Annotated in this window: 218 protein-coding genes, 2 tRNA genes, 2 pseudogenes and 1 riboswitch (2 of these 223 running past the window's edge); of the genes and pseudogenes, 95 read left to right on the forward strand and 127 right to left on the reverse strand. The window is 61.5% G+C overall.

Annotated elements, in window-relative coordinates; all coding sequences use genetic code 11:
* The 19 genes and pseudogenes from ACQK2M_RS18920 to ACQK2M_RS19010 form a co-directional block, all read right to left on the reverse strand.
* Positions 1–4,970: the 5' end (the start) of a type I secretion C-terminal target domain-containing protein gene (locus tag ACQK2M_RS18920; RefSeq protein WP_425419064.1), read on the reverse strand. The gene continues 6,373 nt to the left of window position 1, outside the view; the window shows 4,970 of its 11,343 coding nt (coding positions 1–4,970); it begins with the start codon at positions 4,968–4,970; its stop codon lies beyond the left edge, outside the window.
* Positions 4,971–5,196: 226 nt separating this feature from the next.
* A pseudogene (locus ACQK2M_RS18925) lies at positions 5,197–5,397 on the reverse strand (hypothetical protein); the annotation flags it as partial.
* Positions 5,398–5,415: 18 nt separating this feature from the next.
* A pseudogene (locus tag ACQK2M_RS18930) lies at positions 5,416–6,602 on the reverse strand (IS3 family transposase).
* A 135-nt stretch (positions 6,603–6,737) separates the two neighbouring features.
* A complete protein-coding gene (locus ACQK2M_RS18935) occupies positions 6,738–8,030 on the reverse strand; it encodes a hypothetical protein (protein ID WP_425419065.1) in 1,293 nt (430 codons plus the stop codon).
* A 578-nt stretch (positions 8,031–8,608) separates the two neighbouring features.
* Positions 8,609–9,373: a WecB/TagA/CpsF family glycosyltransferase gene (locus ACQK2M_RS18940; protein ID WP_425419066.1), complete on the reverse strand. Its 765-nt coding sequence runs from the start codon at positions 9,371–9,373 to the stop codon at positions 8,609–8,611.
* Between the two features lie 495 nt (positions 9,374–9,868).
* Complete coding sequence (locus ACQK2M_RS18945; protein ID WP_425416307.1) at positions 9,869–10,681, reverse strand: IS5 family transposase; 813 nt, start codon at positions 10,679–10,681, stop codon at positions 9,869–9,871.
* A complete protein-coding gene (locus ACQK2M_RS18950) occupies positions 10,650–11,510 on the reverse strand; it encodes a hypothetical protein (RefSeq protein WP_425419067.1) in 861 nt (286 codons plus the stop codon). Before ACQK2M_RS18950 ends, ACQK2M_RS18945 begins: the two co-directional genes overlap by 32 nt.
* Before the next feature lie 70 nt (positions 11,511–11,580).
* A complete protein-coding gene (locus ACQK2M_RS18955) occupies positions 11,581–12,447 on the reverse strand; it encodes a sulfotransferase domain-containing protein (RefSeq protein ID WP_425419068.1) in 867 nt (288 codons plus the stop codon).
* A 147-nt stretch (positions 12,448–12,594) separates the two neighbouring features.
* The gene (locus ACQK2M_RS18960) at positions 12,595–13,602 is read right to left on the reverse strand and encodes a hypothetical protein (RefSeq protein ID WP_425419069.1); all 1,008 of its coding nucleotides are present in this window, start codon (positions 13,600–13,602) and stop codon (positions 12,595–12,597) included.
* Between the two features lie 82 nt (positions 13,603–13,684).
* Entirely contained in the window at positions 13,685–14,716 is a 1,032-nt protein-coding gene (locus ACQK2M_RS18965; protein WP_425419070.1) for an SDR family NAD(P)-dependent oxidoreductase, read from the reverse strand.
* Between the two features lie 3 nt (positions 14,717–14,719).
* Entirely contained in the window at positions 14,720–15,868 is a 1,149-nt protein-coding gene (locus ACQK2M_RS18970; protein WP_425419071.1) for an NAD-dependent epimerase/dehydratase family protein, read from the reverse strand.
* 303 nt (positions 15,869–16,171) lie between these two features.
* Positions 16,172–16,678, reverse strand: a complete 507-nt coding sequence (locus tag ACQK2M_RS18975; RefSeq protein WP_425419072.1) for an NUDIX domain-containing protein — start codon at positions 16,676–16,678, stop codon at positions 16,172–16,174.
* Positions 16,679–16,705: 27 nt separating this feature from the next.
* Positions 16,706–17,176, reverse strand: coding sequence for a hypothetical protein (locus tag ACQK2M_RS18980; RefSeq protein ID WP_425419073.1), 471 nt, complete (start codon positions 17,174–17,176; stop codon positions 16,706–16,708).
* A gap of 86 nt (positions 17,177–17,262) precedes the next feature.
* Complete coding sequence (locus ACQK2M_RS18985; RefSeq protein WP_425419074.1) at positions 17,263–17,631, reverse strand: MarR family EPS-associated transcriptional regulator; 369 nt, start codon at positions 17,629–17,631, stop codon at positions 17,263–17,265.
* Between the two features lie 214 nt (positions 17,632–17,845).
* Positions 17,846–18,943, reverse strand: coding sequence for a sugar transferase (locus ACQK2M_RS18990; RefSeq protein ID WP_425419075.1), 1,098 nt, complete (start codon positions 18,941–18,943; stop codon positions 17,846–17,848).
* Positions 18,944–19,240: 297 nt separating this feature from the next.
* Positions 19,241–19,756 (reverse strand): transcription termination/antitermination protein NusG, encoded by a 516-nt coding sequence (nusG, locus tag ACQK2M_RS18995; RefSeq protein ID WP_425419076.1) that lies wholly within the window; start codon positions 19,754–19,756, stop codon positions 19,241–19,243.
* Between the two features lie 180 nt (positions 19,757–19,936).
* Entirely contained in the window at positions 19,937–20,659 is a 723-nt protein-coding gene (locus ACQK2M_RS19000; protein ID WP_425419077.1) for a tyrosine-protein phosphatase, read from the reverse strand.
* 112 nt (positions 20,660–20,771) lie between these two features.
* A complete protein-coding gene (locus ACQK2M_RS19005) occupies positions 20,772–21,251 on the reverse strand; it encodes a hypothetical protein (protein ID WP_425419078.1) in 480 nt (159 codons plus the stop codon).
* Positions 21,252–21,550: 299 nt separating this feature from the next.
* The gene (locus ACQK2M_RS19010) at positions 21,551–22,045 is read right to left on the reverse strand and encodes a hypothetical protein (protein ID WP_425419079.1); all 495 of its coding nucleotides are present in this window, start codon (positions 22,043–22,045) and stop codon (positions 21,551–21,553) included.
* Positions 22,046–22,464: 419 nt separating this feature from the next.
* On the opposite strand from ACQK2M_RS19010, the gene ACQK2M_RS19015 reads away from it, so the two are divergent.
* Entirely contained in the window at positions 22,465–23,442 is a 978-nt protein-coding gene (locus ACQK2M_RS19015; protein WP_223477198.1) for a glycosyltransferase, read from the forward strand.
* Here the strand turns inward: ACQK2M_RS19015 and uraH are convergent.
* The 7 genes from uraH to ACQK2M_RS19050 all read right to left on the reverse strand — a co-directional run bounded on the left by uraH (position 23,439) and on the right by ACQK2M_RS19050 (position 30,186).
* Entirely contained in the window at positions 23,439–23,804 is a 366-nt protein-coding gene (gene uraH / locus ACQK2M_RS19020) for a hydroxyisourate hydrolase (protein WP_425419080.1), read from the reverse strand. The two genes, ACQK2M_RS19015 and uraH, sit on opposite strands and share 4 nt — an antisense overlap.
* 1 nt (position 23,805) lies before the next feature.
* Positions 23,806–24,318: a 2-oxo-4-hydroxy-4-carboxy-5-ureidoimidazoline decarboxylase gene (gene uraD, locus ACQK2M_RS19025; RefSeq protein WP_425419081.1), complete on the reverse strand. Its 513-nt coding sequence runs from the start codon at positions 24,316–24,318 to the stop codon at positions 23,806–23,808.
* Positions 24,315–26,645: a xanthine dehydrogenase molybdopterin binding subunit gene (gene xdhB / locus ACQK2M_RS19030; protein WP_425419082.1), complete on the reverse strand. Its 2,331-nt coding sequence runs from the start codon at positions 26,643–26,645 to the stop codon at positions 24,315–24,317. The genes uraD and xdhB overlap by 4 nt, the downstream gene beginning before the upstream one ends.
* Positions 26,642–28,018, reverse strand: a complete 1,377-nt coding sequence (gene xdhA, locus ACQK2M_RS19035) for a xanthine dehydrogenase small subunit (protein WP_425419083.1) — start codon at positions 28,016–28,018, stop codon at positions 26,642–26,644. Before xdhA ends, xdhB begins: the two co-directional genes overlap by 4 nt.
* Positions 28,019–28,075: 57 nt before the next feature.
* Positions 28,076–28,582, reverse strand: a complete 507-nt coding sequence (locus ACQK2M_RS19040; protein ID WP_425419084.1) for an ureidoglycolate lyase — start codon at positions 28,580–28,582, stop codon at positions 28,076–28,078.
* A complete protein-coding gene (puuE, locus tag ACQK2M_RS19045) occupies positions 28,579–29,508 on the reverse strand; it encodes an allantoinase PuuE (RefSeq protein WP_425419085.1) in 930 nt (309 codons plus the stop codon). Before puuE ends, ACQK2M_RS19040 begins: the two co-directional genes overlap by 4 nt.
* 93 nt (positions 29,509–29,601) lie before the next feature.
* Positions 29,602–30,186 carry a biotin transporter BioY gene (locus tag ACQK2M_RS19050; protein WP_223477205.1) on the reverse strand — a complete coding sequence of 195 codons (585 nt, stop codon included), beginning with the start codon at positions 30,184–30,186 and terminating at the stop codon, positions 29,602–29,604.
* A 120-nt stretch (positions 30,187–30,306) separates the two neighbouring features.
* On the opposite strand from ACQK2M_RS19050, the gene ACQK2M_RS19055 reads away from it, so the two are divergent.
* Complete coding sequence (locus tag ACQK2M_RS19055; protein WP_425419086.1) at positions 30,307–31,218, forward strand: MBL fold metallo-hydrolase; 912 nt, start codon at positions 30,307–30,309, stop codon at positions 31,216–31,218.
* On the opposite strand, the gene ACQK2M_RS19060 is transcribed toward ACQK2M_RS19055, so the two are convergent.
* Entirely contained in the window at positions 31,215–32,018 is an 804-nt protein-coding gene (locus ACQK2M_RS19060; RefSeq protein WP_425419087.1) for a hypothetical protein, read from the reverse strand. The genes ACQK2M_RS19055 and ACQK2M_RS19060 overlap by 4 nt on opposite strands.
* 152 nt (positions 32,019–32,170) lie before the next feature.
* Between ACQK2M_RS19060 and ACQK2M_RS19065 the strand changes: the two genes are divergently transcribed.
* A complete protein-coding gene (locus ACQK2M_RS19065) occupies positions 32,171–32,569 on the forward strand; it encodes a hypothetical protein (protein ID WP_425419088.1) in 399 nt (132 codons plus the stop codon).
* A 16-nt stretch (positions 32,570–32,585) separates the two neighbouring features.
* Here ACQK2M_RS19065 and ppdK read toward each other — a convergent pair whose 3' ends face one another.
* From ppdK to ACQK2M_RS19090, 5 genes are all read right to left on the reverse strand, one after another.
* Positions 32,586–35,258: a pyruvate, phosphate dikinase gene (gene ppdK / locus ACQK2M_RS19070; protein ID WP_425419089.1), complete on the reverse strand. Its 2,673-nt coding sequence runs from the start codon at positions 35,256–35,258 to the stop codon at positions 32,586–32,588.
* Between the two features lie 184 nt (positions 35,259–35,442).
* Positions 35,443–38,904, reverse strand: coding sequence for a chromosome segregation protein SMC (smc, locus tag ACQK2M_RS19075; protein WP_425419090.1), 3,462 nt, complete (start codon positions 38,902–38,904; stop codon positions 35,443–35,445).
* Positions 38,905–38,964: 60 nt separating this feature from the next.
* On the reverse strand, positions 38,965–39,624 hold the full coding sequence (locus tag ACQK2M_RS19080; RefSeq protein ID WP_425419091.1) for a DsbA family protein: 660 nt from the start codon (positions 39,622–39,624) through the stop codon (positions 38,965–38,967).
* A 128-nt stretch (positions 39,625–39,752) separates the two neighbouring features.
* Positions 39,753–40,172, reverse strand: a complete 420-nt coding sequence (locus ACQK2M_RS19085) for a secondary thiamine-phosphate synthase enzyme YjbQ (RefSeq protein WP_425419092.1) — start codon at positions 40,170–40,172, stop codon at positions 39,753–39,755.
* Positions 40,172–40,786, reverse strand: a complete 615-nt coding sequence (locus tag ACQK2M_RS19090) for a LysE family translocator (protein ID WP_223477212.1) — start codon at positions 40,784–40,786, stop codon at positions 40,172–40,174. Before ACQK2M_RS19090 ends, ACQK2M_RS19085 begins: the two co-directional genes overlap by 1 nt.
* Positions 40,787–40,976: 190 nt before the next feature.
* Between ACQK2M_RS19090 and ung the strand changes: the two genes are divergently transcribed.
* Together ung and ACQK2M_RS19100 are read left to right on the forward strand one after the other, a co-directional pair.
* The gene (gene ung, locus ACQK2M_RS19095; RefSeq protein ID WP_425419093.1) at positions 40,977–41,663 is read left to right on the forward strand and encodes a uracil-DNA glycosylase; all 687 of its coding nucleotides are present in this window, start codon (positions 40,977–40,979) and stop codon (positions 41,661–41,663) included.
* A gap of 12 nt (positions 41,664–41,675) precedes the next feature.
* Positions 41,676–42,305, forward strand: a complete 630-nt coding sequence (locus tag ACQK2M_RS19100; protein WP_425419094.1) for a LysE family translocator — start codon at positions 41,676–41,678, stop codon at positions 42,303–42,305.
* Positions 42,306–42,370: 65 nt separating this feature from the next.
* On the opposite strand, the gene ACQK2M_RS19105 is transcribed toward ACQK2M_RS19100, so the two are convergent.
* From ACQK2M_RS19105 to ACQK2M_RS19140, 8 genes are all read right to left on the reverse strand, one after another.
* A complete protein-coding gene (locus ACQK2M_RS19105; RefSeq protein ID WP_425419095.1) occupies positions 42,371–43,033 on the reverse strand; it encodes a hypothetical protein in 663 nt (220 codons plus the stop codon).
* A 92-nt stretch (positions 43,034–43,125) separates the two neighbouring features.
* On the reverse strand, positions 43,126–45,948 hold the full coding sequence (locus tag ACQK2M_RS19110; protein WP_425419096.1) for a P-loop NTPase fold protein: 2,823 nt from the start codon (positions 45,946–45,948) through the stop codon (positions 43,126–43,128).
* Positions 45,949–46,065: 117 nt separating this feature from the next.
* Complete coding sequence (locus tag ACQK2M_RS19115) at positions 46,066–46,299, reverse strand: hypothetical protein (RefSeq protein WP_425419097.1); 234 nt, start codon at positions 46,297–46,299, stop codon at positions 46,066–46,068.
* Positions 46,300–46,427: 128 nt separating this feature from the next.
* A complete protein-coding gene (locus ACQK2M_RS19120) occupies positions 46,428–47,252 on the reverse strand; it encodes a DUF930 domain-containing protein (protein WP_425419098.1) in 825 nt (274 codons plus the stop codon).
* A gap of 144 nt (positions 47,253–47,396) precedes the next feature.
* A complete protein-coding gene (locus tag ACQK2M_RS19125) occupies positions 47,397–47,765 on the reverse strand; it encodes a thiol-disulfide oxidoreductase DCC family protein (protein WP_425419099.1) in 369 nt (122 codons plus the stop codon).
* Between the two features lie 52 nt (positions 47,766–47,817).
* Positions 47,818–49,872, reverse strand: a complete 2,055-nt coding sequence (gene rpoD / locus ACQK2M_RS19130) for an RNA polymerase sigma factor RpoD (protein WP_425419100.1) — start codon at positions 49,870–49,872, stop codon at positions 47,818–47,820.
* A 313-nt stretch (positions 49,873–50,185) separates the two neighbouring features.
* Positions 50,186–52,114 carry a DNA primase gene (gene dnaG, locus ACQK2M_RS19135; RefSeq protein WP_425419101.1) on the reverse strand — a complete coding sequence of 643 codons (1,929 nt, stop codon included), beginning with the start codon at positions 52,112–52,114 and terminating at the stop codon, positions 50,186–50,188.
* A 106-nt stretch (positions 52,115–52,220) separates the two neighbouring features.
* Positions 52,221–52,532: a PilZ domain-containing protein gene (locus tag ACQK2M_RS19140; RefSeq protein ID WP_425419102.1), complete on the reverse strand. Its 312-nt coding sequence runs from the start codon at positions 52,530–52,532 to the stop codon at positions 52,221–52,223.
* Positions 52,533–52,694: 162 nt separating this feature from the next.
* Between ACQK2M_RS19140 and ACQK2M_RS19145 the strand changes: the two genes are divergently transcribed.
* Positions 52,695–53,054 (forward strand): CidA/LrgA family protein, encoded by a 360-nt coding sequence (locus tag ACQK2M_RS19145; RefSeq protein WP_223477223.1) that lies wholly within the window; start codon positions 52,695–52,697, stop codon positions 53,052–53,054.
* Entirely contained in the window at positions 53,044–53,778 is a 735-nt protein-coding gene (locus ACQK2M_RS19150) for an LrgB family protein (RefSeq protein WP_425419103.1), read from the forward strand. Before ACQK2M_RS19145 ends, ACQK2M_RS19150 begins: the two co-directional genes overlap by 11 nt.
* 15 nt (positions 53,779–53,793) lie before the next feature.
* Here ACQK2M_RS19150 and ACQK2M_RS19155 read toward each other — a convergent pair whose 3' ends face one another.
* On the reverse strand, positions 53,794–54,246 hold the full coding sequence (locus tag ACQK2M_RS19155) for a GatB/YqeY domain-containing protein (protein ID WP_223477224.1): 453 nt from the start codon (positions 54,244–54,246) through the stop codon (positions 53,794–53,796).
* Between the two features lie 276 nt (positions 54,247–54,522).
* On the opposite strand from ACQK2M_RS19155, the gene carA reads away from it, so the two are divergent.
* The 3 genes from carA to ACQK2M_RS19170 all read left to right on the forward strand — a co-directional run bounded on the left by carA (position 54,523) and on the right by ACQK2M_RS19170 (position 57,573).
* Positions 54,523–55,755, forward strand: coding sequence for a glutamine-hydrolyzing carbamoyl-phosphate synthase small subunit (carA, locus tag ACQK2M_RS19160; protein ID WP_425419104.1), 1,233 nt, complete (start codon positions 54,523–54,525; stop codon positions 55,753–55,755).
* 47 nt (positions 55,756–55,802) lie between these two features.
* Entirely contained in the window at positions 55,803–57,122 is a 1,320-nt protein-coding gene (locus ACQK2M_RS19165) for a mechanosensitive ion channel family protein (protein WP_425419105.1), read from the forward strand.
* A 79-nt stretch (positions 57,123–57,201) separates the two neighbouring features.
* Positions 57,202–57,573: a VOC family protein gene (locus ACQK2M_RS19170; protein WP_425419106.1), complete on the forward strand. Its 372-nt coding sequence runs from the start codon at positions 57,202–57,204 to the stop codon at positions 57,571–57,573.
* 29 nt (positions 57,574–57,602) lie between these two features.
* On the opposite strand, the gene ACQK2M_RS19175 is transcribed toward ACQK2M_RS19170, so the two are convergent.
* From ACQK2M_RS19175 to ACQK2M_RS19190, 4 genes are all read right to left on the reverse strand, one after another.
* Positions 57,603–58,229: a DUF2937 family protein gene (locus ACQK2M_RS19175; protein ID WP_425419107.1), complete on the reverse strand. Its 627-nt coding sequence runs from the start codon at positions 58,227–58,229 to the stop codon at positions 57,603–57,605.
* An 85-nt stretch (positions 58,230–58,314) separates the two neighbouring features.
* Positions 58,315–58,971: a DUF2161 domain-containing phosphodiesterase gene (locus ACQK2M_RS19180; protein ID WP_425419108.1), complete on the reverse strand. Its 657-nt coding sequence runs from the start codon at positions 58,969–58,971 to the stop codon at positions 58,315–58,317.
* A 9-nt stretch (positions 58,972–58,980) separates the two neighbouring features.
* Positions 58,981–59,913: a KPN_02809 family neutral zinc metallopeptidase gene (gene ypfJ / locus ACQK2M_RS19185; protein ID WP_223477230.1), complete on the reverse strand. Its 933-nt coding sequence runs from the start codon at positions 59,911–59,913 to the stop codon at positions 58,981–58,983.
* Between the two features lie 94 nt (positions 59,914–60,007).
* Entirely contained in the window at positions 60,008–60,514 is a 507-nt protein-coding gene (locus ACQK2M_RS19190; RefSeq protein WP_425419109.1) for a DUF2306 domain-containing protein, read from the reverse strand.
* Positions 60,515–60,571: 57 nt separating this feature from the next.
* Here ACQK2M_RS19190 and ACQK2M_RS19195 point away from each other — a divergent pair, with 57 nt between their 5' ends.
* The 3 genes from ACQK2M_RS19195 (at position 60,572) to carB (ending at position 65,566) form a co-directional block, all read left to right on the forward strand.
* Entirely contained in the window at positions 60,572–61,402 is an 831-nt protein-coding gene (locus ACQK2M_RS19195; RefSeq protein ID WP_425419110.1) for a LytTR family DNA-binding domain-containing protein, read from the forward strand.
* Between the two features lie 66 nt (positions 61,403–61,468).
* Complete coding sequence (locus tag ACQK2M_RS19200; protein WP_425419111.1) at positions 61,469–61,897, forward strand: PilZ domain-containing protein; 429 nt, start codon at positions 61,469–61,471, stop codon at positions 61,895–61,897.
* A gap of 165 nt (positions 61,898–62,062) precedes the next feature.
* Positions 62,063–65,566 (forward strand): carbamoyl-phosphate synthase large subunit, encoded by a 3,504-nt coding sequence (carB, locus tag ACQK2M_RS19205; protein WP_425419112.1) that lies wholly within the window; start codon positions 62,063–62,065, stop codon positions 65,564–65,566.
* Between the two features lie 15 nt (positions 65,567–65,581).
* Here the strand turns inward: carB and ACQK2M_RS19210 are convergent, their stop codons facing one another.
* The gene (locus ACQK2M_RS19210) at positions 65,582–66,988 is read right to left on the reverse strand and encodes an MFS transporter (RefSeq protein ID WP_425419113.1); all 1,407 of its coding nucleotides are present in this window, start codon (positions 66,986–66,988) and stop codon (positions 65,582–65,584) included.
* A gap of 247 nt (positions 66,989–67,235) precedes the next feature.
* On the opposite strand from ACQK2M_RS19210, the gene ACQK2M_RS19215 reads away from it, so the two are divergent.
* The 4 genes from ACQK2M_RS19215 to ACQK2M_RS19230 all read left to right on the forward strand — a co-directional run bounded on the left by ACQK2M_RS19215 (position 67,236) and on the right by ACQK2M_RS19230 (position 70,785).
* Positions 67,236–67,796, forward strand: coding sequence for a hypothetical protein (locus tag ACQK2M_RS19215; protein ID WP_425419114.1), 561 nt, complete (start codon positions 67,236–67,238; stop codon positions 67,794–67,796).
* A 79-nt stretch (positions 67,797–67,875) separates the two neighbouring features.
* Positions 67,876–69,081, forward strand: coding sequence for a DUF2235 domain-containing protein (locus ACQK2M_RS19220; RefSeq protein WP_425419115.1), 1,206 nt, complete (start codon positions 67,876–67,878; stop codon positions 69,079–69,081).
* A 169-nt stretch (positions 69,082–69,250) separates the two neighbouring features.
* Positions 69,251–69,724: a transcription elongation factor GreA gene (gene greA / locus ACQK2M_RS19225; protein ID WP_223477238.1), complete on the forward strand. Its 474-nt coding sequence runs from the start codon at positions 69,251–69,253 to the stop codon at positions 69,722–69,724.
* A gap of 224 nt (positions 69,725–69,948) precedes the next feature.
* Positions 69,949–70,785: a hypothetical protein gene (locus ACQK2M_RS19230; RefSeq protein WP_425419116.1), complete on the forward strand. Its 837-nt coding sequence runs from the start codon at positions 69,949–69,951 to the stop codon at positions 70,783–70,785.
* 21 nt (positions 70,786–70,806) lie between these two features.
* On the opposite strand, the gene ACQK2M_RS19235 is transcribed toward ACQK2M_RS19230, so the two are convergent.
* A complete protein-coding gene (locus ACQK2M_RS19235; protein WP_425419117.1) occupies positions 70,807–71,304 on the reverse strand; it encodes an Lrp/AsnC family transcriptional regulator in 498 nt (165 codons plus the stop codon).
* A gap of 174 nt (positions 71,305–71,478) precedes the next feature.
* Between ACQK2M_RS19235 and trxB the strand changes: the two genes are divergently transcribed.
* From trxB to ACQK2M_RS19255, 4 genes are all read left to right on the forward strand, one after another.
* Positions 71,479–72,456: a thioredoxin-disulfide reductase gene (gene trxB / locus ACQK2M_RS19240; protein WP_425419118.1), complete on the forward strand. Its 978-nt coding sequence runs from the start codon at positions 71,479–71,481 to the stop codon at positions 72,454–72,456.
* A gap of 30 nt (positions 72,457–72,486) precedes the next feature.
* Positions 72,487–73,383 carry a LysR family transcriptional regulator gene (locus ACQK2M_RS19245; RefSeq protein ID WP_425419119.1) on the forward strand — a complete coding sequence of 299 codons (897 nt, stop codon included), beginning with the start codon at positions 72,487–72,489 and terminating at the stop codon, positions 73,381–73,383.
* Positions 73,384–73,851: 468 nt separating this feature from the next.
* Positions 73,852–74,250, forward strand: a complete 399-nt coding sequence (locus tag ACQK2M_RS19250; RefSeq protein WP_425419120.1) for a hypothetical protein — start codon at positions 73,852–73,854, stop codon at positions 74,248–74,250.
* A 298-nt stretch (positions 74,251–74,548) separates the two neighbouring features.
* Positions 74,549–75,052, forward strand: coding sequence for a hypothetical protein (locus ACQK2M_RS19255; RefSeq protein ID WP_425419121.1), 504 nt, complete (start codon positions 74,549–74,551; stop codon positions 75,050–75,052).
* 36 nt (positions 75,053–75,088) lie between these two features.
* On the opposite strand, the gene ettA is transcribed toward ACQK2M_RS19255, so the two are convergent.
* Complete coding sequence (ettA, locus tag ACQK2M_RS19260) at positions 75,089–76,738, reverse strand: energy-dependent translational throttle protein EttA (RefSeq protein ID WP_425419122.1); 1,650 nt, start codon at positions 76,736–76,738, stop codon at positions 75,089–75,091.
* Between the two features lie 171 nt (positions 76,739–76,909).
* Here ettA and ACQK2M_RS19265 point away from each other — a divergent pair, with 171 nt between their 5' ends.
* Together ACQK2M_RS19265 and ACQK2M_RS19270 are read left to right on the forward strand one after the other, a co-directional pair.
* Entirely contained in the window at positions 76,910–78,253 is a 1,344-nt protein-coding gene (locus ACQK2M_RS19265) for a sulfatase-like hydrolase/transferase (protein ID WP_425419123.1), read from the forward strand.
* Positions 78,254–78,342: 89 nt separating this feature from the next.
* A complete protein-coding gene (locus ACQK2M_RS19270; RefSeq protein ID WP_425419124.1) occupies positions 78,343–79,290 on the forward strand; it encodes an alpha/beta hydrolase in 948 nt (315 codons plus the stop codon).
* Here the strand turns inward: ACQK2M_RS19270 and ACQK2M_RS19275 are convergent.
* The 3 genes from ACQK2M_RS19275 to hemA form a co-directional block, all read right to left on the reverse strand.
* Positions 79,275–80,261, reverse strand: coding sequence for a DUF808 domain-containing protein (locus tag ACQK2M_RS19275; protein ID WP_425419125.1), 987 nt, complete (start codon positions 80,259–80,261; stop codon positions 79,275–79,277). The two genes, ACQK2M_RS19270 and ACQK2M_RS19275, sit on opposite strands and share 16 nt — an antisense overlap.
* A gap of 173 nt (positions 80,262–80,434) precedes the next feature.
* A complete protein-coding gene (locus ACQK2M_RS19280) occupies positions 80,435–80,824 on the reverse strand; it encodes a c-type cytochrome (RefSeq protein WP_425419126.1) in 390 nt (129 codons plus the stop codon).
* 63 nt (positions 80,825–80,887) lie between these two features.
* Positions 80,888–82,162, reverse strand: a complete 1,275-nt coding sequence (gene hemA / locus ACQK2M_RS19285) for a 5-aminolevulinate synthase (protein WP_425419127.1) — start codon at positions 82,160–82,162, stop codon at positions 80,888–80,890.
* Positions 82,163–82,371: 209 nt separating this feature from the next.
* Here hemA and cysG point away from each other — a divergent pair, with 209 nt between their 5' ends.
* From cysG to ACQK2M_RS19315, 6 genes are read left to right on the forward strand one after another with little or no spacing between them, the layout of a single operon-like run.
* Positions 82,372–83,775 carry a siroheme synthase CysG gene (gene cysG / locus ACQK2M_RS19290; RefSeq protein ID WP_425419128.1) on the forward strand — a complete coding sequence of 468 codons (1,404 nt, stop codon included), beginning with the start codon at positions 82,372–82,374 and terminating at the stop codon, positions 83,773–83,775.
* A 1-nt stretch (position 83,776) separates the two neighbouring features.
* Positions 83,777–84,079, forward strand: a complete 303-nt coding sequence (locus tag ACQK2M_RS19295) for a DUF2849 domain-containing protein (RefSeq protein WP_425419129.1) — start codon at positions 83,777–83,779, stop codon at positions 84,077–84,079.
* A gap of 5 nt (positions 84,080–84,084) precedes the next feature.
* Positions 84,085–85,758 carry a nitrite/sulfite reductase gene (locus ACQK2M_RS19300; protein WP_425419130.1) on the forward strand — a complete coding sequence of 558 codons (1,674 nt, stop codon included), beginning with the start codon at positions 84,085–84,087 and terminating at the stop codon, positions 85,756–85,758.
* Positions 85,739–86,494: a phosphoadenylyl-sulfate reductase gene (locus ACQK2M_RS19305; protein WP_425419131.1), complete on the forward strand. Its 756-nt coding sequence runs from the start codon at positions 85,739–85,741 to the stop codon at positions 86,492–86,494. The genes ACQK2M_RS19300 and ACQK2M_RS19305 overlap by 20 nt, the downstream gene beginning before the upstream one ends.
* A complete protein-coding gene (locus ACQK2M_RS19310) occupies positions 86,491–86,925 on the forward strand; it encodes a DUF934 domain-containing protein (protein ID WP_425419132.1) in 435 nt (144 codons plus the stop codon). Before ACQK2M_RS19305 ends, ACQK2M_RS19310 begins: the two co-directional genes overlap by 4 nt.
* A 24-nt stretch (positions 86,926–86,949) precedes the next feature.
* Complete coding sequence (locus ACQK2M_RS19315) at positions 86,950–87,804, forward strand: ferredoxin--NADP reductase (RefSeq protein ID WP_425419133.1); 855 nt, start codon at positions 86,950–86,952, stop codon at positions 87,802–87,804.
* A 453-nt stretch (positions 87,805–88,257) separates the two neighbouring features.
* Here ACQK2M_RS19315 and ACQK2M_RS19320 read toward each other — a convergent pair whose 3' ends face one another.
* From ACQK2M_RS19320 to sthA, 4 genes are all read right to left on the reverse strand, one after another.
* Positions 88,258–88,449: a hypothetical protein gene (locus tag ACQK2M_RS19320; RefSeq protein ID WP_425419134.1), complete on the reverse strand. Its 192-nt coding sequence runs from the start codon at positions 88,447–88,449 to the stop codon at positions 88,258–88,260.
* A gap of 137 nt (positions 88,450–88,586) precedes the next feature.
* Positions 88,587–89,126 carry an RES family NAD+ phosphorylase gene (locus ACQK2M_RS19325; RefSeq protein ID WP_425419135.1) on the reverse strand — a complete coding sequence of 180 codons (540 nt, stop codon included), beginning with the start codon at positions 89,124–89,126 and terminating at the stop codon, positions 88,587–88,589.
* Positions 89,123–89,554, reverse strand: coding sequence for an antitoxin Xre/MbcA/ParS toxin-binding domain-containing protein (locus tag ACQK2M_RS19330; RefSeq protein WP_425419136.1), 432 nt, complete (start codon positions 89,552–89,554; stop codon positions 89,123–89,125). Before ACQK2M_RS19330 ends, ACQK2M_RS19325 begins: the two co-directional genes overlap by 4 nt.
* Positions 89,555–89,626: 72 nt before the next feature.
* Positions 89,627–91,033, reverse strand: a complete 1,407-nt coding sequence (gene sthA / locus ACQK2M_RS19335; RefSeq protein ID WP_425420092.1) for a Si-specific NAD(P)(+) transhydrogenase — start codon at positions 91,031–91,033, stop codon at positions 89,627–89,629.
* Positions 91,034–91,390: 357 nt separating this feature from the next.
* Here sthA and ACQK2M_RS19340 point away from each other — a divergent pair, with 357 nt between their 5' ends.
* The gene (locus tag ACQK2M_RS19340) at positions 91,391–92,617 is read left to right on the forward strand and encodes an NAD(P)/FAD-dependent oxidoreductase (protein ID WP_425419137.1); all 1,227 of its coding nucleotides are present in this window, start codon (positions 91,391–91,393) and stop codon (positions 92,615–92,617) included.
* 12 nt (positions 92,618–92,629) lie between these two features.
* Here ACQK2M_RS19340 and ACQK2M_RS19345 read toward each other — a convergent pair whose 3' ends face one another.
* From ACQK2M_RS19345 to ACQK2M_RS19365, 5 genes are all read right to left on the reverse strand, one after another.
* A complete protein-coding gene (locus tag ACQK2M_RS19345; protein ID WP_425419138.1) occupies positions 92,630–93,850 on the reverse strand; it encodes an efflux RND transporter periplasmic adaptor subunit in 1,221 nt (406 codons plus the stop codon).
* Positions 93,851–93,853: 3 nt separating this feature from the next.
* Positions 93,854–96,214: an ABC transporter permease gene (locus ACQK2M_RS19350; RefSeq protein WP_425419139.1), complete on the reverse strand. Its 2,361-nt coding sequence runs from the start codon at positions 96,212–96,214 to the stop codon at positions 93,854–93,856.
* A gap of 4 nt (positions 96,215–96,218) precedes the next feature.
* A complete protein-coding gene (locus ACQK2M_RS19355; protein ID WP_223478350.1) occupies positions 96,219–96,941 on the reverse strand; it encodes an ABC transporter ATP-binding protein in 723 nt (240 codons plus the stop codon).
* A gap of 163 nt (positions 96,942–97,104) precedes the next feature.
* Positions 97,105–100,284, reverse strand: coding sequence for an efflux RND transporter permease subunit (locus ACQK2M_RS19360; protein WP_425419140.1), 3,180 nt, complete (start codon positions 100,282–100,284; stop codon positions 97,105–97,107).
* Positions 100,281–101,477 carry an efflux RND transporter periplasmic adaptor subunit gene (locus tag ACQK2M_RS19365; protein ID WP_425419141.1) on the reverse strand — a complete coding sequence of 399 codons (1,197 nt, stop codon included), beginning with the start codon at positions 101,475–101,477 and terminating at the stop codon, positions 100,281–100,283. The genes ACQK2M_RS19360 and ACQK2M_RS19365 overlap by 4 nt, the downstream gene beginning before the upstream one ends.
* Before the next feature lie 314 nt (positions 101,478–101,791).
* A riboswitch (guanidine-I (ykkC/yxkD leader) is annotated at positions 101,792–101,895 on the forward strand.
* A gap of 95 nt (positions 101,896–101,990) precedes the next feature.
* Here ACQK2M_RS19365 and ACQK2M_RS19370 point away from each other — a divergent pair.
* From ACQK2M_RS19370 to ACQK2M_RS19390, 5 genes are read left to right on the forward strand one after another with little or no spacing between them, the layout of a single operon-like run.
* Complete coding sequence (locus ACQK2M_RS19370; protein ID WP_425419142.1) at positions 101,991–103,049, forward strand: putative urea ABC transporter substrate-binding protein; 1,059 nt, start codon at positions 101,991–101,993, stop codon at positions 103,047–103,049.
* A 52-nt stretch (positions 103,050–103,101) separates the two neighbouring features.
* Positions 103,102–103,923 carry an ABC transporter permease gene (locus tag ACQK2M_RS19375; protein WP_425419143.1) on the forward strand — a complete coding sequence of 274 codons (822 nt, stop codon included), beginning with the start codon at positions 103,102–103,104 and terminating at the stop codon, positions 103,921–103,923.
* Complete coding sequence (locus ACQK2M_RS19380) at positions 103,920–104,726, forward strand: ABC transporter ATP-binding protein (RefSeq protein ID WP_425419144.1); 807 nt, start codon at positions 103,920–103,922, stop codon at positions 104,724–104,726. Before ACQK2M_RS19375 ends, ACQK2M_RS19380 begins: the two co-directional genes overlap by 4 nt.
* Positions 104,719–105,984 carry an agmatinase family protein gene (locus tag ACQK2M_RS19385; RefSeq protein ID WP_425419145.1) on the forward strand — a complete coding sequence of 422 codons (1,266 nt, stop codon included), beginning with the start codon at positions 104,719–104,721 and terminating at the stop codon, positions 105,982–105,984. The genes ACQK2M_RS19380 and ACQK2M_RS19385 overlap by 8 nt, the downstream gene beginning before the upstream one ends.
* Positions 105,977–106,438 (forward strand): hypothetical protein, encoded by a 462-nt coding sequence (locus ACQK2M_RS19390; protein WP_425419146.1) that lies wholly within the window; start codon positions 105,977–105,979, stop codon positions 106,436–106,438. The genes ACQK2M_RS19385 and ACQK2M_RS19390 overlap by 8 nt, the downstream gene beginning before the upstream one ends.
* Before the next feature lie 10 nt (positions 106,439–106,448).
* Here the strand turns inward: ACQK2M_RS19390 and ACQK2M_RS19395 are convergent, their stop codons facing one another.
* The 3 genes from ACQK2M_RS19395 to ACQK2M_RS19405 are packed head-to-tail and all read right to left on the reverse strand — an operon-like array spanning position 106,449 to position 109,323.
* The gene (locus ACQK2M_RS19395; protein WP_425419147.1) at positions 106,449–107,726 is read right to left on the reverse strand and encodes a TRAP transporter large permease; all 1,278 of its coding nucleotides are present in this window, start codon (positions 107,724–107,726) and stop codon (positions 106,449–106,451) included.
* A gap of 14 nt (positions 107,727–107,740) precedes the next feature.
* Positions 107,741–108,325, reverse strand: coding sequence for a TRAP transporter small permease (locus tag ACQK2M_RS19400; protein ID WP_425419148.1), 585 nt, complete (start codon positions 108,323–108,325; stop codon positions 107,741–107,743).
* 26 nt (positions 108,326–108,351) lie between these two features.
* Positions 108,352–109,323, reverse strand: coding sequence for a sialic acid TRAP transporter substrate-binding protein SiaP (locus ACQK2M_RS19405; protein ID WP_425419149.1), 972 nt, complete (start codon positions 109,321–109,323; stop codon positions 108,352–108,354).
* Between the two features lie 209 nt (positions 109,324–109,532).
* Between ACQK2M_RS19405 and ACQK2M_RS19410 the strand changes: the two genes are divergently transcribed.
* From ACQK2M_RS19410 to kduD, 3 genes are read left to right on the forward strand one after another with little or no spacing between them, the layout of a single operon-like run.
* The gene (locus ACQK2M_RS19410; RefSeq protein WP_425419150.1) at positions 109,533–110,330 is read left to right on the forward strand and encodes a GntR family transcriptional regulator; all 798 of its coding nucleotides are present in this window, start codon (positions 109,533–109,535) and stop codon (positions 110,328–110,330) included.
* 40 nt (positions 110,331–110,370) lie between these two features.
* A complete protein-coding gene (gene kduI, locus ACQK2M_RS19415; protein WP_425419151.1) occupies positions 110,371–111,207 on the forward strand; it encodes a 5-dehydro-4-deoxy-D-glucuronate isomerase in 837 nt (278 codons plus the stop codon).
* A complete protein-coding gene (gene kduD / locus ACQK2M_RS19420) occupies positions 111,204–111,956 on the forward strand; it encodes a 2-dehydro-3-deoxy-D-gluconate 5-dehydrogenase KduD (RefSeq protein ID WP_425419152.1) in 753 nt (250 codons plus the stop codon). Before kduI ends, kduD begins: the two co-directional genes overlap by 4 nt.
* Positions 111,957–111,971: 15 nt before the next feature.
* On the opposite strand, the gene ACQK2M_RS19425 is transcribed toward kduD, so the two are convergent.
* From ACQK2M_RS19425 to ACQK2M_RS19465, 9 genes are all read right to left on the reverse strand, one after another.
* The gene (locus tag ACQK2M_RS19425) at positions 111,972–112,319 is read right to left on the reverse strand and encodes a RidA family protein (RefSeq protein ID WP_425419153.1); all 348 of its coding nucleotides are present in this window, start codon (positions 112,317–112,319) and stop codon (positions 111,972–111,974) included.
* Positions 112,320–112,347: 28 nt separating this feature from the next.
* The gene (locus ACQK2M_RS19430) at positions 112,348–113,370 is read right to left on the reverse strand and encodes a histone deacetylase family protein (protein WP_425420093.1); all 1,023 of its coding nucleotides are present in this window, start codon (positions 113,368–113,370) and stop codon (positions 112,348–112,350) included.
* Positions 113,370–113,849 (reverse strand): N-acetyltransferase family protein, encoded by a 480-nt coding sequence (locus tag ACQK2M_RS19435; protein ID WP_425419154.1) that lies wholly within the window; start codon positions 113,847–113,849, stop codon positions 113,370–113,372. Before ACQK2M_RS19435 ends, ACQK2M_RS19430 begins: the two co-directional genes overlap by 1 nt.
* 1 nt (position 113,850) lies before the next feature.
* The gene (locus ACQK2M_RS19440) at positions 113,851–114,777 is read right to left on the reverse strand and encodes a 3-keto-5-aminohexanoate cleavage protein (RefSeq protein ID WP_425419155.1); all 927 of its coding nucleotides are present in this window, start codon (positions 114,775–114,777) and stop codon (positions 113,851–113,853) included.
* 8 nt (positions 114,778–114,785) lie between these two features.
* The gene (locus tag ACQK2M_RS19445) at positions 114,786–116,141 is read right to left on the reverse strand and encodes an aspartate aminotransferase family protein (protein WP_425419156.1); all 1,356 of its coding nucleotides are present in this window, start codon (positions 116,139–116,141) and stop codon (positions 114,786–114,788) included.
* A 21-nt stretch (positions 116,142–116,162) separates the two neighbouring features.
* Positions 116,163–117,242, reverse strand: a complete 1,080-nt coding sequence (locus ACQK2M_RS19450) for an ABC transporter ATP-binding protein (RefSeq protein WP_425419157.1) — start codon at positions 117,240–117,242, stop codon at positions 116,163–116,165.
* 70 nt (positions 117,243–117,312) lie between these two features.
* Complete coding sequence (locus tag ACQK2M_RS19455; protein ID WP_425419158.1) at positions 117,313–118,455, reverse strand: extracellular solute-binding protein; 1,143 nt, start codon at positions 118,453–118,455, stop codon at positions 117,313–117,315.
* Between the two features lie 36 nt (positions 118,456–118,491).
* Positions 118,492–119,277: an ABC transporter permease gene (locus ACQK2M_RS19460; protein WP_425419159.1), complete on the reverse strand. Its 786-nt coding sequence runs from the start codon at positions 119,275–119,277 to the stop codon at positions 118,492–118,494.
* Entirely contained in the window at positions 119,277–120,143 is an 867-nt protein-coding gene (locus ACQK2M_RS19465) for an ABC transporter permease (RefSeq protein WP_425419160.1), read from the reverse strand. Before ACQK2M_RS19465 ends, ACQK2M_RS19460 begins: the two co-directional genes overlap by 1 nt.
* A gap of 94 nt (positions 120,144–120,237) precedes the next feature.
* Here ACQK2M_RS19465 and ACQK2M_RS19470 point away from each other — a divergent pair, with 94 nt between their 5' ends.
* Both ACQK2M_RS19470 and recQ read left to right on the forward strand, forming a co-directional pair.
* Positions 120,238–121,209 carry a LysR family transcriptional regulator gene (locus ACQK2M_RS19470; RefSeq protein WP_425419161.1) on the forward strand — a complete coding sequence of 324 codons (972 nt, stop codon included), beginning with the start codon at positions 120,238–120,240 and terminating at the stop codon, positions 121,207–121,209.
* 129 nt (positions 121,210–121,338) lie between these two features.
* Positions 121,339–123,141 carry a DNA helicase RecQ gene (gene recQ / locus ACQK2M_RS19475; RefSeq protein WP_425419162.1) on the forward strand — a complete coding sequence of 601 codons (1,803 nt, stop codon included), beginning with the start codon at positions 121,339–121,341 and terminating at the stop codon, positions 123,139–123,141.
* A gap of 9 nt (positions 123,142–123,150) precedes the next feature.
* Here recQ and ACQK2M_RS19480 read toward each other — a convergent pair whose 3' ends face one another.
* The 4 genes from ACQK2M_RS19480 to ACQK2M_RS19495 form a co-directional block, all read right to left on the reverse strand.
* Positions 123,151–124,029 (reverse strand): transglutaminase family protein, encoded by an 879-nt coding sequence (locus tag ACQK2M_RS19480; RefSeq protein ID WP_425419163.1) that lies wholly within the window; start codon positions 124,027–124,029, stop codon positions 123,151–123,153.
* A gap of 9 nt (positions 124,030–124,038) precedes the next feature.
* A complete protein-coding gene (locus ACQK2M_RS19485; protein WP_425419164.1) occupies positions 124,039–126,444 on the reverse strand; it encodes a circularly permuted type 2 ATP-grasp protein in 2,406 nt (801 codons plus the stop codon).
* 4 nt (positions 126,445–126,448) lie between these two features.
* Positions 126,449–129,793, reverse strand: a complete 3,345-nt coding sequence (locus tag ACQK2M_RS19490) for a DUF2126 domain-containing protein (RefSeq protein ID WP_425419165.1) — start codon at positions 129,791–129,793, stop codon at positions 126,449–126,451.
* Between the two features lie 171 nt (positions 129,794–129,964).
* Positions 129,965–130,041, reverse strand: a tRNA-Ile gene (locus ACQK2M_RS19495).
* Between the two features lie 131 nt (positions 130,042–130,172).
* On the opposite strand from ACQK2M_RS19495, the gene ACQK2M_RS19500 reads away from it, so the two are divergent.
* Entirely contained in the window at positions 130,173–130,907 is a 735-nt protein-coding gene (locus ACQK2M_RS19500) for an SIMPL domain-containing protein (protein ID WP_425419166.1), read from the forward strand.
* A 48-nt stretch (positions 130,908–130,955) separates the two neighbouring features.
* Here the strand turns inward: ACQK2M_RS19500 and ACQK2M_RS19505 are convergent, their stop codons facing one another.
* The 3 genes from ACQK2M_RS19505 to ACQK2M_RS19515 all read right to left on the reverse strand — a co-directional run bounded on the left by ACQK2M_RS19505 (position 130,956) and on the right by ACQK2M_RS19515 (position 132,470).
* The gene (locus tag ACQK2M_RS19505) at positions 130,956–131,546 is read right to left on the reverse strand and encodes a GNAT family N-acetyltransferase (protein WP_425419167.1); all 591 of its coding nucleotides are present in this window, start codon (positions 131,544–131,546) and stop codon (positions 130,956–130,958) included.
* On the reverse strand, positions 131,546–131,962 hold the full coding sequence (locus ACQK2M_RS19510) for a ketosteroid isomerase-related protein (protein ID WP_223478378.1): 417 nt from the start codon (positions 131,960–131,962) through the stop codon (positions 131,546–131,548). Before ACQK2M_RS19510 ends, ACQK2M_RS19505 begins: the two co-directional genes overlap by 1 nt.
* Positions 131,963–132,023: 61 nt before the next feature.
* Complete coding sequence (locus ACQK2M_RS19515) at positions 132,024–132,470, reverse strand: YcgN family cysteine cluster protein (RefSeq protein WP_425420094.1); 447 nt, start codon at positions 132,468–132,470, stop codon at positions 132,024–132,026.
* A 130-nt stretch (positions 132,471–132,600) separates the two neighbouring features.
* On the opposite strand from ACQK2M_RS19515, the gene ACQK2M_RS19520 reads away from it, so the two are divergent.
* Positions 132,601–133,305, forward strand: coding sequence for an SDR family oxidoreductase (locus tag ACQK2M_RS19520; RefSeq protein ID WP_425419168.1), 705 nt, complete (start codon positions 132,601–132,603; stop codon positions 133,303–133,305).
* On the opposite strand, the gene ACQK2M_RS19525 is transcribed toward ACQK2M_RS19520, so the two are convergent.
* Entirely contained in the window at positions 133,302–133,814 is a 513-nt protein-coding gene (locus ACQK2M_RS19525) for a DUF721 domain-containing protein (RefSeq protein ID WP_425419169.1), read from the reverse strand. The genes ACQK2M_RS19520 and ACQK2M_RS19525 overlap by 4 nt on opposite strands.
* Before the next feature lie 102 nt (positions 133,815–133,916).
* Between ACQK2M_RS19525 and mutY the strand changes: the two genes are divergently transcribed.
* Both mutY and ACQK2M_RS19535 read left to right on the forward strand, forming a co-directional pair.
* A complete protein-coding gene (gene mutY / locus ACQK2M_RS19530) occupies positions 133,917–135,005 on the forward strand; it encodes an A/G-specific adenine glycosylase (RefSeq protein ID WP_425419170.1) in 1,089 nt (362 codons plus the stop codon).
* A gap of 18 nt (positions 135,006–135,023) precedes the next feature.
* The gene (locus tag ACQK2M_RS19535) at positions 135,024–135,635 is read left to right on the forward strand and encodes an HAD family hydrolase (protein ID WP_425419171.1); all 612 of its coding nucleotides are present in this window, start codon (positions 135,024–135,026) and stop codon (positions 135,633–135,635) included.
* A gap of 126 nt (positions 135,636–135,761) precedes the next feature.
* Here ACQK2M_RS19535 and ACQK2M_RS19540 read toward each other — a convergent pair whose 3' ends face one another.
* Both ACQK2M_RS19540 and ACQK2M_RS19545 read right to left on the reverse strand, forming a co-directional pair.
* Entirely contained in the window at positions 135,762–136,919 is a 1,158-nt protein-coding gene (locus ACQK2M_RS19540) for a site-specific DNA-methyltransferase (RefSeq protein ID WP_223478382.1), read from the reverse strand.
* Between the two features lie 101 nt (positions 136,920–137,020).
* Positions 137,021–137,479 carry an Rrf2 family transcriptional regulator gene (locus tag ACQK2M_RS19545; protein WP_425419172.1) on the reverse strand — a complete coding sequence of 153 codons (459 nt, stop codon included), beginning with the start codon at positions 137,477–137,479 and terminating at the stop codon, positions 137,021–137,023.
* Positions 137,480–137,608: 129 nt separating this feature from the next.
* On the opposite strand from ACQK2M_RS19545, the gene ACQK2M_RS19550 reads away from it, so the two are divergent.
* On the forward strand, positions 137,609–138,499 hold the full coding sequence (locus tag ACQK2M_RS19550; protein ID WP_425419173.1) for an NAD(P)/FAD-dependent oxidoreductase: 891 nt from the start codon (positions 137,609–137,611) through the stop codon (positions 138,497–138,499).
* Between the two features lie 9 nt (positions 138,500–138,508).
* Here ACQK2M_RS19550 and ACQK2M_RS19555 read toward each other — a convergent pair whose 3' ends face one another.
* Positions 138,509–138,997 (reverse strand): hypothetical protein, encoded by a 489-nt coding sequence (locus ACQK2M_RS19555; RefSeq protein WP_425419174.1) that lies wholly within the window; start codon positions 138,995–138,997, stop codon positions 138,509–138,511.
* Between ACQK2M_RS19555 and ACQK2M_RS19560 the strand changes: the two genes are divergently transcribed.
* The 5 genes from ACQK2M_RS19560 (at position 138,990) to ACQK2M_RS19580 (ending at position 145,646) form a co-directional block, all read left to right on the forward strand.
* Positions 138,990–139,298 carry a hypothetical protein gene (locus ACQK2M_RS19560; RefSeq protein WP_425419175.1) on the forward strand — a complete coding sequence of 103 codons (309 nt, stop codon included), beginning with the start codon at positions 138,990–138,992 and terminating at the stop codon, positions 139,296–139,298. The genes ACQK2M_RS19555 and ACQK2M_RS19560 overlap by 8 nt on opposite strands.
* Positions 139,295–140,692, forward strand: a complete 1,398-nt coding sequence (thrC, locus tag ACQK2M_RS19565) for a threonine synthase (RefSeq protein ID WP_425419176.1) — start codon at positions 139,295–139,297, stop codon at positions 140,690–140,692. Before ACQK2M_RS19560 ends, thrC begins: the two co-directional genes overlap by 4 nt.
* A gap of 61 nt (positions 140,693–140,753) precedes the next feature.
* A complete protein-coding gene (locus ACQK2M_RS19570) occupies positions 140,754–142,064 on the forward strand; it encodes a M16 family metallopeptidase (RefSeq protein ID WP_425419177.1) in 1,311 nt (436 codons plus the stop codon).
* Between the two features lie 34 nt (positions 142,065–142,098).
* Positions 142,099–142,713, forward strand: a complete 615-nt coding sequence (locus ACQK2M_RS19575; protein WP_223478389.1) for a GNAT family N-acetyltransferase — start codon at positions 142,099–142,101, stop codon at positions 142,711–142,713.
* Positions 142,710–145,646 (forward strand): putative bifunctional diguanylate cyclase/phosphodiesterase, encoded by a 2,937-nt coding sequence (locus ACQK2M_RS19580; RefSeq protein WP_425419178.1) that lies wholly within the window; start codon positions 142,710–142,712, stop codon positions 145,644–145,646. The genes ACQK2M_RS19575 and ACQK2M_RS19580 overlap by 4 nt, the downstream gene beginning before the upstream one ends.
* 20 nt (positions 145,647–145,666) lie before the next feature.
* Here ACQK2M_RS19580 and ACQK2M_RS19585 read toward each other — a convergent pair whose 3' ends face one another.
* Positions 145,667–146,266: a YqgE/AlgH family protein gene (locus ACQK2M_RS19585; protein ID WP_425419179.1), complete on the reverse strand. Its 600-nt coding sequence runs from the start codon at positions 146,264–146,266 to the stop codon at positions 145,667–145,669.
* Positions 146,267–146,424: 158 nt separating this feature from the next.
* Here ACQK2M_RS19585 and ACQK2M_RS19590 point away from each other — a divergent pair, with 158 nt between their 5' ends.
* A complete protein-coding gene (locus tag ACQK2M_RS19590; RefSeq protein WP_425419180.1) occupies positions 146,425–147,249 on the forward strand; it encodes a protein-disulfide reductase DsbD domain-containing protein in 825 nt (274 codons plus the stop codon).
* 83 nt (positions 147,250–147,332) lie between these two features.
* Positions 147,333–147,821 carry a peroxiredoxin gene (locus ACQK2M_RS19595; protein ID WP_425419181.1) on the forward strand — a complete coding sequence of 163 codons (489 nt, stop codon included), beginning with the start codon at positions 147,333–147,335 and terminating at the stop codon, positions 147,819–147,821.
* Here ACQK2M_RS19595 and ACQK2M_RS19600 read toward each other — a convergent pair.
* The 11 genes from ACQK2M_RS19600 to coxB all read right to left on the reverse strand — a co-directional run bounded on the left by ACQK2M_RS19600 (position 147,818) and on the right by coxB (position 156,890).
* Positions 147,818–148,225 carry a hypothetical protein gene (locus ACQK2M_RS19600; protein ID WP_425419182.1) on the reverse strand — a complete coding sequence of 136 codons (408 nt, stop codon included), beginning with the start codon at positions 148,223–148,225 and terminating at the stop codon, positions 147,818–147,820. The genes ACQK2M_RS19595 and ACQK2M_RS19600 overlap by 4 nt on opposite strands.
* Before the next feature lie 72 nt (positions 148,226–148,297).
* On the reverse strand, positions 148,298–148,753 hold the full coding sequence (rnhA, locus tag ACQK2M_RS19605; protein ID WP_425419183.1) for a ribonuclease HI: 456 nt from the start codon (positions 148,751–148,753) through the stop codon (positions 148,298–148,300).
* Entirely contained in the window at positions 148,753–149,715 is a 963-nt protein-coding gene (locus tag ACQK2M_RS19610; protein ID WP_425419184.1) for a homoserine kinase, read from the reverse strand. Before ACQK2M_RS19610 ends, rnhA begins: the two co-directional genes overlap by 1 nt.
* A gap of 3 nt (positions 149,716–149,718) precedes the next feature.
* Positions 149,719–150,732 carry a 4-hydroxy-3-methylbut-2-enyl diphosphate reductase gene (gene ispH, locus ACQK2M_RS19615; protein WP_425419185.1) on the reverse strand — a complete coding sequence of 338 codons (1,014 nt, stop codon included), beginning with the start codon at positions 150,730–150,732 and terminating at the stop codon, positions 149,719–149,721.
* Positions 150,733–150,779: 47 nt separating this feature from the next.
* A complete protein-coding gene (locus ACQK2M_RS19620; RefSeq protein ID WP_425419186.1) occupies positions 150,780–151,529 on the reverse strand; it encodes an SURF1 family protein in 750 nt (249 codons plus the stop codon).
* A gap of 72 nt (positions 151,530–151,601) precedes the next feature.
* A complete protein-coding gene (locus ACQK2M_RS19625) occupies positions 151,602–152,477 on the reverse strand; it encodes a cytochrome c oxidase subunit 3 (RefSeq protein ID WP_223478400.1) in 876 nt (291 codons plus the stop codon).
* Between the two features lie 14 nt (positions 152,478–152,491).
* A complete protein-coding gene (locus ACQK2M_RS19630; RefSeq protein WP_425419187.1) occupies positions 152,492–153,094 on the reverse strand; it encodes a cytochrome c oxidase assembly protein in 603 nt (200 codons plus the stop codon).
* A 7-nt stretch (positions 153,095–153,101) separates the two neighbouring features.
* Positions 153,102–153,266 carry a hypothetical protein gene (locus ACQK2M_RS19635; protein ID WP_223478402.1) on the reverse strand — a complete coding sequence of 55 codons (165 nt, stop codon included), beginning with the start codon at positions 153,264–153,266 and terminating at the stop codon, positions 153,102–153,104.
* 5 nt (positions 153,267–153,271) lie between these two features.
* Positions 153,272–154,201, reverse strand: a complete 930-nt coding sequence (locus ACQK2M_RS19640; RefSeq protein ID WP_425419188.1) for a heme o synthase — start codon at positions 154,199–154,201, stop codon at positions 153,272–153,274.
* A 119-nt stretch (positions 154,202–154,320) separates the two neighbouring features.
* Positions 154,321–155,976 carry a cytochrome c oxidase subunit I gene (ctaD, locus tag ACQK2M_RS19645; RefSeq protein WP_223478404.1) on the reverse strand — a complete coding sequence of 552 codons (1,656 nt, stop codon included), beginning with the start codon at positions 155,974–155,976 and terminating at the stop codon, positions 154,321–154,323.
* 38 nt (positions 155,977–156,014) lie between these two features.
* Complete coding sequence (gene coxB, locus ACQK2M_RS19650; protein WP_223478542.1) at positions 156,015–156,890, reverse strand: cytochrome c oxidase subunit II; 876 nt, start codon at positions 156,888–156,890, stop codon at positions 156,015–156,017.
* Positions 156,891–157,531: 641 nt separating this feature from the next.
* Between coxB and ACQK2M_RS19655 the strand changes: the two genes are divergently transcribed.
* Entirely contained in the window at positions 157,532–158,098 is a 567-nt protein-coding gene (locus ACQK2M_RS19655) for an invasion associated locus B family protein (protein WP_425420095.1), read from the forward strand.
* Positions 158,099–158,140: 42 nt separating this feature from the next.
* Positions 158,141–159,595 (forward strand): metalloprotease TldD, encoded by a 1,455-nt coding sequence (gene tldD, locus ACQK2M_RS19660; protein ID WP_425419189.1) that lies wholly within the window; start codon positions 158,141–158,143, stop codon positions 159,593–159,595.
* Positions 159,596–159,604: 9 nt separating this feature from the next.
* On the opposite strand, the gene ACQK2M_RS19665 is transcribed toward tldD, so the two are convergent.
* Complete coding sequence (locus ACQK2M_RS19665) at positions 159,605–159,943, reverse strand: hypothetical protein (RefSeq protein ID WP_425419190.1); 339 nt, start codon at positions 159,941–159,943, stop codon at positions 159,605–159,607.
* A gap of 254 nt (positions 159,944–160,197) precedes the next feature.
* On the opposite strand from ACQK2M_RS19665, the gene ACQK2M_RS19670 reads away from it, so the two are divergent.
* Positions 160,198–160,272, forward strand: a tRNA-Glu gene (locus tag ACQK2M_RS19670).
* A gap of 260 nt (positions 160,273–160,532) precedes the next feature.
* On the opposite strand, the gene ACQK2M_RS19675 is transcribed toward ACQK2M_RS19670, so the two are convergent.
* Positions 160,533–160,985, reverse strand: coding sequence for a GNAT family N-acetyltransferase (locus ACQK2M_RS19675; protein ID WP_425419191.1), 453 nt, complete (start codon positions 160,983–160,985; stop codon positions 160,533–160,535).
* A gap of 483 nt (positions 160,986–161,468) precedes the next feature.
* Between ACQK2M_RS19675 and ACQK2M_RS19680 the strand changes: the two genes are divergently transcribed.
* Both ACQK2M_RS19680 and ACQK2M_RS19685 read left to right on the forward strand, forming a co-directional pair.
* Positions 161,469–161,888 (forward strand): universal stress protein, encoded by a 420-nt coding sequence (locus ACQK2M_RS19680; protein WP_223478408.1) that lies wholly within the window; start codon positions 161,469–161,471, stop codon positions 161,886–161,888.
* 47 nt (positions 161,889–161,935) lie between these two features.
* On the forward strand, positions 161,936–163,570 hold the full coding sequence (locus ACQK2M_RS19685) for a BCCT family transporter (RefSeq protein ID WP_223478409.1): 1,635 nt from the start codon (positions 161,936–161,938) through the stop codon (positions 163,568–163,570).
* 40 nt (positions 163,571–163,610) lie between these two features.
* Here ACQK2M_RS19685 and ACQK2M_RS19690 read toward each other — a convergent pair whose 3' ends face one another.
* The 4 genes from ACQK2M_RS19690 to ACQK2M_RS19705 all read right to left on the reverse strand — a co-directional run bounded on the left by ACQK2M_RS19690 (position 163,611) and on the right by ACQK2M_RS19705 (position 167,278).
* The gene (locus ACQK2M_RS19690) at positions 163,611–165,125 is read right to left on the reverse strand and encodes a peptide ligase PGM1-related protein (protein ID WP_425419192.1); all 1,515 of its coding nucleotides are present in this window, start codon (positions 165,123–165,125) and stop codon (positions 163,611–163,613) included.
* Between the two features lie 23 nt (positions 165,126–165,148).
* On the reverse strand, positions 165,149–165,367 hold the full coding sequence (locus ACQK2M_RS19695; protein ID WP_425419193.1) for a hypothetical protein: 219 nt from the start codon (positions 165,365–165,367) through the stop codon (positions 165,149–165,151).
* 71 nt (positions 165,368–165,438) lie between these two features.
* Positions 165,439–166,440 carry an LLM class flavin-dependent oxidoreductase gene (locus ACQK2M_RS19700; protein WP_425419194.1) on the reverse strand — a complete coding sequence of 334 codons (1,002 nt, stop codon included), beginning with the start codon at positions 166,438–166,440 and terminating at the stop codon, positions 165,439–165,441.
* Positions 166,441–166,456: 16 nt separating this feature from the next.
* Positions 166,457–167,278 (reverse strand): arylamine N-acetyltransferase family protein, encoded by an 822-nt coding sequence (locus ACQK2M_RS19705; RefSeq protein ID WP_425419195.1) that lies wholly within the window; start codon positions 167,276–167,278, stop codon positions 166,457–166,459.
* A gap of 155 nt (positions 167,279–167,433) precedes the next feature.
* Here ACQK2M_RS19705 and ACQK2M_RS19710 point away from each other — a divergent pair, with 155 nt between their 5' ends.
* The 3 genes from ACQK2M_RS19710 to ACQK2M_RS19720 are packed head-to-tail and all read left to right on the forward strand — an operon-like array spanning position 167,434 to position 169,841.
* Positions 167,434–168,360 carry an ABC transporter ATP-binding protein gene (locus ACQK2M_RS19710; protein ID WP_425419196.1) on the forward strand — a complete coding sequence of 309 codons (927 nt, stop codon included), beginning with the start codon at positions 167,434–167,436 and terminating at the stop codon, positions 168,358–168,360.
* Positions 168,357–169,118 carry an ABC transporter permease gene (locus ACQK2M_RS19715; protein WP_425419197.1) on the forward strand — a complete coding sequence of 254 codons (762 nt, stop codon included), beginning with the start codon at positions 168,357–168,359 and terminating at the stop codon, positions 169,116–169,118. The genes ACQK2M_RS19710 and ACQK2M_RS19715 overlap by 4 nt, the downstream gene beginning before the upstream one ends.
* 30 nt (positions 169,119–169,148) lie before the next feature.
* Positions 169,149–169,841 carry an NAD-dependent deacylase gene (locus ACQK2M_RS19720; RefSeq protein WP_425419198.1) on the forward strand — a complete coding sequence of 231 codons (693 nt, stop codon included), beginning with the start codon at positions 169,149–169,151 and terminating at the stop codon, positions 169,839–169,841.
* 60 nt (positions 169,842–169,901) lie between these two features.
* Here the strand turns inward: ACQK2M_RS19720 and pdxH are convergent, their stop codons facing one another.
* Positions 169,902–170,522 carry a pyridoxamine 5'-phosphate oxidase gene (pdxH, locus tag ACQK2M_RS19725; protein ID WP_425419199.1) on the reverse strand — a complete coding sequence of 207 codons (621 nt, stop codon included), beginning with the start codon at positions 170,520–170,522 and terminating at the stop codon, positions 169,902–169,904.
* 129 nt (positions 170,523–170,651) lie between these two features.
* Here pdxH and ACQK2M_RS19730 point away from each other — a divergent pair, with 129 nt between their 5' ends.
* The 10 genes from ACQK2M_RS19730 to ACQK2M_RS19775 all read left to right on the forward strand — a co-directional run bounded on the left by ACQK2M_RS19730 (position 170,652) and on the right by ACQK2M_RS19775 (position 179,234).
* Entirely contained in the window at positions 170,652–171,089 is a 438-nt protein-coding gene (locus ACQK2M_RS19730; protein WP_425419200.1) for an RT0821/Lpp0805 family surface protein, read from the forward strand.
* Positions 171,090–171,179: 90 nt separating this feature from the next.
* Complete coding sequence (locus tag ACQK2M_RS19735; protein WP_425419201.1) at positions 171,180–172,133, forward strand: DnaJ C-terminal domain-containing protein; 954 nt, start codon at positions 171,180–171,182, stop codon at positions 172,131–172,133.
* A gap of 105 nt (positions 172,134–172,238) precedes the next feature.
* On the forward strand, positions 172,239–173,051 hold the full coding sequence (gene fabI / locus ACQK2M_RS19740) for an enoyl-ACP reductase FabI (RefSeq protein WP_425419202.1): 813 nt from the start codon (positions 172,239–172,241) through the stop codon (positions 173,049–173,051).
* A 29-nt stretch (positions 173,052–173,080) separates the two neighbouring features.
* Positions 173,081–173,683 (forward strand): histidine phosphatase family protein, encoded by a 603-nt coding sequence (locus ACQK2M_RS19745; protein ID WP_425419203.1) that lies wholly within the window; start codon positions 173,081–173,083, stop codon positions 173,681–173,683.
* Positions 173,684–173,809: 126 nt separating this feature from the next.
* On the forward strand, positions 173,810–174,904 hold the full coding sequence (gene aroC / locus ACQK2M_RS19750; protein ID WP_223478422.1) for a chorismate synthase: 1,095 nt from the start codon (positions 173,810–173,812) through the stop codon (positions 174,902–174,904).
* 8 nt (positions 174,905–174,912) lie between these two features.
* Entirely contained in the window at positions 174,913–176,001 is a 1,089-nt protein-coding gene (gene ribB / locus ACQK2M_RS19755; RefSeq protein WP_223478423.1) for a 3,4-dihydroxy-2-butanone-4-phosphate synthase, read from the forward strand.
* Complete coding sequence (locus ACQK2M_RS19760) at positions 175,949–176,959, forward strand: hypothetical protein (protein ID WP_425419204.1); 1,011 nt, start codon at positions 175,949–175,951, stop codon at positions 176,957–176,959. The genes ribB and ACQK2M_RS19760 overlap by 53 nt, the downstream gene beginning before the upstream one ends.
* A gap of 81 nt (positions 176,960–177,040) precedes the next feature.
* Positions 177,041–177,994, forward strand: coding sequence for a hypothetical protein (locus ACQK2M_RS19765; RefSeq protein WP_425419205.1), 954 nt, complete (start codon positions 177,041–177,043; stop codon positions 177,992–177,994).
* A 55-nt stretch (positions 177,995–178,049) separates the two neighbouring features.
* Entirely contained in the window at positions 178,050–178,979 is a 930-nt protein-coding gene (locus tag ACQK2M_RS19770) for a histone deacetylase family protein (RefSeq protein WP_425419206.1), read from the forward strand.
* A 3-nt stretch (positions 178,980–178,982) separates the two neighbouring features.
* Entirely contained in the window at positions 178,983–179,234 is a 252-nt protein-coding gene (locus ACQK2M_RS19775; protein WP_425419207.1) for an exodeoxyribonuclease VII small subunit, read from the forward strand.
* 28 nt (positions 179,235–179,262) lie between these two features.
* Here ACQK2M_RS19775 and ACQK2M_RS19780 read toward each other — a convergent pair whose 3' ends face one another.
* Together ACQK2M_RS19780 and ACQK2M_RS19785 are read right to left on the reverse strand one after the other, a co-directional pair.
* Positions 179,263–179,589, reverse strand: a complete 327-nt coding sequence (locus ACQK2M_RS19780) for a DNA-binding protein (protein WP_425419208.1) — start codon at positions 179,587–179,589, stop codon at positions 179,263–179,265.
* A complete protein-coding gene (locus ACQK2M_RS19785; protein WP_425419209.1) occupies positions 179,589–179,915 on the reverse strand; it encodes a type II toxin-antitoxin system RelE/ParE family toxin in 327 nt (108 codons plus the stop codon). The genes ACQK2M_RS19780 and ACQK2M_RS19785 overlap by 1 nt, the downstream gene beginning before the upstream one ends.
* 119 nt (positions 179,916–180,034) lie before the next feature.
* Here ACQK2M_RS19785 and ACQK2M_RS19790 point away from each other — a divergent pair, with 119 nt between their 5' ends.
* The 4 genes from ACQK2M_RS19790 to ACQK2M_RS19805 all read left to right on the forward strand — a co-directional run bounded on the left by ACQK2M_RS19790 (position 180,035) and on the right by ACQK2M_RS19805 (position 183,549).
* Positions 180,035–180,955, forward strand: coding sequence for a pirin family protein (locus ACQK2M_RS19790; RefSeq protein WP_425419210.1), 921 nt, complete (start codon positions 180,035–180,037; stop codon positions 180,953–180,955).
* 144 nt (positions 180,956–181,099) lie between these two features.
* Positions 181,100–181,453 carry a hypothetical protein gene (locus ACQK2M_RS19795; RefSeq protein WP_425419211.1) on the forward strand — a complete coding sequence of 118 codons (354 nt, stop codon included), beginning with the start codon at positions 181,100–181,102 and terminating at the stop codon, positions 181,451–181,453.
* A gap of 69 nt (positions 181,454–181,522) precedes the next feature.
* Positions 181,523–182,278, forward strand: coding sequence for a TlyA family RNA methyltransferase (locus ACQK2M_RS19800; RefSeq protein ID WP_425419212.1), 756 nt, complete (start codon positions 181,523–181,525; stop codon positions 182,276–182,278).
* Entirely contained in the window at positions 182,275–183,549 is a 1,275-nt protein-coding gene (locus tag ACQK2M_RS19805; protein ID WP_425419213.1) for a class I SAM-dependent RNA methyltransferase, read from the forward strand. The genes ACQK2M_RS19800 and ACQK2M_RS19805 overlap by 4 nt, the downstream gene beginning before the upstream one ends.
* 6 nt (positions 183,550–183,555) lie before the next feature.
* Here the strand turns inward: ACQK2M_RS19805 and ACQK2M_RS19810 are convergent, their stop codons facing one another.
* A complete protein-coding gene (locus ACQK2M_RS19810; protein WP_425419214.1) occupies positions 183,556–184,305 on the reverse strand; it encodes a crotonase/enoyl-CoA hydratase family protein in 750 nt (249 codons plus the stop codon).
* A 10-nt stretch (positions 184,306–184,315) separates the two neighbouring features.
* Positions 184,316–186,091, reverse strand: a complete 1,776-nt coding sequence (locus ACQK2M_RS19815) for an acyl-CoA dehydrogenase (RefSeq protein ID WP_425419215.1) — start codon at positions 186,089–186,091, stop codon at positions 184,316–184,318.
* Between the two features lie 188 nt (positions 186,092–186,279).
* Between ACQK2M_RS19815 and ACQK2M_RS19820 the strand changes: the two genes are divergently transcribed.
* Together ACQK2M_RS19820 and ACQK2M_RS19825 are read left to right on the forward strand one after the other, a co-directional pair.
* Entirely contained in the window at positions 186,280–187,155 is an 876-nt protein-coding gene (locus tag ACQK2M_RS19820) for a S49 family peptidase (RefSeq protein ID WP_425419216.1), read from the forward strand.
* A gap of 26 nt (positions 187,156–187,181) precedes the next feature.
* Complete coding sequence (locus ACQK2M_RS19825) at positions 187,182–187,373, forward strand: hypothetical protein (RefSeq protein ID WP_223478435.1); 192 nt, start codon at positions 187,182–187,184, stop codon at positions 187,371–187,373.
* Between the two features lie 48 nt (positions 187,374–187,421).
* Here the strand turns inward: ACQK2M_RS19825 and ACQK2M_RS19830 are convergent, their stop codons facing one another.
* Entirely contained in the window at positions 187,422–187,820 is a 399-nt protein-coding gene (locus ACQK2M_RS19830; protein WP_425419217.1) for a hypothetical protein, read from the reverse strand.
* A 210-nt stretch (positions 187,821–188,030) separates the two neighbouring features.
* On the opposite strand from ACQK2M_RS19830, the gene ACQK2M_RS19835 reads away from it, so the two are divergent.
* Positions 188,031–188,984 carry a glycine--tRNA ligase subunit alpha gene (locus ACQK2M_RS19835; RefSeq protein ID WP_425419218.1) on the forward strand — a complete coding sequence of 318 codons (954 nt, stop codon included), beginning with the start codon at positions 188,031–188,033 and terminating at the stop codon, positions 188,982–188,984.
* 72 nt (positions 188,985–189,056) lie between these two features.
* Here ACQK2M_RS19835 and ACQK2M_RS19840 read toward each other — a convergent pair whose 3' ends face one another.
* Entirely contained in the window at positions 189,057–189,386 is a 330-nt protein-coding gene (locus ACQK2M_RS19840) for a GYD domain-containing protein (protein ID WP_425419219.1), read from the reverse strand.
* 434 nt (positions 189,387–189,820) lie between these two features.
* Here ACQK2M_RS19840 and ACQK2M_RS19845 point away from each other — a divergent pair, with 434 nt between their 5' ends.
* The 4 genes from ACQK2M_RS19845 (at position 189,821) to glyS (ending at position 195,212) form a co-directional block, all read left to right on the forward strand.
* Positions 189,821–190,195, forward strand: coding sequence for a VOC family protein (locus tag ACQK2M_RS19845; protein WP_223478440.1), 375 nt, complete (start codon positions 189,821–189,823; stop codon positions 190,193–190,195).
* 102 nt (positions 190,196–190,297) lie between these two features.
* Positions 190,298–190,849 carry a LemA family protein gene (locus ACQK2M_RS19850; RefSeq protein WP_425420096.1) on the forward strand — a complete coding sequence of 184 codons (552 nt, stop codon included), beginning with the start codon at positions 190,298–190,300 and terminating at the stop codon, positions 190,847–190,849.
* Complete coding sequence (locus ACQK2M_RS19855) at positions 190,846–192,798, forward strand: DUF2207 domain-containing protein (protein ID WP_425419220.1); 1,953 nt, start codon at positions 190,846–190,848, stop codon at positions 192,796–192,798. Before ACQK2M_RS19850 ends, ACQK2M_RS19855 begins: the two co-directional genes overlap by 4 nt.
* Before the next feature lie 101 nt (positions 192,799–192,899).
* The gene (gene glyS, locus ACQK2M_RS19860) at positions 192,900–195,212 is read left to right on the forward strand and encodes a glycine--tRNA ligase subunit beta (RefSeq protein WP_425419221.1); all 2,313 of its coding nucleotides are present in this window, start codon (positions 192,900–192,902) and stop codon (positions 195,210–195,212) included.
* Between the two features lie 175 nt (positions 195,213–195,387).
* Here glyS and ACQK2M_RS19865 read toward each other — a convergent pair whose 3' ends face one another.
* Positions 195,388–195,858 carry a hypothetical protein gene (locus tag ACQK2M_RS19865; RefSeq protein WP_425419222.1) on the reverse strand — a complete coding sequence of 157 codons (471 nt, stop codon included), beginning with the start codon at positions 195,856–195,858 and terminating at the stop codon, positions 195,388–195,390.
* 140 nt (positions 195,859–195,998) lie between these two features.
* On the opposite strand from ACQK2M_RS19865, the gene ACQK2M_RS19870 reads away from it, so the two are divergent.
* The 3 genes from ACQK2M_RS19870 to ACQK2M_RS19880 all read left to right on the forward strand — a co-directional run bounded on the left by ACQK2M_RS19870 (position 195,999) and on the right by ACQK2M_RS19880 (position 199,207).
* On the forward strand, positions 195,999–196,991 hold the full coding sequence (locus tag ACQK2M_RS19870; RefSeq protein WP_425419223.1) for an L-threonylcarbamoyladenylate synthase: 993 nt from the start codon (positions 195,999–196,001) through the stop codon (positions 196,989–196,991).
* Positions 196,988–198,397 carry an FAD-binding oxidoreductase gene (locus ACQK2M_RS19875; protein WP_425419224.1) on the forward strand — a complete coding sequence of 470 codons (1,410 nt, stop codon included), beginning with the start codon at positions 196,988–196,990 and terminating at the stop codon, positions 198,395–198,397. The genes ACQK2M_RS19870 and ACQK2M_RS19875 overlap by 4 nt, the downstream gene beginning before the upstream one ends.
* Positions 198,398–198,643: 246 nt before the next feature.
* Complete coding sequence (locus ACQK2M_RS19880; RefSeq protein ID WP_223478446.1) at positions 198,644–199,207, forward strand: DUF6101 family protein; 564 nt, start codon at positions 198,644–198,646, stop codon at positions 199,205–199,207.
* 3 nt (positions 199,208–199,210) lie between these two features.
* On the opposite strand, the gene ubiA is transcribed toward ACQK2M_RS19880, so the two are convergent.
* The gene (gene ubiA / locus ACQK2M_RS19885; protein ID WP_425420097.1) at positions 199,211–200,179 is read right to left on the reverse strand and encodes a 4-hydroxybenzoate octaprenyltransferase; all 969 of its coding nucleotides are present in this window, start codon (positions 200,177–200,179) and stop codon (positions 199,211–199,213) included.
* 107 nt (positions 200,180–200,286) lie between these two features.
* Here ubiA and purD point away from each other — a divergent pair, with 107 nt between their 5' ends.
* Positions 200,287–201,567: a phosphoribosylamine--glycine ligase gene (gene purD / locus ACQK2M_RS19890; RefSeq protein WP_425419225.1), complete on the forward strand. Its 1,281-nt coding sequence runs from the start codon at positions 200,287–200,289 to the stop codon at positions 201,565–201,567.
* A gap of 164 nt (positions 201,568–201,731) precedes the next feature.
* On the forward strand, positions 201,732–201,923 hold the full coding sequence (locus ACQK2M_RS19895; RefSeq protein WP_425420098.1) for a DUF6455 family protein: 192 nt from the start codon (positions 201,732–201,734) through the stop codon (positions 201,921–201,923).
* A gap of 1 nt (position 201,924) precedes the next feature.
* Here the strand turns inward: ACQK2M_RS19895 and ACQK2M_RS19900 are convergent, their stop codons facing one another.
* The gene (locus ACQK2M_RS19900; protein ID WP_425419226.1) at positions 201,925–202,719 is read right to left on the reverse strand and encodes a tRNA1(Val) (adenine(37)-N6)-methyltransferase; all 795 of its coding nucleotides are present in this window, start codon (positions 202,717–202,719) and stop codon (positions 201,925–201,927) included.
* Positions 202,720–202,726: 7 nt separating this feature from the next.
* Positions 202,727–202,948 carry a DUF2007 domain-containing protein gene (locus ACQK2M_RS19905; RefSeq protein WP_425419227.1) on the reverse strand — a complete coding sequence of 74 codons (222 nt, stop codon included), beginning with the start codon at positions 202,946–202,948 and terminating at the stop codon, positions 202,727–202,729.
* A 141-nt stretch (positions 202,949–203,089) separates the two neighbouring features.
* Between ACQK2M_RS19905 and ACQK2M_RS19910 the strand changes: the two genes are divergently transcribed.
* From ACQK2M_RS19910 to moaB, 4 genes are all read left to right on the forward strand, one after another.
* Positions 203,090–204,106, forward strand: coding sequence for a polyprenyl synthetase family protein (locus tag ACQK2M_RS19910; RefSeq protein WP_425419228.1), 1,017 nt, complete (start codon positions 203,090–203,092; stop codon positions 204,104–204,106).
* A gap of 113 nt (positions 204,107–204,219) precedes the next feature.
* Complete coding sequence (locus tag ACQK2M_RS19915) at positions 204,220–206,010, forward strand: tetratricopeptide repeat protein (RefSeq protein ID WP_425419229.1); 1,791 nt, start codon at positions 204,220–204,222, stop codon at positions 206,008–206,010.
* 29 nt (positions 206,011–206,039) lie between these two features.
* Entirely contained in the window at positions 206,040–206,939 is a 900-nt protein-coding gene (locus ACQK2M_RS19920; protein ID WP_425419230.1) for a 4-(cytidine 5'-diphospho)-2-C-methyl-D-erythritol kinase, read from the forward strand.
* Entirely contained in the window at positions 206,936–207,493 is a 558-nt protein-coding gene (gene moaB / locus ACQK2M_RS19925) for a molybdenum cofactor biosynthesis protein B (protein WP_425419231.1), read from the forward strand. Before ACQK2M_RS19920 ends, moaB begins: the two co-directional genes overlap by 4 nt.
* Here moaB and ACQK2M_RS19930 read toward each other — a convergent pair.
* A complete protein-coding gene (locus ACQK2M_RS19930) occupies positions 207,490–208,017 on the reverse strand; it encodes a glycosyl transferase family 2 (RefSeq protein ID WP_425419232.1) in 528 nt (175 codons plus the stop codon). The two genes, moaB and ACQK2M_RS19930, sit on opposite strands and share 4 nt — an antisense overlap.
* 142 nt (positions 208,018–208,159) lie before the next feature.
* Between ACQK2M_RS19930 and ACQK2M_RS19935 the strand changes: the two genes are divergently transcribed.
* Together ACQK2M_RS19935 and ACQK2M_RS19940 are read left to right on the forward strand one after the other, a co-directional pair.
* Positions 208,160–209,323: a PA0069 family radical SAM protein gene (locus ACQK2M_RS19935; protein ID WP_425419233.1), complete on the forward strand. Its 1,164-nt coding sequence runs from the start codon at positions 208,160–208,162 to the stop codon at positions 209,321–209,323.
* Positions 209,324–209,490: 167 nt separating this feature from the next.
* The gene (locus ACQK2M_RS19940; RefSeq protein WP_425420099.1) at positions 209,491–210,171 is read left to right on the forward strand and encodes a ribonuclease HII; all 681 of its coding nucleotides are present in this window, start codon (positions 209,491–209,493) and stop codon (positions 210,169–210,171) included.
* A gap of 56 nt (positions 210,172–210,227) precedes the next feature.
* Here ACQK2M_RS19940 and ACQK2M_RS19945 read toward each other — a convergent pair whose 3' ends face one another.
* From ACQK2M_RS19945 to ACQK2M_RS19985, 9 genes are all read right to left on the reverse strand, one after another.
* Entirely contained in the window at positions 210,228–210,710 is a 483-nt protein-coding gene (locus tag ACQK2M_RS19945) for a F0F1 ATP synthase subunit B (protein WP_425419234.1), read from the reverse strand.
* Positions 210,711–210,720: 10 nt separating this feature from the next.
* The gene (locus ACQK2M_RS19950) at positions 210,721–211,290 is read right to left on the reverse strand and encodes a F0F1 ATP synthase subunit B (protein WP_425419235.1); all 570 of its coding nucleotides are present in this window, start codon (positions 211,288–211,290) and stop codon (positions 210,721–210,723) included.
* Positions 211,291–211,384: 94 nt separating this feature from the next.
* On the reverse strand, positions 211,385–211,612 hold the full coding sequence (locus ACQK2M_RS19955; protein WP_133283461.1) for a F0F1 ATP synthase subunit C: 228 nt from the start codon (positions 211,610–211,612) through the stop codon (positions 211,385–211,387).
* Between the two features lie 61 nt (positions 211,613–211,673).
* Positions 211,674–212,426 (reverse strand): F0F1 ATP synthase subunit A, encoded by a 753-nt coding sequence (locus ACQK2M_RS19960; protein WP_425419236.1) that lies wholly within the window; start codon positions 212,424–212,426, stop codon positions 211,674–211,676.
* Positions 212,427–212,458: 32 nt separating this feature from the next.
* The gene (locus tag ACQK2M_RS19965) at positions 212,459–212,869 is read right to left on the reverse strand and encodes an AtpZ/AtpI family protein (RefSeq protein WP_223478460.1); all 411 of its coding nucleotides are present in this window, start codon (positions 212,867–212,869) and stop codon (positions 212,459–212,461) included.
* Between the two features lie 220 nt (positions 212,870–213,089).
* Positions 213,090–214,232, reverse strand: coding sequence for a cell wall hydrolase (locus ACQK2M_RS19970; RefSeq protein WP_425420100.1), 1,143 nt, complete (start codon positions 214,230–214,232; stop codon positions 213,090–213,092).
* A gap of 162 nt (positions 214,233–214,394) precedes the next feature.
* The gene (gene der, locus ACQK2M_RS19975; RefSeq protein ID WP_425419237.1) at positions 214,395–215,825 is read right to left on the reverse strand and encodes a ribosome biogenesis GTPase Der; all 1,431 of its coding nucleotides are present in this window, start codon (positions 215,823–215,825) and stop codon (positions 214,395–214,397) included.
* Positions 215,822–216,493 carry a tetratricopeptide repeat protein gene (locus tag ACQK2M_RS19980; protein WP_223478463.1) on the reverse strand — a complete coding sequence of 224 codons (672 nt, stop codon included), beginning with the start codon at positions 216,491–216,493 and terminating at the stop codon, positions 215,822–215,824. Before ACQK2M_RS19980 ends, der begins: the two co-directional genes overlap by 4 nt.
* Before the next feature lie 89 nt (positions 216,494–216,582).
* The gene (locus ACQK2M_RS19985; RefSeq protein WP_425419238.1) at positions 216,583–217,149 is read right to left on the reverse strand and encodes an NnrU family protein; all 567 of its coding nucleotides are present in this window, start codon (positions 217,147–217,149) and stop codon (positions 216,583–216,585) included.
* A 49-nt stretch (positions 217,150–217,198) separates the two neighbouring features.
* Between ACQK2M_RS19985 and ACQK2M_RS19990 the strand changes: the two genes are divergently transcribed.
* Together ACQK2M_RS19990 and ACQK2M_RS19995 are read left to right on the forward strand one after the other, a co-directional pair.
* The gene (locus ACQK2M_RS19990) at positions 217,199–217,531 is read left to right on the forward strand and encodes a TraR/DksA family transcriptional regulator (RefSeq protein ID WP_425419239.1); all 333 of its coding nucleotides are present in this window, start codon (positions 217,199–217,201) and stop codon (positions 217,529–217,531) included.
* Positions 217,532–217,645: 114 nt separating this feature from the next.
* On the forward strand, positions 217,646–218,494 hold the full coding sequence (locus tag ACQK2M_RS19995) for a YihY/virulence factor BrkB family protein (RefSeq protein ID WP_425419240.1): 849 nt from the start codon (positions 217,646–217,648) through the stop codon (positions 218,492–218,494).
* Here ACQK2M_RS19995 and sbmA read toward each other — a convergent pair.
* Together sbmA and ACQK2M_RS20005 are read right to left on the reverse strand one after the other, a co-directional pair.
* On the reverse strand, positions 218,483–219,778 hold the full coding sequence (sbmA, locus tag ACQK2M_RS20000) for a peptide antibiotic transporter SbmA (RefSeq protein ID WP_425419241.1): 1,296 nt from the start codon (positions 219,776–219,778) through the stop codon (positions 218,483–218,485). The two genes, ACQK2M_RS19995 and sbmA, sit on opposite strands and share 12 nt — an antisense overlap.
* Before the next feature lie 139 nt (positions 219,779–219,917).
* Positions 219,918–221,132 carry a polyhydroxyalkanoate depolymerase gene (locus tag ACQK2M_RS20005; RefSeq protein ID WP_425419242.1) on the reverse strand — a complete coding sequence of 405 codons (1,215 nt, stop codon included), beginning with the start codon at positions 221,130–221,132 and terminating at the stop codon, positions 219,918–219,920.
* A 116-nt stretch (positions 221,133–221,248) separates the two neighbouring features.
* Here ACQK2M_RS20005 and ACQK2M_RS20010 point away from each other — a divergent pair, with 116 nt between their 5' ends.
* Positions 221,249–221,905 (forward strand): glutathione S-transferase, encoded by a 657-nt coding sequence (locus ACQK2M_RS20010; RefSeq protein WP_425419243.1) that lies wholly within the window; start codon positions 221,249–221,251, stop codon positions 221,903–221,905.
* A gap of 17 nt (positions 221,906–221,922) precedes the next feature.
* Here the strand turns inward: ACQK2M_RS20010 and pcaF are convergent, their stop codons facing one another.
* The 3 genes from pcaF to ACQK2M_RS20025 all read right to left on the reverse strand — a co-directional run.
* Positions 221,923–223,125: a 3-oxoadipyl-CoA thiolase gene (gene pcaF, locus ACQK2M_RS20015; protein WP_425419244.1), complete on the reverse strand. Its 1,203-nt coding sequence runs from the start codon at positions 223,123–223,125 to the stop codon at positions 221,923–221,925.
* A gap of 215 nt (positions 223,126–223,340) precedes the next feature.
* Complete coding sequence (locus tag ACQK2M_RS20020) at positions 223,341–224,753, reverse strand: sensor domain-containing diguanylate cyclase (protein ID WP_238484375.1); 1,413 nt, start codon at positions 224,751–224,753, stop codon at positions 223,341–223,343.
* Positions 224,754–224,962: 209 nt separating this feature from the next.
* Positions 224,963–225,649 carry the 3' portion of an ABC transporter ATP-binding protein gene (locus tag ACQK2M_RS20025; protein ID WP_223478471.1) on the reverse strand. It continues 87 nt past the right edge of the window, so the window shows 687 of its 774 coding nt (coding positions 88–774); its start codon lies off the right edge, out of view; the stop codon is at positions 224,963–224,965.

Genomic DNA, 225,649 nt, shown 5'->3' on the forward strand with positions numbered 1-225,649 from the left:
GCTTGTACGACTAAGCCTGTGTTGTCGAGGAACTGGTATGATGTCACCGTACCACCGGTAACGACAGGCCCGGCACCGAATGTGAAATTGGTCCCGTGAAATTGGGTGATCAGTCCGTTGCCGGTGTTTGTAATTTCGATCAGCGTGGATGTGTTCTGCGTAATCGAAATGGACCCAATAAGATGAGCGTCCAGGATGTCGCCGACCGATCCTCCGATGTATTGATCGATATCAGCTGTCGTAATTAGGTTTGGCGCACCGACAATCGTCAGCTCGATGCTGTCGGTGCCGATATCACCATCGGCATCCGTTACCTGGTAGCTGACCGTGCGCGCACCGGTCGGCGGCGTCGATGAAGAATTGACCAGCTGGATCGCCTGCGCCAGCGCACTCATCCCGACCGAGCTGACCGCCACGCCCTTGTCGAAGGCGATTGTCAGTGGCGTGAACGAAACTCCGTTCCACGTCCCGCCAGAAATCGTCCCGATCGCCGTGCCGTTGTAGCTCACATCGCTACCTGAAACCGTGATAAGGCCGCGGTCCACCACCTGCAGCGTATCATCGGCCGTCGGGCTATCGTCGATATCAACCACCAGCGACCCGCCCTGAAAGCCGGTCACATCCGGATTGTTCATCGCCACATTGGTGTCCAGGAACACGCCCGCATTCGCCTCGAGCTCGCCCAACGTCACCGATGCGCCGAGACCCACGACCGTCGGCGCCTGCGTCGGCTCAATCGTCAGCTCGATGCTGTCGGTGCCGATATCACCATCGGCATCCGTTACCTGGTAGCTGACCGTGCGCGCACCGGTCGGCGGCGTCGATGAAGAATTGACCAGCTGGATCGCCTGCGCCAGCGCACTCATCCCGACCGAGCTGACCGCCACGCCCTTGTCGAAGGCGATTGTCAGTGGCGTGAACGAAACTCCGTTCCACGTCCCGCCAGAAATCGTCCCGATCGCCGTGCCGTTGTAGCTCACATCGCTACCTGAAACCGTGATAAGGCCGCGGTCCACCACCTGCAGCGTATCATCGGCCGTCGGGCTATCGTCGATATCAACCACCAGCGACCCGCCCTGAAAGCCGGTCACATCCGGATTGTTCATCGCCACATTGGTGTCCAGGAACACGCCCGCATTCGCCTCGAGCTCGCCCAACGTCACCGATGCGCCGAGACCCACGACCGTCGGCGCCTGCGTCGGCTCAATCGTCAGCTCGATGCTGTCGGTGCCGATATCACCATCGGCATCCGTTACCTGGTAGCTGACCGTGCGCGCACCGGTCGGCGGCGTCGATGAAGAATTGACCAGCTGGATCGCCTGCGCCAGCGCACTCATCCCGACCGAGCTGACCGCCACGCCCTTGTCGAAGGCGATTGTCAGTGGCGTGAACGAAACTCCGTTCCACGTCCCGCCAGAAATCGTCCCGATCGCCGTGCCGTTGTAGCTCACATCGCTACCTGAAACCGTGATAAGGCCGCGGTCCACCACCTGCAGCGTATCATCGGCCGTCGGGCTATCGTCGATATCAACCACCAGCGACCCGCCCTGAAAGCCGGTCACATCCGGATTGTTCATCGCCACATTGGTGTCCAGGAACACGCCCGCATTCGCCTCGAGCTCGCCCAACGTCACCGATGCGCCGAGACCCACGACCGTCGGCGCCTGCGTCGGCTCAATCGTCAGCTCGATGCTGTCGGTGCCGATATCACCATCGGCATCCGTTACCTGGTAGCTGACCGTGCGCGCACCGGTCGGCGGCGTCGATGAAGAATTGACCAGCTGGATCGCCTGCGCCAGCGCACTCATCCCGACCGAGCTGACCGCCACGCCCTTGTCGAAGGCGATTGTCAGTGGCGTGAACGAAACTCCGTTCCACGTCCCGCCAGAAATCGTCCCGATCGCCGTGCCGTTGTAGCTCACATCGCTACCTGAAACCGTGATAAGGCCGCGGTCCACCACCTGCAGCGTATCATCGGCCGTCGGGCTATCGTCGATATCAACCACCAGCGACCCGCCCTGAAAGCCGGTCACATCCGGATTGTTCATCGCCACATTGGTGTCCAGGAACACGCCCGCATTCGCCTCGAGCTCGCCCAACGTCACCGATGCGCCGAGACCCACGACCGTCGGCGCCTGCGTCGGCTCAATCGTCAGCTCGATGCTGTCGGTGCCGATATCACCATCGGCATCCGTTACCTGGTAGCTGACCGTGCGCGCACCGGTCGGCGGCGTCGATGAAGAATTGACCAGCTGGATCGCCTGCGCCAGCGCACTCATCCCGACCGAGCTGACCGCCACGCCCTTGTCGAAGGCGATTGTCAGTGGCGTGAACGAAACTCCGTTCCACGTCCCGCCAGAAATCGTCCCGATCGCCGTGCCGTTGTAGCTCACATCGCTACCTGAAACCGTGATAAGGCCGCGGTCCGCCACCTGCAGCGTATCATCGGCCGTCGGGCTATCGTCGATATCAACCACCAGCGACCCGCCCTGAAAGCCGGTCACATCCGGATTGTTCATCGCCACATTGGTGTCCAGGAACACGCCCGCATTCGCCTCGAGCTCGCCCAACGTCACCGATGCGCCGAGACCCACGACCGTCGACGCCTGCGTCGGCTCAATCGTCAGCTCGATGCTGTCGGTGCCGATATCACCATCGGCATCCGTTACCTGGTAGCTGACCGTGCGCGCACCGGTCGGCGGCGTCGATGAAGAATTGACCAGCTGGATCGCCTGCGCCAGCGCACTCATCCCGACCGAGCTGACCGCCACGCCCTTGTCGAAGGCGATTGTCAGTGGCGTGAACGAAACTCCGTTCCACGTCCCGCCAGAAATCGTCCCGATCGCCGTGCCGTTGTAGCTCACATCGCTACCTGAAACCGTGATAAGGCCGCGGTCCACCACCTGCAGCGTATCATCGGCCGTCGGGCTATCGTCGATATCAACCACCAGCGACCCGCCCTGAAAGCCGGTCACATCCGGATTGTTCATCGCCACATTGGTGTCCAGGAACACGCCCGCATTCGCCTCGAGCTCGCCCAACGTCACCGATGCGCCGAGACCCACGACCGTCGGCGCCTGCGTCGGCTCAATCGTCAGCTCGATGCTGTCGGTGCCGATATCACCATCGGCATCCGTTACCTGGTAGCTGACCGTGCGCGCACCGGTCGGCGGCGTCGATGAAGAATTGACCAGCTGGATCGCCTGCGCCAGCGCACTCATCCCGACCGAGCTGACCGCCACGCCCTTGTCGAAGGCGATTGTCAGTGGCGTGAACGAAACTCCGTTCCACGTCCCGCCAGAAATCGTCCCGATCGCCGTGCCGTTGTAGCTCACATCGCTACCTGAAACCGTGATAAGGCCGCGGTCCACCACCTGCAGCGTATCATCGGCCGTCGGGCTATCGTCGATATCAACCACCAGCGACCCGCCCTGAAAGCCGGTCACATCCGGATTGTTCATCGCCACATTGGTGTCCAGGAACACGCCCGCATTCGCCTCGAGCTCGCCCAACGTCACCGATGCGCCGAGACCCACGACCGTCGGCGCCTGCGTCGGCTCAATCGTCAGCTCGATGCTGTCGGTGCCGATATCACCATCGGCATCCGTTACCTGGTAGCTGACCGTGCGCGCACCGGTCGGCGGCGTCGATGAAGAATTGACCAGCTGGATCGCCTGCGCCAGCGCACTCATCCCGACCGAGCTGACCGCCACGCCCTTGTCGAAGGCGATTGTCAGTGGCGTGAACGAAACTCCGTTCCACGTCCCGCCAGAAATCGTCCCGATCGCCGTGCCGTTGTAGCTCACATCGCTACCTGAAACCGTGATAAGGCCGCGGTCCACCACCTGCAGCGTATCATCGGCCGTCGGGCTATCGTCGATATCAACCACCAGCGACCCGCCCTGAAAGCCGGTCACATCCGGATTGTTCATCGCCACATTGGTGTCCAGGAACACGCCCGCATTCGCCTCGAGCTCGCCCAACGTCACCGATGCGCCGAGACCCACGACCGTCGGCGCCTGCGTCGGCTCAATCGTCAGCTCGATGCTGTCGGTGCCGATATCACCATCGGCATCCGTTACCTGGTAGCTGACCGTGCGCGCACCGGTCGGCGGCGTCGATGAAGAATTGACCAGCTGGATCGCCTGCGCCAGCGCACTCATCCCGACCGAGCTGACCGCCACGCCCTTGTCGAAGGCGATTGTCAGTGGCGTGAACGAAACTCCGTTCCACGTCCCGCCAGAAATCGTCCCGATCGCCGTGCCGTTGTAGCTCACATCGCTACCTGAAACCGTGATAAGGCCGCGGTCCACCACCTGCAGCGTATCATCGGCCGTCGGGCTATCGTCGATATCAACCACCAGCGACCCGCCCTGAAAGCCGGTCACATCCGGATTGTTCATCGCCACATTGGTGTCCAGGAACACGCCCGCATTCGCCTCGAGCTCGCCCAACGTCACCGATGCGCCGAGACCCACGACCGTCGGCGCCTGCGTCGGCTCAATCGTCAGCTCGATGCTGTCGGTGCCGATATCACCATCGGCATCCGTTACCTGGTAGCTGACCGTGCGCGCACCGGTCGGCGGCGTCGATGAAGAATTGACCAGCTGGATCGCCTGCGCCAGCGCACTCATCCCGACCGAGCTGACCGCCACGCCCTTGTCGAAGGCGATTGTCAGTGGCGTGAACGAAACTCCGTTCCACGTCCCGCCAGAAATCGTCCCGATCGCCGTGCCGTTGTAGCTCACATCGCTACCTGAAACCGTGATAAGGCCGCGGTCCACCACCTGCAGCGTATCATCGGCCGTCGGGCTATCGTCGATATCAACCACCAGCGACCCGCCCTGAAAGCCGGTCACATCCGGATTGTTCATCGCCACATTGGTGTCCAGGAACACGCCCGCATTCGCCTCGAGCTCGCCCAACGTCACCGATGCGCGGAGATTATTAATAACCGGCACGTCCCCCATCACCCACTCCCCAAATTAGAGAAATCATTGCGAAAGTCATATTGCAGATATGCGACAGCAACTTCGCACTCGGGAAAACTCAGGAAACTGCTGCAGCCTAAATCGACCCTAAAAAATAGGGGCCTAACGGCCAAAAAACTGGTTCCGCACCACCCCCTCGTTTTCGAATTTCGAGATTTGCAGTTTGGCAAGAATAGTAACTTGCGCATGACCCAAATGGGCTATTTTATTGATTTTTTCTTAATTTACGAATACCCTTTTTGTCCAGACTCGTTCGGACCCAGAACGCGACGAGTGTTGCGAGCGCGACGGCGGACAGGAAGTTGCGGGCAAACTTGTCGTAACGCATTGCAACGCGGAGGGAGACCTTGAGATGGCAGAAAGCGTTCTCGGTTAGGTCGCGGTCTCGATAGCGCCGTTTGTCATATGACCTGACACTGTACTTTCATCCAGCCGAGACCGGAGCCGGGGTAGTGTTTACGCCGATCGGCGCAGGTTGAGCAATCGCCAGACGCGCGGAGCTTTCATCTCGCGCAGCGGGGCGGGCGATTGCAGCGGTCAGGGTCCGCGCGTAATCGGCTGGAGTCCGGTAAACCAAGGCCGAGTGCGGGCGTTCAGTATTTTAGTCAGCCGCCCATCGCGCGATTACGACACGCGCATGAGGCAAATTGCGGAACACGGTCTCGTTGAGCAGTTCGTTCCGCATCCTGCCGTGAAGCTCTCAAAGAAGCCATTTTGAATTAGTTTTCCTGGCGCAATTTAATGCCATTCGATCCTGTTTTCGGAGCACCAGTGCAAGATGGCGTTCGAGGTCAGTTCCGTTCCGTTGTCGCTGACGAACATGCCGGGCTTTCCGCGACGCTCGATCAGGGTCGTCAGTTCACGCGCTACCCGACGCCCCGAGATCGAAGTGCCTGGGATGGTAGCCAGACATTCCCGTGTGACGTCGTCGACTGCGTTGAGTACTCGGAAACGGGCCATTCGCGAATTGGTCGTGAACGAAATCCAGTGACCACCGCGCATTGGCGCGCGCCTCGATCAGGATCGGCGCCCGTGCACCGATCGCCTTGCGTCGGGCCTTCCGTTTGCGCACCGTCAGCCCTTCCTCGCGGTAGAGCCGGTAGATCCGGTTGATCCCCGAGGGTTCACCTTCGCGACGCAGCAGGACGAAGAGCCGCCGATAGCCAAACTGCCGACGCTCGTTCGCCAACTCCCGCAGCCTGCCACGCACCTCCGTGTCGGCTGCGCGCTGAGCCTGGTATCGGATGATCTTGCGTTCCGCCCCGGCAATCCGGCACGCCCGCCGTTCCGAAAGCCCGAACAGAGTCTTCAGATGTGCGGCTGCCTCGCGCTGCATGATGGGCGTCACCACTTTTTTGCAACCAGTTCCTTCACCGCGGCGAGATCGAGCATCTGCTCGGCCAGCAGCTTCTTGAGCTGCGCGTTCTCATCCTCGATCGACTTCAGCCGCGTGGTATCCAATAGCGTCATGCCGCCGAATTTGGCTTTCCAGTTGTAGAAGGCGTCTTCCGACATGCCGTTCTTTCCGCACAGGTCTGCGCACTTCGCGCCCGCCTCGTGCTTAGCCAGGATGCCGATGATCTGCTCGTCCGCAAATCTCTTTCGCTTCATTGCCCGTCCCCATGTTGGTCCGGGCTCCATTCGACGCTGAAGGAAATATCCCGTGGCAGATCAGGATTAATGTAATGTTCAGGATAGATTTTCTCCCCCGATAGAAAGAAGATGAGAAAAAAATATCATCTAACTTCACCGCTTTTTACTGTATCCCCACCTCATTCCGATGGAGACCCTTAGCTTTTCAGTACTGGCGTCAATTAGAGGTACAGCAAGAATCGCTGAAATTATTAGCAATTTTGGCCTTGAAAAGCCCGCAGAAAATGAACAGTAAACAAGAAGAAAACTTATCCAATAAGTAGCAAAGGACAAACCCATATTGATATCAGGCCGCGATCTACTAAGCGTAAAAATTAGCGCCAACTTAATCGAACGCCAAGTGAAGAATAATACTATTGGAAATGAGATTATTCCTAGGCGCGATATTAATCCCATCCACTCACTTTCATAGAATTCTGCTAGATATGGATAACGAAGTCCAAATATCTTTTGCCACATCGGCGCCGAACCAAACTCAATGTACTCCTGTATTCTTTTCGATCTTTCAATAAATTTCGCTGTACTATCTGTGTTTCTTAAAAGATAATCTCCCTCAATATAATCCACTACATAATCTAATTTTAAATAGATTATAATACATAATATCATTGCAACTAAAAGATATAAAATCGCGCCCGTCAACTTATACCTTGCCAGCCGCAAAAATGAAACCAAAAACAGATACGCAATGAACGTCGCTATCGCGGCGCGGCTTTGCGTTTTGTATAATAACAAAACAAGTATGAGAAATATCGTATATACAATCCATTTTTTTCGAGTTACTGTCGATATCAGCGCGATGCCCATCACGCAAGCAATTCCTAAATCTCCTGGGAAAGCGTAGAAGCCGGAGTAGCGAAGATATTGTATTGTATCAAACCCTCCGATGTTTTGCCTTGCTTTAAATAGGCTTAGTAGGCTTGTGTTCTGTGTATAGTGCGAAAAGAACTCAAATACACCGCCCATGGCGGTAAAGATCACAATTGGACCGAGTAGTGCCGAGAACGCGGCGGCAGGTCCATACAATTTGACCGCAATACGATAAATAGGTCGAATGCCGACAAAAAGAGTTACCCAAAGACTGATACGCACAATATAAAAAATAGTCGAATATAGTCTGCTGTCATCACTAGAGCTAAATAATCCAATAGTTATTATGTAAATAATTACTATAGATGAATAAAATATTAAAAGATGCGAATTGGTATCGTATCTTATATTTTTTGGCACGTGATATAGTTCATGACTTCGAGAGACGCCTTTCGTGTAAGCGAATCTCAGAAAAATAACGATAGCGATCTCAGCGGCAACAGCATAGTAAGATCCATACCCCATACGCGCGGTTGGGAGTAACAAAGGCAGAGCTAAGAGCCAAAATTTATTCATAATTTCATCAGCTTTGCGCAGTTCTAAGCGAGATAATCTCTCGGTACAACTAGAGCGGCACCCGAACAGAGTGTAACGGAGGGATTCCCAAATCAGCGATTTTATGATTCAGACGTTTGTCGGAGCATGGTGTTCGGCGAACATGTCAAAGTCGCCTTCGTTCGATCTTCGCACACGTGTTCCTGCCGCCGTGGCTGGCTGCCTCAACCATCGTCAGGCGAGCGAGCGCTTTGGCGTCAGTGCAGCCAGCGTGAGCCGTTGGCGGGCACGTGAACGCGAGCAAGGCGATCCTCCTCAGTGCGAAGTGCTCGGCGGCGACCGACGGTCGGGACGCATCGGTGCCTGCACGGGATTGATGTTGTCACTGGTCTATGAGGCGCCCGGCATGACGATCAGGGAGATGCGCTTGGCGTGCTTCTGCGGCATCTTCAGGTCGGCGATGATGGCGTGCAACTGAACGAGGTCGCTCGCCTTTACCGTGAATACCATCCCACTGCGCATGCCTCAGAATCGCACCGAAAACGCCGCGAGAGATCCCCAAAACGAGGACTCTTTTAATCCAAACAATCCGCTAATCGTTAAGTCAGTCGTTTAGTTCTGCGGAGCCATAATAGAAACTCCTCGCGAACAAAAAGAACCATGAAGGCAGGATAATCCTTTAGAAGCCTGATCCTCACATGGGGCTCCAAGATCGCGCGATAAAGCCACCTCAGATTATAACGTTTAACCCATTCAGGATAGTAATCCCCCGAAGACGCGGTTTGTGAAATGAAAGCGCCGCAGGTGAAGATTAGCATGGCCTTGCCGTCCGTTCGCGTATCAGCAGCCTCGCAAAGCTTTGCAGCAAAGAACTCCTGCTTAGGGGTACCCAATCCAGTTACTACTACGTCTGGTCTAGATTCGATTATCGAATTATGTAAGGCATCAATTCTTTCATCATTAAAATATCCGGATGCATAAAAGCAAATCTCCATTCCCTTGTAGGCGTCCTGAAGGTATTCAATTGCCGCGGTTACCTCGTCAGCGGTACCGCCGATGAAGGCGACTCGAAGTCTATTTTCTCTACAAAAACAGAACACACGATGCGCTGCAGAACTAAAGTCAAAACTAAGCCTTGATATCTTTCGATTAGAAAATATGTTATGCATAATACAAAGGAACTGACCGTCGGCGAACCAGTAGTCTATCTTCTGCTCCAATTCCTTCTCGATCAACATCAGTCGGTAGGAAAAAGAGTTGAGAAAGGACACGATCTCGGATTTCTCGCTTGGTAGATTCTCCAAAATCGCTTCTAGCTCTTCAGCTGCGTTCAACCGGTCATGAAGTCTCGATGGTCGATCCATGTTTTCACCTGTGATGTCGAGATTTGAGCGCGCTACGCATGTAAGTATCTATCTGCGCTATTGAGGTCGCCCCCCGCCAGACGAATTGAAGCTGTACCTTGCGAGAACATACAGGGTCCAAAGCGCCCCAAGAAAATGCGTCGCAGTCAGCGTTTCCAAGGGATAGCCGGCCAAGAAAATGCTGATGATCGCGCTGACCTTCAATGTAATAGTACCGAAAATAAGTTTCGACGGTTGCCTGTATGAACCCAAGCATGAAACGATTAGCGTACTAGTTCCGTTGAAAGCGAAAACGACGATCATCATAATCTTCGGCCATTGGGTGTTTATCATCCCGATCAAGCCAATCTCCACAAAGGCAATATACACTGAAATGGTAATCACGCTTACGACTAATGCGAGCTGAAGCCACTTTCTGAGTAGCCACATTCGCTTACTGAGATTATCTTTTCCATCTTCAAAACTTCTCAGGCGACTTAGAGTCCGACTCGAAACTCATGCTGACCGGGCCAGTCGTCGTGTGAGCAGCATGACGGATGCGGCGTAGAGGAAGACCTCGGCGGAGGCGATGGTGCCTTCGAAATCCTTGGCCAGCCGTCGGTTGCGACTGATCCAGGCGAATGTGCGTTCGACCACCCAGCGGCGCGGCAGGACGTGGAAGCCGATCTGGTTGGCGATCTTCTTGACCACCTCGATGGCGATGCATGTTGCATCCTTGACCCTCTGGGCGCCATAGGCGCTGTCGGCGAAGGTGATTTCGACGAAAGGGAAGGATCGTCGTGACGCCTTGAGCAGCGGGACGGCACCGTCACGATCCTGAATGTCGGCCGGATGCGCCTGGATGACCAAGGCCCGGCCATCGGTATCGACCATGGCGTGGCGCTTGCGCCCTTTGATCTTCTTGCCAGCGTCAAAGCCCCTGGGGCCGCCGGCCTCGACGGTCTTGACGCTTTGGCTGTCGATCACCGCCGCCGAGGGACTGGCCTCACGTCCGGTCCGTTCTCGATCGGTCATGACAAGGTGGTGATTGATTGTCTGGAACAGACCTTCGCGGCGGAAGCGCAGGAACCAGCCATAGACCGTCGTCATCGGCGGGAAGTCCTTGGGCAGAAGCCGCCAGGCGATGCCACCCCGCAGCACATAGAAGATGGCGTTCATGATCTCGCGCATCGGCCATTGACGCGGCCGGCCGGTCCTTGCCGGCGCCGGCATGAAAGGGGCGAGAATTTCCCATTCCGCATCACTCAGATCGCTTCCATAACGCAGATGATCGCGGCTATGCTGCCGCCGGGTGGCCGGTGTCCACATGAGGCTCTCCAAACTGGCTTTGACAACCGTTTGGAATCACATTCGGGACCGGCCATCCAGCCTCGCCCCGAGTTTCAGGACGGCCTCTTACGATCGGCGGAAGAAGCACTTGTGTGACGAGAGAAGCCAACAGCGGCCCAGCAACAAGAATACGATAGAAATTAATATCCGATATATTGTTGCCTCCGCTAATGATGTATTGAGGGACGTTGAGGAAAGCAATGGCTACGACTGAATTGAACCAATATGCGTAGCTCTGCGCAGGCATTTTTAAAGTATCGGACATTAATGGCCAAGCCAGCCGATACCTATGATGGGCCCATTCTCTCAAGAGAATAATCGCGTGTACAATTAAAGCGACGCCGAGCGCCGCGTCGACATTCAACTTCCAGCCCAGGAGTCTAATAAAAATTATTAAAATAAGAATATGCGCTACCTTAAAAAATATCCCGTAGTAAACTGGAAATCCCGTTAAATTACCGTTTGAAAGATGGTAGTGAAAGACAAGCTCGGAGATTGAAATCATAAGGCCAAGACACACAACGACAGCGAGATACTGACTCTGGGATGTTAACACAAACATGATCAGAATCAGCGCGGATGTGAGTACACCTAAATTGACGTAGCTGACGAGTTCCTTGAGCGCGATGTGTTTAGTCTCACCGCCGACCCGCGCTCTGGCAGAATAGGCGTTCAGAATGCGCTGACGCCCGCCGAACGACAGAAACGCGGCGATAACCTGTGCAAGGCTCATCGCCTTTATGAGTTCGGGCCCGATATCGTTGGGCAGCAGATTCACGATCGCCAACAGATAGACCGTAGACGCCAAAGATATCAGGATCCGGATTACCAGATTGAATATAGACCGGCTCAATTGCAGTTGTCCGCTAGGGGGATCGCTAAAGCTGCTTACCGAACTTATGTAAAACGAAGTCCACGTCGGTGGCGTAGTGTTCGTCTAGACGGGTACGCCTTGGATCGCTGGATATCTGCTCGGCAATCGCGGCTTTCTCGGGGCGGCGGTTCCAGCTGTTCACAGCGGTCCCCATCTTGCGCAGTGCGTGACGGTTGATCGTCCTCTTCAGCAACCTCTTAGGCACGCTGTCTTTCGCGATCTGCCTAGCTAGCCAAAGGCTTTTTGGGCTTCCGGAGATATTGAGGTTACCCGACGCCATACTTACCATCGCGTCGGATTGATCAGGCAACTCAAGGAAGGCGAGGATCGCCCGTAGACAATAATTCATGCTGGTGCGCAGTTCGACATTAGACAGAACCAGCACGTCATCTTCCTCAAAAATACTGAACAGAATTTCAAAAATTCTCTTATATTCGCCATCGCCGATATACTGATCCCAAGCTCCACTATCCCGATGACCTTCAACTATCTGGCGTTCGGCGATTTCAAAGAAATCTTCTGTAACTTGGCCTACACGATAGCGATCCAAATAGTGGGAAATCGCGCGTTCGGTTGGATTGCGTATAAGAACGATTATTCTCGGCCGCAACCCGTGCACGCGATAATAATCTGCCAGTCGTCTAAGATAGTTTGCTTGGCATATATACGCAGGGGTCGCGTCGATGTTGAATAGGTCCGCAGTTAAGAACGCACTGTGATAGTATTTATAACCTTTCGCGAAAATTTCATCCACGTCGAAGAAATGGGCCTCCTTCCCCGCCGCCAATGTAATATCGGTATGTTTGGAAAGCGCCTCTGCGAGGGTCGTCGTTCCGCATTTCGCTACTCCAATAATGTGCGCATGGTACATTGTACTCTCTGCCTTTATATTCTCGTGGCAACTCGCGACTTGCCGAGCCAGACGCTAAGTTGGCCGTCAACGAGCCACAGTTTCCGAGTGAATACCAAAACAACGGTTGTCCGGACACTGAATTGGCGATACGGACTGGCAACCGCGTTATGGTCTATTGTCGTTGGTCCCTGAGACCGCTACACGGACGATTTCCGCCAAGCGCTCATGATAGCGTTCGTGTCCGAATAGCCTTCGAGCGAGCTGGCTCACCCTTGCAATGTTTCTATACGAAATAGTGTCCTTGAGATCGACGGCAGAATTCCGGATTTCAGGCATTTCTCTAGCGATAAACACGATCCCGATTTTCAACTTATCGATGAATTTCGCGGTACGGTCATGAGATTTCGCTACATAGATGATCGGTCGGCCAAGGCAGAGTAGTTCGGTAAGCTTCGAGGGAATAAATTCCGGACCGGATGAGTTTACGAGGACCAAAGTACCCGCATTGAGCTGAAGTTCAATCGCCTTCTCCTTTGTTAGAACACCGTGCGGTCGCACAGCCGCGTCCAGCTCGCGCCCTGGCTGATACATGAACTGCCCAGCCCATTCGAGAGATACGGCAAGTCGGCTAGAAACGAGGTTGAGCGCGGCGATATAGTAATCGTCGTAAATGTTGCCACAATAGACGCAAGACTCATCTGGTTCGGCGTCCTGTTCCAAAAGCTCCACCAACGCTGAGTTGACACCGAATTCTGGCGCCAGCGCCAGCTTTCGTCCCAGGAGACGGCGTTCGATCAGGTTTAAGTGTAGTCCGGAACGAGCAAGAAACGCCGAACCCCGAGTGGAAGCGGCGAATAATAAGGCGACGTCAACGAGTTTTCGAAGCCTCCCAGTATGGTAGACCCAGTCGCAAAGGGGATCGCGCAATTCGAAGACCACCTTTGCTTTCCATATCATCAGGGCAGCGATGACGCTACGACGCGGCGAAATCTGAGCGATTACCACGTCGCTGCGATTGGTGGCACGGAAGAATTCTCTAAGCCGACCTGGGCCGAAAGCGACAACACTTATCTCACAGCCGGCGCTCCCCAAAAAGGCTCGGATTTCTTCCGTCCGCCGTGTTCGGTTCGCCGTCGCCGCGGAGTCTGTCAAGATGCAAATATTAAGATTCATGAACGGTGTATCGCCATGAATGCCCTACTACCTTTCGCGGCACCGAGCCCTCCCGCCAAAAGCGGCAGTCGAGTTACAAAGTTCAGAGAACATCTCGGTCCGCCAGATAATTGGCCAGCGCCTCACGCGCCATAGCCGGCTCAACCGCGGAATTATAGGGCCGATCAGGACGGGGTGTGCTTGCGAGGTGGGAGTATTGCACTTTTTTTATATCGGCGAAGGCCGAGATTACGATGAAAAAGTCCTTGTATTCATATGTCCTCCGCACCTCTTCATCGTTCATCAATTCCTCGTACATCTTCTCTCCCGGCTTGGCGCCGATCTCAGTGATCGCGATCTCGCGCCCGGCGCCGAGGCCCACGCGCATCACCTCGGCGATGTCCTCGATCCGGGCGACCGGCATCTTGGTGACCATCACCTCGCCCCCGGTAGCGATCCAGACCGAGTCCAGCACCAGCGACGTAGCCTCCTCCAGCGTCATGATGAAGCGGGTCATCCGCCGGTCAGTAAGGGTGATCGGCCCGCCCGTGTCGATCTGACGCTTGAAGAGCGGCACCACAGAGCCCCGCGAGCCCAACACATTGCCGAAGCGGGTCGAAGCAAAGATCGTGCTGGGACCGTTTTTACCACGCCCAATGACCTTCCCGTAGGTCTCAGCCGCCGCCGTTATTAGCCGCTCACCCATCAGCTTCGAGGTGCCCATCACGTTCGTCGGGTTCACTGCCTTATCCGACGAAGTGAAGATCACACGCTCCACCCCGCTCGCCAGCGCTGCGTCGATAACGTTCTGGGTGCCCTGGATGTTGGTGTGGATCGCTTGATTGGGGCTATCTTCGCAAAGGCCCACATGTTTCAGCGCAGCCGCGTGCAGCACCACATCGACTCCTCGCATTCGAAGCTTCAGCGCATCACCATCCCGGATGTCCGCTAGATGTGCCGAGACCTTGCCAGTTGGCTTGTAGTGCTCGAGCTGGAAGAACAGCTCGGTCTCGTTGTTGTCGAGGCACACGACATGCGCTGCCGGCCCGGCAACGAGCTGGCGCACCAGTTCGGCGCCCACCGTACCGCAAGCGCCTGTGACGAGGACGTTCTTGCCATGAAACTTGTTAGTCATCGCTCAGTTCCAACTCACTCTCGGCATGATACGCTCGGCCGCAATCGCGTTTTTATGGGCAATGATGCGCTCGATCATGTCGGCAAGCACCTCGTCGGTCATATAGTTGGGCTTTAATCCTAGCTCGATCAGCCCCGAAAATGTGGGGTTGTAGTAATGCTCTTCCTTCTCCTTGCGCGGATTCGTGATCGACTTGATCTGAACTTTCAGTCCCATGGTATCGCCGGCGCGCCTCACCCGTTCCGCCAGCTCGTTCACCGTGAAGGTCTCTGTCAGCTGGTTATATATGCGAAGTTCGCCTTTGGCCGCCGGGTGCTCAGTCGCCAGCCGCACGCATTGTAACGTGTCGCGCAGGTTAAGATAGCCGCGGGTCTGGCCGCCGCCGCCATATACAGTCAACGGAATGCCCGCTACGGCCTGCACCAGGAAACGGTTTACGACGGTGCCGAAGATATCGTCGTAGTGGAAGTTCGGCCCCAGCGCGGGGTCGAGGTCAGCCTCGGGCGTAGACATGCCGTAGACCGGGCCCTGCATCAGATCGGTCACGCGCAACCCGTAAGTGCGCACGTAGAACCATAGCAGGTCGGTATCGAGCACCTTGGTGGTGTGGTATAGCGAGCCTGCGGCGCGCGGAAATAAAAACTTATCCTTTCGACCCTTGTGCTCGATCTCCAGCCATCCTTCCTCGATGTCGATGTCAGGAGTGCCGTATTCGCCCATCGTGCCGAGCTTCACGATATGGCACTCGGGCGCGTGTTCCATCACGGCCCAGATCACGTTGAAGGTGACGTCGAGGTTGTTCTGGAAGGTCTCGCGCGCCTCGGCGAAGCCGCGCATCGAATAGGGTGCCGAGGGCTGCTCGGCATAATGCACGATGGTGTCGGGTTGGAACTGGCGCACCATGTTGAACGTCAGGTCCGAATCGGCGAGATCACCGATGAATACCTTGATCTTCTTGCCGGTCAACGCCTCGAAGCGCCGTGCCCGGGCGCTCAGCGTCGGCGTCGGGATTAGCGCCTCGCTATCGGTCTTTTCGGCAATCAAGCGGCGAAGGTAGTTGTCGGCCACCGCCACATCGTGCCCGGCCGCGGCGAAGTCCATTGCGGTGGGCCAGCCGAGATAGCCATCGCCGCCCAAGATTAAAACACGCATCACTCAATCTCCATGTTGATAGAAGTAACTCTGCGCTCGACAGGAGCTGCCGAACCGACCTGCAGAGCTACTTGCGCCTGCCTGCCCAGCCGGGAGCGGCCTTCTAGGCGTCTGGAAAGTTGCGCGCGCTGCACCAAATGAGGAGACAAACGCATAGCATCCCACACCGGTGTCAGACAGTAGCCCTGTAATATCAACATCCTTGTTTGATGGAACGCAGTCCTCTTGATGTTGGGTCAATAGATCGTCGCTTCCGCCTATAGGCCAAATATTGATCATTGCGATTCGCCCAATTTTTGGACTTCACAGCTCCAATTCATGGTTCCTGATTAATTCACAAACTAGCGACATGACATACGCCGTCGTCGGCACCATTTCACAAAAATATCTGGAAATATTATTGTAAGGAATTTCGCACAGAGTTCCTTCACTTATTTTCATCGATCCCTCATCTATACCATTAGAAAAAAAGAATGTTCCAGCGCGGATGATTCCATTCGCAAACTGGACTCTTGTTCGCACGATAAGAGCCAACTGGGTTATCGAGAGTTTGATATTTGTTTCTTCGTAAACTTCTCGTAGAGCGCAGTCGATATCGCTTTCGGCTCCTTCCTTGTGACCACCAAACATCCCGATCAGTCCCGGGTTGCTGACTGCAGGACTCTGATCGCGACGCTGCAACAGAAATCGTCCATTTCCATCCGCCAGGATCACACCGGCGACATCGGTATGGGGTGCACTGGTCAAGTCCATCATTTGGGTGGTTGTCGGAGTTTTCGATTGCGAGCGATTAGGATTGATGTCCGCCACACTTCCTCCAAGCGATCTCAATCGCCATTACGACCACGGACATGGTGAGAGCCCCCATTCCGGGTCGACCTCAGACTGATGCGGCGACCTTTGAAACGCGCAGCAAACGCCCAATAACGCGAAATACGCGCTTGACACGAGACCAACATAGCGCACGCCGGTTCCGATGAATTTCATGAGCTCATTTCCTTGACACTTGTAATCATTGCCAGTGTAGCAGATTGCAACGCTGGCGCTGCTCGCAAGCCAGTCGTTCAGTTCCATATCGCGACCGACCGGCCCTTGCGCGATCTCCAGCAGGCCGCCGGCGGCAATCATGATGCCGGCAAGCAGCAAAACCCGAGCCCAGAGCCAAGCGCCAAAAGATGTCAGCGCCATAAAGGTGGCAGCATGCATGACGTGGTCGCCGCGAAACAGCAGCTGCGCAAATCGGATTGTTGGCGGCTGCATTACCAAGTCAAACCACAGAGCAAACGAGACACCGGCGACAAAAAGCAACTCCAGTCCGCGCGGATCGGAACCGAGTTAACCGATGAGCTCCGGCGGATCATGGCGGGAGCCCCATCTTGGGCAAGAAATCGCCCTCACCTGCTGTCCTTCAAGGCCGAGGCAATCTCGAATTCGGCATCTTCGAGTAGTGATTCGATTTCTTCCCTCAAGGCTTCGTATTCGCGCAGCTTTCGTCTGAGGAACCTCGAGGTGAGCGCAGCCTTTTCCGCAATACCGTTTGGCGTAAGAAGATAGGCGTAACGCAGCTTATTATCGGCTGCCCGGAAATTGTTGACCTTCACATGGCCCTTTTCGACAAGTGCCGCCAAGCAGAAGTTCACAGCCCCTAGGCTCACACCCAGATATCGAGCAATATCGCGCTGTGAGAATTCCGGATTTTCCTCAAGCAGTCGCAGAACGCGAAACCGCACATCCTCACGTTGTTCGCTGATCTTGTCCGGCATCAGGCTGGGGTTTCTAACAGGTAGAGAAAAGCGAAAGCTACCGCAGCGAGGGTCACTTCGGCGACCGCCCGGTATCAACACTTCGGCAATGGACGTGACAGCAAGTCATCCAGCGTTCACGCATGAACGGTCAAGGATGTCGCTACATTTGGCAACCCCAATTTCTTCCAATTCCCGGATTTTACGGCAATGCTCCGACTGAAGAGCAGCCTGTCTATTTAGACCCAAACCCTCGGATCATCGTCTCGATGGTGCGTAGAACGATCAGGCAATCGAGCCAGAAGGACAGGTACTTGATGTAGAAGAAATCGTAATAGAGCTTCTCTAGCACGTCGTCGGAAGCCACCACATGACCCTGATTGACCTGCGCCCAGCCCGAAATCCCCGGACGCACCACGTGACGATAGCGATAGAAGGGCAATTCCTCCTCGTACCAGACGGACAAAGGCACCGCCTCAGGACGCGGACCGATCCAGCTCATCTCGCCTTTCAGGATATTGATGATCTGCGGCAGTTCGTCGATGCGGTATTTGCGCAAGACCTTGCCGACCGACGTGATGCGGCCATCGTCGTCCTTGGTCTGCGCCGCCTCCCGGTCACCGTGACCGGATTTTATATCGGTCATGGTCCGGAACTTGTAGACAATGATTTCCTGGCCGCGATAGCCGACCCGCGGCTGTCGAAATAAGACAGGACCATCAGATGTCAATCGAATCAACGGACCCACCACCGCCAGAACAACACCGAAAAAAGGCAGAAGGATCAAGGCTGCCACCCAGTCGATGACCTGTTTCGCCTGGATATAGATCAGATTTGGCAGGAGCGACCCGAAGGTATTCTCGGAAAGATGTTCGATCTGCACGCGGCCTGTCAGCGATTCCACCACCTGCTTGGTGTGATAGACGGGAACGCCTCGAAGCGTCGTATCTGCCAGAAATTGTTCCCATTCATCGCTCAAATCGGCGCGAAGGTCAGCGACGATGCCCGCGACATGGGGCAGCGGGCTATCCGGGGCGGGCAGCGAAGTCCAGCGCACACTGCTTATCTCCAAGACGTCATCGGCATTGCCGCCCGGCACCACCGCGAGATGCGGGCGGACCACGCGTTCATTGATCCACTGGATCACCGTGAACCAGCCAAGCGCGAAGACATAGCTCGCGATCAGGATGAAGCGGCTATATTCGAAACGGAATACCAGGAAGGTGATCGCCAGCGCGGCGTAGGGCAAGCTCACCGTGACGAGCGTATAGGCCCCCATCTGGATACCGGGAAAACTGTAAAGCCGTCGGACCAGAATGAAGGTGGCGATCACTGCAATGCTGGACCCTGTCGCGGCATGAAAGACCGTATCCGGCATGCGCCCGAAGATCGGATACTGCCCCCTCAGGAGCACCGGCACGACAACGCAGAGCAGAAGCGCCATCGGCAATTGAAACCGCATCCGCATGACGAAACGCGGAATTCGACTTTCTCGGCCGCGCGTCGTCTCCGAGCGGGCATGGTACAACGAGAAAGAGGTGTTCATCTTTTCGGTCCGTTTTCTCCATCCGCCGCTTGCGCCCAGATGATACTTTCGGGTCCGGCCGCTGCTCTTCGGCCGGTTGAAATGTCATGCGGGCAACAAATTGTCCTGTGTCGTCTTGACCGCCACCGAGGAGACGAAACGCATCAGCACCTCGACGCGGCCGCGATCATCTTTCGCGATCAATTCACCAATCTCGTTTGCAAACGGTCCCGCCATCAAAGTGACCTTGTCGCCGACCTTTAGATCCGGCGCATAAGTCACCATGCCGTCCGGACCGGCATGAGCCATGATCGCCTCGACGAAGCCTTTGGGAAGCGGCACCGGCCGCTCGTCCTGGCTTAGAATGAACTTGACGCCCAGCGTTCCGTTGATCGCGCGCCAGCGGATCGCGTCGAGACGCATTTGCACGAAGAGATAGCCAGGGAAAAGCGGCCTGGACCGCGTTACGAGCTTTCGCACATGGCGGATTGTCGCCTTGCGCTTTGGAGAAAACACCTCGAAACCCTGGTTACGCAACTGCCCGGCGGCGAAAAATTCGCGCGCCGGCTTGGTCGCCACCACATACCATCGCGGCGTATCGGCGATCTTCTGCGTTGCCATGCGTCGTCGCACCTTTTTCCGGTGTTTCGTCACCCTGCCCTACCCGGCAAGGGTTTCGCTTTGCCTGCAACCCCGGCGCAATTAAGGACAACCCAAGGTATAATGCAACATCAAATATTCAATCCGGCAACAAGTTGCTATGCCGGTCACACAGACACCTATCCGCATGCCTCGACCTCGTCATGCCGCAAGATCTCTATCCGCCAAAATCTTCAGCGGTATGCCCTCGGTCACCTCAAGCGCAAGCGCCTCATCGTGACGCGCCGCGATCGCGTCGCGGGCCTCCGACATGATCGGCGGACGCCGGCGCGGATCATGGGCATCCGTGGCGATCACATCGACTATCCCTTCATCGAGCATGCGTTCCGACCAGTATTTCACCCGCGATCCGAACCGCCCCGTTACCGCTCCTGCCGTCACCTGGATAAGGCAGCCCGCCTTTTTCAGATCGAGCACCGTCTGATAATGTTTCTCGATCCAGCTCAACCGCTCCGGATGGGTGACGATGGGACAAAAACCGGCGCGGATCAAAACGCCGGCGAATTCCACCAGGCCCGGCGGTCGGACATGATGTGGCGGCTCGAACAGGAAATAGCGGGTCTCATTCAGGGTCGGGATTTCACCGCGCCTGAACCGCTCATCAAGATGCGGCGCGACATGAATATCTGCGCCCGCAAGGAGCCAGAGGTTGATATCTTCCTCGTCAAGGCGCTGCTGCAGCGCGGCGATGCGCTTCAGGATATCCGGCTTGGTATTGTCATAAACGCCCGGCGTCACATGCGGCGTGCAGGCCATATGAGTAATTCCGTCATCAACCGCGATCCGCGCCATTTTCAGCGCAGTCTCGATCGTGTCGGCCCCGTCGTCGATGCCAGGCAGGAGATGAGCGTGCAGATCAATCATGGATCGGTTGTCGAATTCGCAAATTGTCCGGCGGCCCGTCTTTGCGTTACCGGTCCCGGATGCTCCTGCATAACTTAGGCATCGACGTCCTGTCGACCTTGACTGCGATCAATTACTCAACGCTCATCTTCTTGTCGCCGCCATCGGTTGTGGCGAAATGAATAGTCAAACCCGCTTCGAGCGCGCTAAACCCGATGAGTGGACCCCAATTCTGCCAGAACCCAGGCGATGTCGACGCGGTTGTGGGAACTTCGCTCACCCTCACGCACATTTGCCCGCGCGAATCGAGGATCGAAACCTCCGAATTGGCGGCAACCGACATGGAACAGTCGCCAAGAGCAAGATCGGCGGATGATGCCGGCCCGGTTATCATCTGCGAGCCAACGACAAGCGGACTTCCCTGCTGCGCAGGGACCAGCCCCCCATCCGTCGACACGAGGACCCGCCCTGTCATACGCGTCAGTTCGCCGGCCGCAGCGCCTTGCGGCAACTGCGTCGCACAATCGCAGTCAAGCGATTGCGCCGCCACCGGGCCCGCGGCGGCAAATGTCGCGACGGCCAAAATCAAGATCGTTTTCATCGGTTCAAACACTCCAGGTTTTACCCCCCAACCTAGCTGTCGCCTTAAACGTGCAATGCCAAGCTGTTGTGAAACTTGATTCGCCGTCCGGCTCTTGTGCCATGCAACAAGCCGGATGCGCCGGGATTGTACAATTCACGAAATCTTATAGGCCAGAACCTGCGGAAGCCCCCGCGCAGCGGAATGTGAGCGCACCGCACCGATCAAGTGACTGGAATATCGAGGGAAAATATCAGGAAACCGAAAATGAAAACGGCCGCGCTCGAAAGAGCCCGGCCGATCAACAAGTCGCAAAGGCTGTAAACCGAGCGTTATTGGGCGCTCGTCTTCTTGTCACCGCCGCTCACGACGATCGCGGTCACGCCACCAACAGTGCCCAGGATAAGAAGCGCCGCTGCAGCCTGGCCATTTCCGCCCGACGCGGTCGTCGAGGCAGGTTGAGACTGATAAGCCGCAACGCAGATTTCCGTGTCGCTGGCGAAAATCGACATCTCCGAGTTCACATCCATCGTGAACTGGCACCCATTATCCGCCGTGTCATTGGTCGGGAAGATCGAGATCTGCGCCGTCCCGTCGGTGCCGGTCACAACCCGCGAACCAAGAAAAAGAGGTTGCCCGGCCTTCGCGCCAGACAATGCCCCGCTGAAATCGATCGCGCGAACGTCACCAGCACCGTCGGCGATTTCGCCGATCTCCTTGCTGCCATCGGTGAGCGGGATTTTACAGGTGCATTCCTGCTGCGCGAAGACAGGCCCGACTGTAGCTGCCAACAATGACGCGGCCAACAAGGCTTTGATCGTGTTCATGCGAGCGGACCCCCAGATCCTCAAATAAATAATTGATTCCGTGATTTTAAGGTATCATGCACAGCAGTTGCTGATCAACAGTTAACCTCTTCGGATTTCCGAAGTTTTGCGTTCAGTAAAGCAAACGTGAGTGATTGTAGCAAAAGCACAACACGTGCCCTGACGTCAGCAAACGAAATATTTCTGTCAGTCGCGGATCCGGGCACGAATGACGACGCCAAACCGAAAACGCCGGATTAAGAAAGCGCCAGATTCAGCGCGCGCGCCAGTTTTTTAAGCAGACCACCGGCAGCATCATTTCACTTGCCTGCAGGACCGGTTGCCAAAACAAAAAAGCCCTCTCGCCGGCCGTTAACGGTTTTGACGGGGCTTTTATGCCATGACCCACGTAAAGCTCTCGCGAAGGGGAACCCCCCGTCATGGAAATCCAAAAGCTGTCACTGGAACAGTTCGGTCGGGCCTTGTCGCCGACCATCGCCGTCCTGATCCCCTGTTTCAACGAGGCTGCGACGATCGCGGCGGTCGTGAGGGATTTCAAGGCGGCCCTGCCCGACGCGCGCATCTATGTGCATGACAACAACTCGACGGACGGCACGTCCGAAATCGCCGCCAAGGCCGGCGCCATCGTCAGGCACGAGGGAAATCAGGGCAAAGGCAATGTCGTGCGGCGCATGTTCGCCGACATAGAGGCCGATCTCTACATCATGGTGGACGGGGACGGCACATATGATGCCCAAAGCGCCACGCGTATTCTCGAAATGCTCCGCACCGGACCCTTTGACATGGTCAACGCCGCGCGCGCGCATACGGAGTCGGGTGCCTATCGCCCCGCGCATGTGTTCGGGAATCGAATGCTCACAGGCACCGTCGGCATGCTTTTCGGCAAGCAGACCAATGACATGCTGTCGGGCTACAAGGGATTCAGCCGCCGTTTCGTGAAGACATTTCCTGCGCTCAGCCGCAATTTCGAGATCGAAACCGAACTGATGATCCACGCCCTCGACCTGCGCCTGCCGATCGCGGAGATCGAAGCGCCTTACGGTGCGCGCCCGGACGGATCGGAAAGCAAGCTCAGCACGTTCCGCGACGGCTTCAGGATCTTGCGCCTGATCGGCTGGTTCCTGCGCAACGAAAAGCCGCTCGCATTCTTCTCGGCGGTCGCAGCGGCCTTCTGCCTGCTGTCGATTGGCATCGCCACACCCGTGATCATCGAGTTTTTCGAAACTGGGCTCGTGCCGCGTCTGCCGACGGCAGTCCTTGCGGCATCAATCATGCTGCTGTCGGCTCTTAGCCTCTTTACAGGATTCATCCTCGACACCGTCACCCACGGTCGCCGCGAGGCGAAGCGCCTCGCCTATCTCAAGGAACCGCCACCGCCGGAAAGCGGCCGAATCTAGCTCCCGCGATAGGTGGAGTAGCTCCAGGGTGTGACCAGCAACGGGACGTGATAGCCCGAGTTGGTGTCCGATATCCCAAAACGGATCGGCACCACGTCCAGGAACGGCGGATCGGTCTGTTCCACGCCGTCCTTTTGCCCATAGTAAGCCGCCACTTCGAAATGGATTTCGTAGACTCCGGCCTTCATTTCGTCAGCGCCCAGCAGCAATTCGTCCGTGCGTCCATCCGCATTCGTGACCGCCTGTTTGACTGTTTCGAGATCGCCGGTACCCGATTTCGCCGCATAGAGTGTCAGGTGCATGCCCTGCGCCGGCTTTCCGGTGGCAGTATCCAGCACATGGGTCGAGAGTTTTCCGGGCATGTTATTCCTCGATCAGGTCGTGAAGGCGAAAAGAGCCGATCTGCGCGATCTGGGCCAGCGCTTCGGATTTCTCATCCGGTTGTGAGTTCTCGAGACGGCGCTCGAAGGCGTCGAGTATCGAATGCTTGTCGTGACCCCGCACTGCCAGAATGAACGGGAAACCGAATTTCTGTTTGTAGGCGTCGTTCAGGGTGTGAAATCGGGTAAATTCCTCGCCCGTCAATCGGTCGAGGCCCGCTCCCTTTTGCTCGGACGTCGATTCAGCCGTCAGTTCACCGGCGAGCGCGGCCTTTCCCGCAAGGTCGGGATGGGCGCGAATAAGCGCCAGCTGCGCGCCCTCGTCCGCGTCGTCGACGGCTGAGACCATGGCAGCGTGCAGAGCTTCGATGCTCGCGAAGGGCCGCATGCCCGAAACCGCCTCGGCGACCCATGGCGAGTGCTCGAAAATCGCACCGAGCGCGGCGACGAATTCAGAGTCGGAACAGGTGTTTAGCGTGGAAAGCGGAAGTGTCACGAAAGGCTCCCGCTGCGTGCGCGGACATCGTCGATCGCGGCCAGAATGTTTTCCGGCGTAGCCGGCGCTATCAATTGCGGCGCCAGGCCGGGTGCCCCGCAGGAGGCGACCGCGTCGCGGATCGCAAGCCACACCGACACGGCGAGCATCAATGGCGGTTCGCCAACCGCCTTCGAGCGATAGACGGTTTCCTCGGCATTCGGTGCATTGCCCAGAAGCTGAACATTGAATTCGCGCGGCACATCGCGGGAACCGGGGATCTTGTAGGTCGACGGCCCGATCGTGCGCAGCCGGCCCTTGCCGTCCCACCAAAGTTCCTCGCATGTGAGCCATCCCATGCCCTGTACGAAAGCCCCCTCGATCTGGCCAAGATCGATCGCGGGATTGAGCGACGCGCCGCAATCCTGCAGCAGGTCCGCGCGAAGGCACCGGCTTTCGCCGGTCAGCGTGTCGATGGCGACCTCGGCGACGGCGGCGCCGTAGGTGTAGTAGAAGAACGGCCGGCCCTTCAGCGTCTTCGGGTCCCAGTGGATCTTCGGCGTCGCATAGTACCCCGCCTCGGAGAGCTGCACTCGGGCCGCCCAGGTCATCTTCGCCAGTTCCCCGAAGGAGACGGAGCGATTGCCGGCATGCACGCGGCTCTCGCGAAACACGATCTGCTCGACGGGAACATCGAAATGTTCGGCGGCAACACTGGCCATGCGTCCCCGTATCGCTGTCGCCGCATTGTAGGCCGCCATGCCGTTCAGGTCCGAACCGGTGGATGCGGCGGTCGCCGAAGTATTCGGCACCTTTCCGGTCGTCGTCGCCGTGATCTTCACCTGGTCGATGTCGATCTGGAAGACTTCCGCCACGACCTGGGCGACCTTCATGAACAGCCCCTGCCCCATCTCGGTACCGCCATGGTTCAGATGCACCGATCCGTCCTGGTAGACATGGACCAGCGCGCCGGCCTGGTTCAGGGAGGTCAGGTTGAAGGAGATGCCGAACTTGATCGGCACCATCGCCAGGCCCCGCCGCAGCAACGGGTCTTCGGCATTGTGCGCATCGATTTCCGCCCGGCGGCGCTGCCAATCGGAGCTCGCCAGCAGCGCTTCCGTCACTTCGATGAGCCGGTTGTGCTCGACCGGCTGACCATAGGGCGTAACCTCGCCCGTCTCCGGACCGTAATAGTTGATCGCGCGGACCACGTTCGGATCGAGCTGCAATTCGCGCGCGATCGAATCCATGATCGCCTCGATGGCGATGATGCCCTGCGGTCCGCCGAACCCGCGAAATGCCGTATTCGAGACGGTGTTCGTCTTGCAGGCATGGCCGACAAAGCGCGCCGCGGGAATGAAATAGGAATTGTCGGAATGGGTCAGTGTGCGCGTGATAACCGGGCCCGTCAGGTCCGGTGTGTTGCCGGCGCGCGCAAGATATTCGATATCGAGGCCGCGAATGCGTCCGTTCGCATCCACGCCGGCCTTCCATGTCGCCACCATATCGTGGCGCTTGCCCGTGGCCGTCATGTCCGTCGAGCGCTTGAGGCGCAGCTTCACCGGCTTTCCGGTCTGTCGAGCGAGCAAGGCGGCGGCCGCCGCAATAATCGTCGGCTGGCTCTCTTTGCCGCCGAAGCCGCCGCCCATGCGGCGTGTGAACACATCGACGGAGTTCGCCAGCCCGCCCAGCACATGGGCGACGTGGTGCTGCACCTCCGTGGGATGCTGGGTGGATGAATGGACGACCATGTCGCCGTCCTCGCCGGGAATGGCGTAGGCAATATGGGTTTCCAGGTAAAAATGGTCCTGGCCACCGATATCCAGCCGGCCTTCGATGATTCTTTCGGCAGACGCAAGCGCCGCGTCGACATCGCCTTCCAGCACCTTTTGCGGCGGCATCACGTAGGAACCGGCCTTGTGCGCGGCTTCGACATCGAGCGCGGGTTCCAGTTCATCGATATCAAGCCCGACCGCACGCGCGGCCTTCACGGCCTGTTCGAATGTCTCGGCTGCGATCGCGCCGATCGGCTGACCGAGATAATCGACGATTTCTTCCGCGAAAAGCGGCTCTCCGTGAAGGATCGGGCCGATGTCATTGTGACCCGGAATGTCCGCCGCCGCGACGAAGCCCTTCACGCCCGGCATGGCGAGCGCCTTTGCCGGATCAATGGCATTCAACCTGCCATGCGCGACCGGCGAGATGACCAGCGCCGCATGCAGCGTGCCGGGCATTTCGGTCATATCGTCGATATAGGCCGCATCGCCCGAAACATGTTTGACGGCGCTGTCATGGGCCAGGCCATGGCCGACAACGCTTCGCTGAATCGTTTCGATCTCGATCGTCATAGCGCCATTACCTCCACCGTCTCGCCCGCGAGGTCACGGGCAAAGCGCTGCAACAACGATGCGGCGCTGCGCGAACGATAGGCCGCACTGCCGCGCCAGTCCGACAGCGGATCGAAATCCTCCGAAAGGGCCTGGCCCGCCTCGGCCGCCGAACCTGAATCAAGGGACGTGCCCAACAGCTTGTTTTCAGACGCTTTTGCGCGCTTCGGAATCGCGGCCATTCCGCCGAAAGCCAAGCGGCATGCGGCGACTTTTCCGTCGTCCATCGAGACCCAGAAAGCGCCACAGACGGTTGAAATGTCCTGATCGTAGCGTTTCGACAATTTATAGACACGGAACGCTTCGCCGTCTTTCGGACGCGGCAACGTCACGGAGGCGATCACCTCGTCGTCGGCGAGTTCGGTCTTGCGGTAATCGAGGAAGAAATCCTCCAGCGGCAGCGTTCGCGCGCCACGCGCCTTCGAGGCGAGCGTGATGGATGCGCCAAGCGCGATCAGTGCGGGCGGACCATCGCCGATGGGGCTGGCGGTCCCTATGTTGCCGCCGACCGTTCCCATCGCGCGGATCTGGGTCGAGCCGAACCGGCGGATCAGGACTGCAAGGCTCGGATAGTCCGCGCCGACTGCCTGAAGGATTTCATCCCAGGTTACGGCCGCGCCGAAGGTCCAGGCGTCCGAGCCTGTCTCGATCATGCGCAATTCACGAACGTGACGTGTGGAGATGATCCGGTCCCAATCGGAATGATAATCGGCGCGCGCGACACCGAGGTCGGTTCCGCCCGCAAGGATGACCGCATCGGGATATTGCGCGCGCAGGTCGGCGAATTCGTCCAGTGTTGCCGGCTGATGCAGGACCGATCCGCCGAACTCGATTTCCGGCTGACAACCGGGCAGCACCGGTGCGGCCTGCTCCGGCCTGTCCGCTTTCGCCGCCGTTTTCGCCGCCTCGACGATCGGCCGGTAGCCGGTACAGCGGCACAGATTTCCTGCGAGCGTGTCGTGAATGATCTCCTCGTCCGGGTCGGACGTCTTTTCGAGCAACCCGGTGAGCGCCATGACGATGCCCGGCGTGCAAAACCCGCATTGCGACGATCCGTTCGACGCCATCGCCTCCTGGACGGGGGTCAGAACATTGTCGGTCTTCAATCCTTCCACGGTCGTCAGTTCCGCGCCGTCGAGTTGGGCCGCAGTCATGATACAGGCATTGGCGGCCATGCGAGGTCCATCGCCACGCCGCAGAAGCACGGTGCAGGCCCCGCAATCGCCTTCGGCACAGCCCTCTTTGGTGCCCTTCAGACCAAGATGATTGCGGATCGCATCGAGTGCCGTTGTGTCCGGCCGGATCGGCAAATCGACCGGACTGCCGTTAAGCACGAACCGAATTGAACCGGATGATTGCGGAGAGGTTGTCATGATCGGAAACCCTGCCCGTCAGCTTGCGATTGCGTCAATGCGGTAATGCGCGTTGGCATAGACACGCTCCTCGAGATTGTCGCCCGGCCCGTCGCGGTCGACGACGATGAAATCGCTGACCGCCTCAAGGGAAAGCAGCGGATGATGCCAGGTATTCCTGGCGTAGTTCACGCCGGTTCCCGGCGGGCACAAAAACGCAACCGGCTCGCCCGGCAGCCCGTCCGCGTCCGGCGCAACAACGGCGAGAAACGGCCGTTGCGAAAGGGGGAAGAACAGCTGGCTTCCCAGCGGGTGACGTTCCATCATCGAAATCGTGATCGGCAGGGAGAATGGCTGACCGCGAAACAGGCTTACGATCGCACTTCCGCCGCCCTCGGAGACATCGATTGTCGCCAGATCATGAAACCGCTCCGTTGAGCCCTGATTGATCATCCGCAATTCCGCGCCTTCGGTTTCGACAACATCGCCGAAATGAGCGAAAGCTTCCTTCGACAGCGCGCGGACGGGAAGCGGTACGATTGTCATGCGCTCTCCGACTTCGGGGGGTGAACGTCCTGCCAGTGGCGCGCGATCTCGATACGCTTCGCCACCCAGACATCCTCGTGCGTTTTGACGTAGTCCAGAAAACGCGCAAGCGCTGCGGCCCGACCCGGTCGGCCGACGAGACGGCAATGCAGGCCGACGGACATCATCTTCGGCGCGCCCGCGCGTCCTTCCGCCAAAAGGACATCGAAACTGTCCTTCAGATAGGCGAAGAACTGATCCCCGGAATTGAAACCCTGCGGGGTTGCGAAGCGCATGTCGTTTGCGTCAAGCGTGTAGGGCACGATCAGATGCGGTCCCTTCGGTCCGTCAACGTAATAGGGCAGTTCGTCGGCATAGGAGTCGGCCGAATAGACGAACCCGCCCTCTTCCATGACGATCTTCAGCGTGTTGTCGGACGGCTTGCCCTGGTAGATGCCGAGCGGTCTCTCACCGGTGATTTCCGTATGCAGCCGCACGGCCTCCAGAATGTGGGCGCGCTCGGTCTCTTCGTCGAAATCCTTGTATTCCAGCCATCGCAGGCCGTGGCTGGCGATTTCCCAACCCGCCTCCTTCATCGCCGCCACGGCTTCGGGATTGCGGGCCATCGCGACCGTCACACCGTAAACCGTGACCGGCATGTCGCGCTCTGTGAACAAGCGCCACAAACGCCAGAAGCCGGCCCGCGACCCGTACTCGTAAAGCGATTCCATGTTGAGGTTGCGCTGACCGGGCCATGCATCGGCGCCGACGATCTCGGAGAGAAGCTTCTCGGAAGCCGGGTCGCCGTCGAGAATGGTGCTTTCGGCGCCTTCCTCGTAATTGACCACGAATTGCACCGCCAGTTTCGCACCGCCGGGCCACTTGGGATCGGGTGGAGTCCGACCGTAACCGGTCAAATCCCTCGGATAATCGTTTTTTGAATACATGGTCTAATTTTGAACCCGGAATTGTCTTGTTCGCAAGCGCAAAAAAGCCGCGGACACAGCCGCGGCTTTCGATTGTGTCGTAAACAGCCGTTCTTACTTGCGGCGGAACAGGCTCCACAGCGCCGGAACGAGCGCGGCGGCCAGCGTTGCCTTGATGATATCGGTGATGATGAACGGGCCGACGCCCCAGGCGATCATCTTTTCCGATCCGAAGAGAATGCCCATCCAGAGAGCGCCGAGGACGAGAACCACAAGCGTACCGGCCATGTTCGCCGTCCAGAGCTTAACCGGGCTGCGCGACCAGCCCCGATCCGCCGCCCAGCCGGTGATTCCGGCGGCAACGACGAAACCGACGAGGTATCCGAAGGTCGGTCCGACAAGGTTCGCGACACCGCCACCATTGGTGAACACCGGCAGGCCCGCGGCGCCTTCGGCGAGGTAGGCGATCAGCGTGGCGACGGCGAGGTTGCGGCCATAGGCGGCTGCGATGGTGAAAATGGCGAGCGTCTGCAGCGTGACGGGCGTCGGGTTCGGCCAGAGCGGCACCTTGATCTGGCCGGCGACGGCGATCAGCATCGAACCGGCGATCACGAGAAACGCATACATCGCGTAGCGCGTCGCGGTTTCCGTCGGCAAGGCGCGGGAAACGAGCGATTGGGAAGTGGTGGGAAATGCCATGTCCATAATCCTGTCTTGGAGCCCCGGACGGGAATGCGGGACCTTCCTTGCCTATATCGGCGAAGCTGGTAATCAGCAACCCGACCTTATGGCGAGACCGCAAAAAGGACCGCATTATCCATGGCCGAAGACATCGAGTTCGACCGCCATTTCGAACCGGCGCATGGCGAGGCCGTTCCCGTCGCGGAGAATGTCCTTCGCGTCACGGTCAACAATCCCGGTCCGTTTACCTTCCAGGGGACGAACAGCTACGTGATCGGGCGCGACACACTCGCGGTGATCGACCCCGGCCCGGATGACGAGGCTCATTTGCAGGCCTTGCTTGCCGCGATCGACGGACGACCGGTCAGCCATATCTTCGTCAGCCATACCCATGCCGACCACTCGCCCCTGACGCCGCGTTTGAAGGACGCCACGGGCGCGACAGTCATGGCCGAAGGCCCGCATCGGGCCGCCCGCCCCTTGCATATCGGCGAGGTAAATCCCCTCGACGCCTCCTCCGATACCGCCTTCGCCCCGGATTTCCGGTTGGCCGACGGCGAAGTCGTCGACACGGGCGAATGGGCCGTGGAAGCAATCGCGACGCCGGGGCATACGGCCAATCACATGGCGTTCGCGCTCAATGGCACGGGGATATTGTTCTCCGCGGATCACGTCATGGCCTGGGCCACCTCGATCGTCGCGCCACCCGACGGCGCGATGGCGGACTACATTGCCTCGCTCGAACGGCTCATGCAGCGGGAGGACGCGATCTATCTTCCGGGCCATGGCGGTCCGGTGATGAAACCGCGCAGCTTCGTCCGCGCGCTGAAAACGCATCGCCGGCTGCGCGAGGCCGCTATTCTCGAACGATTGCGCAAGGGCGACCGGACGATCGCCGGGATGGTTCGCGAGATCTATCGTGACACCGATCCGCGGCTGCATCAGGCGGCCGGGCTTTCGGTTCTTGCGCATCTGGAAGACCTTGTGGCGCGCGGGGCCGTCGAAACCGACGGGCCGCCGGCCATCGAGGGCATCTACCGGCCGAACTAGGCTTCGACAATTCCGATGAGTTGGAAATCGAGCGCTTTCAGGTAGCGGTCGATCAGCCAGGCGTTCCAGCCGAGATCATGGGTTACGAAGTCGGTGCGCGCGCGCATGTCGATGAAACTCGTGTCGCCCTCGTCGGTGAGCCTCAACACGACCGTGCCGGGAATAGCGATGACCGGAATGGAATAGGCGAATTCGAACAGAAGTTCATCATCGGCACCGATTCGCCCGCGCCGCGAGACCAGCGTCCAGCCGAGATTCCCGCCGACCGCCAGTATCGTTTCCTCGATCGCGTCCGGCGCTGCCTTGAAACGCCGGCCGGTCAAATTGGGATAGCCGTTTCTCAGTTGCGCGGCGACCTGGGCCGCCGAGCCGCCGGCAGGTGTTCGCAGTTCCTCGGACAGGAGAGGCGGATCGATCAAATCCGTCGAGACATCGCTCTGTTGCGGGCGCGCGATCCAGGCGAACAAGGCGAGCACAAAAGGCGCGAGCGTCAATGTGACGAGAAAAAGCGCCCAGATCGCCTGCTGACCGCCCCTTGTTCCCCGCGTCCAAAGGCTTCGAAACGCCACGCCGACCAGAAACAGTGCAAGCAGCGCGACCAGCACGACACAACCGATCAGGAGAAGGAAGTTCGGCGTATCGACGATTTCCATGTTGTGGGCGATGAGGATCACGATCGCCAGGACCGGTGCAAAGGACGCCAGGCGAAGCGACCAGCCAGCGGCATGCGAGCGTTTCCGCTCCGGCAAAGGGCGAAGTGTAACGGGTTCGTGTCTGCGTCCAGCCTTGAGCATCGCCATGATCAGTCGCGTTAGCGCGAAAACACGCAATGTGTAAAGCCGATCATAAAAGTGCCCCGGTACCGCCCCGTCCCCGCCCAATTGCGGCCAAACTGGCCTTCGAGAGTCGATCGCGCTGGTGGGAATGAAAACCACATATGGGAGACGTGCATATGCCGTCGGCTGACATGATTGAAACGATGCTCATCGAGCAAACCGGAAACCAGATCGCAAACGGCGAAAAAGAGTTCGTCGACCTGGAATCGGTTGAACTGGAACTCGCCCTGAACCTGCAGACACTGCAGGAGTTCGGCTTCGAGGAATGTCTCAAGGAAGCCAGCGAAGCGAGCGGCTTCAAATTCCTTTTCCAGCTTCCGGTCTTCGACCAGATTCCCGGCCAACGTATCGCCGTGATGAGCACCAAAGACGGCGACAAGCTGCTCTATGCGGTGCTCGACAACACCGGCAAGGCCATCGAGATCGTTCCACAGGATGCGATGCGCGTCGAAATCCGTGATTTCGCATCGGCATTCATGGACGTGTTCGCACAGCTCGGCAATCTGCAGAGCTAGGCTCTGCACAGCACGGTCAGGCGCGCTCGTCCGTCCCGTTGGCGAGCGTCGCCTGTGCTGCGGCCAGTCGCGCGACCGGCACGCGATAGGGCGAGCACGAAACATAGTGCAGACCCACGGTCTCGCAGAAATGGATCGAGGCGGGATCGCCGCCATGTTCACCGCAAATACCCAGCGTGATGTCGGGCCTGGTCCTCTGGCCGCGTTCTGCCGCCATCTGGACGAATTCACCGACACCTTCGACATCGATAGTTATGAACGGATCACGATCGATCACGCCCTTGCGGAGATATTCGTTGAGGTAAAGGCCCGCGTCGTCTCGCGATATTCCGAACGTCGATTGCGTCAGGTCGTTCGTGCCGAATGAGAAGAAGTCCGCACTCTCGGCGATCTTGTCGGCCCGAATGGCCGCACGCGGCAATTCGATCATCGTGCCGACGAGGTACTGGATTTCGGTGTCCCACTTTTCCATGACCGCCTTCGCGATCACGTCGATGCGGTCCTTGATGAATTTCAGTTCGCGCTCATAGGCGACGAGAGGCACCATGATTTCCGGGACGACCTTCTCGCCCGTCTTTTCGCCGGCCTTCATCACAGCCTCGAAAATGGCGCGGGCCTGCATCTCGATGACTTCCGGATAGCAAATCGCCAGCCGCACGCCGCGATTGCCGAGCATCGGATTGATCTCGTGCAGGTCCTCCGCCCTCTGGCGGATCCGCTCCACGTCGATACCCATAGCCTCCGCGGCATGCTCCATTTCCCGGCCCGGACGTGGCAGGAATTCGTGCAGCGGCGGATCGAAAAGGCGGATCGTCACCGGCATGCCGCGCATGATCTCGAAGAGTTCGAGAAAATCGGCTTCCTGCATCGCCTGCATGTCGGCGAGCGCACCGTCTCGCGCCGCGCCGCCATCGGCCAGTATGAATTCGCGCACCGCGCGCAATTTCTCGTCGTCGTTGAACATGCGCTCGGTGCGGCACAATCCGAGCCCTTCGGCACCGAACTCCCGCGCCGTCAGCGCGTCCTCCGGCGTCTCGGCATTGGCGCGCACCTTCATGCGGCGGATGCCGTCCGCCCATTCCATCAATTGCCCAAAGTCGCCGGACAGCGCGGGCTGCACCATCGGCAATGCGCCGAGAAGCACCTCCCCCTTCGTGCCGTCGATCGTGATCACCTCGCCGGCGTGCAGGGTACGGCCGCCGGCCAGCATGGTCCCCTTCTCGGCATTGATCCGGACCGCGCCGGCGCCGGAAATGCAGGGCTTTCCCATACCGCGCGCAACCACGGCCGCATGGCTGGTCGTGCCGCCATGGATAGTCAGGATGCCCTCGGAGGCATGCATGCCATGGATATCCTCGGGACTCGTTTCCGGCCGGACGAGAATCGTCTTCCGGCCTGCGCCATGGGCTTCCACTGCTTCTTCGGAGGTGAAGACGATTTCCCCGGTCGCCGCGCCCGGCGAAGCCGGCAAACCGCGCCCGATGACGATGCGTTCCACGTCGGGGCTGATGGCCGGGTGGAGCAATTGTTCAAGCGAGGCGGGATCGATACGCCGTAGCGCCTCGGTCTTGGAGATCAGCCCCTTCTCCGCCATCGCTACAGCGATGCGGATCGCGGCCCGCGCGGAGCGCTTGCCGTCGCGCGTTTGCAACAGCCACAGCTTGCCCGCCTCGATCGTGAACTCGATATCCTGCATCTCGCGATAGTGGTTCTCGAGCCTCTTGGCGACGTCCTTCAATTCCTGGAAAGTCACCGGCATGGCGTCTTCCATGGAAACCGCATCGCCGCCCGAAGCTTGCGCCTTGCTCAGAGGGTGCGGGGTGCGCAGCCCTGCGACGATGTCCTCGCCCTGGGCGTTGGGAAGGAATTCGCCGTAAAGACAGTCCTCGCCGCTCGCCGGATCGCGCGTGAATACGACGCCGGTCGCGGATCCCTCTCCCCGATTGCCGAACACCATCGACTGGACGGTCACCGCCGTACCCCAGCCCTCGGGAATGTTGTGCAATGCCCGGAAGGTCAATGCCCGCGGGTTCATCCAGCTCTTGAGGACGGCGCGGATGGCGCCCCAGAGCTGTTCCGTCGCGTCCTGGGGAAACTCTTCGTCGAGCTCGTCGATAACGGCCGCCTTGTAGCCGTCGATCACGGTGCGCCAGTGGTCTGCGGTCAGTTCGCCGTCACGGGTGGCGCCGCTCTCCTGCTTGACGCTGTCGATGATGTCCTCGAACACGGAATGATCCAGGCCGAGCACGACGCCGGCATACATCTGGATGAATCGTCGGTAGCTGTCATAGGCGAATGTCGCATCACCGCTCGCCTTGGCCAGGGCTTCGACCGACTTGTCGTTGAGACCAAGATTGAGCACCGTGTCGAGCATACCCGGCATGGATTCGCGCGATCCGGAACGCACCGACACGAGGAGCGGTTTCCCTGCCCCGCCGAATTCCCTGCCGGTCTGGCGTTCGAGGGTTTCCAGCGCCTGGGCAACCTCGCGTTCGAGGCCATCAGGCAACGCATTCGCGTTCGCGTAGAAATGCCGGCAAACGTCAGTGGCAACGGTAAAACCGGGCGGTACGGGCAGGCCCAGCCGCGCCATTTCCGCAAGGTTAGCACCCTTGCCGCCGAGCTTGTCTCGGTCGCGCGCGCTACCCTCGGCCTTTCCTCCTCCGAAGCTATACACCCAATTCGTCATTGGTTCTGGTCGGTCCTCTCCCGTCCGGTCATTGGCGGCCTCCTCCTTGCCGCGTCAACAGGAACTGATGCATAGCGCAAACACACGGCGCAATGCGAGGTCTTTTTTGCAGTGCAGCAAATTCGGCCACAATCGCGGTAAATGCGGTTGGAATTCACGGTCTGGGCCAAACTCGGAGAATTCCCTAGACCGCCTCGCGCAATTCCTCGGCCTGCTGGAGATCGACCGAGACCAGCTGAGATACGCCCTGCTCCGCCATCGTGACTCCGAACAGGCGATCCATGCGCGCCATGGTGATCGGATTGTGGGTGATGATAACGAAACGGGTGTCCGTATCCTTGGCCATCTGGTCCATCAGGTTGCAGAAACGCTCGACATTGTGATCGTCGAGTGGGGCATCGACCTCGTCGAGGACGCAGATTGGGGCCGGATTGGTCAGGAAGACGGCGAAGATCAGCGCCATCGCGGTCAGAGCCTGCTCGCCGCCGGACAGCAGCGTCATGGTCTGTGGTTTCTTGCCTGGTGGCCGCGCGACGATTTCCAGACCTGCTTCCAGCGGATCCTCGCTTTCGATCAGCTGCAGGTCGGCCGTTCCGCCACCGAAGAGATGCGTGAAAAGCCGCTTGAAATGGTCGTTGACCACGTCGAAGGCTTCGAGCAACCGCTCGCGGCCCTCCCGGTTCAGGCTCGCGATCGCCGAGCGCAGTTCGCGGATCGCATCGATCACGTCGTCACGTTCGCGGACCAGCGATTCCAGCCGCTCGATCAGTTCTGTCTGTTCTTCCTCGGCGCGAAGGTTCACCGCGCCGAGGCGCTCGCGTTCTATCTTCAACCGGTCGAGACGCCGTTCGGTGGCGTCCATGTCCGGCATGGCGTCGTCCGACGACAAACCGCTCAGTTTCAGGGCTTCGTGCGGCGCGCAGTTCAGCGCCTCGTGAATACGCCCCTCGACCTCCTTGCGGCGCTCCATGGCGGCCGTCAGGCGTTCTTCGGCGCGGGCGCGTTCCTCGCGGGCGCCGGAGAGCGCCGTGATCGCGTCGGTCGCGGCCTTGTCGGACTCCCGCACCGCCGTTTCCGCCAGAGCCAGCTTGTCTCCGGCCTCCTTGCGCGCCTGTTCCGCCGCCTCGATTTCGCGAACCAGTTGACGGCGGCGCGCCGGCATCTCGTCCGGCGTCTCGTCGAGTGAAGCCAGTTCGGTCGCCGTCTCCTGGCGGCGCTTTGCGAGAACGCCGATCTGCCCGTCCGCATTCGCGGCGCGGGTAATCCAGTTTTCGCGTTCGCCCTTGATGGCCGCAAGACGCCGCTGACGCGCTTCGCGCTCTCGGGCCAGAGACTGGTGATTGGCGCGCGCTTCGGTCAAAGCCGCGCGCTCCGTCGTGACGATCGTACCCTGCTTCTCGACGCCGACATCCAGGGCAGAGAGATCCGGCTCGCCGGCCAAGGCTGTCTCGGCTTCAGCGAGAACGCCCGCCGTCTCTTCGATGTCGGACTTTGCCCGCTGGAGGCTCTCATCGAGCACTGCCTTGCGCTTGGACAGTTCGCCTGTTGCGCGTTCGGCGGCGGCAAGCGCCTCGCGGGCTTCGCGCGCGCCGCCCTGTGCGGCGCGAAGGGCTTCGCGGGCCTGCCGTTCGGTTTCGATGGCGGCGCGTGTCGCTTCCTTGCGTTCCGCAGCGTCGGCCTCGCAAGCACGCAGCGATTTGGTCGCTTCCACGATCTCCGCATCGAGCTCGGCAAGACGGTTCTTATGCGCAAGGCGCTGGGCTGCCGGTGTCGGTGCATCGGCGCGTGCGGTGTATCCGTCCCAGCGCCACAGGGCACCGTCCTTCGTTACAAGCCGCTGCCCGGTTTTCAGCTCAGCCTGAAGCAGGCCGCCCTTGTCGACGCTCTCGACCACGCCGATCTGGCTCAGGGCGCGTTTCAGAGCGTCCGGCGCCTTGACGAAATCGGCAAGCGCCTCTGCCCCCGTCGGCAGGGCCGGATCGTCGGCAAGCGGGTCGACCGCAGCCCAGTAGGCAGGCGCATTGGAGTCCAGCGGCAGATCGAGATCGTCGCCAAGCGCCGCGCCCAGCGCAGCCTCGTAGCCCTTCTCGACCCTGATCTTTTCGACCACGGCGGGGAACAGGTCGCCGGCACCGGTATTGAGCATCTTCGCCAGTGTCTGTGCTTCGGTTTCGAGGCGGTTAAGCGCCGCCTTGGCTTCCTGCAAGGCCGGCTGGCGCGCATTCTCGGCCTCGCGCGCCGCTCCGACACTCTGCTCCGCCTCCGCAGCGACCCGCTCGGCCTGGATCGCGGCGTCTTCCGCGGCTTCCAGCAGAACGCGCTTTTCAGCGGGATCGGCAAGTGTCTTGATGCGATTGTCGATCTCCGACAATTCGGACATCAGCCGGTTCTGTTGCGACACCAGGCGGTCGTTGCGTTCGCGTGTCTCGCGAATTCGACGTTCAAGCTGCGTTCGCAGCGCGCCGACCTCGGCACGTTCGCCGGTCAGGCGCGCCAGTTCCGTCTCACTGCGGGCCAGTGCCGCTTCGGCCGCCTCGAACAGCTGCTTCAACTCGGTTTCGCGATCGCCAGTCGCCGCTTCCTCGGCGCTCAGTTCCGCTTCTTCCGCGTTGAGACGGGCGATGGCGGAGGCGTTTTCCTCCTTCATCGTCTCCTCGCGTTCGATGTCCCCCGAAAGCTGGGTCAACCGGTTTTGCAGTTCGGTGCGCCGCGCTTCCTGGCGTCGGGCGTCCTCGTCGAGCTGATTGAGGGCAATCGTCAGGCGCTGCAACGCGGCGGCTGCGGCCGCTTCATTGTCACGCAGTTCAGGCAGTTTCTTCTGCGCGATGGCCTGAACCTTCGCGGCCTCCATCTGCAGCTGCGAACGCTCGCCGACCAGCGAGGTCGCCTTGGACAGGGTCGACTGCGCGTCGCCCTCCTGCTGCTTGGCCAGCGTCCATTTGAGGTGGAGGAGCGTCGCCTCGGCCTCGCGAATATCGCGCGACAGGGACTTGAAGCGATTGGCCTGGCGAGCCTGCCGCTTCAAGCTCTCGATCTGGCTTTCCAGTTCGGAGACGACATCTTCCAGGCGTTCGAGATTGGTCTCCGCGCCGCGCAACCGCAATTCGGCGTCGTGGCGACGCGAATGCAGTCCGGAGATACCGGCCGCCTCTTCCAGCAAGGCTCGCCGCGCCTGCGGCTTGGCCTGAATGAGTTCGCCGATACGGCCTTGCCCGACCATCGAGGGCGAACGGGCCCCGGTCGACTGGTCAGCGAAGAGAAGCTGTACGTCCTTGGCGCGGGCGTCCTTGCCGTTGATCTTGTAGGCGGATCCCGCCTCGCGCTCGATACGCCGGGTCACCTGCAGCGTATCATCCTGATTGAATGCGGCCGGCGCCGTGCGGTCGGCATTTTCGAGGAACAGGGAAACTTCGGCGGTATTGCGCGATGGACGCGTGCCGGACCCCGAAAAGATCACGTCATCCATGCCGGATGCGCGCATGTTCTTGTAGGAGGATTCACCCATCACCCAGCGCAGGGCCTCGACAAGGTTCGACTTGCCGCAGCCATTCGGCCCGACCACGCCGGTCAGGCCGCTTTCGATGATGAATTCAGTCGGCTCTACGAAGGACTTGAAGCCCAGAAGGCGGAGTTTTTCGAAGCGCATCAGCGGCTCCGCCCATAGTGTCGGCCGCGCACGCGACGAAGCGCGCGCGCGTACCTGCCATTACAGCAGGTCGTCGAAAATGGCCGACATCTGGTCAACTGTCAGGGCTCCGGAATATTTCTTTCCGTTGATGAAGAACGTCGGCGTGGCGTTAACGCCGAATTCCGCCGAGGCGCGCTCCCGTATGGAATTGATGTCATCCAGAAGCTTCTGATTGGTCAAGCAGGTCTGAAAGCTCTCCTGTGTAAAACCGGCGAGCTTCGCGATATTTTCCAGCGGCGGACGCGCATTCTCCACGAAGGCCCAGCTTTGCTGCTGCTTGAACAGCACATCGACCATGGCGAAGTATTTCCCCTCGGGGGCGCAGCGCGCGAGCATGAACGCGGCCGCCGCGCGAGGATCGAAGGGAAACTCACGCAGGATGAAGCGCACCTTGCCGGTGTCGATGTAGTTTTCCTTGATGGCAGGGAAGGTTTCCTTGTGGAAATGGGCGCAGTGGCTACACGTCATCGAGGCGTATTCCACCACGGTGATCGGCGCATCTTCCGCGCCTTCGACCTGTTCTTCGAGCGGGCCGGGCTCCAGCAGCTTGTCCATGTCTACGCTGCCGGCAGCCGCCGGTGCGGATTGCGCAAAGGCCGTCAGCGGCACGGCCGAAGCGGCTGTGAATGCGGCCGCGGCCAGCAGCGTGGAACGGCGCGTCAGGAAAGTGTCAGCCATCTTTGTCATTCTCCGGATTCATTCGATCTGGGGCGATATAGAATATCAAGGGTGTCAGGACCATGGCGTTTTTCGGCTGAACGCAATCTGAACGGCGATGACCGGTAAACTCTTCGTCAAACGATCGGTCATGTCGAGAGGTGCAAAACCACCTCGCGGCGATGCCTGCGGTCGCGATGTTCGAACAGGTAGATCCCCTGCCAGGTTCCGAAAACGGGTCTGCCGCCCGTTACCGGTATGCCGATGGAGGTCTGCGTCAGCGCCGCCTTGATGTGTGCGGGCATGTCGTCCGGGCCTTCCATCGTGTGCACGATCCAGTCCATCGACGGGTCGGTCGAAGGCGGGACAAGCCGGCGAAAAAACGCGTGCAGGTCACGCTGCACGTCCGGATCGGCATTTTCCTGGATCAGCAGGGAGCAGGAGGTGTGCCGCACAAAGACGGTCAGCAGCCCTTCTCCGGCGCCTGCCTCCCGCAGGAAGGCATGCACGCGGTCGGTGAACTCGTACAAGCCCTGCCCGCTGGTTTCTATCGTCAGCGTGGACTGCATTACCGGGCGGTAGTCAGGGCCAGTTTCGCACCGAGCGCAACGAAGGCGGCGGCAAAGCCGCGGCGCATCCATGCCATGACCCGCGCGCTTGCCAGCATGCGGTCACGCACCGCCGAGGCCACGAAGCCATAAGCCGCGAAAACAACGAAAGTCATCGCCATGAAGACGGCGGACAATTCCACCATCGCGCCCAACGGGCTTGCGGCCGCCGGATCGACGAATTGCGGCAGGAAGGCGAGGAAGAAGATCGACAGTTTCGGATTGAGGATGTTGATCAGCGTGCCCGTTACGGCGATGCGCGGCAGGCTTCCCGCTTCCTTGCCCGCCTCCACTTTCAGCGCGCCGCGATCCCTGATCGTCTGCCAGGCCAGCCAAAGCAGATAGGCGACGCCGGCGAACTTCACCACCTGGAACAACAGTGCGCTTGCATGAAGGATTGCCGCAACGCCGAGAATGGCGGCCACCATGTGCGGCACGATCCCGAGCGTGCAACCGAACGCCGCCCAGATGCTGGCGAGACGACCGCGCGCAAGCGCGACGGCCAGCGTGTAAATGACGCCCGTGCCCGGCGCCAGAACGACGACAAGTGCCGTAGCGAGAAATTCGGGAGACATCGGGCACCTTTCCTTTTGGTACAGTGACGGTATCCACGAAGGCGGCCAATGGCAATCGGCGCATGCGGGCCCAGCGATCATTCGCCTGCCGTCGGCCCGAAAACGAAAACCGGGGAAGTTGCCGCCGCAAACTGGAATCGCGGACAAGCCCGTGTGACGATCCGGACAGGATGGAACAGGGCGATCGACAATGGTCAAATTGCACGAAAGCTGGCTGACGCCGCTCCAGGGCGAATTCGACAGCCCATACATGACCGCGCTGAAACAGTTCCTCGTCGAGGAGAAACAGGCGGGCAAGCACATTTTTCCACCGGGAGGCGAGTGGTTCCACGCGCTCGACGCCACGCCGCTGGACGACGTGCGCGTGGTCATCCTCGGCCAGGACCCCTATCACGGGCCGGGCCAGGCACACGGCCTGTGTTTTTCGGTGCGGCCCGGCGTGCGCATTCCGCCGTCGCTGGTAAACATCTACAAGGAACTGAAGGCAGATTTGGGCATCGACCCGCCAGGACACGGCAATCTGGAGGCTTGGGCAAAGCAGGGCGTTCTGCTGCTCAACGCGGTTCTGACTGTGGAGGCGCATCGCGCCGCATCGCATCAGGGCAAGGGCTGGGAACGCTTCACCGACGCCGTCATCCGGCTCGTCAACGACCGCGACCGGCCGGCCGTCTTCATCCTGTGGGGGGCGTATGCCCAGAGAAAGGCGGCCTTCGTCGATCAGTCGAAGCACTGCATCATCAAGTCGCCCCACCCCTCGCCGCTTTCGGCCCATAACGGCTTCTTCGGCTCCAAGCCGTTCTCGAAGGCCAACGCGTTCCTTCAGGACAAGGGGCTGGAGCCCATCGACTGGCGACTGCCCGAAATCGCGGCGAACTGAGGCAAGGCGAACATGAACCCGCATACGCTGGCGCTCTTCATTCCAGCCTGTTTCGCGCTCAACCTGACCTTCGGGCCGAGCAACCTGCTGGCGCTGACCAACGGGGCGCGGGCCGGCGTCGGCGCGGCGGTCATCGCCATCTTCGGCCGGCTGGTCGCCTATGCGATCCTGATCGCGATCACCGGCATCGGCCTCGGCGCGCTGCTGGCGGCGTCGGCGCATGCCTTCGCGATCGTCAAATGGGGCGGCGCGGCCTATCTGATCTGGCTCGGCGTCAGGATGATGCGCGGCGGCGGCGCGCGAACAAGCATCGAAGCCGCGATGGCGACCCGGCCGCCGACGCCACAGCTTTTCCGCCAGGAATTCCTCGTCGGCATCGGCAACCCGAAGGCGATCCTGATCTTCACGGCCTTCTTTCCGCAATTCGTCGAGCCCGGACGCTATCTGGCGAGCTTCGCGGTGCTGGGGGCGCTCTTCCTCTTGCTGGAACTGACGGCCGCCGCGCTCTACGCGCTGGCCGGACGCCATATCGGCCGGATGGCGAGCCGGACCAGCGCCACGCAATGGCTCAACCGTATCAGCGGCGCGATGATGATCGCCTTCGGCCTGCTGATGCTGTTCGCGAGACGGCCGGCGGCATAGCGCGCGGCATCGCCGCCGCGCCTCGCCATCGAGACCGGCTCGTCAGGCCTGCGATTTCCCCCCGTTCACGACGAATTGGGCGAGAGGGCGTGCAGGGCCAGCAGGTGACAGTTCCTCAGGATCTCGTCGACCTCGTGGATCTGCCGCTTGCGGCGGCCCGGCGCGTAACCCGGACGCATGGGGGAGAGCCGTCCGGTACGGTATGGCTCACGGTCGCGCCTCGCCCGCCATCGCGCCAGACGACGGGCCTGGGCGTCGATATCGTCAAGCGCGCGCCGGACCGACGCAAGCCGGCGACAAACGCCCGTCGCGTCGACCATGTCATCGTCCGACGGGATCGGCGGAAGCGGTGGCGGGGTCGGCCCGTCGAGAAAGAGGATGCGCGGGACCGAGCGGGAGTATCTGCGCCGGGGGGCGAAGTTCTTCAGCGGATCGAGCAGGGGAAAAGCGGGGTTTTGCGCGTTTTTGCCGGGCTTCACGGATTGGGTCCTCGGGTCAGGCCCGAGGATGACGGAGCGTGGGGGGCGCACATCGACAACCAGGTCGCGCGCGGCGATCACGATCAGCCGGCGGGCGGCGGATTCGGCCGGCCGCAGGATGCGCGTCAGATAATTGCGCAACTGCCGCCGCATTTTTCCGTCTTCCGTCAGACCGGCAAGATCGAGCAGCGCCACGACGACGCTCAGAAGCGCGGCGCGGTTGCTCTCGATGATGACGGCCCATTGCATGTTCGTCTTCTTCCGCTTCGGAAACGTTCGTGCGATTTTGCGGGAAACAGGAAGACGGTGGACAAGTTTCGGCGGGTTTCGGTTGATGGAGCCTAGTCTTTGGTCTCCTTCTTTTGCTCCTTGGAAGGCAAAGGGAGCAGCGATCCGCTGGTGGCGGGCATGACGCCGGCCAGCCATACGATATCTGCGGGCGTTATCGGCTCGGCCGCCCAGCCATCAGCCGGCGCGGTCATCAGGAGCAGCTTCTTCACAGACTCCTTTGCGGATATCAGTGCCGCATAGGCGGAAAGCGTCTCGTCTTCGGGGGTTTCCGGCGTCTTACCGGCTTGCGTCGGCATCCACTCCATGATCCCGGGATTGAGCGTCAGCGTGTACCAGCTCTGCGGCCATTCGATCATGACCACGACCCAGCGTGCCAGCTTCTGCCACTTGATGTCGTCGGCGTCCGGCCAGAACTCCTCGTCCCGCGTTCGCGCTACTTGCTGCATCACGGTGACCGTGTTGATGATGCGCTTGATCTGACGCGGATTGCCTGGAAGCATCGGCGCTAGGCCAACGAGCATGTGCGATGTTTCCGTTTCCGCCGACCGGTCGGTCGCTCCCCTGCGGGCGAGGCGCGTGACGAAATCGGTCTCGAACGCGGCTTTGGTCTCCGCCGGGAGATCCGAGCCGCGCACCTCTTCAACAAAGGATTTCGCGGCTTCCTCGCGGTCGCGGAAGTTCCTCTGTCTAAGGATCCGATCGATCTTTTCGGAAATTTCACGATCGAATTCGAGACCGGCGTTTCCAGGCGGCAGCGCCTCGTCAGCGGTCTTCTGAGATTTGTCCTTCCGTTCCGGCTTCCTTAGTATGGCCTCGGTGAAACCGGCCCGACGTTTTTCGTCCATCTCGGGCAGCGCGAAGGACATCTGGATCGCCTTTTCGACAAAACGGCCACCGAAGGAGTGTTCTGGACCGACATCAATGGCGGCCATAGGCTTGTGCGTCTCGGCGAAGGCTTTCTCGATCCAGTCTCGGTCGCCGAGAAGTAGGTAGACCACGCGGGGCGACACCATGACCGTCTGCATGCCGCGGACAAGACCGACGACATATTCGTGGTCGCAGCGGTCGAGATCGTCGACGACCACGACGACCGGCCGGCCGAAAGCCTCGATGGTGCGGGCGAAGTGGACCCGGAAGCGTTCGAGCGGATCGGCCGAGCCGAGTTCGAACTGCTGCGCTGCAGCTGGCGTTCCCGAAAACAGGTTCTTCGCCAGGTAGTCGATCACGCCGCGTATCGAGGCGACGCCGCCGAACAGGGAGGCGAGCGCGGCCAAGGTAAATGCCGACAGGTCTCCGAAAAAAATGAGCTTGTCTTCCTTCTCAGTGACCCAGCCAATACGGTACATCGCGTAGACAGCGGCGAATGTCAGTGCCGCCACGCCAAGCGGCAGCAGTGCCGATCCGATCTGCATGCGCCAGACGCGCTCGGCCAGCCACAGCGAGATGTTGCGCAGCAGGTGCGCCGGGCCGACCCCGTAGTCGTAGGCCGGCAACGGATCGGGAAACGCCCCAGTCGTGCGCTGGTTGGTTTCCTTCCAAAGGGATTTCATGCATTGCCGTCGGATCGTCTCGGAAAAGACCCACCAGGGCGGATCGACATGCTGGTGCTTCCAGGCATTGAAATTGACGACGAGCCAGGGGCGCCGGTAGCGCTCCATCCAGTCCTCGTCCTCCGGCAGGGCGAGTTTGGACAGCCACTTCGGCATGTTTGCGTCGCGCCACGGATTAAGGATACGGGTGACGTAGGCGGCGAAATTGGTCTTCCCGCCGCCCCACCGGGCATCTATATGAACAACGAAGCCCGTATCCAGCGTTGCGTCCCAGTTCTTCGCCTCCATGCCCGTCCAGAGGCGGGACAAGTAGTATCTCAATCCATGTTTAGACGCGGGCTCTCCGTTCTGCGAATCCCAAATCTGGTTGATCCGCCCGGCGAGTTGGAACGCAATCTCTGAGCGGCCGAGATGATCGACCATCGCGTCGGGGTGATCGGGGAGAAAGTCGGACTCGGTGTCGCGATTGTTGCGTTCGGGCGTGGGCGACGGCGCCTCTCCATCGCTGGATGGCGGCTGGGCCGGTGGGATCTGTTCTGCAATCCCTACTATATCATCCAGGATCTTAAAAGCAGTCCTATCTTCGGAAACCGCCCAAAACTCATCCGGTAGGGACGCAATTTCTATATCTACACGCTCGCCGAAAAGGCTTCTCGGTGTCTTTCTCATATTGGCGATGATCGCGCGATACCAACCTCCGACGACTCGCCGTGATGAGGTGCTTATGCGATCCGAATTTACAAAATGGTCGAGCGGTTTCCGCGCCCAAGGCGGAAGATTCGCCGCATATTTGTCGTTTTCGCGCACATCGATAAACCACAACTGCTGATCGATCAGCGAAGCATTTTTGCTGTCCAACAGCCATCGGCAGTCCTCTGAAATCGCTCGCCATATATTGGCGGAGGCGTCGGAGGCGTCCGCGAAGGCAGCGGCTTTGGCGGCGGCGTCGGCGGCGGTGGCGGTGGCGGAGGCAACGGCGTTGACGTCGGCGGAGGCAAAGGCGGCGTTGGCGGAGGCAAAGGCGGCGGTGGCGGCGGCGACGGCGGGGGTGGCGGCGGCGACGGCGGGGGTGGCGGAGGCAAAGGCGGGGGTGATCATATCATGGGCCGGATATTTACGCGCCGCCCATGATATGAAGCTTGCGCGGAAAGACTGGAGGATCAAATTCTCCCCTCCTTCCCGAAAGGCAACCGGCAATACCAGCGGAAACACGCGCAAGGCCGCGCGCGCGGCAATTGCCTGCGCCCATTCGACCGGCTTGTCGTCCAACCAGCCTTCAAGGTCTTCCTGCGAATTGATCTTCGGTTCCGGCGCGGTTGCCATTGCGTATCCCCCACCCGGTCATCGTTGCAGAGGGTACCCAGCGCTTCAAGTCAAAGTTGCAGTAAAAGCCCGCGAAGTCGGCAGCTTAGCCGAACTTCCCGCCTTTTCGATTCAATTCTACTTCGCGGCCATCAATGGCGAGGCAAGTTTGAGGGCGGCGACGAGAAATGGCGCGGCGTGCATGAGGAGGTCGAAGACGTCGATCGGTCTGGCGAGCGTGCCGGCCATCAGCATTTTCAGCTTTTCCCAGATATGCGGCTCGGGAACGAAGGGCGCAAGGCCGAGCGTCAGGCAGGCGATGATGACGAGGCTCCAGGGAAGCTGGGCGAGAAGATTGGCGAGCGATTGCATCTGGAGCGTGTCTCCGAATTTTCAGGGCGTTCCGCCGGTGCGGTGAGGCGCATATCGTTCGAGCGGGGCCGAAATACCACCACGCCCCACGGCGTTGGGCGCTTATGTCGCGGGCGCGGCCTCTTTGCTCAGCCGCCCGGAAACCCCCTCGCCCGCCACTGCTCGCGCGGGATCGGCGCGCCGACATCGAAGGCGAATGACCGGACGCGGGTGGCGGCTTCGTCAAGATCGCAGCGGAAGCTGAGATCGTACCAGACACCGCCGGCCCGGAACGCCGCCTCGCGAACCTCGATCGCCGTCCCGGAACCGAGCCGATAGGCCGGAAGAAGGTCCGGCCAGTAAAGCGGCGAGACGCGGCGAAGCTGTTCTCGCAATTCCGTTGTGCACAGTTCAGCACCGCGTTCGCCACGCGACAATGATCCCATCGCGGCCATCGCGACCGGATCGTCGGTCACCGCACGCGAGAAAAGCGTGCGGGCCTCCGTCAGTTCGACCGGAGGCTTCGGTTCCGGAAGCGGCGCGGCGGCCTCGTCGATCTCGGCCGGTTCCGGTTCGAGCGATGTGTCGTCGGTTTCGGAGTCGGTGGACGAATTTCCATCCTGCGCTTCGCGCGGGCCGGTATCCTCCTCGCCGAATTCGAAAACCGGCCGCAGGACCTGGATCGGCTGGGCGCTTGCCTGCTCCTCGCCCGCAGCGTCTTCGGGCGGCGGAGGCGGCGCTTCTTCCGCGGCCTGCTCCGCCTCTTCCGCCTCGGGCTCTTCGGCCTCAGGTTCCGGCGCCTCGGGTTCGGGCGGCGGGACGAGTTCGACGGCGATCGCCTCCGGCTCCTCGCGGTCGAACTCCGGCAGCGGCAGGCCGAAGATCAGCAGGGCGATGACAAGCACATGCGCCGCCACCGAGGCGGGAACACCCCAGCGCGCATATCGTCCCTGTCTATCGGTATCCTGCTGCATTGCGCGATCACTACATGGCGAAAGGGCATGATTGAAATCAACTTGCCGCCAACGCGAAAAACAAGGTGATTTCGAGGCCGTGTTTCTCGGTCACGCACGCGCCCCCAGGACTGGACTGACCTCGGCAGGGTCTCGGCCCTTCCCCTACCAGCGCCCGTTTCGGCGATTCCACGCGTAGAGAATATCGGCGAACCGGTCATAGGCGACGCGAGTCACCGGGAGCACGACCCTGTTACCGAACAGGGAAGCGATCCAGCCCTCGCCGGGCGTGGCGCGCCAGATCGCAATCGCGACATCGGCCCCGACCAGGAGATTGCCTTCGCCGTCAGTCGCGTGGAGGCGCCGGCGCACGTCATTCAACGACGATCCGTGACCGGCAAGAACGTCCGGCTCCAGATTGATGTCACGAAACTCGATACGGCCCGCCTTTACGGCCTCGATCAATCGGCTTTTCTGTCGATTGATACCGGCATCGCAGACCGGGCAGCGCGTGTTGTACCAGACGGTGAGCATCGCAAAGACATGCCGAACAAAAAAGGGCGCCGTATGGCGCCCTTTCGCAAAACTAGCTGTCGAGGAAGCTCCGGAGCTTCCGCGAGCGGCTCGGGTGCTTGAGCTTGCGGAGCGCCTTGGCCTCGATCTGGCGGATACGTTCGCGGGTAACCGAGAACTGCTGGCCGACTTCCTCAAGCGTGTGGTCGGTGTTCATGCCGATGCCGAAGCGCATCCGCAGCACGCGCTCCTCGCGCGGTGTGAGCGATGCCAGAACCCGTGTGGTCGTTTCGCGCAGGTTCGCCTGAATGGCGGCGTCGATCGGCAGGACCGCGTTCTTGTCCTCGATGAAATCGCCGAGATGCGAATCCTCCTCGTCGCCGACCGGTGTCTCGAGCGAGATCGGCTCTTTGGCGATCTTGAGGACCTTGCGGACCTTTTCGAGCGGCATGGCGAGTTTTTCGGCCAGTTCTTCCGGCGTCGGCTCGCGGCCGATCTCGTGCAGCATCTGGCGCGAGGTGCGGACGATCTTGTTGATCGTCTCGATCATGTGCACCGGGATGCGGATCGTGCGGGCCTGGTCGGCGATCGAACGGGTGATCGCCTGGCGAATCCACCACGTCGCATAGGTCGAGAACTTGTAGCCGCGGCGATACTCGAACTTGTCGACCGCCTTCATGAGGCCGATATTGCCTTCCTGAATCAAATCAAGAAATTGCAGACCCCGGTTCGTGTATTTCTTCGCAATCGAAATCACGAGCCGCAGGTTGGCCTCAACCATCTCCTTCTTGGCGATACGCGCTTCGCGCTCGCCCTTCTGGACCTGGTTGACGATCTTGCGGAATTCCGAGATCGAGATGCCGGTTTCGGTCGAGAGTTCCTGGATTTCGGAACGCAATTCGTCGATTGCCGCCAGTTCCTTGGCGAATTCGCGCCAGCCGCGCGCCGTCAGGCCCGAGACCGTATCGACCCAGTTCGGGTCCAGTTCGGAGCCGTGGTAGCGCAGGAGGAATTCTTCGCGCGACACGCCGTAGCTTTCGGCAAGGCGCAGAAGACGGCCCTCGTTCTGCACGAGACGCTTGTTGATCGAATAGAGCTGTTCGACGAGAGCCTCGATGCGCTGATTGTTCAGCGAAAGCGACTTCACGTCGGTGATCAATTCGTCCTTGAGCTGCTTCAGGCGCTTCTGCTGGCTCGGCGAAAGGGCGTCGCTATCGGAATCCGACAGCGAGCTTTCGACGTGCTGGTCCTGCAGCTTGCGCAGCTTCGCATAGGTCGAGGCAATGGTGTCGAGCGTCTCCATGACGCCCTCGCGCAGTTCCGCCTCCATCGCGGCGAGAGACAGGTTGACCTCGTCCTCGTCGTCGTCATCGTCTTCCTGCTGGCCCTCGCCGCCGACATCGGTGATGTCGTCGGAGCGGCGCGGCTGACGCAATGCGCGTTCCTTTTCCTCGCGCTCCTTCTTGGCCTGCTCGATCTCTTCCGGCGTCGGCACCTTGGGCGCCTGCTTGGCCTCGGGGCCGGCATAGGTCGCTTCAAGGTCGATGATGTCGCGCAGGAGGATGTTGCCTTCGTTCAGTTCCTCGCGCCAGATGATGATCGCCTGGAAGGTCAGCGGGCTTTCGCAAAGACCCGCGATCATCGTCTCGCGGCCGGCCTCGATCCGCTTGGCGATGGCGATCTCGCCCTCGCGCGAAAGCAGTTCGACCGTCCCCATCTCGCGCAGATACATGCGCACGGGGTCGTCGGTCCGGTCGGTCGGCTCTTTCTTCTTGACGGTCGTCGTAACGGCGCTGCCGGTCGTCGTCGCCAGTTCGGTGGAACCTTCGTTGTCGTCATTCGAGGTTTCATTGTCGGAATCGTTGTCGTTGTCGCTTTCGACCTCGTCGTCCTCGACAACATTGATCCCCATCTCCGACAGCGAGGACATCGTGTCCTCGATCTGCTCGGACGTGACCTCTTCCGACGGCAGGACGGCGTTCAGCTCGTCCATGGTCACATAGCCACGCTTTTTCGCGAGGCGCAGCATCTTCTTGACGCTGTCTGCGCTCAGGTCCAGGAGCGGCCCATCGGGCGCGTGCTCCGGCGTGGTTTCACTTTCGGTCTTTTCTTTGGTCTTGGTTGCCATGAAAGCCTTCATCTCCGGCGACGGTGATCCAGGGCCCTGATCCCGCCTCGTGAAGCCCACCTGTTCGGTGAACGTCGCATTTCCGATCCCGATATCCCCGGGGTCAGGATTATGCGAAGGTTGTTAATTGCCAATTACCCCTAATCTAGGCGTTATTCGCGCCAATCCAACACGACGCGGCGAAAAACGAATCCCCAAACTGACAATAATTTTCGGGAGGCAGCCCGGACCGCCCTTGATTCCCGCGAATCGGGCGTGCGTCAACACCCGAGCAGCCGAATCAGTCAAAAAAGCGGGTACTGCGCGCGAATCACTAGAAAGAGCGCGTCGGACGGCCGGATGAGACGCCGAATCCCTCGACCAGCGCCTCCAGTGATTCCGTCTCGTCGATCTCCTTGCGGATATCCGCCAGCCGTCCGAAGTTGAAATCGCTGGCGTCAGTGCCGAGCGCGGCCTCGGCAGCACGCAACTCCCGCCGCAGGGTTCGGGACCTGCGATGAAGATGCAATGCCTGGCGGAACCCCTCGAGCGCATCCTCATGCGCCGCCTCGCCCGTCGCCGTCCACAGGCGGGCGCGACGTATCAACTGATCCAGTGCAGCAACCGTCGTCGCCTGCGAAACCAGCGCGGGATGCTCCAACAGCGCGTCGCGACTTCTCGGGCGGCCGGTGGCGCAGGCATCGAGGATGGCGCTGCGCAATCGCTCCAATCCGCCATGGTCGAGTTCCAGCACGGCAAAATCGTCGAAATGGTCCGCCAGCAGATCCGGGTGCCAAAGGACCGTCGAGACAAGCGCTGCCTCGCGCAACGGCATGTCCACTCCGCCAGTGGTCAAGAGGCGCGACCGCGTCAGGCTTTCGGAGATCGCCAGGCGTCCGCCACTCATGCCGCCCCGCCCCGAAGACCGGCCATAACGATCGCGATTGCCTTTTCCGCGTCCCTTGCCGCCCGATGACGGCGCACCGAAATGCGCCGCGATACGCTCGCGCATTGCCTGGCCGTAGTGACGCCGCACGCTTTCGTCCTTGATCCGGCTCGTCGCCTCGCGCAACTGCTTTTCCAGTTCGGCGCGACGCTCGGGCGTATCGAACACACGGCCCTGCGTCTCGCGCGACCACAGCATGTCAGCGAGCGGCTTTGCAGATTTCAGCACCGCCTCGAAGGCTTCGTGCCCGCCGGCCTTGACGAGATCGTCGGGATCCTTGCCCTCCGGCAGCAGGGCGTATCGCACCGACCGCCCCGGCTGGAGCCCCGGGAAAGCAAGATCGAGCGAACGCCAGGCCGCGCGCAAACCCGCCTTGTCGCCGTCGAAGCATAGGACCGGCTCGGGCGTCACACGCCATAACAGTGCAAGCTGGTTTTCGGTCAGCGCGGTCCCGAGCGGCGCAACCGCATTGGAGAAGCCGGCCTGATCGAGGGCGATCACGTCCATATAGCCTTCGGCGACGACCACGGTGCCCGCCTCGCGCACCGCCTCCCGGGCGCGCCGGAAATTGTAAAGGACATTGCCCTTGTGAAAGAGGTCTGTTTCCGGGGAATTGAGATATTTCGCGGGCACGTCCGGCGACAGGGCCCGCCCGCCAAACGCGATCGTCCGCCCCCGCGCATCTTCGATCGGAAACATGATGCGGTCGCGGAAACGGTCAAAGGAAACCGGAATATCCTCGCCGAAGACGACCAGACCGCATGCCTCGATCTGCTCCTTGGACGCACCTTTCTGCGCGAGATGCTCCTTCAAGGCGTTACGGCTGTCCGGCGCGTAGCCCAGGCGGAACTTCTTCTGGGTCGTGCCCGAAAGGCCCCGGTCGCGCAGATAGGCCCGCGCCTTTGCGCCTCCGGAGAGCTGCAGTTGGCTTTCGAAGAAGACGACCGCCATCTCCATGACGTCGTGCAGCGTGGCGCGTATTTCCTCGCGGCGCTCCGCTTCCGGATCGCGCTCGGGCATCGGCACGCCGGCGAGATCGGCAATCTGCTGCACGGCCTCCGGAAAGGACACACCTTCCAGTTCGGTCAGGAAGCGGAAGTGATCACCCTTCACGCCGCAGCCGAAACAGTAATAGCGGCCCTTCTTGTCCTCGCAGTGGAAACTCGGCGTTTTCTCGCCATGGAAGGGGCAGCAGGCCCAGTAGTCGCCGCGCGACGCGTTCGTCTTGCGCTTGTCCCACGCCACGCGCTTGCCGATCACGTCCGAGATGGGAACGCGATCGCGGATTTCGTCGAGGAAAGATTGCGGAAAACGCATCGTCGGCCTTTTCGGGATTCTGCCCCTCTATACAGGGCCGACCGATCCGAGGCCAAGGATGCCTGCGTGCTTTCCCGCTATTCACAGGCGCTACGCGAAAGGCACTTCAGAATTGCGCGTTTTTCAGGAAAGCCGCCACCTTGGCGGCATTGTTCGTGGTGCGGTCGAATTCGATGCCGATCCGGCGCGGTTTTACCCAGCGGATCATTCCATCGATATAGCCGATCTCTTCGGAGTGCAGTTCGACCTTGTCTCCGAAATTCATGCCGGAGGTGTTGTGCATTTCCACATCCACGCCACCCGAAGATATGTCGAGCACCATGCCGCCGGTCTTCATGAAGCCGTTGCGCAAGTTGATATATGTGCGTGCCACTCCCCGCGGAGCGGACTTGTCATCGGCAATACGGGACGCTGGCATGATGTTTTCCCGGGTGCGACTGTTCCTGTTGTTCGCACCAACCTCCCAGAAAAAGGCAAACATTGCGTTTACTTCCCGCAACGTCACTTTCGATCGGGATTGCCCAATGCGCGACAAATCCGGCCCGGTGAGTCAGGATATTCACGACAACGGAGCGGCGCGATGCTGAATTACCTGACCTTGATTTTCCTGTGCCAACTCATCGGCGAAGCATTTGTTGCGTTCGTCGAACTTCCCGTGCCCGGTCCGGTGATGGGCATGGTGCTGCTTTTCGCCGGGCTGTCGGTGCGCCGCTCGGTTCCAGACGATCTCGACACCGTGTCACGCGCGCTTCTCTCCAACTTGTCATTGCTGTTCGTACCGGCGGGAACAGGCATCATGGTGCATCTCGGCCTGCTTGCGAATGACGGTCTCGCGGTCTCCGCCGCGCTTGTCGTTTCGACCGTGGCAACCGTCGCGGTCACGGGCCTTCTCATGCAGGCACTGACGGCAAAACGCGGGGGAAATCAGGATGATGCATGAAACTGTGCAAACCGGGATTCAGGATGTTTGGGTCTATCTGTCCGCCAGCCCGCTGCTGCACCTGACGCTAACGCTTGTCGCCTATCAGGCAGGCATGTGGATCTACAAGCGCGCCGGGATGAACCCGTTGCTCAATCCCGTCCTGATCGCCGTCGTGGCGCTGGTCTCGATCCTGCTCGTGACCGGCACTTCCTACGAAACATATTTCGAGGGTGCGCAGTTCGTGCACTTCCTGCTCGGCCCGGCAACCGTCTCGCTCGCTATTCCGCTCTACAGGCAGTTTCATCGGGTTCGAAAATCCGCTCTCGCCATAGCGATCAGCCTGCTGACCGGATCGATCTTTGCCTCTGCGAGCGCGATGGCGATCGCCTGGCTGCTCGGCGCGGGAACTCAAACGATCATCTCGATCGGTCCGAAATCGGTCACGGCACCGGTTGCGATGGGCATATCCGAAAGCCTGGGCGGACTTCCCTCCCTGACCGCGGTTCTGGTCATAGCGACAGGGATACTCGGCGCGGCGCTCGGCCCGCTCGTGCTCAACGCCGTCGGCGTGAAGGACTGGGCCTCGCGCGGTTTCGCCATGGGGACGACCGCGCATGGCATCGGTACGGCACGGGCGCTTCAGGTCGATGAAGTGGCTGGCGCGTTTTCGGGCCTCGCCATGGGGCTCAATGCGCTGGCGACGGCAATCCTGTTGCCGCTCGCATGGTCCCTGTTTTTCTAGGATTGATCCGCGCGGCTACTGGCGCAGCATCGTCTTGACGACGCCGCTCGCCTTGGCGAAATCCATCTGGCCGGCAAAGCGCTGCTTGAGCGTCGACATGCACTTGCCGACGTCGCGGAGGCCTTCGGCGCCTGTTTCCTGGACGACGTTCTGGCAAGCCTGCTGAACTTCTTCTTCGCACATCTGCTTCGGCAGAAATTCCAGGATAACCGCGGATTCGCTGCGCTCCTGCTCGGCAAGTTCGAGACGCCCGGACTGCTCGTAAGTCGCGGCCGACTCGCGCCGCTGTTTGACCATCTTGGTCAGGATATCCGATATCTCGCTGTCGGAGACGGGATCCTTGCCGGCGGCCCGGTTGGCAATATCACGATCCTTCACCGCCGCGCAGATCAGGCGCAGTGTTGAAATACGTGTATTGTCCTGGGTTTTTTGAGCATCCTTGAGCGCAGCTTGAATCGCATCGCGCATCGTAAAAAACTCCTTGATGGTCGCCGGACCATAGCGCCGTTCAAAGCGCAAAGCAAGAGCGACCAAAGCCTATAACGTGTTGAATTTGCTTCGTTTTTTTATCCACAGCCAGAATGTGATCACTGGCGGATCACAAAAAAGCCACAAATCGCTACGAACGCCTCACCGCCATTTGCGGCCCTGTGATCAGCTCGCACCCGGTGTTTCCAGCGCCTAGATATGGTGTTACAGGCCCGCTACGGCAAGATGCCCCCCAATCACTGTTCCGAGAGCCCCATGACCGACCCCGCCGCACCCGAAACCACACAAACCGAAACCGCATGGACGATTGCCAAGCCGACCGCCCTCCTCGTTCTCGCCGACGGGACTGTTCTGGAAGGCAAGGGCTTTGGCGCGACCGGCGCCGTGGAAGCGGAAGTCTGCTTCAACACGGCCATCACGGGATATCAGGAGATCCTGACCGACCCGTCCTATTCCGGACAGATCGTGACCTTCACTTTTCCGCATATCGGCAATATCGGCACGAATGACGAGGATCTCGAGGATCTGAACCCTGCGCGCCGGGCGGGTGCCGTCGGTGCGATCTTCAAGGCCGATATCACCGAGCCTTCGAACTACCGGGCCTCAGAACATCTCGACGCATGGCTGAAGGCGCGCGGCATCGTCGCGCTCTCGGGCATCGATACGCGCGCATTGACGGCGCATATCCGCGAGCACGGCGTGCCGAACGCGGTATTGGCGCACGAACCGTCCGGGCAATTCGACATCGACGCGCTGAAGGCGCGCGCAAAAGCCTGGGGCGGGCTGGTCGGCCTCGATCTTGCGAAGGAAGTCACCTCGGGACAGTCCTCGACGTGGGACGAGACGCCATGGGAGTGGGACAAGGGCTACGGCTCGTATTCGGTCGGCGACGGGGATATGCACATCGTCGCGCTCGACTATGGCGTGAAACGCAACATCCTGCGGCTTCTGGCCGGTCTGGGCACCAAGGTCACGGTCTTGCCGGCCACGGCGACAGCCGAAGACGTGCTGGCGCTGAAGCCTGACGGCATCTTCCTGTCGAACGGTCCGGGCGACCCGGCAGCAACCGGAGAATACGCCGTGCCGACGATCAAGGATTTGCTCGATACCGGGATACCGGTCTTCGGCATCTGCCTTGGCCACCAGATGCTGGCGCTGGCGCTGGGCGCGAAGACCGTGAAGATGCATCAGGGCCATCATGGCGCGAACCACCCGGTGAAGGACCACACCACCGGCAAGGTGGAGATCGTGTCGATGAACCACGGCTTCGCGGTCGATTCCGGTTCCCTGCCGGCGGGTGTGACCGAAACGCACATCTCGCTGTTCGACGGCTCGAACTGCGGATTGGCGGTCGATGGCAAGCCCGTCTTTTCGGTGCAACACCATCCGGAAGCTTCGCCCGGACCGCAGGACAGCCACTATCTGTTCAAGCGCTTCCTGAATCTCATCCGCGAAAAGCGCGGCGAAGCGGCGCTGGCCGAGCGCTAACGCCCCGAAAAGCTTTCCATATCCGCCGGATGCTCTAATCTCGGATCATGGAAAGCTACGACATAACCGAATGGGGCCAGCGGCTGGGGGATTTCCTCCGCTTGCTGCAAGGCTATGTCGCGCAACCCTGGACGCTATACCAGTTCCTGATCATCGCCGCCTGTTTCGGCGTCGCCTATCTGCTTTCGCTGAAGATCGAGCCTGCGCTCGAAGAAAGAGCGCGACAGATCAAGGGCAATCCGGGGCTGTTGCGCGTCATCATCGCCTTCATGCGACGCACCGAATGGGTGATGTTCCTTGTCTTCCTGGCGGTTGCCCGGGAAGCGATCCTGATGATGACATGGCCCAGCCGCAGCTACATGCTTTCGCTGGCGCTGGTGCTCGGCTTCACATGGCTCGCCGCCTCTGTGCTGACACGGATCATCCGCAGCCGTTCGCTGGCCCGATTCGTAGCCTTCTGCATCTTTGTCTATGTCGCCGTCGGCGTCCTTGACGTGCGCGACGAGGCGCAGACATTCCTGGATGGGCTGGCGGTCAATCTGGGCGACTTCCGGCTGTCGGCGCTGTTCGTGCTCCGCGCTATCGCGGTGACGACGGTGCTGCTCTGGGTGGCACATATCGCCGGTAGCTTCATCGCCAGCCTCATCGCCACCTCGTCGGACCTGTCGCCCTCTTTCAAGGTGCTGGCGGGCAAGGTGGTGAGCATCACGCTCACCGTGCTGGCGGGGATGATCGCGCTCAATGCCATCGGCGTCGATCTGACCGCGCTGACGGTTTTCTCCGGCGCGGTCGGAGTCGGGCTCGGTTTCGGGCTGCAGAAAGTGGTGTCGAATTTCATCTCCGGCGTGATCATCCTTGCCGACAAGTCGATCAAGCCAGGCGACACGATCGAGCTGGGCGACACGTTTGGATGGATCCGCGAATTGCGGGCCCGCTTCGTCTCGGTGATCACCCGCGACGGGCGCGAATACCTGATCCCGAACGAGGATCTGATTACCCAGCAGGTGATCAACTGGTCGTTCTCCGACAAGTTTGTCCGCCTCGACGTCGATTTCGGCGTTTCCTATGACAGCGACCCGCATGAGGTGATCCGCATCGCCATCGAGGCGGCACAGTCCGTCGAGCGCGTGGTGGACAACAAGAAGCCGGTCTGCTGGATGACCGCCTTCGGGTCGTCGTCTATCGACTTCAAGCTGCGCTTCTGGATCACCGATCCGCAGGGCGGGCTGACCAATATTCGCGGCCAGGTTCTGCTGGCGTTGTGGGACGCCTTCAAGAAGGCCGGTATCAACATCCCCTTCCCGCATCGCGAAGTCATCATGCGCACGCCGGTGGAGGTGGTGCACAAGGATGGAAAGGCGGACTAGAAACCGGTCAAGGCGAATCTCTCCTGACACGTTCCGGCGCTGCGTCATGCGATAGCGGCCCCGAAACAGGAGCCAGATCATGCCGACACCGAACCTCGTCCTCCTCTATGTGGAGGATCCCGCAAAAAGCGCCGCATTCTACGAAACGCTGTTCGAGACCGCGCCGACCGCAGTCTTCCCGACCTACGCCGCATTCGATTTCGAGAACGGGACCAGCCTCGGCCTGTGGTCGACCGCCGCCCGGGATTTTGTCTCCGGCGGCTCGGGACACCGCAGCGAGATCGCTTTCATGGTTCCCGCCGAAGACGAGGTGCGGGCCTTGCACGACCGGTGGTCGGAGGCGGGAATCGCGATCGAGCAGGCGTTGCACGACGCGGTCTTCGGCCTGACCTTCGTCGCCATCGATCCGGACGGGCACCGCATTCGCGTTTGCATGCCGGACAAGACCTGACAAACCGCCGGGCGTTCATCGCCGGACATTCATCGTCGAATATGGCGCCCGTCATCGACGGTGGGGCCGTCCGGATCGGGCAGCACTTCCGGCGCGCCGCCAACCATCTCGCCGGCATAGGCCGCCTTGCCCTGCCGCGTGGCAGGGACGCCGCGACGGCGCGCGGCGCCGGCTGTGCCGCGGCCGACAATGCGTCCACCCTGGGCCAGAAGCGCGGCCGCGAGGAAGCCTAGGGCGGCCCAGATCGCGCCCGTCGCCGTCAAGGGCACGCCAGGCCTGAATTCCTGCCATGCACCATGGACAAGCGTCGGGTCGCTTTCGCCGATCAGCGCGGCAGGCCGAGCGAAGTCCGGCCATGTTTCGAAGCGGACAGCCTGACGCTGCAGGCTCTCATAGCGGTGGATCGCCTTGCCGATAGACATGCCGCGCTCACGCAGGAATGCGTCGGCGGAGGCGCGGTAGCGGCTCAGCGCTTCCTGCCGCGACAGGTCGCTGCGGTTGGCGTCGGCGTCGAAATCCTCGACGATCGTGCGCAATTCCTGCAATGCGCCGCCAAGGCGCTGGCGATATTGCTGGGTGAATTCCGGCGCCTGCGACGTCACCGCTGCACCGGCGATACCGGTCACGACGACGATGGTACGCGCAATCAGGGCCATGCTCTCCTCCCGTGCCATGCAGATTAACACAGCCATATGAAAAGTAATGTGCGGCGAGTTGGTTGCCCAGCGATCAAGGTTGGTCCTATTCGCCTGACGCCTTCTCCCCTTTCGGGCTGAGGCGATATACCCCGCGTTCGACGCGCTCGAACCAGCCATAGTGATCGTCGGCCATGATCGTGCGCGCACGGGCAACTCCGGTTTCCCTGGCAACGTCGGACGCCTTGGAAGGGCCGGCCTCGCCGAGATATGCCGCGACGCGCATGGCATCCTGCCGGTAGGCGGTCATGATCGTCGTACGATTCGATCCGCCGAGATTGGGATCTCCGACACGGCGGGCGAATTCGCGGAGCAAGCGCGTCGATTTCGCCTTGCTTTTGCGCGGCGCATAGGGGCCGGGATCGAGGTGGATTTCCGTGAACCCGTCCTCCATGCGCACGGTAATCAGACCAAGACCCAGCCGGCGGCAGAGTTTCAGGTTGGATTTCAGCGATGAAAGGAATGCGCGGCCGCTCCCGCGCGGCACGGCCACATAGACCGTGTCGGTAATCGCCAGCCGGTCGATCGCCTGATGGAAGAGCGACAGGGTGAACCCCGTCTTCAGTTCGACGACAAGGGGCGGCTCGTCACCTCGGATCCCGACGACATCCGCTGCGCCGATTTCGGACTTTACCTCGTAGCCCTGCTCCTCGAGCAATTTCTTGACCGGTGGATAGAGGTCGGTTTCCTTCGGCTTCGCCATGCGAAGTCGTCAGACAGGATTGTTGAACGTGTCGCAATCCTGCAGCCGGCCGGACTGGAAGCCGCGATTGAACCAGTCGCGGCGCTGTGCCGACGTGCCGTGATTGAAGCTCTCGGGCACGATATAGCCCTGCGTCCGGCGCTGGATTGCATCGTCGCCAATCTGGGTCGCGGCGTTGAGCGCCTCCTCCAGGTCGCCGGCTTCGAGCAGCCCTTTCTGAGCCGTGAAATGTCCCCAGATGCCGGCGAAGCAATCGGCCTGCAGTTCCACGCGGACGGACATCGCATTCGCTTCGGCCGCGCTCATCGTGCGGCGCATGCGATTGAACTCCGGCAGGACGCCAATGACGTTCTGGACATGGTGGCCGACCTCATGCGCGACGACATAGGCCTGGGCGAAATCGCCGGCAGCCTTGAAGCGACGTGCCAGTTCGTCGAAGAACGACACATCGAGATAAAGCTTCTTGTCGCCCGGACAATAGAACGGGCCGGATGCCGCGCTGGCGTAACCGCATGCGGACGACACCTGCCCTTCGAAGAGGACGAGGACCGGTTCCGGATATCGCTTGCCGTTTGCCTCGAAAATGCCGCCCCAGACATCCTCTGTCTCGGCCAGCACCGTGGCGACGAACTGGGTCGTCTGATCGGTGCGTGTCGTGCCGGTTGGCGCGCTGGTCTGTGTCCGCGGCGCAACCTGATCGAACGGGTTGGAGCCGCCGCTCCCCGCCAGGATCGCGAGAGGATCGATACCGCAGGAGCGTAGCACGAAGAACAGGACGACCAGCAAGACGATCCCGCCTATCCCGCCGCCACCGGCGCGCATGGTGCGGCCGCCGGAGGGAATACGCACACGGGGTCGGGGGGAATACCCGGAAGTGCGGCGGGAGCGTTTGCCGCGCATGTCCTGGATGTTCGAACTCTGTCGGCGGCCTTCCCAGCGCATATGCTGTCTCCTTACGCACGAATTCCATCAATGGCGCAGGAATGAAAAAGCTTCAAGGCGTCGAAGGTTGCAGCCTGGCTCAACCCGGCGGCGGTCAAGCGGACAGGCCAAGGCGGCGCGCAAAACCCGGAAAGGCCTTCGCGGCGACAAAGATGGCGAACAGAACCGCCGCGCCGACCGCCGCATACCCCAGCAAGGGATGATCGCCGTGAAAGGCGAGCCGGTTCATCAGGCGGCCCGGCAGGAAGGTGAAGGCCCCTGCCCCGATCAGCGCGAAGACGTAGAGACCGCGCATGGTGTTCAGGTGGCGAGCGATGTCGCGTTGCAGCGCGGCGCGCAGCGCGATCCATAGCGAGCCCAGCGTGACGACGGAAAGGATGTGGATCGGGCTGAACGGGCCGATCATGCGGATCGTATGGATGACGAAGGAAGACAGTGCGGTCAGCGCCATGAGTGCGACCCAGACCTTGCCGAGATTGCGGTGCAGGCGGTCGCCCTTTCGGCGGATCAGTACATAGCCGCCGATCAGGAAGGCGAGGATGGCGGCGACGACGTGCACCTGAATGGCGAGCGATGCGTTTGCGAAGAGGGCGAGGTTCACGGCAAACTCCTTTTGCGTGCGCTTTTCGTTGTTCGAAACGCTTGCTAGGAAAGCTGCATGGAGCAGCACAAATCCGATTACGCGGACAGACGGGACGCCTTCGCGAAAGGCGGCGCGCTGCAATTCGCGCTTCGCGAAGTGCGGGGGCTTTTGCGTCGTCCGGGCTTCTGGATCGTGCTCGCGGCGGCCATCGCGATCCTCGTCGTCAGCGGCCCGTCCGACACGCTGACCCGTTTCAACGCAGCCGAGCGAACCGCCTATTGGGCGACGATCGCGTTCCCCACCTTCGTGACAGGCCAGTTTGCAACTGTACTTCTCGTGCGGTTGATCCGGCCGCTCATCGGCGCGCGCATACCGTCGATCGCGCTCGGGGCGCTACTGGCCGCCTTGCCAATTACGGCGGAGGTCTGGCTGGTCAATTTCGTCTTTCCCGATTCAACGCCGACTTCCGCCGCCGATCTGGTGGGGCTCTACGGCATGTGCCTGGTGATCACGCTAGCGATCGCGACGATCTACGATGTGTCGAGCCCAAAGGCGGCGGAAACGGTCCCGTCTCCCGCACTCGCGGAGGACAACGGCAACCGCTTCCTGAAACGTATTCCGGCCCGACTGGGTACGGAACTCGTCAGCCTGCAGGCGCAGGATCATTATCTGGAAGTGACGACGACCAAGGGGCACGATCTCATCCTGATGCGGCTCTCCGACGCGGAGGCCGAATTGGCCGGTTATCCCGGCATGCGCGTGCACCGGTCCTGGTGGGTGGCGCGCGCCGGCGTGGACGGCATCGAGACGGCGGGGGACCGGATGACGATCCGGCTGTCTAGCGGGGCCGTCGCGCCCGTCAGCCGTGCGAATCGGACGCGGGTGAAATCCTGGATGTCGGGATGAGCCCCCTACCGGATGGTTGAAGAGCATGTTTACGTAACGTTATAAAAACCATGTAACATTTGAAGAATGAACGACATTCAAAAAAACATTCGAGAAAGCACTCGACGCCGCGCCCTAAAGGCCGGTCTGGTCTCCTACCATAATGACGAGATGTCGGTTCCTTGCACTGTTCGCGACGAGAGCGAGTCCGGCGCGCGGCTGCAATTCGAGCGCCACGTCAACCTGCCGGCAAGCTTCCACCTAACGGTCCCGCTCGACGGCAAGAAATGGCCTGCAGCGGTCCAGTGGACCAAAGGCCTGGTCTGCGGCGTGCGTTTCACCGGTCCGGCGGTTCCCTCCGACATACACCGCAACCAGTATATCGAGCACTATCAGCCTGACGAGAACGCCGGCCAAGAGCCCGGCGCAAGACCATCGGCCACTCCAGCGCCTGAAACCGAAATACAGCCGACGCCGTCGACCGTCCGCAGGAAGCCATTCGGTCGGCGCAAATAGTCGATCGGCGTCGCCGTCGGCCGACGGATTTTTCTCGGCAAAACTTTCGCAGGGGGTTACATGGCGAAGCGGTTTACCCTATAGCCCGCGTCTAGCCTGAAATTCGAGTTTTCACGCCGGATGAGCCCAGCCCATCCGGTCGTTTTGCACGAGCCGGACCACACCATGCCCAAACGTAATGATATCGACACCGTCCTCATCATCGGCGCGGGGCCGATCGTCATCGGGCAGGCCTGCGAATTCGACTATTCCGGCACACAGGCCTGCAAGGCGCTCAAGGAGGAAGGCTACCGAATCGTCCTGGTCAATTCGAACCCGGCGACGATCATGACCGACCCGGACCTGGCCGACGCCACCTATATCGAGCCGATCACGCCCGAGGTCGTCGCCAAGATCATCGCGCGCGAGCGGGCGGAACGCCCGGACGAGACCATGGTGCTGTTGCCGACCATGGGCGGCCAGACGGCGCTCAACACCGCGCTCTCGCTGCAGCAGATGGGCGTCCTCGAAAAATACGATGTCGAGATGATCGGTGCGAAGCCGGAAGCCATCGACAAGGCCGAGGACCGCAAGCTTTTCCGCGAGGCGATGGACAAGATCGGGCTGGAAAGCCCCCGCTCGGTGCTCGTCAACGCGACCGAGATCAAGGATACCGACCGCAAGGCGCACGAAGCGAAGCGCGCCGATCTGAAGGCGAAGCTTTCCGGTGCCGAACTCGATGCCGCCCTGGATCGTCTGGAACAGGAATGGCGTGACGGGACGTCCGACCGCAAGCAGCGCTACATGAACCATGCCATGGGTCTCGCGGCGCAGGCGCTCGAGGAAGTCGGACTGCCGGCGATCATTCGCCCGTCGTTCACGCTTGGCGGAACCGGCGGCGGTATTGCCTACAACCGTGCGGAGTTCTTCGAGATCGTGCAAAGCGGCCTCGATGCGTCGCCGACGACGGAAGTCCTGATCGACGAGAGCGTGCTCGGCTGGAAGGAATATGAAATGGAAGTCGTCCGCGACAAGGCGGACAACTGTATCATTATCTGTTCCATCGAAAACGTCGATCCGATGGGCGTCCACACGGGTGATTCCATAACCATCGCCCCGGCCCTGACGCTGACCGACAAGGAATACCAGGTCATGCGTAACGCATCGATTGCGGTGCTGCGCGAGATCGGCGTCGAAACCGGCGGCTCCAACGTCCAGTTCGCGGTCAATCCCGACACCGGACGCCTCGTCGTCATCGAGATGAACCCGCGCGTGTCGCGCTCTTCCGCGCTCGCATCGAAAGCGACCGGGTTCCCGATCGCCAAGGTGGCTGCGAAGCTCGCGGTTGGCTACACGCTGGACGAACTCGAAAACGATATCACCGGTGGCGCGACCCCGGCATCGTTCGAACCGTCGATCGACTATATCGTCACGAAGATCCCGCGTTTTGCCTTCGAGAAATTCCCCGGCGCCGAACCGACTCTGACAACCGCAATGAAATCGGTCGGCGAGGTCATGGCTATTGGCCGGACATTTGCGGAATCCCTGCAAAAAGCGCTTCGTGGTCTCGAAACCGGCCTGACCGGGCTCGACGAGATCGAGATCCCAGGCCTCGACGAGGGCGATGACAAGAACGCCATTCGCGCCGCCATCGGTACCCCCACGCCGGACCGTCTTCGGATGGTGGCTCAGGCCTTCCGCCTTGGCTTCACGATCGAGGAAGTGCATGCGGGCTGCCAGATCGATCCGTGGTTCCTCGAACAGATCAAGGCCATTACCGACATGGAAGCGCGCATCCGCGCGCATGGCCTGCCGCAAGATGCAACCAACCTGCGCATGCTGAAGGCCATGGGCTTTTCCGATCAGCGGCTCGCAGGGCTGACCAACTCGACCGAGAAGCACGTCGCCCAGTTGCGCCATGCGCTGGAGGTTCGGCCCGTCTTCAAGCGCATCGACACCTGCGCCGCCGAGTTCGCGTCGCCGACGGCATATATGTACTCGACCTATGAAACCCCCTTCGCGGGACAACCCGCCAACGAGGCGGGAATATCGGATCGCAAGAAGGTCGTGATCCTCGGCGGCGGACCGAACCGGATCGGCCAGGGCATCGAGTTCGACTATTGCTGCTGTCACGCCGCCTTCGCCCTGAGGGACGCAGGCTTCGAAGCGATCATGATCAACTGCAACCCGGAAACGGTCTCGACCGACTACGATACGTCGGACCGGCTCTATTTCGAGCCGCTGACCGCGGAAGACGTGCTGGAAATCCTGAAACTGGAACAGGAGAAGGGCGAACTTCTCGGCGTGATCGTCCAGTTCGGCGGCCAGACGCCGCTGAAACTCGCCGATGCGCTCGAAAAGGCCGGCATACCGATCCTCGGCACTTCGCCGGATGCGATCGACCTCGCCGAGGACCGCGACCGTTTCCAGAAGCTGCTGATCAAGCTCGATCTGACGCAGCCGAAAAACGGCATCGCCTATTCGGTGGAACAGGCGCGTATGGTCGCCGCCTCGCTCGGTTATCCGCTGGTCGTCCGGCCATCCTATGTGCTGGGCGGTCGCGCGATGCAGATCATCCGCGAGGATTCCGGCCTCGATTCCTACCTGCTCGGAACGGTCCCGGAACTGATCCCCGAGGACATCAAGGCGCGCTATCCGAACGACAAGACCGGCCAGATCAACACGCTGCTCGGCACCAACCCGCTGCTGTTCGACACCTATCTGACCGATGCCGTGGAGGTCGATGTCGACTGCCTGTGCGACGGCACGGACGTTTATGTCTCCGGCATCATGGAGCATATCGAGGAAGCCGGGATTCACTCCGGCGACTCCGCCTGCTCCCTGCCCGTTCACACGCTCGGTCCCGACATGGTCGCGGAACTGGAACGGCAGACGATTGCCCTCGCCAAGGCGCTGAATGTCGGCGGTCTGATGAATGTGCAATACGCGATCAAGGACGGCCAGGTTTACGTCCTGGAGGTCAACCCGCGCGCCTCGCGGACCGTGCCCTTCGTCGCCAAAACGATCGGGTTGCCGATCGCCAAGATCGCGGCCCGGATCATGGCCGGCGAGATGCTGGAACCGGCGATCGGAAATTACGGCACACGGCGCGATGTCAATTCGCTGAACCACATCGCGGTCAAGGAAGCCGTCTTCCCGTTCTCCAAGTTCCCCGGCGTGGACACCCTGCTTGGACCGGAGATGCGGTCGACCGGCGAAGTCATGGGCCTGAACCACGACTATGCGGTGGCTTTCGCGAAGGCGCAGCTCGGCGTCGGCGTCGATCTGCCCAAGACGGGATCGGTGTTCATTTCGGTGAAGGACAGCGACAAGGCTCGCATTCTTGACACTGCCAAGTTGTTCATTGAACTCGGCTTCGGCGTGCTGGCGACCGGCGGCACACAGCGCTATCTCGCCGAAAACGGCGTCCCGGCGACCAAGGTCAACAAGGTTCTGGAAGGCCGCCCGCATATCGAGGACGCAATCCGCAACCGGCAGGTGCAGCTCGTCATCAACACGACGGAGGGCAAGAAGGCCTTCGCCGATTCCAAGCCGCTGCGCCGTGCAGCGCTGATGAACAAGGTTCCCTATTTCACCACCATGGCCGGCTCCATCGCGTGCGGCGAGGCCATCCAGGCGCTGACCAAGGGCGAATTGCAGGTGCGGCCGCTGCAGAGCTATTTCGAGTAAACAATTTCGGGCGGGCTAACGGCCCGCCATCCTCACTGTCTGAAAACCGAACACCGCCGCGATTGCCGCAACCATGGCCGCCGCCACATAGGCGACGACCATGCCCGTGCGGGCGCCATCCATATCCGCCGTATTGCCGAAGCCCGCCAGGTTGGCGACAAGGCCGAAAATGGCGGCCCCGAGTGCGTAGCCGGCGGTTTGCAGGGTCGGCAGCATGGCCGAGGTTCGGTCGCGTTCCACGCCGCCGCCGACCCGGTCCATCAGCAACTGGCAGAGCGGGCCCCAATTCAGCCCCATGCCGACGCCCATCGTGACCTGTCCGACGATCACCAAGGGCAGTGCATGAGCGGCAACGCCTATGGCTGCGAACACCATCCCGAAGGTCAGCAGCACCGACGAAACCGCGATCGCGCGCAATCGTCCAACCTCGCCCGGGATCATGGCAACGAGGATCGCGGTGCCGCTCCAGGCGACGGCAAGACTTGCGGCCCACGCGCCCGCCAGTGTCGGGCCATGCCCCCACAGGAACTGGAACCCGTAGACCATGAAGACAGCGCCGGCGGCCTGAGCCAGCGGCATCAGCAAAATGACCCACAGCCCCGCGCCGACCACGTCGTCCCACCGAAACGCAGTGGCGGGCAGGATGGCGCTCTCGCTGCGCCGGTCGCGGCGAAAGGTGGCGTAGAGCATCACCGTTGCAGCGCCGGACAGGGCAATCGCGACACCCGGCGTCGTGGCGGCCGCAACGGAGATCAGAAGGATGGCACCGCCCGCGAGGGTCAAACGCCCGACGGGCATCGGCGCCACGGCATCGGCCTCGCCGCCCGGCGGAACGGTCGGGAAGACGAGAATGATAAAAGCGGTTCCCATGGCGATGTTAAAGGCGAATGCCATTCGCCAGGAAAGGAACTCGGTTAGGAAGCCCGCGAGCAAAGGACCGCTGAATGCCGCTATCGCCCAAATGACGGCTTCAAGACCGAAGATTTTCTGCACGAGCCTTGGCGGAAACAGGACCGGGATCAGCGCGTAGCAAATCGCCGCGACAACGCCCTCCCCAAAGCCCTGCAATGCCCGCCCGGTTATGAGGACCGGCATGTTGGGAGCGAATACCGTGATGATACTGCCGACAAGGAAGATCAGGGCCGAAACCACCAGCGCCCGGCGCGCGCCGAGCCTCGCCTTGACATCGGTCGCGGCCAAACCGCCCACGATCGCGAAGACGAGAAAGAAGGTGAAGGCCCAGGAAATCAGCGCCGCGCCACCGAGTTCTTCCACGGCCGACGGCAGCGCCGTCGAGATGAAGAATTCGTTGAACGCGTAGAGCGCGACGCCGAGGCTGATCGTCGTCGTCGGGCCGAGATAGCGCAGCGAAAGAAGCGCACGCCATTCGCCATCGGCAAAGGCCGGCATCTGGTCCGTCAAAAGCAACTCCCACGCGTTCCATTCAGGCGGGACTGCTACAACCTCAACCGTGGTTGAGGTCAAGAGAATAAACCTTGAACCGGCACCGAATTGATGGAGCGGCGTGATATGCGTAGCTTGCGCGTATGAGATGCTCGACGGTTGAAGGCACAGTGATGCAGTTGTCGCGCCGTGTACGGCGTTTGGAGGGTTTCAGGCAAACCTCTTTTCCGGAGCTGAACCGATGTTCCCGTTCCTGAAAAACTTCATGGCCCGATTGCGTTTGCCGAGGAGTGCCCTGCCCGTCCCTTCCCTGTCTGCTGCCGACATTGGAGCCTCGAACGAACCTTACCGCGATGCATTCGGCTACCATGATCCCGAGCTGGGCGACCTGAAGGACGATTGGAATTACGCTTGCTGGCGCGGACGCATGGTCTTCGAATCGGGCGAGGATTGCGACCTTGTGCTGCTGGAAAGGGAGGAAGACGGTTTTCCCGACAGCGATCCACGTCCGTCCGGACTTGCACGCCTGCGCGGTGCTCGGCTCATCTTAGAAAACGAATTGATGGGCCGTGCGACAAGAGCCGTCATCGAGGCCCGCATGGCGCGTCTCAACTGGCGCGACGGACCACCGGCGGACCGGTGGGGACCGATCCAGATCCTCGTCTCGAAAGACGATACGCTCCGGCTGGCCATATACGAAGGCGAAACCGATGAATATTCGCTCTGGATCGTGAGTTTCGACGAGTTGAACAGAGCCGTGGAGGTGCGCCGAACGCCTTTCATCGCAACCGACAAGACGATCGACGACGTGGGCATCATCGTCTGAATATCGGCCTTGTCGTCCTGACGTCATTTTTCTTCGTCAGTGCTTCGCGTTATCCTTCCCCAAAGAAAGGTAACGCCCCATGCCCAAGAACATCGTCATCCTGTGCGACGGGACGTCCAATGAAATCACCGAGAGCCGCACGAACATATTGCGGCTCTATGGCTGCATGCGGAAGAACGACGACCAGCTCGTCTACTACGATCCCGGCGTCGGCACGTTCGGCGGGGCGAATGACTGGCTGAGCTGGACGCGCAAGGCCAAGGAAGTCTGGGGGTTGCTGACCGGCTGGGGTCTCGACCAGAATGTGAAGGAGACCTATCGCTTCCTGGTCGAGAACTTCGATCCGGGCAAGCCGAAAACAAAGACACGGGCCGCAGTCCCGCCTGACACGATCTTCATTTTCGGTTTCAGCCGCGGCGCGTATACCGCCCGTGTCCTCGCAGGCTTCATACACGCATTCGGCATCATGGAGAGCCATCAGCTCAACCTGCTGGACTACGCGTTCCGCACATACAAGGCGATCAGCGATTATCGCGCGCCGGGCGACGAGGAAGCGGATTTCGATCCCAATGCGGCCTTCCGCACCATGCGCCTCTATGAACGTTCGCTCGGCACCTACCGGCCAGACATCAAGGCGCTGGGACTTTTCGACACGGTGAGCTCCGTCATCGAGATGGGGCGCTGGTTCCCGCAATTGCGCACACACGCCTTCACCAGCTCCAATCCGAGTGTCGAACATGTCCGTCATGCGGTCGCGATCGACGAGCAGCGCACCATGTTCAATCCGCTGCTCTGGCCGTCAGGCAAGGAATTTTCCGGCCCTCCCTTCAAGCAAAAGGACCCTGTCCCGCAGGATGTGAAGGAGGTCTGGTTTTCGGGCTCGCATGGCGATGTCGGTGGCGGATATCCGGAACGCCAGAGCGCGCAGGCCAAGATACCGCTCCTGTGGATGATCGAGGAAACGCAAAAACTTGGCGTGAAATACTACCAGCCGACGGTGACGAAAATCGCCCGCGGCGAGGACGAGGATTTCCCGAAATACATGAAGCCCGGCGTCGGGCAGCCAATCAACGGCTCCATGGTCGATTTCTGGCCTTTCGTGGAGTTCCTGCCGCGACGAATCCCGGACACCTCCTTCAAGAAAGGCCCAGATGCGCGAGGATTCTACTTCCCGCTTTTCGACTACCGCCGCATCCCGGCCGGCGCGACGATCCATCCAACAGTTCGCGAGCGAATGAAACTCGACGCCTACTACCGGCCCCCGAACGTGCCCAAAAAGCCCTGATACGCGGGATTCGCGGCCCTATTTGCAACCTGGCTGAATCGCACTATAGTCTTTGTGAACTGAAGAAGCGGTTCCTGAGCGTTCGCTCCGGGGGCCGTTTTATTTTGTGCCGCGCCGGTGGCAGAGGCGCGCGCAAAACCAACGGGGCCAATAAGAAGGATCAGGCCAAATGGAAAAAGCGCCAATGACTGCGAATGGTTTCGCGCAGCTCAAGGAAGAGCTTCGCTGGCGCCAGCAGGAGGAACGCCCTCGCATCATCGAGGCGATTTCCGAAGCGCGCGCCCATGGCGACTTGTCCGAGAACGCCGAGTATCACGCCGCCAAGGAAGCTCAGTCTCACAATGAGGGGCGGATCGGCGAATTGGAGGATCTCGTCAGCCGCGCGGACATCATCGATATTTCCAAGCTGTCCGGCACGTCGGTGAAATTCGGCGCGACCGTGACGCTTGCCGATGAGGATACGGACGAGGAAAAGGTCTACCAGATCGTCGGCGACCAGGAAGCCGACGTGAAAGCCGGGAGGATTTCGATCTCCTCACCGATCGCCCGCGCGCTGATCGGCAAGGAGGAAGGCGACTCCGTCGAAGTTCAGGCTCCCGGCGGCGCGCGTGGCTACGAGATCGTCAGCGTGAAATACATTTAGATCGGTCAGTAAGCCGCCCGGGAACATTCCAGACAACTCACGCACTGCAATTGCTCACCAGAACGCCCGGCAAAAAGCCGGGCGTGCGGTGCGCAAAAGTGGTCGTTAGCGGAGTTCGGGCTCCCGGCACGGTTTGTCCCGATACAGAGAATCCGCTATCAGATTTTCCTGGCGGACATTTCGTCGCGCGCCGGCGGCAGACGACGACCTGCGGACAAACTGGAATGGGTCTCAGTACGAAACGAAAACAGGCCTGTTTTCTGCCGAGGGACTTCAAACCGCTCGGCAAGAACGAGCTGATCCGACTCGGCAGTGACAACAAGGGCGGGTATGTCGTGTCCGCCGATGCAGTCACCAGCACAAGATATCTCCTCTCGCTCGGCCTTGGGAACAGATGCGAATTCGAGCTGGATTTCGCTGCCATGGCGCGGCTGAAGCGCCTGCATGCCCATGACCCCGCGCTCGACGCGGACGAATTGCGCGAGGCGGGACGCCGATCGATACTGCCTTTTTTCGGCGACACGCCCCAGCGTCGCAGGGCACGCGCGCATCTTAAAAACTACCGCACGCTCTTTACGGACCGTGGCCCGGATTTCCGGCACTCGCGCGACCCCATCGGTCTCAGCGAAGGCGCCCTACCCCTCCACGAGGCACTTGCCGCACTGGGCGCCGAGCCTAGAAGAGGGTTCCTGAAATGCGATATCGGCGGCGCCGAATACGAGATGCTCGATGCAATCATCGAAGCCAATGAATCCCTGTCCGGCCTCGTGATCGCATTCCACGACGTTCCCGCGAGACTGCGGGAGATCAGGGTCTTCCTGATGGCGATGAAGGACTTCATGGTTCTCGACAATATTGTCGCGGACAACCGGCGCGGCGTTGATCCGCAAGGCTTGCCGAATGTCATAACCCTTTCGATGTCCACCGCTTTTCCCGTCGATCCGCATATCCCGACCGCCGGAGCAACACGACGCTACAAGATCCTGAACGAGCCGGACGACCCGAGCCTGATCGACTTCGAAATCCTCTACGTGGATGATCAGGAAAAGGGGACCAGATAGGGCTTGTCCGAGCCGGTCGGCCTAACCGGTTTCCGTCGTTTCCGACCCGTCGAAAGCAATCAGCCCCTCATCCTTGACCTTGCGTATCGTCAAAGCGGTGCGCACGGTATCGACGTTTTCGGAGGCGGTCAGTTCTTCAAGCACGAAATCCTGAAACGTTCGAAAATCCGGTGCGACGCAATGCAGGAGGAAGTCGCTATCGACCGAAACCATCCATGCCTCGCGCACAAGCGGCCAGCCGCTGGTCCGCGAAGCAAATACCTTCAATTCCGCGTCCGACTGGTGGTGCAGTCCGACGAGACAGAACGCGACAATCTCCTGTCCGAGCCGGGTCGTGTCGAGGATGGCGCGATAGCCAGCGATGATTCCGGCCTCTTCCAGCCGACGGACCCGTCGCAGGCATGGCGGAGCCGAGATGCCGACGCGGCTCGCCAGTTCCACATTGGTCATGCGACCGTCATTCTGCAATTCGCGCAAAATGGCCAGATCGATGGAATCGAGTTCGACGGTGTCTTTCATGACCAAGGATTATTGTCAGAATTTCGCAGTGACAACAAAAATGGCGAATACTGCCGCCACTAGGCAGTGGGCACCCGGCCTCGCGCCCTTGCGCGCGAACTACCGCAAGCCTTAGATAATGGCCAAGGATCGCGGGTTACCGATCTCCCGCTTTTTCACTCGAAAGGTCTAGACATGAGTGCGACGAAACACAGCCCCGTGCTGATCATCGGGTCCGGTCCGGCTGGCTACACCGCCGGAATCTACACGGCCCGCGCGATGCTGGAGCCCATCCTCGTGGCCGGAATGGAACAGGGCGGCCAGTTGACGATCACGACGGATGTGGAGAACTATCCAGGCTATGCGGAGCCCGTCATGGGTCCGTGGATGATGGAGCAGATGCTGGAGCAGGCGAAGAACGTCGGCACCGAGGTCATCAACGATGTCATCACCGAAGTCGATCTCGACGCACGGCCCTTCCGCGCCATTGGCGACAGCGGAACCGTTTACACCGCAGATGCGCTCATCATCGCCACAGGCGCCCAGGCCAAATGGCTCGGGATCGATAGCGAGAAAACCTACATGGGATATGGCGTCTCCGCTTGCGCGACCTGTGACGGCTTCTTCTATCGCGGAAAGGACGTGATCGTCGTCGGCGGAGGAAACTCGGCGGTCGAGGAATCTCTTTATCTCGCCAATCTCGCGAAATCAGTCACGCTTGTGCACCGCCGCGACGAGTTGCGTTCGGAGAAGATCCTGCAGGAGAGGCTCTTCGCCAAGGAGAACGTCACCATCATGTGGGACACGGTGATCGACGAGATTCTCGGCGCCAAGAACAATCCGGCCCTCCCCGCCGCCGTGACCGGCGCGCGGCTGAAGAACGTCAAGACGGGCGAGACCAGCGAAATGCCGATCGACGGCATCTTCGTCGCGATCGGGCACGCGCCGGCCGTTTCGCTGTTCGAAGGCAAGCTGAAGCAGAAGCCGAACGGCTATCTGTGGACGGCGCCGGATTCGACCGCGACCAACATTCCCGGTGTCTTTGCCGCCGGCGATGTCACCGACGACGTCTATCGTCAGGCCGTCACCGCCGCCGGACTGGGCTGCATGGCCGCATTGGAAGCGGAAAAATACTTGGCTGCACAGGAATCGGAGCTGCAGGCCGCCGAATAAGCCTGCAGTGCTGAGGGGAGAACCAGAGCCATGCCGCTAGATTGGGACAAATTGCGTGTATTCCACGCTGCCGCAGAGGCCGGGTCGTTCACCCATGCCGGCGAAACGCTGCACATGTCGCAATCGGCGGTCAGCCGTCAGGTTTCCGCGCTCGAGCATGAGGTCGGCGTCTCGCTGTTCAACCGGCATGCGCGCGGTTTGGTGCTGACGGAACAGGGCGAACATCTTTTCCGCGCCGCGAATGAAGTGTTCGTCAAGCTGGAAACCGTTCGTGCCCAGCTTTCGGAATCCACCGAACGTCCCTCCGGTCAATTGCGCGTGACGACGACGGTAGGCCTGGGCTCCGGCTGGCTTACCTACCGCGTGCAGGATTTCCTCGAGCTTTTTCCGGAAATCCAATTGCACCTGATGCTGTCGAACGAAGAGCTCGACCTGAACATGCGGCAGGCGGACTGCGCGATCCGTCTGCGGGCTCCCTCGCAGCCGGATCTGATCCAGCGCAAGCTGTTTACCGTGCATTTTCACGTCTATGCGTCCCCGTCCTATCTCAACAAGTACGGACGACCGGAGAAGCCCGAGGATCTGGACAATCACCGCATTATCGGTTTTGCGGAGCCTGCTCCCGCCTATCTGATGGAAATGCGCTCGTTCCTCACCTTGGGAAGACCGGACGGCACGCCGAGGGTGCCGGTTCTGGACATCAATTCGATCATGTCGATCAAGCGCGCCGTGCAGCGCGGCATCGGAATAGCCATGCTTCCCGACTACGCGGTCGAGAAGGATGCGGGGCTGGTCCAGCTTCTCGGCAATGTGGCGCTGCCGTCATTCGACACGTATTTCGTATACCCTGAGGCCCTTCGCAACAGCGCCAAACTTCAGGCTTTCCGGGATTTTCTTATCTCCAAGGCACGCAGCTGGGAGTTCTGATCGCCCGCGATGCATACATGGTTTTCGAGCTATGCGTCTAATGCATATGTGCAATGCACAAAAAGAAATTGAAATTTAACCGGACGGTCAGCATATTACGAACATCAAGAACACGCCGTATCCTCCTCCCACGGTACTGTTCGAGATTTTCGAATGAGAAGGCTATCCTCCTCCCAGCCTTCCCATGAGTGAGACCGGGCCGCTATCCTCCTCCCAGCGCGCCCGGTCTTTTTTTATCCAAACCGCTAAGAATGCAGACCACTGCGAGCGATTGCGGTCGCCATCTCCGCATAAACACCACCTTGGTCGATCAGAGAACGAGCCCAAGTGTAACCGCCCTCACCGCGCGTAATCCACAGGCTCACATTTCGTTTCGATCAGCGGGGCAAAGCTGATTGGGAAAGCCGGCGCGGGGCAAATAACCTCGCATCGGTTGGGGGGGCGACATGCAAACGGGAGACTTGTCGCATGCTCGTCCGCTACCTTACGCTCACAACCGCTCTGCTCTTCTGCTTTCCGTCCCCTGCTGCCGACCTGTCCTGCAACGGCCTCGTTGCTCCCGGCCAGAGCCTCGTCTGCGCCGGCTTTGAACCGAACTGGGCGATCGAACTGAAGTGCGACGGCGCGTTGACATCGAATTTTACCGATGCCTTTTCCGGCAATATCGAAGTGACCGCCGGGAGTGTCGCGATTCTTGCCGAAGATCCATGGCAATTCGAGACGAGCCACCCTGTCGCCGGCACGATCGCCTATACGCCCGCGGGATGCATGGACGAGAGCGACCGCATCTTCGATTTCACATTCACCCCGACAGCGGCACCGGGACTGGCCGGTCCGTTTCATCCGTTCTGCTGCCGGATCGAATAATTCGCGCTGAAAAATAGGGCGATCACAGCCGACCGGTAATGCAATGCATCCGCCACCTGCAGGGCGGATGTATTAATCTCCCTATTCACTTAACGGTATTTTCTTCTTTTCCATGATTTGTTCCATCAGAGCGAGAATATACTTTCTCGATGTGCGCGGCGGTGGTTTTCGGAAAGGAAGCGTGATGTCACAGGGACAGGCTCGGAGCGCCACGTTCGGACGAAGAGGGCTAGCGGAACCGTCCACGCGGCCGCGGCAGCGGTTCGGTTCTACGGGACCTGTGTCGGGCGGGCCGCAAATGCCCGGAGAGAGGACCGAAGGCGACATCGACATCGTAGCGCCGAGGACTGTCAGCGAACATCCGCTGTGGTCCTATTTCAAGGCGTGCGTGGCGGCGTTCGCCACGGCGATCCTGTTGTCGGGCTTCTTCATGGATTCCAACGCGCCCGCCCCGTTTGCTTCGCGCATATTCGTCAATATCGTCAGCGGCATCGTGATGATGACCTTCGCGCCGCTCCTGCTGATCCCGATCCGGTTGCTTTCAGACCTTTTCCGGCTGGTATCCGTGCCTCGCGGCGTCTCTGACATCCTCATTGGCGGCTTGGTCGGCTCGCTGATGCTTTTACCGGCGATCACCGAGGGCACCGCGCCGGATCCGCTGGCGGGCTGTTTCGTCGTCGGCGGACTGCTCGGTGGCTTCGTGTTCTGGCGTGCGCGCGGCTATCCGGGGCTCAGCTCGCGCCATCATCGTACGGCAGACCGGTTCGGCGCGGCTCTCGACAAGTCCCGCCAGCAACTTTGACCAAAACGCCGCGCCCCAAGGCGCGGCGACCATCAGCTATCGCGTCAGCCGCTTATAGGTCACCCGCTTCGGATTGACGCTGTCGGGGCCGAGACGTCTGATCTTGTCGGCTTCGTAATCCTCGAAGTTGCCCTCGAACCATTCGACATGGCTGTCCCCCTCGAAGGCGAGGATGTGGGTGGCAAGGCGGTCGAGGAACATGCGGTCATGCGAGATGACCACGGCGCAGCCGGCGAAATTCTCCAGTGCGTCTTCCAGCGCGCCCAGCGTCTCGGTGTCGAGGTCGTTGGTCGGTTCGTCGAGAAGCAGTACGTTACCACCCTCCTTCAGGAGCTTGGCCAGATGAACGCGGTTGCGCTGGCCGCCCGAAAGCGTCCCCACCTTCTGCTGCTGGTCGCCGCCCTTGAAGTTGAAGGAGCCGCAATAGGCACGGGAATTCACCTCGTGCCTGCCCAGCTTGATGATGTCGTTGCCGCCGGAAATCTCCTCCCAGACGGTCTTGTTGCCGTCGAGCGTATCGCGGCTCTGGTCGACATAGGAGAGATTGACCGTATCGCCGACGGTGATCGTGCCGGAGTCGGGCTGCTCCTGACCGGTGATCATGCGGAACAGCGTGGTCTTGCCGGCGCCGTTGGGGCCGATGACGCCGACGATGCCGCCGGGCGGGAGCTTGAACTCCAGATTGTCGATCAGGAGGCGGTCGCCATAGCCCTTCGACAGGCCCTCGGCCTCGATCACCACGTTGCCGAGACGCTCGCCGGCCGGAATGACGATCTGCGCGTCGCCGGGGCGGCGGTCGTTGGCGGCCTTCACCAGCTCGTCATAGGCGCGAATACGCGCTTTCGACTTGGCCTGGCGGGCCTTGGGCGAGGATGCGATCCATTCCTGCTCGGACGACAGCGCACGCTGGCGGGCGGCTTCCTCGCGGCCCTCCTGCTTCATGCGCTTGGCCTTGGCTTCCAGATAGGCGGTGTAGTTGCCCTCGTACGGGATGCCGCGGCCACGGTCGAGTTCGAGAATCCAGCCGGTGACATTGTCGAGGAAGTAACGGTCGTGGGTGATCATCAGGACGGAGCCCGGATATTCGCGCAGGTGCTTTTCCAGCCAGGCGATGGTCTCGGCGTCGAGGTGGTTGGTCGGCTCGTCGAGCAGCAGCAGGTCAGGCTGGCGCAGCAGCAGCTGGCAGAGCGCGACGCGGCGCTTCTCGCCGCCGGAGAGATTGTCGATCGAGGCGTGGCCGGGCGGGCAGCGCAGCGCTTCCATCGCCATCTCGACCTGCGAATCGAGATCCCAGAGGTTCTGCGCGTCGATGATATCCTGGAGCTTGGCGCCCTCTTCCGCTGTCTCGTCGGAATAGTTCATCATCAGTTCGTTGTAGCGGTCGAGGATCGCCTTCTTGTCGGCGACGCCCTCCATGACATTGCCCATCACGTCGAGGCTTTCGTCAAGCTGCGGCTCCTGCGGGAGATAGCCGCGCGTGGCGCCCTCGGCCAGCCACGCCTCGCCTGTATATTCCGTGTCGAGACCCGCCATGATCCGCAGGACGGTCGACTTGCCGGCGCCGTTCGGACCAAGAATGCCGATCTTGGCATCCGGATAGAAGGACAGGTGAATGTTCTCGAGAACCTTCTTGGCGCCATAGGCCTTGTTGAGACCGGACATGTGATAGATGAACTGGCGTGCCATCGGGCAAAAAGCTCCATTGCGCATGTTTTCGTGGAATTGCGCGCTTCCTAGGTGAAATTCACTTCGCCTGCAACGGGCCAGAACAGCTCGGTTTCCAGTTCGCCGATTAATCCGATCTTAGCCGCTTTCGGTTAGACGGTCCGTACAGACGAGCGGCTGGAGCAGACATTCATGTCCTTTACGACAGAGGCGCCATCGGTCGCGGACAGGGGCGAGTCCGCGCTCTTTTCACGCTCCTCCCTCCTGTTCGCGCTCTTTGTGGCGGTGATTCCGAACCTGATGTTCGCGCTGGCCGCGCCGTTCTACATCGCGTCGCGGCTGATCTCGCCTCTTCTGTTCCTGGCGGCCGGGATCGCGGGCCTCTTCGTGCCCGCGCCGCTGACTTACCTGCTGTTCTTCGCCGCCGCGGCGATTGACATGACGCTGATCATCATGATCGCGTTCCACCTGCCGCTCGACGTGGCGCTCGACTCGCTGCATTACGCAGCGTCGATCGACCCGACCGCATCCATCCTCTACGTTTCGGTCGGGATGGCCGTCACCGCGACGACTGTGCTTTCGGCCTATCTGGTCAACCGTCACCGCACCATGCTGCGCGGGGCATCGCTGATCCCCGCCCTGCTTGTTGCGGGCGGCCTGTCGGCAGCCGACTATCTGTGGACGCAGCCCTATTTCCAAAAGCCGGACGTCGCCATCGACAGCGCTCGAATTCAGACGGGACTGAGCGCGCAGACCGTGGCGGCAAGCGGCCACAACCTGCTGATCGTCACTGTCGAAGGGCTCGGCGCTTTCGCGGCCCCGGAGGAGCGCGACCTGTTCAAGTCGATCCTGACGCAAAACCTTCCCGAAGGCCGGTTCCGCGTCGAAGACGGCCAAACCTATTATTCCGGTTCGACCACCGGTGCCGCCGCGCGCGAATTATGTGGCCGCTGGGGCGACTATATCGATTACCTGACCGGTGCAGCATCCTATGACTGCCTGCCGAAAAAACTCGCCGCCGATGGCTACGAGACAATCGCGTTCCACGGCTTCGGCACCGACATGTTCCAGCGCGATAAATGGTATCCGGAGATCGGTTTCCAGAAGCTGGAATTCATGGACCAGCTCCTGGCGGAAAAGCCCGGCCAATTCCCGCAGCGTTGCGGCAGCGTGTTCGAAGGGCTTTGCGACGCCGATGTGGGCGAGGCCGTGCACGCGGCGCTCAGGACCGACCCGGAAAAACGCAAGTTCATCTACTGGCTGACGCTCAATTCCCATATTCCGTTCGTCGAAAGCGAAGACGACCGGATGGGATGCCGCTCCGCCGCCCCGAAGATCGGCAACAAAACGGTGTGTGAACTGTCCAACCTGTGGTCGGGCGTGTTCGAAAAGGTCAATGCGATCGCGGCCGATCCGAGCATTGCCGCAACCGATATCCTCATCGTCGGCGACCACCACACGCCGCTGTGGGAACGCGCGGCCAAGAAGCGCTTCGTTCTCGGCAAGGTCGACTGGTTCCTGTTGCGCCATCGATAGTCATAGCCCCCCCGGCAACCGGTACACCTGCCGAGTCTTGACAGCGTGCGGTATCTGGCAGCAATTCGATGCCGGGAGGTTGGGGCAAAATGGGATTTTCGGAACGGCAGATTCACGCCTCACAGACTGGCGCGGCGCTATGCATGCGCCACGAGCCGGCAAGCGATGGCGCTATCGGCGTGATCCACATTCTTCACGGTCTTGCTGAGCACTCGGAGCGATATGACGCATTCGCGCGGCAATTGTCGCAGTCGGGACTTCATGTCTATGCGCACGACCATAGAGGCCACGGCTTCACCGAAGCACCCGGCGCGCCGCTCGGCTCCTTCGACAGTGGCGGCGAAGGCGCGCGGCTCGTGCTGGCGGATATCGCCTCTATCCACGATCATGTCGCCGACGCGCATCCGGGCCTGCCCGTGCTGCTCTTCGGTCACTCCATGGGCGGCACGATCGCGCTCAGATATGCTTTCGAACACCCGGAGTCCCTGACAGGCGTCGCCGCGTGGAACGCCAGCCTGATCACCGGCCTTCTCGGCCGCGCGGGGATGTGGATACTCGCCTGGGAACGCTTCAGGCTCGGTTCCGACGTGCCCTCCCGGCTGCTGCCGCGGCTGACCTTCGGAGAATGGGCGAAATCGGTGAAAAGCCGCCGCACCGAATTCGACTGGCTGAGCCGCGACCCGGCCGTCGTCGATGCCTATGTCGCCGATCCTCTCTGCGGATGGCCGGCCTCGGTTGGGATGTGGCGCGATGTTCAGGAGATGGCTTTGACCGTCACCGACATGTCGAATGCGCCGGCGGCCGCCCGGCGTCTGCCCTGGCATCTGCTTGGCGGCGGGCGCGATCCGGCGACGATGTTCGGCAAGGCGGTCACGGCCCAGGTGAGCCGCATGCGAGCTGCCGGATTCGACGACGTCACACTCGAACTGCTTCCCGAAATGCGCCACGAAACGCTCAACGAGATCGACCGGGACGAAGCTATCGCCCCGCTGATCCGCTGGTTCACGGCCAAGGCGGTGTCTCAAGCCTCGGCCTGAGGATCCGATTTCCCGATACTCGTCACCGCTTTCCACAGCGGCGTGAAGATCGCCTTGGCGAAGGGGATCAGGAGTATGCCGAGAGCAACGCCAAAAACACCGTCCATTGCCGCTTTTGCCGTCCACTCCACCGCGCCCTGCGCCTGCGGCACGGCATGGCCGGCTGCGACGGCCAGGTCGTGAATTTGATGACCGAGCCAGGAAAAGCCCAGCGCCTCAAGCCCGTGAACAACGATTGAGCCGCCGACCCACAACATCGCCGCGGTGCCGACGATGGTCAGCGTCTTCAGGAAACCGGGCATGCCCTTGACGACAGCGCGGCCCACGGCGCGGGTGAAGGAAAAGCGGCCGCCTTCAGCCATCAGCAAGCCAAGATCGTCGGCCTTCACGATCAGCGCGACACTGCCATAGACCAGAATCGTGATACCGGCGCCTGCGGCGGCCAGCGTCGCCGCCTCGAACCAGATATTGCTTTCCGGAATCTCGGCGAGCACGATCGTCATGATTTCCGCCGAGAGGATGAAATCGGTCTTGATGGCGCCTTCCACCTTCTCCTTCTCCAGATGCAGCGGATCGTCCGGGGTCGCGGCGGCGGCCTTCGCATCGGGACCGTGATGCGGCATGAAGAGATGGACGACCTTCTCGGCCCCCTCGAAACACAGATAGGCACCGCCGACCATCAGGAGCGGCGTAATCGCCCAGGGCGCGAAGGTGGAGAGCAGCAGCGCGGCCGGCAACAGGACGATCATCTTGTTGCGCAGCGAGCCCTTGGTGATCTGCCAGACGATCGGCAATTCGCGGGCCGGCGAAAAGCCGTGCAGATATTTCGGCGTGACAGCCGCGTCATCGATCAGCGCGCCCGACGCCTTGGCGCTGGCCTTGACCGCCTGTCCAACGACATCATCGACCGAAGAGGCTGCAATTTTGGCGATCGCCGCAACATCGTCGAGAAGGGCCAGAAGACCGCTCATACTGGAATACTCCGCCTGTTCATCGAATCCGTTCAGCCCCATTGAACGGTGTAACGGTCAAGCGCCCATAAGAGAACACCCGGCCGTCCATAGCTTCCGGATGCGCAAAGAAAAACCCCGCCAAAAAGGCGGGGCTGTTTGCGTCAGGCTGCGCCCGGTGGCGCTAAAACGGCTTACTCGCCGCTTTCATGCGCCAGATATGCGATGACGTCGGCGATTTCCTTTTCCTTGGTCAGCTTGAAAGTCATCTTGGACTTTTCAACCATGTCTTTCGGAGAAGGCAGATACTGGGTCAGCGTCTCGACGTTCCAGACGAGGCCTTCGTCGTGGAGCTTCTTAAGACCGACCGAATATTTGTAGCCGTCGACAGAGCCCGCAGTACGGCCATAGATGCCGACGAGATGCGGACCGACCTTGTTCTGTTCCTTTTCGATCGTATGGCAGGCCTTGCACTTGCGGAACACCTTTTCGCCGGCCTCGGCGTCGCCGGTGATGTCCTGCGCGTAGGCGGCGGAGCCGGCGAGAACCATGGCGCCGGCAATAATTGCAGTTACGAATTTCACTCAGTTTCTCCCACTCAATTTGGAGCCTCGTCCCTTAACGCAAGGGTATGGCATTTGTGCGCCTTATGCCACCGCCCTTGCGAGCGCGCACTGGGACCACAGGTCGCAGAGCGCTGTGGCGAGGTGATCGATGTCGGCCTGGGTGTGCAGCGGCGTCGGCGTGATCCTCAGCCGTTCCGTCTTCACCGGAACCGTCGGGTAGTTGATCGGCTGCACATAGATCCCGTAGCTGTCGAGCAGGATGTCGGAGATCCACTTGCACTTCTTCGCATCCCCCACCATCACCGGCACGATATGCGACGGGTTGGGCATATGCGGGATACCGCGCGCGTCCAGCGCAGCGCGTACCTTGGCCACATTCGCCTTGTGCATCTCGCGCTCCGCCCGGCTTTCCTTCAAATGCCGGATCGACGCCGTCGCGCCGGCGGCAAGCGAAGGCGGAAGCGCCGTGGTGAAGATGAAGCCCGAGGCAAACGAACGCACGAAGTCGATCAGGTTCGACGAACCGGTGATGTAGCCGCCCATCACGCCGAAGGCCTTGCCGAGCGTACCCTCGATCACCGTCAAACGGTCCATCAGGCCCTCGCGCTCGGCCACCCCGCCGCCGCGCGGACCGTACATGCCGACCGCGTGCACCTCGTCGAGATAGGTCATCGCATTGTGCTTCTCGGCGACCGAGCAGATCTCCGCGATCGGCGCGATGTCGCCATCCATCGAATAGACGCTCTCGAAGGCCACCAGCTTCGGCGCCGCCGGATCGTCCTGGCTCATCAGCCGGTCGAGATCCTTCCAGTCATTGTGCTTGAAGATGCGCTTCTCGCAGCGCGAATGGCGGATGCCCTCGATCATCGAGGCGTGGTTCAGCGCGTCCGAATAGACGATGATGCCGGGGATCTTCGAGGCCAGCGTGCCAAGTGCCGCCCAGTTGGAGACATAGCCGCTCGTGAAGATCAGCGCCGCTTCCTTGCCGTGCAGGTCGGCCAGTTCGCGCTCCAGCATGACATGGTAGTGGTTGGTGCCGGAGATGTTGCGCGTGCCGCCCGCGCCGGTGCCGCATTTGTCGATCGCCTCGTGCATCGCCGCCACGACCCTGTCGTTCTGGCCCATGCCGAGATAGTCGTTCGAGCACCAAACCGTCACGTCCTGCTTCGAGCCGTCCGCGCGATACCGCGTCGCCTTCGGGAACTCACCCGCATGCCGCTCGAGATCCGCAAAAACTCGGTAGTTCCCGTCATCACGCAACGACGAAAGACGGTCGGTGAAAAACTGTTCGTAATCCAATCCCCTGGTCTCCACTGAACGGTACACGAAACCGCCTTCCATTATTTTGGCGTTCATATAGCGGGTGCCTCCGTATTTTGGAATGACTCAAAATCGGAGTTATCTGGCATTGCTGCCGCGACAACGACATTGATCCTGATCAAGCATCGTCAATCACCCGCAAAAAGAAACAGTATTCCGATCTTTTTTAAACATTTGGAACGCGCGTCCTCGTGCGCCATTTTGCCGCCATCTAAATTGCGGGCTCGAAACAGACGAGGCCCGAAATGCGTCACTTTCCCATTTATCTCGATCTCACCGGACGGCAAGTCGTCGTTTCAGGGGCGGGAGAGTGCGCTGTTTCGAAACTGCGTCTTCTCCTTAAAACACGTGCCGATATCGCCGTCTTCGGAACCGAACCCGTCCGCCAGATACAGGAATGGGCCGCCGCAGGGCGCATCACGCTTGCCCGGCGCGCCCTCGCCGACGGCGATGCGAAAGGCGCGATCCTCCTCTATGCCGCCAATGAGGACGACACCGAGGACGCCCGCGTGGCCGATATCGGCCGCGAAGCCGGCGCGCTGGTCAACATCGTCGACAATCTCGACGATTCGCACTTCATAACCCCGGCCATCGTCGATCGTGACCCGGTCACCATCGCGATCGGCACGGAAGGTGCCGCACCCGTGCTCGCGCGCAGGATCAAGGCCGATATCGAGGAACGGCTGCCCGCATCGCTCGGCTTGCTCGCCCGCATCGGCCAGGCCTTCCGGGACCGCGCCGCCCTCCTCCCGATGGGGCGCAAGCGGCGGGACTTCTGGACACGCTACTACTCCGGTGAAGGCGATGCCGCATTGAAGCAAGATGGCGAAGCCGGTGTGCGCGCCAAGCTGGAAGAACTTCTGACCGACGCCATCGAAACCCGGCCGCGAGACGGTCATGTGGCGCTGATCGGCGCAGGACCCGGCGACCCGGATCTCCTGACCGTCAAGGCGCGCCGCCTCATCCACGAGGCGGATGTCGTCCTGCACGACCGCCTCGTCCCGCAAGCGATCATCGAACTGGCGCGCCGGGAGGCCGTCATCGTCGAAACCGGAAAGACAGGGTACGGCCCGTCCTGGACACAGCAGGATATCAATGCGCTGACGGTGGACCACGCCCGCAAGGGCGCGCAGGTTGTGCGCCTGAAATCAGGCGATCCCGCGATCTTCGGCAGGCTCGATGAGGAGCTGGATGCCCTGGACGAGGCCGGCATCTCGTGGGAGATCGTGCCCGGCATCACGGCTGCGTCCGCGGCCGCAGCCTCCTCCGGCCTGTCGCTGACGAAACGAGGACGGAACTCCTCGATCACTTTCCTGACGGGCCGCGACATCGAGGGCTTCGCCGAGCATGACTGGCGCGACCTCGCCAATCCCGGCGCGGGCGCCGCAATCTATATGGGCGTGCGCGCGGCCACCTTCCTGCGCGGACGGCTGATGATGCATGGCGCGGCGGCCGATACGCCGGTCACCGTTATCGAGAACGCGTCGCGCCCCGAACAGAAAACCATCGCAACGACATTGCTTGCCCTGCCCGATGCATTGAACGCGGCGGAAATTACCGGCCCCGCGGTCCTGCTTTACGGCATGGAGGCTCGCAAGGCCGTTCAAGTCGCTGCCAATCCGATTCACGAAAAAGCTGGAGTGCTTTGAAATGGCTCGCGAATACAAGCCCCGCATTGTCACCGCCAACGACCTGTTCGAGGGTGACGCGGTCTATTTCACCGCCTCGCATGGATGGTCGCGCGACCATGGCGACGCTGTTGTCGCGTTTTCGCAGGACGCCGCCGACAAGCTTCTGTCGGCCGCCAACATGCAGCAGGACCAGGTCGTCGGCCCCTACCTCGCGGAAACCGTGATGGGCGAAGACAACCGTCCTCAACCGCTGCACTTCCGCGAAGCATTCCGCACGCGCGGCCCGTCCAATTATTTCCACGGCAAACAGGCAGGAGCCTGAGACCCATGTACACGTACAATGAATTCGACGAAGCCTTCGTGCGCAACCGCGTGGCGGAATTCCGCGACCAGGTGGAACGGCGTATCGACGGGTCCCTGACCGAAGACGAGTTCAAGCCGCTGCGGCTGAAGAACGGCGTCTACCTGCAGTTGCATGCCTACATGCTGCGCGTCGCGATCCCCTACGGCACGATCAATTCTCGGCAGATGCGCCAGCTTGCGCTGATCGCGGAGCGCTTCGACAAGGGCTACGGTCACTTCACCACGCGCCAGAACATTCAGTTCAACTGGCCGCGCCTGAAGGACATTCCCGATATACTGAACCTTCTCGCCGATGTCGGCATGCACGCTATCCAGACCTCGGGCAATTGCATCCGCAACGTGACCGCCGATCATTTCGCCGGCGCGGCCGCGGACGAGATCGAGGATCCGCGCCCGACGGCGGAGCTGCTGCGGCAGTGGTCGACGGATCATCCGGAGTTCCAGTATCTGCCCCGCAAGTTCAAGATCGCGATCACCGGAGCGCCGAACGACCGCGCGGTGACGAAAGCCCATGACATCGGCCTGCGGATGCTGCGCAACGAGGCGGGTGAACCGGGCTACGAGGTCATTGTCGGCGGCGGGCTCGGCCGCACGCCGATGGTCGGCAAGGTGGTGCGCGACTTCCTGCCGAAGGCAGACCTGCTGCCCTATCTGGAAGCGATCCTGCAGGTCTACAATCTGTCGGGACGCCGGGACAACAAATACAAGGCGCGGATCAAGATCCTCGTTCACGAAACCGGGCTCGACGAAATCAGGGAAAAAATCGAGGCGGCCTTCGTACGCCAGAAGCGGGACTTCGCGGGCGTGCCGGCGGACCTCGTCGCACAGATCGATGAGGCGTTCGCGCCGCCGCTGTTCGACAACACCCGTTCCCTCGCCTACGAACAGGCGCTTGGCGCCGACCCGCTGTTGCGCTCTTTTGCCGAGACCAATGTCGCGGAACACAAGAACCCGGCCTACGGCATCGTCTCGGTCTCTCTCAAGCCGGTCGGCGGTACGCCGGGCGACGCGACGGCGGACCAGATGCGGGTCCTCGCCGATCTCGCCGAACGCTACGGCCATGACGAATTGCGGATTTCGCACGAGCAGAACGTGATCCTGCCGCATGTCCGCAAGGCGGATATTCCGGCGGTTCACGCGGCCCTGCGGGAAGCCGGCCTCGCCACCGCGAATATCGGCCTCGTCTCCGACATCATTGCCTGTCCCGGCATGGATTACTGCGCGCTGGCGACGGCACGCTCGATCCCGGTCGCCCAGGCGATCTCGAACCGTTTCGACGAACTGAAGCTGGAACGCGATATCGGTCCGCTCAAGATCAAGATCTCCGGCTGCATCAATGCCTGCGGTCATCACCATGTCGGCCACATAGGCATACTGGGGCTGGACAAGGCGGGGCGTGAAAACTACCAGATCACGCTTGGCGGCGACGGCACCGAGACCACGACGATCGGCGAACGGACAGGTCCCGGCTTCGACGCCGAAGACCTCGTTCCAGCCATCGAGGCCATCGTTCTCGCCTATCTGGATCAGCGCGTGGACGCGTCGGAGACGTTCCTCGAAGCCTATCGCCGTCTTGGCGCCGAGCCTTTCAAGCAGGCGATCTACGACAAGGAAAAGGATGAAGCCCGTGCTGCATGAACGCCTCCTGCCGGATGGCGCCGATAACGGTATGCAAGCCCGTTACGCCCACACCCGCGACGTGTTGAGAAAGGCCCTTGTCGGCAAGGCGCATGGCAAGATCGCCGTCGTATCCTCCTTCGGGGCCGAATCCGCGGTGCTTCTTCATCTCGTTGCAGAAGTTGATCCGGCGACCCCTGTGATCTTCATCGACACGCGCATGCTGTTCGAGGAAACGTTGGCCTACAAGGACCAGCTCATTCGCCATCTCGGTCTCTCCAATGTGCGCACCGTGTCGCCGGACGGCGCGGCCATCAGCGACACCGATCCCTTCGGCCGGCTGCACCTGACCGATACGAATGCATGCTGCGGATTCCGCAAGACGCATGTGCTGCGGGAGGCGCTGGCCGGTTTCGACGGCTGGATCACCGGGCGCAAGCGCTTCCAGGCGGCGACCCGCCACGGCGTTGGCACCTATGAGCAGGCCGCCGACGGCAAGCTGAAGATCAATCCGCTGGCGTTCTGGTCGAAGCAGGACATCGACGCGCATTTTGACGCATTTGATCTGCCTCAACATCCGCTGGTCGAGCATGGCTATCCTTCGATTGGCTGCGCGGCCTGCACAAGTCCGGTGGCGGCCGGCGAAGATGCGCGCGCCGGGCGTTGGCGCGGTTCCGAAAAAACCGAGTGCGGCATCCATTTCGAAAACGGAAAGCTGGTGCGCACGGGCGGCGCGGGCGCGGGAGAACAGGCATGAGTATCATCGTCACCGATGACGGTTTCCGTCCGGACGATCTTGAGACCGGCGGGGCTCGCCGTTTGTCGCTGGATGCAATGCGGGAAACGAATGGTGGGGGCGATATCGCGCTCGATATTCCCAACGACGCCGATCCGAACGAGGTTTCCGCATATTTCGATCGGGTCTCCGCGATCGTCATCCCGTTTCCGTCCTTTGCGGACGGGCGCGGATTTTCGCTGGCGCGGCAATTGCGGCAGGCGGGATATACCGGACGGCTGCGTGCCAGCGGCCATGTCATCGCCGACCAGTATGCCCATGCCCGCCGCGTCGGCTTCGACGAGGTGGAAATCGGCGAGGAACTGGCCGCGCGCCAGCCGGAAGCGCAATGGCGGTCGCGCGCGGACTGGCGCGCCCATGACTATCAAAAGCGTTTGCAGGCAACGGCCTGAAGGGTTTAACAGGACAATCGAACCATGAACGACCTGCCGTCAATCAAAGAGACGGGAACGCCCGTGAACATTGCCACGCCCCTGCCCGACGGCCAGACCGTCACCGAAGTCAAGCACTGGACGGACAAGCTGTTTTCGTTTCGGCTGACGCGACCGCAGAGTCTGCGCTTCCGCTCCGGCGAGTTCGTGATGATCGGACTGATGGGCGATCCTGTCGGCGACAAGCCTGCCAAGCCGATCCTGCGGGCCTATTCCATCGCGTCTCCGTCCTGGGACGAGGAACTGGAGTTCTATTCCATCGCGGTGCCGGACGGCCCGCTGACCTCGAAGCTCGTCCACATCAAGCCGGGCGATCAGGTGATCCTCAAGACCAAGCCCGTCGGGACGCTGGTCGTCGATGCACTGCTGCCTGGCAAGCGTCTCTACATGATCGCCACCGGCACGGGCATCGCGCCCTTTGCCTCGCTGATCCGCGATCCGGAAGTCTACGAGAAATTCGACCAGGTGATCCTGACCCATACCTGCCGCCAAGTTGCAGAACTGGATTACGGTCGCGAACTGGTCGAGAACCTCATCAACGACCCGCTGATCGGCGAAATGGTGGATGGCAAGCTCGTCTACTACCCGACGACAACGCGCGAAGAGTCGCCGAAGATGGGCCGCATCACCGACAAGATCCGCTCCGGCGAATTGTTTTCCGATCTCGGGCTTCCTACCTGGAGCACCGCCGAAGACCGCGTGATGATCTGCGGGTCGATGGGCCTCAACCTGGAAATCAAGGAACTGTGCGAAGCCGCCGGCATGGAGGAAGGCGCCAATTCCCAGCCGGGGCATTTCGTGCTGGAAAAGAGCTTCGTCGGCGAAGGCGGGATTCTTTAAGGTTTGTCCTTGGGGGAAGGACCGAGGCAGGTGACTATTAGTTATCGTCCTTGCTCGGATGCTCCGCCAGCTTCCTTTTTTCGATCTCACTATTAACATCGATCACTATCCAAGATTTCTGACCCTCAGAAAACTCGAAATAGTATGTTCGACCGAGCATTGTTGAGTTCGAAATTTGATCCGAAAGGCGATCACCTTCTTCCATTGAATGGTGTTCAGTAAGCATCCCAAAAATCCCATCGAGCATTGTGGAGTAGGTTTCGTGATCGACTCCCTCGGGGAACACAAACTTTATTGGCTCCCCATCTCTCGTCGCCGACTGAACGGAAAATAGTAGTGACCGGCGCAGAGGTCTCTGCTCTAGCGTAGATCCATATACCTTTTCCAAAAGTTTAACGAGAGCTCTCTTTAAAACAGAATAGTGGTCTTTGCCCGCTTCACTCAGAAATGCATCTAAATACGGCGAAGAATGTAGACCGCTATTAGTGTTGGTATAGCCCATTCAAAAGCTGCATACAGCCCAATTGGTCGTTTTTCAGACCCTATATGCAAGCCACTCAAACTTGCTTCACCTATGAATTCGTTAGCCATCCACTCAGGAAGATCTTCCTGATAGGAAAGCGCGACATGAATCGGCTCATTCACAGTGTTTCTCCGTCGCAGAATTCCTTTAATCACAGTTTTCTCTGCAATACACGATGAAAACAATACCCTCTAGCAAGCCCTGAAGAGGTCGCCTTACGTTCGAATAATGACGACGGAAGGTATTCTCATTAATATATTTAAAACTGTGGCGAACTGTCTGTTTTCCAACTGCTCTGATCCATCGGTAAGCGGCCGGACGGGTCGAACACCGTCACGCGATGCGGCGGCTCGGCGCTCCATTTCCACAGAACCGCGTTGAATTGGTCAGGGCGCGCGCCAATGGCGAAGGAAGGCACCAATGCGCCCGCGACACCCTTGTCGATCAATCGCTGTGCGACATCCCAGGATTTCGGCCGCCGGCCGTCGGCTATGTCCAAGATCCATGGGCTCGTCATGTCCGTAAGCGCGACGCCCGCTTCATCTCTGGCTGACGGGGTCCGAAGGTCGGCCATATCCTCGATGTCGAGATCGTAGCTACACACGGTCAATGGTTCGAAGCGGCGGACGAAGCCGTGGCCCATTTCCGCGTACATGCCCTCGACTGTCGAGGCGAGATAGAGCGCCGGCACACCCTTTGGATTGAAGCGTCCCCCATGGATCGCCGCCCCGTCGCCGGATATGGGCGCCCAAGCCCATCTCGGGTCGTGCGCCCGGTAGCAGACGCCCTGAAACCTCAAGCAAATCCGCCGGTTGCGACGTGATCGAGATAATCGCGGACTGTCGCCGCCTTGCCGTCCTTGACGAGGGATTCAGCGGTCCGACCGCCAAAGGCCGGAATCGGTTCAGCGCGGTACCATGACAGGGCCTGCAGCGGGCCGCCGGCCCAACCTGCGACACGGCCAAGGATTTCCAGCATCTCGCGAAGCCGCGTCTGTGCCGGACGGGCATTGAGCCGCGCGGCGCGATAGATCGTATCGGGTTTCAACCCGGCTGTTTCAGCCAATTGCGCCTTCGACATGCCAAATCCGTCGGCGAGTTTATCAATGGAAATCATCTGATCCTTGTCCTCGAATGCCGAAACCACGGACAGGCCACGACGCGCAAAAGACGCGCGATAGGCACTTACGCTTTCTTCCAGTCCCGCGATTTCAGCCTTTTCAGACATATGCCATACCAATTTACAGCTTTATATGCTCTTGAATATGGCACTCTGTGTGAGCAAGTCAAGCTTAGACGGTCATCCATCCTTGACCTGCGCCACCGGCACGCCCGCGCCCATGCGGTTCCAGGCATCCAGCGCCGCGATCTTGTAGGCTTCGGCAAGCGTCGGATAGTTGAAGGTGTTTTCGACGAAATAGTCGAGCGTACCTTTCAGGTTGAGCACGGCCTGGCCGATATGGATCAGTTCCGTCGCGCCCTCCCCGACGATATGGCAGCCGAGCAGGCGGCGGGTTTTCAGGGAAAACAGCATCTTCAACATGCCGCGATCGAGGCCCATGATGTGGCCGCGTGACGTTTCGCGGAAACGGGCGATGCCCGATTCATAGGGTATGCCCCGCTCGTTGACCTCTTCCTCCGTCATGCCGACGGTCGAGATCTCCGGCACGGCATAAATGCCATAGGGAAAGAACTCCGGCGGCTCATGTGCCGGCACGCCGAGGGCATGGCAGGCCGCGATCCGTCCCTGTTCCATCGATGTCGAGGCGAGGCTCGGAAAGCCTATGACGTCGCCAGCCGCATAGATATGCGGCGCGGAGGTCTGCAGTGTCTCGGGATCGACCTTCAGACGGCCGCGATGATCGACCTCAAGCCCACAGGCGTCCAGACCGAGCGAACCGGTCGCGCCTATGCGTCCAGCGGCGAAAAGCAGCATTTCCGAGCGCACCTTGCGGCCACCCTCGAGCGTTACCTCGCAGCCCCTTTCATTGCGCGTCACGCTCTCGACCTTCTTGCCGAAACGCAAGGCCATGCCGCGGTCGCGCAGCTGATAGGTGAAGTCCTCCATCAACTCGTTATCGATGAAATCGAGCATGGAATCGCGCGGCTCGATCAGCGTGACATGGACATCGAGGGCGGAGAAGATCGTCGCGTATTCCACGCCAATCACACCGGCACCAATGACGGCGATCGAACGCGGAAGGTCCGGGAGTTCGAGGATTTCGTCGGAGTCGAAAACCGAAACGCCATTGTCGAAGGGGATGTAGTCGGGGCGAAACGGGATGGTGCCGACGGCGATCAGGAAACGATCCGCCGACATGGTGAAGGTCTCGCCCTCCTCGCCCTCGACTTCGATCGTGTGCGGATCGGTAAACTTCGCCGCACCGCGCAGTGTCGAGACCTGGTTGCGGGCGAACTGGTGTTCGAGCACCTCAACCTCGTGAGAGAGCGTCAGGTGCAAGCGTCGACGAAGGTCGTCAGCGTTGATGTCCTGCTTGACGCGATAGGATCGGCCGTAAAAGCCCCGCTCGCGCCAGCCGGAAAGATTGAGCGCGGTTTCGCGCAGCGTCTTCGACGGTATCGTGCCGGTGTGAACGGACACGCCGCCGACACGTCCGCCGCGCTCGACGACCAGCACGTCCTTGCCCAGCTTTGCGGCCTGAATTGCGGCACGACGGCCTGCCGGGCCGCTGCCGATGACGATCATATCGTAGTGGTCCACGTGACTTTCCCCTCGGTACGTGGGCCTCCTCCCGATACACACTATCGGTCAGAAGCCGGGGCAAAATCCAGCCCCTGTCTCATATTCGGCATCCTCGCCCTCCTGAGCCGGCCCGGAAACGACGACGGACGACGGTCCGCGAAAAGTGCCGCATCCTGAATCGGTTAGCCAATCGGCTTCATGGTCCGCGTGAAAACCTCGCATTCCGATCCAACCGGCGGATGACAAGGAGTGCCCGACGGGGGCGAAACTTCGCTTGGTGTTTAGGGTCGCAACTCCGACGCACATCTTGCTAAGAAGAAATCGAAAGCGAGTCCGTATTCGTCTCAGCCGGGGAGTTGCATGTCACATACCGTCATCATCGGGGGAAGCCACGCGGGCGTCGCGGCGGCTGCCGCATTACGCCAGCACGACGCGAACATGGAAATCACGCTCGTCTGCGGCGAGAATGAACTGCCCTATCAGCGCCCGCCGCTGTCGAAGGCCTACATGTCCGGCGAGATGAGCCTCGACCGGTTGAGACTGCGTCCCGCCAGTTGGTACGAGGAAAACAATATCGCGCTCAAACTCGGTGTCGCGGCGACGGCGATCGACCGCGTCGGCCACCATGTTCACCTCGATTCCGGCGACGGCCTCTCCTATGATGCGCTTGTTCTCGCGACTGGCGCGGAGGCACGCCGACTTCCCGCCGAGATCGGCGGGGATTTGCCGAATGTCCGCGTCATGCGCTCGCTTGACGATGCCAACGGGCTCATGACCGACATGAAGCCCGGCCAGAAGCTGGTCGTTATCGGCGGCGGCTATATCGGATTGGAAGCGGCCGCCGAAGCCGCCAAGAAAGGGCTCGACGTCACTGTCGTCGAGGCCGCCGAACGGATCTTGCGCCGGGTCGCCTGCCGGGAGACGGCGGACGCATTCCATGCGCTGCACCAGTCTCACGGCGTGACGATTCTCGAGAACACACAGATCGAACGGCTGGTCGAAGCAGGCGGCATCGCTTCGGCGGTCAAGCTCGCCAATGGAGAGGAACTGCCGCTCGATCTCGCAATTGTCGGGATCGGTATCGCACCAAATGTCCAGCTCGCCGAAGCGGCGGGGCTGGAAACGGCCGTCGGCGTTGTCGTCGATGATCACGGGCGGACATCCGATCCCGAAATCCTGGCTGCGGGAGACTGCACAGTCCTGCCATTCGACAATATGCCGACACGGCTGGAATCGGTGCAGAACGCCCATGATCAGGCCGCCGTCGTGGCCGCCAACATTGCGGGTATCGACACTGTTTACGCGCCCACGCCATGGTTCTGGTCCGATCAGTACGACATGAAGCTCCAGATCGCCGGCCTCAACCGGGGATATGACGCGGTCGTGGTTCGACCGGGCAAGCGCGAAGGCGCGGTATCGCACTTTTATTTCAGGCAGGGCCAATTCATCGCTGTCGACTGCCTTAACGATGCCGCGACCTACGCCATGAGCCGCAAGCTGCTGGAAGGCGGAGCATTGATATCGCCGGAGCAGATCGCCGACGACGCGTTCGACCTTCGCGCCGCCATGAAAGCTCTCCAGGGATAGCGGCCGTTTCGGTCAGTTCAGCGTCGCCCGATCGACGACTTCGACGCCGTCCTCGACCCTGTCGCTCGGATGCGTGATGACGCGGGCGCCCTCGTCCACACCGGACAGGATTTCCGCCATCAGGCCGCTGCGACGGCCAACTTCGACGGGAACCCGCCGCGCGATGCCGTTCTCATAGGCGAACAATGCCCAGCCGCCATCATTGCGGAAAAGCGCGGATATCGGCACCTGCAGGACATTCTCGCCCTCCCAGACAATGATGCGCACGAAGACGGCGTAGCCATTGCCGAGACCCTTGCCGGCGACATCGCCGTTCTCGAAATCGAGTGTCACGTCGACGCGCTGCTCCTCGATGCCAAGTGCGGAGACCTTGGTCGTTGCCGCCGGATCGATCTCGCGTACACGGGCCCGCAAGGTTTCGTCGCCGCCCCAGCGCTCGACGAGCGCGGGCGCGCCTTCTTCGATGCGAACCGCTTCGGATGACAGGATGTCGGCGACGATTTCCAGATTGTCGCGCTGCCCGATCGAGAGGAGTTGCGCACCCGCCTGAACGGGACGTTCGCTGACATTCACGATGTCGAGAACGACGCCGTCGGACGGCGCCATGATCTGCACGCAGCAATTCTCGTCCGCTTCACCGTTTTGCGGCGGACCGGGTTCGATGAGCGCCGCCTTCGCGCGTTCGAGCGCGCTCTCGGCGGCCGCGCGATTGGCCTTGGCGGAGTCGAGCGCCGCCTCCCGAACGCTCTTCGTCTGCGCGGCATCCTCCAGCTGGGTCAGCGAGGCGACGCCGCGATCGACCAGCGTCTGGATACGCGTATACTGCGTTATCACGTAGTTCAGTTCCTCTTCGGCCTGTCGCACGGATGTCTCGGCAGACTGCAACGCGGCCTCCGCTTCACGTACAGCGGCTTCGGCCTGAACGCGGGTGCGAGTGTCCAGAAATCCGGTCTCGGACGGTTGAACGATCGCGACAACGGTCACGCCTTCGACAACATCCTCGCCGACGGAGACCGGCGAGCGCTGCGCCGTGCCGGCGATCGGGGCCGACACTTCGAAAATGTCCTTGATCCGCGTCTTGCCGTCTGCATCGACGGTCACGCGCATCACATCGCGGTTTGCCGCGACAAGATCGACGGGAACCGGGTCGTCCCGAAAAGCGACGTAGAGCAGTCCGGCGACAGCCGCGAGGCCGACCAAAGTGCCGATGATCGTGCGAGGTTTGAACGGCATGAATTACTCCCGCGTTTTCATGACGGAGACCAGGTCGAGCGTGTCGAGGCGCCTGCGGACAACGAGGACGGAGCCGACGGCAGCCACGAGCGCGACCACGCTCGCAAAGCCAAAGGTGTGGTTCTTCAGAACGACCGGAATCGTGTAGAGGTCGCTTGCGAATGCGAAACTCATTCCCCAGGCGAGCAGCGCACCGACCGCCCATCCAAGCGGCTGGGCAACGATCGCGAGCAACAATGTCTCGCCCATCAGGATGTATGAGACCTCCGCATTGGTGAAGCCGAGAATGCGAAGACTGGCCAACTCGCGGGCGCGTTCCGACAACTGGATGCGCGCGCTGTTGTAGGTGACGCCGATGGTGATCATGGCCGCGATCGCGATGTAGATGACCGACTGGATCACGATGTTTTCCTTGATCGTGTCGCGGAAGGTCTGGCGCGTATCCGTGAGCATGATCAGACCAGCCAGATTGGGCGTATCCTTCAACTCCTGATGCAGTTCGTCGATACGATTTTCGTCGACAAGCACATTGGCGGCCGAGATGCGCGGCGACTGTCGAAAAAGCCGCGCCGCGTATTCCGCATCCATATAGGCCCCCATGCCGAAATATTGCGTGACGATACCACTCACCACGAGGTGGTGTTCTTCACGGCGACCGGTCAGGAATTCGACATCGATCCATTCACCCGGTCTGACATCGAGCTGGCCGGCAAGGCGCTTTGTCAGAAGAATACCTTCAGCCGGCGCTTCGATCACCTTGCCGTCGCGATCGATGACGCGGCTCAGATCGGCATTCGGCCAGCTCGCCTCGATCGACACCCGCTTTTCCAGGTGACCGTTCGTCAGGCGCACCGGCAGGCTGTACTGGCCTTCCGCCCGCAGAATACCGGGCAGTCGCTCGATATCTTCGAGAACCGAAAGCGGCTGATCGCCGGAGAGAAGCAGGATCGCGTCCTGGCGATTGGACTGGAAGAACGCGACGTCGAGGATCTCTTCCATGGAGTCGTCGAAGAAGCTCGAGGCGACGAGAACCGCGACACCGAGCGCCATGCCCAGAGACGTCAGGGATGCACGCAGCGGCCAGCGCATGATGCCGCGAAGGATCATCATGGTCGGTTGCGACAGCCGCATCGAGGCAAACAACCGGTCGAACAGCCCACGCCGGAAATTCGGCGGAGCTGGCGGTGACATCGCGACCGCAGGCGCCAGCCGCGCCGCCTTCATCGCATTGAATACCGCGCCGAGAGCCGCCGACAGTAGGCCCAGGACACCGGAAAGCACATAGGTGAATTTGGAGACGCTGAAGATCAGATAGGGGAAGGTGAAGAACTCGGCATACATCAGCGCCATGCCCCGCGCCGCCCATGTGCCGAGCCCCCAGCCGATCAGGACGCCGATGACGGCGATCAGCGCGGACAGCATGATGTAGTGCATGGCAATCGTGAAATTGGTGTAGCCGAGCGCTTTCATAAGCCCGATCTGGCTACGCTCCAGCGCCACGATGCGGCCGATCACCATGTTGACGAGAAACGCCGCAATTCCGAAGAAAACCGGCGGCAGGATGCGTGCCATGGTCTCCAGTCCGAGCAGTTCGGAATCGATGAAGGCATCGGACATTTGCTGGTCGCGCCCGTATGCGCCCGTGCCGCCATATGGTCGCAGAATGTCATCGAGACGGTCGATCACCTCGTCGGCATCGGCGCTGCGTGTCAGTTTCAGACTGACATCGTTGAACGCGCCGGACATGTCGAAAGCGGAGGCCGCAGCGTTTTCGGCCATCCAGAGGATACCAAAATTCTCGTTGTCGGGCATTAGGGAGCCCGGTCCGATCGTATAGATATATTCGGGCGACAATGCCGTGCCGACGATCGTGAGCGGACGCTTGCGGCCGTTCAGATTAGCCTGGATGACGTCGCCGAGCTGATAGTCGTTTTCGAGCGCGAAGGGCTCGTTGACCATGATTTCATCGGAAGCATCCGGATCGGGCGGACGGCCGGATCGAACCAGAGGCACGTTCAGGACCGCGCCATTGGCCGGCAGCGAGATGATGCGCCCGGTCGCGGTCTTGACCCGGTTCGGAAGGTCCAGCACCGCATCCTTGACCGTGCGCAGTTCGACCGCCCAGACCCCCTCGATCCCGGCGATCTCGTCCTTCAGATTGCGCGGCGCCCGCGTGGCGGATGCGAAGACATCGGCAAAGCGGTTGCGCTCGTAATAGGCCGACCGCGTGTTTTCGAGTGCGCCGTACATGCCGTATGAGATCAATACGATGGCGACGCCGCAGGCCAGCACAAGCGCAATCGACAGGCCCTGCGCCCATAGACGGCGGAAATCGCGCAGCAATTTCTTGTCGAGCGCCCTCATCGCCTCACCACTGGATGTCTTTCGGGTCGATGCGCGTGTCGTTTACCTCGACCTCGCCGATCCTGCCGTCCTGGAAACGGATGACGCGATGCGCCATCTTGCGGATCGAGGCATTGTGCGTGATCACCGCCGTCGTGGTTCCGAACTGATCGTTGATGTCCTTCAACGCCTGCAGGACCGTGATGCCGGTTTTGGAATCGAGCGCTCCAGTCGGCTCGTCGCATAGAAGCACATCGGGCCGCTTGGCGATGGCGCGGGCGATTGCCACCCGTTGCTGTTCGCCGCCCGACATCTCCGCCGGAAAATGATCGAGGCGATGACCTAGCCCGACGAGGGAAAGCGCGTCTTCCGGGCGCATCGGATCGGGAGCAATATCGGTGACGAGAGCGACGTTCTCTCGCGCCGAAAGGCTCGGGACGAGATTGTAGAACTGAAAGACGAAACCGACATTGTCCCGCCGGTACCGCGTCAGTTCGCGGTCGTTGAGTTTCGAAAGCTCCAGATCGCGGAACCAGACATCGCCGCTCGTGGCATGGTCCAGTCCACCGAGGATGTTCAGAAGCGTCGACTTGCCGCTTCCCGACGGGCCGAGCAGGACCGTCAGTTCGCCCGAGAATAATTCCAGATCGACGCCGGCAAGCGCATACACCTTCACCTCGCCCGTGTCGTAGACCTTGGTCACGTCATCGGTGCGGAATACGATTTCGGCCTTTCGCTTTTCTTCCATGTCGAACCGCCTGTGAAACCGCACTATGCCCGATCAATAGACGCATGCGTTGATCGCGCTCAAGAGGCGGCGCAATTGAAATCCGCAGCGGTGGCGGACCCAGGGAACGACACGGATGGCGGTGTCCGCCTCGTTCAACCGAGTGTCGGAATGCACCTGTCCCCTATTGAACGCCGACGTGGGCGTCGTCGCGCTCGGCCATTTCCTGCAATTCGCGCTGCAGCTTCTCCTCGCCAACGGCACTCGGCTCGGACAGTCTCGCAAGGAGAAGATAGGCGACCGGCGTCAGGAACAGGGTTGCAAGCGTCGCAAGGCCAAGCCCGCCGACGATCACCCAGCCAAGCGCGGTGCGCGCCTCTGCCCCCGCGCCGAAGGAGAAGATCAGCGGAACCGCTCCGAGCACGGTGGAGATCATCGTCATCATCACCGGACGAAGGCGGATATTCGCGGCCTGTTCGATCGCCTCGCGAACGGATCGGCCCCGATTGCGCAACTGGTTGGCGAATTCGACGATCAGGATACCGTTCTTGGCCATGACGCCAACCAGCAGAACGAGGCCAATCTGGCTGTAGACATTGAGACTCGTACCCGTGATCGCCATGGCGAAAATCGCGCAAGCGAGCCCCAGCGGCACGGTTGCCATGATGATCAGCGCAGAGACGAAACTCTCGAACTGCGCCGCCAGCACCAGAAGCACCACCACGATCGCGATACCGAAAGTAAACGCCATGTCACGCGACGACTGGTCCAGCGTCGCGGCTTCGGCCAGCGGGACGACACGCGCGCCCGGCGGCAGGAGCGGTTCGGCCATGCGAACCACTTCGCGATAGGCTTCGCCCAGCGAGAAACCCTCGGCCATGTTCGTCCGCATCGAAACGGAGCGCAGTTGCTGCTCACGATTGAGGCTCGGCGCAACCGCCTTTTCCTGCAGGTCGGCGATGACCGACATGGGCACGATACGGCCGTCGCCGGTCTTCAGATAGATCGCCTCCAGGTCGGTCGGGTCGTTGATCGGCGTCGTGGTCGAAATCAGTTTGACCGGGAACGACCGGTCATTGATGAAGACCTGCGCCACTTCCCGGCCGTCCAGAAGCGCCTGTATCGCCTCCGCGAGGCCATCAATATCGATGCCCAGATCGGACGCACGGTCCCGGTTGATACGCACCGACAGCTGCGGCTGCGTCGTCTCGTAGGAAAGCCGCACCTGCTGGAAGCGTGGATCGTCCTCCATCTGGCGCACCATCGCCTCCGCGGCTTCGCCGAGATCCGCATAGCTGTTTCCGACAAAGGCGAACTGCAGGCCGTTGCCGGCCCCGCGAATGCCGAGACTGTTGGGCTGGATGGCGAATGCGCGCACGCCGGGAACCTGCGAGGTCAGCCGGTTCATATCCGCGACGATATCGGCCTGGCTTCGGCTGCGTTCCTCCCAGGGCGCCAGCGACAAGACCATGAAGCCGGAATTCGTGCTCGCACCGAGCCCGGCAATGGAAAAGATGTTCTCCACCTCGCCACTTTCACGCATCGGCATGACGAGTCTCTCGATCTCGCGCATCTTCTCACGCGTGTATTCGAGGCTGACACCCTGTGGCGCGCTGACCCGCATGAGAGCGACCGAACGGTCTTCCGGCGGTGTCAGTTCCTGGGGAATCGAACGCGCCAGCGCCAACGCCACGCCGGAAACAATCACGGCGACGACGACGATGACCAGCGGTGCATCGAGCGCCTTGTGCAAGAGCCATTGATAGAACGACACCATCGCGCCGCCAAAGCGATGCAACGGGGTTGCGCCGTGGACCTTGGTGTCGTCGCGCCGCCGGATCAGGCGCGATGCCAGCATCGGACTCAAGGTCAGCGCCACGACACTCGACAGCATGACGGCGAAGGCCAGCACGAAGCCGAATTCGCGGAACAGGCCACCTGCCTGACCGGGCAGGAAGGAAATCGGGATGAAAACCGCGGCGAGCGTCGCCGTCGTCGTCACGACGGCGAAGAACACCTCGCGCACGCCGACGATAGCGGCGGCGCGCGGCCCAAGCCCTTCATTGCGTTTGCGCACGATGTTCTCGAGTACGACGATCGCGTCATCCACGACCATACCTGTCGCGAGAACAAGGGCGAGGAGGGTCAGGATATTGATCGAGAATCCGGCGAGGTAGATCGCCGCAAACGTGCCGATGAGGGCGATCGGAAGCGTCACCGTGGGGATCAGCGTCGCGCGCCAGTCGAGCAGGAAGAGGAATATGACGGCGACGACGATCCCGATGGCGAGCAGCAGCGTTCGACGCACCTCGTCAATGGATCCGCGAATGAAGGTTGCGTCGTCACTTGTCACGCGAATGTCGACGCCTTCGGGCAGAATTCCCTGCAGGTCCCGCGCCGCCGCACGAACGCCGTTGGAAATCTCCAGCGTGTTCGATTTCGCCTGACGGACAATGCCCATGCCGATGCCGGTCTGGCCATTGGCGCGCAGAGAGGAATCGCCGGGATCTGCTCCAAGGGTGACGGAGGCGACATCCTTGAACTGAACCCGATCGTTTATGTAGAGATTCTCGAAATCCTCGACCGACGTCACATCCGCGGTCGCGCGGACCACAATGTCCTGCGTGTTTGCGGTCAATGAGCCGGCGGGCACGTCGTAGGACACGCTGGCCAGCGCATTGCGCAGATTGGCGACAGTCAATCCGAGAGCAGCGAGCCGGGACTGGTCGACGTCGATACGGAACACCTTGTCGCGCCCGCCATAGACCTGCACGTCGGCGACGCCCGGAACGGCAGCCAGCCGGTCCACCACCTCGTCCTCGACGAGGACCGTCATGTCCTGCACCGACATGGTGGAAGAGGTTACGGCAAGCCGCATCACTGCGCTCGCATCGGCATCCGCCTTGACGATCTGCGGCTCATCCGCGCCATCCGGAAGGCGGTTCGTGATACGGCCTATGGAGTCGCGTATATCGGAGGCGGCAGTCGACAGGTCGGTGTCATCGGAGAACTCGATCGTGACACGGCTGCGTCCGAAGGATGAGTCCGAGGAAATGGACGATACGCCGGAAACGCGCGCCACGGCGCCCTCGATGACGGCGGTCAGTTCCCTGTCGATGGTTTCCGGCGACGCACCGCTGTAGTCCGTCCGCACCGAAATGACCGGGCGATCGACATCGGGCAATTCGCGCACCTCGCCGCCGTAAAGCCCGGCAAGGCCGGCGACGACGATCAGCATGTTGATCACCAATGCGAGAACCGGGCGGCGAATAAAGATCGCCGTGCCGCCAGAAGCGAGTTTTTCGATTGTCAGGCCCGGCCGGTCTTCCGATGATTGCTCCGGTTCACTCACCGTGTCGGTCATGAGCCCGCACCTCCGGAACCGGGCCTCTCGCCGCCACCACCCTGCTGCTCGGCATTCGGCTCAGCGCCGGCGATCCGAACGGCGGCGCCCTGTCGCACGCTTTGCACGCCCTCGGTGATCACTTCGTCGCCTTCCGCGATTTCGGCCTCGACAAGGACCCGGTCGGCATTGCGCTGAATGATCGCCACTTCCACGCGCTCGGCCTTGCCGTCGACCACGCGCCAGACATATGGGCCCGTGGAATCCCACTGGACCGCGAGCGGATCGATCGTCGGATAGGTCTCGCCCTGGAACTGGATTTCGACCTCGAACGACATGCCCGCGCGCAGATGATCGCTCTGATTGGGAACGAGGGCACGGACCCGCAGCGTGCGGCTGCTCTCATCGACACGGTTATCGACCGCGGTAACGGACCCTTCGAAAGTCTCGCCGGGCCGTGCGATCGCAGTCGCCTCAATCGGTTTGCGGACGGTCATCGCGGCCGCGAAACGCTCCGGAACATGAAATTCGACGAGGATCTCGCTACGGTCGTCGATGGTGGTGATATCGGTTTGATTGGTGATATAGTCGCCCACATTCACCGACAGAATCCCAAGCGAACCGGATATGGGGGCCGTCACGGTGCGGCGGCTCAACGCGAGTTCGGCTTCTTTCAACGCGACCCGCGCGGTCTGCAGTTCAGTGCGGGCAGCATCGGCTTCGACGGAACTGATGGCGCGCTGCTCGGCAAGGCTTCCAAGCCGCGTCGCTTTCTGTTCGGCATCCATGGCCGCCAGCCTCGCCCGTTCGACGGACAGTTCCTCCTCCGCGGAATCGAGCCGGATAATCACGTCACCCGCATCGACCCTCGCTCCCGATGTCACGGGAATTTCGGCGATCTGGCCGGCAACCAGCGGGCGTATGGAGACAGTGCGCACAGCCTGTCCGGTACCAATCGCGGTCAGGCGGTCGTTGACGACGCCCTGCCCCACCGGCGCGACGACCACGAGCGCTTCGCGGGAAAAACCGCCGCGACGCGGCGCGCCACCGCCTGAGCGGGCATCGCCTGCCTGCTGCCCTGTCGATGAGACCGAGAACCAGTCAATACCGTATCGGGCCAGCGTGTCTCCTGCGCCGGGGTAGAACCACGCCCAGCCAAGGAATGCGCCTCCCGCTAGCACGAGCGACCAGACAATTTGCTTCCAAATCTTCATTTGCGCCGCGATCCCGACATCCGTCAGCCGCCCGGTTCGGCTGTTCTCGATCCGGGATATTGCGAATGAATATAGCGGAGCTTCGATATCTGGCACCCGGAAAATCAAACATTAAGGAATTGTAATGATGGCGTGTCTCGGATGCTCAACCGGTCACCTTTGGAACGCTCGCCGACCCGACGAGACACCAAGGAAAAGGCACCCGGCGCACAAAAAATAGCCAGAAATCCGGGATTCGGGCGATTTCCCTTGCGGTATCGCGACGAATTCGCGGCGAAACGGCTCTGGCACAGACCTTGCTTTCCCTCAAGTCGTGCAGAGGCGCCTAGGGTTCCGGTTCGATTGCGAATGTCTGGTCCAAGAGGTGCAAGCCGCCGAATGCAAGGCGGTGACACGGCGGGGCAAAATCCCGGGAGACAACTGCACAGGTTTGCGCGCGCAGACCTCTCCCGGATGTGCGCTCGAACCTCCCATGAATGCGGCCCGACCGCACGAAACTTGAGAGGCAGGAGCATGATCACAAAACTCATCACCACCCTCGGGCTGGCGGCAACGCTGGCATTGCCCCTTTCAATCAGCCACGCGGCTGCGGAGGAAAAAACGGACTTCAAGGTGTGCTGGTCGATCTATGTCGGCTGGATGCCATGGGGCTATCTCGAAGACTCCGGCATCATGGACAAATGGGCCGAGAAATACGGCATCGATGTCGAGATCGTTCAGATCAACGACTATGTCGAGTCGATCAACCAGTACACGGCCGGCGAATATGACGGCTGCTCGATGACCAATATGGATGCCCTGTCGATCCCGGCCGGCGGCGTCGATACGACGGCACTGATCGTCGGTGACTATTCCAACGGCAACGACGCCATCATCCTGAAGGACAAGAGCGAGCTCGCCGAAATCGAGGGCCAGAGCGTCAACCTCGTCGAGCTCTCGGTCTCGCACTACCTCCTGGCCCGCGCCCTGGAGTCTGTCGATCTTTCGGAACGCGACGTCACGGTGGTCAACACGTCCGACGCGGACATGATCGCGGCTTACGCGACCGACGACGTCACCGCCGTCGTGACGTGGAATCCCTTGGTCTCGGAAATCCTGACACAGTCCAATGCCAACAAGGTGTTCGACTCGGCCGGCATTCCCGGTGAGATCATCGACATCATGATGGTCAATACCGAGACGCTGGCGGACAACCCGGCCTTCGGCAAAGCGCTGGCGGGCGCCTGGTACGAAGTCATGGAGATGATGGCCTCCGGCGACGAGGAAGCGCTGACCGCGATGGCCGAAGCCTCGGGGACCGACCTCGAAGGTTACAAGTCGCAGCTCGATTCCACCGAGATGTTCTACGCTCCGGCCGATGCCGTCGCGTTTACCGAGTCCGGCGATCTGCCGAAGACGATGCAGTTCGTCGCCGAATTCCTCTTCGACAAGGGCATCCTTGGCGAAGGTGCGCCAAGCCCGGAATTCGTAGGGGTCTCGTTCCCCGACGGCTCCGTCTATGGCGACGAGGCGAATGTGAAGCTTCGGTTCGACACGACCTACATGACGATGGCCGCCGACGGCGCCCTGTGAGCTCAACCCGCGCCCGGCGCCAAGCGCGCCGGGCCATCTGCTCGGGATCTCCATGCGCCTGATCAACCGGAAACCCTCGCGGATCACCGCCTTCGCGCTCGGCGCCGCGCCGTTCGTGGCCGTCATCATCGCATATGCCGTGGCCAGCCATTACCGGCGGCTGGACAATCCCGCCGACAAGCTGCTGCCCTCGCTGCCCGACATGGCGTCAGCCTTCGGCCGCATGGCGTTCACGCCGGATCGGCGCTCCGGCGACCTGCTGTTGTGGATGGACACGCTCGACAGCCTCGAACGTCTCGCCGCCGGCATGGGCATCTCGATCCTTCTCGCCCTGTCGCTTGGCATCCTGATCGGTTTCATTCCGCATGTCCGGGCATCGATGGCGCCTTTCGTCGCAACGTTCTCGCTGATCCCGCCGATCACGGTCCTGCCGATCCTGTTCATCATCTTCGGCCTCGGCGAACTCTCGAAAGTCATGCTGATCGTCGTCGGCACCGCGCCGGTGATGATCCGCTCGGTCGCGCAAGCGGTGATGGAACTTCCGCGCGAACTGATCATCAAGGCGGAAACGCTCGGCGCATCCGTCTGGCAGATGATGATGCGCGTCGTGCTGCCGCAAATCCTGCCGAAACTGATCACCGCGATCCGGCTCGGCCTCGTGCCGGCCTGGATATTCCTGATCTCGGCTGAGGCCATCGCATCCACCTCCGGCCTCGGCTATCGAATCTTCCTCGTCCGGCGCTACCTCGCGATGGACGTGATCCTGCCTTACGTCATCTGGATCACGCTGCTCGCCTTTATCCTCGACCGGCTTCTCCTGCTCGCCTCGCGCAAGGCGTTCCCGTGGCATCACATGCAGGGAGAAAGCCTGTGAGCGCTCAGCCGAAAGTCTCCGTCCAGAACGTCGCGAAGATCTATGCCGGCACCGTCGTGCTCGAACGCCTCGACCTCGACATCGCGGCGGGCAGCCTTTGCACGATCGTCGGCGCGTCGGGCTGCGGCAAGTCGACCTTCCTGCGCATGCTCCTGTCCCAGGAAACCCCGTCGCGCGGGCGGATCCTGATCGACGGCGAACCGCTGCCCACGGAACCGACGCCCGATCGCGGCATCGTCTTTCAGCGCTACTCCGTGTTCCCGCACCTGACCGTCGAGGAAAACCTGATCCTTTCGTCGGAATTCGACGCCGCGCCGTTTTCGGGCAAGCTGCGCGGCGCAGCGCGGACAAAGGCACGCGAAGAGATCGCGGAAACGCTCGACCGTATCGGACTTTCTCCGGCGCGCGACCGATATCCGGCGCAGTTGTCGGGGGGCATGCAGCAACGCCTCGCCATCGCCCAGGCCCTTTTGAAGAAGCCGAAGATCCTGCTCCTCGACGAGCCGTTCGGCGCGCTCGATCCCGGCATCCGGGCCGACATGCAGGAACTGCTGATCGAGCTCTGGCGCGAGCTATCCATGACCATTTTCATGGTCACGCACGATATCCACGAAGCCTTCAAGCTCGGCACTCGCGTTCTCGTCTTCGACAAGATCCGCCACGATCCCGACGCACCCGACCGCTGGGGCGCGACGATCACCTACGACCTGCCGCTCGGCCGGCCCGGCGCGCAGACCATCCCCGATGCCAAGGCGCTATTCGCTCTCAAAAACACTACAAGAGGAGACGCTCCCAATGCGTGACATGTTCCCGTCCAAACCGGCGCGCGCCGGCCGCAAGGCCGGCCTGACGCTTCGCGATGAACAGCAGAGGCTGCACCATCCGGATTTCGACAAGCTCAACATGCGCGGCTGGAAAGCGGCGGAGAAGGAAGGGGAACTCCCCTCGGCGGCATGGCAGAAGGAGCGCCAGTGGGCGTTGCGCATGGGGCTGACCGGCTCGGATTCGCTCGAAGACAAGTCGATCCCGACCTTCTCGCGCGGGGAACTGCCCCATTATGCAGGCATCAACACCTTCCTGAAGGCGCCCTATATCGAGGACGTCACCAAGGTCGGCGCCTATGATGCCGCGATCATCGGCATTCCGTTCGACGGCGGCACGACATACAGGCCGGGAACCCGTTTCGGCCCGCAGGGCGTGCGCAAGATCTCCGCGCTCTACACGCCCTACAATTACGAGATGGGTATCGACCTGCGCGAGCAGATGACGCTCTGCGACGTCGGCGACGTCTTCACCATCCCCGCCAATATCGAGAAGACCTTCGATCAGATCACGCGGGCCGTTTCGCATGTCGCCTCATCGGGCGCACTGCCGATCATGATCGGCGGCGACCATTCCATCGGCTTTCCCTGCGTGCGCGGCATCGCGCAATGCACCTCCAAACGCATCGGCATCGTGCATTTCGACCGGCACATCGACATCCAGGAAAAGGATCTCGACGAGCGAATGCACACGACGCCCTGGTTCCACGCAACGGACCTCGCAAACGTGCCGGCCGTGAACCTCGTCCAGGTCGGCATCGGCGGCTGGCAGGTGCCGCGCGAAGGCGTGCAGGAGGCGCGCAAGCGCAACACGAACATCTTCACCATGCGCGACATCGAGGAGATGGGCCTCGCCGAAACCGCCGCCCGCGCGCTCGAACTCGCATGGAAGGACGCCGACGCCGTTTACATCTCGTTCGATATCGACAGCGTGGACTGCGGCTTCGTACCCGGCACCGGCTGGCCGGAGCCCGGCGGGTTCCTGCCGCGCGAAGCGCTGGAACTGGTCTCGCTGGTCGCCGCGGAAGGCATTTGCGGGCTGGAGGTCGTCGAGGTCTCGCCTCCCTACGACACCTCGGACATCACCGCGCTGCTGGCGACCCGCGTGATTGTCGACGTTCTCGGCACGCTCGTCAGCCACGGCAAGATGGGCGCCCACAAATCCATCATCGACAAGCCGGTGCAAATCCCGGCCGGTCCGGATGTCGATGGCCAGGGTTGGGGGACGAACAATGCATGACGACCACGACCATCCCCACCACCACGATCACGGACACCACCATCACCACGGTCCGGGCCACAATCATGCGCATGATCACGGAGAACACCTGCATTCCCATGTGCATGGCGATGCCGCGAAAGAACGCGCGGAGGAACTGCGTGTGCTTGCGACAGCGTTCCTCGACGGCTACCGCAAAGCCGACGACAAGACGTCATTTCTGCGTGTCGCCGGCGTACCGTTCAAGCTTCAGGGTTCCGACGGTCTCGCGATGCACCTGATCGAGGCCCGGATCGAATCCCGCTGGCAGTTGGGCACCGCCTCACCTGCCTTCGGTTCGCGCGAGCTCGTCTACCTCCCCTACCCCGGAAAGATGGTGTCCGAACGCGAGACGATGACCTTCACCTATGTCTCACTGACCGAGCGCGACGACATCGACCTTTCGGAAATCCTCGCGGCCCGCGCCGAGAAATAAGCCGCCCGGTCTATCGATAGAGATAGACCGGCAGCCACATCGACAGGCCGGGTACGAAGGAGAGCAGAAGCAGCACCGCGCCCAAAGGCACGAGGAACGGCGCGGTCGCGACGACGCAGCGCTCGAACGGGACATCGGCGACCTTCGAAAGCACGTAAAGCACCATGCCGACGGGCGGCGTCAGAAGGCCGATCATCAGGTTCAGAATGAGGATGATCCCGAAATGCACCGGATCGATGCCGATCTGCATCGCCACCGGCAGCAGCACCGGCGTCAGGATCGTGATCGCCGCAATCGTCTCCATGAAGCAGCCGACGAAGAGCACGATCGCCATGATGATCAGCAGGATCATCGTCGGGTTCTCCGTCAGGCCCAGCAACTCGTTGGCGAAGAGCTGGGCGACCTGGTTGGCGGTCAGAATCCAGGCGAAGATCGCGGAAGCTGCGACGATCATCATGATCGACGCCGTCGTCTCGATGGTTTCCATCGACACGCGCAGAATCCGTTTGATGTCGAGTGTCCGGTAGACGAACACGCCGAGAAAAAGCGAATAGGCAACGGCAGCGATGGCCGCCTCGGTTGGCGTGAACATGCCAGTCAGAATTCCGCCAACGATGATGATCGGCGTGAAGAGCGGCATCAGAGCATCAACGAATGTTCTCAGGAAAACCCGGAACTCGAACCGGTCGTCACGCGGATAGTTCCGGATGCGCGAGTAGAAACCGACCATGACCATCAGCGCCAGCGCCATGATCATTCCGGGTATCAGGCCGGCGGCGAAAAGCTGGCCAATCGACGTGTCCGCAATGACACCATAGACGACCAGCGGCAGGGACGGCGGAATGATCGGCCCGATCGTCGACGACGCGGCCGTGATGCCGACCGAGAAATCCGTGTCGTAGCCGGCTTCCCGCATCGCCTTGATCTCGATATTGCCGAGACCTCCGGCGTCCGCCACGGCCGCGCCCGACATGCCTGCGAAAATGACACTCGCGCCGACATTCACGTGACCGAGACCGCCATGCATCCAGCCGACCGTGGCCCGCGCGAAGGTGAAGATCTTCGTCGTGATGCCCGCCGTGTTCATCAAGTGCCCGGCCATGATGAAGAACGGCACCGCGATCAGCGGGAATGAATTGATGCCATTGACCATGTTGTGCAGGACCACGAGGCTCGGCATCCCCGAGGTCGCGATGAAATAGAGCGACGACAGGCCAAGCGCGACAGCCACCGGCGCGCCGGCGATAAGCAGCGCGAAAAGGATGACGAACATCAGGGTCAGTTCCATGGCCGCGCCACTACCTAGTCTTGAATGTCGGAAAGGGCGTGCTCGGCGATATCGCGCAGCACGGTTTCAGGCTGCTGGCGGATTTTCCGGACCAGCCACACGAATGAAAAGAACGCCATGACCGCAAGACCCGCGGCGACGCCCCAATAGAGCAGGCTTTTGGGAATTTCGGCCGACGCCATTTTCGTTTTCGTCTTCAGCGCCAGTTCAACGGCGATCCAGGACATGTAGCCGTAGAAGATGCATGACAGCAGTTCCATCGCCACTGCCAGCCACTTGCCGGCGAGCGCCGGAACGTAGCGGTAGAAGAACTCCAGGAAGATATGCGTCCCCCTGCGCGTCACCGTGACGGCACCGAAAAACGCGACCAGGATCAGAACGTATCGCGCGATCTCCTCCGTCCAGGCCAGGCTGTCGTTGAGCACGTAGCGGGTGAAGAACTGGAGAAAGACGATGACCGCGAGGCACCAGAGCGCGAGGAGCCCGGGCACATCGACCAGCTTGATGTCGATCGGCCCGGAATCCTCCGTGGCCGTGAAAACGGAGCGCGCAGGATCTGCGCGCTCCTTTTCGGTCTTGTCGACAGGCAAAGTGCTCATGTCTGTCTATCCGCAATCGCGGTTTGTCAAAGCGCCTGGAGCCGGTCGAACTGCTCCTTGTCGTAAGGCACCTTGTCCCAGTCGGTCAGCTTGGGCAACACCGCGTCCTGGAAGGGCTTGCGGTCGATTTCATTGACCTGCGTGCCTTGGTCGCGGAACCAGGAAATGAGATCGGTCTCAGCCTGGTAGATGCTGTCGGACACCTTTGCAGCGGCCTCTTCCAGCACTTCGCGAACCGCGTCGGAATCGTCGCCCATCTTGCCCATGGCGCTGTCCGACGCGATGATCAGCAGCGAGTTCAGGAGGTGGCCGGTCAGATTGATGTTCGACTGGACCTCGTAGAACTTCTTGAACTTGATGGTCGGCAGCGGGTTTTCCTGCGCGTCGACCACGCCCTGCTGAAGGGCAAGGTAAACTTCCGAGAAGGCCATCGGCGTCGGATTGGCGCCGACCGCGTTCGGGAACATCAGCATGACCGGCGAGTTCGGCACGCGGATCTTCAGACCCTTCATGTCATCCGGCTTGAGGATCGGGAAATTCGAGGTCACGTGGCGCTGGCCGTAGTAAACGAGCCCCATCACGGTGTGGCCGGTCGCATCCTTGTAGCCGGCCGAAAGATCCTTGAAGAGATCGCTTCCGCGATACGACTTCCAGTGATCGAAGCCGCGCATGATGAACGGATAATCCGAGATGGCGATCGGTCCGTAGTAGCGCTCGACGAAACTCGGCCCGGTATAGATGATGTCCACGGCACCGATGCCGAGGCCTTCGTTGATCTCTACCTCCTTGCCCAGCGATGAGGCCGGGAACACCTTGATTTCGACGCGCCCGTCCGTGCGCTTGGCGACCTCCTCCGCCGCCCATTCGGCAACCTGATGATAGTCGGAGCCGACTTCGTAGACATGCGCCCATTTGAGCTCCACCGCGAATGCGGCGGACGTGGCGCTCAGCGCCACCGTGGCGGCAACGGCCGTCAGTGTGATCATCTTTCGAAACATCGCTTCCTCCCTTGCGTGTCGATCGGGCGAAAATGCCCTTCCTCCATCGACATGTTCGAATTTTCTGGTATACAAGATATATCTAATATACTAGAAAAAGATGAGCCGCAAGTGGCTGCGTCCCCGGTGAATGCCAAGTCCATTGGGAAAGGCGCAGGGCGGGACTAACAATGGAACGGAAAAAGGGTGCGATTCGCAGACGAGACGGCATGAAGGACGGAACTCAGACCATGACCGGCGAGGAGACGGCGCGGCAGCGCAAGCCGCGCTCGCCCAATGCGCCACCGAACGCGAACGGCCATCACGTTTCGGCCATCCCGGCGAAGAATTCCGACATCGTCTATCAGGACCTGCGGCGCGACATCATTTCAATGAAGCTCGTTCCCGGCACTGCGATCCACGAGAAAGAGATCACGCAGCGCTACGGCATCAGCCGTACGCCCGTGCGCGAAGCGGTGCTGCGGCTTGCCGAGGACCGGCTGATCGACGTCATTCCGAAATCGGGGACCTTCGTCGCCCGCATTCCGCTGTCGATGGTGCGCGAAGCGATCGTGGCGCGGCACGCGCTGGAAGCGGTTACGGTTCGCGAAGCGACGCTCAAGGCAAGCGAAAGCCAGTTCATGGAACTGGGCGCGATCATCCAGCGCCAGCGCGAGCGGGCCGAGGCCGGCGAGGAAGAAGCGTTCCACAAGGCCGACGACGACTTCCACGCCGCCATCGCCGCCGCCGGCCGGCTCGCCGGCATATGGGACCTGATCCAGCAGATCCGCATCCAGATCGAGCGCTATCGTCGCCTGACGCTGCCGCAGCCGGGCCGCATGCTCAAGGTGGTCGGCGAGCACGAGGCCATTCTGGATGCCATGAAACGGCGCGAGCCGGACGAGGCCGTGAACTGCATGGCCTATCATCTCAACAAGCTGCAGCTCGACATCGCGGTCTTCCGCGACCTGTGGCCGAATTATTTCCTTTTCGACCCCGCCCTCGACAGCGAATTGCTCGCGAATTGACCGGCGGACCACACGCGGCAAGGGAGGGCTGTGTGAACCCATGACCATTTCGATCCGACAAGCTATCAGTCCCGCGGAAGCGCGTTCGTTCGACACGACCGCGCTGCGTGAAAATTTTCTTGTCACCGACCTGTTTTCGCCAGGTGCGATCCGCATGACCTATTCGCATGTCGATCGCACGATACTGGGCGGCGCCGTTCCCGGCGCGGATACGTTGACGCTCGACGCTCCGGCGGAACTCGTCACGCCGACATTTCTCGCGCGGCGCGAAATGGGCATTTTCAGCATTGGCGGCGGGGGCGCCGTGATCCTCGACGGGAGGGAGTATCCCCTTCCCGTCGGGGATTGCCTCTATGTACCGATGGGCGTCGAAGCGATCGCGTTTTCCAGCGCGAACGCCGACGATCCGGCCCGGTTCTACTTCGTATCGACACCGGCGCATCACAGCCATGAGATCCGCATCATTGCGCAATCCGACGCCAACCGTCTCGACATCGGCAGCGACAGCGATGCGAACCGGCGCACGTTGCGGCAATATATCCATCCCGATATCTGCGCTTCGTGTCAGTTGCTGATGGGCATGACAATGATTGCCGACGGCAGCGTCTGGAACACGATGCCGTGCCACACGCATGACCGGCGGTCCGAGGCCTATCTCTATTTCGACATGGCCCCTGACGCGCGCGTCTTTCATTTCATGGGCGAACCCGACGAAACGCGTCACCTCGTCATCGCCAACGAACAGGCGATCATCTCGCCCGGCTGGTCCGTCCATTGCGGGGCCGGAACATCGAATTACGGGTTCATCTGGTCGATGGCGGGCGACAACCAGGAGTTCACGGACATGGACATGGTTGCGATGGAGACGCTGCGATGATCGACCAATTCAGCCTGGAGGGCCGGACGGCCGTCGTGACCGGCGCGAATACCGGGATCGGTCAAGCGATCGCGGTCGCACTTGCCGGGGCCGGTGCGAAGATCGTCGCGGTCGGGCGCTCCGCCATGGACGAGACGACGGCCAAGATCGACGCCCCCGAGCGCTTTCACGCGATCCGGGCGGATCTTTCGGTGACGGCGAACCTCGCTCCGGTCATCGAAGAGGCCATCGCATGGTCCGGCGGGATCGACATTCTCGTCAACAATGCCGGCATCATCCGCCGCAATGCCGCGCTCGATTTCACCGAGGACGACTGGGACGCGGTGATGGACACGAACCTGAAATCCGCCTTCTTCCTGTCCCAGGCGGCCGCGCGGCACATGAAGGAACGCGGCGGCGGAAGGATCGTCAACATCGCCTCGCTCATGTCGTTCCAGGGCGGCATCCGCATCGCCTCCTACACGGCAGCGAAGAGCGGCCTGGCTGGAATGACACGGCTGCTCGCCTGCGAATGGGCTTCGCTCGGCATCAATGTCAACGCGGTCGCACCCGGCTATGTCGTCACCAACAACACCGAGGCGTTGCGCAACGATCCCGTCCGCTATCAGGCGATTCTCGACCGGATTCCCGCGGGCCATTGGGCCGAGCCCGAAGACATCGCAGGCGCCGTGGTCTATCTGGCCTCGGACGCGGCACGCTATGTCCACGGTATTTTACTGCCGGTCGACGGGGGCTGGCTGGCGCGCTAGCCCCCGGAAAACCGCTTACTGCGCGGCGACGACGATAATCTCGACAGTGTATTCGGGCGTCGCCAGCTTGGCTTCGCCACAGGCACGTGCAGGGGCATGACCCGGCTCGACCCAGGCATCCCATACGGCATTCATTTCCGCGAAATCCGACATGTCGGCGAGCCAGATGACCGCCTGCAGGATTTTGGTCTTGTCGGATCCTGCCTGAGAAAGCTGAGCTTCGATTTTCGAAAGAATGCTCTTTGTCTGGTCGGTGACGCTGTCGCCCGGGTTGCCGACCTGGCCCGCCAGATAGACCGTGCCATTGTGAATAACGGCCTGGCTCATGCGCGTGCCGGAATCGATACGGGTAATGTCGCTCATATTGTCCTCGTCGTGGTGGTTTGTCCGATCAGGCTTCCGAGAAACCCTGCAGGACATGGGTGAGATTGTCTCCGAGTGCGTCGGAAACATAACCGCCCTCCTGCACGAAAAGCGTCGGCAGGCCAAGCCCGGCGATCGCCGCGCCGATACGCGCGAAGCCCGGGGTCGTGACTGCCAGTCCTTTGAACGGGTCGTCGATATGCGCATCGAGACCCAAGGCGACGACGAGGGCGTCGGTCCCGAAAGCCGCGATTCGTTCAAAGGCGATATCGAGTGTTTTCAAATAGGCGTCGTCGCCGGTGCCACGGTCGAGCGGAAGGTTCAGGTTGCACCCAATGCCGTCGCCCTCGCCGCGCTCATGCGCGTGGCCCCAGAAGAACGGATAGAAGCGTGCCGGATCGGCATGGATCGACAGGGTGAGAACATCGGCCCTGCGATAGAATATCCCCTGCGTGCCGTTGCCGTGATGTACGTCGATATCGAGGATCGCCGGAAGCTTTCCGGCTTTTCGCAGCCTTTCGGCGGCGATGCCGGCATTGTTGAAGAAGCAGAACCCGCCCGCGAGATCGGCATAGGCGTGATGACCGGGCGGACGGCTCAGCGCATAGGCCGAACGCTCACCCCAGGCGATATGATCCGCGCCGCGGATCGCGGTCTGCGCCGACCAGTAGGCTGATTCGAACGTGTTTTCCGCAATCGGGCAGGACGTGTCGACCTGGTGGTATCCGGCCTGACCGATCGCCGATTTGGGATAGGAATCGGTTCTGTTGGCCGGGTGGATGTTCGGGACCACTTCCGCGCCGGCCCCTTCGATATATTGCCAGCGGCGGTAGATGTTCTGCAGAAAGACGATGTATTCGGCCGTGTGCAAGGCCGCAATCGGTCCCATGCCCTCATCGGTCGGCGCTTCGAAAGAGCAGCCCGCCTGTTCCGCCGCCGCCTTCAGGATATCGATGCGCTTCGGCTGTTCGGGATTGGGCAGCAATGTGCCATTGGCCATAAAGTGCTTCGGATCGTGGCGGCGCTGGCGTTCGTCGAGTATCGCTTTCATCATTGTCCTTTCAGCGACTCGAACCCGGACTGGTCGAGCAGCATGATGGTCTCGTCCGCCATGGGCGCGAAACCGAGCCGGTCGTAGAACGCCCGCGCGCCGTCATTGTCGTCATAGACGGCGAGCTTGAGATAACCCGCATTCCAGACTGTCCGGGCATCCTCGGCAACGGCGCTCAGGAGGCGCTTGCCGAGCCCCTGCCCGCGCGTAGAATCCGCGACCCACAAATCGGAAACATAAACACCCGCGGACGCCATGACTGTGGAAAAGACGGGTGAATAAAGCGCCGCGCCGACAACCAGGCCGCCCGCTTCGGCAAGCAATGCCCGGAAGGCCGGGTTATCCCCGAACCCGGCCTTCCGAAGCAGCCCGGCCGTCCCGCCGTGTTCGTCTCCGATTTCGCCGGAGAGATGCCTAAGCGCCTCGTTCAACTGTTCCATGTCTTCGGCGACCGCCCGCCTTATCGTGATGGCGTCCATGTCAGATCGCCGTCCGGTCGGCGCCCTTGAGCCCGAGCATCGCGCGCGCGTCCGCCGGGGTCGCCACTTCGCGGCCCAGTTCCTCCACGATGCGACGGATCTTGGCGACCTGTTCTGCGTTCGACGTCGCGAGCTTTCCGCGCGCGATCATGAGGCTGTCCTCCAGTCCGACGCGCACATGCCCGCCCATCGCGGCCGCTATGGTGGTCAGCGGAATCTGGTGACGGCCGGCCGCGAGCACCGAAAAGGCGTAGTCCGCACCGAACAGCTTGTCGGCGATCAGCTTCATGTGGCTCAGATTCTCCGGGTCGGGACCAATGCCGCCGAGCACACCGAAAACGAACTGGATGAAGTATGGCGGCTTGATCAGGCCACGATCCGCGAAATGGCGGAGCATGTACAGGTGCCCGACATCGTAGCACTCGAACTCGAAGCGCGCGCCGCGCTCGACGCCGAGTTCTGTCAGGATGCGCGCGATGTCGCGCGGGGTGTTCTTGAAGACGAGGTCGTCGGAGTTCTCGAGGAAGGGTTTCTCCCAGTCGTACTTCCAGTCGGAAATCTTCTCGGCCGCAGGATAGAGCGCGAAATTCATCGAGCCCATGTTGAGCGAACACATTTCGGGTTCGGCGCGCTTCGGCGCCTCCAGACGCTCGTCCAACGTCATGGTCGCGCTGCCGCCGGTGGATATGTTCATCACCGCGTCGCTGGCCTGCTTGATGCGCGGCAGGAAGGCCATGAAGTGGTCGGGTGCGGCGGACGGCTTCCCGTTTTCGGGGTCGCGCGCATGCAGATGCAGGATCGCAGCGCCCGCTTCCGACGCCGCGATCGACTGTTCGGCGATCTCGTTGGCGCTGACCGGCAAATGCGGCGACATGGACGGGGTGTGGATCGAGCCGGTGACGGCGCAGGTGATGATGATTTTCGACATGGTAACCGTCAGGCGCTCAGCGGCATGGCCGCGCCCACTTCAGCCGTGAACTGCCTCAAGGAGCGATCGAGCATGTCCATGATCTCCTCGATCTGGCTCTCGTTCACGATCATCGGCGGACAGACGAGGATGTGATCGCCGTCCACGCCGCCGCGCGTGCGCCGGGAATAGACGATCAGGCCGTTCTCATAGGCGATATCGACGAAGCGGGCATAGGCATTCAGGGACGCGGGAAGCGGCGCCATGGTGCGCCGGTCGCCGACGAATTCGAACGCCAGAAGCAACCCCTTGCCGCGAACATCGCCAATGATCGCATAGCGTTGCATCAGATCCTGGAGCCGGGATTTCAGGACATCACCCATGGTTCCGGCATTGGCGACCAGGCCCTGCCGTTCGATCTCGTCCAGAACCGCGAGACCGGCGGCGCAGGCGAGCGGATTGCCGGCATAGGTGTAACCATGCTGGAACCCCCCGGTGTCGAGGACCGGCTCGACCAGCCGGTCATGCGCCGCCATTGCGCCGAGCGGCACGTATCCGGCGGCGAAGCCTTTCGACATCACGACGATGTCTGGCTCCATGTTCCAGTGTTCGCCGGCGAGGAATTTTCCGGTCCGCCCCGCCCCCGTCATCACTTCGTCGAGGATCAGCAGCACGCCGTATTCGCGGCAAATCTGCTGCACGCGTTCCATGTAGCCTTTCGGCGGCACCAGTGCGCCGGTGGACGCCCCGCCAACCGGCTCGACGAAGAAGGCGAGAACGGTTTCGGGACCCTCGTCCAGAATTTTCTGCTCGAGCATGTCGGCGTAATGAATCCCTGTCGCCTCATCCTCGGGATCGAGGCCGTCGAGATAAGCGCGGGGCGCGGGCACTTTCGGCATCGAGCGCATCATCGGCCCGAAGGGGTCGGTCAGAGGCTGATAGCCCGTAATCGCCAAGGCGCCGAGCGTTGACCCATGATAGGAAGGATAGCGAGATATCACTTTCCAGCGCGTCCCCTGCCCGGTGGCCAACGCATATTGGCGCGCCAGTTTGGTCGCGCTTTCGACGGCTTCAGAGCCGCCGGAAACGAAAAATATCCGGTCTAATCCCTCAGGCGTCAGCGTCGCCGTCTTCGCGGCCAGCTTTTCGGACGCCTCGGTCTCGAAATGCAGCCGGTAGCCGAAGGTGGATTTCTCCATCTGCAGGCGCATGGCGGCGAGAACATTCTCGTTGGAATGACCGATATTGCAGACCATCGCGCCGGATGATCCGTCGAGATAGCGCTTGCCGTCGACATCCCACATGTAGATGCCGCGTGCCTGGTCGAGCACCGGTTTGCGCCGGCGCGTCTGGTAGAAGAGATGGCTCTTTTGCTGGTTCGCCATGCGAATCGTCCGAAATGAAAATCAGGTGGCCGGCAGCGCGGCGCAGTCGCGTGGGCGCAGCCGCAGGGACACGGGCGCGCCTTCGTCGAAGGGGTGCTCGTCAATCATGTTGATGGCCTGAAGCTGGCGGTCGCCGGCACGCACGAAATAGCGCACCGCCTGCCCCTGGTAGTCGACGGCTTCGACCGTCCCATCGACCGCCACGGTTCCGTCGGCAGGCTCATCGCGGTTCGTCAGGAGCAGTTTTTCCGCGCGCAGCACCATCTTCGCCGGACCTTCGGATGCAACATCGGCCACCTTCCTGCCGGGCACGGCGACTCGGCCGAACACGTCCACATCAAGCATCAGGTCGTCGCCGTCACGGCCAAGCACCGTTGCGTCCATGATGTTGGATGCGCCGAGGAAATTGGCGACGAACTCGCTCGCAGGCGTGTTGTAGACTTCTTCGGGCGGTCCGACCTGCTCGACGCGACCTGCCGACATGACGACGATCCGGTCGGACATCGCCAAGGCTTCGGATTGGTCGTGCGTCACGAAGATGGTCGTCACCCCGATCCTTTCCTGGATTCGTTTCAGTTCCACGCGCATGTCCTCACGCAGATTGGCATCGAGCGCCGAAAGCGGTTCGTCCAGAAGCAGGACATCCGGCTCGATCACGATGGCACGGGCAAGCGCGATACGCTGTTGCTGGCCGCCGGACAACTGTTTTGGATAGCGGTCGCCGACGGACGGCAATTGAACGAGTTCGAGCGCATCCTGGACGCGTTTTCTCGCATCCTCTTTTGCCACGCCGCGATACTTCAATCCGAAGGCGACATTCTCGGCGATCGTCTTGTGCGGGAACAGCGCGTAATTCTGAAACACGAGCCCGAGATTTCGCTTGTGGATTGGCACGTCGTTGACCCGACGATCCTTGATGCGGATTTCGCCTTTGGACGGGTCGAGCAGCCCGGCGACCATGCGCAGCGTGGTTGTCTTGCCGCAGCCGGACGGGCCGAGCAGCGTGACGAAGCTCCCGTCGGGGATTTCGAGCGACGTCTTGTAGACGGCCGTGAAGTCGCCGAAGTGTTTCTCGATGTCAGTCAGGATAACAGAACTCACGGGCTCTTCTCCGGTCGCGGCTTGAGGCTCCCCGCCGCGCGAGGCGGCGGGGAGTGCGTTTATCGAGGGATCAGTATCCCTTCTGGACCCGGCCGAACATTTTCGACCAATCGGCCTCATGGCCGTTCCAGTATTCGGGATCGGCAAAGGTCAGCCCGGACAGTGTGCCGGTCGGATCGAAGGCCGGCAGCGTCGGGATCTTGTCGCCGAGATCGACCTTGGTCGGGTCGAGTGCGGGCGGATAGTTCTGTCCTTCCGCGACGGCGATGGACGTCTCCGGCGCCAGCATGAAGTTCAGCAGTTCCTCGCAGGCTTCCATCGGCGAACCCTTGATGACGAACAGGCACTCCTGCCAGCCGAAGCCGTTGGGCGGATCCATGTAGCCGATGTCGTGGCCCTGCTCCTGCAGCGCGTAGATACGACCGGACCAGCCTTCGGTGACGTAGATTTCCTCCTCGGCGAGAAGGCTCATCAATTCGGCGCCCGAGGTCCAGTATTTCAGGGCCAGATCGCGGTGCGCGCGGACGGCATCCCACATCGCATCGACATCGGTCGCGCCATTCGGATCCTGCCCGGTCTGCAGCGCCGCGTACCACATGCGGGTGCGCCAGTCGGCCCAGCCGCCGATCTTTCCCTTGTAGGCATCGTCGATCAGGATCTTCGCGCCTTTTTCCTTCATCTCCTCGTCAGAGATGTGCTTGCGATTGTAGGCGAGGCCCGTCGTGCCGTAGTCATAGGGCACACAGGACAGCTTTCCGTCGGTGATCTTGCGGAACACGTCGTTCAGTTTCGGAATGACGTATTGCAGGTTCGGGATGTTGTCTTCGTTGAGCTCCGACGTCAGACCCAGACCGTGATACCGCGCATAGTCGAACACGCCCGAAAGGTGGGCAATGTTGTATTCGCCGGGCTGGCTCGCCTTGACGCGGGAGAGATACTCGTCGCCGCCGCCGAACGTTCCGTCGACCACGGTGACACCGGTCTTCTCCGTGAACGGGTCGAAGGCATATTCGCGGAACGCTTCGGAAACGACGCCGCCCCAGCCGTCAAAGCGCACTTCCTTGACGTCCTGGGCGTGGGCGAATTTCGCGAAGGGCGTCTGCACCCCGTAGGCGAGACCGGCCGCGCCGATCAGGCCCAGGAACTTGCGCCGCTCCATGTCGCCATTCATGTAGCGCTCGAGCAGCCTTCCGTATCGCTCGGTGTTGTCCATAGTGATCTCCTTCAAGAACCTGTTTGGCGGGAGCGGTTATCCGCCGCTTTTTCGGGCGAGTTGTCGGGCAATCGCGGCTCCCAGAAGCGGCAGCCCGACAGTAAGCACGATCATCACCGTGCCGAGCGCGTTGATCTCCGGCGAGATCGAATTGCGCAGCATGGCGAAGATCTGGGTGGGAACGGTCTCGACGCCGCCCGGCTTCCAGAAGAGGGTGCCGGTGATGTCGTCGAAACTGATGGTGAAGGCGAAAAGCCCGCCCGCCAGCACAGCCGGCAGCATCAGGGGCAGCGTCACCTCGAAAAAGGTCTGGACCGGGCTCGCACCGAGACTCATCGCCGCTTCCTCGATGTCGCGCCGGATGGAGACCAACCGCGCCTGAACGACAAGGACGACGAAGGGCAAGGTGAAGATCACGTGGCCGAAAAGCAGCAGCGCGAAGCTCTTGTTGATCGACATGAAATTGAGAAAGAGCAGCAGCGCCACGGCCAGGACGACCTCCGGAACCAGGATCGGCGCGATCAGCAAGGTCGAAATCAAATTGGAGCCCGGCACCCGGTAGCGAACGAGCGCGAGGCTCGCCAGCACGCCGAGCGTGGTCGAGATCAGAGCCGTGAGCGCACCGAGGATCATCGAGGTTCGGAATGCCCGCAGGATCGCCTCGTTCTGCGCAAGCTCGACGAACCAGCGTATCGAAAAGCCGGTCATCGGAAAGGAACCGAACTGGCTCGCATTGAAGCTCAGCAGGACCACGACGGCGACCGGCAGGAACATGAAGAGATAGACGAGCAGCGTCCAGAAACGGATGAGTTGCCAACCCATTAGCCGAGCCCCTTCATCAATTGCGCCATGCCGAGATAGCGGTTGTAGATGAGCACCAGCGCGCCGAGGACGGCCAGCAGCATGAGCGACAGCGCCGAGCCAAGCGGCCAGTTGAGCTGCGTGATGATCGCCTCAAAAACCAAGTTCGCGAACATCGCGTCCGTCGGCCCGCCGAGTACGAGCGGCGTGATATAGGTGCCGGCTCCAAGCACGAAGCAGAGGAGGCCGCCTGCCGCGAGGCCGGGCAGCGAGAGCGGCAATGTTACCTCGGTGAAGGCCTGCCACCGGGTGGCGCCCAGAGAATTGGCCGCATCCTCCAGCGTCTCGTCGATCCCGTCGAGGCTGACGAAGACATTGAGGATCATGAAGGGCAGCAGGAAGTGGACGAGGCCGAGAATGACCGTCGTCTCGTTGTAGAGCATCTGGATCAGCTCATTGATGATACCGAGCCCGATCAGGACCGAATTCAGCGCGCCCGAGACGCCGAGAATGTTGATCCAGCTCATCGTGCGGATGATGTAGCTGATCCAGAAGGGCAACATCAGGAGCAGGAGCAGGATCGCCTTGTTGCCGCGCGAGCGCGCGATGAAATAGGCGGCCGGATACCCCATCAGCGCGCAGACGATCGTGGTGATTCCCGCGATCTTGAGCGTGTTGAGGAGGATATCGCGATAGAACGAGTCCGTGAGGGCTTCCTGCCAGTTATCGAGAAAGAAGCCGGCCTGGTCGGCCCCGGTCGCGGTGCGAAGCCAGAACGAATACACGACGATGAAGCCGAGCGGCACGAAGAGCAGCAGAATGATCGCCGTCAGAGCCGGCGACAGCAATATCCAGGGTTGACGCGCCTCGCGGCTTTCGACCGACATTCAGGGTCCTCGGCTTTCGCGGAAGCCTTGACATTGAAGCGCGGGAGACCATCAATCAAATAGATAATCGCAATTATCATTATAGGTCTGATCTATGATGGACGCCATCGCTCCTTCCCGCCCCGCGGAACGCCTCGTCCGCGACCTCGACTGGAACCTGTTGCGAACCTTCGTCGTTCTGGCGGAATCGCGCTCCGTCACGGAGGCCGCAGGAAAACTGCGGCTCGCCCAACCCTCGGTTTCCACCGCGCTCAAGCGTCTCGAAAGCAATATCGGAAAGAAACTGATCGAACGGTCGCCCGGCCGGTTCAAACTCACGCGTGCGGGCGAGTTGCTTTACCGTGAAGCCATCGACATCCAGGGCGCGATCTTCCGCCTGTCGACGCTGATGCGCGACGTCACCGACGAGGTACAGGGCCATGTGAAAATCGCGGTTGCGAGCCATGTCATCTGCCCGGTCTTCGATGAGGCGCTGGCGCATTTCCACGCCAAGCATCCCAAGGCGACGCTTTCCATCGATGTCGACACCAGCCGCGAGGCGATCGCCGCAGTGACCGCACGCAGCGCCACTTTCGCCATCTGCCTCGTCCGCGAGCGCAATCCGAAGCTCGAGTATCGCCGACTCTATCGCGAGTTTTTCGGGCTGTTCTGCGGGCCGCCGCATCCGCTTTTCGGGCGCAAGGGCCTGACACAGGCCGATCTCTCGGGGCATGCGTCGGTATCCTTCGAGACAGATCGGCTGCACGATGTGCTGAAACCCGTCACCCTGATGCGGGCCGAAGCCGATCTCGGCGACCGCATTGTCGGCACGTCGAGCCACCTCGAAGAGGTTCGCCGCATGATCATTGCGGGTCTCGGCATCGGGCCCCTCCCCGTTCACGTCGCCCAGCGCGACGTCGCCGCCGGGCAGTTGTGGCATCTGCCGCCCTACGACAAGATGCCGGAAATCGACGTGCATGTGGTCTGGAACCCGCGCGCCAACCTCAATCGCGCCGAGCAGTCCCTTCTGGAGGAGTTGCTGGAACGTATCGAGACGATCCCGATCGAGGAGCGCACCTACCTCTGACCGACGCGAAGGCAGTACCTTTCCACGTCCGATTGTCCGCATGCGATTGCGCGGTATCGCAGCGCTGCCTAATGCTGGAAGCATTCATCCGCGATTCCCCTCAAGCGCCCCGGCGGCGACCGAGTTTTCATGCCCAGCAAACATGCCGTTCTCAAAGATGTCTTCGGTTTCGATACCTTCCGGCCCGGACAGGAGGAAATCGTCGACTGTCTGCTCGAGGACCGCAATGTGCTCGCGGTCATGCCGACCGGTGCAGGCAAGTCCCTCACCTATCAGGTGCCGGCACTGGTCAAGGGTGGACTGACCGTCGTCGTGTCCCCGCTCGTCGCACTGATGCAGGACCAGGTCGCGGCGCTGAAACTTGCCGGAGTCGCGGCGGAGTCGATCAACTCCGCCGCAAGCCGCGACGACAACGTCGCGATCTGGCGCCGCGTCGCGTCAGGCCAGGTCCGTATCCTGTACATGGCGCCGGAGCGGCTGATGACGGACCGCATGATCGCCGCGCTGCAAAAGATCGGGGTCACGCTTTTCGCCATCGACGAAGCGCATTGCATTTCGCAATGGGGCGCATCGTTCCGCCCGGAATACGACATGCTTCAAAACCTGCGTACCGCTTTTCCGGGTGTCCCGATCGGGGCCGTGACCGCGACTGCCGACGAGGCAACCCGCCGCGACATCGCAGAGAAGCTCTTTGCCGGAAATGCGGCGCAGTTTGTCGCCGGTTTCGACCGGCCCAATATCAGCCTCACCGTCGAGCCAAAAGCCAACATGAAGAAGCAGTTGCTGGCTTTTCTTGACGGCCGCAGCCAGCAGAGCGGTATCGTCTACGCCCTGTCGCGAAAGAGCAGCGAGGAACTGGCTACATTCCTTTGCGAAAACGGCTGTCGCGCGGTTCCCTACCATGCCGGCCTTTCCTCGGAACAACGCGCGGAGACGCAAAACCTTTTCATGACGGAAAGCGGCGTGATCGTGTGTGCGACCATCGCCTTCGGGATGGGTATCGACAAGCCGGACGTGCGTTTCGTTTTCCATGCGGATCTACCCGGCTCGCTCGACGCCTATTACCAGGAGATCGGACGTGCGGGCCGTGACGGCGATCCGGCGGATGCGCACATGGTGTTCGGCCTGCAGGACATAACCATGCGCCGCCGCTTCATCGACGACGAGAACGGGAGCGACGAAAGGCTCCGGCGCGAGCACAAACGCCTCGATGCGCTGGTGGCCTATTGCGAGGCGCCGACCTGTCGCCGCCAGAGCCTGCTTTCCTATTTCGGCGAGGAATCGGAGCCCTGCGGCAATTGCGATGTCTGCCTCAACCCGGTCGAGACCGTCGATGGCGCGGATGATGCGCGCAAGATCCTGTTTGCCGCGCAAATGACCGGCGAACGCTTCGGCGCGACCCACCTGGTCGACCTCCTTCTGGGCAAGGCCAATGAGAAGGCGCAGGCGCAGGGCCATACTGAGCTTTCGGTATTTGCGGCGGGACGCAACCATCCCCGACCGGTCTGGCAATCCCTGATCCGGCAACTCGTCGGCGGCGGGTTCCTGACCCTCGATGTCGCGGGCTATGGCGGTCTTTCGATCGCGCCGAAGGGGCATGCGCTGCTGAACGGCGAAGCCGAATTCCGCTACAGGCCGGACATGATCCGCAGCGCAAAGAGCAAGTCGAGGGCCAGTGTCGCCGCGGAGATGGATGCCGACGTCCCGCAGCCTCTCCTGCAGCGCCTGAAAGCCCGCCGCACCGATCTCGCGCGCGAACGCTCGGTCCCCGCCTACGTCATCTTTCCCGACAAGACACTGATCGAAATGGCGAAATCCCAGCCTGCCGACCGCCGAGACTTTGCGCGCCTGCATGGTGTCGGCGAAGCCAAGCTCGAACGTTTCGCGGATGCGTTCCTGGACGAGATCAGGCTCTACGCACAGGAGGGCTGAGGTGTCGCGCTATCCGACAGGAACGACATCGACCGCCTGGGAACTCGTATGCGCCCCGGCGGATCGCGTCACGCCTCTGATGGGCGCAACATCGAAGTAGTCGCGGGCGCGCGCGATGACGATATGGTCCTCTCCGGCGAGGACCGCATTGGTCGGATCGAACTCGATCCACCCCATTTCCTCCCCGCACCACGCCCGAACCCACGCATGCATCGCGTCGGCGCCCTCCAGCCTGGGTTTCCCCTCGGGCGGGATCGTTCGCAGGAACCCGCTGACATAGCCGGCCGGTATGCCGATGCCGCGCAGGCAGGAAATCATGATGTGGGTGAAATCCTGACAGACACCGTGCCGGCGCTCGAAGGCTTCCAGCATCGGTGTTTCCACGGTCGTCGCCTCCGGATCGAACTTCATGTCGCGGTGCAGCGCCAGATTGATCGCGCTCACCGTCTCCAGCGTGCTTGCATTGCCGACGATGACACTTCGCGCATAGTCCGTCGTCCGCCTGTCGATTGGAACCCGGGTGGAAGACCCCTTGAAGTGATGCGGAGACGCCGCGTCGACGCCTCTGTAGGCGGCGAGATCCTCCGCCAGTCCGCCAAGCGTCGGCGACATGTCGAATTGCGGGCCGCGCGCAATGCGATCGACCCGCGCCTGCGCTTCGAAGGAGAGCACCTCATGCGGGCTGTCGAAGGCGAGTTCGGTGAACCGGTTGCCGAAAAAGTCGATACGGTCGACCCACTCCTGCGGACGAGGCTTGACCGTCATCGTGCCGGCGATGGCACGCTGTTCGCCGGGCAGATCCGCAGGCATGAGCCGTACCAGGTGACGGCCCGCATCGGCGAGATCGGGATAGGTGTATTCGATTTTCAGCGAGATGTCGTAGCGCATCGGCTCGGCCTAGCGGAAATAGGTGCGGCTGAGTTCTCCGGAAATGGCGCCCAGATCGGCACCCACTTCCAGGAGAGCCTCGGTGTCGAGCGTATCGGCCGCATGGGTGGCCAGCGCCGCATGGGTCTTGAGCAGAACCCGCTGAAGCTCGTTGGACGGCCGGTGCTGCTCCGCGCCGGGAAGATAGCCGAAATGTTCCCGCATCTTGTCCAGCTGATGCACGATGGATCGCGGGTTGAGCGGATCGAGCGCCAGAAGGTCGATCACCGTCTCGCGGTTGGTCGCGACCGCGTAGCGCCGGCGGTGCGACATGGCGCTGTCGCCGACCTCGATGGCGAGATCGAAGCCGCCTTCCGGCGCTTCGATGTCGGCATATCGGGCAAGGAGGTAGGTCATCGCGATGGCACGCTCGAGCGAACGGCCGATACTCAGGAAACGCCATCCGGTAAACCGGTACATGTTTTCGTGTACGAGGCCGGAGAAGCCGGACAGTTTGCGCAGCAGGATACCCATTGCCCGGGCCGTGTCGTCGCCGGGCATTGCCGTTACGGCCATCCTGTCTATCGTCCGGTCGATATCCGAAAGGGCGAGCCAGCCATCGACCGAGAACCGGTCCCGCACATGGCCGGCGGATGTCGTGGCCGAAGCGATTGCCGTCTGTATGCCTTCCTCGAGACCGTCTTCCGGATCGACGCCGGTCGAGATCATGTATTCGGCCAGATCCTTCAACAGGGGCGTATCCGGAAAGGCCGTTTCCGCGAGGCGGACATGATAGCCGCGCATCAGACGGATCATCGTCTCGGCGCGCTCCACATAGCGGCCGAGCCAGAACAGATTGTCGGCGGCCCTGCTCGGCAGGATGCCGGGCTGGTTGCGCACGAACGGCGCGACCGGCTGGGCCAGCATCGTATCCTTGTCGACAGGCGATTTCCTGACGACCCAGACATCGGCAACCGAACCGCCGCGCTGCATCGCCAATTGTGGCGTGTCGCCCGACCGGCCGATACGCGCGAAACCGCCCGGCATGACCCGCCAGCCTTCCGCGGTCCGGGCAAGAAACACGCGCAGGCTCATCGGCCTCGGCGCGAGACCGCCATCGACGAAAGCCGGGGCGGTGGACAAGGTGACCGTCTCTTGGCCGACGAGATTGCCTGCCTCCTGATCGATCCAGCCATCGACCGTCTCCCGCATCTCGCTGGTGAAAACACCGCCGACCGCCGAGATATCGTCGAGTTCGAACGGCAGTCTCGTCGTATAGGCATCGCCGATCGTCATGCGTGTGGCATTCGCCTTGACATGCTCGCGCTCGGCCTGCTGACCGCACCACCATGTCGCGATATTGGGAAGCTTCAGCGGTTCGCCCGTCAGCGCCTCGCAGATGCGCGGAACAAACGCGAGGAACGCGCGGGTTTCGAGAACACCCGAGCCAAGCGCGTTGATCATCGTTATCGAGCCGTTCCGGATCGTACCGAGAAGACCCGGCGTGCCGAGCCTCGACGCTTCATTGAGTTCGAGCGGGTCGGCCCATTGCGCATCGAGACGCCGCCACAAAACGCTGATCGGCGACAGGCCCGCGACGGTGCGCACCATCAGCTTGCCGTTATGGACGGTCAGGTCCTCGCCCTCCAACAGCATGAAGCCGAGATAGCGCGCGATATAGGCGTGCTCGAAATAGGTATCGTTCAAAAGGCCGGGCGTCAGGATACCGACCCGGCTCGCATCGTCTTCACGCAGGCCCAGCAGCGTATCCCGAAAATCGCGGAAGAAACCGGCCAACCGCTCGACATTGGTGCGGCCATAGATATCGGAATAGATGCGCGAGGTGGCGATACGGTTTTCCAGCGCAAACCCGGCACCCGAGGGAGCCTGCGTTCGGTCTCCAAGCACCCACCAGTTTCCTCCCGGTCCACGTCCGATATCGAATGCGACGAAGTGCAGGAAATGGCCGGAGCGCGGCGTCACTCCGACAAGCGGACGCAGCCACTCGCGATTGTCGGCGATCAGCGGCGCAGGCAGATAGCCGTCCCTGACCAGTTCGTTGGGGCCATAGAGGTCCGCCAGGATTCGTTCCAGCAAATCCGCGCGCTGGACGAGTCCGGTGCCGATGGCGTTCCATTCGTCCTCATCGATGAGGAGCGGCATGTGGCTGAGCGGCCAGTCGCGCTCGGAAGTGTCCTGCGGACCGTAGTGGCGATAGAACACGCCGGAATCGCGCAGGTGCTGATCGCCTCTTGCCATGCGGGCGGAGAGTTCTTCGGGCGTCATCTCCGAAAGAGACCGGATCAGGTCGCCCCAGACCGGACGAATCCGGCCATCCGCGGCGACCAATTCATCGGGCACGTCATCGATCCGCCGATAACCGGCGAGCAGCCTCTCGACGGAATTGTCAGGCGCGCGATCGCCGCGAATGTTCATGTCTTCAAATACCTGGCGACCGTCTCAGGTCGAGCGTCATCGGAAACTCGCGATGCGGCGCTTCCGGCGGCGGCACATACGCGCCCGGAGTATGGCCATTGGCCTCGAAGCGCGCAAGCCGTCTGGCTTCCGCCTCGTTCGCGTTGACCGGGAAGGTCTCGTAATTGCGCCCGCCGGGATGAATGACATGGTAGATGCAACCGCCGAGCGCCCGACCGGTCCAGGTGTCGAAGATATCGAAGGTCAAAGGCGCATCCACCGGCAGCACCGGGTGAAGTGCGGCGGAAGGCTGCCATGCCTTGAAGCGAACCGCGCCGACCGACATGCCGCCCGTGCCGGTTTTCTGGAGCGGAATCCGCCGCTTGTTGCAGGTGACGAGATAGCGTTCCGGGTCGGTCGTGACGAGCTTGACCTGAAGGCGTTCCGTCGAACTGTCCGTGTAGCGCACCGTGCCGCCGATCGCGCCGGTTTCGCCCAGCACGTGCCAGGGCTCGAGCGCCTGCCGGATTTCCAGGTGGACATCCTCGTAATCGACGGCACCGCAGAAGGGGAAGCGGAATTCCGCCTGCGCCTCGAACCATTCCGGACGCAGGTCGAAACCGTGCTCGCGCAGATCGCGCAGAACATCGAGGAAGTCCTGCCAGACGAAATGCGGCAGCATGAAACGGTCGTGCAGCACTGTTCCCCAGCGCGTCAGGTCGCCGCCGACCGGGCTGTGCCAGAACCGAGCCACCAGGGCACGGATCAGAACCTGCTGGGCAAGGCTCATGCGCGCATTGGGCGGCATCTCGAAGCCGCGGAACTCGATCAGGCCGAGCCGGCCCGTGGGACCGTCGGGCGAATAGAGCTTGTCGATGCAGATTTCGGCGCGATGGGTGTTGCCGGTCACGTCGGTGAGCATGTTTCGCAACAGGCGGTCCGTGAGCCATGGAAGCGGCGGCTCGCCCTCGCCCGGATGCGGAATCTGCGCCAGCGCGATTTCGAGCTCGTAAAGACTGTCGTGGCGCGCCTCGTCGATGCGCGGCGCCTGGCTGGTCGGTCCGATGAACAGGCCGGAAAACAGATAGGACATGCTCGGATGGCGCTGCCAGTGCAGGATCAGGCTGCGCAGGAGATCCGGCCGGCGCAGGAACGGACTGTCCATCGTCGTCGCTCCGCCGACGACGACGTGGTTGCCGCCGCCCGTTCCGGTGTGCTTGCCGTCGATCATGAACTTGTCTGCGCCGAGGCGTGTCTGGCGCGCCTCCTCGTAGATCGCCTCCGTCGTCGCCACACATTCCTCCCAGCTTGACGCGGGATGGATGTTGACCTCGATCACGCCGGGATCGGGCGCGACGCGGATAACATTCATGCGCGGATCGGTCGGCGGCGCATAGCCCTCGATATGCACCTGCAGATCGAGCTTCGCGGCTGCCGCCTCCGCTGCGGCCACCAGTTCCAGATAGTCCTCGATGCGCTCCACGGGCGGCATGAAAACGCAAAGCCTTCCGTCGCGCGGTTCGACCGAGAGCGCCGTACGCACCGCACCGCCCAATTCGCCGAGTTCCTGCTCGACAACGTCCTGAACCCGACCTCCAGCCGTAAACGAGGCAACAGGCTGGGCATGGCCACCCTGTTCGGCGGCAATCGAGTCAGAAGCCTGAAAGTCGGGCAGCGGGCCGCGAGGCTCCGTCGGATCGGCGATATTGACGTATGGGTATTGAGACGGCGGGACGTAGGGCAGCGAGCCGAGCGGCAGACGATAGCCGACCGGGCTGTCGCCCGGGACGAGATAGACATTGCCGCGCCGCGTTTTCCATTTTTCCGAACGCCAGCGAACGCCGGAGCCGGTCGCCTTGGCCTGCCAGCGCTGGATCGGCAACACGAAACCGGATGGTTCCGTCAGACCCCGCTCGAACACCGTCGTCATGCGGTGTCGCTCCTCCGGGTCCTCAAGCTTGGAATTCTGCGGCGTCACGTTTTCCGGAAGATTGCCTTCCTTGAGAATCCATTCCGCCGGATCCTCATAGGCCGGAACCACGAATTCGCTCTCGACGCCGAGTTCTTCCGCAATCGTGGCGAGCAGCTTCTCCGCCTTCTCCTTGTCGGCTCCGGCATCTTCGCCTTCGGGCGCGATCAGCGCGGTATCCTGCCAGATCGGCTTTCCGTCTCGACGCCAGTAGAGCGAGAACGTCCATCGCGGCAGGGTCTCGCCCGGATACCACTTGCCCTGCCCGTAATGAAGAAAGCCTCCCGGCGCGAAACGCTCGCGAAGCCGGCGGATCAGCTTGTCGGCAAGAGCGCGCTTCTGCGGACCGACGGCATCGATATTCCATTCTTCGGATTCGAAATCGTCGATCGAAACGAAGGTCGGTTCCCCGCCCATCGTCAACCGGACATCGCCCGCGGCGAGCGAGGCATCGACCTTGCGCCCGAGTTCATCGAGCGCAGCCCACGACTCGTCGGAGAACGGCTTGGTGATGCGCGGGTGCTCTGCCGTACGCCGAACCTTCATGTCGAAGGCGAAATCAACATTGGCGAAGCTCGCCGCACCGGAAATCGGCGCCGCGTTGCGGAAATGCGGGGTCGCCGCCAGCGGTATGTGGCTTTCGCCGGTGAGCAAGCCTGACGTCGGGTCGAGCCCGATCCAGCCTGCGCCGGGCAGATAGACCTCGGCCCAGGCGTGAAGATCCGTGAAATCGTGATCGGTTCCGGGTGGTCCGTCGAGCGACACGAGGTCCGGCTTCAACTGTATCAGGTAACCGGAAACGAAACGCGCCGCGAGCCCGAGATTGCGGAGGATCTGCACCAGCAGCCAGGATGTGTCGCGGCACGAGCCCTTGCCGATCTGCAACGTCTCTTCGGGCGTCTGAACACCCGGCTCCATGCGAATGACGTAGTCGATTTCCTGCGACAAGCGGGCATTGAGATTGACGATCATGTCGACCGTACGCTGTTGCGACCGGTCTATCGTGGCGAGAAGTTCGGTCAGCAACGGACCGGCGGGCTCCGGCGTCTTGTAGATGACGAGGTCGGGGCCGAGATCGGCATCATAGTCGAACGGGTATTCCTCCGCCTTTTCCTCGACGAAGAAATCGAACGGGTTGTAGACCGTCATGTCGGCGACGAGATCGACCTCGATCTTCAGTTCCGTCACCGGTTTCGGAAAGACGAACCGCGCCAGCCAGTTGCCATAGGGATCCTGCTGGTGATTCACGAAATGCTCGGATGGCGAGACCTTCAGCGAATGCGAGATCACCCGCGTGCGGCTGTGCGGCGCCGGCCGGAGCCGAATGATCTGCGGTCCGAGCGACACGGGTCGATCATAGCGGTAATGCGTCAGATGGTAGAGGGCGGCCTTGATCGACATTTATCCAGCTTTTCCGTTGGTTACCGGATCAGGTTTCCACAAATCGCCGCATCGCACAAATCGATTCGAAGAAAACGGCATAACGACCTCCCGGGAAGACCGGCGAGGCGTCGATGGACCGGTGCAGGTGACATCCGGTCCAATCCGGGGTCTGTTCGACAGCAGATTAGTTGGTGGGCCCGGAGGGACTCGAACCCCCAACCAAGCGGTTATGAGCCGCCGGCTCTAACCAATTGAGCTACAGGCCCCACCCGCGATCTGCCTAGCCGAAACGTTGCGGCTCCACAAGCCGTTACGTCCCTGTTGCCTGAGCGCCTTATTGGCGGCGCAATGACGTGGCACCGGCGGCATCGAAGGGTCAAATGACGGGAACACCACAATGAACATCGCACGCAATGCCATCGCCTCCGCCCTATTCCTGGCTACTCCGCTTGCCGCCTCTCCGGCGCTTGCGCAACAGGCCGATCAAACACCGCGGATCGTCGTCACCGGCGAAGGCACAGCATCGGTTGCGCCCGACATGGCGGTCTTGTCGCTGACTGTCCTGCGCGAAGGAAAGAGCGCCCGCGAGGCGCTCGACGCCAATTCGGCGGCAATGGCCGAAGTGCTGGCCGCGATGAAGGCGGAGGGCATTGCCGAGCGGGACCTGCAGACCGCCAATTTCTCCATCGAACCGCAATATTACTATCCGCCGCGCAAGGAAGGCACCGATCCCGAGCAGCCGCGCATCACCGGCTATATCGTGCGCAACTCGCTGACAGTGCGGCTGCGCGACCTCGACAAGCTTGGGGCCGTGCTAGACAAATCGGTGACCCTCGGCGTCAATCAGGGCGGCAACATCGCCTTCACCAATGACGACCCGTCATCGACAGTGACCGAGGCCCGGATCGCGGCAATGAAGGATGCGAAGGCAAAGGCCGAAACGCTGACGCAGGCCGCCGGCATCGGCCTCGGCAAGGTGCTTGAAATCTCGGAAAACTCCGGCGGGCGCATGCCGGAACCGCTTGCGAAGGTGCGCTCGGCCATGGTCGAAGCGTCGGCCGATGTTCCCGTCGCGGCCGGCGAAAACAACTACACGGTTTCAGTCACCGTCACATTCGGCCTGGACCAGTAGGAAACGACCTCGTCACTGGCCGGACAAGTCCGGCCAGATGGCATCCGCCTAGCGCAGGTCGCGCATCCAGTATTCCATGGGTTTCTCGGTCTCGACCGTCTCGCCTAGGTCCTTCCAGCCATAAGAGGTCGAAAGCCCGTCCACGCGCTCATAGCCACGATTGCGCCAGAACCCGTCGAGCGGAACATGGTCGGTCGGGCGCATCGGGTGATCGGCCGGGCGTATGACAGCGGAGAAAATGCACTTCGAAAAACCCTGCCGGCGCGCCTCCGCCTCGCGTTCCTCGAAAAAACGGATGCCGACGCCCTGACCGCGATAGCCGGGCAGCAGGACGGATTCGCCGAAGTAAAAGAATGCGTCCGGGTCGAGGCCGAGCTTTGCGAAAGGCCCCGCGAACTCCTCCTTGTGCTCGGAAAGCGGCGAGGCCGTCGCCATGCCGACTAGCGTCGCGCCGTCGAAAGCCCCGCAAACGAAAGCGCCCGGAGCATCGAGATAGGTCTCCAGATAGCGTCGTTCGTAGTCCATGTCGCCGTCATAGAGATAGGGCCAGGCGCGGAACACCGTGATGCGCAGCCGCGCCATGTCCTCGAAGCGGTCCCCGATCTCCTCACGGGTGAGCGGGCGGGCTTTGGCGGCCATCAGTCCGCCTTCGAGACCTGCGCAGTCCAGTCGGTCAGGTTGTAATAGGTCGTCACGCGGCTGATCAGCCCGTCGTCGATCTCGAAAAAGATACCGGCGGGCAGTGTATAGCTCTGGCCGTTCGCGGGCGGCAGGCCGTCGGCTGTCGAAAGGTATTTTCCGTGCACAGTGAATTCGGCGGCGGCACGCACACCGCCCTCGCCCACCATGATGGCGATATCTGTCAGGCGTTCCTCGTAATGGCGCGACATCTCGGCATTGAACCAGCGGAACTTTTCCTTGCCGATCTCCCGGCCGCCCTGATTGATGTCATGGGCGACATCGTCGTGCAGGCAGGCAAGCATGGCGTCTGAATCGCTGGCATTGAACGCGGCGAGATAGCGCTCGATCAGGGCTTTGGCATCGGCTTCAGACATGGTCGTTCCTCTCAAATAATCCGGTCGGATCAAAACGCCGGCGCGCCGGCGCGGTTCCGTCCTACATCCCTTCCTCGACCATGTGGTCGAGATATTCGCCCTCATGCGCCATATCCTGCTCGAAGGCGGTGACGCGATCGCGCATCGACATGGACGCCGCATGAACCGATGTCGGGTCCCCGGTAATCAGCGGATGCCAGTCGTAAAGCGGCCTGCCTTCGGCGAGCAGTCTGTAGGCGCATGTCTGGGGCAGCCATGGGATCGTGCGTACGTTTTGCGGCGTCAGCCCCACGCAATCGGGCACTTCCACCAACCGGTTCGCATAGTCGGTGCAGCGGCACTTTTCAGCATCGAAAAGACGGCAGGCGACCGTGGTGTAATAGATCTCGTCGGTATCGTCGTCGATCAGCTTCGACATGCAGCATTTGCCGCAGCCGTCGCACAGCGCTTCCCACTCGGCGGGGGTCATCGCCTCGAGGGGAACGGTTTCCCAGAAACGGTCGCGCATGGGTGCAGCTTCGTCTGTCATTGTCGCGACCAACCATATGCGCAACGCCCTTGCAAGCAGGACGGAACAACAATCGGGCCTCGATTATTTCTCCATGAAGCACTAAGCCGAAATCGAGAGGAGACTGCATATGCGCTTTAAGGCAAAAACCGTCATCGTCACCGGTGCGGCGGGCAATCTCGGCAGCGCCGTCGCGCGTCGCTTCGCCGAGGAAGGCGCGTCTGTCGCCCTGTTCGGCCACAAGCTGGAAAAGGTTCAGGCGGTCGCGGCGGCGCTGGATGGTGACCACGCGGCTTTCGCCGTCGATCTGACCGACCGCGACGCGACAAAGCAGGCCATAGAGGCCGCAAGCCGGCAATTCGGGCCACCCGCTGTCCTGTGCGCGATCGCGGGCGGTTTCGACATGGGGACTCCGGTGCACGAGGTTCCTGCCGAGAGCTGGCAGAAGATGATGGACCTCAATCTCGGCACGCTTCTTTCGGTGCTCGCCGCCGTCACGCCGGGCATGATCGAACGCGGCAACGGCAAGATCGTCACTGTCGGCGCGAATGGCGCGAAAGCGGGTGGCAAGACCATGGGGCCCTACGCGGCTTCGAAATCCGCCGTGATGCGCGTGACCGAAAGCGCCTCGGCGGAGCTCAAGTCACACGGCATCAATGTCAATTCCGTGCTTCCGTCGATCATCGATACGCCGGAAAACCGCGAAGCCATGCCAAAGGCGGACAGTTCCAAATGGGTTTCGCCCGAGAGCCTTGCCGGCGTCATCGCCTTCCTCTGCTCCGAGGACGCAAAGGACATCCACGGCGCGCTGCTGCCCGTTACCGGGCTCAGCTAGCGGCTGTCCTGCTTGACGCTCCGGCCGAGCCGCGCGAGCGCCTCGCGCAGCCCCTCGTCTTCGATGCTTTCGGTGAGCGCATCGATCCGCTTCTCGTCTGCGGGCGACACGGGCGCCTTCCTGCGGGGCGGCTTTCGTGTCGGCGCGACCGGTTTTTGGACGAGTTGCAGGCGTTCGATGGCCTGGAAACCGAAAAACGCGTTCACCCGCTGAATGATTTCACCGGTCTGATGCTGGAGGTGAAGCGCAGACATTCCCTCGGCGGCGACGATCAGCGTCGCGGGCTTGAAGGGATCGTCCTCGGAAGCGCGGCGCGGCCAGTTGATCTTTTGCGGTCTTGTCGTTTCGGCAAGCGATGCAGGCACGATTTCCGGCCATGAAGACAACAAGGCCGATGTCATGCCGGCGCGCTTCGCAAGCACCGGATCGAGCACGTCGGAGACCAGCCCCCCGAGTTGTTCGGGGAAGGCCTTTTTCCATGGTCCTGATCGTGATTTCCGTGCCGTCACGCCGAGTTGTCCTCGCTATGTGGCGATGCGGTGATAATAAACATGCGAGCCGACAAAAAGCGATGCTTGATCTTGATGGTCGGGTTGGCACAAGAACGGGACATGAATGCGGCCCCTTCTCCCGCCATCGCGACGAAATTGCTTGCCTGGTACGATCGCCATGCCCGCGACCTGCCCTGGCGCGTTGGCCCCATCGATCTCGCCAAAGGCGTTCGGCCCGATCCGTACCGCGTATGGCTCTCGGAAATCATGCTGCAGCAGACGACCGTCGCCGCTGTCCGGGACTATTTCGCGAAATTCACGGCAAAATGGCCGAACGTCGATGCGCTTTCCGCTGCAAGCGAGGACGACATCCTGCGCGCGTGGGCGGGGCTCGGCTACTATTCGCGCGCCCGAAACCTCAAGAAATGCGCCGACGCCGTGATGGGCTCGCACGACGGGCGGTTTCCGCAGACGGCTGCGGCTTTGCGCGATCTTCCGGGCATCGGCGACTACACCAGCGCGGCCATCGCGGCCATCGCCTTCGATGAACCGGTCGCCGTGGTCGACGGCAATGTCGAACGCGTGATGACCCGTCTTTTTGCCATCGACACGCCGCTGCCTGAAGCCAAGAAAGGCATCAAGACGAAGACACAGGCGCTCACGCCCGAGCGCCGGCCGGGCGATTTCGCGCAGGCGATGATGGATCTCGGCGCCACCCTTTGTACGCCGAAGCGGCCGGCCTGCATGCACTGCCCCTTGCGTGCAGATTGCGCGGCCTTGACGAAAGACGATCCGGAGCGTTTTCCGGTCAAGCCACCGAAGAAGGCGAAACCGGTGCGAAGAGGCGCTGCCTTCGTGCTCACCAATCGCGACGGTGCGATCCTGCTCGAGAAGCGCGGCGACAGTGGCCTGCTCGCCGGCATGACACAGGTGCCGACCACGGAATGGTCCGCGCGCCGGGACGGAGAAACCGGGACCGGCAGTGCTCCACTGCCCGGCATTGACTGGATATCCTGCGGCACGATCGTCCATGTCTTCACCCATTTCGAATTGCGCCTCGACGTCTATCGCGGCGAAGGCGAAAAGGCCCCTGCCGCACATCAATGGTGGAGCGCGCCGGACGACATCGCGGGAGAGGCCCTACCAACTGTCATGAAAAAAGTGTTGGGTCTCGCCATCGAGCACGAATCGGAACACGACCTTTCCTGAAACGCCCAGGTTCATTCCATGACCGCTATCCGCCACATTGTTTTCGACATCGGAAAGGTGCTCCTGCACTACGATCCCGAACTGCCCTTCCGGCGTATCATTCCCGATGATCGTCGACGTGCGTGGTTCCTGGAGGACGTTTGCTCGAATGCCTGGAATGTCGAGCAGGATCGCGGCAGAAACTGGAGCGAGGCGGAGGACGAACTGATCGCCCACTTCCCGGACGAGGCCGACAATATCCGCGCCTTCCGTCGAAACTGGTCGGAGATGATCCCCTATGCCTATGAGGGGAGCGTCGCGATCCTGCGCGAACACCTCGAGGCCGGGCGCGACGTGACGATGCTGACCAATTTCGCATCGGACACGTTCCGCGAGGCGCAGGAATTGTATCCGTTTCTCAAGTCCACGCGCGGGGTGACAGTGTCCGGTGACATAAAGCTGATCAAGCCGGATCCGGCGATCTACGCGCACCACACCCGGACATTCGATCTCGATCCGGCGGCAACTCTCTTCATCGACGATTCCGAGAAAAACGTCGTGTCAGCACGCGAATTCGGCTGGCAGGCGATCCATTTCGAGGATCCGGACCAGTTGCGCGAAGCGCTCGCGGAATACGAATTGACCGCTTAGGCGCGACCCGCGTCCACGCGCGATCGCGATCCTCCTGGTTCAGATGAATGCGCGCGGCGATGCGTTCGAACCTGGAGGACTCCGAAACACATCGCCGCGCAAGCGACCTAGCGGATCAGCCACAGGTCAAGCTCCGGCTGTCCCCATCGACTGGCGCACTTGCTGGCGCAGGGTATCGATGGAAATCAGCGAACCGTTTTCTTCATAGTGCCAGAAGGTCCAGCCATTGCAGGCGTCGAGGCCTTGCACCTTGGCACCGATGCGATGGATCGACGCCTGGTCGTTGCCATGCGACAGCGAGCCATCGGCCTGGACCGTGGCGGCCCAGCGTCGTTTCTTGTCGGTCAGGGCGGTCCCCGGCTTCAACAATCCGCTGTCGAGCAAGGTAACAAAGGCGACCCGCGGCTCGGCGCGTTTCGAGGCGACAATCTTCAATGTCTTGAGATCCGCCGGCTCCACCGCCTCGATGCGGGCGGTCGCGGCGTCGATATAGGCCTGTTCGCGTTCCACGCCGATGAAATGACGGCCGAGGCGCTTCGCCACCGCGCCGGTTGTGCCGGAACCGAAGAACGGATCGAGCACCACGTCGCCCGGCTTGGTCGATGCCATCATGATGCGCGCGAGAAGCGCTTCCGGCTTCTGCGTCGGATGAACCTTGTCGCCATTATCGTCTTTCAGCCGCTCGCCGCCATTGCAGATCGGGAAAAGCCAATCCGAACGCATCTGAAGGTCGTCATTCGCCGCCTTCAGTGCCTCGTAATTGAATGTGTAGCCCTTGGCGTTCTGGTCGCGGGAGGCCCAGATCATGGTCTCATGCGCATTCTGGAACCGGCGGCCGCGGAAGTTCGGCATCGGGTTCGTCTTGCGCCAGATCACGTCGTTGAGGATCCAGAAGCCGATGTCCTGCAGCGTCGTGCCGACGCGGAAAATATTGTGATACGAGCCGATCACCCAGATCGTGCCGGACGGCTTCAGGACACGGCGAGCGGCAAGCAGCCAGGCGCGGGTAAAGGCGTCATAGGCCTGGAAGGACTCGAACTGGTCCCAGTGATCGTCGACGGCATCGACCTTCGACTGGTCGGGACGATGCAAATCGCCGTCGAGCTGAAGATTGTAGGGCGGGTCCGCGAAGATGACATCCACCGATTTCTCGGGAAGGCTCTCGAGCGCGGTAACGCAGTCACCCTTGATGATGGTGTCGACGACGTCCGGAAGGACGCGCGAAGAGGGGAGCTTGGGAGCCGCGGCGGCGCGGTCCCTGGAAGCAAGGCGAACGACAGACATGTAACACCCGAAATACGCAATACGATACGGGCGCATGGTTACGCAGTGCGGTTAATGACGGGTTAGCGGATTGCGAAGAATTCAAACAAACGCGCTGGCGGTCAGCCGCAAAACACTGGCTTGCTGGTCCAGGGGGAGTCTTTCAGCTTGCTTTCGAAATCGGCATTGATGTCGGCCAGCGTGATCTCACCGAACCGGGCGAGCAGCATCGCCCTCGCATCATCGAGCGTCGCCGCCAGCCGCTCGTTGATGGCCTGCTCGACGAGACAATCGGGCTGATCCTCGGTCGGGCCAAACGCGAAAACCGCAGGATCGCCGAGTGCATGAAAGACATCGGCAAGCGTGATGGCTTCGAGCGGCGCAGCAAGCTCCCAGCCGCCGCCGTGCCCCTTTTTGGAGGTCAGGAAACCGGCGTCGCGCAATCCCGCCATAAGCCGGCGCGCCACGACCGGATTTGTCGAAAGAAAAGCCGCAACCGCCTCCGACGTCAGCGGTTCCTCATGTTCGGCCATATGAATCAGCACATGCAGTATGCGCGATAAACGACTGTCTCGTCTCACTCAAATCTCCCGCCAGTTTCCAGGAATTTAGGGCAGTTCGCGCGTTTATGCAACTTTTCGTGTTTCATGATATTGACTCCGTCAGATATGAAACATTTAATGTTGCATGAAATTCACAAGGAGAATGGCATGTACGACGTCATCGTTCTCGGCGGCAGCTTCGCCGGCTTGTCCGCAACCATGTATCTCGCCCGATCCCGGCACCGGGTCCTGCTTGTCGATGCAGGACAGCCGCGCAACCGCTTCACCAACGCCTCGCATGGGTTTCTCGGCCAGGACGGAAAGGCGCCCGCGACGATCCGCGAGGCCGGGCGGGCTGAACTGGCCCGCTACGACAATGTCGGTTTTCTCGACGGCACGGCCGTCGATGCGACCACCGAAGAGGATGGCTTCACCGTGGTGATGGCGGATGGAAACGGCGTGCGCGCTAAGCGGCTCGTGCTGGCGACCGGCGTGACCGACATCCTGCCGGAGATCGACGGGCTTTCGGAACGCTGGGGCCGCTCGGTCCTGCATTGTCCATTCTGTCACGGTTACGAGTATCGCGACCGCCCGCTCGGCGTACTCGCGACAGGCCCTGCATCGGCGCATCAGGGGGATATGATACCGGACTGGGGGCCGACGACCTATTTCACGCAAGGCCAATTTGAGCCGACACCCGAGGAACAGGCACGCTTCAGCCAGCGTGGCGTGACGATCGAACGCACGCCGATCGCAAAGCTTCTCGGCGACGAGCCTGACCTGGAAGCCGTACGTCTCGCCGACGGGCGGGAACTCCCCCTCGCCGCCCTGTTCACCGCGACGCGACTGACGATGGCGAGCCCCATCGCCGAAAAGCTGGGCTGCGAGATGGAAGGTGGGCCGCAAGGCCCCATTCTGGTCGTCGACGATCAGAAACAGACAAGTGTGACCGGCGTATTCGCCGCGGGCGACGCGACCATGCCGATGCACAGCGCGTTGCTCGCATCATCCTCGGGGATGATCGCCGGCGTGTGCGCCTATCGATCGCTGGTCGCCTGACTTCTCGCGTCAGGGCGTATCGTAAGGCCCCTCGTCGAAGCCGACGAAGATCTGGAGATTCTGTGATGTCGGTGCGGGAACAGCGACCTGTTCGTCCTTGAAGATGAACTGCGTCGCGCCCGCATTCGGCGAAACCGCAACCTGGATCTTGCCCAGTTGCGAGTAAGGCACGTCCTCGCCCTGCCGCACGGCGACGCGTACCGGCAATTCAAGGTTTCCGGCCGTGCCCTTGGGTCCCTCGACGACCCGTCCAGCCGCTGCGATCTGCATGTAGAGCATTCCGCCAGAATACTTGCATGAGCGCGTCACGTCCGTGATGGTCGCCTGATAAATGATCTCGTCGGGATTATCCTGATTGTTGCGCGTATAGGTCCGCAGAATGGCCGTGCCTTCGCGCAGCGTGACGCGCGGACAATAGGCGCGCAAATCATCAGCCGTCAGTTCCTCGTCCGCCGCATTGCCGGTCGACTTCTTTCCGAACGCGTCGTTCATGTTCATGGACTGGCAGGAAGCCAAGGTCAGAAGCGCGATAAGAGCGCCAAAACGCAAGGCTTGTTTCGCCTGGACGATACGCATGATGAACCGTTTACCCCGTAATCCGTTCCCGTATTGCAGCTGTTTCCATCACGAAAATGGCGATTCAGCGATGGCGGCGGCACCATCCATAGCTTTGTCCGGTTCGTCAATGGCGGACGATGTCGCTTCAGCCGGTTCGGGCTTTGGAATTGGCGGGTTTTCGGTTAAGCAGCGCGCGGCATATACATGCGCGGCGCGCAAGGAAGTGAGTGAATACCCGTGAAATACGTCTCTACCCGCGGCCAGGCTCCCGTCCTGGGTTTCTGCGACACCATGCTTGCCGGACTTGCCGGCGATGGCGGCCTTTACGTACCCGAGACATGGCCGCATTTTTCGGCCGCCGACATACGGGCGCTGCGCGGCAAGAGCTACACGGAGATCGCCGTTGCGGTGATGTGGCCGTTCGTCGAAGGCGAGATCGAGCGCGCGACTTTCATGCGGATCGTCGAGGAAGCCTATTCGACCTTCCGGCATGAGGCGGTCTGTCCGCTCGTTCAGACGGATGACAACGAGTTCGTGCTGGAACTTTTCCACGGACCGACGCTCGCCTTCAAGGACGTCGCGATGCAACTCATCGGCCGGCTGATGGACCATGTGCTGGCCGAGCGCGACGAGCGGGCGACGATCGTCGGCGCAACGTCGGGCGATACGGGCGGTGCGGCAATCGAGGCCTTTGCCGGACGCGACCGCACCGACATTTTCATCCTGTTTCCGAAGGGGCGCGTTTCTCCGGTCCAGCAGCGCCAGATGACATCGAGCGCGGAAGCGAACGTTCATGCGCTGGCCGTCGAAGGCAATTTCGACGATTGCCAGGGACTGCTGAAGGACATGTTCAATCACGTGGCGTTCCGCGACTCCGTCAAGCTGTCCGGCGTCAACTCGATCAACTGGGCACGCATCATGGCGCAGGTGGTCTATTACTTCACCTCGGCCCTGTCGCTCGGCGCGCCCGATCGTCCGGTTTCGTTCACGGTGCCGACAGGAAATTTCGGCGACATCTTCGCTGGTCATGTCGCCCGGCAGATGGGCCTTCCGATCGAAACCCTGGTCATTGCGACGAACGACAACGACATTCTCGCCCGCACGCTGGAGACCGGCATCTACGAGATGCGCGGCGTCGTCGAGACGACTTCGCCCTCCATGGACATCCAGATTTCGTCAAATTTCGAGCGACTGCTTTACGATGCCGGAGGCCGGGACGACGCGGAAGTTCGCAATGCAATGGCAAGCCTCAAGCAGTCACGCAGCTTCGACCTGCCACCCCACACGCTGAGCGCGATCCGGTCCGGCTTTGCCGCGGGACGTGCGGACGTAAATGAGGCCGCAGCCACCATTCGCCAAATACGCGAGAAATCGGGCTATCTGCTCGATCCGCACACCGCATGCGGTGTCCATGTCGCCCGCAAGGTGGCGCGCAGCGCGGCGCCCATGATCGTTCTTTCGACGGCACATCCCGCGAAATTCCCGGCGGCCGTGGAAGAAGCATCCGGCGTCCATCCGGCATTGCCCGAATGGCTGTCCGATCTGATGGAGCGTCACGAAAGTTTCACGGAGCTTCCATCCGATCTCAAAATGATAGAAGATCACATCAAGAGCCACGCCCGCGCGGCCCAGTGACGACGCGGGCGGGAAAAGCGAGGAAGCGTTTGGCCGCCGCGCGGCCCTAGGGAGTATGCACATGACCGTAGAGACGACACGTCTCTCCAACGGCATTACCGTTGCCACGCAAAGATTTGAACATGTGGAGAGCGTCGCTCTCGGGGTCTGGGTCAAGGCCGGCTCGCGAAACGAGTTCGAAGACGAACACGGAATAGCGCATCTTCTGGAACACATGGCCTTCAAGGGCACCCGTCGCCGCGATGCCCGCACCATTGCCGAGGAAATCGAGAATGTCGGCGGCGATATCAATGCAGGCACGAGTGTCGAAACGACATCCTATTTCGTGCGGGTGCTCAAGAACGACGTCCCGCTGGCCCTCGACCTTCTGGCCGACATCCTGCAAAACTCGAAATTCGACGAAGACGAACTGCAGCGCGAAAAACACGTGATCCTGCAGGAACTGGGCGCGGCGAACGACGTGCCGGACGACGCCGTCTTCGACCGCTTCACCGAAGCCGCCTTTCGCCACCAGCCTATCGGCCGTGCCATTCTCGGCACGCGCGATACGATCAAATCCTTCACCAGCGAGCAGATCCGCACCTATATCGACCGCGAGTATTGCGGCGAACGCATGGTGATCGCAGCCGCCGGCGCCATCGATCACGACGAATTCGTCAAGCTGGTCGAGGCGGATTTCGGCTCGATCCAGGCCAAGCCCAAGGGAAAGGCCGTCTCGCTCGCCCATTATGTCGGGGGCGACTATCGCGAACACCGCCCGCTTCAGGACACCCAGTTCCTGCTCGGCTTCGAGGGCCGCGCCTATCATGTGCGCGATTTCTACGCCTCGCAGGTCCTCGCCATGCTGCTCGGCGGCGGCATGTCGTCGCGGCTGTTTCAGGAAGTGCGCGAGAAACGCGGTATCTGCTACTCGGTCTACGCTTTCCATTGGGGGTTCTCGGACACCGGCATCTTCGGCATCCATGCCGCGACCGAGCCCGGCGATCTCGAGGAACTCGTCCATCTGATCCTCAAGGAATTGCGCCGCGCCGCGGCGGATATCGATACGCCCGAATTGAACCGCGCACGCGCGCAGTTCCGGGCAAGCCTGCTGATGTCCGGCGAAAGCGCCCCCAGCCGGGCAGGCCAGATCGCCCGCCAGATCCTGCTTTTCGGCCGGCCTATCCCGAACGAGGAACTGCTCGACAGGCTCGACAAGCTGACGGTCGAACGCCTGCGCGACCTCGCCGGCAGGCTGTTCACCAGCTCGACGCCGACGGTTTCGGCCATCGGCCCGGTCGATCAACTCATGGATATCGATACAATCCGCTCGGAACTCGCTTCAGGCGGCGCGGAATCGCAGCGCGCGAATGCCCGGTTCGCCGTCGGCTGATCCGCCAGCAAGTCGCAAAACAACGGTGCCGGACATGATTGCCTTCCCTTTTCGTGGAGCGCGCCAGCAAATCATAACCGGCAAGAGCATCGTGCTGCGTCATCCCGAGATTTCCGATCACACGGAATGGGCGTCCCTGCGCGCGGACAGCCGCACCTTTCTGCAGCCATGGGAACCGACATGGCCGAATGACGATCTGGAACGCGCCGCGTTTCGCGGGCGCATCCGGCGCTACAATCATGAAATCGCGGCGGGCACGGGTCTTCCCTTCTTCATTTGCGAAAAGGGAACCGGCGCGATCATGGGCGGAATAACGCTCGGCAACATCAGGCGCGGCGTTTCACAATGCGGTCATATTGGCTACTGGATCGGCGAACGCCACAGCGGCAGAGGCATCATGAGCGAAGCGGTCGGTTTACTTTGCGACCACGCGTTTCGCGCTTGCGGATTGCACCGCCTTGAAGCTGCCTGTATCCCGGACAATACGCGGTCGATCCGGATTCTCGAAAAAGCCGGATTCACGCGCGAGGGATACCTGCGGTCGTATCTGAAGATCAACGGCGCCTGGCGCGACCACGTGCTCTTTTCGCGGATCAATCCGCGGCACGAAAGGCTGAGTGCGCCTGTGGAAAAAGGTGAAACGGTTTGACGCGGACGGACGCGATAACGGGAGGGCGATACGGCCGCGGCATTCTACGCCTTGGCGCATTGCTCCTGCTTGCTTTCGCGACAGTCCTCACGGCCTTCGGCGGGCGCGCCTTTGCCGTCGAACCGATTTCCATCGGCCGAAACGCGGAGGCTCTGGATCTTTCGCGCGCCGTCACGATCTACCGGAACCGCGGTGAAACCTTCCGCATCTCCACCGCCCCCGGCATCGACGGCATCGTGCGCACCATCGAGGTGCAGGCGACGCAGGAATCGACAGATGGTCACTGGGCGGTATTCGCGCTCGCCAACACCACGGAACAGCAGATCGACCGCCTGATCGTCGCGCCGCATTTTCGGCTCGTCGATTCGCACTTCTTCTGGCCGGACCTCGGCTCGAAACGCATCGTCGCCATCACGCCGAGCGAGGGCTTCGCGCTCGACAGGGTCGAAAGTTCCGACGCGGATATCTTCTCGATCACTCTCAATCCGGGCGCGGTGGTTACCTTCGTTGCCGAACTGGCATCGCCGAACCTCCCGCAGGTCTATCTGTGGGAAGCCGACCGCTACAAGGACATCATCAATTCCTACACGCTCTATCGCGGGATCGTGCTCGGCATTTCCGGCCTGTTGGCACTGTTCCTGACGATCCTGTTCGTGGTGCGCGGAACGTCGATGTTTCCGGCCGCCGCGGCCCTCGCCTGGGCCGTGCTCGCCTATATCAGCATCGATTTCGGTTTCATCGACCGCTTCTTCGACGTACCGCCAGCAGATGTGCGAACATGGCGAGGGATGAGCGAGGTGTCGCTTGCCGCGACGCTGGCGCTGTTCATCTTCACCTATCTGAATCTCAATCGCTGGAACGATCACCTGAGCTATGGCGCCATCGCATGGGTGATGGCGCTCGCTGGCCTGTCGGCGCTGGTGTTCTACGACCCCGCGCTCGCGGCCGGTGTCGCCCGTTTCTCGATCGCGGGAACCGCGCTCTTCGGATCAGTCCTGATCGCTTATCTGAGCTGGCGCGGATTCGACCGGGCGATCATGCTTGTGCCCGCCTGGGCGTTGCTGATCGCATGGATTATCGCCGGATACATGACAGTGTCCGGCCAGGTCGATAACGACATCATCCAGCCGGCACTCGCAGGCGGCCTCGTGCTCATCGTGCTGCTTATCGGCTTCACGATCATGCAGAACGCCTTTTCCGGCGGCGCCTTCCAGCAGAACCTTCTTTCCAATGTCGAGCGTCAGGCGCTTGCGGTGAAAGGCTCCGGCGGCATTGTCTGGGACTGGGACGTCGGACGCGACCGACTGTCGACGACGCCGGACCTCGGCGCTGTTCTCGGCCTCGGCGCCGGAAAGCTGCAGGGACCGCCCAAGAACTGGCTCTCCCATATCCACAGCGACGACCGTGACCGTTTCCGCGTGACGCTCGACGCAGTGCTCGAGAAGCGCCGCGGCAAGATCGACATCAATATCCGGCTTCGCGGATCGGACGGCTACTACAGCTGGTTCGCGGTACGCGCACGGCCGGTTGTCGGCGCGGACGGACAGGTCATTCGCTGCATCGGTACGATTATCGATGTCAGCGACCAGAAGCGCGCTGAAGAGCGGCTGTTGCACGATGCCGTGCACGACAACCTCACCGGCCTTCCGAACCGCGAATTGTTCATGGACCGACTGCGCAACGCGCTCGCGATCGCCAATGCCGACGATGCAATGAAGCCGACTGCGCTCATCATCGATATCGACCGCTTCAGGCAGGTCAACGAGTCGATCGGCATGGCAGCCGGCGATACAATGCTGATCACCGTTGCCCGTCGATTGCGCCGGCTGCTTCGCCCACACGACACGCTGGCGCGCATTTCCGGCAACCAGTTCGGCATCATCCTGCTTTCGGAAAATGAACCCGGACGCATTGCCGCGTTCGCGGACGCGGTCAAGAAGACCATCAAGGCCCCGATTTCCTTTGCCGAGCGCCAGATCATCCTGACGGTTTCCATCGGCCTCGCGACGTTCACGCAGGCCCGCTCGCAGGACGAAGACCTGTTCGGCGACGCCGAACTCGCGCTGTTCCAGGCGAAGCGTTTCGGCGGCGACCGCGTGGAGCCGTTCCGGCCGGCATTCCGGACTTCGGGCTCGGACAAGCTGCAACTGGAATCGGATCTCAGACGCGCCATCGAACGCGGCGAGATCTCGCTGGCCTATCAGCCGATCGTGCATTCCGGATCGCTCGATATCGCCGGCTTCGAAGCGCTGATGCGCTGGAACCACCCGCGCCGCGGCGAGATACAGCCTTCGGAATTCATCGCGATCGCCGAACGGTCCGACCTGATCGTTGAACTCGGCAACCATGCGCTGGAACTGGCCATGCGCCAGTTGATGGACTGGGATGTCCAGTTGCCGGATGCGAGGCTTTTCCTCTCCGTCAATGTGTCGAGCCAGCAGGTGATGACGCGCGATTTCGCCAACACGCTGTCGGGCATGCGCGCGCGGTTCTCGTCACGCCGTCACAAGCTGCGGCTTGAAATCACCGAGACCGTGCTGATGCAGAATCCGGAGCACAACTCGCGCGTCCTGCAGAAGATCAAGGAACTGGGCATCGGTCTCGCGATGGACGATTTCGGCACCGGCTATTCGTCACTCGCCTATCTGTCGCAATTCCCTTTCGACATCATCAAGATCGACCAGTCGCTCGTCCGCAACGACTGGTCGCAGCGCGATATTCTTCTTCAGTCGGTGATCGCGATGGCGACCAATCTCGGCCTTGCCACCGTTGCCGAAGGCGTGGAATTGCCGGAAGACGCCGACAAGCTGGAAGATATGGGATGTACCTACATCCAGGGTTTCGTGGCCGGGGCGCCGGTCAGTGCGGAGGAAGCCACGGAACTGGTCATGGAGCAAAATCCGGTCGTCTCCAATGACGACGCGGCCGAATAATCCAATACAGACCTGGTCGTTCAGGCGTGGCCGCAATCGGCGACGAAATGTGCCGGCTGGATGCCCGCCGCACGCAGCAGGCGGTCGTATTTGGTCTCATGATCCTGATCGAAGACCAGTCCGCTATCCGCGTCGAGCGTCAGCCAGCTATTGTCCAGCATCTCGTTTTCGAGCTGGCCGGGACCCCAGCCCGAATACCCGAGCGAGATCGCGCAGCGATTGGGGCCCTCCCCTTCGGCGATCATCCGCAGGACCTGCGTCGTCGACGTCAGGAACACCGATTCCGAAATCGGAATCGTCGAGTCGCCGCAATAGTCGGCGGAATGCAGGACGAAACCGCGATGCTCGTCCACCGGACCGCCATGCCCGACCGGCGCATGCGCCACGCTGGTCGGCATGTTCGGCAAGTTCGCCTCGGAGAATACATCCGTCTGCTCCACGAGATCGCAGAACGTCATCCCACGCGCCTTGTTGACGACAAAGCCCATCGCGCCCTCTTCGTTGTGGGCACAGACATAGATGATGGTCTGCGCGAAAAACGAAGACGCCATGCCCGGCATGGCAACGAGGAATTTTCCCTCGAATTGCCCTGAACCGCTGGCAACATGCTTATGCGTCAAAATTTCCATATGAGAAGCGTAACACCGAACATGGATTTCGCCAGTATTTTTTCTGTCCGCTCTCTCACCCCACGAGATGACGGGACTCACGAAGAGTTGACGCCGCTATCGGACGAAATTCATTTGCCATTCAAACGAGTTAGGGCCAACTGAACGACATGGCTTTTCACCTGCCAGTAAAATATGCCGCGATTTTCGCCGCTTTGTGCGCGTGCCTGCCACAGGCCGCGCATGCCGCTTCCTCGCAATGGGAAGCGACCGACGGCGCGCGCATCCGGATCGTCGCGGAGCCGCCAATACCGGGCGCGAATGAACTCCGGGCAATCCTGCAAATCGACCTAGAACCCGGCTGGAAAACCTACTGGCGCGAGCCCGGTGCGGCCGGCATACCGCCGCAAGTGGCAGTATCCGGGGACGGTGTCTCCGCGGTTCAGATCCATTTTCCCGCTCCGGAATGGACGGATGACGCTTACGGCTCCTGGGCCGGATACAAACACCCGGTGGCGCTGCCGCTGACCTTGGCTCTCGACGGAAACGATACGCCCGGCGCAATCGCCGCCGACGTCTTTCTCGGCATCTGCCGCGATGTCTGCGTCCCCGTTTCCGCGCATCTCGACTTCGATCCACGAGACGCGCGCGGCAAGATGATTCAGGGGTTGCTGATCGACGCTGCGTTCTCTGCCCTTCCCGACGGCAACTCCGACAACCTTGCGATCGAAGGCGCATCATGGACGGCTGACGGCGAGATCGAGATAGTACTGCACCACAAGGCTTCCGACAGGGAAGCGCCGCAGCTGTTTCTCTCCGCCGGGTCGGATCACCCGTTTTCAAAACCGGTTCAGGTTTCGTCCGATGCGGGCACGACCATTTTCCGCGCGCGACCGGCCTTCGATCCTTCAAAGGCCGGCGCATTCGACCTGATCGCCACCGCCCGACACGGAATCGACGCCGTCGAGATCACGCTCCCGATCGACGCATTCTAAATCGCGATTTCGGCGAACATCCTCTCCCAATTTTAGTGCATTCGCCCTATGTCAGGGCTGACCCATTCAATCTGGAGATGCAAATGCCTATCGAAGCCGGCGCGAAGATTCCCTCAGCCACTGTCACGAAGATCACGGTGGACGGACCGGAGGAGATCACGACGGACGATTTGTTTGGCGGCCGCAAGGTCGTCGTCTTCGGCGTGCCCGGAGCATTCACGCCGACCTGTTCGCTGAACCACCTGCCCGGCTTCATCGAAAACCGCGACACGATCCTCGCCAAGAGCGTCGACGAGATCGTGTGCGTCTCCGTCAACGACCACCACGTCATGAAGGCATGGGCGGAGACGACGGGCGCGCTCGGCAAGATCACGTTCGTCGCCGACTGGGACGCGGCATTCTCCAAGGCGATCGGCATGGAGGTGGATATCTCCGCCGGCAAGCTCGGCCTGCGTTCGCTTCGCTATTCCATGATCGTCGATGATGGGACGGTGACTGTCGTCAATCTGGAGGAAAAGCGTGGCGAAGCGACCAATTCCGGCGCGGCAGCGATGCTGGAGCAGCTTGCCTAGTTTCCGCTCGTAACCGGCGCGTAGGGATCGATCTCCGGCCAGGCGATCCAGAGATAGCTCTTCCCGGCGGTCGCATAGCTGTCGCCGGGAATTCGCCCGGCATCCTTGAGGCGCTTGAGCGTCTCCTGCACGACCCCGTCCCTCACGACATCGACGACGATGGCGTACCAGCCGTTCTGCGATTGCAGGACGGCGACACGGGGAAACTGTGCGGTGTATTGTTCAGCGACTTCGATCGCATCCGGCAGCGTCTGCCGGCTGGCGACCTGTATCCAGAACTCGTCCGCCTGAAGCGCGGTCACTGGCCGCTTCACGGGACCGCTGACAGGCGGTTGCTCGGCCCTTGCCGTGGCGACAATCAGTGACATTGCAATGGCCAGAATGCCTGCGAATGCGACCTTCATTTCCGTTGCACCCCCAATTCGTTCCGGGGCATCCAGTCTAGAAAGAAAAAATCCGCGCGGCAATTTCGCGCGTCAGCCTTTGAACGGCTTCATGCCCTCGCGCGCCAGTTCGTCGGCGCGCTCGTTTTCCGGGTGGCCCGCATGACCCTTGACCCAGTTCCAGTTGATTTCGTGGCGGCGCGACAGATCGTCGAGCTCCTGCCAGAGTTCCGCGTTCTTGACCGGCTTCTTGGCGGCCGTCTTCCAGCCATTGCGTTTCCAGCCATGGATCCAGCCGGAAATGCCGTCCTTCACATAGGATGAATCCGTATAGAGTTCGATCCGATGCGGCCCTCCGCGAAGCGCTTCCAGCGCCCGGATCGCCGCCAACAGTTCCATGCGATTGTTGGTGGTCTCGGCCTCGCCGCCGTTCAGTTCCTTCTCGGTGCCGTTCCAGCGCAGGATCGCACCCCAGCCACCGGGCCCGGGATTTCCCGAACACGCGCCGTCCGTGAATATCTCGATGGTCTTGGACGTTGCTTTCGCCATCAGCCGAGCCCGTATTCACTTGCGGACCGGACCTGCCCGTGGAAGCGCATTTTCATGAGATACTCGAGCGGATCCTTCTTGACGACAAGCGAGCCTTCCGGGGTCATCACCCAGTCATAGAGCCGCGTCAGCATGAAACGCAGGGATGCGCCCCCGCAGAGCATCGGCAGGGCCGCCGTCTCGTCCTCCGTCAAAGGACGAACCGCATTATATGCGTTCAGGAACGCCTGCCCCTTGGTGATGTTGAACGCGTGATCGCGCTCGAAACACCACGCGTTCAGGCAAACGGCGATGTCGTAGGCAAATGCGTCATTGCATGCGAAATAGAAGTCGATGAAGCCGGACAGGCTGTCACCGAGGAAAAAGACATTGTCCGGGAACAGATCGGCGTGGACGACGCCTTGCGGCAGTTCGCGGGGCCATTCCGCCTCCAACCGGTCGAGCAAGGCCTCGGTTTCCGGGATCAGCTTCGGATCGATCGCATCGGCGTGCGCGCGCGATTTTTCCCAAAGCGGACGCCAGTCCTCCAAGGTCAGTCCGTTCCGGCGCTTCAACGCGAAGTCCTCGCCGGCAAGGTGCATTTCCGCCAGCCCCCGCCCGACTTCGGCGCAATGCATCGGTTGCGGCCGGCGCAGCCAGATACCTTCCAAGAAGGTCACCATCGCGGCGGGGCGGCCGGCAAGTTCGCCCAGCATGGCGCCGTCGCGGCGATGAACCGGCAGTGGGCAGGATACGCCGCGCTCGGCCAGATGCTGCATGAGGCCGAGGAAAAAAGGCAGGTCGTCCCGGTTCACCCGCTTTTCGTAAAGCGTCAGGATAAACTGGCCCGACGTGGTGTGAACGAGGAAGTTGGAGTTTTCGACGCCCTCGGCGATGCCGCGATAGGACTGCAGGTCGCCCACATCGTATTCGGCCAGAAAGCTTCCGAGTTCGGCTTCGGTAATGTCGGTATAGACAGCCATTTGTCAGTCGCCGCTTCCATTGAGAAAAGCCATGTCGGCGGTTTCGAGCGGCGTATCGCGAAGATCGCGCATGACGGGAAAATTCTCCGTCTCCTCAACCGTGAGCGCGATGTCGACCGTCACGTCGAACCGGTCGCGGAAGGCATCGATGATTTCCTCGACTACGATCTCCGGGGCCGAGGCGCCAGCCGATATTCCGATGGCGGAGACGCCATCCATGCGATCCCAGTCTATCTCTCCGGCGCGCTGGACGAGCGTTGCGTCTGCCGCGCCGTGCTTGCGCGCGACCTCGACGAGGCGGCGCGAATTGGAGGAGTTCGGCGCGCCGACGATCAGGAACATATCCGTGTCCGGCGCGGCTTTCTTCACCGCTTCCTGGCGATTGGTTGTGGCGTAGCAGATCGATTCCGAGGATGGCGCGGTCAGCTTCGGAAAGCGCCTTTCCAGCGCCGCGACGATATCGGCGGTGTCATCGACCGACAGTGTGGTCTGCGTAACAAAACCGAGGTTCTCTTCGTCGGGCACGTCGAGGCCTGCAACCTGTTCGACAGTCTCAACGAGCGTTACGTCACCGGGCTCCAGTTGGCCCATTGTCCCCACCACTTCCGGGTGGCCGGCATGTCCGATCAGAAGAACATGACGCCCCAGGCGCTGGTGGCGCATCGCCTGCTTGTGAACCTTCGAGACCAGCGGACAGGTCGCGTCGAGATAGAACATGTGCCTGTTCTCGGCATCGGCGGGCACAGATTTTGGGACGCCATGCGCCGAGAAGACCACCGGCCGTTCGTCGCGATGTTCGGCGGGAATGTCCGAAAGCTCCTGCACGAACACGGCGCCACGTTCACGCAGCCCGTCGACGACAAAACGGTTATGTACGATCTCGTGCCGGACATAGACCGGCGCGCCGTATTTCTTGAGCGCCAGAACGACAATCTGGATCGCCCGGTCGACGCCGGCACAAAAGCCGCGCGGCTCGCAAAGGCGGATCGTCAGCGGTGGCTTTATGGGGGCGTTCATTCGGGTCATCCGGTTCGATGCCGATTTGGAAGCCAGGGCACAGCTTGTCAAGGCTGGCGCAGCCTGCGCCACAGGAAGACCCCCGACACGGCGAGCAGAGCCGCCGCCAGTCCGTACCATGTCACCACATATTGCAGGTGGTTGTTCGGGAGGTCGATATTCGTGATGCCGCCGATCGGCAGTTTCGACGGATCGGCTTGCGGCCCGGCATCGACGAAGAGCGGCACAATCGTTTCGCCGTCGAGCTCCGCTGCGGCCGTCATGGCCGCAAGATCCTTCCAGTAATATTCATTCTTCACCGGATCATTTTCCGGCACGAGGAAGCCCGGCTTGTCATCGAGCGGCAGGCGGGCAAGGCCGGTTATCGTCTGCTCGCCTTCCGGCCGGCTATCCGGACGCGTGGCGGGATCCTTGCGGTCATAGGGCACGAAGCCGCGATTGACGAAAAGGATCTCTCCATCGTCCAGTCTGAGGGGTTGATAGACGTTCCAGCCGGACGCGCCCTTCCACGTTGAAAGCACGTGCTGCTCGGTATCCGGCAAGAACGTGCCGCCAAGAGAGACCGGCAGGTACTCGATATCCTCTCCCGAGCGCATCATGGTCAGCGCCTCCGAAAGCGGCACGGCCTCCGCGTGGATGCGTTGATCGATTGTCGCGAGCAGCCCTTCTTTCCAGGCCAGCCTGCGAACCTGCCAGTTTCCGAGGGAAACCAGGATGGCAAGCGAAACCAGTGTCGATACAACAAGAACCCATGGAAAGCGGTTCGCCTTCCCGGCCCCGGTGTTTCCGGAGGTCAATTTCATCTCCTCAAAAACGAAGGGGCGATCCTGACGACCGCCCCCTCCGCAATTTGTATCCGTCCAGGATCGTCAATGCGCGATCGGTGCGCCCCACGATCCCCAGACATAGATCACAAGGAACAGGAACAGCCAGACAACGTCAACGAAGTGCCAGTACCAGGCCGCGGCCTCGAAGCCGAAATGCTGCTTGGGCGTGAAATCACCGGCCAGCGCCCGGAAAAAGCAGACCAGCAGGAAGATCGTTCCGACCAGCACGTGGAAGCCATGGAAGCCCGTCGCCATGAAGAAGGTCGCGCCGTAAAGCGAGCCCGTGAACGAATAGGGCGCATGAATATATTCATAGGCCTGCACGCTGGAGAACAGGATTCCGAGCACGATCGTCAGCGCCAATCCCCATTTCAGACCACTGCGGTCGTCGTGCAAGAGTGCATGGTGCGCCCAGGTGACCGTGGTGCCGGAAAGAAGCAGGATAACCGTGTTGTAGAGCGGCAGGTGCAGCGGATCGAGCACTTCCAGTCCGGCCGGCGGCCATGTTCCGCCGGTATATTCGAGGCGCATGACCTGGATTGCTTCGTCATAGAAAAGGCTGGCGTCGAAGACGGCCCAGAACCAAGCGACGAAGAACATGACCTCCGAGGCGATGAACATGATCATGCCGTAGCGCAGGTGAAGCGAGACCACCTTGGTGTGATGCCCCTGATGGGCTTCCTTGATCGTGTCGCCCCACCAGCCGAACATCGTGTAGAGCACGATCAGAAGGCCGATGAAGAACACCCAGGGATTGTCCAGCGGAATACCGAGCAGGCCGAACTCGTTGCCCTGCAGGGACTGCATCCAGCCGATACCGCCAATCGCCATCACCAAAGCGCCGATCGAGCCGAAGAGCGGCCAGGGACTCGGATCAATGATGTGATAATCGTGATGTTTGGTGTGTGCGTCGGCCATGTGGCTATCCCCGGTTACTGTATTGTTCGCGTGACGTCCGCGCCGATGTTTGATTGCGCGACAGGCTTCGGTTCGTCAACTGGAAAGAAGGTGTAGGAAAGCGTCAGCGTATCGATGTCCTTCAGTTCCTCGGAATTCATGATGTCCGGGTCGATGAAGAACACGATGGGCATGTCGGCGGTTTCGCCTGGAACAAGCGTCTGTTCCGTGAAGCAAAAACACTCGATTTTGTTGAAGTAGGCGCCCGCCGACTGCGGTGTCACGTTGAATGTTGCCGTGCCCGTTATTGTCTGGGACGAATTGTTGTGCGCCGTGTAGCCAACCTGCATGGTTTCGCCGATCTTCAATTCGACCTGGCGTTGGTTTGGCTTGAAATCCCAGTTCACGCCTGCGGTATTTGCGTCGAAACGAACCTTGATCGTTTGGTCGAGGACCTGGATCCCCGCCGTCTGCGCGCGCTGCGTGGTGCCGCCATAGCCGGTCACCTGGCAGAAAAGGCGATAGAGCGGCACAGAAGCGTAAGCCATGCCGACCATGCCGACGGCAATGCCGAGACCAATCGCGGCGATCAGCCCGTTGCGGCGGCTACTCTTCGATTGTGCGGTTGTCTGGGTCATCAATGCCTCACAGAGAACGGTCGAAGAGCGAGGCGCCCATCTTGGCCCATGAGCCGACATAGATGATGACGACGAAAGCCGCGAGCACGAGGCCGAGAGCAACAGAGCGGCGGCGCTGCGCCTTCTTCTGCGCGTCGGTCATCTCGACCGTATCCTGCTTGTTTTCGGCCATCGCGATCACCCCGCCAGCACTTTCATGACAAGCGCTTCACCCAGCAACACCGAGAACAGGGAAGCAAGGTAGACGAGCGAGAAGCCGAACAGCTTCTTGGCCGGAACCATGGTGGCATCGCCATCGGGCATGCGCCAGACAGCAACGGCATGGCGAAGAAAATTGAGCCCGAGCAGGATGGAAACCGCGCCATAGACCGGCCCCGCCAGGCCAAGCGGCCAAGGCGATACGGCGACAGCGGCCAACACCAGCGAATAGGCGACGATCTGAAGCTTGGTATGGCGCTCGCCCGCGACGTTCGGCAGCATCGGCACCTTGGCCATGTCGTAGTCGCGCAGTTTGAACAGCGCCAGCGCCCAGAAATGCGGCGGCGTCCACAAAAAGATGATCAGGAACAGAACGACGCTTTCCAGGCTGATTCCGCCAGTCACGGCCGCCCAGCCGATCATCGGCGGAAACGCGCCGGCCGCGCCGCCAATAACGATGTTCTGCGGCGTGGAGCGCTTCAGCCACATCGTATAGATGACCGCGTAGAAGAAGATCGTAAAGGCGAGCAGTCCGCCGGCAACCCAGTTGGTCAGCGTGCCGAGCGTCAGCACCGAAAACACAGACAGGACCAGGCCGAAAGCCAGCGCCTCGCCACCGGCGATCCGGCCGGCGGGAATCGGACGCTTCTTCGTGCGCGTCATGACGGCGTCGATATCGGCGTCGTACCACATGTTCAACGCGCCCGATGCGCCGCCGCCCACGGCGATCGCCAGGATGGCGATCAACGCGATCAACGGATTGATCGAGCCGGGAGCGAGCATCATGCCGACAAAGGCCGTGAACACGACCAGCGACATCACGCGCGGCTTGAGCAGCGCGAAGTAGTCTCCGGGCATCGCCTCGGAGATGCGCGCCTCGTTGCTATGGATGTTTTCGACTAACGCCATTCTGTCCAGTCCGGTCCCGTCGGGCTTTTCACCCTACTTGTCGGCCACAGGAGACCTTTTTGTGCAGTTGCCCGGAGCAATGCGCCGGGCAACCAGTTTCTCGTTTCTTGCCGCCGGCCTTACTTGATGCGCGGCAGCTGCTCCCACTGGTGGTACGGGGGCGGCGAGGAAAGCTGCCATTCCAGCGTCGTCGCACCCTCGCCCCACGGATTGTCGCCCGCCTCGCGCTTCTTGGCGAAGGCTTCCCAGACACCATAGAGGAAGATCAGGACGCCGATCGCCGACAGGTAAGACCCGTAGGAGGAAATCTGGTTCCAGCCCGCAAACGCATCCGGATAGTCGATGTAGCGGCGCGGCATGCCGGCCAGACCGAGGAAGTGCTGCGGGAAGAAGATCAGGTTCACGCCGATGAAGGTCACCCAGAAATGGGTCCGCGCGATGAACGGCGAGTACATGTAGCCGAACATCTTCGGGAACCAGTAGTACCAGGCCGCGAAGATCGCGAAGACCGCACCCAGCGACAGCACGTAGTGGAAGTGCGCCACGACGTAGTAGGTGTCATGCAGAGCCCGGTCGAGACCGGCATTGGCGAGCTGAACGCCGGTCACACCGCCGACGGTGAACAGGAAGATGAAGCCGATCGCCCACAGCATCGGGGTCCTCATCTCGATCGATCCGCCCCACATGGTGGCAATCCACGAGAAGATCTTCACCCCGGTCGGCACCGCGATGACCATCGTCGCGAACACGAAGTAGCGCTGCGTGTCGAGCGACAGTCCGGTCGTGTACATGTGGTGCGCCCACACGATGAAGCCGACCACACCGATGGCGACCATGGCGTAGGCCATGCCGAGATAGCCGAAGACCGGCTTCTTCGAGAAGGTCGAGACGATGTGGCTGATGATGCCGAAGCCCGGCAGGATCAGGATGTAGACTTCCGGGTGACCGAAGAACCAGAACAGGTGCTGGAACAGGATCGGGTCACCGCCGCCTTCGGGCGCGAAGAAGGCCGTGCCGAAATTGCGGTCGGTCAGCAGCATGGTGATGCCACCCGCCAGAACCGGCAGCGACAGCAGCAGCAGGAAGGCCGTGATCAGCACCGACCATGCGAACAGCGGCATCTTGTGCAGGGTCATGCCCGGCGCGCGCATGTTGAAGATGGTGGTGATGAAGTTGATCGCGCCAAGGATCGAGGACGCGCCGGCAATGTGCAGCGACAGGATCGCGAAATCCATCGCCGGTCCCGGCTGGCCGGATGTCGATAGCGGCGGATAGATCGTCCAGCCGCCGCCCACACCATGCGCGCCAGGAGCGGACGGCATGAAGATGGAAATCAGCAGCAGGATGAAGGCCGGCGGCAGCAGCCAGAAGGAGATGTTGTTCATGCGCGGGAACGCCATGTCCGGCGCGCCGATCATGATCGGCACCATCCAGTTGGCGAAACCGCCGATCAGCGCCGGCATGACCATGAAGAAGATCATGATGAGGCCGTGGCCGGTCGTGAACACGTTATACATGTGCTTGCCGGCATCCAGGGCGCTGTCGCCCTCGACCCCGTAGACCATCGAAGCCAGCCCGTGGAAAATCTGAATGCCCGGCTCGGCAAGCTCCCACCGCATCATAACGGACAGGAAGCCACCGATGACGCCGGCCGTGATCGCGAAGATCAGGTACAGCGTTCCGATATCCTTGTGGTTGGTCGAAAACATCCAGCGACGCACGAAACCCTGGGGCTTGTGGTCGGCATGGGCGTCATGGGCGATTGATCCAGCCATGTCTTGCATGCTCCTCGAAAAATACTCCGGCCAGCCGCTTATTCAGCGGAAGCCAGTTGGCGCTGCGCGTCGATGGCAGCCATCAAATCTCTGTTCGCGGCACCGACGTCGTCGCGTGCGGCGGCGAGCCAGCCATCATACTGCTCGCGCGAAACGGCACGTACGGCGATCGGCATGAATGCGTGATCCTTGCCGCAAAGCTCCGAGCACTGACCGTAATAAATGCCCTCTTCCTCGACACGGAACCACGTCTCGTTGAGGCGACCCGGCACGGCGTCCATCTTCACGCCGAAGGCAGGCATCGCCCAGGAATGGAGCACATCACCGGCTGTGACGAGCAGGCGTACGGTCGTGTCCACAGGCACGACGATCTCGTTGTCGACAGCGAGAAGGCGAGGATACACCGCCTTGTCTTCCTTGCCATAATCGGCGCGATCTTCTTCGCGCAGCAGAAGCGCATCGAAGGAGACATCCTCGCCCTCATCGCCCTGATATTCGTAGCCCCAGTACCACTGGTAACCGGTCGCCTTGATGGTGAGTTCGGGTTCACCTTCGGGCGTGTACTGCGCGGTGAGCAACTGGAAGGACGGCACCGCGAAGAACAGAAGGATCAGCACCGGACCGACCGTCCAGATGATCTCGATCATCGTGTTGTGGCTGGTACGCGACGGCGTCGGATTGCTGCGTTTGTTATAACGCATGATGACGTAAACCAGCAGCGCCAGAACCAACAGCACGATCGGAATGAGGAACCACAGCGTGTATTCCTCGAACCAGCGAATCTCGTGCATGATGCCGGTCGCTGCCGGCTGCAAGTCCGTCTGCCACGGGGTCGGTTGAGCGGCGAAGGCAGCGCCCGACGACAACGCGGTCGCGATGGAAACGATGCCTGCAAGCCAGGCCGGTTTATTCAGCACGTTGTTAACTCCCAATCATCGCGCGGCCGTTGCCTCGGCTGCGCCGGACGGAAAAGAGCCCGTCTTTGACCTGTATCAATCACAGACCGCTTTTACGCGCAACTGAAACACAAGTCGAAACCGTGCGTCATTTTGCGCGTCGAAGGGCCGCAACACGGGGGCTTATTGGCGATATTGACCTGTTTGCCAAGTCGTCACCGCGACAAAAAAACGCGCATGCCATGATTTCGACCAGAAAGCATGTGTGAAGCTCTCCCAAGGGTCGGGATATGCGAATGTGAGGGTTCGAATTCCCGCTCCCGGGGCTCGTTCCCTTTCACTGCGGCCTGCGATAAAAGAGCGGACCGAATCGACCAGCCGAGGTGATTTTCGCCGAATCAGGTGAAACACAGCCTTGCCGATAGACGATCGACACCGGACGGGAAACTCTGATGGCCGCCGACATGACTGATAAAACGATGCAGCACACAAACGACCGATTTCAGCGCGGGCACAAAACCGGCCACGGAAAGCTGCGCGTGATCGCGGCAGGCTTTGCGCTCATGCTCGGGGCCGCCGGCTTTCTTGCCCATGACCACCTGACACAACCGGCCGACAGCCAAACAGCCTCGACCGATGGGGGCATGGACGCCGGTTATATGCGGACGGCCCGGGAAGTCGCGTCGGTCGGTCCGATCGATCTCGGCACGGGCGCGCCGCTGCAGATCCGCAAGCCGGATCCGGAACCCGTTGACGGTGTGAAAGTCGCGCAGGTCGGCGCGGGAGGTTCGATCCAGCCCTCCAACGTGCGCGCCACGCATGGCGCTTGGTCAATCGTCTGCGACCTGCCGCCAGGTGCAACGAACGAGCAATGTGTGCTCATGCAGAATGTCGTGGCTGCCGACCGCGAGGAATTCGGCTTGTCCGTGGTGGTCCTTAAGACCGCCGACAAGAAGGCCCGGATCCTGCGCGTTCTCGCTCCGCTCGGCGTTCTTCTGCCGAACGGGCTTGGCCTCAATATCGACGGCAATGATATCGGCCGCGCATATTTCGTTCGCTGCTTCACCGATGGCTGCTATGCCGAGGTGATCCTCGAAGACACGCTGATCAAGGCGTTGTCGGAAGGCAATAGCGCCACATTCTACGTCTTCCAGACACCCGAGGAAGGCATCGGCATCCCCGTCGATCTCACCGGCTTTACCGACGGATACCGGGCGCTGCCCTGATCCCGGGCGCCAACGGTTGTCCCCTCGCCTCACGACGCCTAAATGAGTCGTGAGACGAAAGGACTGTCCATGCCCGCCGATTCCATTCCCGACCTGATCAACGCCTTCGATGTGCCGAAGGAGACGCTGCAAGGCGTCGTCGCCGATGCGCTGGAAAAAGCCGACGACGGCGAGCTGTTCGTCGAGCACCGCGAATCCGAACAGCTGATGTTCGACAACGGACGTTTGAAGACCGGGTCTTTCAATACAGGACGCGGCTTCGGCCTGCGCTCGGTCGCCGGCGATGCCGTTGGTTATGCCGAGTCCGGCGAACTTTCGCTCGCGGCGCTGAAACGGGCGGCGGACGCGGTTGGCGCGGTGACCACCGGCTATTCGGGCAAATACTCCGACGCACCCCAGGGCACGAACCACAAGCTCTACGGCGACGCCAACCCGATCGGCGAGCCTTCCTTCGAGGCGAAGGTCAAGCTGCTGACCGAGATCGATGCCTATCTGAGGGCAAAAGATCCGCGTGTTCGCCAGGTCAGCGCGTCGCTGGCCGCGTCATGGCAGGTGGTGGAAATCCTGCGCGCCGACGGCCATTTCGCCAAGGACGTGCGGCCGCTGACCCGCATCAACATCTCGGTCATCGTCGGTGACGGCGACCGGCAGGAGAGCGGCTCGCATGGCATGGGCGGCCGACAGGAATTCGGCGAATTCATCGCCACCGACACCTGGAAGCACGGCGCGGATCAGGCGTTGCGGCAGGCATTGGTCAATCTCGACGCGAAACCCGCCCCGGCCGGCACATTCGACATCGTGCTTGGCGCTGGCTGGCCGGGCGTGATGTTGCACGAGGCCGTCGGCCACGGGCTAGAGGGCGATTTCAACCGCAAGGGCACCTCCGCATTCGCCGGATTGATGGGCGAACAGGTCGCGGCGAAGGGCGTCACAGTCGTCGATGACGGTACGATCGAAAACCGGCGCGGCTCTCTTTCCATCGACGACGAGGGTACACCGTCTGGCTACAACGTACTGATCGAGGACGGCAAACTCGTCGGCTACATGCAGGACCGGCAAAACGCGCGCCTGATGGGCGTCAAGCCGACCGGCAACGGACGCCGCGAATCCTATGCTCACGTGCCGATGCCGCGCATGACCAACACCTACATGCTCGGCGGCGACAAGAGCCCGGAGGAAATCATCGCTTCGGTCGACAAGGGCATTTACGCGGTCTCGTTCGGCGGCGGCCAGGTCGACATCACCTCCGGCAAGTTCGTCTTCGGCTGCACCGAGGCCTACATGATCGAGAACGGCAAGGTGACGTATCCGGTCAAGGGCGCGATGCTGATCGGAAACGGCCCGGACGCCATGCACCGCGTCTCCATGGTCGGAAACGACATGGCACTCGATACCGGTATCGGCATGTGTGGAAAGGCCGGACAGGGCGTGCCCGTCGGCGTCGGCCAGCCGCACTTGCGCATGGATCAGATGACGGTCGGCGGCACCGAACGCTAAGCTCTCTCCTTAATCGTCTGTCGTTGCGGGCGGGCGGACTGCTTCCGGCAGGAAGTGGCCTATTTCGTCCCACATGTCCTGGATCCCGCCCAAGACAGTGGTGTTGCTTTCATGCGTCGTGCCGAGAGCGACAACCCGGCGCAAAGCCGAGACGTCGAGTACCGCGAAACTCCGCGCGACATGGCCTACGGCATGGGCGCATTCGCTTATCAGGAAGGCGATTTCGTCGTCATCCGCGATTTCTCCGCGCCATGCTTCGGCTGCGCCAAGACTTGCGTCGAGTGCAGCGCGGATCTCATCGAGCGATTCCGAATGGATCGCGATACCCGCCAAGTCTGCCGGCTTCATTGGACGACCTCCGATTTCGGTCCGTTTCCGGGAAACAATAAGCAGCCGATCGCGGTGTTGTCGTCAAGCAAACGAAGGAGGCTTTCGGCGCAAGGCTGCCCGGAAATTTCCTTGTTCGGGCGACGAGGACATGGTCCGTGCGATCGATCCGGTACGCGACATGCTGAAGGCGTTCGTCGAAGATATCTGACGCGGCCGGCCAAGCGGGATTGACCTCGCTCGCGCTTGTGGCTATATGCGCCTCTTCCGCGCACGCTCCCATCGTCTAGCGGTTAGGACGCCGCCCTCTCACGGCGGAAACAGGGGTTCGATTCCCCTTGGGAGTACCAGCGTTTTCCATCACTTGGCCGATCATCTCTGCTCTATGTGCAGCATTCGCGGAACGTCGCGATGGAACCCGGTGCTTGGATTCACCCATCACAATCGGTCATCGATGATCGGCCGCAGACACCCCACATTGAATAGCACCGAGTTTGACAGACGCCCTCGATGCTCACCTTCAGCTGTCGTTCGAACCCGATGGGTGATTCGCTGAGGCAGATTCGCTCGCGTGAAATGACCGGGCAGAACGCCCTGCCCGGTCATGCGCTCAACCCTTGAGCATCAGAACTGCATTCTCGAAGGGGTAGCCAAAATCATCCACATCGCGCCGGGAAACCTCCTCGAATCCGAGAGCGGCATAGAAGCGAACGGCCTGTTCGTTCCGGGTGTAGACTTCGAGCGACAGCTCGCCCTTGCGTTCAAGAGCATGGGCAATCAGCTTGCGGCCAACGCCTTGGCCCTGCCAGTTCGGTTCTATGAAAATCGCGCCGATGAAACTGCCCAGCAGGCTGATGAAACCCACCGGCTCGCCCGCATGACAGGCGACCCAGGTCTCTGATTTCGGGAGGTACTCGTCCTCGATCAACGGCCGCTGCTCCAGAAGCCTTGGCCGACCGATAAACGGATGCGCCCTCAGAGATGCGTCGAGCCAGATGCCTGACAGTTTTTCGGTGTCCGCTGCCGCGTCAAACGGCCGGATTATTACGTCCTGGTTCTCCATGAGAACTCCATAGAATTCATGCACAATTGGATCGGCACACGCGGTGCCGAGCGATTCCGCTCCATGCGGTTCAATCCAAGCCTCTGTGCATCCAGCTCCTTCCATGGACTCGTCGCACCCATACCAACTGGCCCGAGGCTGTCAATAAACGCACGGGGCTCAGGGCTTCGTGCCGCCGCCACAGCCTCTTTCGGAGCAGCCGTAGCTGCATGACGCCACAATTTCCGAGCGGCACGAAATGGCATTCAGACAGGGCTGAGCCGCAATGGTGGAGCGTGCTTGCGGACAGTTCCTCGCACAATCCGGGGAACTTCCGGCCGGACGGTTTACAGCGCGATGGATGCCGCGTTAGCCTCGCGTCGTAATCGGAACGTCAATCTCCGCTTGCGGAACAGCAGCTGGCTGCCATACCCGCCAGCCTGATGCAAAAAACACAATATCGGCAAAGCATAAGCGATGCCTCACATATGACGGGGAGAGCCAATGTATCACAAAATCATGGTGCCCGTGGACCTCGCGCACGCCGACAAGCTGGCGCAGGCGCTCGACACGGCGGCTAATCTTTCTTCACTCTACAAGGTTCCGGTGACCTATGTCGGCGTCACGGCGTCGACGCCCGGCCCGATGGCCCACAATCCGGCGGAGTACGAGCAAAAGCTCCTGGCATTCGCGAAGGAGCAGGCCGAACGGCATGGCATCGAGACCCACGGCAAAACCGTGGTCAGTCACGACCCGGCCGCCGAGCTTGACGACGCGCTGGTCAAGGCCGTTCACGAAACAAAAAGCGATCTCGTGGTCATGGCGACGCATATCCCGAATGTCGCCGATCACGTCTGGCCTTCGAATGGCGGCCGCCTGGCAACGCATACCGACGCATCGGTTTTCCTCGTTCGCCCGAGCTGATCCGGCGAATTTCAACAACACTCAAATCATAAACGGGAGGAAATCCCATGAGCGACACTTCCACCGGCATTCCGGAACCCGAGGGTGACGCGGGCCTGATCGAAACCGATTACGAAATCGGTCAGGACAACATCGAAGCACAGATCGGGCCGTTCGGCCTCGATATCCACAACCCCGTCTTCGCGGTTTCGGCCGGCGTAATCGTCCTGTTCGTCGTCGTGGCGCTGATCTTTCCACAGCAGGCCGCGGATTTCTTTGGCTGGCTGCGTCCGGCACTGACGAGCACATTCGACTGGGTGTTCCTTCTGGCCGGCAACATTTTCGTGATCTTCACGGTGGCGCTGATCTTCACGCCCTACGGCTCGATCCGGCTTGGCGGCAAGGAGGCGACGCCCGACTATAGCTATATCGGCTGGTTCGCGATGCTGTTCGCGGCCGGGATGGGTATCGGGCTGATGTTCTTCGGCGTGCTCGAGCCGGTCTACCACATGGCGATCAGCCAGCCGCTCGGCACCCCCTCGCCCTTCGATGCGGACGGTGTCCTCATTCCGGAGAATGTCGAGGCGGCGCGGCAGATGGGCCTCGCGGCGACGATCTATCACTGGGGCCTGCACCCATGGGCGATCTATGCCGTTCTGGCGCTGGCGCTCGCACTGTTCAGCTACAACAAGGGCCTTCCGCTTTCCGTGCGCTCTGCCTTCTACCCGATCCTCGGGGAGCGCGTCTGGGGCTGGTGGGGCCACATCATCGATATCCTGGCCGTCTTTGCGACCCTGTTTGGTCTCACCACATCGCTCGGGATCGGCGCGCAACAGGCCAATGCCGGTCTGGAGCATGTGTTTGGCATTCCGAACAACCTGACCGTGCAGGTCATCCTGATCATCGGCATTACGTCGATCGCTCTGGTTTCGGTGGTCCGCGGCCTCGACGGCGGCGTCAAGGTGCTCAGCGAGATCAACATGGCGATCGCCGCACTGCTGTTGATCTTCGTGTTCCTGGTCGGCCCGACCGCCACGATCGTCTCGGATTTCGGCAAAGGCCTCGTCGCATACATCGTCGACCTGCCTGCCCTGTCGAACCCGTTCGGCCGCGAGGATACCGGCTACATGCAGGGCTGGACGTCCTTCTACTGGGCATGGTGGATTTCGTGGTCGCCCTTCGTCGGCATGTTCATCGCCCGCGTGTCGCGCGGCCGCACCGTCCGGGAGTTCATCATCTGCGTGTTGCTGATCCCGTCACTGGTCTGCGTCATGTGGATGGCCGTCTTCGGCGGCACCGCGATCGACCAGGTCCTGACAAGCCCGGAGACGAGCGCGGTGAAAGCCAATGTGATCGACAGCTACTCGCCGGAACTGTCGCTCTTCGCCATGCTGGAAGGCCTGCCGCTTGCCGGGCTCACCTCCTTCATCGGCGTTGTGCTGGTGATCGTCTTCTTCGTCACCTCGTCGGACTCCGGTTCGCTGGTGATCGATACGATCACGGCCGGAGGCAAGGTGGATGCACCGGTCCCGCAGCGCGTGTTCTGGGCGAGCTTCGAGGGCTTGGTGGCCATCGTGCTGCTGCTCGGCGGAGGATTGACGGCGCTACAGGCGATGGTCATTTCGACCGGCCTGCCCTTCACGCTGGTGCTGCTGGCGATGTGTTGGGCGATATTCCAGGGGCTTCGAAGCGAACCCCGATAAGGATCGACGAAGGCCGCGGTGATCCCGCGGCCTTTTTCATTTACGCGGCACCGCATTCACGGTCGAGAATGGCGACCATTGCCTGATAAAGTTCCTCGGCGTCCTTCCTGCTGCGGCCGACGCAGACCGCCCCGAGCTTGCCGAACTGCGAAAGCGCGCCGATCAGGTGAAAGACCACACCGGTCTGGGTCGCGCCGTGGAAATGTATGCCGTTTCGAACGGCGATATCGATCAGGTCCTCGGGCAGAAGCCCCCGGTAGCAATCCGATTCCAGATTGTCGGTCGCATAGTAGTAGCGCGGCTCGCCCTGCGGCGTATTGAAGAGACCCGTCGCGGAATCGTAAGCACCATCGGTCAGATATTGCAGCATGATGAAGGGATGCGTCGTGCCGCCCTTGCGCAGGTTGATCTCGATCGCATAGTGCTTCCAGCCATCCCCCTCGCGCACGGAAATGAAATCGACGGCGAAGCGACCGAGCACACCCTGTCTCGACAAGGCTTTCGCAGCTTTCAATCCTTCGGCCTGCACCTCGAGACGATAGGACTCGTCGGCCGGAAACAGCGCGCCCAGAAATTCCTGGTCGGTCAGCCCGCCGAGAACCTGGTCATGCGTCGAGATCGCCTCCACCGCGCCGGCGGGATCGATACGGAACTGCGCCGATGGCGAGCGCTTGTCCTTTCCCTCCACGAAAGCCTCGACGATGCCCCCCATCTCGTGGAACTTGCTGCGATACACATCCCAGTCCACATCATGAGCGCCGAACTCCATTTGCGGCAGATGCGCGGCGATCCACTCCTCGGTGCCGCTCTCGGGACAACCGTCGAAGCGGAACGTGGCATTGCCTTCCCCGGAAAAACCCTCATTGAACTTCACGACGGCGCGCCGCAATTGCGGATTGCGCCGTTTCAGTTCCGCAAGCGAGGATACGATATCCTTCTCGCTGTCCAGGTCCTCGAAACCGTCCGGCATCAGCACGCCGGCTTCACGAAAGAGCTTGCGCCCCCCGCTCTTCGAACCAAGCGGCAGCAGTTCCGGATCGCAGCCATAGATCGGGATATCGAGTTCGAGAGCGAGCCGCCGTTCGATATCTGAGACGGTATAGCAGGCCATGTGGGCGAGCGAACTGTCGCCGAGCGACGCGCGAATGCGCTTCATGAGGCGCGGCCGTTCGAGGATCTTCTCCGTCAGCGACCTGTCGGACGTATCCTGGCAGTTGAGAAGCGTAAGCCTCTCGCGCGCATGCCGGTGCGGGACGCCTTCAAGAAGGTGGAGATAGTAGTCGATCGTCGCCTCGGCGATCGGTGCGCTCGTGACATAGACGACTCGCGTCTCGGGCATGCGCAACAGGAACAGGAGGCACAGCAGGCGTTCCTCGTAATGCGGAACGCCCGCAATGCGGGCCAGAACCTCGTTGTCGAGCGACAGGCTCGGTACGATCAGGACCGTGCGCGGAAGAAGGTGGTCGGGAAAAACACGCTCGTAGATGCGGGCAAGGCGTTTCTGCAATTCGCGGAAGGCTTCAGTGTCGCCGGGTTCCGTGAATCCTTGCGCCATCGATTCCTCTCCCTGCCCCGTCCTCAGGCGCCGGATGTTGGCGGCGTGCGCCCACGCTTCTGGAATTCGGCGTTCAGGCGCTCCTCGAAGTCCACCAGATCCTGCGGCATCGGCTGACCGGTGGCCTTCATCTGCATCAATTCAAGATGGATCTGCTCCAGCAATTCATGATCGTCCTCCGGCTGGTTCTCCATGTCGTTGAACAGCATGTTGAGCCGTGTGATCAGTCCTTCGAACGCCATTTTCACTCGCCTTGGTCAGTGGTTGCAGAAAATCAGTAGCATCGACGCACGCGCATGGGAATTGTCCCGGATCAAGCATCCGCCGGAAGCGACGCCATGACTTGCGCCGCGATCTCGAACGATCTCAGCCGTGCCCGATGGTCGTGAATCTGTCCGGTCAGGATCAGTTCCTCCGGTTCGTAACGTTCAACGAAGCCGAGCAGCGCCTTGCGAACCGTCTCCGGCGAGCCAACGGCCGTGACGGAGAGGGCCTCGTCCACCATCTCGCGCAATTGCACGGTGAGAAGTTCGTCCAGATTGTCGACCGGGCGCGGCAGCGGGCCGGGCATGCCGGTTCGCAACCGCGCAAAGGCCAGCTGCATGGATGTGCGCAGGAATGCCCCTTCTTCGTCCGTCGGCGCCGCGAAGACATTGACCGCAAGCATGAAATGCGGACGGTCGAGATATTGCGACGGCCGGAAAGTCCGGCGGTAGACCTCGACCGCCTGTTCCAGTGCCGCCGGTGCAAAATGCGATGCGAAGGCATAGGGGAGCCCGAGATGCGCGGCGAGTTGCGCCCCGTAAAGGCTCGATCCAAGAATCCAGACCGGTACATGCGTGCCTGCGCCTGGGATGGCGCGAACACGGCCACCGCCGGGCGGTTCGTCCTCGAAATAGCCCATCAGTTCGACGACATCGTTGGGAAAGCCATCCGCCTGATCGAGACCGCGGCGCAAGGCCCGGGCGGTCGCCATATCGGTTCCCGGCGCGCGCCCCAATCCCAGGTCGATGCGATCCGGATAGAGCGTTGCGAGCGTGCCGAACTGCTCGGCTATGACCAACGGCGCATGGTTCGGCAGCATGACGCCACCCGCGCCGACACGGATCGTCTTCGTCCCATTGGCGACATGGCCAATCAGAACGGATGTGGCTGCACTCGCGATTCCGGGCGAATTGTGGTGTTCGGCCAGCCAGAAGCGGTTGTAGCCCCACTCCTCCGCATGCCGCGCGAGATCAAGCGTATTGTCGAGCGCATCGGCGGCGCTATGGCCTTCCGGAATCGGTGAAAGATCGAGGACGGAAATCGGAATCATCATCCGCTCCAATGGTTCAAACGGCGAGCCGTTCCACACGGCCCAGTGTTTCGAGACGCCGCCAGATCTGTTCGGTGAGCGAACGATCGACGGGCAAGGCGAATTCTTCGGTCATAACGTCGTGCAGGTCGTCGAGTGAACCGACAGCGCGCTTCGCCACGCCTTCGCGGTTCTCGATACGCAACGCCGTGTTCAACAGGCTGACGCGGCCATCCGGGCGGTGGCGGCTGAGCATGAGGTTGGATGGAAACGGGGCCTTCTCCCATCGCGCGGTAACGAAATTCGCCGCCTCGATATCCGCATCGCGCACCGAGGCGCGGTCAAAACCGTAGAGCGAAAACCAGCCTTCCGGCGTCAGGCGCTCCAGAACCAGTTCACCCGCGTCTTCGTCCTCGCGCAACCGGTAGTCGCCGGACGGGGCAGACTGGGTCTCGAGGGTACCGGTTCGCAGCGGAACGGATGCTCCGGCCCCGCCAAATCCGGTATCGGCCAGCCATTCCTCGCCATCGATGCTGACAAGCCAGGCAAGATGACTGCGATTGGCGCCCTGCGCCGCGCCGTTCCTCACGCGCGCCATGACACGCCGCGCAACGAATCCGACATCGCCAAGCGCCGCGCCGAAAAGCGTGTTCACCTCGAAACAATACCCGCCCCGCCGGTGTTCGACGACTTTTTCGAAAATGCCCGATATCAATACATCGGGGACGATGCCGAGCAACGGATCGATATTCTCGAACGTGACGGCATTCATCTGCGCCGATTGCAGCACGCGAAGCCCCTTCGCGTCGGGCGCCGGTTTCTCGATGCCAAGTCGCCGGTAGTAGTTGTCGAAATCCATGGAACACCCGAATACGCTTCGAAACCGCTATTTGGAGATTTATGACCGGCGTTGCAATTGTCAGGAGAGGCTAATCCAATCCGTAGCCGGGTGTTTAAATCGATTGTCCTGACGCCTATCTAACGCGTTCCCTCCATAGACCGGCCGAGCTCTTCATGGCGCCTCTTATTTCCATAGACCGACTCACCAAGACCTATGACGGCGGCTTCCAGGCGCTCAAGGGTGTCTCGATGACCATCGAAAAGGGCGAAATCATAGCCCTGCTCGGGCCGAACGGCGCCGGCAAGACGACCATGATCTCAATCATCTGCGGCATTGCCCGCGCGACCTCGGGCACAGTGACGGTCGATGGAGACGATACCGTCAAAGACTATCGCAAGACCCGAGCGCGCATCGGGCTTGTGCCGCAGGAACTGACGACCGACCAGTTCGAGACGGTCCATGCCACCGTCACCTATTCGCGCGGTCTCTTCGGCAAGCGGCCCAAACCCGAGCACATCGAATGGGTGCTGAAGGAACTGTCGCTCTGGGAAAAGCGCGACGAGAAGGTCGGTACCCTGTCCGGCGGAATGAAACGCCGCCTGCTGATCGCCAAGGCCCTGTCTCACGAACCCGACATCCTGTTTCTCGACGAACCCTCCGCCGGTGTCGATGTCAGCCTTCGCAAGGACATGTGGAACACGGTCCGCAAGCTGCGCGAAAGTGGCGTCACCATCATCCTGACGACCCACTACATCGAGGAGGCCGAGGAAATGGCCGACCGCATCGCGGTGATCCGCAATGGCGAGATCATCGTGGTCGAGGACAAGGCCGAATTGATGCGCAAGCTCGGCCAGAAGGACATAACGCTGACCTTGGCGAAACCGATCGACGCGATCCCCGAAAGCGTCTCGGACTACAATCTCGCGCTTTCCGAGGACGGACGCCAGCTGACCTACTCCTTCATGACTACCAGCGAACGCACTGGCATAACCCGCCTGCTGACGACGCTGGCGGATGAAGGCATCCGCTTCTCCGACGTCGATACACGCAAGAGTTCGCTCGAAGACATCTTCGTCTCTCTGGTGGAGGAAAACGCATGAACCTGCTCGCTGTCTGGGCCATCTATCGATACGAAATGGCGCGCTGGTTCCGCACGCTCTTCCAGAGCGTCGTCTCTCCGGTCGTGTCGACATCCCTCTACTTCGTCGTCTTCGGCGCCGCCATCGGGTCCCGCATCACGGAGGTGGAAGGCGTTTCCTATGGCGCGTTCCTCGTTCCCGGCGTCATCATGCTGAACCTGTTGACCCAGAGCGTGACGAATGCCGCGTTCGGGATCTATTTTCCGAAGTTCGTCGGCACGATCTACGAGATATTGTCGGCGCCCATCTCCTATTTCGAGATCGTGCTGGGTTATGTCGGCGCGGCGGCGACCAAGGCGACGATCCTCGGCCTTATCATTCTCGCCACGGCCAGCCTGTTCGTAGACCTGCATATCGCCCACCCCTTCGCGATGGCGGCCTTCCTGCTGCTCACCGCGATCACCTTCTCGCTGCTCGGCTTCATCATCGGCATATGGGCGGACAGTTTCGAGAAACTGCAGATCGTACCGCTTCTCGTCATCACGCCGCTGGTCTTCCTCGGCGGCAGCTTCTACTCGATTTCGATGCTGCCGGAGTTCTGGCAGAAGGTGACGCTGTTCAATCCGGTGCTCTACCTGATCAGCGGTTTCCGGTGGAGTTTCTACGAGATTTCCGATGTATCCGTCGGCATCAGCCTTGCGATGATCGGCCTCTTCCTTGTCATATGCATGTCGGCCGTCTGGTGGATCTTCCGGACAGGTTATCGGCTGAAAAGCTGAACGGAGACGGCCCCGCAAGAAAAGGCGCACATGAAACTCGTGGTCCTCACCGGTGCAGGCATATCCGCTGAGAGCGGGGTGTCCACCTTCCGCGATCCGGACGGCGTCTGGATGAAAATGGATCCGATGAAACTGGCGACGCCGGAGGCATTCGCCGCCGATCCGGCGCTGGTGCACGGTTTCTACAATGCCCGCAGGACCCAGTTGCGCGAGGTCGAACCGAATGACGCGCATCGGGCGCTGGCGCAACTGGAACGGAAGCTGGGCAACGATTTCATGCTGGTGACGCAGAATGTCGACGACCTGCATGAACGCGGCGGATCCCGCGATGTCGTGCATATGCACGGACAGCTTCGACAGGCATGGTGCCGCAGCTGCGACACGAGAATGGGCTGGGATGAAGACCTGTCGACCGGGACCGAGTGCCCGCATTGCGGTTCGGCCGGTCGCATGCGCCCGGACATCGTCTGGTTCGGCGAAATGCCCTACCGGATGGACGAGATCCTCGGTGCGCTCGACACGTGCGACATGTTCGTCGCCATAGGGACGAGCGGCGCGGTATACCCCGCCGCGGGCTTCGTCGAGATCGCTGCCAATGCCGGCGCCGAAACGCTGGAGCTCAATCTGCAACCCTCCGAAGGCACCCGTCTCTTCGACGACTTCCGCCACGGACCGGCAACCGGGATCGTGCCGGCTTTCGTGGACGAACTCCTTGCCAGGTGAACGGGATCGGGACTGACACGACGAACCCGTCGGTCGCGGTTGCCACGGCCATCGTGCTGCTCAGGGGTAAAACCGGGTTCGGGTCCACGGTGCGGTTTCCGTTTCGCGTCGGAAAATCACCCGGTCATGCAGCCGAAACGCGCCGTCCTTCCAGAATTCGATATAGACGGGCGCGATGCGAAAGCCCGACCAGTGGGGCGGGCGCGGAATCTCGCCGACGGCGTATTTGGCCGTGAATTTCGCGACTTCCTTTTCGAGTGCGAAGCGGCTTTCGAGCGGACGGGACTGCTTCGACGCCCATGCTCCGATGCGACTGCCACGCGCACGCGACGCGAAATAGGCGTCCGCCTCGGCATCGTCGACGACCGTGACGGCCCCGCGCAGCCGCACCTGGCGGCGCAGCGACTTCCAGTGAAAACACATCGCCGCCTTCTTCGTGGCGAGGATTTCCTCGCCCTTCTGGCTTTCGAAGTTGGTGTAGAAGACGAAACCGTCCTCGTCATAGTCCTTCAAAAGGACCATGCGCACATTCGGCAAGCCGTCGGAATCGACGGTTGCAAGCGATGTCGCATTGGGGTCGTTGATTTCGGATTTCTTCGCTTCTTCCAGCCAGTCGCCAAACAGGGCGAACGGGTCCTCGCGGGTGGTGAAGTCAGGATTTGTTAACTCTACGGGCGCCATAATCTCTCCCGGAACATGCGGCATTTACCGCAGATGAGTGATTGATTGATGCGTCATGTGTTGCACACAAACGGAGCTTTCGCGCAAGCGCTTGACGCCCGTATTGTATCCGGTGCCCGGTTTCTGGCGATGGGTTTGACCGCCTTGGCGCTGACCGGCTGCAGCATGACCGGCAAGGGACTGGACGAAGCCACCGTTGGCGCGATCGCCATCGTTGACGATTCGGTTGCCGTTACAGCCGATCCCTTCAAGAAAGCCACCGACCTGGAAGGCGTGGAACGCGACAGGCTGCTGGACGAAGACACGATCCGGAACGCGGTGACGTCGGCGGATCTGAAAACCCGCGACGGCGGGCCTTTGGCCTGGGCCAACCAGTCGACCGGTTCCAAGGGCGAAATCACCGACATTCGGCAGCGCAAGGTCGCCGGCCAGACCTGCCGCAGCTTCAACGCGACGCGGCAATCCTATGACGGCGTGACGCTCTATGAGGGTGACCTTTGCCTCGATCGCCGCACCGGCTGGTGGACGCGGATTCTCGCCCCGGCGGGATCGCGTGGCGATGTCTGATCCGTCGCGATTTCCAGGCAAACATCTGGAATTTCCCATATTTAATCGCCATATGCTGCACAACTACAGTTGAAACAGCGCAAGAGTGCCATGAGAGACCCGTATGCTGTGCTCGGCGTCGCAAAGACGGCCAGCGCATCCGAAATAAAATCTGCGTACCGCAAGCTCGCCAAGAAGTATCACCCGGACGCAAACAAGGACGATCCGAAAGCGCAGGAGCGCTTCACGGAGGCTTCGCGCGCCTATGAGATTCTCGGCGACGAAGCCAAACGCAAGCAGTTCGACCGCGGCGAGATAGACGCCGAGGGCCGCGAGACCTTCCAGGGTTTCGGCGGCGGCAACCCCTATACAGCCTATGACGGCTTCGATGCGCGCGGCGGACCCGGCGGGTTCGAGTTCCGTTCCGGCGGCCAAGGCCCGACAGAAGACATTCTGAGCGAATTGTTCGGATCCGCCTTTGGTGGTGGCGCACGGCAGTCCGGCCCGTTTTCGGGTTTCGGAAGGACCGGTGGCGCCGGTGCACGCCAGACGAAAGCGCAGCCGCCCAAGGGCAAGGATATCGAAGCCGACCTCGCCGTGACGCCCGCCGATCTTATGGGCGAACGAAAGGCACGACTGACCCTGCCTGACGGACGGACGGTCGCCGTTTCCATTCCGCAAGGTGCGACCGACGGCCAGGTCATCCGCCTGAAAGGCCAGGGATTGGCCGGACCGGCAGGACATCGCGGCGACGTTCTCGCGAAGATTCGCCTCAAGCAGGCCGATGGCGCGCGGGTCGAAGGCGCCAATATCATCATGGATGTCGAGGTGCCGCTGGAAACCGCAATCGTCGGCGGCAAGGTTCCGCTGACCATGCCCGACGGCAAGAAAATCGCCCTGACCGTCCCGGCCTGGTCCTCCTCCGGGCAGACGCTGCGCCTCAAGGGCAAAGGGCTCCCGCGCGCGAAATCCGGCCATGGCGACCTGCTCGCAGTGCTGCAAATCCAGCTCCCGGATGAAAAACGCGAGGCGCTGGAGGCGCTTTTCCGCAAGACCGAGGTATGACGCCCGCCTTGTGGGTCCAATGCCTTCTAGCTTGATGGACCGAATGTGCTGTGCGATATGCTCGCCCGAGAAAGACAATATCTTTATCTTTTCGGGATGACAGCCATGACCACAGGTTCGGGCCTCATGAAGGGCAAGCGGGGCCTTATCATCGGCCTCGCAAACAACAAGTCGATCGCCTGGGGCATTGCGAAATCCTGCGCGGACCAGGGTGCCGAACTGGCGTTCACCTATCAGGGCGATGCACTGCGGAAACGCGTCGAGCCGCTGGCCGGTGAACTGAACGCAATCGTCTGCGGTCACTGCGACGTGACCGAACCGGATACGATCGAGGCGGTGTTCTCGCATCTCGAAAAGACCTGGGGTCGGCTCGATTTCGTCGTTCATGCGGTCGCGTTCTCCGACAAGGACGAATTGACGGGACGCTATGTCGATACGACGCGCGAAAACTTCGCGCGCACGATGGACATCTCCGTCTATTCGCTGACCGCCGTCGCGAAACGCGCCGAACCGCTGATGACCAATGGCGGCTCCATCCTGACGCTGACCTATTACGGTGCCGAAAAGGTGATGCCGCATTACAACGTGATGGGCGTCGCGAAGGCCGGGCTCGAGGCGAGCGTGCGCTATCTCGCTGCGGATCTCGGACCGTCCGGCATCCGCGTCAACGCCCTGTCGGCCGGGCCGATCAAGACGCTCGCGGCATCGGGGATCGGCGACTTCCGCTATATCCTTAGGTGGAACGAGTACAACTCGCCCATGCGCAAGACGGTGACGACCGACGAGGTGGGCGATTCCGCGCTCTATCTCCTGAGCGACCTGTCACGCGCCGTGACGGGCGAAGTGCATCATGTCGATTCGGGCTACCATGTCGTCGGCATGAAGGCGGTCGACGCGCCGGATATCACCAAGGACTGACCGGCACAGTTTCACGGGGCAATTTCGCGATGACAGGCACGACGCTGCCGAGATTCTACATGATCCGGCACGGCGAGACCGAATGGAATCGGGAACGCCGATACCAGGGCAAGGCGGATATACCGCTCAATGACACCGGACGGGGTCAGGCGGCGGGAAACGGCAGATACCTCGCCTCGCTTCCGATCGACTGGAAAGACTGGAGTTTCGTCGCAAGCCCGCTTTCGCGCGCGGTGGAGACGACACGGATCATCCGCACCGAACTCGGACTTGATCCCGACGAATTCCGCACCGATGAGCGATTGATGGAGGTGAGTTTCGGAGAATGGGAGCGCAAGCTCCATTCCGAACTGCTGCAGGAATATCCTGAAGCGATGGCGGCCCGCGATCGCAGCAAATGGGATCATGTTCCGCCCGGCGGCGAGAGCTATGCGCAGGCCGTGAACCGCGTCCGCGACTTTTTCGATGGGTTGGACACGCAGACCGTGATCGTCTGTCACGGCGGCATCATTCGCGCGACCCGATATCTTGTCGAGGGTCCCGGCGATGGCACTCTCGCCGATGGCCACGTCCCGCAGGACCGGGTCTACCGGTACGACGGACAGGACGGCGTCTGGGTCGGGCTGGACTGAAGCGCCTCGGGTCTCGAGCGGCCAAAACCTGTTCCCATACGTACAGGGAGTTTCCCGCCTCGACAGGACGCGGCTTCTCATTTCGCGAATGCTGCTCTAGAAGGTCGTCACGAACGGAATTTCCTCATGTCGCATAACACTTTCGGCCATCTTTTCCGCGTCACCACCTGGGGCGAAAGCCACGGTATCGCGCTGGGCTGCGTGATCGACGGTTGCCCGCCCGGCATCGCGTTCACAGAGGCCGAAGTCCAAGCGTATCTCGACAAACGCAAACCGGGCCAATCGAAATTTACGACACAGCGCCGGGAAGCCGATGCGGTCCGGGTTCTTTCGGGGGTCATGCCGCAGGAAGACGGCGAGACGCTTGTCACCACGGGTACGCCCGTCTGCATGATGATCGAGAACACCGACCAGCGATCGAAGGATTATTCCGACATCGCCCAGCGCTACCGGCCGGGTCATGCGGACTTCACCTACGACAAGAAATACGGCATCCGCGATTATCGCGGCGGAGGCAGGTCTTCGGCGCGCGAAACCGCCGCGCGCGTGGCCGCCGGCGCATTGGCGCGAAAGATCGTGCCTGGGCTTTCGGTGCGCGCGGCGCTGGTCTCTATGGGTACAAAGGAAATCGACCGCGCGAAATGGGATTGGGAAGAGGTGGATCGCAATCCGTTCTTCACGCCCGATGCGGATGCGGCAGAGGCTTTCGCGGACTATCTCGGCGAAATCCGGAAGACCGGCTCTTCCGTCGGCGCGGTGGTCGAAGTCGTGGCCGAGGGTGTCCCGGCGGGGCTCGGCGCGCCGATCTACGCCAAGCTCGATCAGGATATCGCTTCCGGGCTGATGTCGATCAATGCGGTCAAGGGCGTCGAGATCGGCAACGGGTTCGAAGCCGGGCGCATCCGCGGCGAGGACAATGCCGACGAAATCCGTATCGACGAATATGGCAACCCGGCCTTTCTCTCCAACAATGCCGGCGGCATCCTTGGAGGCATTTCAACCGGACAGCCCGTCGTCGCACGTTTCGCCGTCAAACCCACCTCCTCCATCCTGACGCCGACCCGGTCCATCACGGCCGACGGCGAGGAGACCGAGGTCGTGACAAAAGGACGCCACGATCCGTGCGTCGGCATTCGCGCGGTACCGATCGGAGAGGCAATGGTTGCCTGCGCCATCGCCGATCATTATCTGCGGCACAGGGGCCAGACCGGCCGTATTTGAGGATTTCAATGGCATACGATCAGGCAAGGGTCATCGAGGCGCTGCGCGCTTTCGAGCGTGGTGAAATCGTCGTCGTCATGGACGATGACGGACGCGAGAACGAGGGCGACCTGATCGTTGCCGCGGTTCACACGACGCCGGAGAAGATGGCCTTCATCGTTCGGCACACGTCAGGCATCGTCTGCGCGCCAATGACCCGCGAGGACGCCAAGCGACTCAATCTAGCGCCGATGGTGGCCGAGAACGACGCGCCGCACGCCACCGCGTTCACCGTGACCGTCGATTACAAGCACGGCACCACGACAGGAATTTCCGCCGACGACCGCACCATGACCGTGCGCAACCTCGCCAATCCGAATGCCGGCGCTCCGGATTTCGTGCGTCCAGGCCATATCTTCCCGCTCGTGGCGCGGGAGGGCGGTGTCCTGATGCGGTCGGGTCATACCGAGGCCGCCGTCGATCTCTGCAAGCTTGCCGGTTTGCCCCAGGTCGGAGTGATCTGCGAACTGGTCAATGACGACGGTACCGTGATGCGCGGACCGCAGGTGACCGCCTTCGCACAGGAACACGGTCTCAAGCAGATCAATGTCGCGGACCTGATCAATTACCGCCAGCGCAAGGAAACGCTGATCGAACTGGTCGAGACATTCGACCTCGAGACCACGGTCGGGCCAGCGAAGGCGTATTCCTACACGCTTCCCTGGGATCCGATGCATCATCTCGCCGTCGTCTATGGCGACATTCGCGACGGTGTGGACATACCGGTGCGGCTGCATCTGGAATCGGTCGTCGACGATGTCTTCGGCAAGGAAAAGATGGTCTCGGCCGTGATGCAACGAATGGCCGACGAGGGACGCGGCGTTGTGGTCTATCTTCGAGAGGGTTCCGTCGGCGTCGGCAAGTCAGCGGGTCGCCGCTTGCCGGAGGAGCATATGGAGGCGCAGGATCGGGAAGCCGAGTGGCGGGAAATCGGTCTCGGCGCGCAGATCCTGAAAGATCTCGGGATAGGCTCGATCAAACTCTACTCCACCAGGGAGCGACACTATGTGGGGCTCGAAGGCTTCGGAATCCGGATATCGTCTACTGAAATTCTGTAACGGCGCGGCTCTTGCCGTTTTCCTGACGCTCGGCGCGCCTTCGGGCGCACACGCGGTCGAGTTGTTCGAGCTCGATCTTCCCGCACCGGTCACCGCGATCCGGAAATCCGCCGACGGCGCTTACATCGCACTTGGACAGGAAACCTTCCGCCTTGTGAGCTGCGACCGGCCCGAAGGCGTTTGCCTGTCAACGGCAGCGCCCGAAGCCAGGCGGCCGAAACCGGCAGGCGCCCTTCCCGACGGCGGCATGGACGTGGCACAGGACGGCGATATCCGCAGGGCATGGTATGGAGCACCGACCAACCGTTATGCCCATGGTGTTCTCGGCGACACGACCGAAGGCGGCGCCCTGATCGCAATCGACGAAAGCGGCCGGGAAATCAGGTTCGACCTGCCGGAGAGCCAGGTCTTCGAGGACCTGACGCCACGCATCCATGACCTCGACGGTGACGGTTCGAACGAGGTCGTCACGATACGCTCTTCGAAAACCGGCGGGTCGGCGGTCGCTATCTACGGGCTGCGCGACGGCCAACTCGTCGAACTCGGCGCAAGCAGCGAGAATGGACGTCCAAATCGCTGGCTCAATATCGCCGGCATCGTTCCCGACGGATCCGGCGCGGCCACGATCTATGCCGTGCGCACACCGCATATCGGCGGACGATTGTTCTCGCTCTCCTATGCGAATGACACGATCACCGAGAAAAACGATATCGCCGGCGACGTCTCGAACCACGTCATCGGCTCGCGCGATCTCGGCCTGTCCGCGGTCTCGGACTTCGACGGCGACGGAAATCCCGATCTCGTCCTTCCGTCCCAGGACCGCATGCGCCTGCGCTTTCCGCTGTCGAATCTGCCGGACATCGCCCTGCCCGGCCCGATCGACAGGTCCATCGCAGTCGTCGGAGGACGGATTGTCACCGTCACGCAGGATGACCGTCTGCTGGTGGTCGCCCCCTGACCGGCTTGTGACATCGGTCACATCGCATTGTCCCTCGGCGCCTAGTGTTGGCCGCAGTCACAAACCGAAGGGGCAATCGCCATGTGGGACTTTTCCATCGCAAAAACCTTGTCGATTCTCGGCCGCACGATGCCGTTCATCCTGCTCAGGATGGCGGTCTATTTCGGCATCACCTTCGCCTATATCATCGCGACCGGGGCGGGAGCCGGTGTCGGATACGGTATCGGGCAGATCGGCAGCGAACCGGGATCCTTCGCGGTCTGGGGCGGGATCGCCGGTTTCGGTATCGTCTCCGCAATCGTCTACTGGATCCGCGAATACATTCTCTACATGGTCAAGGCCGGCCACATCGCGGTCATGGTCGAACTGATTGAAGGCGAACCGCTGCCGGAAGGGCAGATCGCACACGCGCAGGAAACGGTGAAGGAACGGTTCGGCGAAGCCAATATCCTGTTTGCGCTCGACCAGCTCATCAAGGGCGTGATTCGCGCGATCACCGGCCTGCTCGGCGGCGTCGCGGCCTTCCTGCCGATCCCGGGACTGAACGCCCTTGTCGGTTTCATCAACGGCATCATCCGAATGTCGCTGACCTATGTCGACGAGGTGATCCTCGGCTACAATATCCGCATCGGCAGCACCAATCCGTGGGAGACATCGCGGCACGCGCTGGTGCTCTACGCGCAGAACGGCACGCACATGATCAAGAATGCCGTGTGGCTGACCGCGATCATGTGGCTCTTCTCGCTCTTCGTCTTCCTGATCATGCTCGTTCCCGCCGGATTGCTGGTCTATCTCGTCCCCGGTTCGGCAACCGGCTACGGATTCGTCTTCGCGATCCTTCTCGCCTGGTCTTTCAAGGCCGCGATCATGGAACCCTTCGCCATCGCCGCACTGCTGCAAGTCTACTTCAAGCGCATCGAGGGACAGGTTCCGGATCCGGAATGGGACCGCAAGCTGGCCGGCGCATCGGGCAAGTTCCGCGACCTCACGGAAAAGGCGAAGGAAGCGTTCGGCGGCCGTCCTGTCGCCCAATAACAACATTCTTTCAGGGACGGATGGCATGGCCGGACATTGATGATACAAACCGGCCATGACCACCCGTCTCTATTCGCACGACATCTTTCTCGATCACCTCACGCCCCCCGGCCATCCGGAACGACCGGACCGGATCAGGGCGGTCGCGGAAGCCCTTGGGCTGGAGTTCTTTGATTCGCTGGACCGGGTCGATGCGCCCCGCGGCGATGCGGAGACCATTCGCTACGCCCATCCCGAAGACTACGTCACCCGCGTGATGGCGCAGATTCCCGAAGAGGGTATTGCGCGCATCGATGCCGACACCTGCGTCAGCCCGAAAAGCTACGAGGTCGCGCTGCATGCCCTCGGCGCGGCGAACGCCGCTGTTGACGACGTGTTCGCGCAGGCAGTGTCGAATGTCTTTGTCGCGGCGAGGCCGCCCGGCCACCATGCCGAAAAGAACACCGCCATGGGGTTCTGCCTGTTCAACACGGCAGCCATCGCAGCGCGTCACGCGCAGAGGCAACACGGCGCCGAGCGTGTCGCGATCGTCGACTGGGACGTCCATCACGGCAATGGCACGCAGGACATCTTCTGGGACGACGCCTCCGTGCTCTATTGCTCGACCCACCAGATGCCGCTCTATCCGGGTACGGGCGCAAAGGGCGAGACGGGCGAGCATGGCACGATCTGCAATGCGCCGCTTCGTCCGCAGGATACCGGCGACCAGTTCCGCGCCGCGTTCAAGGAGCGCGTGCTGACCGCGCTGGACGATTTCCAACCCGACCTGATCATCATTTCCGCCGGCTTCGATGCGCACCACCGCGATCCACTGGCCGAGATCAATCTGGTTGAGGACGATTTCGATTGGGCGACCGGCAAGCTGATGGATGCCGCCGGACGCCATTGCAACGACCGTCTCGTCAGCCTGCTGGAGGGCGGTTACGATCTGAAGGGCCTGGCGGCATCGACCGCCGCCCATGTTTTGCGACTGATGCGAGGATAGACCATGGCGGACGCCCCGACCCACGCCGATGTGAAGGACATGAATTTCGAGACGGCGCTCCAGCAACTCGAATCCATCGTCGACCAGCTCGAACGCGGAGACGTGCCTCTCTACAAATCCATCGAGATCTACGAACGCGGCGAGGCGCTGCGCAATCGCTGCGACGAACTGCTCAAGGCCGCCGAAGCCAAGATCGAGAAGATCAAGCTCACCCGCGAGGGCAAACCGGCGGGCACCGAGCCGCTGGACGGCTGACAAGCGCTGCGCTGACGAAAGGGACCGATCAGGCCGCTTCGCCATCGGCATGAACCGACAAATGGACGCCGGTCGCCTTCTGAAGATGGCTGATGATCGCGAACAGGTTCGCCGCGGTCGGATTGCCCTTTGCGCTGAACATCTGCATCAGGTTCTTGGGCTGTTTGCCCACGTCCTGCGCGAGGTTTTCGAACCCGATCGTTGCGTTGATATAGTCGCGCAGAACCGACTTCCCGGTCTCCACGTCGCCCTCGAGCAACGCCTCGACAGCCTCCGAAAGCAGGGCCGCGCGAAATGCCTCGTCCGCCTGCGCGCGGGCTTGAACGGTTTCCTTGAAAGCGCGTGTCAGGGGCATCATCCGGCTCCTTTCTTTCGTTGCTTATAGTCCACCCAGCGTTCCTGGGCGTCCTCGATATCTTTTTGCTGCCGGCGTTTCGTCCCGCCTGCGAGAAGGATGACCAACCTGTCCCCGTCCCGGCCGAAATAGATTCGGTATCCCGGCCCCCAATTGACGCGGTATTCCATCACCCCGCCGCCAACCGTCTTCACATTGGAGAGGTTGCCGGCCTCCATGCGAACGACAGCGATCGTCACCTTCGCGGCGGCCTGTGCATCCAGTTTTCCGAACCACGCCGCAAACGGACTGTTTCCGTCCCCGTCAAGATATTCCCTGATCTCCACTGCCCTATGGTATAAATTATGATACCATCATTCAAGCCCAATCGGGCGACACTGCGTTCACCTTGATATCCACCGTCCTCAAACCATTTCCACTCTGACGAAACACCCGGAGCACCGCCATGAGCTTCTTTCCCGGAAACGACCCCGAGGCCGGCGACGCATTTGCGTGCGACGCGATTGAAACCCTGATCATACCGAAAGTGTCCGACATCGGCGGCTTCGAGGTGAAGCGCGCCCTGCCCTCGTTGAAACGAAAACTGGTCGGCCCGTTCATTTTCTTCGACCGGATGGGACCGGCCACGTTCAAGCCGGGCGAAGCCATCGACGTGCGCCCGCACCCGCATATCGGGCTGTCCACCGTCACCTATCTCTATGACGGCGCGATCCGGCACCGCGACAGTCTCGGCACCGAGATGGTCATCGCGCCGGGCGACATCAATCTGATGACGGCCGGGCGCGGCATCGTCCATTCGGAGCGTTCGCCGGAGGAGACCCGCGCGACCGGAAGGCGCATGTCCGGTCTGCAGACATGGCTGGCGCTTCCCGACGACAAGGAAGAGATCGCGCCCACTTTCGAAAACACCGCGGCCGCCGAAATGGGTATCGTCGAGGACGGCAAGGCGCATGCGCGCGTGCTGATCGGTTCGTTTCACGGCGCGTCATCGCCGGTCGCTCAGTATTCCGACACGCTCTATGTCGATATCACGCTGCCGGCCGATGGGGAGATCGAAATTCCGGCCGAGGCGGAGGAGCGCGCCATCTACGTGTCGGAGGGCGAGATCGAGATCGCCGGGGACGTATTCGCGCCGGATCAGTTGCTGGTCTTCCGGCCGGGCGACAGGATCGTCGTTCGGTCTACGCGCGGCGCGTCCTTCATGCTGTTTGGCGGCGCGTCGCTCGGCTCGCGGCGCTATATCTGGTGGAACTTCGTCTCCTCCTCGCGCGAGCGCATCGAGCAGGCTAAGGAAGAATGGAAAAGCCGCCGCTTCGACATCGTGCCGGGCGACGAAGAAGAGTATATCCCGCTGCCGGAACGGTGACGCCGGGCCACTGTCTTAACCCGCAGTTCACCCTGTCCTTTAGCTCAGGGCTTACCTTCTTTATTTTCCAAAGACTTACCGCGTTTCTTTGCGCCGAAATAACCCGCCTTCCCTAGAGTCTCCGCAGCAACGGGGAAGGTGGCTATGTACTTCAATGACACGCTGAAAACAGCGGTCGTGTTCGCTTTTCTGGGAGCCGCGACAATCGCGGTCCCGGTCACGGGGGCAAACGCTGAACCGCAATTCGACAAGAAACTGGCCAAGGTGCTCGCCGACAAGGCAGCGGCGATGCTCGGCGATTTGCGCGGCGGATACACGCTTGAGGACGGAGCCGGACTGGCGCCTGAGGAAGAAGAGGCGGGCTGGTTTAACCAGCGCACGCCCGACGACAGCGCCATGCTGATCGCACCCTATGTCGACCGAACGACGACGAGTTCGATCGAGTCCGATGCCTGGCTGTTGCCGCGCACGGACATCCGTGTCGTCTATACCGGCTGACGCAATCCATTGACCTTGCGTGCATGATTGTCATTGCCAACGCGCGCGTCGCGCGGCAATGACATGATCATGACCTCTCAGGATAATTCGCAACGCGCCCGTCTCGACCAGTTGCTGGTGGATACAGGCGCGTTCGCATCGCGCTCTCGTGCGAGAGACGCGATCCTTCGCGGCGCGGTCCGCATCGCCGGACAGGCAGCCTCCAAACCGGGCCAGATGGTTTCGTCGGACAGCCCGATCGATATCGACGATCCGGCGCGGAACTACGTCTCGCGGGCGGCGCTGAAGCTGAAAGCCGCGCTGGAGCATTTCAACCTCTCGCCAAAAGGCCGGACGGCTCTGGATATCGGCGCGTCGACCGGGGGCTTCACGCAGGTCCTGCTGGAAGAAGGCGCGACGCATGTCATCGCCGTCGATGTCGGCCATGGCCAGATGGATGCCGGCCTCGCCGCAGACCCGCGCGTCACGAATATCGAGGGCCTCAACGCCCGCGATCTCGATCTCGTCCATTTGCAGGGCGAACATCCTCAGTTCATCGTTTCCGATGTGAGCTTCATCTCGCTGAAGCTTGCCTTGCCTTCGGCGCTTGCACTTGCCGCGCCGGGCGCGGAAGCGGTGCTGCTGGTCAAGCCGCAGTTCGAGGTCGGACGCGCGAGAATCGGCAAGGGCGGGCTTGTTTCGCGAGAGGATGCCGAGAGTTGCTCCCGCGATCTCGCCCAGTGGCTGTCTGAACAGCCGGGCTGGCGCGTTCTGGGTCTCCATCCCTCCCCGATTTCAGGCGGCGACGGAAATGCCGAATTCCTCCTCGCGGGGAGGAAAGCATGAGCCGGACCGCAACCTTGACGATCGACGAACTCGGTCTGCGCGGCGACGGTATCGCCAAGACAGACACCGGACAGATTTTCGTGCCCTATTCGCTTCCCGGCGAAACCGTGACCGCGATCGCGGATGGCAAGCGCGCCGCGCTTCTCTCCGTCCGGACCCCTTCCCCCGACCGGATAGAACCCGTCTGCGCGCATTTCGAGACGTGCGGCGGCTGTTCTCTCCAGCACCTGAGCGAGGAAGCCTACCGTGTCTGGAAAGCCGGCCTACTCGAAAAGGCGCTTTCCGCACACGGTATCGATACGACGAAGATCAAGCCCGCCCAGTTCTGCACCCCGCATACAAGGCGGCGCGCGGTGTTCTCCGCGATCAGAACCGAAAAGGGTGTCCTGCTCGGCTTTCAGCAGGCTGCCAGCAACCATGTCGTCGATCTGGACGAATGCCATGTCGTCACGCCGGAGATATTCGGCGCGCGCTCGGCCATGAAGGATCTGCTTGCAGCCTTTCTGCCAACCGCGAAAACCGTGCATGTGACCGTCAACCAGACACTTGCCGGCCTCGATCTCGCCGTGGATGGAAAGATCGAACCGGGGGACGCCGAAAAGCGCGCGGCGGCCGACAAGCTTCGCGCGCTCGGTTTTGCCCGGCTGACCGTCAACGGGGAAGTGATCCTTGCGCCGAGACGACCGGTGGTCGAGTTCGGCGATGTTGTCGTCGCACCGCCGCCGGGCGCGTTCCTGCAAGCCGTCCCCGCGATGGAGGAGGCCATGGCGGGCCTTGTCACCGCGCATATGGCCAAGTGCAAGCGGGTCGCCGACCTCTATGCAGGCTGCGGCACCTTCGCATTGCGGCTTGCCAAGGGCTCGACCGTGCATGCGGTGGAAGGCGACGGCCCGGCACTTGCCGCGCTCGACCGGGCGTTTCGCGACAATCCCGACAAGCGGCTGAAGCCCGTGACGACCGAGCGGCGCGACCTCGTGCGTCGGCCGATGACCGCGCACGATCTCAGGATTTTCGACGGCGTCGTCTTCGATCCTCCGCGCGCGGGCGCCGAAGCGCAGGCACGCGAGATCGCGGCATCGACCGTTCGCCGCGTGGCCGCAATATCCTGCAATCCCGAGACTTTAGCCCGCGATCTTTCGATTCTGATTCAGGCAGGTTTCAAGTTGAAATCGGTGACGCCGATCGACCAGTTCATCTGGACGCCACACCTCGAAGCCGTCGCATTGCTCGAACGCACGGGCGGAAAGAAGCGTCACTGGTCGGACATGTAGGCCGGTCTATTTCTTGCGCGCCATGAACGCCATGAAGGCTTCGCGCGCCTCGTCCGATTTCAGCCTCTGCAAAAAGAGTTCGCCTTCCTCGCGGATGCGATCGAGCACGGGCTCACGCGGCCCCTTGACCAGTTTCTTGGCCAGCTGGAGTGCCTCCGGCGGTTTGGCGGCGAATGCCTCGGCGGCCGCGATGACCTCCGCCTCGAGCGCTTCCGGCTCGGCGATCTTCCAGATCAGTCCGGCATCGAGCGCCTGTTCGGCGGAGAATCCCTCGCCCATCGCAAGCAGCGCAAAAGCGCGTTGATGGCCCATGATCTGCGGCGCAATCAGGCTGGATGCGGCTTCCGGCACGAGGCCAAGATCCGTGAATGGCGTTTTGAACAACGAGCCGGGCGTCGCGAAGGTCATGTCGCAATGCAGGTGGATCGTCGTGCCGATGCCGATGGCCAAGCCATCCACACCCGACACGATCGGCTTCCGCGCGCTGGCGAGCGCGACCAGGAAGTCGAACACATCCTTGCCGTGGTCTCCGCCGGTGGCGACCGCCAGGAAATCCTGCATGTCGTTGCCGGATGAGAACGCGCCGGGCGCGCCGAGAAAAACATGCACGCGCACGTCGTCGTCGGCATCTCCGGCACGCAGGGCGGAGGCCATCCGGTCATACATGGCGCGCGTGATCGCGTTCTTCTTGTCCGGACGGTTCAGCCGGACAAGCTGAATGGCGCCACGGCGCTCGACGATAATATGGTCGGACATGCTGGCCTCCTCAGGCGATCAGGAATTTGCCGGCGGCAGCCAGGCTGTCTGAGCCCGCTTCGACGGTCATGCGCAGCCCGGCCGTCTCGCCGGCCAGGTTTTCGGCAAAGAACCGGCACAGTGCAGCCCGTTCCTCGTTTTCGCCGTCAGTCAGCGCGGAAGTGGCGAGATAGACACCGCCCGCGGCCAGTCCGAACAAGCGGAGATAGGGTGTCGCTCCGGCCAGCGCACCGGCCATGTCACCGTCTTTCAACATTCGACCGAGCGCATACGTCGCAGCGCGAAGGTCCGCTACCGACGCTTTCAGCCGTTCCGCAGACTGACCGAATGCCGGATTGTTGGACGCGGCGAGATCGGCCAGCACCGCATCGAGTTCATCGAAATATGAATTCACGCAGGCACCGTCTGACTGCGGCAGCTTGCGCGTGACGAGGTCGATCGCCTGGATACCGTTGGTTCCCTCGTAGATCTGGGCGATACGCGCGTCGCGCATGTAGATCGCCGCGCCCGTCTCCTCGATATAGCCCATTCCGCCATGCACCTGCACGCCGATCGAGGCCACCTGAGAGCCGATATCGGTCGAGAACGCCTTTGCGACAGGGGTCAGCAGGCTCGCCCTCTCGTGCCAGGCGCGCGCCTCGTCGCCAGCATGGACTCGCGCCATGTCGATCGCATGCGCGCAGGCGAGGCAGATCGATCGCGCCATCTGCGTCAGTGCGCCCATGGTCAGGAGGTCGCGCTGGATATCGGGATGGAGAACGATCGGACTCATGCCATCGCCGGTCCAGCCCGGCGCGCGCCCCTGGCGGCGTTCGTTGGCATATTCCAAGGCCTTCTGTCGCGCCGCTTCCGCGACGGCCACACCCTCGACACCAACGGCCAGGCGGGCGTTGTTCATCATCGTGAACATGCAATTGAGGCCGCGATTTTCCTCGCCGACCAGCCAGCCGATCGCGCCGGGTTCGTCGCCGAACTTGCCGTCTCCGTAAATCATGGTGCAGGTCGGCGAAACATGGATGCCGAGCTTGTGTTCGATGGCGTTGCACCAGACATCGTTGCGCGCGCCGAGCGACCCGTCCTCATTGACGAGAAATTTCGGCACCAGAAACAACGAGATGCCGCGCGTTCCGGCAGGCGCGCCCGGCAGACGGGCAAGCACCAGATGGACGATGTTGTCCGTCATGTCGTGTTCGCCGTAGGTGATGAAGATCTTCTGTCCGAAAATCCGGTAGGTGCCGTCGCCGACGGGTTCCGCGCGGCTGCGAAGGGCGCCGACATCGGAGCCGGCCTGCGGCTCGGTCAGGTTCATCGTCCCGGTCCACTCGCCCAACACGAGTTTCGGAAGATACTTCGCTTTCAACGCGTCGGTCGCATGCGCCTCGAGCGCCTCGATCGCGCCCATCGTCAGGGTCGATGCCAGTCCGAATCCCATCGACCCGGAATTCCACATTTCCGCGACCGCCATGGCGAGCATCGTCGGCAAATTCTGGCCGCCATATTCGGCATCGGCGGCAAGGCTGTTCCAGCCGCCCGCCGTCCAGCTGCGAAAGAGATCGACATAGCCATCGGGCATGGTCACGACCCCATCGGCGCAGCGTGCGCCCTGCCGGTCGCCCGGGATGTGCAACGGCGCGATTTCCTCCGTCGCGAAACGGCCCGCTTCCTCAAGGATCGCATCGACGAGATCCTCGCTCAGATCGCCGAAGCGGCCATCGGCAAGCGCGGCCGAAAGGCCCGCGACCGATTTCAACGTGTGGGCAATTTCGCTGACTGGGGCTTTGTACATGAATCCCTCCCGAACGACTCGCGGCAACGACCGGCTTCCAACCGATGCAGGCAGCGCTAAATTCTTTTTACGTAAACGTCAATATTTCACGTTCACGTCAACAAGCATGATATTCCCGGAAGCCATGTTGCACGCGCCGACGGCGTACATACATAGTTGATGAAGCGAAACCAGCGAGTATTTATTCCGTGGCATCCGATCTCAAACGTCTCCTCCCGAAACGCTTCCGTCGCGAAGGACCCGTCATCCCGGTTGTGCGGCTCCACGGCATGATCGCCGCCGGCAGTTCGCCGATGGCGCAGCGCATCTCGCTGGCCACCACGGCCACGATGATCGAAAAGGCATTTGACGACAAGCGCGCGCCCGCAGTCGCCTTCAGCGTCAACTCGCCCGGCGGATCGCCCGCCCAGTCGCGGTTGATCTTCAAACGCATTCGCGACCTCACGGAAGAAAAGAACAAACGCGTTCTTGTCTTCACCGAAGACGTAGCGGCGTCCGGCGGGTACATGATCGCAGTTGCCGGCGACGAGATCATTGCGGACCCCTCCTCCGTCATCGGCTCGATCGGCGTGATTTCCGCCGGGTTCGGTTTTGTCGATGCGATCGGCAAGCTCGGAATCGAGCGCCGGGTTCACACCGCCGGCCAGAACAAGTCCATCCTCGACCCGTTCCAGCCGGAGAAGGAAGAGGACGTGGAGCGGCTGAAAGCGCTGCAACTCGACATTCACAAGGTTTTCATCGACCTGGTGAAGGCGCGGCGCGGCGACAAGCTGGCCGATAATCCCGACCTCTTCACCGGCGCATTCTGGACGGGCGAAAAAGCCAGGGAACTGGGACTGGTCGATCACATCGGCGACATGCGTTCCTTCCTGAAGGCGCGCTTCGGCGACAAGACGGAGTTGCGCCTTGTCCAACCGCAGCGCAATCTGTTCGGACGCAGGCAGGCGGCCGGTGTCATTTCCGGTCTTGCCGGCATCGACGCCGAGACGCTTTCGGCGTCGGCCGCCAACGGCCTCGCCGGGGCGTTCGAAGAGCGCGCCCTGTGGGCGCGATACGGATTGTAGGCAACACCCGGCAGGGGGAGAACGAAATGCCGCAATTGCTGTTCATAGCCGCCGTCGCAGCGGTCGGGGTCATCGGTTACCGCGCCTTTGTGAAAGAGGCCGAGAAAGTTTCTGCGCGGGTGCGCCGCGCCGAGAAAGAGCAGGAAACCGGAGCCGTCGGAACGCTTGTCGAAGACCGGGAGACCGGCGAATACCGGGTCGTGAAACCGGACGAATAAAAAAGGGCGGCCCAAAGACCGCCCTTTCCGTTTCCACCGGCGTTGCGATCAGCGCATGATCGCCGGGTTCGGGCAGTAGTAGACCTCGTTGGTCGGCAGCAGCACATAGCAGTCCCGCACGGCGACCTTTTGTCCACCGACCATCTTGTAGGTCAGTTCACACGAGCAATCATCCTTCGATGAGGCCACGCGTCTCGGCGGCGTCCAGGGCGTGCAGTCGATCGCCGCGACGCTGGCTGTACCAGGCCGGCACGGAGGCAATTTCTGTTGTTGCGGGCCCTTGTCGCTGATCGAGTTGCCGGGCTCCTTTTCGGTCTTCTGTTGCAATTGCTGGGCCTCTGCCGAGGACAGGCCGGCAGCGACTTCCGCACCGATCGTGGTAACGGCGAGGCCGGGAATGAGAATGGCCAGTGCAAGCGTTTTGCGGATATTCAATGCGATGGTCATGACGTTTTCCTTTCGGTTCAAGTTTCAGCCCCGAACTTCCGGTCGGCGTCCCGTCAAAGCGGAACCACGGCTGCCTGAAAGTTGACCTGATCTTGCGGTTTTCCGGTTGGAGCTTCTGTGCGACTGCGCACAGGACCGGACATTCCGCCGCTCTTGACCGCTGGTGACCGTCATGCAACGGAAGCGCCGACCCGTCAGAAGGCCAAATCAATGACCGCGCACACCACTATCGACACGCTACATCCCACCCGCTCGTTCCAGGGTCTGATCCTGACCCTGCACAACTACTGGGCGTCGCATGGTTGCGTCGTGTTGCAGCCTTACGACATGGAGGTCGGCGCAGGCACATTCCATCCGGCGACGACGTTGCGCTCGCTCGGCCCGAAATCGTGGAAAGCGGCCTATGTGCAGCCGTCGCGACGGCCGACGGACGGCCGCTATGGCGAAAACCCGAACCGGCTGCAGCACTATTACCAGTACCAGGTCATCCTGAAGCCCTCGCCGCCGGACCTTCAGGATCTTTATCTCGGATCACTGAAAGCGATCGGGCTCGATCCGCTGCTGCATGACATCCGTTTCGTCGAGGACGACTGGGAAAGCCCGACGCTCGGCGCGTGGGGGCTGGGCTGGGAGTGCTGGTGCGACGGGATGGAGGTCTCGCAGTTCACCTATTTCCAGCAGGTCTGCGGCATCGAATGCGCGCCGGTATCGGGCGAACTGACCTACGGACTGGAGCGGCTGGCGATGTATGTGCAAGGCGTCGACAATGTCTACGACCTGAACTTCAACGGCCAGGAAGGCGAAGACAAGATCACCTATGGCGACGTCTTCCTGCAGGCCGAACAGGAATATTCGCGGCACAATTTCGAATATGCCGATACGGCGATGTTGCTGAAGCACTTCGAAGACGCCGAGAAGGAATGCGAAGCGCTGCTCAAGGCAGGCGCGCCGGATGGCGATTCCAACGAACGCCTGCACACATGCGTGCTGCCGGCCTATGACCAGTGCATCAAGGCGTCCCACGTCTTCAACCTGCTTGACGCGCGCGGCGTGATCTCCGTGACGGAGCGGCAGAGCTACATCCTCAAGGTCCGCAACCTGTCGCGCCAATGCGGCGAGGCTTTCCTGCTGACCGAGGCCGGCGGCGTGAACTACTCGGGCTGAGGGCTATCGGCGAGAGCCGTGAAGCCGCCCCGACCGTTTTCGTCGAGGGGCTCCACTGTCTGTGGCCTGCGCTTATCCGGCCGACTTGAACGCGGATGCGAGTTCGCCCGCCTTTTTCTGCGCGGCCAGGAACTCTGCGCTCGTATAGGCGCGCACCGTCTTGAGGTTGGACACGGTTCCCGAAGCCCCGGCCACCATCAGCGCGGGAACCAGGTTCGCGCTGTCATCGGTATCCACAAGCAGCATGAAATCGCTGTCCCCGCTCGTGATGTAGTAGCTGGTCATCTTTCCGCCGGCGGCTTCGACAAGCGAGCGCGTTGCGGCTTCTCGATCCGAGGGATTGGCGATCATCCCCTTCATTGCGGCTGCGGTATAGTTCCCGGTGATTACGAATTGCGGCATTTTCAGCCCTCCCTTTTCAATATGATTTCGTTGTCGAAAGCTCCGTTTTTCTCTTCAGACTACGGCGAAACATCATAACACCGAAAGATGCCCTTCCCTAACGGAATGTTGGATAATCGCCGGTGCGCCGGCGCGATCATCGGCGGACGGCTGTTCGTCTTGGCGAAGCTGCAAAAGGCAGGCGGGCCTCGATGTCCGGTGGAGCGGTGCGCCGGCGCAACGAACTGGCCTGAAGGCTCGTGCTCACGCTCAGGCCAAGACGAGGAAAATGCAATCCGGGCGCTGCGCGTCATGCCGGACGCCATCGACCGCGTGAAGAAACGACACAATAGATTAACAATAAAGACCTGGTTTCTCCTGTAATTCGCAAGTTGCAATTCGCCATAATGGAACCGACCTGATACAGAATGGTTTTTCTGTCGCGGGAGAAACGCATGACCGCACACGGCATCGTCCACTGGACCGAATTGAACACGCATGACGCCGACAAGGCGATGAAGTTCTACGGCGAAACACTTGGCTGGACCTTCGACGCCATGCCGATGGGCGGCGACGCGCCTTACTACCTCATCTCGTCCGAGGGCGAGACGATCGCCGGCATCTTCACCTTGACCGGCTGGAAGCTCATGATGGTTCCGGAGCACTGGTTCACCTATTTCTCGGTCGATGATGTCGATGCCCGCGTCGAGAAGGCGAAGGCGGCCGGCGGGCGGCTCATTCGCGAACCGATGAACATTCCCAACATTGGCCGCGTCGCAATCGTCAAGTCCGCGTCGGGCTCGGTTTCGGGCTGGATCACCCCCGGCTGAAATGGGGATCATTGGCCTGACGCGGCCGCAACGGCTTCATTCCGCTTACGGATTGGGCTAGGCTCCGGGCGTCCAACAGGAGACCTTCGCATGTCCAGCAGCATGATTATTCTGGCGATCGTTGTCGCCGTGGCCGGCTATGTCATGGTCACCTACAACGCGCTGGTGCGTGTCCGTCAGATGGTCCAGGAGGCATGGAGCGGCATCGACGTGCAGCTGAAACGCCGCGCCGACCTGATCCCAAATCTCGTCGAGACCGTGAAAGGCTATGCCGGCCACGAGAAGGAGACGCTTGAAAAGGTCACAGAGATGCGCACCCGCGCACAGAACGTGCCGGCGGGCGACGTGGCCGGGCGCGCCGCGGCCGAGGGCATGCTGAGCCAGGCGCTCGGCCGGCTGATGGCCGTTGCCGAAGCCTATCCCGACCTCAAGGCGAACGAGAATTTCCGCGACCTGCAAGGCACGCTGGAGACGCTGGAGAGCGAAATCCAGATGGCCCGGCGCTATTACAACGGCTCTGCGCGCGAGCTGAACGTGAAGGTCGAGAGTTTCCCGTCCAACCTGGTCGCGAACAATTTCGGTTTCGCCAAGGCGGACTATTTCGAACTGGAGGATCCGTCGGACCGCGAGACGCCCGACGTCAAGTTCAATTGACCCGCATCGAAACAACCGTACTGCGCAGCGTTCTCGCGCTGTTCGTCCTGCTTGCCTCATCCGCGATTACATTTGCCGCGGAGGAAATCCTGCTGTTTCGCAGCGACGTGGATGTCAGCCGGGACGGCGACTTTCTCGTCACCGAGACGATCAGGGTCAATGCGGAGGGCCGCAATATCCGGCGCGGCATCTATCGCGACTTTCCGGTCACCTTCGAGGACGCCAACGGCAACACGGCCCGAAACGGCTTCGAACTGATTTCGGCGACCCGCGACGGACGCGAGGAAACCACCCGGGTCGTCGAGGGCGGAACGTTCGTGCGTGTCTATCTGGGCCAGGAGGACGTTTTCCTCTCGCCCGGCGTCCACACCTACGAACTGACCTATCGGACAGACCGTCAGGTCCGTTTCTTCGACGATCACGACGAGGTCTACTGGAATGCCACCGGCACCGAGTGGATCTTCCCGATCCGAAAGGCCTTCGCGGTGATCACCTTGCCCGAGGGCGCCGATGTGAGCGAAACGGAGGTCTATACCGGCGGATACGGGTCGACCTCGCATAACGCCAGTTCGACACTTTCGGCGGGCAGCAACGCGGTAACGTTTGAAACCACGCAGCCGCTCGGCCCGCGCGAAGGGTTGACCGTCGTCGTCGCCTTTCAGAAGGGCGTTATCGCCGAACCGAGCGATGAGCAGAAATTCGCATGGTATATCCGCGACAATCTCGGCACGCTGATCGCCGTCGGCGGGCTGACGCTGGTTCTGCTCTACTATTTCTGGGCATGGGTCCGTGTCGGACGCGATCCGCCGGGTGGCGTCGTCGTGCCGCGTTGGGACCTGCCGCAGGGCGTCTCACCGGCGCTGACGCACTACATCTCGAACAAGGGCCTGAAGAAAGGCGGCTTTCCGGCCATCTCGGCCGCGGCGATCAATCTCGCGGTCCAGGGCTATCTCGTGCTGGAGGATATCGGCGAGACAATCACCATACGCCGCACGCAAAAGCCGATTGCGGGCGCGAAGTTCCCCGTCGGCGAGGCGGCGCTGCTCAACAAGATCGCGGGCTATGGCGGTTCCCTCACCGTCTCCAAGGCAACGGGCACGAAGGTTAAATCGCTCGCCTCCAAATTCAAATCCGCCATGGAGAAGGAACACCGCTCGGTGTTCTACAAGTTCAATATCGGCTGGATCGTACCGGGCGCCATCCTGTCGATCGTGACGATCATCGCCACCCTCGCCCTGGGTCGCTTGAGCGACGCGACGATCGGCTTCGCCATTCCGGCCGGCATCATCGGCATCGTCTTCACCATCCTGGCGATCAATCTCGGAAAACGCGCCCGTTCCGGTTTCGGCGGCAAGCTGCAGCTCGTCATGATGCTGTTCTTCGTCGGCGCCTTCGTCGTCAATTCCGGCCTGTTCACCGCATCCGGTCTCATCGATGTGCTCGACAAGCCGCTTCTTGTCGGCGCGCTCGCGACACTGGTCATGCTCAACGTGCTGTTCTTCTTCCTGATGGGCGCGCCGACGAAGCTCGGTGCACAGCGGTCCGACGAGATAGAGGGGCTGAAGCGGTACCTGACCGTTGCCGAGAAGGACCGAATGAACATGGCCGGCGCGCCGAAAATGTCGCCGCAGCACTATGAGAAGCTGCTGCCCTACGCCGTCGCGCTCGATGTCGAGGATCAGTGGTCGAAGGCATTCCAGACATGGCTGGCAACCGCCGTGGCCGCCGGTGCGGCGGCAGCCGTCGCCTATCACGGGCCCGGCTGGTATCGCGGCAGCGGCCCGTTCGACACCGGTCGCGTCGGCGACACGCTGGGCGGCCTCGCTGGCTCCATGTCGGACAGCTTCACCGCCTCGCTTCCGCAGCCGAAATCCTCGTCGTCGGGCTTTTCTGGCGGTGGCGGCTTTTCCGGCGGCGGCGGCGGCGGTGGCGGCGGAGGCGGCTGGTAGGCCGCAAATGCGCTTGACCGCGTGACATCGCAACGCGGGCTTGCTATTCGCCCCGCGAAAGCCCTTTCCGATCATACTTTTCCGATTACGCGGGACCCACCATGCCAGACCTCCTGCTCGAACTCTTTTGCGAAGAAATCCCCGCGCGCATGCAGCGCAAGGCGGCGGGCGATCTGAGGAAAGCCGTCACGGACGCGCTGGTCGATGCCGGTCTGACCTATGAGGGTGCACGCGAGTACTGGACGCCGCGCCGCCTGGCGCTCGACCTGCGCGGCCTGACCGCCCGGTCGGCCGATATCACAGAGGAACGCAAGGGGCCGCGTACCGACGCGCCGGAAAAGGCCGTCGCCGGCTTCCTGCGCGGCGCCGGGCTTTCCTCGGTCGATGAGGCGGAAATCCGAACGGACCCCAAGAAAGGCGATTTCTACGTCGCGGTGATCAAGAAGGCCGGCCGCGATGCCGAGGAGATCATCGCCGACATCATGCCCGGCATCATCCGCAACTTCCCCTGGCCGAAATCGATGCGCTGGGGCAAGGCATCACGCGAGCCGGGTTCGCTGCGCTGGGTGCGGCCACTGCAATCGATCCTGTGCACCTTCGGACCGGAAACCGAGGAGACGAAAGTTATCGCCTTCGAGGTCGACGGGATCGTCGCCGGCAACGCCACGCGCGGCCACCGCTTCCACGCGCCGGAACCGATCACGGTCCGCCGTTTCGAGGATTACGTCTCGAGCCTGGAAAAGGCGCATGTCGTCCTCGACGCGGAACGCCGCAAGGACATCATCGCGACGGACGCGCGCAACCTCGCTTTCGCGCAGGGCGTCGAACTGGTCGAGGATGACGGGCTGCTGGAGGAAGTGTCCGGGCTGGTCGAATGGCCCGTCGTGCTGATGGGCGAATTCGAGCGGGACTATCTGGAAATCCCGGACGAAGTGGTGCGGCTGACCATCAAGACCAACCAGAAATGCTTCGTCTGCCGCGATCCGGAGACGCAACAGCTCACCAACCGCTTCATCCTCGTCGCCAATATCGAGGCATCCGACGGCGGCAAGGAGATTGTCCACGGCAACGGCAAGGTCGTGCGCGCGCGCCTGTCCGACGCGCTGCATTTCTGGAAAACCGACCAGTCCGACCTGCCCGACCTCGGCGAATTGACCGCCTCGGCGGAGAAATTCGGCCTCAACCTGAAAAAGCCGCTCGACCAGCGCATGGCGAAGCTCGACCGGCTTAACGTCACATTCCACGCCAAGCTCGGCACGCAGGGCGAGCGCGTCGTGCGTATCGCGAAGCTGGCCGAAGAACTGGCGCCGAAGGTCGGCGCGGAGCCCGCCCAGGCACGCCGCGCTGCGGTGCTCGCCAAGGCGGACCTCACCACCGAGGTCGTCGGCGAGTTCCCCGAGGTGCAGGGCGCGATGGGCCGCATTTATGCGGAATTGCAGGGCGAGGAACTCGACGTCGCGAAAGCCGTCGAAGATCACTACAAGCCGCTCGGCCCGACCGACGACGTCCCGACCGGCCCGGTCGCAATTGCCGTGGCGCTGGCCGACAAACTCGATACGCTGACCGGCTTCTGGGCCATCGACGAAAAGCCGACGGGTTCGAAAGACCCCTATGCGCTGCGTCGCGCGGCGCTCGGCGTGATCAGGATTGTATTAGAGAACAAACTTACAATTCCGTGGGCTAGCGGATTCATTGTGGCCGGTCGGCGAGTCATGGGCCAAGTGCTGAAGACAGCGCTCGACAACAAGATCACCGTTCCGCTAACGGGCTTATCTTCCGAAGCTATGGGCCTCATCAGAGAACTTTCGGAAACCTCAGAGAAAGCCTCTGGCCTCATGATCGACGGTCATTGGGAAGTTCCCCCTCAGCAATGGGAAGTCGAGCGCGCGAAGGACCTGCTCTCGTTCTTCCATGACCGACTGAAGGTCTATCTGCGCGACACAGGCGCGCGCCACGACCTGATCGACGCGATCCTGTCGCCGGAGGATGACGACCTGCTGATCGTCGTGCGCAAGGTCGAGGCGCTCGGGGCGATGCTCGACACCGAGGCCGGCGCGAACCTTTTCGCCGGCACGAAGCGCGCGCTGAACATCCTCACGGCCGAGGAAAAGAAGGACGGCGAAGGTGCGTTTGACGGCGAGATCGACAAGTCACTTCTGAGCGAACCGGCCGAGCGCGAACTCGCCAATGTCCTCGAAGCCGTCTCCGGCCATGTCGATGCGCATATCGCGAAAGAGGAATATGCGGAGGCATTTGCCGCGCTGTCGGAATTGCGTCCCGCCGTCGATGCGTTCTTCGAGGGCGTGATGGTGAATGCGGACGACCCGGCAGTCCGCGTCAACCGCCTGCGGCTTCTCTCTTCGCTGCGCGCGACGACACGCAAGCTCGCCGATTTCTCGAAGATCGCCGGCTAGCGCAATTCAGGTCTTGGTTGAAACATCAGCATCGGAATGCGCATTCGAGCCGAAGGCGAGAGGCTGCGCATTGTGATTCTATTGCAACCTGAAATGCACTAAGCCCGGTTCGATCCCCCGAAACGAAAACGCCCGCGACTGGCGCGGGCGTTTTCGCTGCCGTGTTGCTTGCAGATTACCGAAGCAAGTCCGCATCGCTAAGGATGTTGTCCTCGATCGTCCGCTCGATGATGAAATCCTCGACGGCCGTGTCGCTCGTATCCAGTTCCCGGAGACGATCCTCGATACGCTGCTCGATCGGCGAGGTGGACGCGGTCTGGTCGTCGTCGAAATCCTCGTCGTCCTCTTCCTCGTCCGCATCCTGATCGGTCGATGCCTGATCCGCGTTTTGCAGGTCCGGTGAGGTCGGATCGGTCGTGGACGCATCGATCTGCCCCGGATTGTCACCGCCATTGATGATGGTCATGTCGATGCTGCCCGGCGACGGCGCGAGATAGACCTTCGGCGTTGTGGTGTTGTCGAATTCGACGAAAAGCACCGACGGAAAAGCCGGGTCTTCCTCGATCACATAATCGGCATGGGCCGGCGCGGAAGCGAGCAAGGCGGCCGCGCAGGTCGCGGATGCGAAAATACCAAATCTGCTCATCGGTTTGTTCCCCGTTTTCTCATCACCCAGCCGGAACCCTAGCAAAACCGTCTTGAAGCGCCGTTTTGGATTTCGCTCAAATTTTAACGGCCGCCGCCGGGCCGTTGCACACGCCCGGATCGGGGTGTAGCAGTCGCGCCATGGAACCGATGCCGAAACAGCGAGTGTGCCGCATCCTGAACGCGGGCGACGACGCCCTGCGCGAGGCGTGCACGGCGCTGCTTGCCGGCGAGGTCGTCGCGATCCCGACGGAGACGGTTTACGGTCTTGCCGCCGACGCGACCAACGGCCAGGCGGTAGCGCGGATTTTCGAGTCGAAACAACGCCCTTCCTTCAATCCGCTCATCTGCCACGTGACCGGCGTCGCGATGGCCGAACGCTTCGCATCCTTCGATCCCTTGTCACGCAAACTGGCCGACGCTTTCTGGCCCGGAGCGCTGACGCTGGTGCTGCCGCTCAGGGACGATCACGCCATTCATCCGCTTGTGACGGCAGGGGTGGATACGGTCGCGGTGCGCGCGCCGCAGGGCTTTGGCGCGGAGCTGATCGCGGCTGTCGGCCGGCCCCTCGCCGCGCCCAGCGCCAACCGCTCCGGACGGATCAGCCCGACGACGGCACAGGCCGTGGCGGACAGTCTCGGCGACGCGATCCCGCTGGTGATCGATGGCGGTCCGACGGCTGTCGGCGTCGAATCCACCATCGTGAAGGTCGATGGCGAGACGGTCCGGTTGCTTCGCCCGGGCGGCGTCGCCGCAGAGAAGATCGAGGCCGTGGTCGGACACACCCTGGTCCGCGCCGAGGCGAATGCGGCGATCCAGGCACCCGGAATGCTCGCCTCGCATTACGCGCCCCGCGCGCAAATGCGCCTCAATGCCGATCATGTCGCGCCGGGAGAGGCGCTGCTCGGTTTCGGGCCGGTGCGCATCGCGGGCGCGGACGCCGCGACAGAGGTCCTCGTCTTGTCGGAGGCCGCCGACATGAAGGAGGCAGCCGCCAATCTGTTCGAATTTATGAGCCGGCTGGACGCCGCCGGCGCGGCGACCATCGCTGTCGAACCGATCCCTTCGAACGGGCTCGGCGAGGCGATCAACGACCGCCTGGCGCGGGCGGCGGCACCCAGGGGAGAAGAATGAAGACGGATCTCATCAAGCGCCTTGCCGAAATCTGCGGCGAAAACAACGTTCTGACCGATGATGCGGACACCGCGCCTTATCTCAAGGAATGGCGTGGCCGGTGGACCGGCAAGACAGCCGCCGTCGTGAAACCCGGTTCGACGGCGGAGGTTGCCGCGATCCTGAAACTCGCCAATGACACGAAGACCCCAGTGGTGCCGCAGGGGGGCAATACCGGGCTGGTCGGCGGGCAGATACCCGACATGAGCGGCGACGAGATCGTCCTGTCGACCTCCCGGCTGAACCGGATCCGCGACATCGACCCCGCCGGCAACACCATCACGGTCGAGTCCGGTGTCGTGTTGCAGGCTGTGCAGGAAGCCGCCGAAGACGCGGGACGCTTCTTTCCGCTGTCGCTCGGCTCGCAAGGGTCCTGCCAGATCGGCGGAACCCTCTCCACCAATGCCGGCGGGACCGGCGCGCTCGCCCATGGTGTGGCCCGCGACCTCTGTGTCGGTCTCGAAGTCGTGCTGCCGACGGGCGAGATCCTCGACGATCTCAACAAGCTCAAGAAGGACAATACCGGTTACAACCTTCGCAACCTGTTCATCGGCGCGGAAGGCACGCTCGGCGTCATCACTGCCGCGGTCCTGAAACTGTTTCCGAAGCCCGCCGGCCGGGCCACGGCCTTTGTCGCCCTTCCCTCTCCTGAGGAAGCGCTGGCCCTTTTCGACCGGGCGCGCAATTCCGCCGGAACCGGTCTCACTGCCTTCGAACTGATGGCGCGGATCGGCGTCGATTTCACGACGCGGCACGTGTCTGACGTGCGCGATCCGCTGTCGACGCATTATCCATGGTACGTGCTGATGGAAATCTCGTCGGGAATTTCGGAAGAAGATGCACGCGCCACGCTGGATGGGGTGCTGGAACACGGCATGGAGCATGGGCTGATTCTCGACGGCGCCATCGCCGAGAGCTTTCAGCAGCGCGCCGATTTCTGGCGGTTGCGGGAGGGCATGTCGGAAAGCCAGATACCGGAAGGAGGCTCGATCAAGCACGATGTTTCGGTCCCGGTCGACCGTGTCCCCGATTTCCTCGCCGAAGCGGACAAGGCGGTTCTGGCAATCGAGCCGGGTTCGCGCATATGCGCCTTCGGCCATGTCGGCGACGGCAACATCCATTACAACATTTCCCAGCCCGTCGGCGCCGACAAGGCGGTGTTCCTGACGCTGACCGAGGTGATCACCCCCGCCGTCCACGCGATCGTGGGCAAGCATGGCGGCTCGATTTCGGCGGAGCATGGAATCGGCCAGATGAAGCGGGGCGAACTGGCGGAGGTCAAGTCTCCGGTCGCGCTCGACCTGATGCGGCGCATCAAGAAGGACTTCGATCCAAAAGGGATCATGAATCCCGGCAAGGTGATCTGAGACCCGCGCCAAATTTGTGCCGTTGCGGGACTCGTCCGCATTTGAACCTGCATGATTCCAATTTGCTAACCATTTAAAAGATCAGCCTTTTTTAACGCTGTTTCTTAGCTCGTAGTCAGGGCACACCGTCTAGTGTGACATCCAAGCCGGCCGCCAGAACAACAATAATGGCCGGTGAACAGGGAACGAGGGACGCAGAGGCGAAAACGCCCGCAACTCTCAGGATGAACAGACGAGGCGTCAAACATGGCTACTGGTGCGCAACCGGTATGGGCCGGGCATGAATTCAGGCTCGACCCGGCAAAACTCCCGCAGAAACTGGTCTATGCAACCCGCAACGCCGCAGGCGATGTGGACATAACCGTGAACCAGAACGGCTGCGTGCTGAAACGCCAACTGGATGTGTCCGGCCTGCCGCTGAACATAGCCCTGCCGGTCAACGCCTTTTCCGGCGTCGCCGCGCGCGCCATGTACACCGGCCCGGAGAACGTGCTGGTTACGCTGGAACTGATGCATCACGATCCGGAACTTTGCGTGCCGCTCTTCGTCGGTCACGACCTCGAAGGCATCGCCAGGGACTGGCAGACATGGTCAGACCTTCTTGGCCTTCCGATGCTGATCGTCGACGAGGATGGCGTTACGCGTACGCTCGACGAAAGCGCGCGGAACGTCATCAAGGACAAGAGCCATGCGCGCCGGCACCACGCGATGTTCACCGAACGCCGCCCGCGCTTCCTTGCGCGTCGCCGCATGGGCACGCTCGGATGCCGCATGGTGCTCGACGGCGTCGAGATCATCGCTCGCGACTGAGCTTCAGGCGGCCAGTGCGCCGGCCAGGATGCCGGCAAAGATGAGCCAGCCGACCACCGTATTCGCCTTGAACAGTTTCAGGCACTGATCCGCATCGTCGATATCGAGGATGCGGATTTGCCAGAGCATGTGCCCGGCTGCCGCCACGAGGCCGACAAAAGCGAGCAGCGGAAGGCCGGCCGCCCAAAAAGCTCCGCCGATCAGGAGGAGCGAGCCGGAGTAGAGACCGAAGAGCCACGGCTTGGTGTTCTCGCCGAAAAGCCGCGCCGTGGAGCGGACACCGACAAGCGCGTCGTCTTCCTTGTCCTGATGGGCATAGATCGTGTCGTAACCGATCACCCACAAAATCGAGCCGAGATAGAGCAGAGCCGGCGCCAGCGAAACCGAGCCGTAGATCGCGGCCCAGCCCATCCATGCGCCCCAGGAAAAGGCAAGTCCCAGAGTCAGTTGCGGCCAGTCGGTGATACGCTTCATGAACGGATAGACCGCGACCACGAGCAGCGAAAGAATGCCGAAGCCGATGGCAAAAAGGTTGAACTGGATCAGCACCAGGAAACCGACAAGCGCCTGGCTCACGAGGAATATCCATGCCTGCCGGCGGGTCACCTGTCCGGACGGCAGCGGGCGCGACCGGGTGCGCGCCACCTGGTCGTCGATCTCCTGGTCGACGAGATCGTTATAGGTGCAGCCCGCGCCGCGCATCGCGACCGCGCCGATCAAAAACAGAACGAGATGCCAGGGATCGGGAAACGGAGCGAAGGTCAGTGCCGTGTTTCCCGCGCCGGCAAGCCCCGCCATCGCCGCCGACCACCAGCATGGCCACAGCAACAGCCACCAGCCGATCGGACGGTCCCAGCGCGCCAGCTGGGCATAGGGCCAATGGCGGCGCGGCAGCGCGCGATAGACCCAATGGCCCGACGGCGCATCGGCGACCCGGCCCTGACTTCCACGCGACTGGATGGTGTCCTGCATGGCCGCACTGGTGACAAGCCTGCGGACAAAGGTCAAGGGTCGGGCCCTGCGGCTTGACCGCGCGCGGCCCAGACCGTACCGCAACCGCATCGAAGACGGAGCGGGCCATGAATGTTTTGCTGATCGGATCGGGCGGACGCGAACACGCGCTGGCGGCGAAACTGGCGGCCTCCCCTCTCCTCAAGACGCTGTTCTGCGCGCCGGGCAATCCGGGTATCGCCGACGTGGCCCAATGTGTCGTTCTGGACGTCACGGACCACGGCAAGGTGGTGGATTTCTGCCGTATCAACGGCATCGGCCTCGTCGTGGTCGGCCCGGAGGCGCCGCTGGTGGACGGGCTCGCGGATTCACTGAAATCGGCGGGCATCCCGGTTTTCGGTCCGAGCGCGGCCGCCGCCCAACTTGAGGGCTCCAAAGCCTTCACAAAGGCGCTGTGCGACCGGATGGACATCCCGACTGCGGCATACGGGCGGTTCAACAATGCGCCGAAGGCAAAGAACCACGTTCGCCAGCAGGGTGCCCCGATCGTCATCAAGGCCGACGGACTCGCCGCCGGCAAGGGCGTGACCGTGGCCATGACGCTGGAGGAGGCCTTCGCGGCCATCGAGGATTGTTTCGAGGGCGCTTTCGGCGACGCGGGTGCGGAAGTCGTCGTCGAGGAGTTCCTGGAAGGCGAAGAAGCGTCCTTCTTCTGCATTTGCGACGGCGAGACCGCCCTGCCCCTGACGACCGCGCAGGACCACAAGCGTGTCGGCGAAGGCGATACGGGGCCAAATACCGGCGGCATGGGTGCCTACTCGCCGGCTTCGATCATGTCCGATGCGCTGATCGAGCAAACGATGGAGACCATCATCCGGCCCACCATGCGCGGCATGGCGGAACAGGGCATGCCATTTACAGGCATTCTCTATGCCGGGCTGATGCTGACCGAGTCCGGCCCCAAGCTGATCGAATACAATGTCCGCTTCGGCGATCCGGAATGCCAGGTGATCATGCCGCGGCTGAAGGACGATCTGCTCGTCCTGATGAAAGCGGCTGCAGACGGCGTGTTGTCATCGATGGGCGTGCATTGGCGCGACGAGGCGGCCGCCACCGTCGTAATGTGCGCGCCGGGCTATCCCGCCTCGGCCAAAAAGGGATCGGTCATCGCGCTTCCCAAGTCGATCGACCTGCCGGACGGCGTCACGATCTATCACGCTGGAACGGCAACAATGGGCGATGATCTCGTCGCCAATGGCGGCCGCGTCCTGAACGTCACCGCAACGGGCAAGACCGTTACCGCCGCTCTCGAAACGGCCTATCAGGCAGTCGACCTGATCAAGTGGCCGGAAGGCTTCTGCCGCCGCGATATCGGCTGGCGGGAGATCGCGCGGGAAAAGGAAGAGTAGGCAAGTCTCCGAACCGAACCCGCGATTTCCTTGTCTTAGATCAAAGAAGAACGCGCGAACGGCTGCAATTCTTTCGACATCGAATTCGAAAGGAAAGCATTATGGGACTGTTGGCGAACATTGGCAAAAGAATGGACCGTCAGGCTCACCTGATGGGTGCGATGATGAAGCGCCTTGACGTTGATATCGAGTCGGTCGGCCTCGAGGGTGACGGCGCAAGGCTGCAATCCGCCGCCCGTTCCTGCCTTCTGTGCCGCGACAGCGATGTTTGCGAGCGCTGGCTTGAGGGCGCGGGAGATACCCCACCCGATTTTTGCCGAAACTCCCAGTTGTTCGCCCTGCACCGCAAATCGTGAACTACTGCCAGGGATTGAGCGCTGCTTTTCCATTCGTGACCGCATAGGCCCTCGCGGTGACCTTCCTGCCGCCGTCATCCTCATGCAGGAACAATGGCGGCGCCAATTCCATGGGCTTCCGGCTTCCCTTGATGCCGCAAACGACGATGCGGATCGCCGGTTTCGATGCGCGGGGATGGATCGGCAGAACCGATATCGCTCCGTAACGGCGTTTCATCGCCTCCAGTATCTCGACGACCGATTGCGGCCGCGCGATGATCGACAGTCCCGCGCCCGGCCGCGCTATGGCGCATGCGGTCTTGATCCAGCGGGTGAGAAGGTCCGGCTGCATGACATGCGCGCCGGCCTTTTCCGGATCGGGCGTGGCCCTGTCTCTCGGGTCGTTGAAGGGCGGATTGGCGATCACCCAGTCATGGCGTTCCCGCGGCAGGCCGGCGGCTTCCCGCGCCTTGCCGTCAAGCGAAACATCAGCCTCGATCACCTGCGCCCGGTCTTTCAGATGCTCGTTGCCTTCAAGCGCCAGCCCTGCGCGAGCGCATGCGGCCATCAGCGGAGATTTCTCGTAGAGCACCGCAGTCGCCCGAGGGTAGCGGTCGAGGACGGCAAAGGCCGCCGCACCCGCCCCGGCGCCGAGATCGGCAAGCGTGCCGGAGAAGCCGTCAGGTAGGCTTGCCGCCAAGATCATCGCGTCGATGCCGGATCTGTGCGCGCCCCTTGCAGGCTGGACGAGGCGGAAGCCATCGCGATGAAACGCATCGATGGTCGTCTCGATGCCGTCTATGACCGGCCCGGCCATATGCCGTTCAGTCTTTCAGTTCGTTTTCGAGACCGGCATCGCGGAGAATTCGGCGCGCCTGCTCGATGCGATCGGCCTCGACGAGAACGCGGCGCGGAAGGATGCCGAGCGAACCGTCCATGATCGACATGTTCTCATCGGCGACGAGAACCCCTATCCCCGCCTCGCGCATCAGCGACTCGACAAAAGACAGCGTGACGGGGTTGTTTGTACGCAACAGTTCTTCCATGACCCCTGATAGGCCGCGCGGCGCGGCGCTACAAGATTTCTTCGCCGTTCTGTTGAAAACGAAGAGCCGAACGCGCCAATTCGCCGCTTGCCCGCCAAAAGCGGAATTCATAATGTGGCCCGGCAATCTGGAGACTTAGTTTTGGGCGTCGTCGTAGCACTGGGTGAAAACAAGAAGGAACCGGCGGGAATCAGGGATCTCGTCGATCTCGTCGCAAACGGCATGCAGCGGGTCAACGAGTTGATCCTCTCCAAGGCCGGCTCCGACGTGGAGATGATTCCGGAAGTCGCCAATCACCTGATTTCGTCCGGCGGCAAGCGCCTCCGTCCGATGATCACTCTCGCCGCCGCCGACATGTTCGGTTACAGCGGCGAAGGCCATGTGAAGCTGGCGACCAGCGTCGAATTCATGCATACGGCGACACTCCTGCACGACGATGTCGTCGACGAGAGCGACATGCGCCGCTCCAAGCCGACCGCCCGCATGATCTGGGGCAACCAGGCGAGCGTCCTGGTGGGCGATTTCCTGCTCGGCCAGGCCTTCAAGATGATGGTGGAAGTCGGATCGCTCGATGCGCTGGACGTTCTTTCCTCCGCGGCGTCGGTGATCGCCGAAGGTGAGGTCATGCAGCTCGCCGCAGCCAAGAACCTCGAAACCACCGAGGACGAGTATCTCGCGGTCATCAAGGCGAAGACGGCGGCGCTTTTCTCGGCCGCGGCCGAGGTCGGCCCGATCATCGCCAATGCCTCCAAATCGGATCGGGCGGCACTGCGTTCCTACGGCCTCAATCTCGGCCTTGCGTTCCAGTTGGTGGACGATGCGCTCGACTATGGCGGCAACGCGAAAGACCTCGGCAAGAACACGGGCGACGACTTTCGCGAGGGCAAGATCACGCTTCCCGTGGTGCTCGCCTACCGGCGCGGCACGGATACCGAGCGCACATTCTGGAAGAACGCTATCGAGAACGGCGAGAACAACGACGCAGCCCTCGAGGAAGCGCGTGGCATGATGCTGAAATACGGCGCGTTGCCCGACACGATCCAGCGCGCGCGTCATTTCGGCGAGATCGCGCGCGACGCTCTGGCGCCGCTCAAACCGTCACCGCAGAAGAACGCACTTCTCGACGTGGTCGAGTTCTGCATCTCGCGGATCAACTGACCGGCGCGCCGGCCGATCCGGCCACGTTGCGCGGACACCATAAAAAGGCCATTCTCGCACGGTGATTTGGTGCGTGAACGCGCCATGAAACCGGCAACCCGGATTGGAATTCGATGAAACGGTCCTTCGCACTCCCCGCCCTTGTTCTCGCCGCCGGCCTCGCTGCCTTCCCGGCATCGGCCGAACGGGGACCGAAAGACCAGCTTAGCCCGGCCGATTCGCTGTCAGGCGCCTTCCTTGCGGCGGCAACCGCACGTGCCGAAAACGATTTCGATGCCGCCGTCACCTACTATACCGAAGCGCTTCGCTACGACCCGGACAATGCCGCCCTTCAGCAGGAGTTGCTGCTCGCGCTGATCACCAATGGCGAGTTTGACGAAGCGCTGCCGATCGCGGAGAAACTCAAGAAGGATCCCCAGATCGAGCGCGTTTCACGCGTCGTTCTCGGTATCGAGGCGATCCGCTCGCGGCGCTTCCTCCTCGCCGACAGCGCCCTGATCCTGACCTTCGAAAGCGATCTGGAACGGCTCCTGACCGGTGTTATGCGCTCATGGGCGAAGCTCGGCGCGGGCGAACCCGACAATGCGCTCAAAACCATCGACTCACTCGAAGGGCCTGACTGGTTCGTTCTTTTCACCGCCTATCACGGAGCGCTCATCGCCGATGCGGCCGGGCGCGAGGATGACGCCATCGAGCGTTTCCGCTTCGGAATGGACAACACCGCCGGCGGCAGCGCCTCGCCGCAGACCTATATCCGGATGGCGGAAGCCTTTTCCGGTCTCCTCGCCCGAGAGGGCGAGATAGAGGAAGCCCGTTCCGTGCTCGACAGGGCTCTGGAGATCGCACCGGCCAATCCGGCCCTCCTGGCGCTGGCGCCGGAAGACGTCGATATCTCGCGCAAGGCATTGCGCATCGCCGATCCGGCATCCGGCGCCGCGGAGATTCTGTTCAATGTCGGCACCGCGATCAATCGCGACGGAGCCGAGAGTTTCGCGGCACTCTATCTGGAGATGGCGCGCGTCCTCGCACCCAAAAACGCGCAGATCTATTTCGAACTCGGCGGAATTTCGGAGCGGCTCGGGCTGACCGAGCGCGCCATTTCCTACTACGAGCAAATTCCCGCGGAATCCTCCTACGGCCGGATCGCCCAATTGCAAAAGGGGCTGAACCTCGCGGATATCGACCGCAACGAGGAAGCAAAGGAAATCCTCGCGGCGGCCGTCGAGACCGACCCAGACGAATACAGGGGCTATCTCGCGCTTGGAGGCGTCTATGCCTCGCTCAAGGAGTACGAGGAGGCCGCAGCGCTCTACGAGCGCGCCATAGCGCATATCGACACCTCGGACTCGACCTTCTGGCCGCTCTATTACCGCATGGGCATCGCCTATGAGCGCATCAAGCAGTGGGACAAGGCCGAAGCCGCGTTCAAGCATGCGCTGGAACTGTCGCCCGATCAGCCGGATGTGCTCAACTATCTCGGCTATTCCTGGATCGACATGAACATCAATCTCGACGAAGGGCTCGAGATGATCCGCAAGGCGGTCGAGCGGCGGCCGCGCGACGGCTATATCGTCGACTCCCTCGGATGGGTCTATTACCGGCTCGGACGCTTCGAGGAAGCGGTCACCGAACTGGAAAAGGCAACCGATCTGCGCCCCCGCGACGCCACGATCAACGATCACCTCGGTGATGCCTATTGGCGCGTCGGCCGGAAGCTGGAGGCCACCTATCAGTGGGAGCAGGCGCTCGGCATGGAGATCGAACCCGCGGATGCCGCGCATATCGAAGCGAAACTGGCCTCCAGCAAAACGCCGGGCGGCGAACCGCAGATCGCTGAGAGTCGTATCGACGATGGTGCGATGGGCAAGACCGCCGCTTCTCCCAATACCGGCAATGGCGGCTGACAACACCATTCTCTTGTCCGCCTGACGTCATGGGTGAACCAGTCTGGATTGACGCGCCGGCGAAGATCAATCTCGCCCTGCACGTTACGGGCCAACGCCCGGACGGCTATCACCTGATCGAAACGCTCGCCGTTTTCGCGGATATCCACGACCGTATTGCGGTTGCGCTTGCGGAAAAGGACGGTTTCGTTGTCGAGGGCTCGGAAGCCTCGGCGCTCGCCGGAGAGGATCCATCCAGCAATCTGGTGATCCGGGCACGCGATTTCCTGCGCGACATCGCAGACAAGGCCGGAATGGCGGCCCCATCCGTCAATGTGCGGCTGGAAAAGAACCTGCCGACCGGCTCCGGTATCGGCGGAGGGTCCGCCGACGCGGCGGCGACATTGCGCGCCCTGTCGGCCTTGTGGCGCCTGGATCACCTCGAACAAACGATTAGGGACCACGCAGTGCGCCTGGGGGCCGACGTGCCGATGTGCCTGGCGTCAATGCCCCTTGTCGCACGCGGAATCGGTGAGGACCTGGAGCCGCTTTCCGGCATGCCGGCGCTGGACATCCTGCTCGTCAATCCGCGCCGCCACATATCCACGCCGGCAGTCTTCAAGGCGCTGGATCGCAAAGACAACGCTCCCCTTCCGCAAGCCAATATTGCGTCCGGACCGCATGGTCTTGCGGATTGGCTCGCGCGCGAAACACGCAACGACCTCGAAGCGCCGTCCGTCCGGCTGACGCCGGCCATTGGAGACTGCCTTGTTGCGCTGGACGCGACAGACCCTCTTCTGGCGCGCATGTCCGGCTCCGGAGCGACCTGTTTTGCAATCTATCCAGACGGCGATACAGCACGCGATGCGGCGTCACGTCTCTTGCGCGACCACCCGGATTGGTGGATCAAGACGGGCAGGACTGGCCCCTCAGGGAGAGAAGGCGCATGAGCCGCATCGACGAAAGCCGCCCCTTCATACCGGTGCGCATCGCCGTACTGACGGTTTCCGACACACGGTCTCTGGAGGACGACAAGTCGGGAGCGACGCTTGCGGCACGTATCGAAAAGGCCGGCCACATCCTTGTGGACCGCGCCATTGTCACAGACGACCTCGACACGATAGCCGGCAAGGTTTCGGACTGGGCCTACAGCCCTGATATCGAGGCGATCATCACCACGGGCGGGACCGGTTTCACCGGCCGCGACGTGACGCCGGAAGCGCTGGAACCGCTTTTCGAGAAACGCATGGACGGATTTTCCGCCCTGTTTCACCGTATCTCCTACGACAAGATCGGCACATCCACCATCCAGTCGCGGGCGACAGCCGGACTGATGCACCAGACCTTCGTCTTCGTGTTGCCGGGGTCGCCGGGAGCGTGCAAGGACGCCTGGGACGGTATTCTGGAGCCGCAGTTCGACTATCGCCACATGCCCTGCAATTTCGTGGAGATCATGCCGCGCCTCGACGAGCACTTGCGGCGCGGCGGCGGAAAGTCCGCCTAGGCTTTCGGCTTAGGCGGCATCGCGATTTCCGACTTGAGTGGCCGCAGCGCCAGACCGCGCACGAGATCCTCGGCGTTTACCGCCCCGTCAGCAAGATTGGCCAGCGCCTGGGTTTTCGAGATCAGTAATCCACGTGACAGCGGACCGCGCCTGCCCGTGATCGGGAAGAACACCCGCGACAGCCAATTGCCGGCTTTCGCCGGCGTGAAACATGCGGCGGAAGCATCGGGCCGCATGATGTGATCCATCACGGCTCCGTTCCATCCATCCGCCAGCCGGGCGCCCGGCTCGATCACGATCAGCCAGTCGCCGCGTGCGCCGGAAACGATGTCACGCAGAGGCGTCCCCGCCTCGACCGCGTTGCACCCGGCGGCATCCGCGATGGACGCTGTGGAATCGGTCGATGCGGCATCGACGACGATCACTTCCGAGATGTGCCCCTCGATCGCGTCATGCACCAAAGGCGCCAGCGAATGCGCCAGCAGATGTGCCTGATTGTGCGTGAAAAAAAGGATTGTGACCATCGTTCCCCCAGTGCCGCCTGCTTAGAACCTGTCGCGGCCGAAATGCAAGCGATCCGAATTTTGTTCTTGTATTGTTCTCTTTTTGCGAATAGGAATAAAGTCATCGAACAAAGCGATTCCATGACCCTCCGGGAGACATGAGATGGACGTGATTGCAGCAGCAGACAGGACGGCATTTTCGGGTTCGGCCGAACAGGGCACCGACAACGCGAATCGGTTGATCGCGCGGTCCGGATTGCGCGAACACGAGCACCGGACGCGCGGCCGGGCGAGCGCGGTCAATCCGTCGGGACGGTTCGAGCCCCTTTCCCGAAACGTCTTCGACGATGGCTGGAACAGTTTCGAGGATTTGCCGCCCTTCAAGACGGAAGTGCAGACCGAGCATGCGCGCACGATCATCACGCGCAACACCTCGCCGGACATTTCCTTCGACAGGTCGATCAATCCCTATCGCGGTTGCGAGCATGGCTGCGTCTACTGCTTCGCACGGCCGACCCATGCCTATATGGGGTTGTCGGCGGGCATCGATTTCGAGGCGAAACTGTTCGCCAAACCGGACGCGGCCAAGCTCCTGGAAAAGGAGATCACGAAGCCGGGCTACAAGGTGAAATCGATCGCCATCGGCACCAACACCGATCCCTACCAGCCGATCGAGCGCGACTGGATGCTCATGCGCTCCATCCTCGAGGTCCTCGAGCGGCACAATCACCCCGTCAGCCTCGTCACCAAGTCGCATCTGGTTACCCGCGACGCGGACATACTGTCGCGGATGGCCGAAAAGGGCCTCGCCAAGGTGGCGCTTTCGGTGACCACCATGGATCGAAGGCTGGCGCGCACGATGGAACCTCGGGCTTCGACACCGTCGAAGCGGCTAGAGGCGATCCGCATTCTCACGGATCAGGGCATTCCCACATCGGCGATGCTCGCGCCGATCATCCCGGGGCTCAACGACCATGAAATCGAGAAGATCCTGGATGCCGTCGCCGGTATGGGCGCGCGCGAGGCTGGCTACGTGCTTTTACGCCTGCCGCTGGAAGTGGCGCCCGTCTTCAAGGAATGGCTGTTGCGCCATTACCCGGAACGTTACCGGCACGTCCTGTCGCTGATTCGCTCGATGCGCGGCGGCAAGGATTACGACGCCGAGTGGGGAAAGCGCATGCGCGGGACCGGCCCCTATGCCTGGCAGATCGCCCGCCGCTTCGAACTGGCGAGCAAGCGTCTCGGGCTGAACAGCACCCGCCTGAAACTGCGCACCGACCTGTTCGAGCCACCGAAACCGGAGAGTGAGCAACTCAGTCTCCTGTAATCTGTCGGTCGGGCCGACGTCCCCTCTCCATCCCCCGGCCCGCCCGACAGTGTGACCCCGAACCGATGCCTGCCTGATCCACCCCGCCCGGATCCAGTGCACAACGGGGTCAAGGCAAAGGGAATCGGGAGAGCGTGACAGAGTTTCGTGGTATGTGTCGCCGCACCATGACCACCACGAACACGCCTCCCGGTTCTCTCCTGCTTCCGCTCGATGGCATCGACCTGCCGCCGGTGCCGGATTTTCGAATCGAGACAGCCTACTGGAACGATGGCCACCGATATGTGGCCGGCGCCGACGAAGCCGGACGAGGCCCGTTGGCGGGGCCGGTCGTCGCGGCGGCGGTCATCCTCGACCCGGAGGACGTACCGGACGGGCTGAACGACTCCAAGAAACTGACCGCACGCGACCGAGACCGTCTGTATGACGAAATCATGCAGAAGGCCCTTGCGGTCAGCGTATCTAGCCGCTGTTCAAGTTCGATCGATGCGAGCAATATCCTGCGGGCGAGCCTCGCCGCGATGCATACAGCTGTCACGAGCCTGGCGCTCACGGCCGACAGCGCGCTGTTCGACGGGCGTGACATTCCACCCGGCCTGACGTTTCGCGCCCCGCCGCGCGCAGTAATCAAGGGGGACGGGCGGTCACTGTCCATCGCCGCCGCCTCGATCATCGCCAAGGTGATACGCGACCGGATGATGGTGCGGCTCGGCGCATACCATCCGCAATACGGGCTGGAACGGCATATGGGCTATGCCTCGAAGGCGCATCGCGACCAGATCGCCGCGCATGGCGGCGTGGCCCGTGTCCACCGCTTCACCTTCGCACCGCTCAGGCACAACGCATAAAAAAAGGCCGGGCTTTGCGCCCGGCCTGATCGATTTGCTGGAGAAGCTCCGGCGCGTCAGTTCATCCGCGTCTTGACCTCGTCGAGGGACTGCTTGAACAGATCGGTCGCTGCCTTGCCGGAAACCTTCTCGCCAAGGATCTGCGTCGCGGCGGCCAGCGCCATGTCGACAGCAGAGCCGCGGACTTCGTCCATGGCATCGGCTTCCGCCTGGGCGATCTTCTGCTCGGCCATCGCGGTACGACGCGTCACATATTCGTCCGTCTTCTGCTTCGCCTCGGCGGTGATCATCTCAGCCTCGCGCTTGGCCGCATCGACGATGTCGGAGGCCTCCTTCTCGGCTTCCTTGCGCTTCTTCTGGTATTCGGCCAGCAGGGCCTGCGCTTCTTCGCGCAGCTTGCGGGCTTCTTCCAGTTCGTTGCGGATTTTCTCCGCACGATTGTCGAGGGCAGTGGCGATCGTGCCCGGCACCTTTATGTAGATGACGATACCGAGGAAGATGACGAGAGCGATCAGCGCCCAGAATGTTGCGTCTGCCATGGTGCCTTCCTTAGCCTTCCGACGCTTTCAGCGCCTTGTCGATCTCGGCCTTGGTCACCGAGCCGCCGATCAGCTGTGAAACGATGGCTTCCGTGGTTTCGCCGGCGATCGAGCCGACATCGGCCATGGCCTTGTCCCGGATCTGGGCGATACGTGCCTCGGCTTCGGAAAGCTGCTCGGCCAGTTTCTTTTCGACCTTCTGGCGCTCCGCTTCCGCCGCGAATTTGGCGGTATCACGGGCCTTGTTGCCGATCTCGTTGGCCGATGCCTTGGCTTCGGCGAGCTCCTGCTCGTAGGCGGCAATTGCAGCATCGGCTTCGGCCTTGAGCTCGTGCGCCTTGTCGAGATCCTGCGCGATCCGGTCCTGGCGCATCTCGAGAATGCCGCCAATACGCGGAACGATGACCTTGGACATGAACCAGTAGAGGAAGCCGAAGGTCAGCGCGAGCCAGAAGAGCTGCGATGCGAAAGTCGACGAATCGAAAGGCGGGAAGCCTCCACCGTGACTTTCAGCAGCGCCGTGCGCCGCTTCCGCAGCCCCGTGGGCGGCTTCCTGGGCTATTGCCTGGGTTACAAACATGGGCGTCCCTTAACGGAGATTGGCGCGGCAGTGCCGCGCTTTATCCTGGAGCGATCCGGCCGGGAGACCCGGCCGGTGTCATTGCGCGCTGCGATCAGACTGCGAAGAGCAGCAGGAGCGCGACGAGCAGGGAGAAGATGCCCAGAGCTTCCGTCACGGCGAAGCCGAAGATCAGGCGGCCGAACTGGCCGTCGGCAGCCGACGGGTTGCGCAGAGCGCCGGAGAGGTAGTTGCCGAAGATGGTGCCGAGGCCGATACCGGCTCCGCCCATGCCGAGGCATGCAATACCTGCACCGATGAACTTTGCTGCTTCCGCTTCCATGATGAACTCCTTTGGATGAGAAATTGCGGATGAACTTGGCGGCGCGCCGCCGGTTAACTGGTCAGTGGCTCGGGTGCAATGCGTCGTTGAGATACATGCAGGTGAGCACTGCGAAGACGTAGGCCTGCAGGAATGCCACGAGGAATTCCAGGCCGGTAAGCGCGACCGTCATTGCCAGCGGCAGGATCGCCCCGCCAATGCCGAGCGCGCCCATGGCGGTCAGCGAGGTCACGAAGCCCGCGAAGACCTTCAGCGTGATGTGACCGGCAAGCATGTTGGCGAACAGACGGACCGAGAGGCTGATCGGGCGCGACAGGAAGGAGATGATCTCGATCATCACGACCAGCGGCACGAGGAGACCCGGAACGCCTTCCGGCACGAACAGGCCGAGAAACTTGAGGCCGTGCTTCATGAAACCGTAGACGACAACCGTGCCGATCACGAGCATCGCCAGCGCGAAGGTCACGATGATCGAGGACGTCACGGTGAAGAAATAGGGGAACATGCCGAACAGGTTGGCGATCAGCACGAACATGAAGAGCGAGAAAACGAGTGGGAAAAAGCGCATTCCCTGCGTGCCCGCCGCGTCTCGCAACATCGAGGCCACGAACTCGTAGGCCATCTCGGACATCGACTGCAGCCGGCCCGGCACGAGACCGCGATTGGCGGTGGTCAGATAGAGGAACGCCGAGGTCACGGCGACCGTGATGACCATGAACAGCGACACGTTGGTAAAGGACAGATCGAGACCGCCGACATTTTCGATCGGAATGATCTTCGAGATCTGAAACTGGTGGATCGGATCGTTTGCCACCGAATACCCCTCGGTTGTCGCGCGTCGCGCGGCTATTCCTGATTCGAGCCCGGTTTGTCGCCGGACCGTGTGCTTTGCTCTGGATCTGCCACAAGACCGGCGGATCTCAGTACGTTCAATACGCCGGCGACGAAACCGAGGAGCAGAAACACGATCATGCCCCATGGCGCCGTTCCGGCCAGACGATCGATCAGGTATCCGATGCCCGCTCCGACCAGAATGCCGGCGATGAACTCGCTCGACAACCTGAGAGCGTTGGCGTAACCGGATCCGCCGCTCGTCCTGCTATCCCTTCTACCCTTGGCATCGGCTGCTGTCCTTGAGGCCAGTGCCGTATCCAACGCCTTTCGGCGGGTTTCGAGATCGCCAACCTCGCCGGCTTCGCGGTCTTCGTTATCCTGTGCGTTTCCGCCCGGCAGGTCTGGCGACTTATCGTGTGCCATCGGCCTTGTCGGGTTTGAACATCAGAATTACGGAGACCCCGGTGAAGTCGGGCGCAACATAGTTTCGCCACCTTGGCTAGTCAAGGCGCGTTTGCACATGCGAAAACAGTGTTTTTATGACGTTTTTTCAGAGACTTACGACCATCATAGCAAATGGTCGCAGTCTCTTTTGCGGGCCATGGACGCCATATGACGCCGACTCCCGCGGCGCGAAGCGGTTCTAGCTCCAGCCGCCGCCATAGGTGCGGTAGAAGATATGCAGGCCGATACGCGTCTTTCGCTGCATCGAACGCGCCCAGCGCGGACGCACGTAAACCGCGTGATAATGAGTCGAAGATCCGACGTCCTCGAGCCAGATCTTGCCCGCGGACACGGCCAGAGCGATGTCCTTCGCCGTTCTCCAGTGGCTCGGCGAATTGATGCGCTCCTTCTTGCCGTCGCAGGCAAACGAGAATTGGCAACGATTGCGCCAGGTCACGTTCTGATAGACGACGCCGCACACGGTGTTGGGAAAAGTGGGGTTGCGCACGCGGTTGAGGATAACCTGCGCCACCGCGGCCTGCCCTTCCAGCTTTTCGCCGCGCGCCTCGAAGTAGATGCCCTCGGCGAGGCATTTCTGTTCCTTCGCGGTAAACACGACGGCGGGCAGCGGCGTCCGCGCCCAGGGATGGTCGCTGCGCGGCACCGGCGGAATAAAGCGTCCCAGCTTGTCCGACTCAGGCTCTTTCAGCAGGCTTTGAAAGGGAGACTGACGCGCGAAATCCGGCTTGGCCGGCGCATAGGCGGTCGCGAGCGAATCGGCTTGGTCGTTGGTAATCAGGCTGGCAAGCATCACCGGCACTTGCGAATCGCGCGCCGGATCGGCGCGCTTGTGGAATGCTGTCGCTATCTGGATTTCCTTGCCGCCGATCTTCGGCTTGGCGAAGGCCATCAGGTTGCTCCCGTCCGTGGGAGGACCGAACAGTCGGCTGTGGCGTTCCAGGACGGAACCCGCCGAGAAATCCCTGGGCGGTGCGCTCGGTGCGACGGTAACGATGCGACCCGTCTTTTCGGCGCGGTTGATCCGCTCTTCGTCGGGGGTGGCGGCTTTCTCCGGCTTGAGCGGCGTCATGACAACGCGACCGATGCCGGGCATGTCGATGCCGGATGATGCGATGGAACCCGTGACCGTCGGATCGACATCGAACATGGCTTCGGCCTGCTGGATGGACCCTGCCGCCGATTCGACCAGGAATGTGCGCCAGCGCTCGCCGTTTCCGTCGCTACCCGCCAACAGGCCGGAAATGTCCTGATAGGCGATCGTGGTCGGATTGGAGACAAAGAATGCGGCCGCCAGAACCGCCGGCACCGAGAACCGGGCCATGAGGCGGCGGAGGCCGAAAGACGTCGATCTACCCACTGACAAACTCCGTGACTGACGCAACCCTACGTGAGGTTGGTCATCACAATGATGGATTAACCTTGATAGCGGGTTAATGGGCAGAATAAGGCGTCCGGATTCGGAACAGATCACCCGTGTTCGGGGTCAGCGCTTCTTCTTGGCGCGCCCCGCGAACGGGTTGTCGCTGGTGCGCGTCATCATGCGGATCGGCACGCCCGGCAGCTCGAAATCCTGCCGCAGCGTGTTGGTCAGATAGCGCAGATAGGAGGCGGGCATGGCGTCCGGCCTCGAGCAGGACAGGACGAATGCCGGCGGGCGCATCTTGACCTGCGTGATGTAACGAAGCTTCAGCCGGCGTCCCGCCACGGCGGGCGGCGGATGGTGCGCGACCACGCCCTCGAGCCACCGGTTGAGACGGCCCGTGGAGATGCGTCGGTTCCAGACTTCGTGGGTGCTTGCGATCTCGGCCATCAGCTTGTCGAGACCGGCGCCCGTCTGACCGGAGATCGGGACCGCACGGATGCCACGCACCTGCGGCAGCAGCCGATCGGTCTTTTCGCGGAGATCGGCAAGCGCTTCCTGGCGGTTTTCGATCATGTCCCACTTGTTGAAGGCGATGACCGGCGCCCTGCCCTCGCGGATGATCAGATCGGCGATCTGGAGATCCTGTTTTTCAAAGGGGATCTGCGAATCCAGCACGACGACGACCACTTCGGCGAAGCGGATTGCACGCAGCGCATCGCCGACCGACAGCTTTTCCAGTTTTTCCTGAACGCGCGCCTTGCGGCGCAGGCCGGCCGTGTCGAAGAGCTTGATCTTGCGGCCCTTCCATTCCCAGTCGACGGAAATGGAGTCCCGGGTGATCCCGGCTTCCGGGCCGGTCAGCAGCCGGTCCTGGCCGATCAGCTTGTTGATCAGCGTCGACTTGCCCGCATTCGGCCGCCCGACGATGGCGATCCTGAGTGGCTTGGTGGCGTCGTAGGATGGGATTTCCTCATCGGTCTCGTCGGACACGTCCTCGCCGACAAGACCGTCTTCGGGGATATCTTCCTCGTCATCGTCGTCGGCCAGCGCGCGTTCTTCGCCGACAGCGGAAACGACGGCGTCACGCAAATCGGCGAGGCCAAGGCCGTGCTCGGCGGAAATGCCGACCGGTTCCCCAAGTCCGAGTTCGAACGCGTCGTAAAGCCCCGCCTCGGCTCCGCGCGCTTCCGCCTTGTTGGCGACCAGCACGACGGGTTTCCCCGACTTGCGCAGGATTTCGGCGAATGTCCGGTCGTCCGGGGTCAAGCCGGATTTCGCGTCAATGATGAAGAGCGCGATATCCGCGTCATCGATGGCGTGCAGCGTCTGGGAGCGCATGCGCCCCTGAAGCGTATCGGCATGCCCGACCTCGAGCCCCGCTGTGTCGATCACGTCGAAGACGAGATCATACAGCTTGGCGGAATGGAGGCGGCGGTCGCGCGTAACGCCCGGCGTGTCATCGACGATCGCGAGCTTTCGCCCGACGAGCCGGTTGAACAGCGTCGATTTGCCGACATTCGGCCGCCCCACGATGGCGACGGTAAAGCTCACCCTTCGGAGACCTCGCCAGAGGCAGTGATCAGGTCGAGCATGATGGCGGCACGCTGCTGCGCATTGCGCGGCGCCGCCGGATCATCCGCGATCTGCTGGAACAGCACCTTGGCATCGGCGAGACGTCCTTCCTTCCAGGCTGCCAGACCAAGCGCCTCGCGGGCCGCGTGGCGCAATGGATTGTCATCGGAGGACAGGGCTTCGGCCCGTTGGGCCACGTCTGAAGCCGTGCCGCTGTCGACGAGAATGAACGCGGCGCGGATATTCGCGATGTCGCGTACGGCAACAGGCGCAGAGCTATCCGCGGCAACGGCGTCGAAGGCGGCGACGGCACCGGCGGAATCGCCCTTTTCCTGCAAGACCGTCGCTGCGCGCATACGCGCGAGCACCGGATAGGCCCCGAACCCGTCGCCCTCCAATGCTTCGAGAGCGGCGAGCGCCTCGTCGGATTTGCCGTCATTTGCGAGATTGAGCGCTGCAAGGAACCGGTCGCCCGAGGCCGAGGCCTGGGTATCGACATAATACTCATAGCCGCGCCATCCCGCCGTCGCGACCACGACCAGGATCGCTGCGCCAATGAGGATCGGGCCGAAGCGGTCCCAGAAACCCTTCAGGCGATCGGAGCGGAGTTCTTCCTCCACCTCGCGGATAAAACTGTCGTCGGACATGAATGCTGCCGTTTCTGTCTCTTGTCGTGCTGTGCGCTTTTATAAGTTTTGGCGGTAAAAGAAAGGGGGCGGAACAGACCGCGACGACCTCAAAGCGGTGAAACGCCGAACAGGTAGGCGTGAAGCTGCATGATGAACCAGACCGTGAGCACAGTGCCCACCGCGACCGCGATGATGTCATAGCGTGCCGATACTGTCCCGAAGACCGGATCGCCACGCCGCTTGACCGCGATCCGGTTCCACACCGCCCACGCCAGGAAGGACAGGAATAGGATCAGCGAAGCCGCGTCGCCATTGGCAAGCAGATGGGCGAAAGCCCAGACCTTCACGGCCGTTATCATCGGATGCTTGACCCGCTTCTTGATGTGTCCGGCCGGCAGATAGGCCGCGACGAGCAGGATCATGGCCACAAGTATGAACAGCATCACGATATGCCGTATCCACACGGGCGGTTCGTACAGAAACGCCGCATCGGGCCGTGCCTGGGCATATCCCCATACGAGCAGGACGAAGCCCGCCAGCGAGACAAGCGAGTAGATGCCCTTCCAGGCATTTTCGCCGTATCGCGCGATCATCCGGTCGCGATATCCGGGGGCGACCACTCGTACGCTGTGAATGCCGAGAAACACGACAATGCCTGCAATCAACCAGATCACGAATTTGCTCTCCCTTGTTCCATGCACATGATTTGCATAGCCTGTGCATATGGCAGTCGATCTCGCAAAGGCAAAGAGACGACTGGCGGAAAAACAAGCCGAAATCGAGGCTCATTCCGCCCTGAGCGCCGACTCGCGCCAACCCGTGGAACTTGATCAGGTTGCCGTCGGCCGTCTTTCACGCATGGATGCGATGCAACAGCAAGCCATGGCCGAAGCAGCGGAGCGCGCCCGCAAGCGCGACATGATCCGTATCGAGATGGCGGAACGGCGCATTGCTTCGGGCGACTACGGCTATTGCGAGGAATGCGGCAACGAAATCCCAGACGGCCGGCTCACCATCGACCCGATGGCAACGCATTGCGTGAAGTGCGCGACATAGAAAGAGGGAACCGAACGCGCGCGCGCGAATTCTCCTCTCATGCATGGACGCGGTCATGGCGCCAATTCGCCTCTCGAAATCCCCCCACGTGGCTGGTTCGATATAGGAACCAGCGTGTTCCAGAAGGTCGGAGAAGACAATGTCAGCCTGATAGCGGCCGGCATCGCCTTTTACGGCCTGCTTGCGGTTTTTCCCGGCATCACCGCGTGTATGGCGATCGCCGGGCTGGTGGCCGAGCCGTCGACCATCGTTCACCAACTCGAAAGCTTCGGTCAGTTGCTTCCCCAACAGGCGGCCGCAATCATCGTCGGACAGGCGACTGAGGTCGCCGGATCGCGTGAAGGCGGTCTGGGACTTGCCGCGCTGGCTGGTGTGCTGATCGCGATCTACTCCTCGTCCAAGGGCATTCGCAGCATTATCGCGGGGCTGAACGTCGCTTTCGACGTGAAGGAGCGCCGCAACATCATCAGCCAGTATTGGCTGACATTCGTTATGACGCTTTTCCTGATCGTCGGCTTTCTCGTGGCCATTGCAGCCACGATTGTCCTGCCGGCGGTCTTCGCGGTGCTTCCGCTGGCGCGCGGGACCGAGACGTTCGTCTCGTTCCTTCCCTGGCCGATCCTGCTCGCATTCGCGGTCCTTGGCCTGTCGCTGATCTATCGCTTCGGGCCGAACCGTCCGAAGACGCGCTGGCGCTGGATCACGCCCGGCGCCGCCATCGCCTGTCTTCTGTGGCTTGGCGCGTCGGTGATGTTTTCCGTCTATGTGCGCAATTTCGCCAGCTACAACGAAACCTTCGGGTCTCTGGGCGGGGTGGTGATCCTGCTGATGTGGCTGTGGCTTTCGGCTTTCGTCATTCTGCTCGGCGCGGAGATCGACTCGGAAATGGAATCGCATGCCAAGACCGACCCCGTTGAGGGATCGGCCCCGTCGACCGGAAACAGCGTGGGATCAGACGCCTGATCCCATGGTCTCCGTACCGTCGCCGTCCGGCGCGCCATGCATCTTCAGCCATTCCTTGTCGATGTCCGGCAGATCCTCGCCGGTGATGGCCGCCTCGAAAGCCTTCAGGCGTTTGTAGATCGACAGAAGTTCGACGATCGTCGTCCAGGAATTGACGAGATACTGGAACGAGTTCGAGACCTGATTGAATGCGGTCAGGACCTGCTGCATGATGCCGAACGTGAAGCCGACCGTGCCCGCTGCGACGATGGTGGGGATCAGCAGGAAATAGGCGAAGATGTTGTCGGCCTGCAGAAAGAGCGAGCGGAACACGTTGAAATACATGTAGTGGAAATAGAGCCGGAAATAGTTCCGGCGGACGTGGCCGAACAGTTCGCTGACCGTCATCGGCTGCGCGCGATCGAAATCGTCCTCGCCGTAGACGAGTTCCTTGCGGTAGGCCGCCTCGACGCGCTGGTTGCGAAACTCCAGCCCCGGCAGCTTGATGCCGACCGCGGCAAGCAGCACCGTGCCGAAGGTCGACCAGAAGATCACAGCGATGAAGAGCGGTGCCGGAATGTCACCGACAATCGGCAATTCCGTGATGTAGCTGGACAAGGACCAGAGCAGCGGAAGGAACGCGATCAGTGTCATGACGGAATCGATCATCGACACGCCGAGCCCCTCCATGATGCCGGCAAACCGCATCGTGTCTTCCTGCACGCGCTGCGAGGCGCCCTCGATGTGGCGCAGCTGTTTCCAGCGGGCCATGTAGTAGTCGTTCATCGCGGTGCGCCAGCGGAAGATCCAGTGGCTGACGAGGAAGCGGGTCGCGACGAATACGAAAATCGCCATGAAGGCGATCGCCGCGAAAACCCCGATCAGATCGTAGAGCTGAACCGCCGTGACCGTCGAATCGTCCTCGAAGGCGTTTTGCACGAGGTCGAAGAACGGCCGGCGCCAGTTGTTCAGGGCAACCGATATCTGGACGCCGAAATAGGTGGTGAACAGGATCACCGACGAACCGATAATCGACCACCATTGCCAGGGATGCGGCGACCACTTGAACCAGAAGGCGGCGAAGATCACGACCGCGATGACGTAATAGAGGTAAAGCCAGAGGAAGGATGGCGACCAGAAGTACTGGATGCCGACAATGGTCTCGTCTTCCGGGGACGCCACACCGAGGCCGAGATACTGCCCCCAGTTATGCGCCCCTGCATACCAGAGCGTCATGGCGACGGCGGTCCAGAGGATGACCGACAAGAAGAACAGTTTCGGCTTGGGGAAAAAGGATTGGAACACGGAGTTGATCCTCAGTGTGCGGGAATGCGTTGATTCCGATAGTTAAAGCAAATCACGCGAAAAGCCATGTGGCATTGATCACGCGCTATCACGCTACGGTGTGGCGGGAGAATGGCAGCGGTCCCGATCGACGCGTTCGTCAGTCGGTGGCCAGGATCATGTTGCGCACGACGGGATAGATTTCGCGCTCCCAACGCTTTCCGTTGAAGACCCCGTAATGGCCGACATTGGCCTGCAGGTGATGGCGCTTGAGATGCGGCCGCAACGTATTGCAGAGATCATGCGCCGCGGATGTCTGGCCGAGCGCGCAGATGTCGTCTCGTCCGCCCTCGACCGTCAGCAGCGCGGTGTGGCGGATCGCGCCGGGATCGACCTTTTTCCCGCGGTAGGTGAAGTCGCCGGTGGCGAGTTCGGCCTTGTGAAAAATCCGGTCGATCGTTTCGAGATAGAACTCCTCGGTCATGTCGAGGACGGCAAAATACTCGTCGTAGAACGTCTTGATCTTCGCGGCCTCGTCCGTTTCACCCTTCGCAAGGTGATCGTACAGCTTGCGATGCGCGGAGGAGTGCCGGTCGATATTCATCGCCACGAACGCGGCGAGTTGGAGAAAACCCGGATAGACTCCCCGGCCACCACCCGCAAACCGCGCGGGAACCCTCGAAATGACCGAGGTTTCGAACCAGTCGAGCGACTTCGAAACCGCGAACTCGTTGACCTCGGTCGGGCTTTCGCGCGGATCGATCGGGCCCGCCATCAATGTCATCGAGTGCGGGGTTGCCGGGTTCTTCTCCTCCGACATCACCGCGACGGCCACGAGCGCCTGAACGCAGGGCTGACAGACGGCGAGGATGTGCGCGCCGGGGCCGATCTCCTCCAGAAAGCGGATGAGATAGTCCACATAGTCCTCAACACCGAAATCCCCGGCATCCAGCGGCACGTCGCGGGCATTCGTCCAGTCGGTGATATAGACTTCGTGATCCTGAAGAAGCGTCTTCACCGTACCGCGCAGAAGCGTTGCGAAATGGCCGGACAAGGGTGCGACGACAAGCACCCGCGGCTGACGGGTATCGACGTCCTTGGAGAATTTCAGCAGCTTGCCGAAAGGAAGGTCCAGCGCGACCTCCTCGGTCACCGGCACGTCCCTGTTGCCGACACGAACGCTCGTTATGCCGAACTCCGGGCGCTCATGGGTCAACCGGTAGCGCGAGATCAGTTCCCAGGCCGCGGCGAACCCGCGTATGGGCGAGCCCGGCGGCGCCGGTATGTGGCGATAGAGCCCGCCTGTCATGAAGTTCGCGAAATCGCGTATCGGAGTCAGGAAATCATCCTGCAACTGATAGGTCTGGTACAGCATTCGCGGCTTCCGGTCCTCGCCGATTATGTGCGCTGCAAAAAAGCTAGTGCAAATTCGTGTGCGATGCGAGAAGATTATGCCAGCACGGAATTGTCACAAAGGCTTACGGATAATCGATGAGCGGAACCGTCCTGACCATATCCTCCAAGAATTATTCCTCATGGTCTTTGCGCGGCTGGCTGCTGTGCAAGATGGCCGGCCTCGACTTCGAGGAGGAACATGCAGACCTCGACAGTCCGGAAATGCGCCAGGAGCTGCTGCTGCTTTCGCCTTCGGTGCTGGTGCCGCGGCTGAAAAATGAAGGCGTGACCGTGTGGGATACGCTGGCGATCGCAGAATATCTCGCCGAAATTCGCCCCAAGGCGGGCCTCTGGCCGTCCGACATGGTGGCGCGGGCGCATTGCCGGGCCATATCCGGCGAGATGCATTCGGGCTTCGCAAATCTGCGATCCGCCCTGCCGATGAACCTCAAGGCACGGCACAAGTCCTTCAAGATCTTCTCCGGCGCGCGGCCTGACGTGGAGCGCATCAAGGCGATCTGGCGCGAATGCCTGACGACATTTGGCGGGCCGTTCCTGTTCGGCGTGAATCCGACCGTCGCCGACGCGATGTACGCGCCGGTCTGCACGCGGTTCCGGACCTATGCCGTGGACCTCGAGCCGCCGCTGGACGCTTATTGCGAGACCATCTTCAACTGGCCGCTGATGAAGGAATGGGAAGACGGCGCCCTGGCGGAACCGGACGAGATCGTCGAACTCGAAGTGGAATTCTAGGCGCCAGGCTATAGCGCCTAGATCGCCTCCAGCGCGACGGCGATGCCCTGCCCCACGCCCACGCACATCGTCGCCAGCGCGCGCTTTGCGCCGCGTTCGCGCATCTCGATCGCCGCCGTGCCGGTTATCCGCGCGCCGGACATGCCGAGCGGGTGGCCAAGCGCGATCGCGCCGCCATTCGGGTTGACGTGTTCGGCGTCTGTGACGATGCCGAGTTCGCGCAGGACGGCGATGCCCTGGCTGGCAAAGGCCTCGTTCAGTTCGATGATATCGAAGTCCTGCGGCGTCAGGCCCAGCCGGGCGCAGAGTTTCCGCGTCGCCGGCGCAGGGCCGATACCCATGATACGCGGCGGAACGCCGGCCGTCGCGCCGCCCACAATGCGCGCGATCGGCGTCAGCCCGTGCTTTTTCGCAGCAGCCTCGGAGGCGATGATCATAGCCGCCGCTCCGTCATTGACGCCCGATGCATTGCCTGCGGTGACGGTGCCGTTGTCGCGAAACGGTGTGCGCAGCCTGGCCAGCGCTTCCATGGATGTTTCGCGCGGATGTTCGTCGCGATCGACAAGAACCGGATCGCCCTTGCGCTGGGGAATTTCGACCGGGACGATCTCCATGGCAAGGCGGCCATTCTTCTGCGCGGCGGCGGCCTTGGCTTGCGATCGCAGCGCGAAGGCATCCTGATCCTCGCGTGACACGCTGAATTCTTCAGCGACGTTCTCGCCGGTCTCCGGCATGGAATCGACGCCGTATTGCTTCTTCATGACAGGGTTGACGAAGCGCCAGCCGATCGTCGTGTCGTGGATCTCGGCATGACGCGAAAATGCGGCGTCGGCCTTCGGCATGACGAAGGGTGCCCGGCTCATGCTTTCCACGCCACCGGCGATGGCGAAATCCATCTCGCCGGCCCGGATCGCCCGCGCGGCCATGATGACGGCGTCCATGCCCGACCCGCACAACCGGTTGATGCTGGTCCCCGGCACTGTGACCGGCAGTCCGGCAAGCAGGGAACACATGCGCGCAACGTTGCGGTTGTCCTCGCCCGCCTGGTTGGCGCAGCCGTAATAGACATCCTCGACGGCCTCCCAATCGATGCCCGTATTGCGCTCCATCAGCGACCGGATGGGCACCGCGCCAAGATCGTCGGTGCGAACCGCAGACAAAACGCCACCGAAGCGGCCAATCGGTGTGCGGACATAATCGCAGATAAAGGCGTCAGCCATTCGGGTCCTCCCTGGACGTTGATGCAACAGGCCATCGACCCGATAGCCCCGCAGCGTGCGACTTCCAATACCGGCTGAAATGCAACAAGTGAATGCTTGGAATAGAATTTATTATGACAGGATAATCAATTACTTCCCGTGACACGCGTCACGATCCGGAATGCGCCCGATCGCGCTGTCCCCGGGTGGCCCGGGTTCCCTGGCGCGCTTCCGTTTCAGGCCGCGTTGACGTTGCGGGCTGCTTCTTTCCGCTTGGCGGAATAGTATTCCCGCTTCTCCGCATACATCAGGGAATCGGCACGCCGGATGACCGATTCCATGTTCTCGCCGGCTTCGCTGACAGCGGCGCCCAGTGCGATTTCCAGCGGCGCGTCGGAATAGAACTGGTTGTTGATCTTGCGGAGCTTCTGGATGTTTTCCACCATCACCGCAACTTCCAGCCAGCCGCTGCCCGGCATGAGAATGGCGAATTCGTCGCCGCCGATCCTGGCAGCGCAGTTCGGTTGCGAGACCGCTTCGTTCAACACCTCGCCAAGCCTGCGCAACATGTTGTCGCCGGCCTCGTGACCGAGGCTGTCATTGGTTTCCTTCAGCCCGTTCAGGTCGATCAGGATCGCCGCAACCGGACGCAGCGGCTTTCTCTCGAGCCTGTTCAGTTCATCCGTATAGAAAGCGCGATTGTGCAGTTTCGTCAGGACGTCGTGCTTGCCGAGATATTCCAGATAGGCTTCCGCCTTCTTGCGGGCGGTGATGTCGGTCAGCGACACCTGGACGAGGGACCAGTCGTCTTCGTGACCGGGAAATACGGAAAACTGCAGCAGGACGTGGCGCTCCGTCCCGTCCAGCGCATAGTTCACCACCTCCCTGCCATGCAGCAGGTTGCCGTTCCACAACTCGATGAGTTGCTCGCGGAAATGTTGCTCCGTGTTGTCGCCGAAAATTTCCTGCTGCCGCTGAAGCAGCGTCTTGCGATCGGGCGCGCGAAAGAGTTCGAGCGTCGCATTGTTGACCCCGATGACCCGGACCTCGCTCATGCATTGGCGCACGAACTCCGGGTGTACATCCGTAAAGACACGGAAATCGGTGATCCCGCGTTCCCGGATTTCCTCGAGGAGCGTCTTGATCGCGCTGAAATCCTCGACCCAGAGCGAAACGGGGGAATGCTCGAAAATCCCTTCCGCGTATCGGCGCTGCTCTTCCGCGCGGCGACGCGCTTCCTCGCGCGCCGTCACGTCTTCGGTGGTCAGCAGGAGCCGGTCCATCGTCTCCTCGTGGCCGGGCAGAACGGAGCCGCGCAGCTGGATATCGAGACGACGCCCGGAGAGGGTGTAGTTGACGGCGTTGCTGGAAAACTCGCGCGCGCCATCCCAAAGCTGTGCCAGTTCCTCGATATGCGTGGTCAGCATGTCATCCCGGAACACCGAGTCGAGATTGGAGACCAGATGGTCCTGGTCCCTCGCCTCGAAGAGTTCGAGTGTCCGGCGGTTGACCTGCAGCACGCGGATTGCGCTGGAACAGTCGGCGACGCGGGAGAGATCTTCCTTCAGATAGGCACGAAGATCCTGCACGCCTTCAGCGCGCCATTTATCGAAGAAGGCCTTAACGCCGCTGAAATCCTCGATCCACATGGCGACAGGAGCAAGGTCGAAGACCTGCTCTTCATGAATGGCGCTGTTCACGTCGAAATCCCGTAGTTTCTGGTCAATGCAATCGTGACGGGAAAAGGTATCCAAGCCTTTAATTTATCGACTTCAGACAGCGGGAACTCACAGCAATATCTTGTCGCCATCCACATCACCAAGTGAACCGCTGCCACGCCGTCAATCTTGCCGACGGGTCAGGCGTCCAGCGTGTCGTGTATCGTGTCGCGAATCCTTTCGCGATCCACGTCACTGACGTCCGCAGACATCCTGAGATCGAGCGCGATCTCGGCTGGACGTTTCAGCACGACGATCCGGTCGCCAATATCGAAAGCTTCGTCGATCGAGTGGGTAATGAAGACCGCGGTCTTGTTGTTTTCGCGGACGAGGCGCGCGAATTCGGTGCGAAGGCGTCTCGACGTGATTTCGTCGAGCGCCGAGAACGGTTCGTCGCACAACAGGAGCGGCGCATCGGTCGCGAAGGCCCTGCTGATGGAAACGCGTTGGCGCATGCCGCCGGAAAGGGCATGGGGATAGTCGTTTTCGTGTCCCTTGAGGCCAAGCGCATTCAGCCAGTAGAGCGCACGTTCCGTGCGCTCGGCGGCCGATAGCCCCAGCGTCTCAAGTCCGAGTTCCACATTCTTCACGGCACTACGCCATGGAAGCAGTCTGTCGGACTGGAAGACGATCGCCATCTTCCCCCGATACCAGTCGAATTCGCGGAATGGGGAGTGACCCATGACCTCGACCCGGCCATCGGTGGGAGCCATCAGCCCGGAGATCATGTTGAACATGGTCGACTTGCCGCAACCGGTCTTGCCGAGCAGGGCGACGAGCGCGCCCTTGTGGATATCGAGAGAGAGATCGTCTACCGCGACCAGATC

This window comes from Oricola indica (genome assembly GCF_965227485.1).
In the GTDB taxonomy this organism is placed as follows: Bacteria; Pseudomonadota; Alphaproteobacteria; order Rhizobiales; family Rhizobiaceae; genus Oricola; species Oricola indica.

Excerpts from the sequence above, each read along its gene's own strand:
- ACQK2M_RS18935 (WP_425419065.1), bottom strand. The coding sequence starts at position 8,030 with ATGAATAAATTTTGGCTCTTAGCTCTGCCTTTGTTACTCCCAACCGCG.
- ACQK2M_RS18940 (WP_425419066.1), bottom strand. The coding sequence starts at position 9,373 with ATGGATCGACCATCGAGACTTCATGACCGGTTGAACGCAGCTGAAGAG.
- ACQK2M_RS18945 (WP_425416307.1), bottom strand. The coding sequence starts at position 10,681 with ATGTGGACACCGGCCACCCGGCGGCAGCATAGCCGCGATCATCTGCGT.
- ACQK2M_RS18955 (WP_425419068.1), bottom strand. The coding sequence starts at position 12,447 with ATGTACCATGCGCACATTATTGGAGTAGCGAAATGCGGAACGACGACC.
- ACQK2M_RS18960 (WP_425419069.1), bottom strand. The coding sequence starts at position 13,602 with ATGAATCTTAATATTTGCATCTTGACAGACTCCGCGGCGACGGCGAAC.
- ACQK2M_RS18965 (WP_425419070.1), bottom strand. The coding sequence starts at position 14,716 with ATGACTAACAAGTTTCATGGCAAGAACGTCCTCGTCACAGGCGCTTGC.
- ACQK2M_RS18970 (WP_425419071.1), bottom strand. The coding sequence starts at position 15,868 with ATGCGTGTTTTAATCTTGGGCGGCGATGGCTATCTCGGCTGGCCCACC.
- ACQK2M_RS18985 (WP_425419074.1), bottom strand. The coding sequence starts at position 17,631 with ATGCCGGACAAGATCAGCGAACAACGTGAGGATGTGCGGTTTCGCGTT.
- nusG (WP_425419076.1), bottom strand. The coding sequence starts at position 19,756 with ATGGCAACGCAGAAGATCGCCGATACGCCGCGATGGTATGTGGTGGCG.
- ACQK2M_RS19000 (WP_425419077.1), bottom strand. The coding sequence starts at position 20,659 with ATGATTGATCTGCACGCTCATCTCCTGCCTGGCATCGACGACGGGGCC.
- ACQK2M_RS19010 (WP_425419079.1), bottom strand. The coding sequence starts at position 22,045 with ATGAACACGATCAAAGCCTTGTTGGCCGCGTCATTGTTGGCAGCTACA.
- ACQK2M_RS19015 (WP_223477198.1), top strand. The coding sequence starts at position 22,465 with ATGGAAATCCAAAAGCTGTCACTGGAACAGTTCGGTCGGGCCTTGTCG.
- uraH (WP_425419080.1), bottom strand. The coding sequence starts at position 23,804 with ATGCCCGGAAAACTCTCGACCCATGTGCTGGATACTGCCACCGGAAAG.
- xdhB (WP_425419082.1), bottom strand. The coding sequence starts at position 26,645 with ATGACGATCGAGATCGAAACGATTCAGCGAAGCGTTGTCGGCCATGGC.
- ACQK2M_RS19040 (WP_425419084.1), bottom strand. The coding sequence starts at position 28,582 with ATGACAATCGTACCGCTTCCCGTCCGCGCGCTGTCGAAGGAAGCTTTC.
- puuE (WP_425419085.1), bottom strand. The coding sequence starts at position 29,508 with ATGTATTCAAAAAACGATTATCCGAGGGATTTGACCGGTTACGGTCGG.
- ACQK2M_RS19050 (WP_223477205.1), bottom strand. The coding sequence starts at position 30,186 with ATGGCATTTCCCACCACTTCCCAATCGCTCGTTTCCCGCGCCTTGCCG.
- ACQK2M_RS19055 (WP_425419086.1), top strand. The coding sequence starts at position 30,307 with ATGGCCGAAGACATCGAGTTCGACCGCCATTTCGAACCGGCGCATGGC.
- ACQK2M_RS19060 (WP_425419087.1), bottom strand. The coding sequence starts at position 32,018 with ATGGCGATGCTCAAGGCTGGACGCAGACACGAACCCGTTACACTTCGC.
- ACQK2M_RS19065 (WP_425419088.1), top strand. The coding sequence starts at position 32,171 with ATGCCGTCGGCTGACATGATTGAAACGATGCTCATCGAGCAAACCGGA.
- ppdK (WP_425419089.1), bottom strand. The coding sequence starts at position 35,258 with ATGACGAATTGGGTGTATAGCTTCGGAGGAGGAAAGGCCGAGGGTAGC.
- smc (WP_425419090.1), bottom strand. The coding sequence starts at position 38,904 with ATGCGCTTCGAAAAACTCCGCCTTCTGGGCTTCAAGTCCTTCGTAGAG.
- ACQK2M_RS19080 (WP_425419091.1), bottom strand. The coding sequence starts at position 39,624 with ATGGCTGACACTTTCCTGACGCGCCGTTCCACGCTGCTGGCCGCGGCC.
- ACQK2M_RS19085 (WP_425419092.1), bottom strand. The coding sequence starts at position 40,172 with ATGCAGTCCACGCTGACGATAGAAACCAGCGGGCAGGGCTTGTACGAG.
- ACQK2M_RS19090 (WP_223477212.1), bottom strand. The coding sequence starts at position 40,786 with ATGTCTCCCGAATTTCTCGCTACGGCACTTGTCGTCGTTCTGGCGCCG.
- ung (WP_425419093.1), top strand. The coding sequence starts at position 40,977 with ATGGTCAAATTGCACGAAAGCTGGCTGACGCCGCTCCAGGGCGAATTC.
- ACQK2M_RS19100 (WP_425419094.1), top strand. The coding sequence starts at position 41,676 with ATGAACCCGCATACGCTGGCGCTCTTCATTCCAGCCTGTTTCGCGCTC.
- ACQK2M_RS19105 (WP_425419095.1), bottom strand. The coding sequence starts at position 43,033 with ATGCAATGGGCCGTCATCATCGAGAGCAACCGCGCCGCGCTTCTGAGC.
- ACQK2M_RS19110 (WP_425419096.1), bottom strand. The coding sequence starts at position 45,948 with ATGGCAACCGCGCCGGAACCGAAGATCAATTCGCAGGAAGACCTTGAA.
- ACQK2M_RS19115 (WP_425419097.1), bottom strand. The coding sequence starts at position 46,299 with ATGCAATCGCTCGCCAATCTTCTCGCCCAGCTTCCCTGGAGCCTCGTC.
- ACQK2M_RS19120 (WP_425419098.1), bottom strand. The coding sequence starts at position 47,252 with ATGCAGCAGGATACCGATAGACAGGGACGATATGCGCGCTGGGGTGTT.
- ACQK2M_RS19125 (WP_425419099.1), bottom strand. The coding sequence starts at position 47,765 with ATGCTCACCGTCTGGTACAACACGCGCTGCCCGGTCTGCGATGCCGGT.
- rpoD (WP_425419100.1), bottom strand. The coding sequence starts at position 49,872 with ATGGCAACCAAGACCAAAGAAAAGACCGAAAGTGAAACCACGCCGGAG.
- dnaG (WP_425419101.1), bottom strand. The coding sequence starts at position 52,114 with ATGCGTTTTCCGCAATCTTTCCTCGACGAAATCCGCGATCGCGTTCCC.
- ACQK2M_RS19140 (WP_425419102.1), bottom strand. The coding sequence starts at position 52,532 with ATGCCAGCGTCCCGTATTGCCGATGACAAGTCCGCTCCGCGGGGAGTG.
- ACQK2M_RS19145 (WP_223477223.1), top strand. The coding sequence starts at position 52,695 with ATGCTGAATTACCTGACCTTGATTTTCCTGTGCCAACTCATCGGCGAA.
- ACQK2M_RS19150 (WP_425419103.1), top strand. The coding sequence starts at position 53,044 with ATGATGCATGAAACTGTGCAAACCGGGATTCAGGATGTTTGGGTCTAT.
- ACQK2M_RS19155 (WP_223477224.1), bottom strand. The coding sequence starts at position 54,246 with ATGCGCGATGCGATTCAAGCTGCGCTCAAGGATGCTCAAAAAACCCAG.
- carA (WP_425419104.1), top strand. The coding sequence starts at position 54,523 with ATGACCGACCCCGCCGCACCCGAAACCACACAAACCGAAACCGCATGG.
- ACQK2M_RS19165 (WP_425419105.1), top strand. The coding sequence starts at position 55,803 with ATGGAAAGCTACGACATAACCGAATGGGGCCAGCGGCTGGGGGATTTC.
- ACQK2M_RS19170 (WP_425419106.1), top strand. The coding sequence starts at position 57,202 with ATGCCGACACCGAACCTCGTCCTCCTCTATGTGGAGGATCCCGCAAAA.
- ACQK2M_RS19175 (WP_425419107.1), bottom strand. The coding sequence starts at position 58,229 with ATGGCCCTGATTGCGCGTACCATCGTCGTCGTGACCGGTATCGCCGGT.
- ACQK2M_RS19180 (WP_425419108.1), bottom strand. The coding sequence starts at position 58,971 with ATGGCGAAGCCGAAGGAAACCGACCTCTATCCACCGGTCAAGAAATTG.
- ypfJ (WP_223477230.1), bottom strand. The coding sequence starts at position 59,913 with ATGCGCTGGGAAGGCCGCCGACAGAGTTCGAACATCCAGGACATGCGC.
- ACQK2M_RS19195 (WP_425419110.1), top strand. The coding sequence starts at position 60,572 with ATGGAGCAGCACAAATCCGATTACGCGGACAGACGGGACGCCTTCGCG.
- ACQK2M_RS19200 (WP_425419111.1), top strand. The coding sequence starts at position 61,469 with ATGAACGACATTCAAAAAAACATTCGAGAAAGCACTCGACGCCGCGCC.
- carB (WP_425419112.1), top strand. The coding sequence starts at position 62,063 with ATGCCCAAACGTAATGATATCGACACCGTCCTCATCATCGGCGCGGGG.
- ACQK2M_RS19215 (WP_425419114.1), top strand. The coding sequence starts at position 67,236 with ATGGCCCGATTGCGTTTGCCGAGGAGTGCCCTGCCCGTCCCTTCCCTG.
- ACQK2M_RS19220 (WP_425419115.1), top strand. The coding sequence starts at position 67,876 with ATGCCCAAGAACATCGTCATCCTGTGCGACGGGACGTCCAATGAAATC.
- greA (WP_223477238.1), top strand. The coding sequence starts at position 69,251 with ATGGAAAAAGCGCCAATGACTGCGAATGGTTTCGCGCAGCTCAAGGAA.
- ACQK2M_RS19230 (WP_425419116.1), top strand. The coding sequence starts at position 69,949 with ATGGGTCTCAGTACGAAACGAAAACAGGCCTGTTTTCTGCCGAGGGAC.
- ACQK2M_RS19235 (WP_425419117.1), bottom strand. The coding sequence starts at position 71,304 with ATGAAAGACACCGTCGAACTCGATTCCATCGATCTGGCCATTTTGCGC.
- trxB (WP_425419118.1), top strand. The coding sequence starts at position 71,479 with ATGAGTGCGACGAAACACAGCCCCGTGCTGATCATCGGGTCCGGTCCG.
- ACQK2M_RS19245 (WP_425419119.1), top strand. The coding sequence starts at position 72,487 with ATGCCGCTAGATTGGGACAAATTGCGTGTATTCCACGCTGCCGCAGAG.
- ACQK2M_RS19250 (WP_425419120.1), top strand. The coding sequence starts at position 73,852 with ATGCTCGTCCGCTACCTTACGCTCACAACCGCTCTGCTCTTCTGCTTT.
- ACQK2M_RS19255 (WP_425419121.1), top strand. The coding sequence starts at position 74,549 with ATGCCCGGAGAGAGGACCGAAGGCGACATCGACATCGTAGCGCCGAGG.
- ettA (WP_425419122.1), bottom strand. The coding sequence starts at position 76,738 with ATGGCACGCCAGTTCATCTATCACATGTCCGGTCTCAACAAGGCCTAT.
- ACQK2M_RS19265 (WP_425419123.1), top strand. The coding sequence starts at position 76,910 with ATGTCCTTTACGACAGAGGCGCCATCGGTCGCGGACAGGGGCGAGTCC.
- ACQK2M_RS19270 (WP_425419124.1), top strand. The coding sequence starts at position 78,343 with ATGGGATTTTCGGAACGGCAGATTCACGCCTCACAGACTGGCGCGGCG.
- ACQK2M_RS19275 (WP_425419125.1), bottom strand. The coding sequence starts at position 80,261 with ATGAGCGGTCTTCTGGCCCTTCTCGACGATGTTGCGGCGATCGCCAAA.
- hemA (WP_425419127.1), bottom strand. The coding sequence starts at position 82,162 with ATGAACGCCAAAATAATGGAAGGCGGTTTCGTGTACCGTTCAGTGGAG.
- cysG (WP_425419128.1), top strand. The coding sequence starts at position 82,372 with ATGCGTCACTTTCCCATTTATCTCGATCTCACCGGACGGCAAGTCGTC.
- ACQK2M_RS19295 (WP_425419129.1), top strand. The coding sequence starts at position 83,777 with ATGGCTCGCGAATACAAGCCCCGCATTGTCACCGCCAACGACCTGTTC.
- ACQK2M_RS19300 (WP_425419130.1), top strand. The coding sequence starts at position 84,085 with ATGTACACGTACAATGAATTCGACGAAGCCTTCGTGCGCAACCGCGTG.
- ACQK2M_RS19305 (WP_425419131.1), top strand. The coding sequence starts at position 85,739 with ATGAAGCCCGTGCTGCATGAACGCCTCCTGCCGGATGGCGCCGATAAC.
- ACQK2M_RS19310 (WP_425419132.1), top strand. The coding sequence starts at position 86,491 with ATGAGTATCATCGTCACCGATGACGGTTTCCGTCCGGACGATCTTGAG.
- ACQK2M_RS19315 (WP_425419133.1), top strand. The coding sequence starts at position 86,950 with ATGAACGACCTGCCGTCAATCAAAGAGACGGGAACGCCCGTGAACATT.
- ACQK2M_RS19330 (WP_425419136.1), bottom strand. The coding sequence starts at position 89,554 with ATGTCTGAAAAGGCTGAAATCGCGGGACTGGAAGAAAGCGTAAGTGCC.
- sthA (WP_425420092.1), bottom strand. The coding sequence starts at position 91,033 with ATGATCGTCATCGGCAGCGGCCCGGCAGGCCGTCGTGCCGCAATTCAG.
- ACQK2M_RS19340 (WP_425419137.1), top strand. The coding sequence starts at position 91,391 with ATGTCACATACCGTCATCATCGGGGGAAGCCACGCGGGCGTCGCGGCG.
- ACQK2M_RS19345 (WP_425419138.1), bottom strand. The coding sequence starts at position 93,850 with ATGCCGTTCAAACCTCGCACGATCATCGGCACTTTGGTCGGCCTCGCG.
- ACQK2M_RS19350 (WP_425419139.1), bottom strand. The coding sequence starts at position 96,214 with ATGAGGGCGCTCGACAAGAAATTGCTGCGCGATTTCCGCCGTCTATGG.
- ACQK2M_RS19355 (WP_223478350.1), bottom strand. The coding sequence starts at position 96,941 with ATGGAAGAAAAGCGAAAGGCCGAAATCGTATTCCGCACCGATGACGTG.
- ACQK2M_RS19360 (WP_425419140.1), bottom strand. The coding sequence starts at position 100,284 with ATGACCGACACGGTGAGTGAACCGGAGCAATCATCGGAAGACCGGCCG.
- ACQK2M_RS19365 (WP_425419141.1), bottom strand. The coding sequence starts at position 101,477 with ATGAAGATTTGGAAGCAAATTGTCTGGTCGCTCGTGCTAGCGGGAGGC.
- ACQK2M_RS19370 (WP_425419142.1), top strand. The coding sequence starts at position 101,991 with ATGATCACAAAACTCATCACCACCCTCGGGCTGGCGGCAACGCTGGCA.
- ACQK2M_RS19375 (WP_425419143.1), top strand. The coding sequence starts at position 103,102 with ATGCGCCTGATCAACCGGAAACCCTCGCGGATCACCGCCTTCGCGCTC.
- ACQK2M_RS19385 (WP_425419145.1), top strand. The coding sequence starts at position 104,719 with ATGCGTGACATGTTCCCGTCCAAACCGGCGCGCGCCGGCCGCAAGGCC.
- ACQK2M_RS19390 (WP_425419146.1), top strand. The coding sequence starts at position 105,977 with ATGCATGACGACCACGACCATCCCCACCACCACGATCACGGACACCAC.
- ACQK2M_RS19395 (WP_425419147.1), bottom strand. The coding sequence starts at position 107,726 with ATGGAACTGACCCTGATGTTCGTCATCCTTTTCGCGCTGCTTATCGCC.
- ACQK2M_RS19400 (WP_425419148.1), bottom strand. The coding sequence starts at position 108,325 with ATGAGCACTTTGCCTGTCGACAAGACCGAAAAGGAGCGCGCAGATCCT.
- ACQK2M_RS19405 (WP_425419149.1), bottom strand. The coding sequence starts at position 109,323 with ATGTTTCGAAAGATGATCACACTGACGGCCGTTGCCGCCACGGTGGCG.
- ACQK2M_RS19410 (WP_425419150.1), top strand. The coding sequence starts at position 109,533 with ATGAAGGACGGAACTCAGACCATGACCGGCGAGGAGACGGCGCGGCAG.
- kduI (WP_425419151.1), top strand. The coding sequence starts at position 110,371 with ATGACCATTTCGATCCGACAAGCTATCAGTCCCGCGGAAGCGCGTTCG.
- kduD (WP_425419152.1), top strand. The coding sequence starts at position 111,204 with ATGATCGACCAATTCAGCCTGGAGGGCCGGACGGCCGTCGTGACCGGC.
- ACQK2M_RS19425 (WP_425419153.1), bottom strand. The coding sequence starts at position 112,319 with ATGAGCGACATTACCCGTATCGATTCCGGCACGCGCATGAGCCAGGCC.
- ACQK2M_RS19430 (WP_425420093.1), bottom strand. The coding sequence starts at position 113,370 with ATGAAAGCGATACTCGACGAACGCCAGCGCCGCCACGATCCGAAGCAC.
- ACQK2M_RS19435 (WP_425419154.1), bottom strand. The coding sequence starts at position 113,849 with ATGGACGCCATCACGATAAGGCGGGCGGTCGCCGAAGACATGGAACAG.
- ACQK2M_RS19440 (WP_425419155.1), bottom strand. The coding sequence starts at position 114,777 with ATGTCGAAAATCATCATCACCTGCGCCGTCACCGGCTCGATCCACACC.
- ACQK2M_RS19445 (WP_425419156.1), bottom strand. The coding sequence starts at position 116,141 with ATGGCGAACCAGCAAAAGAGCCATCTCTTCTACCAGACGCGCCGGCGC.
- ACQK2M_RS19455 (WP_425419158.1), bottom strand. The coding sequence starts at position 118,455 with ATGGACAACACCGAGCGATACGGAAGGCTGCTCGAGCGCTACATGAAT.
- ACQK2M_RS19460 (WP_425419159.1), bottom strand. The coding sequence starts at position 119,277 with ATGGGTTGGCAACTCATCCGTTTCTGGACGCTGCTCGTCTATCTCTTC.
- ACQK2M_RS19465 (WP_425419160.1), bottom strand. The coding sequence starts at position 120,143 with ATGTCGGTCGAAAGCCGCGAGGCGCGTCAACCCTGGATATTGCTGTCG.
- ACQK2M_RS19470 (WP_425419161.1), top strand. The coding sequence starts at position 120,238 with ATGATGGACGCCATCGCTCCTTCCCGCCCCGCGGAACGCCTCGTCCGC.
- recQ (WP_425419162.1), top strand. The coding sequence starts at position 121,339 with ATGCCCAGCAAACATGCCGTTCTCAAAGATGTCTTCGGTTTCGATACC.
- ACQK2M_RS19480 (WP_425419163.1), bottom strand. The coding sequence starts at position 124,029 with ATGCGCTACGACATCTCGCTGAAAATCGAATACACCTATCCCGATCTC.
- ACQK2M_RS19485 (WP_425419164.1), bottom strand. The coding sequence starts at position 126,444 with ATGAACATTCGCGGCGATCGCGCGCCTGACAATTCCGTCGAGAGGCTG.
- ACQK2M_RS19490 (WP_425419165.1), bottom strand. The coding sequence starts at position 129,793 with ATGTCGATCAAGGCCGCCCTCTACCATCTGACGCATTACCGCTATGAT.
- ACQK2M_RS19500 (WP_425419166.1), top strand. The coding sequence starts at position 130,173 with ATGAACATCGCACGCAATGCCATCGCCTCCGCCCTATTCCTGGCTACT.
- ACQK2M_RS19505 (WP_425419167.1), bottom strand. The coding sequence starts at position 131,546 with ATGGCCGCCAAAGCCCGCCCGCTCACCCGTGAGGAGATCGGGGACCGC.
- ACQK2M_RS19510 (WP_223478378.1), bottom strand. The coding sequence starts at position 131,962 with ATGTCTGAAGCCGATGCCAAAGCCCTGATCGAGCGCTATCTCGCCGCG.
- ACQK2M_RS19515 (WP_425420094.1), bottom strand. The coding sequence starts at position 132,470 with ATGCGCGACCGTTTCTGGGAAACCGTTCCCCTCGAGGCGATGACCCCC.
- ACQK2M_RS19520 (WP_425419168.1), top strand. The coding sequence starts at position 132,601 with ATGCGCTTTAAGGCAAAAACCGTCATCGTCACCGGTGCGGCGGGCAAT.
- mutY (WP_425419170.1), top strand. The coding sequence starts at position 133,917 with ATGAATGCGGCCCCTTCTCCCGCCATCGCGACGAAATTGCTTGCCTGG.
- ACQK2M_RS19535 (WP_425419171.1), top strand. The coding sequence starts at position 135,024 with ATGACCGCTATCCGCCACATTGTTTTCGACATCGGAAAGGTGCTCCTG.
- ACQK2M_RS19540 (WP_223478382.1), bottom strand. The coding sequence starts at position 136,919 with ATGTCTGTCGTTCGCCTTGCTTCCAGGGACCGCGCCGCCGCGGCTCCC.
- ACQK2M_RS19550 (WP_425419173.1), top strand. The coding sequence starts at position 137,609 with ATGTACGACGTCATCGTTCTCGGCGGCAGCTTCGCCGGCTTGTCCGCA.
- ACQK2M_RS19560 (WP_425419175.1), top strand. The coding sequence starts at position 138,990 with ATGTTCATGGACTGGCAGGAAGCCAAGGTCAGAAGCGCGATAAGAGCG.
- ACQK2M_RS19555 (WP_425419174.1), bottom strand. The coding sequence starts at position 138,997 with ATGAACATGAACGACGCGTTCGGAAAGAAGTCGACCGGCAATGCGGCG.
- ACQK2M_RS19570 (WP_425419177.1), top strand. The coding sequence starts at position 140,754 with ATGACCGTAGAGACGACACGTCTCTCCAACGGCATTACCGTTGCCACG.
- ACQK2M_RS19575 (WP_223478389.1), top strand. The coding sequence starts at position 142,099 with ATGATTGCCTTCCCTTTTCGTGGAGCGCGCCAGCAAATCATAACCGGC.
- ACQK2M_RS19590 (WP_425419180.1), top strand. The coding sequence starts at position 146,425 with ATGGCTTTTCACCTGCCAGTAAAATATGCCGCGATTTTCGCCGCTTTG.
- ACQK2M_RS19595 (WP_425419181.1), top strand. The coding sequence starts at position 147,333 with ATGCCTATCGAAGCCGGCGCGAAGATTCCCTCAGCCACTGTCACGAAG.
- ACQK2M_RS19600 (WP_425419182.1), bottom strand. The coding sequence starts at position 148,225 with ATGAAGGTCGCATTCGCAGGCATTCTGGCCATTGCAATGTCACTGATT.
- rnhA (WP_425419183.1), bottom strand. The coding sequence starts at position 148,753 with ATGGCGAAAGCAACGTCCAAGACCATCGAGATATTCACGGACGGCGCG.
- ACQK2M_RS19610 (WP_425419184.1), bottom strand. The coding sequence starts at position 149,715 with ATGGCTGTCTATACCGACATTACCGAAGCCGAACTCGGAAGCTTTCTG.
- ispH (WP_425419185.1), bottom strand. The coding sequence starts at position 150,732 with ATGAACGCCCCCATAAAGCCACCGCTGACGATCCGCCTTTGCGAGCCG.
- ACQK2M_RS19625 (WP_223478400.1), bottom strand. The coding sequence starts at position 152,477 with ATGGCCGACGCACACACCAAACATCACGATTATCACATCATTGATCCG.
- ACQK2M_RS19630 (WP_425419187.1), bottom strand. The coding sequence starts at position 153,094 with ATGACCCAGACAACCGCACAATCGAAGAGTAGCCGCCGCAACGGGCTG.
- ACQK2M_RS19635 (WP_223478402.1), bottom strand. The coding sequence starts at position 153,266 with ATGGCCGAAAACAAGCAGGATACGGTCGAGATGACCGACGCGCAGAAG.
- ACQK2M_RS19640 (WP_425419188.1), bottom strand. The coding sequence starts at position 154,201 with ATGGCGTTAGTCGAAAACATCCATAGCAACGAGGCGCGCATCTCCGAG.
- ctaD (WP_223478404.1), bottom strand. The coding sequence starts at position 155,976 with ATGGCTGGATCAATCGCCCATGACGCCCATGCCGACCACAAGCCCCAG.
- ACQK2M_RS19655 (WP_425420095.1), top strand. The coding sequence starts at position 157,532 with ATGCGGACGGCCCGGGAAGTCGCGTCGGTCGGTCCGATCGATCTCGGC.
- tldD (WP_425419189.1), top strand. The coding sequence starts at position 158,141 with ATGAGTCGTGAGACGAAAGGACTGTCCATGCCCGCCGATTCCATTCCC.
- ACQK2M_RS19665 (WP_425419190.1), bottom strand. The coding sequence starts at position 159,943 with ATGAAGCCGGCAGACTTGGCGGGTATCGCGATCCATTCGGAATCGCTC.
- ACQK2M_RS19675 (WP_425419191.1), bottom strand. The coding sequence starts at position 160,985 with ATGGAGAACCAGGACGTAATAATCCGGCCGTTTGACGCGGCAGCGGAC.
- ACQK2M_RS19680 (WP_223478408.1), top strand. The coding sequence starts at position 161,469 with ATGTATCACAAAATCATGGTGCCCGTGGACCTCGCGCACGCCGACAAG.
- ACQK2M_RS19685 (WP_223478409.1), top strand. The coding sequence starts at position 161,936 with ATGAGCGACACTTCCACCGGCATTCCGGAACCCGAGGGTGACGCGGGC.
- ACQK2M_RS19690 (WP_425419192.1), bottom strand. The coding sequence starts at position 165,125 with ATGGCGCAAGGATTCACGGAACCCGGCGACACTGAAGCCTTCCGCGAA.
- ACQK2M_RS19695 (WP_425419193.1), bottom strand. The coding sequence starts at position 165,367 with ATGGCGTTCGAAGGACTGATCACACGGCTCAACATGCTGTTCAACGAC.
- ACQK2M_RS19700 (WP_425419194.1), bottom strand. The coding sequence starts at position 166,440 with ATGATTCCGATTTCCGTCCTCGATCTTTCACCGATTCCGGAAGGCCAT.
- ACQK2M_RS19705 (WP_425419195.1), bottom strand. The coding sequence starts at position 167,278 with ATGGATTTCGACAACTACTACCGGCGACTTGGCATCGAGAAACCGGCG.
- ACQK2M_RS19710 (WP_425419196.1), top strand. The coding sequence starts at position 167,434 with ATGGCGCCTCTTATTTCCATAGACCGACTCACCAAGACCTATGACGGC.
- ACQK2M_RS19715 (WP_425419197.1), top strand. The coding sequence starts at position 168,357 with ATGAACCTGCTCGCTGTCTGGGCCATCTATCGATACGAAATGGCGCGC.
- ACQK2M_RS19720 (WP_425419198.1), top strand. The coding sequence starts at position 169,149 with ATGAAACTCGTGGTCCTCACCGGTGCAGGCATATCCGCTGAGAGCGGG.
- pdxH (WP_425419199.1), bottom strand. The coding sequence starts at position 170,522 with ATGGCGCCCGTAGAGTTAACAAATCCTGACTTCACCACCCGCGAGGAC.
- ACQK2M_RS19730 (WP_425419200.1), top strand. The coding sequence starts at position 170,652 with ATGGGTTTGACCGCCTTGGCGCTGACCGGCTGCAGCATGACCGGCAAG.
- ACQK2M_RS19735 (WP_425419201.1), top strand. The coding sequence starts at position 171,180 with ATGAGAGACCCGTATGCTGTGCTCGGCGTCGCAAAGACGGCCAGCGCA.
- fabI (WP_425419202.1), top strand. The coding sequence starts at position 172,239 with ATGACCACAGGTTCGGGCCTCATGAAGGGCAAGCGGGGCCTTATCATC.
- ACQK2M_RS19745 (WP_425419203.1), top strand. The coding sequence starts at position 173,081 with ATGACAGGCACGACGCTGCCGAGATTCTACATGATCCGGCACGGCGAG.
- aroC (WP_223478422.1), top strand. The coding sequence starts at position 173,810 with ATGTCGCATAACACTTTCGGCCATCTTTTCCGCGTCACCACCTGGGGC.
- ribB (WP_223478423.1), top strand. The coding sequence starts at position 174,913 with ATGGCATACGATCAGGCAAGGGTCATCGAGGCGCTGCGCGCTTTCGAG.
- ACQK2M_RS19760 (WP_425419204.1), top strand. The coding sequence starts at position 175,949 with ATGTGGGGCTCGAAGGCTTCGGAATCCGGATATCGTCTACTGAAATTC.
- ACQK2M_RS19765 (WP_425419205.1), top strand. The coding sequence starts at position 177,041 with ATGTGGGACTTTTCCATCGCAAAAACCTTGTCGATTCTCGGCCGCACG.
- ACQK2M_RS19770 (WP_425419206.1), top strand. The coding sequence starts at position 178,050 with ATGACCACCCGTCTCTATTCGCACGACATCTTTCTCGATCACCTCACG.
- ACQK2M_RS19775 (WP_425419207.1), top strand. The coding sequence starts at position 178,983 with ATGGCGGACGCCCCGACCCACGCCGATGTGAAGGACATGAATTTCGAG.
- ACQK2M_RS19780 (WP_425419208.1), bottom strand. The coding sequence starts at position 179,589 with ATGCCCCTGACACGCGCTTTCAAGGAAACCGTTCAAGCCCGCGCGCAG.
- ACQK2M_RS19790 (WP_425419210.1), top strand. The coding sequence starts at position 180,035 with ATGAGCTTCTTTCCCGGAAACGACCCCGAGGCCGGCGACGCATTTGCG.
- ACQK2M_RS19795 (WP_425419211.1), top strand. The coding sequence starts at position 181,100 with ATGTACTTCAATGACACGCTGAAAACAGCGGTCGTGTTCGCTTTTCTG.
- ACQK2M_RS19800 (WP_425419212.1), top strand. The coding sequence starts at position 181,523 with ATGACCTCTCAGGATAATTCGCAACGCGCCCGTCTCGACCAGTTGCTG.
- ACQK2M_RS19805 (WP_425419213.1), top strand. The coding sequence starts at position 182,275 with ATGAGCCGGACCGCAACCTTGACGATCGACGAACTCGGTCTGCGCGGC.
- ACQK2M_RS19810 (WP_425419214.1), bottom strand. The coding sequence starts at position 184,305 with ATGTCCGACCATATTATCGTCGAGCGCCGTGGCGCCATTCAGCTTGTC.
- ACQK2M_RS19815 (WP_425419215.1), bottom strand. The coding sequence starts at position 186,091 with ATGTACAAAGCCCCAGTCAGCGAAATTGCCCACACGTTGAAATCGGTC.
- ACQK2M_RS19825 (WP_223478435.1), top strand. The coding sequence starts at position 187,182 with ATGCCGCAATTGCTGTTCATAGCCGCCGTCGCAGCGGTCGGGGTCATC.
- ACQK2M_RS19830 (WP_425419217.1), bottom strand. The coding sequence starts at position 187,820 with ATGACCATCGCATTGAATATCCGCAAAACGCTTGCACTGGCCATTCTC.
- ACQK2M_RS19835 (WP_425419218.1), top strand. The coding sequence starts at position 188,031 with ATGACCGCGCACACCACTATCGACACGCTACATCCCACCCGCTCGTTC.
- ACQK2M_RS19840 (WP_425419219.1), bottom strand. The coding sequence starts at position 189,386 with ATGCCGCAATTCGTAATCACCGGGAACTATACCGCAGCCGCAATGAAG.
- ACQK2M_RS19845 (WP_223478440.1), top strand. The coding sequence starts at position 189,821 with ATGACCGCACACGGCATCGTCCACTGGACCGAATTGAACACGCATGAC.
- ACQK2M_RS19850 (WP_425420096.1), top strand. The coding sequence starts at position 190,298 with ATGATTATTCTGGCGATCGTTGTCGCCGTGGCCGGCTATGTCATGGTC.
- glyS (WP_425419221.1), top strand. The coding sequence starts at position 192,900 with ATGCCAGACCTCCTGCTCGAACTCTTTTGCGAAGAAATCCCCGCGCGC.
- ACQK2M_RS19865 (WP_425419222.1), bottom strand. The coding sequence starts at position 195,858 with ATGAGCAGATTTGGTATTTTCGCATCCGCGACCTGCGCGGCCGCCTTG.
- ACQK2M_RS19870 (WP_425419223.1), top strand. The coding sequence starts at position 195,999 with ATGGAACCGATGCCGAAACAGCGAGTGTGCCGCATCCTGAACGCGGGC.
- ACQK2M_RS19875 (WP_425419224.1), top strand. The coding sequence starts at position 196,988 with ATGAAGACGGATCTCATCAAGCGCCTTGCCGAAATCTGCGGCGAAAAC.
- ACQK2M_RS19880 (WP_223478446.1), top strand. The coding sequence starts at position 198,644 with ATGGCTACTGGTGCGCAACCGGTATGGGCCGGGCATGAATTCAGGCTC.
- ubiA (WP_425420097.1), bottom strand. The coding sequence starts at position 200,179 with ATGCAGGACACCATCCAGTCGCGTGGAAGTCAGGGCCGGGTCGCCGAT.
- purD (WP_425419225.1), top strand. The coding sequence starts at position 200,287 with ATGAATGTTTTGCTGATCGGATCGGGCGGACGCGAACACGCGCTGGCG.
- ACQK2M_RS19895 (WP_425420098.1), top strand. The coding sequence starts at position 201,732 with ATGAAGCGCCTTGACGTTGATATCGAGTCGGTCGGCCTCGAGGGTGAC.
- ACQK2M_RS19900 (WP_425419226.1), bottom strand. The coding sequence starts at position 202,719 with ATGGCCGGGCCGGTCATAGACGGCATCGAGACGACCATCGATGCGTTT.
- ACQK2M_RS19905 (WP_425419227.1), bottom strand. The coding sequence starts at position 202,948 with ATGGAAGAACTGTTGCGTACAAACAACCCCGTCACGCTGTCTTTTGTC.
- ACQK2M_RS19915 (WP_425419229.1), top strand. The coding sequence starts at position 204,220 with ATGAAACGGTCCTTCGCACTCCCCGCCCTTGTTCTCGCCGCCGGCCTC.
- ACQK2M_RS19920 (WP_425419230.1), top strand. The coding sequence starts at position 206,040 with ATGGGTGAACCAGTCTGGATTGACGCGCCGGCGAAGATCAATCTCGCC.
- moaB (WP_425419231.1), top strand. The coding sequence starts at position 206,936 with ATGAGCCGCATCGACGAAAGCCGCCCCTTCATACCGGTGCGCATCGCC.
- ACQK2M_RS19930 (WP_425419232.1), bottom strand. The coding sequence starts at position 208,017 with ATGGTCACAATCCTTTTTTTCACGCACAATCAGGCACATCTGCTGGCG.
- ACQK2M_RS19935 (WP_425419233.1), top strand. The coding sequence starts at position 208,160 with ATGGACGTGATTGCAGCAGCAGACAGGACGGCATTTTCGGGTTCGGCC.
- ACQK2M_RS19940 (WP_425420099.1), top strand. The coding sequence starts at position 209,491 with ATGACCACCACGAACACGCCTCCCGGTTCTCTCCTGCTTCCGCTCGAT.
- ACQK2M_RS19945 (WP_425419234.1), bottom strand. The coding sequence starts at position 210,710 with ATGGCAGACGCAACATTCTGGGCGCTGATCGCTCTCGTCATCTTCCTC.
- ACQK2M_RS19950 (WP_425419235.1), bottom strand. The coding sequence starts at position 211,290 with ATGTTTGTAACCCAGGCAATAGCCCAGGAAGCCGCCCACGGGGCTGCG.
- ACQK2M_RS19955 (WP_133283461.1), bottom strand. The coding sequence starts at position 211,612 with ATGGAAGCGGAAGCAGCAAAGTTCATCGGTGCAGGTATTGCATGCCTC.
- ACQK2M_RS19965 (WP_223478460.1), bottom strand. The coding sequence starts at position 212,869 with ATGGCACACGATAAGTCGCCAGACCTGCCGGGCGGAAACGCACAGGAT.
- ACQK2M_RS19970 (WP_425420100.1), bottom strand. The coding sequence starts at position 214,232 with ATGGCCCGGTTCTCGGTGCCGGCGGTTCTGGCGGCCGCATTCTTTGTC.
- ACQK2M_RS19980 (WP_223478463.1), bottom strand. The coding sequence starts at position 216,493 with ATGTCCGACGACAGTTTTATCCGCGAGGTGGAGGAAGAACTCCGCTCC.
- ACQK2M_RS19990 (WP_425419239.1), top strand. The coding sequence starts at position 217,199 with ATGGCAGTCGATCTCGCAAAGGCAAAGAGACGACTGGCGGAAAAACAA.
- ACQK2M_RS20005 (WP_425419242.1), bottom strand. The coding sequence starts at position 221,132 with ATGCTGTACCAGACCTATCAGTTGCAGGATGATTTCCTGACTCCGATA.
- ACQK2M_RS20010 (WP_425419243.1), top strand. The coding sequence starts at position 221,249 with ATGAGCGGAACCGTCCTGACCATATCCTCCAAGAATTATTCCTCATGG.
- pcaF (WP_425419244.1), bottom strand. The coding sequence starts at position 223,125 with ATGGCTGACGCCTTTATCTGCGATTATGTCCGCACACCGATTGGCCGC.
- ACQK2M_RS20020 (WP_238484375.1), bottom strand. The coding sequence starts at position 224,753 with ATGTGGATCGAGGATTTCAGCGGCGTTAAGGCCTTCTTCGATAAATGG.